Genomic DNA, 226,857 nt, shown 5'->3' with positions numbered 1-226,857 from the left:
TCGCGGCGATCTCCTCCTGGTACGACTACTACCGCTCGGGCGGCGGCGTGGTCGCGCCGGGCGGCTTCCAGGGCGAGGACGCGGACGTGCTCGCGAAGTACGTGCTGACCAGGGCCGACGGGCAGCGCGTGTGCGGACCGCTCGTCGAGCGCATCACGGCCGAGCAGGACCGGGTCAGCGGCGACTACAGCCGCTTCTGGGACGCCCGCAACTACCTGCGCGACGTGGACAAGGTGCGGGCCAGCGTCTTCCTGGTCCACGGGCTCAACGACTGGAACGTCAAGACGGGGCAGTTCGCCCAGTGGTGGCGGGCCCTGGCCAGGCGGGACGTGCCGCGCCGGATCTGGCTGCACCAGGGCACGCACATGAACCCCTTCAGCCTGCGCACCGCCGAATGGCTGCGCCAGCTCCACGGCTGGTTCGACCACTGGCTGTACGGCCTGGACAACGGGGTCATGCGCGAGCCGCAGGCCGACGTGGAGACCGCGCCGGGCAGTTGGCAGCGCTACCGGTCGTGGCCCGTGCCCGGCACGACGCCGGTGCGGCTGCACCTCGGCACCGGGGGCCGGCTGGGGCTCGCGCCCGCCGCCGGGAGGGGCAGGGAGGCGTTCACGGACCAGAAGTCCCGCACGGCCGAGCAGCTCGCCGAGTCGGCGCCCGCTCCCGACCCGAACCGCCTGGCCTACCTCACCTCGCCGCTCCCGGCCGACGTGCGGGTCTCCGGCACGCCGTCCGTGGAGGTCACGGCGTCGCTGTCGGGCGGCCCGTCGCCGTACCTGACGGCGCTGCTGGTGGACTACGGCACGGACGTGCGGCCCACCGGGACGCTGGTGCCGACCGGCGAGACGCTCTGCTACGGGCAGGGGGTGCCCGGCGACACGGGCTGCACGACCCTGCGGACGCTCGGCACCGCGACCACCCCGTACATGATCGTCTCGCGGGGCTGGCTGGACACCCGCAACCGGCACCGCCCCGACGTGACCGAGCCGCTGAAGCCCGGCCGGGAGTACGCCTTCCGGTGGGATCTCCAGGCGACCGACCACGTCTTCAAGAAGGGGCACCGGCTGGGGCTGGTGATCCTGTCCACGGACCGCGACTTCACGCTCCGCTACCCCGAGGGGACCAGGATCACGCTCGCCCCGTCGCGCTCGGCCTTCACGCTGCCGGCCTCGATCCTGCCCCTCCTGTGAGCCGTCCGGCGGGCGGCCCCGGCGCGCGGCGCCGGGGCCCGGGGTCAGGCCAGCGAGGTGATGGGGTCGGTGACGGTCACCGGGCGGGACTCCCACAGGGCCGTCAGCGCGGTGGCGGCCATGAGCCGCACGCCCATGCCGATCGCCGACTCGTCGACGTCGAAGGTGCCCTGGTGGATGTCGTAGGTCTCGCCGCCCACGGTGCGGGTGCCGAGACGGGCGAACGCGCCGGGGACCGACTCCAGGTACCAGGCGAAGTCCTCGCCGCCGAGCGACTGCTGGGTGGGGGCCACGGAGCCGGGGCCGAGGGCCCGCTGGGCGGCCTCGGCGAGCATCTCGACGCTCATCTCGTCGTTGACGACCGGCGGGACGCCGCGGACGTACTCCATCTGCGCCTCGATGCCGTACGCGCCGGCGACGGAGTCGAGCAGGGCCTTGATGAGGTCGGGGGCGGCGTGCCAGGCGTTCTCGTCGAGGCAGCGCACGGTGCCCTCGGCGACGCCGTCGTCGGGGATGGCGTTGGCGGCCGACCCGGCCTCGACCTTGCCCCAGACGAGGCTGAGCGAGCTGCGCGGGTCGACGCGGCGCGACAGGGCGGCGGGCAGCTCGGTGAGCACCTTGGCCAGCGCGAAGACGAGGTCGGCGGTCAGGTGGGGGCGGGCGGTGTGGCCGCCGGGCCCGGAGACGCGCACGACGAGCTTGTCGCAGGCGGAGGTGATGGGGCCGGGCTTGAGGCCCACGTGGCCGACGTCGAGGCGGGGGTCGCAGTGCAGGCCGAAGATGCGGTCGACGCCGGTGATGCCGCCGTGGGCCATGACCTCCAGCGCGCCGCCCGGAAGCTCCTCGGCGGGCTGGAAGATCAGCCGCACGCGGCCGGGCAGCAGCCCCGCGGCGGCCTGCTGGGCGAGGAAGAGCGAGGTGCCGAGCAGGATCGTGGTGTGCACGTCGTGACCGCACGCGTGGCAGGAGCCCGGGACGGTCGAGCGGTAGGACACGTCCTTCTCGTCCTGCAGGCCGAGGGCGTCGATGTCGGCGCGGAGCGCGACGGTGGGGCCGTCGCCGCTGCCGACGTCGCAGATCAGGCCGGTGCCGCGCGGGAGCACGGACGGGATGAGGCCGGCGGCGGTGAGCCGGTCGGCGATGCGCTGCGTCGTGCGGTACTCGGCGAAGGCCAGCTCGGGGTGCCGGTGGAGGTCGCGCCGGAACTCCACCAGGTCGTGCTCGTGCTCGCCCAGGAACGCGTCGAGTTCTCCCCGCAGCTCACGTCCCCGCATCAGTCACCGTCCCGTCCCATGCCGTGGGACGTCTACTGCCCCATGCCCACGGCTCATATCGTCAAATGTCGTTACAGTCCCGTCTGGTCTCACGAAGGCCGCTGTCCGGTCAGGGCAGCGACCCGGCGGATCGAAAGCCGGCCCCCCGAGGCTGTGCCAGGGGTCGTCGGCAACGGGCGCGGCCGGAGGACTCCGTGTGGAGGGCAACCGCGACAGCCCGGGAGCACGGTGGGTGACCGTGAGCCCGATGGCGATGCTTCGACTTTATCGCTCCCGGGCACCGCCCCGCGGACAACTACCCCAAAAATTAGCCGACGGCATGCCCGTAACCCGGTGGCGTCACCGTTTGTGAGGGGGCAAGTGACCTTGAAATAGTCACAACGGATCATTAGATGGTGACCCGTTGACACCAGTTTCAAACATGCTGCCCGATTCCGAATCCTGTCACCTTCTGTCATGGTCATGACACTGCGGCGACGGCTGCTTTCGCGAAAAATGCGTGCTTCACTCGCAATATGATCACTAAAATCCCGTTCGGGGAGAAGTATGCACGGTTGAGCATCTTCGAGCCGAGCGAGGGGACCCTGGTGGTCGTGCCCTCGCTCTCCCTCCCGCAGGACGAGCTGCGCCGCATCACGGCCGCGAGGTGCTACGAGGAGCGCCTGCTCTTCCTCCTCCTCAGCCTCCGCGAGCCCGGGGTCAAGGTGGTCTACCTCTCCTCCATGCCCATCGACCAGGAGATCGTCGACTACTACCTCGGCTTCCTGCCGGACCCCGAGGACGCCGCCAAGCGGCTCACGCTCATCAGCCTCGACGACCCCCGCACCCAGCCGCTCACCCGGAACCTGCTCGCCCGGCCCGAGATGATCGAGCAGGTCCGCGCGGCCATCGACGGCGAGGACGCCTGGATGGTCCCGTTCGTCCTGAGCGAGCTGGAGGAGGAGCTCGCCTCGTCACTCGGCGTGCCCCTCTACGGACCGGCCACCTCGCTGGCCTACTACGGCTCCAAGAGCGGCGCGCGCGAGGTCGGCCACGAGGCCGGCGTGCCCATGGCGCGCGGCTTCGGCGACCTGCGCACCCAGGCGGAGATCCAGGACGCCATCGACGCGCTGCCGGGCGAGCGCGTCATCGTCAAGCTGAACGACGGCTACTCCGGCCTCGGCAACGCCATCGTCAGCAAGTCGGGAGACTCCCGCTTCAGCTTCTCGGCCGACGGCGAGACCTGGGACACCTTCTCGGCGAAGATCCTCGACCGGGGCGCGGTGGTCGAGGAGTTCATCGAGCACCGGCCGCTGTACTACCCGAGCGCGCTGGCCCGGATCACCCCGGGCGGCCACCACGACGTCGTGGCGACGCACGACCAGGTGCTCGGCGGCCCGAACAACGACGTCTACCAGGGCTGCACGTTCCCCGCCGCCCCGGAGTACCGGGCCGAGGTCGGCGCGTCGGCCGCCCGGATCGCCGCCATCCTGGCCGAGCGGGGCGTGGTCGGGCTGTTCGGCATGGACTTCTTCGCGCTCAAGGCCGACGCCGGCTACGCCGCGCTGCTGTGCGAGATCAACCTGCGCATCGGCGGCACGACCCACCCGTTCGGCGCCGCGGTCCTGACCACCGGGGCCACGTACGACCCGGACACCGGGCTGCTCATGGCCGACGGCCGGCCCAAGTACTACACCGCCACCGACAACTGCTCGTCGTCCTGCCTGCGCGGGCGCTCCCCCGGCGAGGTCACCCGGCTGGCCGAGCGGCTCGGCCTCGGCTTCGACCACGCGGCCCGCAAGGGGAACGTCTTCCACCTGCTGGGCGCGATCCCCGAGCACGGGAAGCTGGGCTTCACCTCGATCGGCGACTCGCGTGAGGAGGCCGACGAGCTTCATCGCCTGACCCGTCTCGCCCTCTGCGGAGCGCCTTCCAGCCGATGACGCCGACGACGGCACCGAGCACGAGGTTGACGGCGATCAGAATGCCGTGCACCACGTAGAACGCGGTCGGATGCCCGTCGGCCAGGTTAAACCCCAGATTCACCCACTCGAAGATCATGAAAATCCCGAGAAGAATGAGGAATCCGGCGATCTTTCGCGACATACCCACCCCTCTAGTATCGAGGTAGGACCCCCCGGGGAATGTGTCGCCACATGTGCAAGAACACGAAGCTACTCTGAGATCGCCATGTGGACGAAACTGGTGCCTGCCACGGCACTCCTCGCCGCGGTCACGCTCACCGGGACCGCCCACGCCTCACCGACGTCACCCGTCGGCGCCTCACCGGCGACGCCCGGCCTGACCACACAGACCTCGCCGGCGGTCCCGGAGCCCGTGGGGGGCGAACGGCTGGTCCGCCACGGCATGGTGGCGCCCGACGGCGTCAAGGAGCCACCCAAGACCAAGGCGACGTCGTACGTGATCGCCGACGCCGACACCGGCGAGGTGCTCGCGGCGAAGAACCCGCACGGCAGGTACCTCCCGGCCAGCACCCTCAAGATCCTCACCGCCGTGACGCTCATCCCGCTGCTGGACAAGAACAGGACGGTCCGGCCCAGCAGCGTGGCCGTCAACCAGGAGGGCAGCGCCGTCGGCCTGACCACCAAGCCGATCTACAAGGTGGACGACCTGTTCAAGGCGCTGCTGATGTCGTCCGGCAACGACGCGGCGATGGCGCTGGCCGAGACCAACGGCGGGCTGCAGAAGACGCTGCGCGACATGAACGCCGAGGCCAGGCACCTGCAGGCCAACGACACGGTGGCCAGGACGCCGAGCGGCCTCGACCAGCCGGGCCAGAGCAGCTCGGCCTACGACCTCGCGCTCATCGCCCGCGCCGGCCTGGCCAACCCCGAGTTCCGGCGGTACGTGAGCACGAAGGTCGCCAAGTTCCCCGCGCCGAAGAACTACTACGAGATCAGCAACCACAACAAGCTGCTGTGGCGCTACAAGGGCATGATCGGCGTCAAGAACGGCTGGACGTCCAAGGCGCTCGGCAGCTTCGTCGGCGCGGCCACCCGCGGCGGCCACACGATCATCGTGGTGATCATGCGGCACGAGGGCTACTTCTGGGAGGAGGTCGCCGGGCTGCTCGACTGGGGGTTCGCCAACCGGGGGAAGGTGACGCCCGTCGGGCGGCTGGTCGACCCGCTGCCCGCGGCCGTGCCGGTGCGCGAGCGGCAGGCGGCGCCCGCCCCGGCCGCCTCCGCGGGCGCGCGGCCCGCCACGTCGCTGCTCGGCGCGGCCGCCGCGGCGCAGAGCGACTCCAGCCGCCGCACCGGCCTGCTGGTGATCGGCGGCGGGCTGCTGTTCGGGCTGTGCTGGCTCGGCTTCGGCCTGTGGCGCAGGCGCTCACGCCTGTGACGGCAGGCCCGCCGAGGAGCCGTTCGACGGGATCGGCGACGGCGCGGGCGGCGGGCCGAGCCCGGCCGTGGCCGTCCACGCGGCGACGTACAGGATGAGCCTGGTGGAGAAGTTGATCCACAGCAGCAGGCCCACCATGACGGCGAACGCCCCGTACAGCGGGTTGTTGAGCGTGTGGCTCAGCAGCAGCCCGGCCGCCTGCTTGAGCAGCCCGAGGCCGACGGCGCCGAGCAGCGCGCCCTTGGCGATCACGCGGAACGGCTGGGTGGGCTTGGCCACCCAGCCGAGCACGATGACGAACAGCAGCCAGTCGGCGACCAGGCTGGCCCCGAGGCCGGCCAGGAACAGCCCGGCGTTGTTCAGCGCCGTGTCGTCCAGGCCGAGGAAGCGCACCACCCACGTCGTGGCCTGGGTGGCGAACCCCGTGACCAGGACGGAGGCCAGCAGCGCCGCGCCCAGCAGGACGAGCGTGACGAGGTCGCGCAGCTTGCCGCGGAAGTAGTCCAGCGGCGGCGACGTGGTCATCGACATCTCGCGCAGCGCCCCGCGCAGCGCGTCCACCGCGCCGAGCCCCGCGTAGAGCAGGCCCAGCAGACCGATGATCCCGGCGGTCGCCTTGGCCGTGGCGATGCCCTGGAGATCGATCTGGTGGGCGATGCCGGGAAGCTGCTCCTCGATGGCCTTGCTCAGCGCCTTCATGGCGGCCTCGTCGTTGGTCAGGACGTAGCCGAAGACGGCGAAGCCGAGCGCCACGAGCGGGAAGAACGACAGGAACGCGAAGTAGGTGACCGCGCCGGCCAGCCGGTCGCCCGACTGCAGCTGGTAGCGCTGCACGGTCTTGATCCAATGGTCGATGAACGGCCTGCGGACCCGCCAGTGGTCCCTGAGACGGCGCCCGCGCGCCTTCACCGCCTCGATCCGCTCGGACAGGCCCATCGTTCTCGCGCCACCTTTCGCCTCGGCCAGTGGCCCCTGCCCTGCGCCGGCCGGTCAAGTCTCCCATCAGGCGATGATTTCCGCCGCTCAGAGACGTTTTCCGCCGCTCAGAAGGCGTGGCTCAGGCAGGCGCGGCGACAGCCCCGGCGCGGCGGGTCGGGCGTCCCGGCGCGGCGGTTCGGGCGTCCCGGCGCGGCGGTTCGGCGTTCCGGCGCGGCGGCTCAGGACAGCGCGGCGGTGACCCGGCGGGCGGCGGCGGCCACCGCGTCGAGCGCCGCCGGCACGTCCTGTCCCACGAGCCGCCCTCCGCGCTTGACCACGCGCCCGCCGACCAGCACGGTGTCCACGGCACTCGTGTCGGCGTTGAGCACGATCGCGGTGATCGGGTCGTAGGAGGCCGCCAGGCCGAGGCAGTCCGTGCGGAGCAGCACGAGGTCGGCCTGCTTGCCCGGCCGCAGCGACCCCGTCACGTCGCCGAGCCCGGCCACCCGGGCGCCGTCGATCGTCGCCATGCGCAGCACGTCACGGGTGGTGAAGCCGAGCCCGGCGCCGTCCGGACGGCCCCGCTCCAGCGTGTACGCGGTCCGCATGAGGCTGAACATGTCACCGGGGCCGCACGTCACGGTGTCGGCGCTGAGCGAGACGGGCATGCCCGCGGCCTGCGCCCGCCCGGTCACGGGGTAGCCGATGCCCAGCGTCATCTCGTCGATGGGCGAGACCGACACGCCGCCCCCCGCTCCGGCGATGACCTTGAGCTGCTCGTCGGAGTAGTGGTTGGCGTGGATGAACGTCGTGCCCGGCGTGAGGAACCCGCGCGACTCCAGGAAGGCGAGACCCTGGGCGGCGCTGTCCGGGCTGTGGCCGCCGAGATGGGCGGTGACGGGCAGGCCCAGCTCGCGGGCCGTCTCCAGCTCCGCCAGCGCGTGCTCCTCGGGCACGATCTCCGGCCCGAGCGCGGCGAGGACCATGCTCACCAGGCCGGGCGAGGAGAAGTGGGCGTCGTGGACCCGCCGGGTCTCCGCGGCCAGCTCGGAGGGCTGCCCGCCGTGGCAGTAGCCGAGCACCGCGCGGATGCCCGAGGCGCGCAGCGCCTCCACGGTGGCGTCGGTGTGCTCGGGCGTGAACTGGATGTGCGACCAGTCGAGCAGCGTGGTGACGCCCGCGTCGAGGCACTCCAGGGCGCCGGCGAGGTTGCCGGCGTGGACGTCCTCCGGCCGGAAGGCGGGGGCGAGCCGGCCGAGGACGCGCTCCAGGTAGCCGGCGAACGTGGCGTCGCCCATGGTCGCCCGGATGGCGGCCTGCCAGGTGTGGCGGTGGGTGTCGACGAAGCCGGGCATGACGATGCGGCCGGACCCGTCGATGACGTCGGTCCCGTCCGCGACGGCCAGCCCGGGGCCGACCTCCGCGATCCGGCCGTCCTCGATCCGCACGTCGGCCCGGCCGACGACCACCGGCTCCGGCTCGGTGTCGACGACGATCGCGTTCTTGATCAGAGTTTGCATGCCGGAAAGCTTAGTGAATAGCTTTTTAGAAAGCAATCTGCCGGCAAGTATCCTCGGTGCATGACGAACGACGAGGTGGACGGGCTCGTCCCGCGCTGGCGCGACTCCGGCATGTCGTCGGACCTCATCGCCGGGCTGGAGCTCAGCAAGCGGACGTCCCGCCTCGACATGCTCTTCCAGGAGGCCGTCAAGGCCGAACTGGCCGGGCTGGGCCTCACCTACGCGGAGTTCGACATCCTCGCCGCGCTGGCCCGCGCGGAGCCCGAGCACGCCATGAAGCCGAGCGAGCTGGCCAAGTCGCTCTTCCTCACCTCCGGCGGCACCAGCAACGTGCTCCAGCGCCTGACGGCCGCCGGCTACGTCGAGCGCGCCGCCGACCCCGGCGACGCCCGCAGCAGATGGGTGCGGCTGACCCCCGAAGGGCTGAAGGTGGCCGAGACCGCGCTGACGCTCGCGGGCAAGGCGAACCGCGAGGTGATGGCGGGCGTCCCCGAGGAGACCGTGCGGCGGGCCGCGGACGCCCTGCGCGAGATCCTCGTGGCGCTCGGCCGCCGCAGGATCCGCTGACGGGCACGCGCCCGCACCGCGAGCGACCCGCCGGACACGGGCACGGCCACCGGCGCGCCGGGGCCGTCGGACGCGCAATGGCGATCGGCCCGGCCAGAGCGTGCCGGGCGCGCGCTGGTCGTCGGCCCGGCGGAGCGCGCCCGACGCGCGACGGCGCCCGGCTCGATCAGGAGCCGGGCGCCGTCGGTGTGCTCGGTGGCCGGGGTCAGCGGCTCGCCAGGAAGCCCACCTTGTCGCGGACCCGCTCCATCGTCTCCTCGGCGACCTCGCGCGCGCGCCGGCCGCCGATCGCCAGCAGGCGGTCGAGCTCCGCCTCGTCGGCGAGCAGCTTCTCGGTGCGCTCGCGGATCGGCGTGAACGTCTCGACCACGGCCTCGGCCACGTCCTTCTTGAACGTGCCGTAGCCCTGACCCTCGTAGCGGGCGACCAGCTCGGGGATGGGCGTGCCGGTCAGCGCCGACTGGATGCGCAGCAGGTTGGAGACGCCCGGCTTGTTCTCCTCGTCGAACAGCACCTCGGAGCCGGTGTCGGTGACCGCGCGCATGACCTTCTTGCGCAGCGGGCCGGGCTGGTCGAGCAGGTCGAGGATGCCCGCCGGACTGGAGGACGACTTGGACATCTTGGCCGTCGGGTCCTGGAGGTCGGTGATCTTCTCGACCTCCTTGGGGATGTACGGCGCGGGCAGCGTGAACAGCTCGCCGTAGCGGTGGTTGAAGCGCTGCGCCAGGTCGCGGGTGAGCTCCAGGTGCTGCTTCTGGTCGGCGCCCACCGGGACGCTGTCGGCCTGGTAGAGCAGGATGTCGGCGGCCTGGAGGATCGGGTAGGTGAACAGCCCGACGCTGGCGGCGCTCTCGCCGAACTTGGCGGCCTTGTCCTTGAACTGCGTCATCCGGCCGGCCTCGCCCATGCCGGTCAGGCAGATGAGGATCCAGGCCAGCTCGCTGTGCTGCCGCACGTGCGACTGCACGAAGACCGTGGAGCGCTCCGGGTCGAGCCCGGCGGCGAAGAGCTGCGCGGCGGCCACGCGGGTGCGGCGGCGCAGGTCGGCCGGGTCGGTCGGCACGGTGATGGCGTGCAGGTCGACCACGCAGTAGAAGGCGTCGTGGGTCTCCTGCATCGGGACCCACTGGCGGACCGCACCCAGGTAGTTGCCCAGGTGGAAGGAGTCCGCGGTGGGCTGGATGCCGGAAAGAACACGAGGTCTGGCCATGGCACACAATTGTGTCAGGAATCCGGGTCGGGCGGCGACTCGACGGCCGGACCGCGTTTCACTCTCACCCGGGCGATACGCCGCCCGTCCAGCTCGGTCACGGTGAGCTCGAAGCCGGGGATCTCCACGGTCTCGCCCACGTCGGGGACGTGGCCGAGCATCGCCATGACGAAGCCGCCGAGCGTCTCGTACGGCCCGTCGGGCAGCTTGATGCCGGTCTCGGCGGCGAAGTCGTTGAGGTTGGTCAGGCCGTCGATCTCGATCTCGCCGGCCGGCAGGACCACGGTGTCGTCCTCGATGTCGTACTCGTCCCTGATGTCGCCGATGAGCTCCTCGACCAGGTCCTCCAGCGTGACGATGCCGGCGGTGCCGCCGTACTCGTCGATCACGATGGCCAGGTGGTGGCCCTCGTCGCGCATCTCCGACAGCGTGGTCAGGATGCGCTTGGAGGCCGGCACGTACTTGACCGGCCTGATCGGCACGAGCTCGCTGATCGGCTCCACCCGGCCGGTCAGCACCGGGTCCAGCAGGTCGCGGACGTGGACGAAGCCGATGACCTCGTCGTACGACTCGCGGTAGACGGGGAAGCGCGAGTGGGGCATGCCGGCGGCCAGCACGGCGGCCTCGGCCAGCGGCGTGTCGACCTCCATGAACTCCACCTCGGTCCGGGGCAGCATCACCTCGCGCACCTGGCGCTTGCCCGCGGCGAACACCTCGGCGATGAGGTGGCGCTCGTCGGCGGTCAGGTCGGTGTGGCCGACGACCATGTCGCGCAGCTCCTCGGTGGTGACCTCCTCCCGGTCCGCCTTCGGGTTGCCGCCGAGCAGCTTCACCACGCCGTCCGTGGACTTCGACAGGGCCCAGATGACCGGCCGCGACAGGGTGGCGATCGAGTCGAGGAAGGGCGCGACGAACAGCGACAGGCCCTCGGCCCGCTGCAGGGCCAGGCGCTTGGGCGCCAGCTCGCCGAGCACCAGCGACACGTACGAGATGGCCAGCGTGACGAGCACCAGCGCCAGCACCGGGGCGACGGCGGCCGGCACGCCCCAGCCCTTCAGGACCGGCACGAGCTGCATGCCGAGCCGGTCGGCGCCGAACGCGGCCGAGAGCATGGTGGCCACGGTCACGCCGATCTGCACGGCCGACAGGAAGCGGTTGGGGTCGCGGGCCAGCTTGGCCACCCGCTCGCCCCGGCGGCCCCGGTCGGCGAGCTTGCGCACCTGGCTCTCGCGCAGGCTGACCATCGCCATCTCCGCGGCCGCGAAGAAGCCGCCCACGAGAATGAAGACCAGGACGAGGGCGATGTTCGCGACGACGGTGTCAAACATGGTGGTTGGCAGCGTACTCAACGCCTTTGGGGCGTATGCTGAACGGCAAGCCGTACATAATCAAACATATTCGCACAGGAGTAGACATCATGAGGCTTCTGGTCACAGGAGGCGCGGGGTACGTCGGAAGCGTCGTGGCGGCCCAGCTCGTCGAGGCCGGGCACGAGGTGACGGTGCTGGACGACCTGTCGACGGGCCACGCGGACGCGGTGCCGGAAGGCGCCCGGTTCGTCGAGGGCTCGATCACCGAGGCGGGCGACGCGCTGACCGGCGTGGAGGCGGTGCTGCACTTCGCGGCCAGGTCGCTCGTGGGCGAGTCGGTGGAGAAGCCCGCGTTGTACTGGTCGCACAACCTCGGCGGCACGCTCGCGCTTCTGGAGGCCATGCACGAGCGGGGCGTGCGGCGCATCGTGTTCTCCTCGACGGCCGCCACGTACGGCGAGCCGGAGGGCTCCCCCATCCTGGAGAGCGACCCCACCCGCCCGACCAACCCGTACGGGGCCTCCAAGCTGGCCGTGGACACCGCGCTCACCGCCTACGCGGGCCTGCGCGGGCTCGGCGCGGTGAGCCTGCGCTACTTCAACGTGGCCGGCGCCTACGGCCGCTTCCGCGAGCGGCACACGGTCGAGACCCACCTCATCCCGAACGTGCTCAAGGTCGCCACCGGCGAGCGCGAGTCGGTGAGCGTGTTCGGCACCGACTACCCGACGCCCGACGGCACCTGCGTGCGCGACTACATCCACGTGAGCGACCTGGCCCGCGCCCACCTGCTGGCGCTCGACGCCGTCGCCGAAGGAGAGCACAAGATCTACAACCTGGGCAGCGGCACCGGGTTCTCCGTGCAGGAGGTGATCTCGGTCTGCCGCGAGGTCACCGGCCACGACATCCCCGCGGTCGTCGGGCCGCGCCGGGCCGGCGACCCGGCCGTGCTCGTGGCGTCGTCGGAGAAGATCCAGCGCGAGCTGGGCTGGAAGGCCGAGCGGGCGTCCATCCGCGACATCGTCTCCGACGCCTGGGACGCGCTTTCCGGCGAATGAGGCATGACGCGGCGCGATATGTGCTGTGATATCGAAATGTGAGGAGCTTTTCACCATGGGTCACGAAGCTGCTCTTGGGCGCCGCCGTGGTGCTCGGCAGCGTCGCGGCCGCCGCCGGAGTCGTGTTCGCCACGGCCTCATCAGCTCCCTCTGCCCCCTCGGGGTCACCCTGCCCCGGATCGGGCGAGGCGAACACCTCCACGCCCACCGCCTCGGCCGCCCAGCCGTAGGCCGTGAGCCGTCGGGCCCCGGGTGCGCTCACAGCCGGGTCCGCGCAAAACGAAGCGCGCGCCCCGCGGACGGGACGCGCGCCTGGGCGAGACCGGAAAGGGCCTCGGCTGACAGCTCTCAGATGAGGCCGAGGGACTTGACCGCCTCGCGCTCGTCGGCGAGCTCGGCCACGCTGGCGTCGATGCGCTCGCGCGAGAACGCGTCGATCTCCAGGCCCTGGATGATCTCAAACCGGCCGCCGGTCGCGCGGACCGGGAAGGACGAGATGAGGCCCTCGGGCACGCCGTAGGAGCCGTCGGAGACGACCGCGGCCGAGGTCCACTCGGTGCCGTTGACCCAGTCGTGGACGTGGTCGATCGCGGCGTTGGCGGCCGAGGCGGCGCTGGACGCGCCCCGGGCCTCGATGATCGCGGCGCCGCGCTTGGCCACGGTCGGGATGAAGGTCTCGCGCAGCCACTCGGAGTCGACCTGCTCGGCCGCGACCTTGCCGCCCACCTCGGCGTGGAACAGGTCGGGGTACTGCGTGGCCGAGTGGTTGCCCCAGATCGTCATGTTCCTGATCTCGGTGACCGGCACCTGGAGCTTGGCGGCGAGCTGGGAGAGCGCGCGGTTGTGGTCGAGGCGGGTCATCGCGGTGAACCGCTCGGCCGGCACGTCGGGGGCGTGCTGCTGCGCGATCAGCGCGTTGGTGTTGGCCGGGTTGCCGACCACGAGGACCTTGATGTCGTCGGCGGCGTGGTCGTTGATCGCCTTGCCCTGCGGGCCGAAGATGCCGCCGTTGGCGCCGAGCAGGTCGCCGCGCTCCATGCCGGCCTTGCGCGGCATGGCGCCGACCAGCAGGGCGACGTTGGCGCCGTCGAACGCCACGTTCGGGTCGTCGGTGATCTCGATGCCGGACAGCAGCGGGAACGCGCAGTCGTCGAGCTCCATCGCAGTGCCCTCGGCCGCCTTCACCGCCTGCGGGACCTCCAGCAGACTCAGCCTGACCGGCACGTCCGCGCCCAGCAGCTGGCCCGACGCGATGCGGAACAGCAGCGCGTAGCCGATCTGACCGGCGGCTCCGGTGACGGTGACCTTGACGGGCGTGGCCATGGCCTTCCCCTAACTCGCAGGACGAATCATTGACTTTGGGATGCTACCCGCTCGTCACCCGCAGGTTTCCATCGCGGGCGGCTTGAGCTCCAAGGTGAAGTCCACCTTGGCGAAATACCTGGTCAACAGCTCCTTCATGACACCCGTCCGGTAGAAGTCGGCGATGACCCCGCTGACCGCCTCACACGTGCGGGCGTCGCCGCCGCGGATGCCGACGGCGTAGCGCTCGTTGCTCAGCTTCGCACCGATGATCTTGTAGCGGAGGGGCTCACGCCCGGCGAACCCGGCGAGGATGAGGTCGTCGCCGGGCACCGCGTCGACGCGGCCGCTGCGCAGCAGGTCCATGCACTCGGCGTAGTTGCCGGCCCGGACCGGCTCCACGTCCACCAGCGCCTGCACCTTGCCGACCGAGGGGCTGTTGACCGCGCAGACCTTGCGGCCCTTCAGGTCCTCGATCTTCTCGATGCCCTTGCCGTCGGGCACCAGCACGTCCTGGTGGGCCAGGTAGTACGGGCCGGCGAACTCGACGCCGCTCTTGTCGATGGAGTACGTGGCGAGCACGAGGTCGACGGAGCCGTCGGCCAGCATGTCGTCGCGGTTGCCGACCCCGACCCGGACGAACGAGGTGTTCTTCGCCCCGAGCTCGGCGGCGATCCGCTTGCCCAGCTCGACGTCGAACCCCTCGAAGCCGCCGTCGCGCTGCAGGCCGATGCCGGGCAGGTCGCCCTTCACGCCGATGACCAGCTTGCCGGTGCTCGCGACCTTGTCGACGACGCTGGCGAAGGCGCTCGCCGACGGGGTCTTCCGGCCGTCCGCGTCCTGGCCGAGGAGGCGCCGCGGCCAGTCGTTGACCACGGCGACGGTGACGGCGGCCACGACGACGGCGAGCGCGGCGGTCAGGATGATCCACCACGCCTTGCGGCGGCGGGCCCGGCCGCCGAGCTGGGTGGGCGGCGTCGGCGGCACGCCGGTGTGCCCGGCGGCGGGCAGGTACTCGGCTCCCTGGAGCGCCGCGGGCTGCTGCTCGGCCGCCTGGAGCGCCGCGAGGGGCTGGTGCTCGGCCCCCTGGAACGCCGCGGGCTGCTGGTCGGCGGGCGCCTGCTGCCCGGCGGGCATGAGCAGTCCCGCCAGCGCCTGCCGGCCGTCCTGCGCGGGGCGGCCCGCGCGATGGTCGTGATCGGCGCGGTGCGCCTGGTCGGCGCGGTGGTCGTCAGGGCGGTGGTCGTGATCCGACCGGTGGTCGTGGTCGGCCGCTCCCGGCGGGCCCTCGGACGTCAGGGCGGAGGGGCGGATGAGCGAGGTCTCGGCATTGGGGTCGTCGGGGTCGTACGCGAACCCGCCGCCGGTGGGCGCGGAGCCTCCTCCCGTCTGGCCGGGCGCGCCGGTGTGCCCGGCCGTGCCCTGGCGCGTCCCGGGCGTGCCGGCGAGGACGCCGGACGTCCCCCCGCCGCGCGTGTGCGGGGCGCCGGGCGCGGGCTGCCCGCCGCCGGTGGTGGTGCGCGGCGCGCCGGGAGGGGCGAGGGTGGACGAGACCCGCAGGAACGGCGTGGTGTCGTCGCTGGCCACCTGGACGCCCCGGGTGAGCACCGCCGTGGAGGCCCCGGACGTCTCGGGCTGGCCGAGCAGCCGCAGCAGGATCTGGTCGGCCGAGGGCCGCTCCTCGGGCGACTTGGCCAGCGCCGAGCGCACCACGCCGCGCAGCGGCTCCGGCATCATGCTCACGTCGACCTCGTGGTTGAGGATCCGGTTGAGCACGACGGCGATCGAGTTGCCCTCGAAGGCGGCCTTGCCGGAGGCCGCGAAGGCGATGGTCGCGCCCCACGCGAACACGTCGGTGTAGGGGCCGACGTCGTCGCCGGCGATCTGCTCGGGCGCCATGTAGGCGGGCGTGCCGATGGCCCGGCTGGTGATGGTCCCGGTCGAGTCGATGATGCGGGCGATGCCGAAGTCCACCACGCGCGGCCCGTCGGCCGCGATGAGCACGTTGTCGGGCTTGAAGTCGCGGTGGATGATCGAGGCGTGGTGGATGGCGGTCAGCGCGGTCGCCGTGCCGATGGCCAGCCGGTCGAGGACCGTGCCACGCAGCGGCCCGTCGGTGTCGACGATGTCGCGCAGGGCGCGCCCGTCGATGTACTCGCTCGCGATGTACGGCGTGTCGCCGTCGAGGTCGGCCTCGATCACCCGGGCGGTGCAGAACGACGCCACCCGCTTGGCGGCCTTGAGCTCCCTGGCGAAGCGGGAGCGCGCGATCTGGTCGCCGCTGAACTTCACGTGCAGCAGTTTGATGGCGGCGCGCTCGCCCTGCTCGTCGACGCCCAGGTAGACGACGCCCTGACCGCCCTCCCCGATCCGTCCGGTGAGCCGGAACGACCCCACCTCGCCGGGGTCGCCGGTCACCAGCGGCGAGATCTGCGGCATTCGTCTTCCCCACACTGTGCTTACGGCCCGACGAGGCAAACTTTACGACGCGCGGGAAGCCCTCAGGGAGGCGTTAACCGTTCGTGACCCGCCCTTCGCGGCACTCCCGCGTACAACGGTGACACGTGGCGGGATCGCCGTCACGTTGAGGAGTCGCACGCGGACCGCACGGCGAACCACCCCTGCGGCTGCTCCGGCTCGGCCGGCGAGACGGTGACGGCCTGGCTGCCCCACCAGCGGCTGACCTCGAGGACCAGCTCCGGCGGCCTCGCCAGCACGGCCGCGCAGTCCTCGACGTCGAAGGCGAGGACCAGCCGCAGCGGCTCGCCCGGCCCCACGGCGCGCGGGAAGCGGCCCTCGACGGGGCTCACCTGCCGCAGGACGACTCCGTCGCCGCGCACGCCCACCCCGGTGACCGTGACGGGCATCCAGCCGTCGTTGACGAAGCTCTCGTCCACCCGGGAGGTGATGTACATCTCACTGGTGATCTCGTACCGGTCCTGGCCGCCGTCGCCCCCGTACGCCAGGCGCGGCACCACGGCGCCGCTCGCCCACACCAGGGCGGCCAGGGCCGGCAGCAGCGCCACCGCCAGGGTGGTCCGGGCCCTGACCCGGGGCAGCCGGCCGGCTTCGGCGGCGAGCCGATCCTCTATCGAATCAGAAATCACCAAATATCCCCCAGGCGTGAGATTCCGGATTCTGCTACTTTTTTCGCCGTGACGAAAGCCGATTCTTGTTAACGGCGGCGTTCCTCGTTCTGGTGGCGGTGACAATTACCGCAATCGTCCCCATATCCCGCGATCCGGTACATCCCGCCGAATTGGCGAGATTCGCCCAGCGGCAGTACCTGGCGGTCACGCCGTACAGCACGCCGGAAATCGCCCGCCGGCTCCGCTCCGAGCGGTGGTTCCGCTGGATGGGCGCCACAGCCGGATGCGTCCTCTGCCTGGCGGGCATCGTCCAAGGCACTTTCGTGACAGCCGCTTTCCATCCGGTCACCGGGTGGTTCGCCGGCGTGGTGGCGGCGGAAACGGCCCGCGCCGCGTCGGCGCCGCGCGGGGTCCGGCCGCCGGGCATGCGGATCGCCCCGTCCGGGCTCGTCCTGGTCTGGCGGATCGCCGCCGCCGTCGCCTGCGGAGTCGCCCTCAGCACGGTCGCACGGTCGTTCCGCATGGACGTGGGGGTCACCGAGCGGCTGTGGGCGGCGTCCGCGCTGTGCTCCGTGCTCGCCGTCCACGTGCTCGTCAGGGGCCTGCGGCGGCGGCCCCTGCCCGCCGGGCCCGCGGACCTGGTGGCCGCCGAGCTGGCGCTGCGGTCCCGGTCGGCGCGCGCCCTGCTCGCGGGCGGCACCGCCGTCGCCCTGTGGTCCGCCCACCACGGCGGCCTGCCGGCGCTGCCCGAGCTCGCGCTCGTCGCCGCCGTCCTGCCCGGCGTCCTCCTCCCCCTGATCGCCCTCGGCTACGGCATCAGCCCGTGGCAGGCCGGCCCGGCGCGCCCCGCCCGGACCTCGCGGGCCGTGCCGACCGGCCTCGCGCAGGGCGCCTGCGCCCTGGTGGTGACCGCCTGCCTGCTCGCCGGCTGGGCCGTGTGGGCGGCCGATCCCCTGGGCGTGGACGTCGGGACCGGCCAGTACGCGTGGGAGAACAGCCGGGTCGTGAGCCTCCGGGACGTCGTCACGGGCGCCGACGGCTGGGGCGTGCGCCAGGCCCTCGCCGCGACCGCGCCGGCACCGGTCATGGGCTTCGTCGAGGGCCCCGTCCGGTACGCCCAGGTGGACCGGAGCCGGCAGATGTGGCAGCTGTCCTCCCCCAGCGACGGGGCGGCCCTCGCCCCGGCGGTCGTGCGCCTGGCGGACGGCGGCCCGCGCGGCCGGACGGCTCCGTTCGCGCTGAGCGGCGACGGCCGGCACATCGCCTACCTCGACGGCGCCTCGCACCGCCTCGTCCTGCTGGACGTCGCCGGCGGCGCTCTGCGCCACCTCACCGGCCCGCTGGACGACCGGACCGTCCCCGAGCCCGCGCTCTCCGCCGACGGCAGCCTGGTGTCGCTGACCTCGCGGACCGGCACGGAGCTGCTCGACGTGCGCACCGGCCGCAGGACCCGCCTGCCCGGCGTGACCCGCGTCCTCGGTCTGGGAGCCGGCCGCGTGGTCGCCACCACGGGCCGCCGCGCCCTGCCCGGGGCGCCCGACACCGAGCTGCTGACGCTCGACCGGCGGGGCGCCGTGCTGACCCGCGTCCCCTTCGACCCGGCGCTGGAGGCCCTGGCCACGCCCGACGGCCGCGAGCTGGCCGTGCTCACCGAGGACGAGGTCGTGACGATGGACCCCGCCACGGGCCGCGTCCTGCGGCGCGCCGCCCTGCGCCTGGACGGTCGCCACCACGGGACGCCCCGGCCGCTGGGCTGGTCGGCCGGCGGCGGGTTGCTCGTCCACGCCGAGTCGAACGGGGCCCGGCGGCGCGAGCACCAGCTGGTGGACCCCGCCACCGGCCGGGGCAGGACCGTGGAGGACCTGCCCGAGGACCTGGACGAGGACCTGGACGACGACACCGTGTTCGGCGCGGTCGGATGACGGAGGCGGGAGCGTGGCCGTGCGGGTGAGGGCTCCGGGGCCGTGGACGGGCGCCGCGGCCGTGCTGGTGGTCGTGGCGGCGCTCTGGGTGAGCGCGCCCGTGTGGTCGCAGCCGCACGTCCGGTTCGTCCGCCCGAGCGCGGACCGGCCCGTGTCGGCGCCCGGCCCGCGCGAGCTGCGATGCCCCGCCCCGGCGCCCGTCCGGTACGCCTACCGGCCCGTCTGCGGCGACGGCGGCGAGGCGTGCGAGCACTGGATCCTCGTCTCCACCCGGGGTGAACGCCGGTGGCTGCCCCATGGCTTCGGCGACGGCCCGCTCGCCCTGAGCCGCGACGGCACGCGCGCCGCCTACTGGCATCAGAAGAAGCGGCGGTACGCCGTCGTGGACCTGGCCGAGGGCGCGACCACGTTCCTGCCCCGGAGCCTCCCCCAGCCGCAGGACCCGGGCGCCGGCGGCCAGGCGCCGCTGTTCTCCCTCGACGGCCGGCACCTGCTCGTCGCGGACGAGCGGATCGACGTGGACGCGGACCAGGTCGTCCCCGGCCCCCTCCTCGTGGTAGACGTGGCGCGCGGCCGGGTGACGCGCCTGCCGCGCGGCGAGCGGGCCCTCGGCTGGACCGGCCGCGGCCTGGCCCTGGTGACCGCCGAGCGGACCGGCCGCATCCCCGGGCACGTCACCTCCGGCTCGTACGTCGTCCGCTCGCCGGAGGGCACGCTCGTCAGCCGCGCCGCGCTGCCCGGCGGCCTGGCCCCGGCGGCCGTGCCCGCCCCCTCCGGCGAGACCCTGGCCACGGTCGCCACCGAGCTCACCCCGGCCGGCCCGGTGTTCCGGGGCGTCGTCCTGACGGGGACGCGCGCGGGGCGGCCGCTGCGCACCGTCGTGCCGCGGCTGCCCGCCGGATGGCGCGTCGACCGCCTCGTGCGCTGGGAGGGCGAGGACGCGCTGGTCGCCGAGGCGCGCGGCCCGCACCACGAGCTCGCGTACCACCTGCTCGGCCTGGCCGACGGGAGCGCGACCCCGCTGGGCTTCGACCTGCCCCCGCCCGACTCCGCGGCCACCGCCGTGCCCGACCGCACGCGGCTCGTCGTGGGCCGCGTCCGCTAGCGGGAGCCGGGGGCGTCAGTACTGCAGGGCGCGGGTCTTGTACGTGGTGCGCAGGAACGGGTCCTTGAACTTGGGGAACGCCACCGTCGTCACGTCGCCGTCCGAGGTGTAGCGCATGTCCGGGTTGTTCTTCAGCCAGTCCAGCCACGCGGTGGAGCAGAACTGGGCGCAGTCGCCCTTCTTGTCCATGGCCCTGATGCGCGGGATGCCGAGCGGGTCGAACGAGCGGCTGAACGGCGACGCCGCCGGCGTGTAGCCGGCCAGGAAGACGCCGCTGTGGTCGTAGGAGACGTTGCCGAGCTTGCCCCGGGCGGCCCACTCCTTGTGGCTCGGCTGGTTGCCGTACGGCAGGGCCAGCGTGACCGGCTTGACGTTGGTGAGGGCGCCGATCTGCTGGGCGATCGAGCCGATCTGCTCCTCGACCTCCTTCTTCGACTTGCCGCGCAGGTTGACGTGGTCGCGCGTGTGGTTGCCGATGTCGAAGCCGTTCTGCTTGAGCCACAGCAGCGTCTGCGCCTGCTCCTCCGGCGTCGTCTTGCCGAACATGTCGCGCGTCACGTAGAACGTCGCGACCGGCCGGAACCCGGGGTGCCTGGCCGCCACCTCGCGCAGGATGGCGACCGCCGTCTCCGCCTTGGGCACGCCCACCTCGTCCAGGGTGAGCTGCGACGGCGAGGAGTCGTCGAAGGTGAGCACGACCGGGTGCGTGCCCGCGGGGATGTCCATCTTGCCGGTGACGTACTCGGCCGCGGTGACCGGCACGTAGCCGTCCTTGGCCAGCCGTTCGAGGTCGGAGCGGAACTGCTCGGGAGTCCGGTCGTCGGTGGTCGTCGGGTTCCTGATCACCCGGTGGAACATGAGCACCGGCACCTGGCCGAGCTCGTTGGCCTTGACCTTGGCCGCGGCCGCGAGCTTGGCCGCCCGGGTCTGCTTGGTCTGGGCCGCCGTGTCGGCCTTGCCGGTGCCGGACTTGGGCGCGGGCTCACTGCCGCAGCCGGCGAGCACGACCACCGCGGCCAGGCCCACCCCGATCGAGACACGCAGTCGCATCCGAACCCCCCGAGACAGGTACGACTCCTTTGGCAGGCTCCTACCCCGGTGATCAACTACGCCACGCCCGCCGGAGTCCCAAGAGATGGCCCGGAACAGCGAAAAGGGCCGCCCTGAGGCGGCCCTTCCACGAACGGGACGATCAAGCCATCTTCTTCTTGAGGTTCTCGTCCAGCGCGGCCAGGAAGTCCTGGGTGGTGAGCCACTCGGCGTCGCCGCCGACCAGCAGCGCGAGGTCCTTGGTCATCTGACCGCTCTCGACGGTCTCGACGCAGACCTGCTCCAGCGTGTTGGCGAACTCGGTCACCGCGGGGGTGTTGTCGAGCTTGCCGCGGTGGGCCAGGCCGCGCGTCCACGCGAAGATCGAGGCGATCGGGTTGGTGGAGGTCGGCTTGCCCTGCTGGTGCTGGCGGTAGTGCCGGGTCACCGTGCCGTGGGCGGCCTCGGCCTCGACGGTGCGGCCGTCGGGCGTCATCAGGACCGAGGTCATCAGGCCGAGCGAGCCGAAGCCCTGCGCGACCGTGTCGGACTGGACGTCGCCGTCGTAGTTCTTGGCCGCCCAGACGTAGCCGCCCTCCCACTTCAGGGCCGCGGCGACCATGTCGTCGATCAGGCGGTGCTCGTAGGTCAGGCCGGCCTTCTCGAAGTCGGCCTTGAACTCGTTCTCGTAGACCTCGGCGAAGATGTCCTTGAAGCGGCCGTCGTATGCCTTGAGGATCGTGTTCTTCGTCGACAGGTAGACCGGGTAGTTGCGGGCCAGGCCGTACCGCATGGACGCGCGCGCGAAGTCGCGGATCGACTCGTCCAGGTTGTACATGGCCAGGGCGACACCCGGGCCGGGGAAGTCGTAGACGTCCAGCTCGATCGGCTCCGAGCCGTCCTTCGGGGTGAACGTCAGGGTCAGCGAGCCCTCGCCGGGGATCTTCAGGTCGGTCGCGCGGTACTGGTCGCCGAACGCGTGACGGCCGACCACGATGGGCTTGGTCCAGCCCGGCACCAGGCGCGGCACGTTCGACATGATGATCGGCTCGCGGAAGATGACGCCGCCGAGGATGTTGCGGATCGTGCCGTTCGGCGACCGCCACATCTTCTTCAGGCCGAACTCCTCCACCCGCGCCTCGTCGGGGGTGATCGTGGCGCACTTCACGCCCACGCCGTACTGCTTGATGGCGTTGGCGGCGTCGATCGTGACCTGGTCGTCCGTGGCGTCGCGGTGCTCGATGCCGAGGTCGTAGTACTTCAGGTCGACGTCGAGGTAGGGAAGGATCAGCTGTTCCTTGATGAACTGCCAGATGATCCTGGTCATCTCGTCGCCGTCAAGCTCGACGACCGGACCCTCCACCTTGATCTTGGGCATGCGAATGGTTCCCCTTCAATGAATTGATGCGTCGAGGCTATCGGACCGCCGAGTCAGCGTGCGAAAAGGGACATGATGAGGGCTTTGAGCTCGTTGTTTCCCAGCAACAGGGAGGTCAGCACGAGCACGAAGCCGAACACGCCCAGCGTCACGACATCCGTCTTCTTGCTGCGCACGGCGAGCATGCCGCCGTACCCCGCGAAGCGCAGGGCGGCGGCCACCATCACCGCGCCGCCCAGCGCGAACCCGCCCCACCGCGGGTCCACCAGCAGGGTCACGGCGACGGCCGCGACCGCACCCGCCAGGATCAGCGGGTACGGCCCCCAACTCTCATCCGACGGAGTCACCTTTCCTCGATCGGCTTCCACTTCTGGTCCCGCTCTCCGATGTACTCGCTGTCGGGACGGATCAGGCGGTTGTCGGCGTGCTGCTCGATCACGTGGGCCGTCCAGCCCGCCATGCGGCTGATCGAGAAGACCGGCGTGAACAGGTCCGTGGGGATGCCGAGGTAGTGGTAGACCGTCGCGGCGTAGAAGTCGACGTTCGGGTAGAGGCCCTTCTCCTCGAGGACGACCTCCTCCATCTCCTTGGACATCCGGTAGTACGTGTCGTCGCCCGACGCCTCCGCCAGCTCCTGCGACATGCGGCGCAGGTGCGTGGCCCGCGGGTCCTCCGTCTTGTAGACCCGGTGGCCGAAGCCCATGATCTTCTCGTGCGCGGCCAGCTTCTCCCTGACCGAGCGCGCCACGTCGTCCGGCGACAGCGACTCCAGGGTCTTCATGACCTGCTCGTTCGCGCCGCCGTGCAGCGGCCCCTTGAGCGTGCCGATGGCGGCGACGATCGCGGAGTGCATGTCGGACAGCGTGGCGGCGCAGACCCGGGCGGCGAACGTCGAGGCGTTCATCGTGTGGTCGGCGTGCAGCACCAGGCAGGTGTCGAAGATCTCCACCTCGCGCGCCCCCGGCTCGCGGCCCGTGACCTGCAGCAGGAAGTTGCCCGCGATGCTCAGCTCCGGGTTCGGCTCCGGCGGGGTGCCCCCGGTCCGGGCCGCGTGGTAGCCGGCCACGAGCAGCGGCTGCTGCGCGGTCAGGCGGGCGGCCTTGCGCAGGTTGGCGTCCGGGGCGATCGAGTCACGGTCGGGATCGTCCGCGGCGGACAGCGAGACGAGGCTGCGCAGGGCCTCCATCGGTTTCTGCTTCTCGGCGATCTCGGCGATGTTCGCCGCGGCGAGCGCGCCGAGCTCGCGGCCACGCGCCAGCTCTTCCCCGAAGGCGTCGAGCTCCTCCCGGGTGGGCAGCTTGCCCCGCTGGAGCAGATGGGCGGTCTCTTCGAACGTCGCTCTGCCTGCCAGGTCGTGGATGTCGTATCCCCGGTAGAACAGGCGACCGGCCTTACCGTCGATGTCGCTCAGCGCCGTGGACGCTGCTACGACGTCGGCCAGGCCTTTCGTGGGCTTGTCCGCCATGAGTGTTTCCTCCGGTTATCTTCGGTGGAAGTCTACCCGTGAGCAGGCAAAACCGTCCGCGAAGGTCCAGACCAATTTCACGTGTCATTCTCCTTATGGCAAAGGCGATTCCCCATCCCCTCGTTTGGGTAAGCCGGAGCTGTAGTAAGAGTTACGGCGGGCTACCTGGGGAGGAACTGCCGTGGAGGGGCCGTTCATACGCATCGAGGACACCGGCGAGGTGGTCCCGTTGCGCCCCGAGATCACGACGGTCGGGAGGGGCCGCGGTGTCGACATCCGGCTGACCGACCCCAGCGTGTCTCGGCTCCATGCCGAGTTCGTCAGGCGAGGACCCTACCTGTACGTCGTTGACCTGGGCCTGTCCCGCAACGGCACGCGGGTGAATGGCAGGCCGATCGCCCGGAGGGTCCTGGACGACGGCGACGTCGTCTCCTTCGGCGCGGCGCGCGGCCGCATCGGCGGTGTCCCCCGCGAGGAGTTCACCCCGGAGGTCGAGCTGCGCAGGGCTGCGGCGCCGGAGCTGACCAGGCGCGAGGTGGACGTCCTGACCTCGCTCTGCCGGCCGGCGCTGTCCGACGAGGCGTTCGTGGCCCCGGCGACGGCGCGTGAGATCGCCGACGACCTGGTCGTGACGGAGGCCGCGGTCAAGCAGCACCTGCTGCGGCTGTACCAGAAGTTCCGCATCCCGGAGGGCACCAACCGGCGCACCCGGCTGGCCAACGAGGTGGTCGCGCTGGGCCTGGTCCGGCCGACCCCCGTGGTGCCGCCCCAGCGCACGGGCACCCCGGCCGACCAGCCGTCCGCGGCGGGCCGCCGGGCCTCGTGATCAGGCGAAGCGGATCGTCACCGGCGCCTCGGTGAGAGGCGCCGGCAGCGCCAGCGGATCGGAGCCCGGCGTCAGCGTGCCCAGCACCCGCGCCCCCGTGGCGCCGGTGCAGCTCGGCACGGTGGCGGGCAGGCCGTGCGCGGTCAGCCAGCCGAACAGCGAGAAGGCGATCGCCTCCTTCGCGCCGGCGGGAACGCCGAGCTCGTCGCTGGTGAGCAGCCGGGTGTCCGGCACGCGGGCGCGCAGCATGCCCATGAGCGTGGGGTTGCGGACGCCGCCGCCCGACACGATCACCGTGTCCAGCCGGTGCCGGCGGATCTCGGCGGCCACGGTCTCGGCGGTCAGCGCCGTCAGCGTGGCCACCAGGTCGGGCAGCGGCAGGTCCGCCTTGACGTAGCCCGGCGCGAACAACTCTTTACCGGTGGACTTCGGCGGTTCCTTGGCGTAGTACGGCTCGGCCAGCAGCTCCGCCAGCAGCGCCTCGTCCACGGCGCCGGCCGCGCCGAGCGCCCCGTCCTCGTCGTACGGCGGGGCGGCGGCGTCGATGAGCGCGCACGCCGGCCCGGTGTCGTAGGCGATCGCGGGCTCGCGCACGGTCAGGTTGGCGATGCCGCCCAGGTTGAGCGCGCCGGAGCGGCCCGGCAGCCCGGCCATGAGCAGCAGGTCCAGGTACGACACGAGCGGCGCGCCCTGCCCGCCGGCCGCGACGTCGCGGGCCCGCACGTCCGAGACGACCGGCAGGCCGGTGCGCTCGGCGATCCAGGCGGGCTGGCCGAGCTGGAGCGTGCCCCTGACCCGGCCGTCCTCCACCCAGTGGAAGAGCGTCTGGCCGTGCGAGCAGATCAGCTCGGCCCGCGGCGCGCGCGCCGCCGCCTCGGCGAACGCCTGGCCGATGAGGGTGTCGAGCGCGCACACCTCGCCCATGTCCACCCGGTTCGGCGGCAGGGCGGCCACGATGCGGGCCCTCAGAGCGGCCTCGTACGGCTCCTCACCGGTGTGCTCGACCACGCCGGTGAGGACGCCGTCGCTCAGCGACCAGTCCACGACGGCGCTGTCGATGCCGTCGTGCGAGGTGCCGGAGATGAGGCCCAGAACCCGCATCGCGTTCCCCCTTCCGTCAGAGCACCACGAAGCCGTTGCTCGGCTTGCTGGTCCGGTTGACCCGGTCCACGGCCACCACGTGGTAGTGGTCCCCGCGCTTGCCCTCGGGGTCGAGCCAGCGCACCTGCCGGTCGCCGGGCACGACGGCGACGAGGTTGCGGGCGTCGTCGAACGCCCCCTGGCCCGGCCGCCCGGAGAAGCGGAAGATCGCGAACAGGAACGGCTCGTCGCGGCCGGTCGCGACCGCGCGCACCTCGACGCCGCCGGAGCGGCGCAGCGCGTAGGCGAGCACGGGGCGGTGCGGCGGCTCCCCGCCGGCCAGGCGCGGCACGACCGGGGCGAGCGCGGGGCGGGTGTAGTGGTTGCTGACCGCCGTGCTGATCGAGCCGATGCGGTCGACGCGCACGTCGTTGGCGTTGTACCAGATGTCGCCGGACACCTGCGGGTGCGCGCGGTTGAGCGTGAGGTGGTCGGACAGCTCCGCCGGGTCCTGCCAGTCGGCCACCTGCGCCGGGTCGCCGGCCTTGTAGGCGGCCTGGCCGATCCACAGCAGCGTGTTCGTGCCGTTCGCCACGTCGGCCCACCACGGGACGAGCTTGGAGTAGTCGGCGGGCGGCTGGCCCATGTACCAGTAGAGCTGCGGGGCGATGTAGTCCAGCCAGCCCTTCTTCACCCAGCCGCGGGTGTCGGCGTGCAGGCCGTCGTAGGACTGCCCGCCGCTGGTGTCGGAGCCGAGCGGGTCGCTGGCCTTGTTGCGCCAGATGCCCGACGGGCTGATGCCCCAGGCGACGTCCGGCTTGGCCTCGCGGACGCGCTGCTGCATCTCCGAGACCATGAGGTCGACGTTGTGCCGCCGCCAGGTGGCCAGGTCGGGGAAGCCGGCGCCGTACTGCGCGAAGGCGGCGCTGTCGTCGAAGGCCGTGGTGTTGGTCGGGTAGAAGTAGTCGTCGAAGTGCAGGCCGTCGATGTCGTAGCGGGTGAGCGCGTCGAGCATGGCGTCCTGGCAGAACTTGCGGACCTCCGGCAGGCCGGGGTTGTAGTAGAGCTTGCCGCCGAACGGCAGGATCCAGTCGGGGTGCTTGCGGCCGGGGTGGTCCGGGTGCAGCTTGGCCGGGTCGGTCTGCATCGACACCCGGTACGGGTTGAACCACGCGTGGAAGGCCAGGCCGCGCTTGTGCGCCTCGGCCACGGCGAAGCCGAGCGGGTCGTAGCCGGGGTCCTGCCCCTGCACGCCGGTCAGCCAGTGCGACCACGGCTCGAACGGCGACGGCCAGAACGCGTCGGCGGTGGGCCTGATCTGCACGAACAGCGAGTTCAGCTTGCGCTGCACGGCCAGGTCGGCCCAGGCGATGAACTCGGCCTTCTGCTCGTCGGCGGACAGCCCCTGCTTCGAGGGCCAGTTGATGTTGGCCACCGACGCGATCCACATGCCGCGCATCTGGTGCAGCGGCGGGACGTAAGCGGCCCCCTCGGAGGTGGGGCTGGTGGTCGGGTCGGCGTAGGCGGGCAGTGGCACCGCGGACGCGGCGGCGGCGAGGGCGAGACCTTTGAGGACTGTCCTTCTGCTCGGCATGGGGGGTGGCCTCTCGGAAGCGGTTGTGTCGAGGGCGACGATGACAGAAAATTACCTTCAGTTCAATAATCGTGAAGGAAAATGCCGCGCACGCCTGCCCCGGCGTCACCGGTGACATCATCGTCCCCCACAGCCGCCTGGTCACGGGACCGGCGAAGGAGGTCCCATGACCACTGACCTGTACGGGCTCGCGTCCGCCGTGCTGCAACCCGGCTACGACGGCGTGGAGGTGCCCGACTGGATGCGCCGGGCGCTGGGCGAGGGCCTGGGCGGCGTAGTGCTGTTCGCCCGCAACCGGCCGGACGCCGAGGTGGTGCGCCGCCTGCGCGCCGAGAACCCGGCCGTCGTCGTGGCCGTGGACGAGGAGGGCGGCGCGGTCACCCGGCTGGAGGTCGAGCGGGGCAGCTCCTTCCCCGGCAACCGCGCCCTCGGCGTCGTGGACGACGTGGAGCTGACCGAACGGGTCGGCCGCCAGATCGGCCGGATGCTGGCCGAGGCCGACATCACGCTCGACTACGCGCCGTCGGCCGATGTCAACGCCAACCCGGCCAACCCGGTCATCGGCGTCCGCTCGTTCGGCCCCGAGCCGGATCTGGTGGCCCGCCACACGGCCGCGTACGTGCGGGGCGTGCAGGGGGCCGGGGTCGCGGCCTGCGCCAAGCACTTCCCCGGGCACGGCGACACCGTCACCGACTCGCACCTCGCCCTGCCCACCGTGCACGTCTCGCGGGAGGCGCTGGCGGAGCGCGACCTGCCGCCGTTCCGCGCCGCCGTCGAGGCCGGCGTCCAGTCGATCATGAGCGGTCACCTGCTCGTCCCCGCCCTGGACCCCGGCGCGCCCGCGACGCTCAGCCGCACCATCCTGACCGAGCTCCTCAGGGACGAGCTCGGCTTCGACGGCATGCTCGTCACCGACGCCATCGAGATGCGGGCGGTCGCCGCGCTGCACTCCCCCGGCGAGATCGCGGTGCGCGCGCTCGCCGCCGGGGCCGACGCCGTCTGCGCCGGTCTGGTCACCGAGGAGGGCCTGGCGGAGCTGCGTTCGGCCGTCGTGGCGGCGGTCCAGGACGGTGTCCTGCCGGAGGAGCGCCTGGCCGAGGCGGCGTCCCGGGTGCGCGCGGTCTCCCGCTGGTACGCCGGGCAGGCGGCGGCCCGCGACAAGGCCGTCGCCGACGCCGACCCCGGCGTGGGCCTGGAGGCGGCCAGGGCCGCCCTGACCACGACCGGCACGGCCCGGCTCACCCGCCCGCCGCTCGTCGTGGAGGTCAACACGCGGCTCAGCCAGGCCGTGGACCCGTCCATGCCGACGGGCCTCACGGCGGCGCTGGCCGAGCTGCTGCCGGGGACCGAGCGGGTGCGCATGACCGACGGGGGCGAGCTGCCGCCGTTCGACGAGCGGCCCGTCGTGCTCGCCGTCCACGACGCCGCCCGGCACCCGTGGGTGCGCGAACGGGTGGAGCAGGCCGTACGGGCGCGGCCGGACACGATCGTGGTGGACACTGGCATCGCCGGGCCGCCCCAGGGCGCGGCGCACGTCGCCACGCACGGCATCTCCCGCGTGTCGGCGCGCGCGGCGGCCGAATGGCTGACCCGATGACGCACGCCCCGCCCCCCGAGCCCGCCAACCCCGCCGCCGCCGTCCGCGCCGTGCTGCCCTCCCTCACCCCGGCGGCGCGGGCCATCGCGCGCGTCATCCTCGACGACCCCGAGCTGGTGGTGCGCAGCACGATCACCGAGTTCAGCGCGGTGTCCGGCACGAGCGAGGCGACGATCGTCCGCACGGCCCGGGTCCTCGGCTACAGCGGCTACTCCCAGCTGCGGTTCGCGCTGGCGGCGGCCGTGGCGGTCGCCAAGGAGCCCGAACGCCTCGTGCCGGGCGACCTCGGCCCCGAGGACCCGCTCACCGACGTGATCGCCAAGGTGGCGCGGGCCGAGTCGGAGGCGCTGGCGGACACGGCCGCGCAGCTCGACCCCGAGCAGCTCGGCGAGGTGGTCACGGCCATCGCCGCCGCCCGCCGCGTGGACGTCTACGGGGTCGGCGCGTCGGGCCTGGTGGCGGCGGACATGTCGCAGAAGCTGCTGCGGATCGGCCTGTCGAGCCACCCGTTCGCGGACGCCCACCTGGCGCTGACCAGCGCCGCGCTGCTCCGGGAGGGCGACGTGGCGGTCGCCATCAGCTGCAGCGGCGAGACGCCGGACGTGCTCGTCCCGGCCCGCACGGCGGCCGAGGCCGGCGCCATGGTCGTCGGCATCACCAACAACCCGCGTTCGACGCTGGCGGGCCTGGCGCACCACACGATGGTGTCGGCGGGCCGCGAGACCGCCTTCCGGCCGGGGGCGCTGGCCAGCCGCATCAGCCAGCTCCTGATCGTGGACTGCGTGTTCGTCGGGCTCGCCCAGCGCACGTACGACACGGCTGACGCCGCCATCCGGGCCACCCGCGAGGCCACGGAGCGCTACCGCCTACGCTGATCGCCGAGCCTCCATGACCTTGCGATCGACCCACCCGCCGGCGATCGACCCACCCGCCGGCGGCCGTCGCGGCCGCCGGCCCCGAGAAAGGCCTCCATGGACCAGAGCGCGCCCCCGGCCGACCTCGATCAGGTCTTCGCCCAGCCGTTCACGCCCCGCTTCTACGAGATCGACGGTCAGGGCGTCATGTTCAACATGTGGTACCTGGCCTATGTCGACGAGGCGGTGACCGGCTTCTTCGTCCACCGCGGCCTGCCGTACAGCAGGTGGCCCGACCTGGGTTTCGACGTGCGGGTCGCCCACGCCGAACTCGACTGGAAGGAGGGCATCGAGGGCGGCGAGCGATCCGAGGTGCTGATCAGCACCGCCCGCGTCGGAGGCAGAAGCTTCACCTTGGACTTCGCCTTCCGGCGCGACGGGAGGCTGACGTGCACGGGCTGCGTCGTCTACGTCACGGTGTCGACCGGCGATTCCGCCGTGATCCCGCTGCCGTCCTCGCTGATCGAGGCGCTGGGCCCGATCGTCCCACTGCGCTAGAGCCGGCGCCCGGCGTGGCGCGGGCGGTGCCACGCCGGGCCTGGCCGGGTCGTCACCTGTCGGCGACGAGCGTGCCGCCCACGGCGTAGCCGTCGGCCGGGTAGTCCTGGATCCAGATGTGCACGGCGTCCGCCGGGATCTTGTAGGCGTCCACGAAGGCGTCGGTGATCCGGTTGACCAGGTCCCGCTTGAGCTCGGGGTCCTTGGGGAGCTGCTGGATGGTGACAGCGGGCATGATTTGTCTCCTTTGTCGCTTTCTCGCTTGCGCACCACCAGTCAAGCGGCAGCGCCCGCCGGGAACCAGACGCAGTCCGGACCTGCTGCGATCAGTGATGCTGATCGTCACTTATGCTCGGGCCCGTGGAGCTTCGTCAGGTTCGCTGTTTCGTGGCCGTGGCCGAGGAGCTGCACTTCGGCCGGGCGGCCGAACGCCTCCTGCTCGGCCAGCCCGCGGTGAGCCAGCACATCAGACGCCTGGAGCGGGAGCTGAGGGTCGAGCTGTTCGACCGTTCGCCCCGGCATGTCCGGCTCACCGCCGCCGGCGAGCTGTTCCTGCCGGGCGCCCGCAGGATGCTCGCCGCCGAGGAGGAGGCGCGAGCCTCCGTCGCCGAGCTGGCCGAGGGGCGGACCGGTGTGTTGCGGCTCGGCACCGTGTCCGGCCTCGGCCCCAGGCTCGACCGCATCCTGGACGCCTACGAACGCCACGCGCCCGGCGTACGGGTCGAGCTCGTCTCCCTGCCCGTCAAGGAGCGGCTCGCCCAGCTCGCCGGCGACCGCCTGGACGCGGCCTTCGTCCGCGCCGCCGTGCCGGACGACAGCCCCGAACTGCGGTTGATCCCGCTCTGGGAAGAGGAACTGCTCATCGCGCTGCCCGCCCGCCACCCCCTCGCCGCAGGGGACCAGCCGGCCCTGCCGGACCTCGCCGGTCTGCCGCTGCGCCTCACCGACCGCCGCACCAACCCGGCCCTGGTCGATCTGGTGGTGAACGCCTGCCACGAGGCCGGCTTCGAGCCCGTCACGGCATCGGCGGGCGGCACGCTGCACGACACTCTGGCCGCCGTCGGGGCGGGCGCCCCCACCTGGACGGTCGTCTACGCGGCCAATGCCGCGATGACGAGCGCTCCGCGGGTGGTCTTCCGCCGCCTGCGCGACCGCACCCTCACCCTGCGGACCTCGCTCGCCGTACGACGCTCGCGCTCCGTGCCCCGCGTGCTGCTCGCGGCCTGCCGTGAACAGCCGCCGCCGTGTCGGCCGGGCGTGCCGGGGGCCGAGACGGAATAGGCTCGTCCCTCAGTCGGCCGGGGCGCGAGGTAAGGGGCACAGGTGAGCGATTCGTTCGTGCATCTCCACGTACACACCGAGTACAGCATGCTGGACGGAGCGGCCAAGATGTCGCCGCTGTTCGGCGAGGCGGAGCGGCTCGGGATGCCGGCGATCGCGATGTCGGACCACGGCAACATGTTCGGCGCCTACGAGTTCCACAAGGTCGCCAAGGGCGGCGGCGTCAAGCCGATCATCGGCATCGAGGCCTATGTCGCGCCGGAGAACCGTTTCCACAAGAAGCCGGTCTTCTGGGGGTCGCGGGCCGAGACCGGCGTGGCGGACGGCGAGGGCGGCAAGGACGTCTCCGGCGGCGGCCGCTTCACCCACATGACCATGTGGGCCAAGGACGCCGACGGGCTGCGCAACCTGTTCCGGCTCTCGTCGCTCGCCTCGTTCGAGGGCTACTACAGCAAGCCGCGCATGGACATGGACCTGATCTCTCAGTACGCCTCGGGGATCATCGCCACCACCGGTTGCCCGTCCGGTGCCGTGCAGACCCGGCTGCGGCTCGGCCAGTACGACGAGGCCGTCAAGGTCGCCTCGGCCTACCAGGACATGTTCGGCAAGGAGAACTACTTCCTGGAGTTGATGGACCACGGCATCGACATCGAGCGGGAGGTCCGGGAGGACCTGCTGCGCCTGGCCAAGCAGCTCGACATCCCGCTGCTGGTCACCAACGACAGCCACTACGTGACCGAGGACCAGGCCGACGCCCACGACAGCCTGCTGTGCGTGGGCGTCGGCAAGAACAAGGACGACCCCAACCGGTTCCGGTTCAACGGCTCGGGCTACTACCTCAAGAGCGCCGCGGAGATGCGGGAGCTGTTCTCCGAGCTGCCCCAGGCGTGTGACAACACCCTCCTGGTCGCCGAGATGGTCGGCGACTACAGCGACGTGTTCACCTACGTGGACCGCATGCCGCAGTTCCCCGACGTCCCCGAGGGCGAGACCCAGGAGTCGTGGCTGCGCAAGGAGGTCGAGCGCGGCCTGGAGCTGCGCTACGGCACGCCGGTGCCCGAGGAGGTGCAGGAGCGCTACGAGACCGAGATGAAGGTCATCGGCCCCATGGGGTTCAGCTCGTACTTCCTCGTGGTCGCCGACATCTGCCGCTACGCCCGGGAGAACGGCATCCCGGTCGGGCCCGGCCGAGGATCGGCCACCGGCTCGATCGTCGCCTACGCCACCCGCATCACCGAGCTCGACCCGCTGGAGCACGGCCTGCTGTTCGAGCGCTTCCTCAACCCCGAGCGGATCAACCCGCCGGACGTCGACCTCGACTTCGACGACCGCCAGCGCGACCGCATGGTGGCCTACGTCACCGACAAGTACGGCAAGGAGATGACCGCCCAGGTCAACACCTTCGGCACGATCAAGGCCAAGGCCGCCGTCAAGGACGCCGCCCGCATCCTCGGCTACCCGTTCGTCGTCGGCGACAAGATCACCAAGGCGATGCCGCCGGACGTCATGGGCAAGGGCGTCCCGCTGGCCAAGCTGTTCGACAAGGACCACCCCCGCTACGTCGAAGGCGTGGAGATCCGAACGCTCTACGACAACGACGCGGACGTCAAGAAGGTGATCGACACCGGCCGCGGCATCGAGGGCCTGATCCGCGGCACCGGCGTCCACGCCGCCGCGGTCATCCTGTCCTCGCATCCGCTGCTGGACCTGATCCCCATGCACATGCGGGACAAGGACGGCGTGGTCATCACCGGGTTCGACTATCCCTCCTGCGAGGAGATGGGCCTGGTCAAGATGGACTTCCTGGGCCTGCGGAACCTGGGCATCATCGACCACGCCATCAAGATCATCGAACAGAACCGGGGCGTCCGGCTCGACACGCTCACCATCCCGCTGGACGACGAGACCACCTACAAGCTGCTGGCCCGCGGCGACACCCTCGGCGTCTTCCAGCTCGACGGCGGCCCCATGCGCCAGCTCCTCAAGCTGATGGAGCCGACCCGGTTCGAGGACATCGCCGCCGTGCTCGCCCTGTACCGGCCGGGCCCGATGGCCGCCAACGCCCACACCAACTACGCGCACCGCAAGAACGCCCGCCAGGACATCGAGCCCATCCACCCCGAGCTGAAGGAAGCGCTCGAACCCATCCTGGGCCCGACCTTCCACCTGCTGGTCTACCAAGAGCAGATCATGGCCGTCGCCCGGGAGCTGGCCGGCTACACCCTCGGCGGCGCCGACCTGTTGCGCCGCGCCATGGGCAAGAAGAAGCCCGAGATCCTGGCCAAGGAGTTCGTGAACTTCCAGGCCGGCATGCGCGGCAACGGCTACTCCGACGAGTCGATCCAGGCGCTGTGGGACGTCATGCTGCCGTTCTCCGGTTACGCCTTCAACAAGTCCCACACCGCCGGATACGGACTGGTCGCCTACTGGACCGCCTACCTGAAGGCCAACTACCCGGCCGAGTACATGGCCGCCCTGCTGACCAGCGTCGGCGACGACAAGGACAAGGCCGCCGTCTACCTGGCCGAGTGCCGCAAGATGGGCATCCAGGTCCTGCCGCCCGACGTCAACGACTCCCAGCTCGACTTCGTCGCCGTCGGCGACGACAAGGTCCGCTTCGGGATGGGCGCGGTGCGCAACGTCGGCGAGAACGTCGTCGAGGGCATCGTCAAGGCCCGCAAGGACAAGGACGCCTACAGCGACTTCAACGACTTCCTCGACAAGGTGCCGCTGGTGGTGTGCAACAAGCGCGTCATCGAGTCGCTGATCAAGGCGGGCGCCTTCGACTCGCTCGAGCACCCGCGCAAGGGCCTGCTCATGATCCACGAGCAGGCGGTGGACTCGGTCATCGACATCAAGAAGAACGAGGCCCACGGCCAGGACTCCCTGTTCGGCGGCCTGTCCGACGCGGGCGACGACCAGAGCTTCACCATCGCCATCCCCGACCTGGCGTGGGACAAGAAGACCCAGCTCGACTTCGAACGGGAGATGCTCGGCCTGTACGTCTCCGACCACCCCCTGGCCGGCACCGAGCGGCTCCTCGCGCGCAACCGCGACACCACGATCGCCGACCTGCTGGAGAGCGGCCGGGACGACCGCGGCGACGTGCGCGTGTGCGGGCTGATCACCAAGGTCGACAAGCGGGTCAACAAGGCCGGCAACATGTGGGCGATCGCCACGGTCGAGGACATGGACGCCGCGGTGGAGTGCCTGTTCTTCCCCAAGACCTACGAGCTGTACGCGCCGTACCTGCGCGAGGACCTCGTGGCGTCGGTGGGCGGACAGATCAACAACCGCGACGGCGCCATCTCGGTCTTCGCCCAGGACCTGACCACGATCGACATCTCCAGCGTGACCAGCGACTCCGGGCACCCGGTGACCATCCAGATCCGCGAGGAGCGCCTCAACGAGAGGCTGGTCGAGGAGCTGCGCAACGTGCTGAAGATGCACGAGGGCAGCGTGCCGTTGCGGATCAACCTACGGCGGCTGACCGGCAAGACGATCATGCTCGCCGTCCCGGAGTTCCCGGTCAACGCCGAGACGTCGTTCGCGGCCGACATCAAGGCGCTGTTCGGGCCGGACGCGATCACCCTGTGACCGCGCGCGCACGGTGATCCCGGTGGGTAGGGTCGGTCGCAGAACCGGGAGAAGGGCTGGTGATGCGGTGGCCGACTCCGAGGGACGTGACCTCCGGTTGCGCACCTACTGGGACCGCCAGGCCGTGACCTATGACCGGCAGATGGCGTTCGCCGAGCGCCGCTTCTTCGGCGACACCCGCGAGTGGCTCTGCCGCCAGGCTTCGGGTGAGGTGCTGGAGGTCGCGATCGGCACCGGCCTGAACCTCGCGCACTACCCCGGCGACGTGCGGCTGACCGGCGTGGAGTGGAGCGAGGCGATGCTCGCGGTGGCCAGGCGCCGCGCCCGCTCGCTCGGCGTGCCGGCCGACCTCCGGCAGGCCGACGCGCAAGCGCTGCCGTACCCCGAAGCCAGTTTCGACACGGTGGTCTGCACGTTCGCGCTGTGCGCGATCCCCGACGAGTCGCGGGCGCTCGCCGAGATGGACCGCGTGCTGCGGCCGGGCGGCCTGCTCCTGCTGGCCGACCACGTCGCGTCGTCCTCCTGGCCGGTCCGGGCGCTGCAGGCGGCGGCGGACCTGGTGAGCGTCCCGTTGCAGGGCGAGCACTTCCGCCGCCGGCCGCTGCCGCAGGTCACCGCCCTCGGGTACACCGTGGAGCGGCACGACCGGTTCAAGCTCGGCATGATCGAACGCTTCACCGCCCGCAAAGCCGCCCGCTGACGACCCGCGGCTCCTCGGCGTGCCGACCGGGCTCTCGCCGGGGTCGCGGGCGACACTGGGGATCCGGCGGGCGAAGGGGACACAGTGAGCGTACGGGAGACGACGTTCGACGTTCTGCGGCGGGCCGGGCTGACCACGGTCTTCGCCAATCCGGGGTCCACCGAGGTCGCGCTGCTCGGCGGGCTGCCCGACGACCTGACGTTCGTGCTGGGGCTGCACGAGGGCTCCGTGGTGGGCATGGCCACCGGGTGGGCGATGGGACACGACGCGCCCGCGCTCGCCGTGCTGCACACCACGGCCGGGCTCGGCAACGCGGTGGGCGCGATCGCGACCGCCCGCGTCAACCGGGTGCCGCTGGTCGTCCTGGTGGGCCAGCAGGACCGGCGGCACCTGGCGCTGGAGCCGTTCCTCGCGGGGCGGCTGACCGGGCTGGCGGGCGACTACCCGGTGTGGGTGGACCAGCCGGTCCGGGCCCAGGACGTGCCGGGCGCCGTGGCGCGGGCCGCCCACGAGGCGGTCACGTTCCGGGGGCCGGCGCTGGTCGTGGTGCCGATGGACGACTGGGACGCGCCGTACGAGGAGGAGGTCCTCGCGGCGCCGGCCCGCGTGCTGCGCCCGCCCGCCCGTCCGGGCACCGGTGACGGCGGGGCCCCGGAGGGGGACCTGGCGTCGCTGGCCGAGCTGGTGGGCGGGGCGCGGGCGCCGGTCGTCGTGGCGGGCGCGGGGGCGTGCCGCGCGTGGGAGCCGCTGGTCGCGCTCGCCGAGCTGCTCGGGTGCCCGGTGTGGCAGGAGCCGTTCGGGGCGCGGGCCGGGTTCCCGCAGGACCATCCGCTGTTCGCGGGCGTGCTGCCCGCCGACCGCCCGCGGCTGCGGGCGGCGCTGGCGGGACACGACGTGGTGCTCGCCGTGGGCGCGCCGGTCTTCCGGCAGTACGCGTACGCGCCCGGGCCGCTGGTGGAGCCGGGCACGAGGGTGGCGCTGGTCACGGACGACCCGTCGGAGGCGCATCGCAGCCCGGTCGAGCTGGCCTGCCTGGCCGACCCGGCCACGACCTGCGCCCACCTTGCCGCCCTCCTCTCCGCCCGCCTTCCCCGAGCCGCCGCCCTCCCCGAGGCCGGCGCCCTCCCCGAGACCGGCCGCCTCCCCGAGGCCGACGGCCTTCCCGGAACCGCCCGCCTCCCCGAGGCCGACGGCCTTCCCGGAACCGACCGCCTCCCCGAGGCCGCCCGCCTTGCCGTGCCGCCGGTGCCCGCCGGAGGACGGCCGCTGCGCTCCGCGCACGTGCTGCGGGAGCTCGCCCGCCGCCTGACCGCCGACGCCGTGCTCGTCGAGGAGCTCCCGTCGGCCCGGCCCGACCTGCACCGGCTGGTGCCCGCCCGCAACCCTCTCGGGTTCGTCTCGGCCGCGATGGGCGGCCTGGGCTTCGCGCTGCCGGCGGCCGTGGGGCTGCGCATGGCCCTGCCCGGCCGGCCCGTGGTGGCCGTGACCGGCGACGGCTCCGCCCTGTACGGCCTGCACGCGCTGTGGAGCGCCGCCCACTACCGGGCCGGCGCGCTGTTCGTGGTGCTGTCCAACAGCCGGTACGCGGTGCTGGACCGGCTCGCGGAGCAGCACGGCGCGAAGGTCCCGTGGCCGGCCTTCACCGAGGTGGACGTGCGGGGCCTGGCCAGGTCGCTGGGCTGCCCGTCCCTGCGGGTGGAGACCCACGCCGAGCTGACGGCCGCCCTCGACGAGGTCATGCCGGCGCTGGCCGCGCGGGAGGAGCCGCTGCTGCTCGACGTGACGGTGGCCGTGGACGCGGACTACCGGCCATGACCGTGCGGAGGGCGGCGTAGCCGCGCACCCCTCTGACCGCGGCCGGTGACCTGGTCGTACCCTTGCCAGATGTCCTCGGCGAGATCCGCACTGCTGTACGCCGGCTTCGTGCTGGCCGCGCTCAACCTCCGCCCGGCCCTCGCCGGCCTCTCCCCCCTCCTCGACGAGATCATGACGGACGTCGGGCTCACGCCCGCGGCGGGCGGCGCGATCACCACGGTCATGGTGCTGTGCCTAGGGCTGTTCGGCTGGCTGACCCCGTTCCTGGCCCGCCGGACGGGGCTCGACCGGACGCTGCTCGCGGGCCTGCTGCTGCTGGCCGTCGGCGTGCTCGTCCGGGCGGCGGACGGCGCGCCCGCCCTCTACCTGGGCGCCGCCCTGGCCGGCACCGCCATCGCCGTCATGAACGTCGCCATGCCCGGCGTCGTCAAGCAGCACTTCCCCGACCGCGTGGGGCCCTGGACGTCGGTCTACGTCTCGGCCCTGGTGGTGGGCGCCGGGGCGGGGGCGGCGCTCATGGTGCCGCTGGAGCGGCTCACCGGGTACGGCTGGCGGGAGGTGTCGGCGCTGGCGGCGGTGCCCGCGCTGGCCGCCGCGCTGCTCTGGCTGCCTCAGGCGTTCCGCCGGTCCGGGGTGGACCGTCGAGGCGCGGCCCCGGCCGTACGGGCCAGGCCGTTCGCGGCGCTGCTGCGGAGCGGGACGACGTGGTGGGTGACGGCGTTCATGGGGCTCCAGTCGCTGACCTTCTACATCATGCTGGCCTGGCTGCCCACGATCTTCCAGGAGGCCGGCCTGCCCGCCGACCACGCCGGATACCTGCTGAGCCTCACCAACCTGGCCCAGGTCGGGGCCACCTTCACCGTGCCCGTCCACGCGGGGCGGCGCAGGTCGCAGGTGCCGCACGTGGTGGCGTCGTCGGTGCTGACGGTCGCCGGGTACGCGGGCGTGCTGGCCGCGCCCACCACCGTGCCGTGGCTGTGGATGATCGTGCTGGGGCTCGGCCAGGGCGCGTCGCTCGCGCTGGCGCTGCTCATCATCACCCAGCGCGCCCCTGACCCGGCGTCGGTCACGGCGCTGTCGGCGGTGGCGCAGTCGTTCGGCTACGTGCTGGCCGCGCTGGGGCCGCTGCTCATCGGCCTGCTGCGGCAGGAGTCGGGCGGCTGGACGGTGCCGCTGCTCGCGGGCATCGCCTTCTGCGCCGCGCAGACCCTGACGGGCGTCCGCGCCGCCGCCCGCCCCGAACCGGCCCGCGTGCCCGGCTGACGCCCTTCACCCGCGGGCGACGGGCTCGCGCACGGCCGGCTCCGGCAGCGTACGGAACAGCAGCCAGGCCAGCAACGGCAGCACGACCAGCGGCGCCAGCGCCGTGCGCAGCGAGGTGGCGTCGGCGACCGCGCCGATGACCGGGCTGGCGAGCCCCCCGACGCTGACCGTCAGGCCGAGGGTGATCCCGCTGGCCGTGCCGACGCGCGAGGGCAGGTAGTCCTGGGCCAGCGTGACCTGGAGCGAGAACGGCACGTACAGGCCGGCGGAGGTCAGCGCCACGAACAGGTAGACCGCCGGCCCCGGGACGAACACGGCGCCTGCGACGGCCGCGACGGTCACCAGGTACGCCCACCGCACGACGGTGACCCGGTCCCAGCGCTCGGCGAGCCTGCCGCCCAGCACGGTGCCCACCGCTCCGCCCGCGTACAGGACGAACAGCGCCGCCGTGCCCGCCGCCGTCCCGCCGCCGGCCTGTTCCGGCACGTACGAGGAGATGAACGCGCTCAGCCCCACGAACACGATCGACCGGCAGACCACGGCCAGCGACAGCCGCGCGAACGCCCTCCTGTCGTCGCTCCCTCCGGAGCGCCCGCCGCCGGTGCCGCCGCGCGCCGGCCGTCCCAGGGCGCGCAGGACGGGCAGGCACAGCACGGCTCCCACAAGAGCGGGCAGCACGAGCAGCGGCGTGAGCCGCAGCCCGCCGCCGGCGACCACGGCCGCGACCAGGAGCGGCGCGCAGGCGAAGCCGATGTTGCCGCCGAGCGAGAACCAGCCCATCGCGCTGTGGCTGCCCCCGCTGGCGATCCGGGCCACCCGGGCGGACTCGGGATGGTAGGCGGCGACCCCGATCCCGGACACCGCCACGAACGCCAGCGTCAGCGCGTACGAGCCGCTCAGCCCGCTCAGCGCGACGCCCACCCCGCCGAGGAGCGTGCTGACGGGCAGCAGCCACGGCATCGCCCACCGGTCGGTGAGCAGGCCGAACACCGGCTGCGCCACCGAGGACAGCAGCGACGCGGCGAGCACGACGCCCGAGACGACGGCGTAGGTGTAGGCGCGCTCGGCCACGAAGAACGGCACGAGCGCCGCCACGGCGCCCTGGTAGACGTCCACGCAGGCATGCCCGACCGAGAGCAGCGCGATCGCCCTGTCGCCAGGCTGGGGAGCTGGATCCTTTCGCACCCCGCCATGCTCGCCCGGAGGCGGGGTGTCGTACTTCCGATAACCTGCCATGTGATGACGAACATCCGCCATCAGCCCACCGCGCCCACCCACGCCCGGTGGCTGGCGCCAGGGGCGGCCATCGACGCGCACCGTCACGACGACCACCAGATCGTCTACGCCGCGCGCGGGGTGCTGGCCATCACGACCGACGCGGGCTCGTGGATCGCCCCGGCGACCCGCGCCATCTGGGTGCCCGCCGGCACCGTGCACGCCCACCGGGCCCACGGCGAGCTCGAACTCCACTTCGTCGGCCTGCCGCCGGGCGACAACCCGCTCGGCCTGGACGCGCCGACGGTGCTGACCGTGGGCCCGCTGCTGCGCGAGCTGATCCTCGCCTACACCCGCGCCCCGGACGACGACAGCCCCGAGCGCGGACGCCTGCGCGCGGTCCTGCTCGACCAGTTGCGGGCCTCGCCCCAGCAGCCCGTGCACCTGCCCGCCCCGACCGCGCCGCGGCTGAAGGCGCTGTGCGACATCCTGCGCGCCGACCCCGCCGACGACCGCACGCTCGCCGCCCTGGGCAAGCAGGTGGGGGCGAGCGACCGCACCCTGTCACGGCTCTTCAGGAGCGACCTCGGCATGACGTTCCCGCAGTGGCGCACCCAGTTGCGCCTGTACCACGCCCTGGTCCTGCTGGCCGAGAAGACCCCGGTGACGACCGTGGCGCACCGGTGCGGCTGGTCGTCGGCGAGCGCGTTCATCGACGTCTTCCGCCGCGCCTTCGGCCACACCCCGGGGGCTCACCTGCCCTGACGGAGCCGTGCCCGATCGAGGAGGATGAACGGCACGGCGGCCACGGCGAGGCCGGCCCCGATCAGGCAGACCGACGTGAGGGAGGCGCCCCGCGTGAGCGAGACGGCGGCCACGACGGGGGTGATGCTGATGCCGAGCTGGAACGCCGACACGGTGGTCGCCCCGGCGAGGGTCGGCGCGTCCGCCGCGATGGCGAAGACGCGTCCGTAGAGGGCGGGGTTGAGCACGAACGCGGCGACGCCGATCAGGAAGACCGTGGGCACCACCGCCCAGACCTGCCGCATCACGACGGCCAGCACGACCGACAGGACCACGATCGCCGCCGCGCCGGCGAGCAGCGCGAGATGGGGACGCCGGTCGGCGACGCGCCCGCCGATGGACAGGCCGACGAAGGCGCCGACCCCGAACAGCGCGAGGATCGCGGGGACCCAGACCTCCGGGACCGCGGTGATGTCGGCGAGCATGGCCGCCAGGTAGTTGAAGGAGATCATGTACGCGGCGGTGGTCAGGATCGTGATCGCGTAGATGCCCCAGAGGAGCGGTCGCCGCATCGCGGCGAGCTCCCGCGCGACGCTCGGCGTCGTGGCGGGCTCGCGGGCGACGCTCGGCGTCGTGGCGGGCTCGCGGGCGACGCTCGGCGTCGTGGCGGGCTCGCACGCGGCACTCGGCTCGGACGGCCGGTCGGCGGCGGGGAGCCCGAGGAGACAGCCGGCGATCCCCGCGGCCGTCAGCGCCACGACGGCCCAGAACCCGCCGCGCCACTCGGTGAAGTGGCTGAGCAGCGTGCCCGCGGGACCACCGGCGACCATCGCCACGCTGAGCCCGCTGACCACGACCCCGGAGGCGCGGGCGTTCCGGTCCGGCGTCACCAGGCTGATCGCGGTCACCGACGCGACGGCGAAGAAGCCCGCGTAGGCGATGCCCGACACCATCCTCGTCAGCAGCAGCACCTCGTACCCGCCGAGCAGTCCGGCGACGATGGCGGCGGCGAACAGTCCCTGGGTCGCCACCAGCGCGGTGCGGCGCGGCCACCGCAGGCTGAGCACGGCGAACGGCGGCCCGCCGACCACGACGCCCAGCGCGAACGCGGTGATCAGGAACCCGGCCGAGGACAGCGTGACGTCCAGGTCGGCGGCCACCGCCGGCAGGACCCCGGCCAGCAGGAACTCCGCGGTCCCCATCGCGAACAGGCTGAACCCGAGCAGGTACACGCCGGCGGGCAACCGGTCTGAGGAAACATCCCGGGACGTCCGCGTGGTGGTGGTCCCGGCCATCAGAGCGCTCCCCCGGCGTCGAGCCCCCCGGCCTGGACGGCGGCGGACAGCTCCCGTTCGAGCAGCCAGGCAGACATGGCGATGGCGGCGGCCGAGCCGGCGCCCGCGGCGCTGACGACCTGCGCCCGGGGGTTGACCACGTTCCCGGCCGCCCAGAGCCCGGGGACGTCCGTGGCGCCGTGGGGATCGACGGCGACGAGCCCGCTGACCGGGTCCTCGGCCGCCCCGAGCGCGGTCAGGATCGCGTCGTGCGGCACGGGCCGAGGCGCCACGAACACGGCCTCGCAGGCGACCGTCCGGCCGCCGTCGAGCTCGATCACGACCGGGTCGTCGTACGCGGTGCCGTCGTTCCCCGCGACCCGGATCACACGCCCGTCGATCACGCGCACCCCGTACGCCGTCAGCCGCCGCCGCTCGGCGGCGCCGACCTCGGCGTCGTTGACGCAGAACGTCACCGAGGAGCTGTGGCGGCGCATCAGCGCGGCCAGGTGCGCCGACACCGCCGCCCTCGCCCCGCCGATCACGGCGACGGCCCGCCCCCGGACCTCGTGGCCATGGCAGTGCGGGCAGTGGTGCACCTCGGACGCCCACCGCTCCGACAGCCCCGGGATGTCCGGCAGTTCGTCACTCAGCCCCGTCGCGACCAGCACCGACCGGGCGCGCAGCACGCGGTCGTCGTCGAGCCGCAGCTCGAACGTGCCGTCCTGGCCGCGCCGGGCGCCGGTCACCGACGCCCGCACGAGCGTCCCGCCGTAACGGACGAACTCGTCCTGCCCCGTCGCGACGAACTCCTTCGGCGCCATGCCGTCCCGGGTCAGGTAGCCGTGCATGTGGCCGGCGGGCCCGTTCCGGGGCTCACCGCCGTCGACGACCAGGGTCGTGAACCGTGCTCGCGCCAGCACGACCCCGGCGGTCAGGCCGGCGGCCCCACCGCCGACGATGATCGCGTCCCACATCGGATCTGTTGTCGTGTCCACTCGGACCACCTCCACCGGGAGCATCGCGAGGATGGACCGGAATCGACAAAGTTCGTTGCCGTTTCCGGGACGCATTGGTTGACTGCGTCCCATGGACGAGCAGCAACCCACCGTCGGCGCCGTGATCGAGCAGATCGCTCCCCGGCTGCGGCGCGCCCGCGAGAGGAAGGGCGTCAGCCTGGCCGACCTCGCCCGCGCCACCGGCATCTCGACCAGCACGCTGTCCCGGCTGGAGTCGGCTCAGCGCAAGCCGAGCCTCGAACTGCTCCTGCCGATCACCGCGGCCCTGGGCATCCCCTTCGACGAGATCGTGGCCGCGCCCCGGATCGTCGACCCGCGCGTGCCGCAGGAGCCCACCAGCAAGGACGGCCGCGTGCTGATCCCGTTGTCGCGGCAGCAGGGAGAGCCGCGCGCGTACAAGATGATCATCCCGGCGCACGACGAGGAGCCCCACCTGCGCACCCACGCCGGCCACGAGTGGCTGTACGTGCTGCGCGGGCGGCTGCGCGTCAAGCTGGGCGAGCACGACTTCGTCATGGGAGCGGGAGAGGCGGCCGAGTTCGACTGCCAGATCCCGCACTGGTTCGGCGCCGCCGGACGCGGCAGCGTCGAGGTGCTCAGCCTCTTCGGCAAACAGGGCGAGCGCATCCACCTCCGCACCCAGCGGCGCTGACGCGGCCTCACGGCTCGGGGGACGCTCCGCGGCGGGGCCAGGCGATGTCGTCCACCGCCAGGAACGGCTCGCCGGCCACGGCCGCCGGGGTCATACCGGCGAACGCCACGACGTCCCGGTGCAGGTGCGACTGGTCGGCGTAACCGGCGTCGGCCGCGACCCGGGCCGGACCCTCGCCCGCGACCAGGCGGTGGGCGGCGTGGTCGAAGCGGACCAGCTTCGCGGCGCGCTTGGGCGGCAGGCCGAGCTGCGAACAGAACCGGGACCACAGGCGTTTGCGGCTCCATCCGACCTCCGCCGCCAGCGCGTCCACCCGGAGCAGCCCGCGGCTGACGACGATCCGGCGCCAGGCCCAGGCCACCTCCGGGTCCACCGACGGTCCCGCGTCGTGGCGGCGGGCGAGCAGCGCGTCCGTCACCGCGAAGCGATCCTGCCACGACGGGACGCTCTCCAGCCGCTCGCGGATCCGCGACGCCTCCCGCCCCCACAGGTCGTCGAGGGCCACCACCGCGCCGTCGAGGTCGGCGGGGGCGACGCCCAGCACCGCGCGGGCGATCACCGGGGACAGGCGCACCTGCACGCACTCGACGTTCTCACCCCGCGCCCAGAGCCCTCCTCCGGAACCGATCCCGGGCCCGGCGACGACGCTCCCCCGCCGCTGCCCGGCGGCATGGTCCATGACGGGCGTACCCGCCCCGAACTCCAGCAGCAGCATCACGGCCGGGTGCGGGACCATCCGCAGCGCGGCGAGGTCACGGACGCCGAACCCCGCCATGGTGACACCGGCCACCCGGCTGGGCCTGTCCGGGCACGCGACGTCCCACACCGCCTCGCCGTGCACGAACGTCCGCACGCCCCCATGCTACGAGCCGCTACGAGCGGTCCCGGAGGCCCTCCGCGCGCTGCCCAGCGCGTTGCTCTGTAAGCCTTCGGGCGGTTCTCACCAAGTACTGGTGTAGATCGACGAAGGGAGCAAGGCCGGTGCGTCTCAGACGGGGGAAGCTCGCCACCGACCCCGTGGCGTTCGAAGCCTTCTACCGGCGGCACATCGACGCTGTCACGCGTTTCCTGTCCCGCCGGGTCGACGACCCGCACACGGTCGCCGACCTGGCGGCCGACGTGTTCCTCGCGGTGTTCGACTCGGCGCACACGTACCGCCCGGGCAAGGGCAGCGAGATCGCGTGGCTGTACGGCGTCGCGCGCAACACGCTGTCGGCCGAGCGACGGCGGGCGCTGCGGGAGTCCGAGCTCACCCATCGGGTGAGCGGGCGGCGTCCGCTCGACGGCAACGACCTGTCCCGGCTGGAGGAGCAGATCGACGCGGAACGGCCCGCCAGGGCGGCCTTCGAGGCCATGGCCGGATTACCCGACGGGGAGCGCGCTGTCCTGGAGCTGGTGGTTCTGGAGCAGCTCACGCCGTCGGAGGCGGCGGTAGCGCTGGGAATCCGGCCGGGGACCGCCATGGTGCGGCTGCACCGCGCCCGCAAGACGCTTCGCGACCTGCCCTTCGTCATGGAAGGAATCCCACGATGAGATTCGAGGAGCAGTTGCTGATGGACCTCAAGGCCGAGATGACCGCGCGGAACGAACGCAGCCGCCGCGTCGGCCGCCGCCTGCTCGCGGGGGCGGCGGTGGCCGCGGTGGCGGCCGTGACGGCGGTGGCGGTGCCGCTGCTGACCGGGGCCGAGCCGGCGTACGCGGTGAGCAAGAACGCCAACGGCACCATCACGGTGGAGCTCAAGGAGTTCAGGGACGCCGACCAGCTGGAGCAGGACCTCAAGGAGCTGGGCGTGACCGCCGACGTCACGTACCTCAAGCCCTACACGAAGTGCCAGAACGACCGGGGCGAGCTCGTCGGCGGCGGATACGACACCCCGGAGGAGTGGCGCGAGTCCGTGCACTACAAGGTCGCCCGGCCCGGGCCGAAGAGTTTCCTCATCGATCCCCGCTATGTCGGGAAGGGCCAGACGGTGGCGCTGGAGTTCACCGAGAACCCGAAGGGCCCCGTCAAGTCGCAGCTCAACGCGACGGTGATCCAGGGCCCTGTCGAGCCGTGCGTCCCGGTGCACGACCCGACGCAGCTCGGCTGACCGGCGGCTGCGCGAGGCCGGTCCGTGCGGCGCGCCGCGGGCCGGCACCCGCAGCCCACCGGTAAGCCCGGGACGTCCACTGCGGAAAGTGACACCGGCCGAGGGGAACATTCGTCCAATCCACGGGCCCGCACCCGCGGCGACAGTGTCCCCATGACCCTTTCCCCGAACACCGAGAGCACGACCCTCCCCCTGGACGACGGCGACCTCCACGTCCACCAGGACGGCCCCCGCGACGCGCCCGCGCTCCTGCTCATCCACGGGACCGCCTCCTGGGCCGGCTCGTGGGACCTGCTGGTCCCGCTGCTGACCGAGTCCCATCGCGTCATCCGCGTCGACCTGCCCGGACACGGCCGCTCAGCCGCACCGGCCGACGGCGGCTACGCGCCGCCGGACCAGGGACGCCGGGTCGGCGAGGCCCTGGACCGGCTCGGCGTCGAGCACGCCGTGGTGGCCGGCCACTCCAGCGGCGGCTATGTCGCCACCGCCCTCGCCGAGCGACGGCCCGACCTGGTGACCGCGCTCGCGCTCGTCAACACCGGGCCCGGCATGGCCGCCTTCATCCCCCAGGAGTCCGGCGCCGTGGATCCGGCGCGGTGGCCGCCGTCCGACGAGCAGATCCGCCTGCTGACGGCCACCGGTTTCAGCCGGGCGGGCTTCGAGTTGCCCCAGCGGTTCGTGGACCACGTGCGCGGCATGTCCTTCGGCACGTTCGCCGCGACGATGCGGGCGCCCCTGCCCTACCTGGAGCAGCGGTCGCTCCCGGACCGGCTGAAGGTCCTCGGCAAGCCACTGCTGGTGATCTTCGGCGCGGACGACCGCAGATGGCGCTCCTCGTCCGCCGCCGACTACCTGGTCGTCCCGGACGCGACGGTCGAGCTGCTGCCCGGCATCGGGCACACGCCCATCGTGGAGGACCCGGAGGCGACCGCCGCTCTCCTCCTTGCCTTCACGGCCCTGCACGCGGCGCCGGGGGACTGAAGCAAGGGCCACGCCGTCTCGACCACGGCAAGCGGAGCGTCAAGCAGGCGACGGCATCACCGCGACCCCGGCTCATCCCGGCTCATCCCGGCTCAGCGGGGTCCGGCAGGTGCGTCGATGCGAGCCTGGCGGGATCGGCCACGATCGCGATGGCGGCGATTCGGCCGTCGGCGACCGTGAACGAGATGATCGAGAGCGGGGTGCCGTCCTCGCGCCACGACACGTACCCCGGCAAGCCGTTGACGAGCACCGCTCGATGACGTGCGACAGCGCCCGCGAGCATCCTCGCGCCGGAGGCCACCGCGGTGGCGCCGAGGGTGACGACCCGCCCGCCCGGAGTGTCGACGGTGAGCCTCACGTCCGGGTCGAGCACGCGCAGCAGCGCCTCGAAGTCCCCGCCCGAGGCTGCCGCGCGGAAGGCTTCGACGACCTGTCGTTGTTCCGGTCCGACGGTCGCCGGCCGCTCGGTCGCCCGTACCTTCCGGCGGGCGCGGCTGGCGATCATCTTGGTGGCGTCGGCGGACTTGCCGAGGATCTGGCCGATCTCGGCGAACGGCACCGCGAACAGGTCGTGCAGCACGAACGCCAGCCGCTCGCTGGGCCTGAGCGAGTCCAGGACGACGAGCAGCGCGAGCCCCACCGAGTCGGCGAGCGCCGCGGTCTCCTCCAGCTCGGCGCCGTGGTCGACCGTGATCACGAGCTCGGACAACCCGTCGCCGTAGGAGGCCTCCGGGCGGGTCCGGCGGGAGCGCAGGACGTCCAGGCTGATCCGGCCGACCACCGTGGTCAGCCAGCCCGCCAGGTTCTCGATGGCCGTCGCGTCCTGGCGGGCGAGCCGCATCCAGGTCTCCTGGACCACGTCCTCGGCGTCGGCGTGCGATCCGAGCACGCGGTAGGCGACCGCGCTCAGCCGGTCACGGTGGGCCTCGAACGCCTCGGCCAGCAGGTCCGTCCGGCTGGTGCCGGTCATCGGTCAGCCGTCGGCACGGTTGCGGCGGCGCTGCTGGCGCAGCGAGATCAGGTTGCCGTCCGGATCCACGGCCTCGATGCGAACGCCGAACGGGTAGTCCTCCGGTTCGGGCCGATCGAAGGTCACGCCTCGCCGGCGGAACACCTCGAAATCCTTCCTCAGGTCGTCCGACTCGAGGATGAGCGGACCGGGGGCGGCGCCCGGCCGCTTCCCGCCCGGCTGTCCAGCGGCCGACTGTCCCGCGGCCGGCGCAGGCGACCAGAGGATGATCTCGACCGGGCTGTCGGGGACGCCCACCGTGAGGAAGCGTCCTTCCGGCCCGGGGTAGTCGACGCGCTTCTGCAGACCGAGCCCTTCGGTGTAGAACCGCAGGGCGCGGTCCTGATCGGTGACATTGACCGTCACGTACATGATGTTCGTCAGCATCCTGGTCTCCCATCGCGTTGTCGTCCGACGACCGTGGGCATGTCCGGCCGTCGCTCGTATGACGGGCCCGGGAGCCAGAAGGTAACGAAGGGGCCGAACCCTGCGCGGCAGGGCTCCGCTCCACCCCTTAGGACAGGTCAGGCAGTCGGACGGTGCAGGGTGCGCACGACATCGAACTCGTTGCCCTCGGGATCGGCCATGACCACCCAGCTCCGGCTGGGGCCCTGGCCCACGTCCACCTTGGCGGCGCCGAGATCGAGCAGCCTGGCCACCTCGTCTTCGGTACTGCGGTCGATCGGGCTGACGTCGAGGTGGAGCCGGTTCTTCACGGACTTGCCCTCGGGCACCCGGATGAACATCAGGGTGGGCGGCATCTGGCGGGCCACGACCTCCTCGACGGTCGGCTCCCACGAGCCGATCTCGACGCTGTCCTCGCCGCGGTCGATCACCTTGAAGTCCAGGACCGCGCACCAGAAGGCCGCGAGCCGTTCCGGATCGTGGCAGTCGATGACCAACTCGGTGAACCTGCTCGTCATGGCTCTCCCAGACAGTACGGACGGGAGGCTGAGTCTATGGGTCGGCTCCGCCCGTCCGGCAGGTTCGTGCTGTCAGGCGGAGCGCAGGACACCGGCACCGCGGCCGGGACCGCTCCGGGCGTGGTACGACCAGGCGGCGAGCAACAGGCCGATGCCCCAGACCAGGAACTGCGGAATCCCGTAGACGACGATCCACGGACTGAAGATGCCGACTTCGCTGAAGTCGCCGGCCGTCTGCCACGCGGCCCATGCCGTGTACCCGAGCAGGAAGACCGACACCGCGAACGCCGTGCCGGAAAGCGTCCGGCGCGGCACCCTGCGCCCGGAGACCAGCGGCACCCATCGCGGGAAGACCCGGCCCCATGGTCGCACCAGGCTCAGCGCCAGGACTCCGGCCAGCACCGCCGCGGCGCAGAGGACGAAGAGGTAGGGACCGCCGCCTTCCGCGTACCAGTGCCGGAACTTGCCCGCGTCAGCCCAGAGGGGAACCCCCGCCGCCCATACCGCGTGCAGCGGTACGAACCCGATCGTCGCCGACAGCGCGGACGCGTAGGCGGCCCGGACGGCCCAACGCGGGACAGGCACTTCGGTTCGCTCACTCACCATGACCCCAGCGTCTCCGAGCCACCTCGGCCAGGGCTCCCCCGCACGGGTGAACCCTCTCCCTTCCCCCGGTGACCGACGAGACGCGCATGTCGTCCCCTCAGCAGACGTGAGGTGGTGGGCGAACGAGTGATCATGAAGCCGCCGGTCCAGGCGAGGCCGGGCGGTATCTCGGCCCGCCCGTGGACGGACTCACCGCGAGGCCGGAGAGCTCTCCCGCGCAGGTGGAGTGGCACCAGCGACCGCCCAAGCCGCCTCGATCATGCGGAAGATCTCGTCCACCGCGGTTCGCGGGTCGTCCGCCTCGCGGGCGACCGAGAAGGCGTCGACCACGAAGCGGGCGATCGCGCTGCAGATCGGCGTGGCCCGCGGCAGGTTCAGGTCGGCGGCGATGGCCGCGGCCAGCGACCGGGCGTGGCGCTGTCTCATCGACTCCTCGTACTGCCGCAGCGCCGGTGATTCCTCGATCATGCGCCACAGCGGGGCGGCGCCGTCCGCCGTGCAGTGCCGCACCATGGCGTGGATCTCGCGGCGCAGGGCGGGGATGAGCGCCTCGTGCGCCTGGCGGTCGGTGACCGCCCGCACGAGGCGCTGCTCGAAGTCCTCGTCCTGCTCGAAGACCAGGGCCTCCTTCGAGCTGAAGTGGGAGAAGAGCGTGGTCACGGCCACGTCGGCCCCGGCGGCCACCTCGCGGATGCCCACCGCGTCGTAGCCGCGCTCGGCGAACAGCCGCAGAGCGGTGTCGGCGATCTTCTGCCGGGTTGCGGCCTTCTTGCGCTCGCGGCGTCCGAGCTGCTCGATCATGCGATAACACTACCAGATGCGAGAACACAACCGTTTCAAAATGCTAACCGTTAGTGTTACGGTCTGCCGCATGAAGAAAGTGAGCTTCACCGAGTTCGGTGGTCCGGACGTCCTGCACGTCATCGAGGCCGAGGAACCCCACGCGGGCCCTGGTCAGGTACGCATCGCGGTCCGGGCGGCAGGCGTGAACCCCGTCGACTGGAGAATCCGGGAAGGCCAGATCCTCAAGGCCCATCCGGTCCGGCTGCCCGCCGGGGTCGGACTGGACGCCTCAGGAGTGGTCGACGAGATCGGGGAGGGCGTCGAGGGGTTCGGCATCGGCGACCGCGTGTTCGGCGAAGGCACTGACACCTACGCCGAGTTCGCCGCGCTCTCGGCCTGGGCTCGGATGCCCGACGGCCTGTCCTTCGAAGAGGCGGCCGGGTATCCCTCCGTGGTGGAGACCGCGCTGCGCGTCATCGGTCAGGTCGGCGTCCAGCCCGGGCAGACGCTCCTTGTCAGTGGCGCCTCAGGCGGAGTCGGGTCCGCGGTGCTGCAGATAGCCCGCGACCGTGGCATCAAGGTGATCGGCACGGCCGGGGCGGCGAACCAGGACTATCTACGCAGCCTCGGCGCCCTCGCCACGACCTACGGCCCCGGCTGGGTCGACAGAGTGCGCCGGCTCGGTCCCGTCGACGCGGCCCTCGATCTCGCCGGCTCCGGCGTGATTCCCGAACTCCTGGAGCTGACCCGGGACCCGCAGAAGGTCGTCTCCATCGCCGACCTCAACGCGCCGCGGTTCGGCGTCCGATTCTCCGGCGAGGCCGGAAGCGTGCCGGAAGCACTCGCCGAGGCCACCGCGCTCATCGCGCGGAGGAAGCTCCACATCCCGGTCGACAGGACGTACACGCTGGCCGAAGCCGCGAAGGCGCACATCGACAGCCGCGCCGGCCACACACGCGGCCGCCGCGTCATCCTCATCTAGCCGCCGTACCTGGATGGCTTCATTCGGCCGGGCGCGCCCGGACGACGCCGTCACTCGCCGACTCGGCCGCCGTCCGGGCTCCGGGCCGCAGGACCGGCAGCCCGGCCCGCAGCCGGTTGAGGAACGCGTCGACGTCCAGGCAGCGGCCCTCCGCGTCGACGACCTCGGGCACGAACGCCTCGACGATGCTGTCGCCGACGGCGAAGTCGGCGTCCTCGTCATCGTCGTAATTGTTCACCCAGCGCCCGCCTGGGGCGTACACGTCCATGGCGTGGTCGTAGTCGATCACCCATGGGGTATCGACGATCCCGGTCCGCAAAGAGCCGTGGTTGTACCAGCCGTAGACCAGGTAGGTGAAGGCGCCGTCGTGGATGTAGATCTCCGCTTCGCCACCCTCCAGGGTCTCGGCCGCGGTGTGACCGCCGACGTACAGGCCGGGCCTGTCCTCATAGAGCGCGATCGGGCCGGTGACCTTCAGGTCGCCGGTGACCACGATCAACTCGACGTCGCCCTCGGCGTCGCCGCCGCGCAGTTCGTTGACGGCGTCCAGGAAATCCCCGTCGAGGGTGAGGTCGCCGTCGAAGAACAGCACCTCGTCGTAGCCGGGCGACGCTCCCGCACCCTCGAACACGGCGGACAACGCGCCGCCCAGGCGGGCATCGGCATCGGCATAGGCCAGGGACGCGGGGATGGCGGATGTCGGCATGGGGAAGAGCGTAGGTCCGTGCACTGACAATCCGGCGCGCGCGACAGGGTTCGGAACCACGACCTGGTTCTGTGTATTACGATACGGGGCGTGACGTATCGGAATAATGTCGAGGGGGCGGCGCGCGGCCGTCCCCGTGACGCGGCTCTGGATCAGCGGATCACTGCTGTCGTACTGGAGGTGCTGGCGGAGTCCGGTTACGAGGGGGTGTCCTTCGAGGAGGTCGCCCGACGGTGCCAGACATCCAAGGCGAGCCTGTATCGACGGTGGGCGTCCAAGCGGGAGATGGTGATCGCCGCGGTCAAGGCCGGGCCCGCACAGCGCGAGGCCGGCGAGCCGATCGACACGGGCACCCTGCGCGGGGACGTGTTGAGCCTGTGCCGGCGCCTGGACCAGACCATGCGCGCCGCGGACAGTCAGACCGCGATGCTGCTCTTGCAGGCGGGTCTGGAGGACCCGGACCTGTGCGAGGCCATCGAGAACGCCGTCGGCCCGACAGGAGCTCGGTTGCCGCGACAGGTCATCGACGCCGCGATCGCACGCGGCGAGCTGCCCGACGGCGCGGATCCATTCGCCTTCGAGGAGGTGGTCGGCGCCGCCCTCCTGCTGCGACGGGTCAACGACCTCGCAGTCGACGAGGAGTACCTGTCCGCACTCGTCGACACCATCGTCATCCCAGCCCTGAAGGCCTCGGCCGGGCGGGCCCCCCTGCCCGCCGGGATCTTCTCCGGCCACCCGGCCCCCGCCGGCCATGAGATCGCCGCGCCTGACACGAAGGAGAACGCATGACCACCCGACTGACGATCAGCGGCTTCGACTACCGGACCGTCCCCGGCGCCGACGGCGTCAACCTCAACGTCGCCGTCGGCGGGAGCGGGCCGGCAGTGGTCCTGCTGCACGGGTTCCCGCAGACCCACTACATGTGGCGCCACGTCGCTGCGAGGCTCGCTGACGACCACACGGTCATCGTCCCCGACCTGCGCGGATACGGCGACAGCGACAAGCCGGACGGGAGTGACCCCGCCACGTACTCCAAGCGCACGATGGCTCAGGACATCGTGACGGTCGCGTCCGCCCTCGGCGTGGACCACTTCGGGCTCGTCGGGCACGACCGCGGCGCGCTGGTCGCCGTCCGCGCAGGATTGGACCACCCCGCCGTCGTGGACCACCTGGGGATCCTCGACGTCCTGCCCACCCTCGACACGTGGGCCGTTCTGCGGGGAGTCGACGCCAAGATCGCCTGGCACCTGTACCTGATGGCTCAGCCCATCGGGCTTCCCGAGAAGATGATCCGCGCAGTCGCTCCGGAGTTCTTCGGCTCCTTCCTGGACGCATGGGACCCCAGCGGCACGACTTTCACCCGTGAGGAGCGCGCCTACTACATCGACAGCTCGGCCGCCGCGATCGACTCCATCGTGGCCGACTACCGGGCCAGCGCGAGCATCGATCTCGAGATGGATCGAGCCGACCGTGAGCGTGGCGCGCAGCTCGCGATGCCGGTCGGCGTCATCTCGCAGGACTGGGGCTCCCAGCTCGGCTTCGACGCCGCATCGCTGTGGCGGGCCTGGGCGCCGGACCTGACCTACCAGCCGACCACATCCGGACACTTCATGGCCGAAGAGAACCCCGACGAGATCGCCACCTTCATCACCACCCTCGCGACGCGCCCGAGCGCGCGGAACCACTGATCGCACCGGCGTCACCGCACCGAGGGGTCCGCCGCCCTTGGCGGTCCCTCGACCGACCTGGCTACTGCGCCGCTTCCAACTGCTTGCTGATCTGGTCGATCCGACGGATCCGACCGTCTGCCGCCAGGTGGCCGAACATGTAGATCTCCGCCGCGAAGGTCTTGCCCTTGCGCAACGTGGTACGCAAGGTCCATCTGGCCGCGATCCGGTCACCCGAGACCAGCGCCTCGTGGATCTCGACACCAGACCAGCCGTCAGCGGTCATCGCCTCTTTGTCGACATTCTTACGGACAGGGCGGACATGATCGATCATGCGCTGCCGGTCGATCACGAGCCCGTCGTTGCAGTACTCGAAGTCCGGAACGAAGTAGCGGTCGAGGATCGCGCCGGGCTCCTCGTCGGAGACCGCCATGTCCCGGGTGTAGGTGATCAGAAAGTCGGCGAGGTCGCGCTCGGAGCCGATGCCCATGAAGCTTCCTTGGAGTGAGAGAGGCCCTGCGTTCACCAGCGGATCAGGTGAGCCTCGATCCTCGCCGCCCACGCTTGCCGCCGTCGTCGTACGGCCGGAGACGGTACGCGCTACTCCCACCACCGTAGATTCCGCGCCGCTACAGCACCGGAAGTACTCCCGACGGTGTCACCCGGGCCGCGGCCGTGTGCGCAGGCGCCTCCGCCACGCAGACGACATCGCAAATCTCCGGCTCCCGAGCGGCGACCGTCTCCGGCGCTTCGTAGCACCGCGGGCCCAAAGCCGCCGCCGGAATCCGCGCTGTCGGGTCGGCCGTCAGACGACGGGTTGCGGCGACGGGGTCCGGGAACCGCCGAGCAGGAGGCCGCCGGCGAGGATGACCGCCGCGGCAGTGGCGCCGTGCACGCTGAAGGCGGTCGCGGCACTTCCGCCGGAGAGCAGCACGATGAACATGTCGCCGATCGGGGTGAGCGCCGTAGCCAGCATGACCCACCCCAGGACGCGGCGGTTGCCTGTCACCAGGACCGTGAGGATCACCAGGCCGGACGCCAGGTCCCGGGCTCCCTTGACGGCAAGGAACCCCGCACCTTCGCCGTGCGGCCAGCTCGGCAGGCCGAAGTTGGGCGCCATGGATTCGGGAGCCAGCAGGTAATTCACCCCGACATAGCCGATGAACAGGGCGCCGACGAAAGCGAGAACAGTACCGATCGTGGTACGAGAGGGCAGTTTTGCGGACATCAAGCAGCTCCCTTGATGCTGGTGGGGGGTCAGGACGCCTGGCGGTCGCGTGTCCAGACAGGACTGTCGAGGAAGTGGTTGTCGTACAGCTCCTGAGAGGCCAGCAGTTCGTCGAGAGTGGCCTCGCCCCTGCGCAGGCGGTCGAGCAGGCGGAAGTACTCGAAGCGCTGGATGCCGGGGGCGACGATGACGAGGAGGTCGGCGGTGTGGCCGGGGGCGGCGGCGAAGGCGTGGGGCGTCAGCGGGGGCACGGCCGCCACGTCACCCGCCTCCAAGGTCACGATCTCCTCGCCCGCCAGGACGCGGGCCTTGCCCGCCAGGATGTAGAACAGCTCGGTCGAGGTGGCGTGGTGGTGGGGCACGGCGCCGTCCGCGCCTTCGGCGAGCGTCATCCTGATGGTGCTCAGCGCGCCGCCGGTGTCGCTGGAGTCGAGCAGCAGTCGTCCGGTGGCTGTGGGCGAGATGATGGTCTCGGCGTCGATCTCGCGGACGACGGCCGTTTCTACGATCATTGACATGCCAGGCTCCCTTCGAGCGCGGAGGCCACGAGCCGTTCGGCGTAGGCTCGGTCGACCGGCGCTCCTGTGATCAGTACTCGGTAGTAGAGGGCGCCGGCCAGCTGGTCGAACAGCGCCTCGGCGTCCACGTCGGCGCGCAGCTCGCCGCGCACGCGTGCCCGCTCGATCAGGGCGAGCCCGAGGGCGTTGCGCGCGGCGTACTGCTCGCGGGCCAGCCTGCCGATGTCCTCGTGCCGGGCCGCGGCCGCCACGAGCTCGCCGGCGACCCCCGCGGACGGGCTTTCGCGGCCGCCCGCGGCGCGCATGCGGTTGAGCGCGGCGGCGATCTTGTCCAGGTTGTCGACGAGGTCGGCTCGGATGTCGCCGGTCTCGGTGATCTCGTGGTCGGCCTGCAGCCGGGCCACCACCGCGACGGCCAAGTGATCCTTGGTCGGCCAGCGACGGTACAGCGTGGTCTTGGCCACGCCCGCCTGCTCGGCCACCTCGTCGATGGACAGGCCTGCGTAGCCGCGCTCGAAGATCAGGGCGGCGGCGATGCGCAGCACACGCTCGTCCACCTCCGTGTCACGCGGGCGTCCGCGAGGTGTCATCTTGTCCTCCCATTCCGCTACCGAGGTAGCGAAATAGACGCTACAGGCGTCTCAAGAATTACGCAACATCAGTTTCGTATTCGGACGGGTGAACGCGTCATGCAGGCGCCGTTGTGGGGGGACGACTGACACAGGGGTGATGGCATGGACGCTCGCGGGGGGATCGGCCGGCGGATGGCTCTGGCACGCCGTCTTCGTGGACCGCCCCAGGCGGTCCCTTCCGGTCTCGTCGGCCAGTTCGAGAGTTGGTTGAGCCAGGTGGAGCGCGGGCAGCGTGTCGTGGACGAACTCACCGCGAAGAAGACGAAGGGGATGACGCGCTGTCAGGCGGAGCCCGGCCATCTCGCGGTGGTATGCGACCTCGCAACGGTGTGCGGGGGCCTTGACCAATCGGTTACCTCGATGGGGTGACCATTGACGCGGGCCAGGTCAGCACGCCTGGCGCAAACGCACTCATGCTGCGGCCCAGGCCCACGCGATGGGGGTACGGAGGCCCCTGACCGGTCCATGGCCGAGGCCGGGGGCCGGGGGCCGGCAGGCCACCGGTCGGGGTGCGGGGCGGAGCCCCGCTCGGGACGTCCGAGCGGAGCGAGGGCCATGCCTTCGGGGGGCGGCGCCGGGTCGCGATGGAGTCCGGCGCCCCGAGGCGTCACAGCGTGTAGATGAGCGTGAGCACCTGGAACTCGAACTCCATCGCCTGACCGGAGATCCCGGCCAGCCCCCCGGTCCCGGAATGGGGGACGATGCTTCCGTAGCTGGACTGGTCGGGCCCGTCGGCCAGGCCGCCGTGCTGGATGACGAAGGTGCCGCGCCGGCCGTCCAGCGTGCCCTCGATTCTTTCGGAGGCCACGTAGCCGCCGCCCGCCGTACCCTGCGCGGTGAGCACCTCGGCGACGCCTGTGCCGTCGATCGCGCCCTGGTAGCGCTTGTGAATCCTGACTCGAGTCAGCTTCGGACCCTCAGCGGGCTCCTCGTACACGGACTCCTCGAACTTCACGATCTCGAATCCGGCTTTGATGGTGCGCTCTGTCATGGGATTGGCCGTTCCTGGCTTGGTGGTTCGCGGTGGACATGGTGACACCCTTTTTGGTGCGGTGATTGCAGGCGGAGTCACGCGTTCGCGGGCGAGCTCGGCTCGGCGTTTCTTACCGGCACTCCTGAACCGGCCGATGGAGCGGAAGGCTCCACCGGCCGTCCTGGACTCTCCGGAAGAGGCTCAGCCGTTGTCGACAGCGGCCCATTCGACGAACTGGATGATCACGCCGTTCGGGTCGGCGATCTGGAACAGGCGTTCGCCCCAGGGCTCCTCGCGCAGCGGCATGGTGATCTCGACTCCGGCGTCGCGCAGCCGCTTCTCCTGCTCGTCCAGGCCTTCGGCGAGGGTGAACGCCAGGATCAGGCCGCCGGCGCGCTGGTCGCGCTGCTCGGGCGGCAGCACCTGGATGCCGCGGGCGAGCAGGACGACGTCGAAGGCGTCGGGCCGCGCGAGGGAAGCGAAGCCGTCGGCGGCCTGCTGGCCCGCGTAGCCCAGGTGGGTGGTGAAGAACTCCTGCGAGGCGGTGACGTCGTCGACGGTCAGCGAGATGGTGGAGGCAGTGAACTGCACGGGTCTCCTTGAGGTGCGGCGGCTGGTGCGGTGGGGCGCGGTGCGGGTCAGTAGCTGCGGCGGCGGGGGACGATGCGGGCCGCCTGGGTCTGCTGCCGCGTACGGACGCGGTGCTCCGACGGCGGCCGCCGCAGTTCGGCGCCGCCGCGCAGCGGGAGTCGCTGCGGCTGCTGAGGCTGGGGCACGGGGGCGAGGTCGTGGGTGTGCCGGCGCATGAGCGTCCCCTTCGGACTGGCGTTCCATCGTCGCAAATTTACGACGGACGTAAATTTAGCCTGGAGTCGCGAAGAGTGTCAACATAAAGATGCTACCAGGGTAAGATTTCGTCATGGCTACTCAGACCGCCGCCCCCGCCACCGGGCTCCGCGAGACCAAGAAGCAGGAGACCCGGCAGCTCATCTCCGACCACGCGACCCGGCTGTTCATCGCCCAGGGGTTCGAGCAGACGACCATCGCCGAGATCGCCACCGCCGCCCGGGTCGCCAAGAAGACCGTCACCAACTACTTCGCCCGCAAGGAAGACCTGACCCTGGATCACCAGGAGGAGTTCGCCGCCTCCCTGGCCCGCACCGTCGCAACTCGGCACCCGGGGGAATCGGCGCTGGCCGCGCTGCGCCGCGCATTCGCCGACGCCGTAGCCGCCCAGGACCCGGTCGCCGGGTTCTCCGGTCAGGAGTTCGCCCGCATGATCGCCGACAGCCCGACCCTGACCGTCTGCCTACGAGGCCTGCACGACCAGCGCGAACACCACCTGGCGGGGGCGCTCGCCGAGGCGACCGGCGCGCAGCCCGGCGACATCACCGTCCAGACCGTCGCCGGCCTGCTGGGCGGCGTCCACCGCGTGCTGTTCCAGCGCATCCAGACCCTCACGATCGCCGGACACCCCAACCACCAGATCGCCGACATCATCGCCGCCGAAGCCACCCAAGCCTTCGACCTGCTGGAACCCGCTTTGTCCGACTACGCCGCCAGCTGATTCACCCGCTTCTCACAAGCTTCCACGGCCCCGCGCCGCCGGCACACAAGGCTCAGGCCAGCGGCGGGACGACGCGGTTGAGACCCTGACTCGCTCGTAGCGCCATCCCGGTCAGAGCAGACGAATGCCGTCGTGGCTGCGGATGGCAGGCACCTGGACATGGTGCATGGCATCAAGGACCCGGACGGCGAATGCCTCGGACGCGAGCTCCCGGACCTCTTTCTCCGTGACCCAACGGAAGGCGCGGGTCTCGTCGGTCTCGGTGAGCCGGCCGCCGATGACCTTGCAGCGGAAGACCAGGGCGACGATGCCGCGGGTCATGTTCTTGTAGACACCGGTCAGGCCGACGGGTTCGACATCCAGGCCGGTTTCTTCATGGATCTCGCGGAGGAGGCCCGTGGTGATGTCCTCGTCACGTTCCAGGACGCCGCCAGGGGCTTCCCAGTGGCCGTTGTCGCGGCGTTGCGTGAGGAGTGCGCGGCCCTGGTCGTCAATGATCACACCTGCCACGCTGACCGAGTGCTGCGCGCTGTGGTGATCCATCGGGCGCCCTCCGGGCTGGGGCCGGGGGTCCGGGGGCCGGGAGGCCCCCGGTCGGGGTGCGGGGCGGAGCCCCGCTCGGAACGTCCGAGCGGAGCGAGGGCCATGCCTTTGGGGGGGGGTCGAAGGGGGCGTGATGCCCCCTGGGATGCGCTGTCCGAGCCCTTTGCGCGAAGCGCCCCTTCGTGAGGGCCTTGCCGTGAAGCCTGAAGCCTGAAGCCTTTAAGCCCTGGACCTACGCGAGGGCCTTCTCGGCGGCCTCCACCACGTTGGACAGCAGCAGCGCGCGCGTCATCGGCCCCACGCCGCCCGGGTTCGGGGTGAGGAAGCCCGCCACCTCCTCGACGTCCGCCGCCACGTCGCCGGCGATCTTGCCGTTGACGCGGGAGACGCCCACGTCGAGGACGGCCGCGCCGGGCTTGACCATGTCGCGGGTGATGAGGTCGGGGACGCCGGCCGCGGCGACGACGATGTCGGCCCGGCGGACATGGCCCGCGAGGTCCTGGGTGCCGGTGTGGCAGAGGGTCACGGTGGCGTTCTCGCTGCGGCGGGTGAGCAGCAGGCCGAGCGAGCGGCCCACGGTGATGCCGCGGCCCACCACGGCCACCTCGGCGCCCTTGATGGGCACGCCGTACTCCTGCAGGAGCAGCACGATGCCGTGGGGCGTGCAGGGCAGCGGAGCGTCGACCATGTGGACGAGCCGGCCGAGGTTGACCGGGTGCAGGCCGTCGGCGTCCTTGGCCGGGTCCATGCGCTCCAGCAGCGCCATCGTGTCGAGGTGCTTGGGCAGCGGGAGCTGGACGATGTAGCCGGTGCAGGCGGGCGAGGCGTTGAGCTCGTCGATGGCGGCCTCGACGTCGGCCTGCGTGGCGGTCTCGGGCAGGTCGACGCGGATGGAGGCGATGCCGACCTCGGCGCAGTCGCGGTGCTTGCCCGCGACGTAGATCTGGCTGCCGGGGTCGTCGCCGACGAGGACGGTGCCGAGGCCGGGCGTGACACCTCGCTCCTTGAGCGCGGCCACCCGCTTGGTGAGGTCTGTCTTGATGCGGGCGGCGGTGGCCTTGCCGTCGAGTTTCACTGCGCTCATGCCAACCCATCCTTCCATGTCGAGGCGGGAGTTCGGCAAGCCGGGGGGCACCGGTTGACATCGTTGTCATCGAGCGGCGGACGGCATAGTGTGACGCTCGCCAACCACCCGTTCACCACCCGAACCCACCGGGACGCGACGGCCTCGCCCACAGCGGAGCCGGCCGCCGCCACGCGTTCACCCGGTGGCTCGACCAGCGCGCCGAAAGGATCCGACTCGTGCCCGGACTCGACCACCCCCGCGCCCCCCGCCGGCCCGACACCCTCCGCCGGCACTGATGGGCCGCGTCCTCGCGATCGACATCGGCGGCACCAAGCTGGCCGCCGCGCTGGTGGACGCCGACGGCTCCGCAGCCCGCTCCGCGACCCGGCCGACGCCGCGTACCGAGGTCATGGCCGCCCTGGCCGGGCTGATCGGCGAGGTCGTCGGCGACGGCCCGGCGCCGCTCGCGGTCGGCATCGGCTGCGCCGGGCCGATCAACCTCGCCGACGGCACGGTCAGCCCCGTGAACATGCCGAGCTGGCGCGGGTTCCCGCTGCGTGACGAGGTGCGGCAACTGACCGGGGCGCCGGCGGTGCTCGCGGGCGACGCCCAGTGCTTCGCGCTGGGGGAGCACTGGCTCGGCTCCGGGCGGGGCAGCTCCGCGTTGCTGGGCATCGTGGTGTCCACCGGCATCGGCGGCGGACTGGTGATCGACGGCGCGCCGCTGCTCGGCCCGACCGGCAACGCCGGGCACGTCGGTCACATGACCATCGACCCGTACGGCGAGCTGTGCGAATGCGGCGGACGCGGCTGCGTCGAGCGTTACGCCAGCGGCCCCAACCTGGCGCGCTGGGCGCTGGCCAACGGCTGGCAGGCGCCCGAGGGCGAGCCCGCCGACGCGCGGACCCTGGCCGCCGGCGCCGCGAGGGGCGAGCCGGTGCCGGTGGCGGCGTTCGAGCGGGGCGCGCGGGCGCTGGCCGGGATGATCGCCTCCACGGCCGCCGCCGTCGAGGTGACCAGGGTGGTCATCGGTGGCGGCGTGTCGGCGGCCGGGCCGGTGCTGTTCGAGCCGCTGGATCGCGCGCTCGACGAGGTCGCCGGGCTGGCGTTCGTGCGGGCCGTGGAGGTGCAGCCGACCACGCTGGGTGTGCGGGCCGCGCTGGCGGGCGCGGCCCGGCTCGCGTGGGACCACTACGGCGCGACGGGCTGAGCCCGTCGGCGGGGCCGGGAGTTACTCGGCCTCGCCGGTGGCGGCGTTGCGCCGCTCGATGATCCTGCGCGTGTACGGGATGACCTCGACGAGCCGCGCGCCGAGGTAGGCGCCCACGAACGCCAGCGCGATCAGCACGAAGGGGCTCGTCGACAGGCCGTTCAACGTCACGAAGGCGTACAGGATCGAGTCGAGCAAGGCCATAGGGGCACTCCGAGGCGAGGTTTGAGGCGGGGACCACAGGGTAACCGCCCGCGCCCCGTGCTCGGAGCCCTTCTGACCTGGTTCAGTGGAAGAAGTGGCGCGTTCCGGTGAAGTAGAGCGTGATGCCCGCCTTCTCCGCGGCGTCGACGACCTCCTGGTCACGGATGGATCCGCCGGGCTCGACGACCGCCTTGACCCCGGCCGCGATCAGCACTTCGAGGCCGTCCGCGAACGGGAAGTACGCGTCGGAGGCCGCGACCGATCCGGCGGCGCGCTCACCGGCGCGGGTCACCGCGAGGCGGCAGGAGTCGACCCGGTTGACCTGTCCCATGCCAATGCCCACGGTCGCCTCGCCGGAGGCCAGCAGGATGGCGTTGGACTTGACCGAGCGGGAGGCCCGCCAGGCGAAGGCCAGGTCGGCCAGCACCTCGGGCGAGGCGGGCGCGCCCGCCTTCAGCTCCCAGCTCTCGGGCGCGTCGCCGGGCGCGTCGACCTTGTCCACGGTCTGCACGAGCAGGCCGCCGTCGATCTGGCGCCACTCGGTGGGCCGCGACGGGCCCTGCGGGCACAGCAGCAGGCGGATGTTCTTCTTCTGCGTCAGCACCGCGAGCGCCTCCTCGGCGAACGCGGGCGCGACGACGACCTCGGTGAAGATCTCCGCGATCTGGCCCGCCAGCTCGGCCGTGACCTCGCCGTTGACCGCGATCACGCCGCCGTACGCCGACACCGGGTCGCTGGCGTGGGCCTTGCGGTGCGCCTCGGCCACGTCGGCGCCCACCGCGATGCCGCACGGGTTCTGGTGCTTGATGATCGCCACGGCGGGCTCGGAGAAGTCCCAGGCCGCGCGCCAGGCCGCACTGGCGTCGAGGTAGTTGTTGTAGGACATCTCCTTGCCGTGGAGCTGCTCGGCGTTGGCCAGGCCGCCCTCGCCCTCGGTGTAGAGGGCCGCGCGCTGGTGCGGGTTCTCGCCGTAGCGCAGCGAGGTCTTCAGCGTCCAGGTCTCGCCGGCGAACGAGGGCCAGGCGTCGCCGCTCTCGGCCGCGGTGGCCGCGAACCAGTTGGCCACGGCCACGTCGTAGGAGGCGGTGTGGGAGTAGGCGAGGCCGGCCAGCCGGCGGCGCTCCTCCAGCGTGAAGCCGCCCTGGGCGAGCGCGTCGAGGACGCCGCCGTAGAAGGAGGGGTCCACCACGACCGCGCACGTGCTGTGGTTCTTGGCGGCGCCGCGGATCATCGCCGGGCCGCCGATGTCGATCTGCTCCACGCACTCGGCGTCGCTCGCGCCCGAGGCGACCGTCTGCTGGAACGGGTAGAGGTTGACCACGACGAGCTGGAACGGGTCGATCTCCAGCTCCTCGAGCTGGGCCACGTGGTGCGGCTTGGTGAGGTCGGCCAGCAGCCCGGCGTGGACGCGCGGGTGCAGGGTCTTGACCCGGCCGTCGAGGCACTCGGGGAACCCGGTGAGCTGCTCGACCTTCGTCACGGGCACGCCGTAGGACGCGATCGCGGCGGCGGTGCCGCCCGTGGAAACGATCTCCACGCCCGCGCCGTCGAGAGCCCTGGCCAGCTCCTCCAGGCCGGACTTGTCGTACACCGCGATCAGCGCGCGCCGGATGGCGATGCGTGTCACTTGGATTCCTCTCCTCTTGCGTTGCCGATGCGGACCATGCGTCCGCTGACCGTCCAGCCCTCACGGGCCATCCGGCCGACGATCTCCACGAGCAGGCGGCGCTCGACGACCTTGATGCGCTCGTGCAGCACCGCCTCGTCGTCGTCGGGCAGCACCGGCACGGCCTCCTGCGCGATGATCGGCCCCGAGTCGACGCCCGCGTCGGCCAGCATCACCGTGCAGCCCGTCACCTTCACCCCGTGCGCCAGCGCGTCGCGCACGCCGTGGGCGCCGGGGAACGACGGCAGCAGCGCGGGATGGGTGTTGAGCACCGGGTGGGCTTCCAGCGTCGGCGCGCCGAGGATCTTCATGAAGCCGGCCGACACCACGAGGTCGGGCTCGTAGGAGGAGATCCGGGCGGCGATCGCCTCGTCCCACTCCGCCCGCGTCGGGTAGTCGCCCAGTTTCTCCACGAAAGTCGGCACACCTGCCCTGGTCGCGCGGGCCAGTCCTTCGATGCCGTCGCGGTCGGCTCCGACGGCGACGACCTCCGCCCCGTACGCCGGGTCGGCGGAAGCGTCCAGAAGGGCCTGTAGGTTGGTTCCAGAGCCGGAGACGAGGACGACGAGCCGCCCAGCCTTTGACACGCGCACTCCAATGGGAAAACCGGGGTGGGCTGCCAGCGTATCCGCTCCTCGCCCGGTCACGCAGAGGAGGTCAGGTGTCGTCACCGGTGCAGGCGCCGGCGGGTCAGCAACCCGCCGATTCCGCGGGCCGCCGCGCGATCTGGTTGTCCATCGCAGCGCTGGCCATGACGTTCATGCTGCCGCTCGCCGGGCTGGTGATGGCGGCGTTCGCCCTCATGGCGGGCATCCGGGCGCTGCCCCGGCTGAAGGAGGCGGGCCGGCCCACGGGCACCGCGATCGGCGGCATCGCCGTGTCGGCCGTGGCGCTGGTCCTGTCGGCCCTGGCCACGGCGTTGCAGCTCTACCTGATGGACGAGTACTCCGCCTACCAGGAGTGCATGAAGGGCGCGGGGACCGTCTCGGCGCAGGGCGAGTGCTTCACGGCGTTCAGGGACGCGGCGCAGCGCAAGCTGCCGTCGGACGTGCTGGACGTGCTGGGCGCCGTCCAGCCCTGACGATCGCGGGCACGACCCCGCCTCCTCGGACGTCCAATACCTACACTATCCCGGCAGGTAGTGTAGGTATTATGGAGTCGCTGTTGTCCTGCGCCTACGCGACGGCACAATAGGCGCACCGACGAGGAGAACGTCATGTCCACGACAGATCCCAGCACTGGCACTCCATCCCCCTTACCTACGCCGTCGTCCACCCCGCCCCCCGCCGGGACGCCCACTCCGACTCCGACGACGTCCACGCCCACTCCGACTCCGACTCCGACTCCGACTCCGACTCCGACTCCGACTCCGACGACGTCGGCGAGCCCCACACCGAGCCCCTCCGCCCCGGATCCCACCCCCACGCCGAGCCCCTCGACACCAGACCCCACGCCCAGCCCCTCGACCCCGGACCCCACGCCGAGCGGCACGACGCCCGCTCCCACGCCGAGTCCCGCGTCTCCGGGCCCGTCATCCACGCCCACCCCGGCGTCCCCCCGTACGCCCGAGGCGTCGCCGACCTTCCCCGCTCCCCTGTACCCCCCTCCCACCATCCCCCCGCTGCCGACGTCGCCCGGCCCCGCGCACCCGGGCCTTCCGGGGTTCGACGTCCACGGGAGCACGTTCACGAAGACGGCCGGCGGGTTCACCGCCGAGCACACCGAGCTGGCGAGGGATGCCCGCGGGATTCTCGACGCCATCGCCGAGCTGGGCGACTTCGCCGGCACGGACGAGACGGCGAACACGTTCAAGCAGGGCTACTCCACGGCGTTGAGGAAGGTCGAGACGTACGTCAACGCGCTGCGCGACGTCTATCCCGAAGTCGCCGAACGGCTGGCCGGCATGAGGACCACCCTGGACATCGCGAACTGGGCCACCATCGAGTCCCTGCCGAAGGTGTCCGACCCGCCGACGTTCTCGGAGTCGGACGGAAAGCTCACACCCTGACGTTCTTGGAGACCTGATGACCACACCGGACGACGGCGCCTCGTTCTTCGACGCGGAGATGGGCCGTTTTCTCAGCCAGTTCGAAGCGGACATCCAGCCACTGGAGGAGCTGCAGGAACGTGTCAAGGCCGTTCGCGGCCGGGGCGAGGCGGCCGACGGCCTGGTACGGGCCGAGGTGCAGGCGAGCGGCGCGCTCTGCGGCCTGCGGATCGACCCGCGGGCGATGCGGCTCGGCGCCGACGCGCTGGCGGAGGCGGTGCTGGCCGCCGCGAGCGACGCCGCCGCGGACCTGACCACACAGATGGCGGGGATGATGACGGACGGCCTGACCCCGTTCGCCGACGGGATGAGGCGCTTCAACGAGGACTGACTACGGGGTCGCCGCCGGGTAGTACCCGCGCCAGCGCCTGAACTGGTCCTGGCCCGCGGCGACACCCAGCTTGGCGAGCATCTGCTGCCAGGTGGGCAGCAGGCTGAACGGGTCGTGGACCACGTCGCCGGGCCTGTTGATCACGTTCGAGGTGGTGGTGAAGATGCTGGACCCGGTCAGGAACACGACGGCGTTCCTCGCCGCCTTGTTCTCCGGCAGCAGCTTCGCGGTCTTCAGGCCTCCCGGCAGATACTTCCTGACCCACCGGAAGTTGTCCGGATCGACATGGTAGAAGACCAAGGCCGCCGCGAAGTTGTTCAACATGTACTTGCCGCGGTCGCCCCACGAGCCCGTGTCCTCGCCCCGTGCCAGCTTGAACCCGTCGACGATCACCTGGTCGAGGGCCGTGTAGGCGAGGCTGCCTCCGACGGCGAAGATGAACCGCCTCCCCACGGCGTGCTCGAACATCCTGAGCAGCAGTCGTGCCTGCTTCTTGCGTATCGCCCACTCGATCAGCACCTGGACCTTCTTGTCGATCGAGGGCCAGCAGAAGAACATCAGCAGCTCGGTCCATTGGATCATGGCCATCGTCCGCAGCGCGTGCTGAGTCCGTTCGAGCATCTCGGCGTAGTCGTCGATCGCGTCGGCCAGCCCGCGGACGTACGCGGAGACCATCGGCGGATAGGGCGCGATCTCGTCGGTGAAGTACTTCCTGAAGGCGTCGATGCCCGCGCCGTGGCTGGGCGGCCGCCACACCCTGCTCGCGACCTCCTCCACGTCGTCCAGGCTGACGTCCACCCGCCTGGCCAGCTGCCGCAGCAGCCGCGCGACCTCGCGCGCCTTGGCCGGGTCGCCGTCGGGATAGTGGACGGACAGCATCTGCAGGACCACGCCGGCGACGCCCGCGGCGGAGAGCACGAACCCGCCGATCGAGCGCGCCTTGGGGGATGGACTCACGTGACAGACCCTTTCTCCACCGCCGGACATCCCGATCTCCGAGAAGGGGACCGACGTCCGATCATCCCGCCGACATCTTGCGTCGCACCAGGCCCAGATCGATTTCCAGTATTCCATACAGGAAAATAGGGAATGAACGCGTCGCGGACACCCCTCCGGCTCACCGCGCTCCCCGCCGGGTCAGCACCGTGGGCGTGGTCGTGGTGACGCGCCGCCGCATCTCCGCGTGGCGCCGCCGGCCTCGATCGCCGCGAGCCGGCTCACGGATCGGCGGGCCGTCCAGGTTCTAGTCGCGCTCTTCGCGGTCGCGGTCCCACGCGTACGGGTCGACGTAGATGACGTGGCCGCCGCGGTCGTCCGACACGTCCACGATGTCGGTACGCGGCGCGCCCGCGCGGCCGGTCCCGGGCCGGGGCCGCGCCTGGGCGCGGGTCTCGGCCTCGGCCGAGGCGTGCTCGTCCGTCCAGTCGTCGCGGATGACCGGGATGGGCTGCGTGTCGGCCTCGGTGGCGTCGAGCCAGTGGCCGGGCAGCGGCTTGCCGTCGGACTCGGCCAGCCCCACCTTGCTCGCCGCGCGGGCGATGGCGGCCCCGGCCTTGCGCACGGGCGCCGCCGCCTTGTCCAGCGGTACGCGGGCCCGCCGGTTGAGCAGCAGGAGGTTGGTCACCCCAGCCGAGATGCCCGCCGCAACGCCCACCTCCAGCGCGACCGACAGGGCCACCTCCCACGGCGACGGGCCGACGGCCGCCAGCCTGCCGCCGCCGATCGGGCCCCCGGACAGCGCCGCGAGCACCGCGGCCACCAGGCCGGTCGTGACGCCGGTCAGGAAGCCCCACAGCGGGGCGGCCTCGTACGAGGGCGAGGGCGAGATCCGGGCGACCACCACGCCCGCCACCGCGCCGGCCGCGAACGGCAGCGCGACGACGGCCATCATCCAGGCCGGCACGGGACCGCTGTCGGGCAGCGCGCCCAGCAGCGGCAGGCTCGGCACCGTGCCGAGCTGCACGCCCGTGGGCGCCACCAGCGTGCCGGCGCCGATCGCGAAACCCGGCCCGGCGACGTACGACAGCGCCCAGATGACCACGTTGAGCAGGTACAGGATCTGCACCAGCAGGAGCAGCAGCCCGCCGACGAAGCCGGGCGACAGCACGTTCGTCAGCTCGCGCACCTGGCCGAAGTTGACCACCACGGCCACCAGCACCAGGGCGAACCCCATGAGCAGCAGCACCGCCGTGGCCACCGCCGTGCCGACGGTCAGCGCCCGCACCCGCTCCGGCAGCAGCCGCAGCATCGCCCGCCACGGGCCGATGGTGCGCGCGGTCGCGACCGAGCCGGCCAGGAACGCGAGCGTGAAGTGGCTGAGCAGCGCCTCGCCGATGAAGGGCTGGGTCACCTCGTTGCGCGCGACGAGCGCGATCAGGCCGGCCAGCAGCGCGTACGGCGCGGCCAGCGACACCCCCGCCTGGGCCACGAGCACGAGCTGCGCCCGCCGCCGGGCGTTGGCCTTCTCACGCGGGCTGTTCTTCGGCAGCCGGGCCGGCAGCCGCAGCCGCAGGTCGGCGTCGCGGGCCATCCAGCGGGCGGCGCGGTAGAGCAGGATCGCGGGCAGCACCACGAGGCCGAGCGGCAGCAGCCCGACCCGGCCGCCGGGCATCGCGAAGCCCGCGTGGTGGGCGGCCAGCCAGATCTGCGCCGCCGTGCGGAACACCCCCGGCAGGCCCGAGCCGAGCGCCCCGCTGGGCGCGGCGATCCAGCCCACCAGGGTGAGCGTGGTGAGCGCCGCCAGCCCGACCCCGAGCGTGGCCGCCGCGGCGAGCATCCCCGAGACGGGCAGCGGACGCCGGGACTCGTCGTCGTCCGAGACCCCGGGGATCTTGCCGAGGACCGAACGGGGGGCCGTCCGCAGCTGGTCGAGAAGCGCCGTCACAGTAGGCGATTTTCTCAATCTTTTCCGACCGGCGCTTGGTTGACGCGCCGCAGCGGCCAGCTTTATCCGGCTCTGCCGCCCTTTCGCGCCGTACGAGCGCGCCTTCGGGCCATGCGGACGTGCCTTCAGGCCGTACGAGTGCGTCTTCACGCCGTACGAGTGCACCGCGGGACCCCCGGGAACGCGGAAGGCCCCGCACGGCCGGAGCCGGTGCGGGGCCTTCCGCGGATGATCGCCGGGTCAGCGCGCCTGCATGATCTCGCGCATGAGCCGGGCCGTCTCGGAGGGGGTCTTGCCGACGCGGACGCCGACCTTCTCCAGGGCCTCCTTCTTGGCCTGCGCCGTGCCGGCCGAGCCGGACACGATGGCGCCGGCGTGGCCCATCGTCTTGCCCTCGGGGGCGGTGAAGCCCGCGACGTAGGCGACGACCGGCTTGGTGACGTGCTGCTCGATGTAGGCCGCGGCCCGCTCCTCGGCGTCGCCGCCGATCTCACCGATCATCACGATCGCGTCGGTGCCCGGGTCCTCCTGGAAGGCCTGGAGCGCGTCGATGTGGGTGGTGCCGATGACGGGGTCACCGCCGATGCCCACCGCGGTCGAGAAGCCGAAGTCGCGCAGCTCGTACATGAGCTGGTAGGTCAGCGTGCCCGACTTGGAGACCAGGCCGATGCGGCCCGCGGTGGTGATGTCGGCGGGGATGATGCCGGCGTTGGACGCGCCGGGCGAGGCGATGCCGGGGCAGTTCGGGCCGATGATGCGGGTCTTGTTGCCCTTGGCCACCGCGTACGCCCAGAACTCCGTGGAGTCGTGGACCGGCACGCCCTCGGTGATGACCACGCAGAGCGGGATCTCGGCGTCGATGGCCTCCTTGACGGCGTCCTTGGTGAACGCCGGGGGCACGAAGACGACCGACACGTCGGCGCCGGTCTTCTCCATCGCCTCCTTGACCGTGCCGAAGACCGGCAGGCCCTCGTGGGTGATGCCGGCCTTGCGGGCGTTGACGCCGCCGACGACGCGGGCGCCGGAGGCGAGCATGCGGCGGGTGTGCTTGGTGCCCTCGCCGCCGGTCATGCCCTGAACGATGATCTTGCTGTTCTCGGTCAGCCAGATAGCCATGTCTCACGCACCTACCGCAGCGAGCTCAGCGGCGCGCTTGGCCGCGTCGTCCATCGTGTCAACCAGCTCGACGCGCGGGAGCGCGGCGTCGGCCAGGATCTGCCGCCCGAGCTGGGCGTTGTTGCCGTCGAGGCGGACCACCAGCGGGTGGGTGACGGCCTCGCCGCGGCTCTCCAGGAGCTTGAAGGCCGCCACGATGCCGTTGGCGACGGCGTCGCAGGAGGTGATGCCGCCGAAGACGTTCACGAAGATCGACTTCACCGACGGGTCGGAGAGGATGATCTCCAGGCCGGCGGCCATGACCTCGGCCGAGGCGCCGCCACCGATGTCGAGGAAGTTGGCCGGGGACGGCTTGCCGGGGAAGGCCTCGCCCGCGTAGGCGACCACGTCCAGGGTGGACATGACCAGGCCCGCGCCGTTGCCGATGATGCCGACGTCGCCGTCGAGCTTGACGTAGTTGAGGTCCTTCTCCTTGGCCCGGGCCTCCAGCGGGTCCTCGGCGGCCTTGTCGGCGTACGCCTCGTGCTCCGTCTGGCGGAAGGAGGCGTTGTCGTCGAGCGTGACCTTGCCGTCGAGCGCCTTCACCTGGCCGTCGGCCGACAGGATCATGGGGTTGACCTCGACGAGGGTGGCGTCCTCGTCGACGAAGCAGCACCAGAGCTTCTCGATGAGCTCGGCCGCGCCGTCGAGCGACTGCTCCGGCAGGCCGCCCGCCACCGCGATCTCGCGCGCCTTGGCCCGGTCGACGCCGTCGAGGGCGGAGACGGGCACCTTGGCCACCTTCTCGGGAGAGGTGTGGGCGACCTCTTCGATGTCCATGCCGCCCGCGGCGGAGCAGATCGCGAGGAAGGTACGGTTCGCGCGGTCGAGCAGGAAGGAGAAGTAGTACTCCTCCGCGATCGCGCTGGCCTCCTCCACGAGCACCTTGTGGACCGTGTGGCCCTTGATGTCCATGCCGAGGATGGCCTGGGCCTTCTCGACGGCGTCGGCGGCGTCGTCGGCCACCTTCACGCCACCGGCCTTGCCACGCCCACCGGTCTTCACCTGGGCCTTGACCACGACGCGGCCGGTCAGCTGCTCGGCAGCCGCCCGCACCTCCTCCACGGTGTGGGCGACGATGCCCTTGGGCACCGGGATGCCGTAGTCCGCGAAGAGCTCCTTCGCCTGATGTTCGAACAGGTCCACGAGGGTCCGTCCTTGCTTATCCGACTGATGTTCGACGGCCCGGGCCACCCCGTGCGTGCCGGGCGTTTCCGCCAGTGAAGCCTAGCCCCAAGCTTGACGTCCCCTGGTCACCGGGTCGTGGATATGCCGTGATGTGACGGTGATCTCACTTGTGCACCATCTCCGCCTCCCCCGGAAGACCGGGAACGGCCAAAATCGCCCGTACAACGTCATTTACTGACAAAGCCCGCGAAGTACGGGTCTTCCGTGAGATCGCGCCCCGGCATGGCGTCAGGCCCGGCCGGTCCGGCCGCCTCAGGACGCCCGCCCGTTCCGGTCGCGGGCGCCCGCCGGCACTCCGAACCGGGGCCGGGAACCCGCGCCGCGTCCACCACCGGCGGAAGACCGTTTCGGCATCACTCGCCGCGAAAGACCTCGGCCAAGATCGAAATCAGAACGTGTTACATCCGCGTGGTCACCGAGGCGCGTCCAGGACTTCCGGAAGACGGCGCCGGAGAACGGACCGGCGAACGACCCGGGCCGGGTCTGCGCCCGGCCACGCCGCCGTCCACGGACGGGCGTCACGGACGGAAACGCCGACGTGACGCGCCACTCACGGAGCGTCGCTTTTTCTCGCCGGGCCGCGATACCGGACACGTTCTGTACGCGTTCAGAACGAGATACAACCTGCACAAGAAATACACATATTTCCCGCCACGGCGGGCCTCTCACGAGATATCCTCGTGATCTTTCTTTGCCATGATCCACGAACGTCCGAATGAGAAACGACAAGGATGGAAATGAAGCGAATCCTCACCGGCGTCGCCTTGGCGTCCACCGCCATGATCCTCTCGGCCGGCCCGGCCCTGGCCGCGCCGGTGAACCCGGTCGCCCCCGTGCAGAAGCAGTTCGTGGCGGGTCACGGCGTCAAGTTCGCCGAGCGTGTCAAGATCGTCGCCGGCGGCCAGCGGCAGGTGACCATCCGGCGTAGCGGCACCCTGGAGTTCGGCCCCTCCGGCGTCGTCGCCTCCGACGTCACCGGCCAGTTCAACATCAAGAGGGAGGACGCCGAGCGGCTCGCCGACGCCCTGAAGGAGCTGGGGGACGAGGAGTTCGGCATCGACCTCGTGACCGCTCTGACGATGCCGGAGCACATCGTCACCAAGGGCCGCTACACCTACCTCACAGGCGGCCTGTGGAGCGCCGTGTTCAACTCCAACAAGTCCTGGATCCGGGTCCCCGGCGTCCAGCCCATCGGCGCGACCACCGTGTACAGCCAGCCGCTGAACATCCTCTCCGAGCCCGCCACGCTCAAGACCCTGCTCAAGGGCGCCAAGGCGACGAAGGACGGCTACGCCGGCAAGATCCAGGCCAAGACGCTGAGCAAGACCTCCCCGATCTTCAGCGGGATCCTGGGGCTGGCCGACGGCAAGTCGTCCGTGAAGGGCGCCATCAGCTGGAAGCTCTCCGTGGACGCCAAGGGCCTGCCGACGCGGCTCGTGTCGGTCGTCCCGGCGACGGCGCTGGGCGCGAAGGACGCCAAGGGCCTGGCCATCAGCGTCGAGACCACCTTCAGCGACTGGGGCACGCCGGTGACCGTCACGGCCCCGCCGGAGCTGGAGGTCGCCAAGACCCTGGACGAGGCGATCGTGGTCCCCGGGCCGAAGACGCTCCCGCTGAGCGCCATCGCCCACTGAGAACCGGTCGCGCCCGTCTCCCCCGTGCTGGCGTGGGAGGCGGGCGCGCCGCTTGTCCGGATTCCTCCGACACGTCCGGACTCGTACGACCCGGGGGCGCGACGCCCCTCCGGGCTCCTACGACAGGCGGGAGTCGCGGACCTCGGCCCAGGCCAGCGAGTGCCTGATGCCCTCCTCCAGCGAGTAGCCCGCGCGCCAGCCCAGCAGCCGCTCGGCGAGGTCGCTGCGCGTGTACGCCCCGGCCACGTCACCCGGGCGGCGCTCCGTCTCCACCACCTCCACCGGGCGGTCCACCACGCGGTTGAACGCCTCGGCCAGCTCACGCACCGTCGTGCCCGACCCGGTGCCCAGGTTGATGACCGAGCCCTCCGGGAACAGGCCGTCGAAACGCCGCAGCGCCTCCACGTGAGCCCGCGCGAGGTCCCAGACGTGGATGTAGTCGCGGATGCCGGACCCGTCCCGCGTCGGGTAGTCGGTGCCGGTGATCCGGAACGGCGTGCCGTCCTCGTACGCCTCGATGAGCTTGCCCAGGGCGTGGCTGGGCCGCCGGAGCTGGAGCCCGGTGCGCAGCCGCGGATCGGCGCCGATCGGGTTGAAGTAGCGCAGCGACAGGATCCTGATCGGCTGGGTGGCCGCGATGTCGGCGAACATGGCCTCGCACATCGCCTTGGTCCGCGCGTACGGGCTCTGCGGGTCGAGCGGCGACCGCTCGTCCACCGTGTGGTCCTCACCGGTGCGGTAGATCGACGCCGACGAGCTGAACACCATCCGCTCGCACCCGTTGCGCAGCAGGTGGTCGACGAACTCCAGGCTCTTGGCGACGTTGGCCCGGTAGTAGCCGACCGGGTCGGCCACCGAGTCGGGCACCACGATGAGCGCCGCGCAGTGGATGACGGCCTCGATGTCGGACCGCTCGGCGAAGATCTTGTCGACCAGCGCGCCGTCGCTGATGTCGCCCTCGTAGAAGGCCCGGCCCTCGGCGAACTCGCGCCGCCCCGTCACGAGGTTGTCGAGGATCACCGGCTCGATCCCGGCGTCCAGGCACGCCGAGGCCACCGTGCTCCCGATGAACCCCGCCCCGCCGGAAATCAACACGCTCATGCCAGCCCCCTGCTCCTCATCCACCGCCCGCCGGCCTGCCCGGCGGGCTCCCCACCACGCCCCGCCGGCGATCGCCTCGGCCCGGCGGGGCCACGCGGCGCGCGCGCCGTGCCCGACCATCCTGGGCCACCGCGCGCGGCGCTGGTGACCATTCAGGGCGGCCCGGCGGCGTCGCTCCGCCACCCGCCGGACAGCGTTACGTGATCGTTACGACTTCCGGCGCTCGCGACATGCGTTTTGTTTGTCTACCTATGAGACGCATGCGAAGCACTTAGTCCTGGAGTACCCCGTGAATCCCCTCTTCCGGAAGCCGGCCCTGCTCGCCGTGGCCGCTCTGGTCTCGATGACGGCCTGCGCGGCGGAGAGCGCACCCGCGACGCGGGCACAGGCGGCCCCCGCCGTCAGCGCTCCCGCCAAGGCCGCCACAGCGGCGAGGACGCCGCTCCCCCAGGCCGCCGGCGCGGCCAAGCACGCCGCACCCAAGAAGCCCAAGCTGGAGATCGCCGACATCACGCCCATGGGCGAGACCACCGAGAAGGTCGGCGTCGGCTTCCCGATCATCGTGACGTTCGACCGGGACGTGCGCGACAAGGCGGCGGCCGAGGCGGCGCTGGAGGTGGAGGCCGAGAAGCCGGCCGAGGGCGCCTGGCGCTGGGTCTCCCCCCGCAAGGTCATCTACCGCACGAAGACGTACTGGAAGCCGCACCAGAAGGTGCTGTTCACCGCGCACCTCAGCCAGATCCCCGGCAACGAGGCCGCCGAGGACGTCTCCCGCCGCTTCGCCGTCGGCACCGCCAACATCTCGGTGGTCGACACGCGCCGGCACGTCATGAAGACCTACCGCGACGGCAAGCTCGCCAAGCGGATCCCGATCAGCGCCGGCCGCGGCGGGCTCGTGCGCAACGGCGTGGACGTGTACCTGACGACCAGCGGCACCCACCTGACCATGGGCAAGAAGCGGGTCGAGACCATGACCTCGTCCTGGATGGGCGTCACGGACCCCAAGGACCCGCAGTACTACAAGGAGGAGATCCCCTGGGCGGTGCGGATCTCCGACAGCGGCGAGTACGTGCACCAGAGCGCCGGCTACTACCAGTACCTCGGCCGCTCCAACCAGAGCCACGGCTGCGTGCGCGCCACCCCCGAGGGCGCCCGCTGGTTCTACACGATCGCCCAGCGCGGCGACGTCGTGAAGATCACCGGCACGAAGCGCAAGCTCGACTGGCGCAATGGCTGGAGCTACTGGCAGCTCAACTGGACGCAGTGGAAGCAGGGCAGCGCCCTGGGCCTCAAGATCACCAAGAAGAGCTGACGCTCCCCGTACACGGCCGGTGAGGACCGAACCTCACCGGCCGCCGCCCGTACGGGCGCTCAGAGCTTCTCCAGCGGGGCGTACGCCAGCAGCAGCGTCTTCTCTCCCCCGCTCCCGAAGTCGATCTTCACCTTGGTCTTCTCGGCCTGCCCGTCCACCGACACCACGGTGCCCAGCCCGAACGCGTCGTGCGACACCCGGTCGCCCGGGGTCAGCGACGGGAGCGCCTTGCCGCCCTTCTTCGGCGCGGCCGTCGCGGCGGCCGGCTCGCGGCGCGTCGCCGCGTTCCAGGCGGTCTTCTCCGGCGGCGTGCGCCAGTCGATGAGCCGGCCGGGCACCTCGTTGACGAACCGCGACGCCGGGTTGAACGACGGGGCGCCCCACGAGCTGCGCACCGCCGCCCGCGTCAGGTAGAGGCGCTTCTGGGCGCGCGTGATGCCGACGTAGGCCAGCCGGCGCTCCTCCTCCAGCTCCTTCGGCTCGCCCAGCGAGCGCACGTGCGGGAAGACGCCGTCCTCCATCGCCGTCAGGAACACGACCGGGAACTCCAGCCCCTTGGCCGTGTGCAGGGTCATCAGCGTCACCACGCCCTGGCCGCCGTCGGCGTCGGGGATCTGGTCGGCGTCGGCCACCAGCGACACCTGCTCCAGGAACTCGACCAGCGTGCCCTCGGGGTTGGCCTCCTCGAACTCCGAGGCGACCGAGACCAGCTCGTTGAGGTTCTCCAGACGGGACTCGTCCTGCGGGTCCTCCGACGCCTCCAGCTCGGCGCGGTAGCCGGTGGCCACCAGCACCTCCTCCGCCAGCGCGGACGGCGGCACGCCCTCGGCCTTGGCGATCAGCTCCTCCAGCATGGCCACGAAGTCGCGCACCGCGTTGAGGGAGCGGGTGGCCATGCCCGGCGCCTCGCCGGCCCGGCGCAGCCCCTCCCAGAACGTGATGCGCTCGCGCGCGGCGAACGCCTCGATCATCGCCTCGGCCCGGTCGCCGATGCCGCGCTTGGGCACGTTGAGGATGCGCCGCAGCGAGACCACGTCGGCCGGGTTGGCCAGCACCCGCAGGTAGGCCAGCAGGTCCTTGACCTCCTTGCGCTCGTAGAAGCGCACACCGCCGACCACCTTGTACGGCAGGCCGGTGCGGATGAAGATCTCCTCGAACACGCGGGAGGCCGCGTTGGTGCGGTAGAAGACGGCGACGTCGCCCGCCCGCACGCCCTCCTCGTCGGTGAGCCGGTCGACCTCCTGGGCGACGAACATGGCCTCGTCGTGCTCGTTGTCGGCGACGTACCCGACGATCTTCGGGCCGTCGCCCTGGTCGGACCAGAGGTTCTTGGGCTTGCGCGACTCGTTGCGCGAGATGACCGCGTTGGCCGCGGCCAGGATGTTCTGGGTGGAGCGGTAGTTCTGCTCCAGCAGGATCGTGCGGGCGTCGGGGTAGTCGCGCTCGAACTCCAGGATGTTGCGGATCGTCGCGCCGCGGAAGGCGTAGATCGACTGGTCGGCGTCGCCCACGACGCACAGCTCGGACTGGTCGGCGCCCGACCGCACCAGCTCGCCGTCGGCGGTGCGCAGCTCGGGCCGGCCGACCAGCTCGCGCACGAGGATGTACTGGGCGTGGTTGGTGTCCTGGTACTCGTCGACCATGACGTGCCGGAACCGCATCCGGTAGTGCTCGGCCACCTCGGGGAAGAGCTGGAAGAGCGTCACCGTGTTCATGATGATGTCGTCGAAGTCCATCGCGCCGGCCTCGGTGAGCTTGAGCTGGTAGCTCTTGTACGCCTCGGCGAGGACCTTCTCCAGGTGCGAGCCCGCCCTGTCGAGCGCGGTCTCGTAGTCGATCAGCTCGTTCTTGAAGTTGCTCACCTGGGCCGAGAACGACCTGGGCGGGTAGCGCTTGGGGTCGAGGTCCATCTCGCGGCAGACCATGGCCATCAGGCGCTGGGAGTCGGCCTGGTCGTAGATGGAGAAGCTGGAGGGGAAGCCGAGCCGCTTGGCCTCGCGGCGCAGGATCCGCATGCACGCGCTGTGGAACGTCATCACCCACATCGCCTTGGAACGCGGGCCGACGAGCTTGTCGATGCGCTCCTTCATCTCGCGGGCGGCCTTGTTGGTGAAGGTGATCGCGAGGATCTCGCCCGGGTGGACGTCGCGCTCGGCCAGCAGGTAGGCGATGCGGTGGGTGAGCACCCGCGTCTTGCCCGACCCCGCCCCCGCCACGATCAGCAGCGGGCTGCCGTGATGGATCACGGCCTCGCGCTGCTGCGGGTTGAGGCCGTCGAGCAAGGGGTGGTCAACAGAGACGTGGGTCGGCACCCACCTAGGTTATGACTCCCCGCCGACAAACGGCGCCCGGAATGCGGACCCCGGGAGCTCCGGTTGTCACGGGAAGGGAGATCCTGGAGCGTCCGGCCGAGGACGCGAGCAGAACAGGGCGTCCGGCCGGGGACGCAAGCAGAACAGGGCGTCCGGCCGAGGACGTGAGCGCGACGAGACGTCCGGTCAAGGACGCGAGGGAACGGGAAAGGACGACCATGCTGGCCGAGAGCGAGATCACCCGGGTGCTCACCGTCACGGCGCACCCCGACGACGTCGACTTCGGCGCGGCGGGGACCGTGGCGCTGTTCGGCGACAGGGGGGTCGAGGTCACGTATCTGGTGGTGACCGACGGCGACGCCGGCGGCAACGAGCGCGAGCTGGACAACTCCGGCATGGCGGAGCTGCGCCGGGCCGAGCAGACGGCCGCCGCCAAGGCCGTGGGCGTCACGGACGTGCGCTTCCTCGGCTACGCCGACGGCAGCGTGGTGCCGTCGCTGGAGCTCAGGCGCGACATCGCCCGCGTCATCCGCCAGGTACGCCCCGACCTCGTGATCACCCATCACCCGGACCGCAACTACCAGTTCATCGCCCCGAGCCACCCCGACCACCGGGCGGTGGGCGGCTCGGCCCTCGACGCGGTCTACCCGGACGCCCGCAACCCGTACGCGTTCCCCGAGCTCCTGGCCGAGGAGGGGCTGGAGGCGTGGACCGTGCGCGAGGTGTGGCTGACGGGCGGCTCGACGCCGGACCACTGGGTGGACGTGACGGACGCCATGGACCGCAAGCTGACGGCGCTGCAGTCGCACGTCAGCCAGGTGGCGCACGTGGAGGGCTTCACCGACTTCGTCAGGAGCCGCTTCGCGAGCTGGGGCGAGCGCGCCGGCTTCGGCCCGGGCCGCTACGCGGAGGGCTTCCAGGTCGTGCAGACGACCTGACCGTCACGCGGAGGGCTTCCCGGCCGGGCAGACGACGACCTGACCGTCACGCCGGGCGATTCCCGGAGCGCGCGACGCCCCCGCGCGCCGGCTACGAGACGGACCCGGGCGGCACGACCCAGAGGGACGGCTGCCCGGTGACCTCGGCGATGACGTCGAAATCCCGGTCGTAGTGCAGGATCGTGGCCCCGTGCACCTCGGCGCAGGCCGCGATCAGCAGGTCGTTGGCGCCGACAGCGCGATGCTGCGACTTGCGGGCCAGCATGCCCTGCACGTGCAGAGCCCGCTCTTGCACGTCCGCGTCGATGGGCAGGTGGAGGAAGTCGCTGCGAAGGTGCAGGGCATCGAGCTCATATCCAGCCGGGTCGCGAGCGCTGTAGAGCACCTCGAGTTCTGTGACCGTGCAGACGGCCAGCATCTTGTCGAGCATGAGCGGCTCCAACGCCCGCGCGACGGCGGACTGGGGCATCCGTGCCAGAGCGCTCTTGTCGATCAGATAGACCACGCCGGTGGCTACCACGCCTGCTTCATGATCTCCGGATCCAGCAGATCGGTATTGTCCCTGGAGGTCCAGAATTCGAATGCTTCGCGGCGCCTTGCCCTTTCGGCGACCTCCGCCAGGGCGACGTGGACCGTCTCCTTCATGTTCTTCGTGCCCAACTCCTCCTGGGCCTTCTCCAGGAGCTCCTTGTCGATGTCGATGACCGTACGCAAGGGGCATCACCTCCGTTACCTCCAGGGTATATCACAGATCGTGATCTTGATATACGCACTTACCGTGAACACGCGAACACGGAATGGCGTGACGGAGACGCTAGGGGATCGTGGCCGAGCCCTTCAGGGGCCCTCTGGCCGTCGGAGGAGAATCCTCACCCCTCGGGTGAAGGCTTGGCGGCGAGGCGGGCGAACAGGTAGCCGAGGGAGTTGGTCGCCGTGTGCAGCATGGCCGGGGCCAGGAGGCCGGCGCGGCGGCGCAGTTCGCAGAACAGCACCCCGGCCGCGCCCGTCGACAGCACGCTGCCCGCCACCACGCGGCCCGTGGCGAGCGGGCCCGGCCGCTCCCCCGCCGTGAGCGCGCCGAGGGACGGGTTGGCGCGGGCCATGTCGATCGCGGGCAGCACGTGCCAGAGCCCGAACAGCGCCGACGAGACCGCCGTGGCCGCCGCCGTGCCGTGGGCGCGGCGCAGCATGCCGTACAGGGCGCCCCGGAAACCGACCTCCTCCAGCAGGACCGTGCCGAAGGGCACCTGGATCAGGGCCTCCTCCAGGGCGCGGGCGTGCGACAGCGACAGGGCCCGCTCGTCGCGGAACAGCCGCCTGGTGGCGGGGAGGGCGACGCCGGCCGTGTAGACGGCGGCCACGCCCGCGGCCAAGACGCCGCCGGTCAGGGCGCCCCTGCGAGGATGCTCGAACCCGAGCTCCGCCCAGGACGCCCCGGACCGGCGCGCCATGGCCACCAGCGCGGCGGTGGCGGCGGCGGAGGTCAGGGGGGCCAGGCGCGGGGCGACCCGGTTGTTCAGCACGTTGGCCGCGGCCAGCACGGCGATCGACGCGATCAGCACCCCTGCAGGCTACGTCCCCGCCGGCCGCCACGCCCTGCGCCGACGGACACCCGGCTTTGAGGGCACACGGTTCGAACGCGCGCCGCTGAGCACACCTTCCGCGGGGACGCGACCGGGTCCGCGAGCGCCGGACCGCACCTCCCGCCGGCGCACCGCCCGGTCCGCGAGTGCCGGACCGCGCCTCCCGCCGGCGCACCGCCCGGTCCGCGAGCGCCGGGCCCGGCATTCGCTGGTGCCAAGCGCACCATTCGCGGGCGATCTGGCCCCGGGTGCCGGGCGCACCTCTTGCGGGCGTGCAGCCTGATCCGCGAGTGCCGGGTTCCGAATGCGTACGCGCACGGACTGCCTCCGCGGGCCGTGGGCGCTCAGGTGTCCAACGAGCGCCCGCGGGCGCCGCTCAGGCCGAGGCGCGGGTGCGCCAGCCGTCGGGGAAGCGGGAACGGCGGCGCTCCTGGGGGGTGAGGCCGCCCCAGATGCCCTCCGTCTCCCCCGCGCGTAACGCGTAGGCCCCGCACTCCGCCAGAACCTCGCAGCCGGCGCACACCGCTTTGGCGCGCCGCTCCTGGGCCGCCGAGGGCGCGAGCGGAAAGAAGAGCTCAGGATCGCTGGATCTGCAGGCGCCCCGTCGCAGCCAGCCGGTCTCCTCCAATGGCATGGCGCCAACGGTATTCCCGGCGGGTGATCGGCCGCATCATCCTCTGGGTTGACCTTCGCGTACGACCTCGGCGCGTACGACCTCGGCGCGTACGACCTGAGCGCGTACGACCTGAGCGGGTGCTCCGGGCGGGCGGGGTCAGCAGGCCGTGACGCCCTCGTCGTAGCCGGTCGCGAAGGACTGCTGGCGCTGCTCCGCCGTGCCGTGGGCGGCCGGGTCGAGCCAGTCGTCCGTGGGGTCGCCGGCCGCCTCCAGGTTGAGCAGCAGCTCGTCCTCGTCCCCCGGCTCGGCGCGCAGCGCGCCCGACCGGACCAGGGCCGACAGGGTGCCGCCCGCGTAGCAGTCGGCCTGCAGCTCGGCCTGGACGTTGAGCCGGAAGCCGGTCTGGAGCTGGGCCTGCACGGCGTGCCCGAACTCGTGCGGGATGATCAGGTAGACCGATCCGTCGCCCATCTCGTTCCAGAGGCTCTCCATCCAGTCCCGGTCGTAGGCGATGAAGTGGCCGTCCGGGCAGTAGAAGGCGTTCTGCGGTACGGCCGGCTCGCCGGCGCAGCTCGGGCCGTCGCTTCCGGAGTAGGCGACGAAGCGGGTGATGGGCTGGTAGGTGCGTCCGGACGCGGCGAACTGCTGCTGCCAGAACTGCTCCGTCAGGGACCGCGCCGCCCGCACGTCGCCCGCGAAGCTGTCGTCGCCCTGGACGTTGCGCGACGCGCGCTGGGTGAGCCCGCACGACGCGACCAGGGCACAGGAGAGCAGGAGCGCGAGAGCGAGCGCGCCGGGGCGTTTCACGCGCTTCACCGTTCCCGCGCGCGCATCGGTCACACGTCCCACGTGTGCACCGGTTCGTTGGCGTGCATGTGCGTGATGTAGTCGAGCGTCATCCGCCGCAGCGCGTCGTGCCGGTCGCCGCCCAGCGCGTTGACCTTGTCCACCTGCCAGCTCGCCCCGGTACGGCCGGTCAGGCAGCGCGCCTCGATGATGCCGAGCAGCCGGTCGGCGACGGCGGGGTCCACGCCCCGTACGGCGAGCCCCTCGTGGGCCATCGGGAGCAGGCGGCGCAGGATGAGCTCGGCGGCCGGCACCTCGCCGAGCCCGGGCCAGTACAGCATGGCGTCCAGGCCGTGGCGGGCGGCGGCGTTGAGGTTCTCCTCGGCGGCGGCGAACGACATCTGGCTCCAGACGGGGCGCCCGGAGTGCGGCAGGACGCGCATCAGGCCGTAGTAGAAGGCGGCGTTGGCGGCGATGTCGGCCACCGACGGTCCGGCGGGCAGCACGCGGTTCTCCACGCGCAGGTGGGGCCGGCCGCCGGCGACGGCGTACACCGGCCGGTTCCAGCGGTAGACGGTGCCGTTGTGCAGCGTCAGCTCGGCCAGCTCGGGGATCTGTCCGGCCTTCAGCGCGTCCTCGGGGTCCTCGGCCTCGCACAGGGGCAGCAGCGCCGGGAAGTAGCGGACGTTCTCCTCGAACAGGTCGAAGACGCTGGTGATCCACCGCTCGCCGAACCACACGCGCGGGCGGACGCCCTGCGCCTTGAGCTCGTCCGGCCGGGTGTCGGTGGCCTGCTCGAACAGGGTGATCCTGGTCTCGCGGTGCAGTTCCTTGCCGAACAGGTACGGCGAGTTGGCGGCGACGGCCACCTGCGGCCCGGCGATGGCCTGGGCGGCGTTCCAGTGGGCGGCGAACGCCTCGGGGCTGACCTGGAGGTGGAGCTGCACGCTGGTGCAGGCCGCCTCGGGCGTGATGCTGTCGGCGTGGGTGTCCAGGATCTCGGGGCCCTCGATGGACAGGTGGAGGTCCTCGCCGCGGGCGGCGAAGATCTGCTCGTTGAGCAGCCGGTAGCGGGGGTTGGCGGACAGGGTGGCCTCGCTGATGTCCTCCTCCCGCAGCGTGGGCAGGATGCCGATCAGGACGAGATGGCCGCCCTGCGAGCGGGCCCGCGACTCGGCGTGGTTGAGGCGGGCGCGGACGTCGTTCTCCAGCCTGAGGGCGCCGTCGCCGCCCAGGTCCTGGGGCTCGATGTTGATCTCGATGTTGAACTGGCCCAGCTCGGTGGCCCAGTCGGGCTCCTGGATGGCGCCCAGGACGGCGGCGTTGCACATGGCGGGCTCGCCGATCGCGTCGACGATGTTGACCTCGATCTCCAGGCCGGCCAGCGGCCGCTCGTCCTCGAAACGGGACTCGCGGAGCATCTGGGCGAAGACATCAAGGCATCGTCGTACCTTTTCCCGATATTTCCGGCGGTCGTCCCGGCTGAAAACGACGACCGGCACATCCCTCCCCATACACCGAAATTTCCCCAACGCAGCCTTTTTAGGCCAGAAATCGCGGACTAAAGGAGGATTAAACGAGCCGGCGCGCGGTGGCCCAGCGCGACAGCTCGTGCCGGTTGGACAGCTGCAGCTTGCGCAGCACCGACGACACGTGCGTCTCGACCGTCTTCACCGAGATGAACAGCTCCTTGGCGATCTCCTTGTACGCGTAGCCGCGCGCGATCAGCCGCAGCACCTCGCGCTCGCGCTGCGTCAGCGAGTCGAGCTCCGGGTCGATCGACGGCGCCTCCGACGAGGCGAACGCGTCCAGCACGAACCCCGCCAGCCGCGGCGAGAACACCGCGTCGCCCTCGGCCACGCGGCGGATCGCGTCGGTCAGCTCCCGGCCGCTGATGTTCTTGGTGACGTAGCCCCGCGCGCCGCCCCGGATGACGCCGATCACGTCCTCGGCCGCGTCCGACACCGACAGGGCGAGGAAGCGCACCTGCGAGCCCGAGCCGAGCACCCGGCGCAGCACCTCCTGGCCGCCGCCGCCGGGCATGTGCACGTCCAGCAGCACCACGTCGGGCTGCAGCTCGGCGATGGCCTTCACCGCCGTCTCGACGTCCTCGGCCTCGCCCACCACCTGGATCGAGTCGCCCAGCTCGGCCCGCACCCCCGAGCGGAACAGCCGGTGGTCGTCCACGATCAGTACGCGAGTCATGGCCCTGTCCCTCAATCCCTGTCGATCTTCATCGTCAGCATCACCTCGGTGCCCTCACCCGGCTCGGTGCGCACTCTGGCCGTGCCGCCGTGGCGCTCCATTCTCCCGATGATGGACTCCCTGATGCCCATCCGGTCGAGCGGGACCGCGTCCAGGTCGAACCCCTTGCCGCGATCCTTCACGAAAATGGTGGCCTCGTCACCCTCGACTTCGGCGTACACCGAGATGGTAGGACTTCCCGAGTACTTGGCGGCGTTGACCATCGCCTGCCGCGACGCCTTCAGCATGGCGGCGAGCCGGCCGCCCGCGTCGATGTCCATGTCGCCGACGCAGACCACCTCGATGGCCACGCCGTGCGCGTCCTCCTCCTCGGCGGCGATCCGGCGGACGGCCGCGGCCAGCGTCGCGTCCGCGTCCTGCGCCGGCTGGTAGAGCCAGTTGCGCAGGTCGCGCTCCTGCGCGCGGGCCAGGCGCACCACCTCGCGCTGGTCGTGCGCGACCCGCTGGATCAGCGTGAGCGTGTGCAGCACCGAGTCGTGGACCATCGCGGCCACCTCGGCCCGCTCCTCCTGCCGGATGCGCTCCCGCCGTTCGAGCTGGAGCTCCTTCCACAGGCCGGCGAGCCACGGTGCGGCGATCACGGTGAGGCCGCCGACCACGACCCCGGTGAACAGCAGCCCCGGCTGGGCGGCGGCCAGCTCCCCCTCGGCGGCCAGGAAGCCGATCGCGCCGATGACGACGAGCGTCACGCCGAGCAGCGTGCGCACCCGGTTGCCGCGGATGCTCTTGGTGGCGCCGCTCACCCAGCCCTTGCGCCGCTCGGGATCGGCCTGCTGCCACAGGATGAGCGCGCCGATGCCGCCCACCGCGAACGGCAGCATGCCGATGCCGCCCTTGGACGCCCCCGTCAGCCAGCCGAACGCGAGCAGCGCCACGCCGATCGCGCTGAACGCGGCGAGCTGGCTCCAGTCGCGCGGCGGCGGCGCCCCCTCGTACGGCTCGCGCGGCGCGATCATCCAGAGCACCGCGTACGCCACCACGCCGACTCCGCCCACCACGCTCAGCAGCACGAACATCAGCCGGATCACGACCGGGTCGAGCTTGAGCTGGGCGGCGAGGCCCTGCGCCACACCTCCGAGGAGGCGGCCCTCCATGGGCCGTGTCATCCGGCGGTAGGGCGCGTCGCCACCGGGCTCGGCAAGAGTCTTCTGGTCAGCCATAACACCGTCATCGTCACACGGAGCGGGCGAAAGCGGCATCAGGGAACGACCCCCGGGTCCGGTCAGGGGTGTCCCGGATGCGGCCCGCCGCGCTCCGGGCCACGATAGGGGCATGACAGAGGCACCGCCGAAGACGCCCGCCGCGCCTCCCCGGTCGCTGCGACGCAGCTCCGAGGGGCGTTTCCTGCTCGGCATCTGCGCCGGGCTGGGGCGGCAGACCGGGATCGACCCGGTGGTGTTCCGGGTGGGGTTCGCGATGCTGCTGTTCGGCTCGGGCATCGGCATGTTCCTCTACATCGCCGCGTTCCTGCTCATGAAGGAGCCGAACGGCCGGCCGGGCTGGATCGAGCAGTGGACCCGGCGCGACTTCGACGCCGAGACCGTGATGGCGCTGCTCACGGCGGTGTTCGGGTTCGGCCTGGCGATCAACCTCACGACGGTCTGGCTCGACACGGGCACGCTGGTGGTGGGCCTGCTGCTGGCGGTCTCGCTGCTCGCGGCGCACTCCAGGGGCGTGGACCTGCTCGGTCTGCTCCGTTCGATGCCGGAGCGGCTCAACCGCCGCCCGGCGCCGGGCGCCTACCCGCCGCCGCCGGTCTACCCGCCGGCGCCGGCCGCCTCCCGTCCGTACCAGCCGGGATCGCCGTCGCAGGGCGTCACGCGGGCCTTCGCCCAGGGGACGGCCGGCCCGTCCGCCCAGGAGTACGCGGCGCCGCCCTCCGGACACGCGGCGAGCGCCGCGCCCGAGCAGGCCGCCGCCCCCGCGCAGGCCGCCGCTCCCGACCAGGCCGCGCCCGCCGCGGACGCTCCGGACGCCCCCGAGTTCCGCACCGAGGAGCCGCCGGCCGCCGAGAGCGCCGCCAGGGCCGCCTCGCCGTCGGCCGAGCCGTTCGCGCCCCGGGGCCCGTTCCAGCCGAGCGGCCCGCAGCGGCCGCGCGACGCGTTCCCGCCGCGCCCGCCGTTCCCCCCGTTCTCGCCGGGTGAGGCGTACCAGCCGCTGGACCCGCGCAGACGCGCCGGCGCCGGCGCCGGCTACTCCCCCTACGACCCGGTCCTGTACGGCCGGCCCGTGCCGCGGCCCCGCAGGCCGCGGCGGCCCCCGTCGTTCATCGGCCCCATCACCGTGCTGCTGGCGTTCATCGTTGGAGGGATCATCGTGGCCGTCCAAGCCCGCTCGGGCGCGGGTGTGAGCCCGGCCGTCGTCGGCGGCGCCGTGCTCGTGACGATCGGCGTCGGCCTGCTGGTCGCCGCCTGGTGGGGCCGCGGCGCGGGGCTGGTGGCGGCGGGCACCGGCGTGGCGTTCCTGCTGGCCTTCGCCATGATGGTGGGCGGCCTGCCGCGCAACGTCGGCGACTACGTGTGGACGCCGCGCACGGCCGCGGAGGCCGACCGCCCGTACGAGGTGGCGCTGGGCGAGGGCCGGCTGGACCTGTCGGAGCTGAGGATGGCGCCCGGCACGAGCCTGACCCTGAACGCGCGGGTCAACCTCGGCGAGCTGACCGTGATCGTGCCGTCGGAGACCCGGGTCGAGGTGCACGCGAGCAACAAGGTGGGCGACATCCAGATCGACCAGTCGATCAGGGGCGGCACGGACATCCGCTTCGACAAGGTGCTGGAGCCCGAGACGACGACCAAGGAACCGGTGTCGACCATCGTGCTGAACCTGAGGAGCGGCTTCGGCGACATGGAGGTGCGCCGTGCCGCGTGAGCGTGAGGCGGGCGAGGAGCTGGAGCCGGTGCGCGGCACCCACCGCACGGACTGGATGGCGCTGCTCAGCGGCATGCTGTTCGTGGCGCTGGGCGCGCTCGTGCTGACGGGCGGGCTGAAGGACCCGCTGGCGCTGGTGGGTCTCGTGGTGGTCGGGCTCGGCTTCTCCGGCCTGGTCGCGGTGATCGCGAGGATCGCCAGACGCCGCTGAGCCTCGCGTCCCCTCCGGGGACGCGGCCGCCTCCGCGGGGTCGTGGGAACGAGTGGTACGGGGTAAGTGAACCCTTGACCGGGAAAAAGCCCGGCGTAATTTGGCATTTATCCACTTATTCCCCCCCGCGTCGAGGGAGGACTCATGCCCCGCATCACCATCACCGTCGATGGGATCAGGTACGAGGAGGACGTGGAGCCACGGCTCCTCCTCGTCCACCTCCTACGAGAGCGGCTGGGCAAGACCGGCACACCCATCGGCTGTGACACCAGCAACTGCGGAGCCTGCACCGTGATGCTGGACGGCAGGAGCGCCAAGAGCTGCTCCGTCCTCGCGGTCCAGGCCGACGGCTGCGACGTCGTCACGATCGAGGGCCTCGGCGCGGACGGGTCCATGCACCCGATGCAGCGGGCCTTCCACGAGGAGCACGCACTGCAGTGCGGCTACTGCACGCCGGGCATGGTCATGGCGGCGATCGACCTGCTCAGGAACGACCCCGACCCGTCGGAGGAGACGATCCGGCACGGCCTGGAGGGCAACCTGTGCCGGTGCACCGGCTACTGCAACATCGTGCGCGCGGTGAAGCGGGGCGCCCAGGAGATGGGGCAGGAGGTGCGGACGTCATGACCGAGCTGGACGCCGGACTGGTCGGCGAGCAGATCGCGGAGAGCGGCCAGGTCGCCGAGCCGTCGGGCCGCCGGGAGATCGGCCGGGCCCGCAGGCGCAAGGAGGACGCCCGGCTGCTGACCGGGCACACCCGCTGGACGGACAACCTCCAGCAGCCGGGCATGGTCCAGGTGATGTTCCTGCGCAGCCCGATGGCGCACGCCCGGATCACCCGGGTGGACGTCTCGGCCGCGCGGGAGCTGCCCGGCGTGCTGGCGGCCTTCAGCGGCCGGGACTTCGCGGACGAGCAGGGCAGCCTGCCGTGCGCGTGGCCGGTGAGCGAGGACATCGTGATCCCCGACCACCCGCCGATGGCGGTGTCGGAGGTGCGCTACGTCGGCGAGGCCGTGGCGTGCGTGGTGGCCACCGACCGCTACCGGGCCGCCGACGCCCTGGAGGCCGTCGAGGTCGACTACGAGCCGCTGCCGGCGGTCATGGACATGCACGACGCGCTCACCCCCGACAGCCCGAAGGTGCACGAGAGCGGCAACAAGGCGTTCAGCACCACGATCACCTCGGGCGACGTGGAGGCCGCGTTCCGGGACGCGCCGGTGCTCATCGACCGTACCTACATCCAGCAGCGGCTGATCCCGAGCGCGATGGAGCCGCGCGCGGTGCTCGCGAGCACCGACGGCGACACGTTCACGCTCTGGTCGTCCACGCAGATCCCGCACGTGCTGCGGGTCATGCTGGCGGTCACCACCGGCATCCCCGAGCACCGGCTGCGGGTCATCGCGCCGGACGTGGGCGGCGGCTTCGGCTCGAAGCTCCAGGTCACGGCCGAGGAGGTGCTGTGCCTGCTGCTGACCCGCCGGCTCGGCCGCCCGGTCAAGTGGAGCGAGTCGCGCAGCGAGGGCAACCTGACGGTCCACCACGGCCGCGACCAGATCCAGCACGTACGGCTGGCGGCCGAGGCCGACGGCCGCATCCGCGGCCTGCGGGTGGAGCTGCTGGCCGACATGGGCGCCTACCTCATGCTCGTCACCCCCGGGGTGCCGATGCTGGGGGCGTCGATGTTCAACGGCATCTACAAGATGGACGCCTACGAGTTCGCCTGCACGGGCGTCTTCACCACGAAGATGCCGACCGACGCCTACCGGGGCGCGGGCCGGCCGGAGGCGACGTACGCCATCGAGCGCGTCATGGACGAGCTGGCCGCCGAGCTGGGGATCGACCCGCTGGAGGCGCGGCGGCGCAACTGGATCCGGCACGACGAGTTCCCGTACACCACGGTCTCCGGACTGACCTACGACTCGGGCAACTACGAGGCGGCCACGGAGCGCGCGATGGCGCTGTTCGGCTACGACAAGCTGCGGGCCGAGCAGGCCGACCGGCGCGACAGGGGCGACCCGGTGCAGCTCGGCATCGGCGTCAGCACCTACACCGAGATGTGCGGCCTGGCGCCGTCGCGCCTGCTCGGCATGGCCAACTACGGCGCCGGCGGCTGGGAGCACGGCTCGGTGCGCATGCTGCCCACCGGCAAGGTCGAGGTCATCACCGGCACCTCGCCGCACGGGCAGGGGCACGTGACGTCGTGGAGCCAGATCGCCGCAGACGCGCTCGGCGTGCCGTTCGACGACATCACGGTGCTGCACGGCGACACGGCGGTCGCGCACAAGGGCATGGACACCTACGGCTCGCGCTCGCTGGTCATCGGCGGCGTCGCGGTGCTCCAGGCGTGCGAGAAGGTCAAGGACAAGGCCAGGAAGCTGGCCGCGCACCTGCTGGAGTGCTCGCCGGACGACCTGGAGTTCGAGGCCGGGGCGTTCAAGGTGCGGGGCACCGGGGCGAGCAAGACGATCCAGGAGCTGGCGTTCGCCGCGTTCACGGCGCACGACCTGCCCGAGGGCGTCGAGGCGCGGCTGGACTCCGACGCGACGTTCGACCCGGACAACTACTCCTTCCCGCACGGCACCCACCTGTGCGCGGTCGAGGTGGACACCGAGACGGGCATGGTCAAGATCCGCTCGTACGTCGCGGTGGACGACGTCGGCAAGGTCGTCAACCCGCTGATCGTCGAGGGGCAGGTCCACGGCGGCATCGCGCAGGGCGTCGCCCAGGCGCTGTTCGAGGAGGCGGTGTACGACGCGGACGGCAACCTGCTGACCGCGACGATGGCCGACTACCTGCTGCCGTCGGCGGCCGACCTGCCGGCCTTCACGACGGACCGCACCGAGACGCCTTCCACGGGCAACCCGCTGGGCGTCAAGGGCGTGGGCGAGGCGGGCACGATCGCCTCCACGCCGGCCGTCGTGAACGCGGTCGTGGACGCGCTGCGCCCGCGCGGCGTCCGCGACGTCCAGATGCCCTGCACGCCGGAGCGCGTGTGGCGGGCGGTCCAGGGCACCAGGGGAGGAGAGCGGTCATGATCCCTGCGCGGTTCGACTACCTGCGCGCCGACTCGCTGGAGGAGGCGTGCCAGGCGCTGGCCTCCGACGAGGACGCCAAGGTGCTGGCCGGCGGCCAGTCGCTGCTGCCGCTGCTGCGGCTGCGGCTGTCGTACCCGACGACGCTGGTCGACATCGGCCGGCTGCCCGGGCTGTCGGGCGTCGAGGACCGGGGCGACCACGTCCACATCGGCGCGATGACCACGCACGACGAGGTGATGCGCTCACCCGTCGTCAACGCGGCCTGCCCGCTGGTGGCGATGGCCACCGCCACGGTGGCCGACCCGGCGGTGCGGCACCGCGGCACGTTCGGCGGCTCGCTGGCGCACGGCGACCCGGCGGGCGACCTGCCGGCGGTGGTGCTGGCGCTGGACGGAGTGTTCGTGGCCCGTTCGGAGCGCGGCGAGCGGGACATCCCGGCCGCGGAGTTCTTCGTGGACTACCTGGAGTCGTCGCTGCGGCCGGGCGAGATCCTGGCCGGGGTGCGGATCCCGAAGCTGGGCGAGGGCTGGGGCTACCACTACGAGAAGTTCCACCGGACCGCCCAGGCGTGGGCGATCGTGGGCGTGGCCGCGGCCGTCAAGCGCTCCAACGGCGCCATCCAGGAGGCCCGCGTCGGCCTGACGAACATGGGCTCGACGCCGTTGCGGGCCCGTGCGGTCGAGGCCGCGCTGCGCGGCGTGGAGGTCGGCGAGCAGGTACGGCCGGCCTGCGAGGCGGCGGCCGAGGGCACCTCGCCCCCGGCGGACCTGCACGCGCAGCCCGACTACCGCAGGCACCTGGCCAAGGTGCTGACCTACCGCGCGATCGGCAAGGCCGCCGGGGCGCCGTGACGCGAGCGGGGGCGCCCCTTCCGGGCGTCCCCGTACGGACGTAGTGTCGAGGGTGAGGAGCGTTCCGATGGCGATGCGGTTCGAGCACGAGTTCACCGTCCCGGTCCCGGTCGAGCAGGCATGGGCGGTGCTGCTCGACGTCGAGCGCGTGGCGCCGTGCCTGCCGGGCGCGACGCTCGACGTCTTCGAGGGCGACGAGTTCACCGGCCGGATGAAGGTCAAGGTGGGGCCCATCACCGTGACCTACCGCGGCACGGCCCGGTTCGAGGACGTGGACAAGGACTCCCACACGCTCACGATCAAGGGGTCGGGCAAGGAGGCGCGCGGGGCCGGCACGGCGTCGGCCACGGTCAGGGCCCGGCTGACCCCGGCCGCGGGCGGCACGACCGCCGTGGCGGTGGAGACGTCGTTCCAGGTGACGGGGCGGCCCGCGCAGTTCGGGCGCGGGGTCATGGCGGAGGTGGGCCAGAAGCTCATCGACCGGTTCGCGGCGAGCCTGGCCGACCTGCTGGCCGAGTCGTCCCACGAGGCTCCGCTGGCGGCACAGCCACAGGCCCCGGCCCCGGTCCCCGCCTCGGCGGAAGCCCCGGCGGAGGCCCCGACGAAGGCCCCGGCCGCCGGGGCGGCCGGCACCGGCAGACCGGTCACCCCGGCGGCGGCGGGCGAGCGGCATCTCACCGCGGTCCCCGAGACCGAGCCGGAGCCGGAGCTGCGACCGGCGGGCACGCTGCGCACCTCGCGCAGTCCCGACGAGGAGGCCCTGGACCTGCTGGAGATCGCCGGCGCGCCGCTGCTGAAGCGGCTCGCGCCCGTCGCGGGCGCGCTGGTGGCGCTCGCGTTCGCGATCTGGCTGATCAGGCGGCTGATGCGGTGACCGCCGATCAGGCGGCTGATGCGATAGATATCCCCAAAACACCTTAAATCCGGACAAGTTACCCCGAACTTCGGGAATCCCCTCCCCACGTGACGCTCTCACGGGGGGAGGCGGCATGCCGGACTGCACGGTCGTCGTGATCACCTACAACGACGCGGCCCGCCTGCCCCGGGCCGTGCGCTCCGTCCTCCGCCAGACGCAGCACGACCTGGAAGTGATCATCGCCGACGACGCGAGCACGGACGACACCGCCCGCGTGGCCGCCGAGCTCGTACGGTCGGACCCGCGCGTGCGCCACCTGCGCCGGAAGGTCAACAGCGGCGGCTGCGGCGCCCCGCGCAACGACGGGCTCGACGCCGCGGCCGCGCCGTACGTCATGTTCCTCGACAGCGACGACGAGCTGCCGCCGCACGCCTGCAAGAGCCTGCTCACCGAGATCCGGCGCACCGGCGCCGACTTCGTCTCCGGCCAGATCTCGCGCCTGTACGAGTGGTCCGGCCGGAGCGAGCCCTACTACCCCGAGCTGTTCGCCGCCCGGAGGGTCGTGGACGGCATCCGCGAGGAGCCCCGCCTGTTCCTCGACTCGTTCACCACCAACAAGCTCTACCGGGTGTCCTTCCTGCGCGAGCACCGGCTGCGCTTCCCCGAGGACATCCACTACGAGGACCACGTCTTCGCCACCGAGGCGTACGCCGTCGCCCGCCGCTTCGCGGTCGTGCCGTGGCCCGTCTACCTGTGGCACCGGGTGCGCGACGGCGCGTGCGGCCCGCCCAGCATCTCGCTGCGGATCCGCGAGATGGAGAACGTCCGTCACCGGCTCGTCGCCGCCTGGCGCAGCGACGACGTGCTGCGCGCGCACGGCCTGGCCGACCTGGTGCCGGACCGGCAGGAGCGGTTCCTGCGCCAGGACCTGCGCGTCTACCTCAACCCGCTGCCGCGGCGCGAGCGGGTGTGGGTCAAGGAGTTCGCGGCGGTCGTGCGGCCGTACATGGAGCGGATCCCCGCCGAGGTGGTCGGCCGGCTCGACCCGATGACCCGGGTGTGCTGCCATCTCATCCTGGAGGACCGGATCGACGACCTCATGGTGGCCGCCGGCTCGCTGACCGGCCACCACGCCCCGCCGCGCGCCGCGGTCCGGGCCGGCGGGCGCACGTACTGGGGCACCACCGTCTCCCCCGGCATGGACATCACCTCCCTGCGGCTGGCCGAGCTGCCCTTCAGCGCGAGCCGCCTGCGGCACGAGGTGACGGAGCTGTCCGCCGAGGGCGAGCGGGTGCGCATGACCGTGCGGACGTACGACCCGTTCGGTGCGCTGCCGCTGGAGTGGCGGGCATGCCTGCGGCTCGGCGGCGAGGAGGTGCCGATCCGGCCCGCCCCGTCGGGCGAGGGCGGCTACACCACCGAGGTGACGTTCACGGTGCGGCGGGGCTGCGAGCCGCGCATCGCCTTCACCAGCCTCGCGACCGGCCACACGACCTGCGACCGGCTCATCGTCCCTCCCGGCACCCGGCCGATCGACCTGCGCCGCGTGCGGCTCGAACCGTGCGGCCACACCGCGTACCTGCGGGCCCGCGAGCGCAGGGACGTCCGCTCGCTGCCGCGCCGGATCGCCCGCAGGCTGATCAGGTTCGCCGGCCGGCCGCGCCACAAGCTGCTGGCCTACCGCGCGCTGACCCTGCTGCTGCCGGCGCGCCGCGACCTCGCCCTGTTCGAGTCGGACGTCGGCAAGGGCTGCACGGGCAGCCCGCGCGCCGTCCACGACGAGGTCAAGCGGCGTGGCCTGCCCGTGGAGACGGTCTGGTCGGTGGTCAGGGGCCGCGAGGACGTCCCCGCCGGGTCGCGGGCGGTGCGCCGCGGGAGCTGGCGCTACGTCTGGACGCTGGCCCGCGCCGGCATCTGGGTGGACAGCCACGGCTTCCCGCTCGACTACCCGAAGCCGCGCCGTACCCGCTATCTGCAGACCTGGCACGGGCAGGGCATCAAGTCCATCGGCTTCGACGCGCCCGACCTGCGCTCCGACTTCGACCGGCCGCGCGAGGTGTGGCGCGCCGCGGTCGCCCGCTGGGACGCGCTCGTCTCCCCCAGCGAGGAGTTCTCGCGGCTGTTCGCCCGCGCCAACGGCTACACCGGCCCCATCCTCCGGTACGGCACGCCGCGCTGCGACGCGCTGGTCCGCGGGGTGTCGCGGACCGACGTCCGGGCCAGGCTGGAGATCCCGCCGGACCGCAGGATCCTGCTGTACGCGCCCACCTACCGCGACCGGGCCAAGAGCGGCGGCGCGTCGGTCCGGGCCGACCTGGAGCTGATGGCCGAGGAGCTGGCCGGCGAATGGGTGGTGGTCCTGCGCACCCATCCGGTCGAGCGGTACACCGTGCCGGAGCACCTGCGGCACTTCGTCCGACCGGCGGGGACGTATCCCGAGGTCAACGACCTGATGCTGGCGTCCGACGCGCTGCTGACCGACTACTCGTCGGTGATGTGCGACTACGCGATCACCGGCAAGCCGATGCTGTTCCTCATCGACGACTGGGACGACTACCGGCTGCGTGAGCGCGGCGTGTATCACGACCTGCCGGCGATCGCCCCGGGCCCGTGCGTGACGACCACCGGGGAGCTCATCGACCGGCTGCGCGACCTGGCCGAGGTCCACGCCGCCCACGCGGCCCGGTACGCGGCCTTCCGCGAGCTGTGGTGCGCCGACGAGCGCGGCGACGCGGCCTCCCGGGTCGTGACGGCCTTCTTCGAGGACCCGGGCCGCGGACCCGGGACGGGGAGGGCCGCGTGAACGTCGTCTTCGTGTGCCTGGACGCCGACACGCTGGGCGGGATCCAGCGGGTCACGCACACCCTCGCCCAGGGCCTGGCCGGGCGCGGCCACGACGTCCGGGTGATCGGCCTGCACCGCTCCGCCGCGCCGTTCCGGTACGTGGCCGAGCCCCGCTACCGGCGGCACGTGGTCAGCCGGGCCCGGCCGGGCCGGTCCGGCCGCCTGGCGCGGGCGCGGGCCGACCGGCGGCTGGCCCGGCTGCTGCGCGACTGCTCGCCGGGGTTCGCGGTGCTGACCTCGCCGAGCGTGGTGGCCCGGGTGGCGCCGCTGCTGCCGGACGGGCTCCGCTCGATCGGCCAGTACCACGGCTCGTACGAGCACGCGGGCGGCTGCTGGCACCTGGACTCCATCCGCAGCCGCTACCCGGCCCTGGACCAGGCGGTGTTCCTGAGCGAGGACGACGCCTGGCGCTTCTCCGAAGGGGCGCTGCTGCCCAACACCTGGTCGCTGCCCAACCCGCTGCCCGCCTGGCCCGAGCGGGCCGCCACGCTGGAGGCCCCGCGCGTGCTGGGCGTGGGCCGCCTGGAGGGGGTCAAGCGGTTCGACCGGCTGATCACCGCGTTCGCGGCCTCCGGAGCGCCGCGGCCCTGGGAGCTGCACCTCGTCGGCGACGGCGCCGAGCTGGACCGGCTGCGGGCGCACGCCGCGCGCGAGGGGGTGGCCGACCGGGTGGTGTTCCGGGGGCGGGTGCCCGCCGGGCGGATGACCGGCGAATACCTGGCCGCCTCGCTGGTGGCGCTGACCAGCGAGCACGAGGGACTGCCGCTGACGCTGCTGGAGGCGGCGGCGCACGGGGTGCCCGCGGTGGCGTTCGACGTGTCGGGCGGGGTGCGCGCGGCGGGCCCGGTGCTGGTGCCGCCGGGCGACACCGGCGCGTTCGCCCTGGAGCTGGGCCGGCTCGCCGGCTCGCCCCGGGAGCGGCGGCGGCTCGGCGCCGCCGCCCGCGCCCGGGCCGAGGCGTTCCGCCCCGACCGCGTGCTGGACGCCTGGGAGACCCTGTTCGCGCACGTCAGGCGATGAACCCGGGAGCCCTTCGGCGAAAAGGCGCGTCAGGCGATGAACCCGGGAGCCCTTCGGGGAAGGGCGCGTCAGGCGGTGACGGACGGGCGCTTCTCCTCGGCCGGCTGCGGCGGCAGCCCGGCCAGCGCCCGCTGGCGCGAGGTGAGCAGCGCCGCCACCGGCCCGGGCTCGCGCAGCCGCTGGAAGCGGTCGCGCAGGCGCTTGCGGGAGCGGGCGGCCTTGCGCTTCTGCATGACCCGCTGGAGGTTCGCGACGTGCTCCTTGGACGGCGCGGGCGCGCCGCTGAGCTCGTACCCGTTGGCCACCAGCCGGTCGCCGAGCGCCTGCTCGGCCAGCGAGATCTCCCAGCCCTCCAGCCGCCCGGTCCAGCTCCCGACCCGCGTGCGCAGCACGTCACTGTGGGTGTTGCTGTGCCAGACCTTGTGCACGGGCACGGCCACCTGCGCCGCCTCGCGCGGCGAGACCATGGCCGGGTCGAAGTCCTCCTCCAGGAAGAGGCAGAGCTTCTTCAGCTCGGTCGACGGGTCGTCGGTCAGGTCCTCGTAGCGCAGCTCGTAGTAGCTGTCGGCGGGCAGGGTGCGGCGCAGCTTGACGCCCGCGTCCATGGCCTCGGCCCAGGTGGAGATGGCGTGGAAGGAGCTGTGGGTGTACCAGGGCATCTCCTTCAGGGAGGCGACGCAGTCGCGGCCGTCCCTGATGAGGTGGACGAACTGGGCGTCGGGGAAGAGCCTGAGCAGGATGTCGACCTGCTTGACGTAGCTCGGCCGCTTGTCGCCCCAGCGGGGCTTGCCGAACCTCTCCGCGTACATGCGGAACGTCGTGCCGATCACCGAGCCGAGCGAGCCGGGGCCCTCGACGCACTCACGGACGAACTCGTCCTTGTCGATCTTGAGTTCCTTGAACTTGGTGGTGCGGTCGGTCGCGATCCACTCCGCGAGGGCGGCACGGCGCTGGGCCAGGCGCATGTCGCCGAACTCGCGGCGGCGCTGGTACACGGGCACGACGTACCGCGTCTCCGGCGGGACCGCCATGCGCGGGTGGGAGTGGAGCATGAGCTGCAGCATCGTGGTGCCGGAGCGCGGGCAGCCGACGACGAAGACAGGCCGATCGGACATTACGTACTAACCCCCGAAAACTTAGACGAGAACGTGCTCTCGGCTCTCCTGCCGGGAGGACACGGTGTGCCGGCGCGTGAAGCGCCACATCCGGTGGACAAGGAAGATCTCGTTGGCGAGCAGCAGCACCCCGGCGACCGCGGACACGGGCACCAGCGCGGCCACGCCGATCACCGGCGCGACCACGAACACCGCGGCGTGGAACTCGATGCCGCTGATCACGTGGGTGCGGATCCGGCGGCGGGCGAGGTACCTGTTGAGCCGCCGGGAGAACTTGCGGTTGCGGCCCCGCCGGCGGGCGGCGGCCACCACGTGCTCCACCGCCTCGTCGTCGTCGACGGCCGCGCCGCCGACCGGTTCGTCGTCGCCCTCGCCGAGCGACGGCTCGTCGGTGATCCGCAGGTCGAGAACGGGCTCCCGGACGGCCGTCGCGTAGTCCCGGTGCCAGACCCGGGCGGCCTCCCTCAGCTCGGCGGCCTCGATCCGCGCCTCCCTGATGATCTCCCGCACCCGCTTCATCTGCGGCGCGTTGACGTACCGGAACAGGTCGAGCACGGCGACCCCCGCGCCGAGCAGGATGAACCGCACATCGCCGGTGAGCGCGTACTGGCCGTAGGCCAGACCGGTCGCGCAGAGGACCACCCGCACCCGGTCGCCCACGTAGTCGAGCCAGAGCCCGAAGGGCGTCCCCGTGCCCTTGAGCCGGGCGATCTTCCCGTCCACGCAGTCGACCATGAAGCTGAGGTAGAACGCCGCCGCGCCCGCGACCAGCAGGTCCAGGGCGAAGCAGACGGCCGAGACCAGGCCGATGACCAGCGACAGCACGGTGAGCTCGTTGGGCGTGATCCGCGTCCGGTTGGCCACCAGCAGAGCCGTCCGGCAGGCCAGCGGGTCCACGAGGTACACGGTCCACCAGGAGTCTCTCCGCTTGCGTGCCGCGTGGACGTCATCGAGCGAATAGGACCTCATGGATTCCAGGATGACTACCCTCCGTGAGCTCAGAACCACTCTCTGGAACTACTGGGTGATGTCCATGCCCGTTCTTGACCATCCCGGCACGGACAACCGCCAGGTCCGGCTGCCGTCCCCGTCGCGGAAGCAGCCCTCCATCACCAGCCCGCGCGTCTCCACCTGCGCGTGCAGGCGCCACGTGGGGCCGCCGCGGCGCAGCCGCCGCGGGTCGATCTCGGCCAGCAGCCGGCCCGGCCCGAGCCGCCGCGACGGCAGCGGCACCTTGCGGCTGCCGTCGCTCAGCCACACCTCGATCTTGCGCGGCCTGCGTTCCACCCGGTGCAGGGCCACCTCGCCGACCACGGCGAAGCCCTGGCCGTCCCACCGGCACTCCTCGACCCGGGCCAGCACCTTGATCTCGTCGCGGGCGTCGTACACCGCGTCGGGGATGCGCAGCGACCGGTCGCGGAAGTACGGGTAGTCGCCGTACCAGCCGACGCGGCGCAGCCCGCGCGGCACGATCCGCGCGGCCTCCTCCGACGACCTCCTGAACTCGCGCACCCTGCGCAGCTCCTTGACCAGCCCGCGCTCCACCAGGTGCAGCTCCAGCCGCCGCAACGACGGCGCGGTGGCCAGCACGGCGGGGCTGAGCACGGCCAGCCACTGGCGGGCGAGGTCCAGCAGCGGCTCCAGCTCGTCGTCGGCGGCGTGCTCCAACGCCTGGAACAGGAAGACGATGTCCTTCTCCAGCACCAGGCCGTCGAAGGAGCGGGTCAGCTCCGGCGCCTCCTCCTGCAGGAACGACCGGACGGCGCGGATGGCCTCCAGCCGGTCGGCGAGGTTGGGCAGCTCGGCCCGCCGCTGCGTGATCGAGGCGCCCCCGGCCTCGCGTCTGCGCCAGTGGTAGACGACCTCCGGCAGCAGGTCCACGCTGGCGGCCAGCACGTGGGCGCGCATGCTGAGCGGCACGTCCTCGTAGATGCCCTGCCGGAAGCGCAGCCGGTGCTCGTACCAGAACTCCTTGCGGTAGAGCTTGTTCCACACCGTGCGGTCCCTGACCAGCGCCCGCCGGTCCATGATGTGCGTGCGCCGCACCTCACGCCTGAACAGCTTGTCGTGCAGCGACGACGGCGACAGCTCGCCGTCGGCCATCCGCCGCACCGCGCCGCACGCCAGGTCGGAGCCGGTCCGCTCCAGCGAGGAGACCAGCACCTCGTACGCGTCGACCGGCACGACGTCGTCGCTGTCGGCGAACGCCAGGTACGAGCCGCGAGCCCACCGGACGCCCTCGTTGCGGGCCGGGCCGGGCCCCCTGTTGGGCTGGCGCACCACGGTGAAGCGCGGGTCCCGGGAGGCGAACCCCTCCGCGATCCGGCGGCTGCCGTCCACCGAGCCGTCGTCCACCAGGATGACCTCGATGTCGTTCAGCGTCTGGGCCGCCAGCGACTCCAGGCACTCCGCGATGTACTGCTCCACGTTGTAGAACGGGACGACGACGCTGACCAGGGGCGCCATGCCAGGGCTCCTTGTGTGCGGGGGACGGGTCCGAGGGCAGCATGCCGCCGCCATGGCCCGGTGGCCGCTGTCGATGCCCCACCCTGATCAGCTCTTTACCGGGCGCATAGTCCGCTACGGTGTGGACGTAACCAGACACAGAGCGTGAGGGGGTCCGGTGCTCAGACAGGTCCGCGACGACGATCTGCCGGCCATGCTCCGCTGGCGCAACCACCCGAGGGTTCGCAAGGCCAGCTTCACCACCCACGAGATCAGCGAGGAGGAGCACGCCCGCTGGTGGGCCGGGGTGCGCGCCGACCCGTCCCGGCTGGTGCTGATCTACGAGCACGGCGGGACCGCCTGCGGCGTGGTGACCTTCTCCGGGCTCGACCCGGAGCGGCCGGTCGCCTCCTGGGGCTTCTACCTCGACCTCGCCGGGCTGGAGCGGCGGGGCGAGATGATCACCGCGTGGTTCGGCATCGAGCGCACGGCGATCCGCCACGCCTTCGACGTGCTGGAGCTGACGACCCTGCGGGGCGAGGTGCTGGCCGGCAACCAGGCCGTCCGCCTCCTGCACGACCGCTTCGGCTTCAAGGAGACCGGCGGCTACCGGCGGGTGGTCGACGGCACGACCGTGGACGTGGTGACCGTCGAGCTCACCCGCCCACCCACCTGGAGGCGGGTATGAGGCCCCTGACGATCGCCGGCCGCCGTGTCGGCCCCGGCGAGCCGCCGTTCGTCGTCGCCGAGATGTCCGGCAACCACGACGGCAGCCTCGACCGCGCCCTCGCCATCGTCGAGGCCGTCGCCGCGAGCGGCGCCCACGCCCTGAAGCTGCAGACCTACCGGCCCGACACCATCACGATCGACGCCGACGGCCCGGCCTTCCGCCTCGGCTCCGGCCACGAGCTGTGGGGCGGCGAGCGGCTCTACGACCTGTACCGGCGGGCCCACACGCCGTGGGAGTGGCACGAGCCGGTCTTCGCCAGGGCGCGGGAGCTGGGGCTCGTGGTGTTCTCCTCGCCGTTCGACCCGACGGCCGTCGAGCTGCTGGAGAAGCTCGGCTGCCCCGCGTACAAGATCGCCTCGTCCGAGCTGGTGGACCTGCCGCTGATCCGGCTCGTGGCGGCCACCGGCAAGCCGCTCGTGCTGTCCACGGGCATGGCCACGGCCGGCGAGATCGACGCGGCCGTGACGGCGGCCCGCGAGGCCGGCTGCGCCGAGCTGGCCGTGCTCGCCTGCACCGCCTCCTACCCGGCCTCGCCCGCCGAGAGCGACCTGCGGCGGCTGCCGCTGCTGGCCGGGCTCACCGGCGCGGTCGTCGGCGTCTCCGACCACACGCCGGGCATCGGGGCGGCGCTCGCCGCGGTGGCCCTCGGCGCCTGCCTCATCGAGAAGCACGTGACGCCGGACCGGGCGGGCGGCGGGGTGGACGCGGCGTTCTCGCTGGAGCCGGCCGAGCTGGCGGCGCTGGTCGTGGAGAGCGAGCGGGCCTGGCAGGCGCTCGGCGAGGCCCGGCTCGGGCCGCGGCCGTCGGAGCGGGAGGGGCTGCGCTTCCGCCGGTCGCTCTACGTGGTCACCGGCGTGCGGGCGGGCGAGCCGGTGACCGAGCGCAACGTCCGCTCCATCCGGCCCGCCGGCGGGCTGCCCCCGGCGGCGCTGGCCGAGGTGACGGGGCGCCGCTTCACCCGCGACGTGCCGGCGGGCACGCCGCTCACCTGGGACCTCATCTGACGGTTCACCTGAGCATCTGACGGTTCACCTGAGCGCGAGGAGGGCGTCGGCGACGCGTTCGCGGCCCTTGCCGTCCACGAGGCCGCTGCCCCGCCTGCCGTACTCCTCGCGCAGCCCCGGGTCGGCGAGCAGCCGGGCCAGCATCTCGGTGGCGGCGGCGCCCGGCGCGGGGCCGAGGCCGGCCGCGATGCCGCCGCCCACCAGCGCCTCGTAGCCGATGAGCTGGTTGCCGGTCACCCAGGTCAGCGCGGCCGGCACGCCGAGGTAGAGCAGCTCCCAGATGGTCGAGCCGGCGGCGGTGAGCACGAGGTCGGCCTCCGCCATGAGCTCGGGCAGCCGGTCGGTGGGCGGGATGACGGTGATCGGCCCGTCCGCCGCGAACGGCCGCGGGCTCACCACCGTCGCGCGGAACGGCAGGCCGGTCGCCCCCAGCGCCTCGGCCCAGGCCGGCGTCACGCCCGCGCTGTCGGTGCCGCCGAAGAAGCACAGCACGCGCGGCACGTCACGGCGCGGCCCGGCCACCCGGCGCAGCCGGCGGACGCTGTCGCGCAGCAGCGCGTAGCGCACCCCGGCCAGCCGCTCGGCGAGCAGCGGGAACGGCCGCAGCTCGGCCCCGAGGTTCTGGTCGAGGTAGACGTCGGCCTCCTGGCCGAGCGGGTCTCCGTCGACGATCGCCAGCACGGCCGCGCCCGTCTGCCTGACCCGCGCGCCCGTGCCGGGGGCCAGGTCGTACGAGTCGAGCACGACCGCGTCGAGGCGCAGGTCGCCCGCCAGCTCCGCGAGCCGCCCGGGCTCGGCGGGGGCCGGGACGAGCGGCAGCCCGCGCGCCAGGAGCTGGGCCCGCGCCCACGCCGAACCGGCCAGGTCGCCCAGGAAGCTGACCTCGACGCCGCGCCCGCGCAGCTCCTCGGCGAGCGCCACGCAGCGCACCAGGTGGCCGACGCCCCTGCCGGCGCCGGCGTCGCAACGGACGCCGACCCGGCCGATCATGCCTCCTGCAGCGCTTTCTGCTGGACGTGCGCGTTGAGCCGGCAGATCTCCGGCCGGGCGCGCAGCCAGCCCACGAGCGTCGCGTACGGCAGGCACCGGTCGCCGAAGGCGGCCACCACCCGCGAGATGAGCGCCCAGTCGTCCTCGGTGTCGAGCGTGACCCGCAGGTCGGCGGCCGGCGGGGCGTAGGCCAGGCCGAGCAGCCGCGACGCGCCCGGGTGCGTGTAGACGTAGGAGGTGACGTGGACGCGGTGGTGGGCGGTCGCCTCCCGCCCGGCCCGCGCGAGCGCCTCCCGGCTCACGATCTCCACGTCGAGGCCGCGCGGCAGCGTGCGGGTCAGGCTCGTGCTCAGGTAGTCGAGGCCGGGCACCGCCCGGTAGACCAGCGCGGCCTCGCGGACGATGGCCGGGTCGAGCAGGGGGCAGTCGGCGGTGAAGCGCATCACCGCGTCGGCCGGGTGCAGCTCCAGCGTCTGCTGGAAGCGGCCGAGCACGTCGTCGACCGGCCCCCGGTGCCACGCGAGGCCGAGCCGCAGGCACTCGGCCACCACCGCGTCGTCGGCGGGCTCGGTCGTGGTGGCGACCACCAGCTCGTCCACCGCGTCCGCCTGCCGTACGGCCCGGGCCACCCAGCTCAGCACCGACCGGCCGCCCAGGTCGCGCAGGACCTTGCCCGGCAGGCGCGTGGAACCCGTCCGTGCCTGAATGATTCCGACAATCCGCACTGAAGCCCCATTCCCCCGTGTGACCGTGCGTTGCTGAACGATCGCGCTATGCTACCGGCTCAGCTCCGGCGACTACAGGGCGTGAACACGATTCAGGGGGTCACGTGAGCATTCTGAGCGGATCGTCCGTACTGATCACCGGAGGCACGGGGTCCTTCGGCAAGGCCTTCATCCGCCACGCCTTGCACGTCCTCGACGTGCGGCGCCTGGTGGTCTTCTCCCGCGACGAGCTCAAACAGTGGGAGGCGCGCCAGACCTTCGGCGACGACCGGCGGCTGCGCTGGTTCATCGGCGACGTGCGCGACCGCGACCGGCTCACCCGCGCCATGCACGGCGTCGACTTCGTGGTCCACGCCGCGGCGCTCAAGCAGGTCGACACCGCCGAGTACAACCCGTTCGAGTACGTCCGCACCAACGTCACCGGCTCGCAGAACGTCGTCGAGGCCGCCATCGACAGCGGCGTGCGCAAGGTCGTCGCCCTGTCCACCGACAAGGCGTCCGGCCCGGTCAACCTCTACGGCGCGACCAAGCTGGTGGCCGACAAGCTGTTCGTGTCGGCCAACCACTACGCGGCCGGCCACGCCACCCGCTTCGCGGTCGTGCGCTACGGCAACGTGGTCGGCAGCCGCGGCTCGGTGGTGCCGTTCTTCCAGCGGCTGGCCGCCGAGGGCGCCAGCCTGCCGATCACCGACAAGCGCATGACCCGGTTCTGGATCACCCTCGACCAGGCGGTGCGCTTCGTCGTCGACTCCTTCGACCTCATGCGCGGCGGCGAGCTGTACGTGCCGCGCATCCCCAGCATGCGCATCACCGACCTGGCCGACGCCGTCGCGCCGTACGCCCCCGTCTACGAGGTCGGCGTCCGGCCCGGCGAGAAGCTGCACGAGGAGATGATCGGGCCCGACGACGGGCGCCGCACGCTGCGGCTCGGCGACCGCTACGTCGTCCGGCCCGCCATCGCCACGTGGGGGTACGAACCGCCGGCCGACGGCGAGCCGCTGCCCGACGGCTTCGCCTACCGCTCCGACACCAACGACCTGTGGCTGTCGGCCGACGAGCTGCGCCGCATGCTCGCGGACGGCCGCTGGTGATCCCCTACGGCCGGCAGTCGATCACCGAGGACGACGTCCGGGCCGTCGCCGAGGTGCTGCGCGGCGACTGGCTCACCACCGGGCCCGCGGTCACCGCGTTCGAGGCGGGGCTGGCCCGCTGGACCGGCGGCGTCCCCTGCCTGGCCGTCACCTCCGGCACCGCGGCCCTGCACGTGGCCTACGCCGCCGCCGGCGTCGGCCCGGGCGACGAGGTCGTCACCTCGCCGCTGACGTTCGTGGCCACCGCCGCCACGGCCGCGCTGCGGGGCGCGCGGGTCGTCTTCGCCGACGTCCGCGACGACACCGGCAACCTCGACCCCGACGCCGCCGGCGCGGCCGTCACCGGCCGTACCAGGGCGGTCACCGCCGTCGACTACGCCGGCCACCCCGCCGACTACGACGAGCTGCGCGCCGTCGCCGACCGGGCCGGCGCGCTGCTCGTCGGCGACGCCGCCCACTCCCTCGGCGCCTCCTACAAGGGCCGGCCCGTGGGGTCGCTGGCCGACGTCACCACGTTCTCGTTCTTCCCCACCAAGACCGTCACCACCGCCGAGGGCGGGGCGCTGGCCCTGCCCCACGGCGAGCGGTTCACCCGCGCGGCGCGCTTCCGCAACCACGGGCTGGTGCGCGACCCGGCCGAGCAGCGCGACCCCGGCCACGGCGGCTGGCACCAGGAGGTGCACGACTTCGGCCTCAACTACCGGCTGCCCGACGTGCTGTGCGCGCTCGGCCTGAGCCAGCTCGGGCGGCTGCCCGCGTTCCTGGCCCGCCGCGCCGAGCTGGTGGCCCGCTACGACGCGCTGCTGGCCGGGGTGGCCGGGCTGCGGCTGCCGGAGCGGCTCCCGTACGTCGAGCCGGCCTGGCACCTGTACCCCGTGCGGATCGGCGGCGGGCGCAGACGCGAGGTGTACGACCGGATGCGGGCGGCCGGCATCGGGGCGCAGGTCAACTACATCCCGGCGTACTGGCATCCCGTCTTCGAGGACCTCGGCTACCGGCGCGGCATGTGCCCGCGGGCCGAGGCGTACTACGCGGAGGAGCTGTCGCTGCCGCTCTTCCCCGGCCTCACCGACGCCCAGCAGGACCGGGTCGTGGAGTGCCTGCTGGCCGTCCTGGGCTGAGCTCACATGGGCGGGCAGTGCTCCACGAGCATCAGGCAGCCGTCCTCGCCCCGGTCGGCCACGAACCTGCGGCCCGCCACGGTCGCGGCGGGGCGGGCCCGGGTCCGTACCAGCGGGCGGATCTTCCTGCCCTGATCGAGCAGGACGTCCCAGCGCGGCACCCGGCCCACCGGCGCCTCGATGTCGCCGAGCCGGATCCGGCCGCTGAAGGCGTGACCGTCCAGGGTGACCGGGAAGTAGACCTCCTCGCCGTCGCCGCGCCGGATCAGCCGCAGCACCGGCTCGCCGTCGCCCGGGTCGGCCAGCTCACCCGCCACCAGCAGGTCGCCGCCCTCGATCCGGCACTCGCCGATCAGCGCCTCGGCGCGGCGCACCCGCAGCCCCCACACCCCCTTGCCGGCCCGTACGGGCACCAGCCAGGAGCCGGCCCTGCGCACCGGCGGCGGCACCGCCGGAGGCAGCCACCGGGGCCCCGCGACCTTGGCCTCCAGCCGCAGCCCCCCGGCCCGCAGGCCGCCGGCCCGCAACCCTCCGGCCCAGAGCGCTCCGCCCCACAGCCCTCCGGCCCCGAGCCCTCCGGTCCGCAGCTCGACGCGCAGCTCCCAGTGGCCCCGCCGGGCCAGCCGCGCCGGTGACAGCGTGGCCGGGTCGAAGGTGAAGCCGAACGGGAAGCCGTGCTCGGCCGTCACCCGGCCGTCCTCCTGGGGGAGGTCGCGGCTGGCCGGCATCACCGTCTCCTCCGAGAGGGGCACGGTGTCGCCCGTGCCGCGTTCCCTGAGCCACACGCGGACGCGGGCCCGCCCCAGGCCCCGAGGGTCGAACCGGCCGACCGACATCCAGCCCTCGCCGCGCAGCAGGCCGTCCCGCCAGCCGGCGGACAGCAGCCGCGTCCTCAGGTGCAGCTCGTCCGTCACCTCCGACAGGTGCGCGGGCAGGCCGGGGTGCCGGCCGTACCAGCGCCTGCCGCCCGGCCCGAACCCCGCGCAGACGAGGGGCGGCCACAGGCGGCCCTCTTTCTCGTCCGCGAACACCGCCGCCAGCTCCTCCACCCGCCCCCGGTGCAGCAGGTGCGTCAGCAGCCGTCGCGGGTACGGCAGGCTCAGCCAGTCGTCCGGGGTGACGCCGTCGAGGTAGCGGGCGGCGAGGTCCAGGATCGCCGGGTCGGCCGCCGTCCCCGCGCGGGCCACCGCCTCCACCGCCACGCTCATGTCGATGTCGAGGGTGTCGCGGTCGAAGCGCGGCTTGACGCCCGGCGCCCGGCGGGCGAGCAGCGCCGACGTCTCCAGCACCGACAGCAGGCGGTCGCGCACGTTGCCGGGCTCCAGGCTGCGCTGGGTGACCGACCAGTCGCGCCTGCGCCAGTAGTAGACGACGGCCTTCAGCACGTCCACCGAGGTCGCGCCCACGTGCGCGGCCATGGCCACCGGCTGGTCCTCGTAAAGGCGTTCCGGGAACGTCAGGGCGAGGGCGTCCCAGAAGGAGCGCCGGTAGACCTTGTTCCACAGCATGCGGTCGCGTACCAGCAGCGGGTGGCGGGTGATGTGGGTCCGCTCCAGCCGCCTGGCGAACGCCTGCCGGTGCGCCCACGACGGCACGAGCTGGTCGCGGTGGAGGCGCATGACGTTGCCGCAGGCCAGGTCCGAGCCGGTGGACTCCAGTGACGCCACCAGGCGGCGGAACGCGTCCCGGGGCACCAGGTCGTCGCCGTCCACGAACGCCAGGTAGCGGCCGGTCGCGTGCCGCACGCCGATGTTGCGCGCCCGTCCCACACCGCCGCCGGGCTGCCGGACGAGGCGCACCCGAGGGTCGGCCGCCCGCCTGGCCTCGACCAGGGCGGGCCCGCCGTCGCGGCTGCCGTCGTCGACGCAGATCACCTCGAGATCGCGCAGCGTCTGCGTGGTCAGCGAGTCGAGGCAGGGACCGAGGTACTCCTCGACGTCGTGGAACGGGACGACCACCGACAGGATCGGCACGAAACCACCTTCTCTTCTCGGGCCGTGGGGTTGCGGGACTCTTCGGAGGAAGGCGCCTCACGCGGGGGCTTCCCGCGCGGGCTCCCCGTACGGGCTCCCCGCGCGGGCTCCCCGCGCGTGTTTCCCGCGCGTGTTTCCCGCGCGTGTTTCCCGCGCGGGCTTCCCGTACGTGACGGACATGCGGGCTCGACGCGCGGGCTCGACACGGGCCTCAGCGGGACAGGAGGCGCAGGACCTTGCGGGCGGCCCGGCGCGGGCGGGACAGGCGGCGGGACAGCCGGTACCCGAGCGTCCGGCGCAGCGCGGCCGACTTCCGCTGGCTCTTGCGCAACTTGGCGCGGGTGCGCACCAGCTCGCGCTCGCGGTAGCTCAGCTTCGTCTCCAGGCGCGCGATCCGGGCCAGCGCGGCGGTGAGCTGCTCGGTCATCCGGTCGCGGGCGCTCAGCAGGTCGCGGTACGTGGGGGCGGCCCCGGCCAGTTCGGCGGGCCCCATGGGCTGCCCCAGCTCGGCCTCCAGCTTGCGGGCCCGGTCGAGGTCGTCCTGGTCGCAGGTCTGACCGGCCATGCCGCAGAGCGTCAGCGCGAGCTGCCCGGCGTCGAGCGGCCACGGCCACGGGTGGTGGTGCCCCGCCGCGAGCAGCCGTACGGCGAAACGCCACAGGATCCGGCAGAGCACCACCCTCCCGGGCACCGGGCTCCCGGGGGCGGGAACCGGGGTGATGGCGGTGAACCGCTCGCCGTCCCAGACGAGGTTGTCGGCGGGGGCGTCCCCTCCGTCGGCCACCCACGCGGCGAGTGCGGCCAGCAGGTCGCGGACCGCGCGCACGTCCTCACGGGCGCACGCCTCGACCAGCACCTCCTCGACGATGCGGCCGCGCGGGATGGGGCGCGCGGTCCCGCCGGGCAGGCGCCTGGTGGAGGTGGCGGTGACCTCGTGCAGGGCCCGGCCGACCTCGACCAGCCCTTCCGGCAGGACGTCACGGGGCGCCTCGGCCTCGACCGCCGGCTCCCAGGCGTCCCTTGCCACGACGTCCGGCGCGCGGTCGTCCTCGATCACGACGTCCGGCGCGCAGGCGTGCTCGGCCGCCACCGCCGGGGCGCAGGCGTCCTCGATCACGGTGTCCGGCGCGTAGGCGTGCTCGGCCACGACCTGCGACGCGTAGGGCGCCTCCTCGGCATCCGCGGCGTCCAGCCCGTAGGCATCGTCCTCGACCGCGACGCCCGCCCCGTGAGGATCCTCCTCGGCGGCCGTGACGAGTGGCTCGTCGGCGTCGAGGGCGGTGCGGTCCGCCCCGTCGGCGTGGCCGGCGGTGACGGCATCGGGGACGGTGACGGCATCGGGGGCGGCGGCGCTCCGGGGACGGGTCGCCACCGTGAGCCACAGAGGCGCCAGGTGCTCCCCCAGCCCGTGGCGGAACGCCAGCCGGGTCAGCCGCAGCGGGTCGGCCACGAGCATGGTGTCGCCGCCGGGCGCGGTGAGCGGCACCGTGAGCGCCTCGGGCAGGTCCTCGCGCAGGAGTTCACGTCCGAACAGGGCACGGGGCGCGCGCCGTGACGGGTACGCGGCGTAGCACCGCTCGGGCAGGAGCCCCGCCGCCTCCAGCGCCGCGTCGAGGGCCTCCGGGCCACCGGGATGGCTGGGGTCGAAGCCGTGCGGCTCCCAGTGCCCGTCGGCGCCCTCACGGTCGGGCGGCCGGGCGTCCACGAACCGGTCGACGCCGAGGTCGTTCGGCACCGCGAGGACGAGCCGCCCGCCCGGCGCCACGAGCGCGGCGAGGGCGTGCAGCGAAGCCCGCCACGGCGGCGCCTGCTCCTCGGCGGAGTGCGTGCGTTCGAGGCCGTCCAGGGCCAGCACCAGGTCGTACGGCTGGACCCCGGTGAGCGCCCGGAGCCGCCCGCAGTGGACGTCCAGCGCGGGGTGACGCTCGCCGAGGGCGCAGGCGTCGGGGTAGGACCGCACGAGCACGGCCACCGAGGAGGCCGCGCCGGACACCGCGCCGATGAGCCCCTTCGGGTGCGGCCCGGCCACCAGTACCCTCCCGCCGGGAGGGACGAGCCGCCGGACCAGTTCGAGCCCGGCGCCGCGCCAGTCGGTGGCCGCGTCGGCGTCGGACCACAGCAGCATCTCGCCGCCGATCAATCGGACGTTGCCGGGCGCCTCGGTCATGCGCATCGCACCCGCTTCCAGCCGAACATACGCCGTAGCTCCTCAGGTGTCGCCTGGTAGTCGAATCCCAGCTCCCGCCGCGCGGCCTCGGCGGCCAGGCCACGGTCGACGTGCTCGCCGTGCAGCTCAGGCCAGAGCCGCATGCGACGGGCCGTACCTCCGTATTCGGGGCGTTCGCCCTCGAACTGCATCGGATCGCCGTACACGGCGATGTCACAGCCCACCGACGCGCCGTAGAAGAGCGCGCTGCCGAGCCGGTTGGAGGCCACTCTGCGGTGACGGCGCAGCTCGGTGAGCTGGCGCCGCAGGAAGTCGCGGCCGGTGTCGTCCCATCGGGAGCCGCGGCTGCCGTGGCAGATGACGCGGAATCCGGCCGACTCGTACGCCGCCCTAATACCGATATTTGCGAATTCGAGCCAGTAAAGGCATACGGTCACCGGACCGGTTTCCACCTCGCGGATGTGCGCGGCGAGCCGGCCGTGATCACCGATCACCGCGTTCTTCTCCCAGCCGTGGAAGGGGTACCAGATCGTGCCTTCCCGCTCTTCTTCCGGCATGAGGCCGAGTTCGGGCTCCAGGTCCAGGAGGTAGATCCACGGCGCGCCGATCAGGTAATGGCCGCGGCGCCCCATCGACCAGCCGCGACGACGCAGCACGTCGGCCCAGATGAACCGGGGATATCCCGGTGTGCACCAATGGTCGTTCGGTGGGTATCCGTGGAGATAGTTCCAGCCATGCTGGACGAATCCCTGTATTCGGCGGGGAACGTCGTCCGGGAGCCCGCAGTACCGCGCGAGTATGCGGGAGTGCCCGTACCAGTGATTGGATTCGTCCATCATTCCCCCTGTAGCGGTTGGCGCGCCCCCAGGGACATTCGCAGCCTCGCCCCGACATCACGCGGCTTTATACGGTTCCATTACTCGCGACGGGGGCTCGGTTTGAGCCATGGACGATCGCCGATACACTACGTTCTGGTTCGACCACGGAGAGTGAGGGAGCATGGGCCACCTCGACCGCCTGCGCGGCGTCTTCCGCGCCGCGCTGAGCCTTCCGGACGGCGCCGACGTCGACGCGCTCGAATACCGGGCGATCCCGCAATGGGATTCCCTCGCCCACATGGCGCTGGTCGCCGCCATCGAGGACGAGTTCGACATCATGCTCGAAACGGACGAGATCATCGACATGAGCTCGTTCGCCCAGGCGGCACGGCTGCTGGAGAAGCACGGTGCCGGCGCCGCGTTCTGACCCCTCCCCCGACCCGGCGACGGCGCGGCGCGCCGACACCCCGGCGGGCACGGACCCGACGCCGTGCCCCACCCCGGCGGGCACGGACCCGACGCCGTGTCCCGCCTCGCCGGCCTACACACGCCCAGCGCCGGCGCGGCATGCCGACTCTCCGACGGCCACAGGCCCAGCACCGCATGCCGGCTCCTCAACCGACCCAGACCCGATGCGACGTCGCGACTCTTCGACGAAGACAGGCCCGGCGCCACGTCTCGACTCTTCGGCGGACACAGGCGCGGCGCCGCGTGTCGGCTCTTCGGCGAGCACGATGCCGGCCCTGGCGACCGCCGCGTCGGGCCTGACCACCGCCACGTCGCGGGTGGCGCTGGTCACCGGCTCCACCTCAGGTATCGGACGAGCCGTCGCCGTGGCGCTGGCCGCGGCCGGTGACGAGGTGATCGTCCATGGCCGCGACGCCGAGCGGGCCGCCAAGGCCGCCGCGGAGGTGGCCGCCGAGACCGGCGGACCCACCTGGTCGGTCCACGGCGACGTGGCCGACCCCGGCGCGGTGTCCAGCATGATGCGCCGGATCCGCGAACGTCACGGCCGTCTCGACGCGCTCGTGATCAACGCGGGCGCCCACGACGCGGCGCTGCTCGGCCTGCTGCCCGGCATGGCGGTGTCCCGGCTGTTCGACGTCAACGCGGTGGGCGCGGTCCACACGCTGCAGTCGGCGATCAGGCTGCTGCGCAGGGGCACGAGCCCCGCCGTGGTGCTGGTCTCCTCGATCATGGCCAGGCGCGGTTCGGCCGGCCAGGCCGTCTACTCCGCCACCAAGGCCGCGCTGCTGGGCCTGACCGTGTCCGCGGCCAAGGAGCTCGGCCCCGCCGGCATCCGGGTCAACGCGGTGGCCCCCGGCTTCGTGGAGACCGCCATGCTCGCCACGCTCGACGACCGGGCCCGCGCCACGACCGTCGCCGCGACCCCGCTCGGCCGGGTGGGGCAGCCGTGCGAGGTCGCCGCCGCCGTGGCGTTCCTGCTCTCCGGCCACGCCTCGTTCGTCACCGGCCAGGTGCTCGGTGTCGACGGCGGGCTGGTGCTGTGAGGTCCCGACACGATGGATGGACGTCCCATGGATGGTTTCCCGCACCCTGACGCGCGGCTCGTCGTCGCCGGAGAGCCGGGCGAGCTCACGGGCGACCTGCTGGCCGCCCGCGTCGAACGCACCGCGCAGGTGCTCGCGGGCCTGCCGCCGGGCCCCGTGTTCTGCGGCATGCGCAACGACCTGGCGTCGGTGGTGCGCTACCTCGCCGCGTGGCGGACCCGCAGGCCGGTGGCGCTGCTCGACCCCGACCTCTCGGCGGGGGCGCTGACCGGGCTGATCCGGAGGTTCCGGCCGGCGGGGCTGTTCGGGTTCGCGCACGCCGTGGAGAGCGCGCCGCGTGGGCGCCGCGACGCCGACGACCCCCATCCTGACCTGGCTGTCCTGCTCGCCACCTCGGGCTCGACCGGCAGCCCCAAGCTCGTGCGCCTGTCGCGCCGGGCCGTGCTGTCCAACGCCACGGCCATCGCCACCGCCCTGGCCATCGGTCCCGGCGACGTCGCGCCGACCAGCCTGCCGCTCTACTACAGCTTCGGGCTGTCGGTGCTCAACAGCCATCTGGCGGCGGGCGCCACCGTGGTCCTCACCGACGCGGGCCTGCTGGAACGGTCGTTCTGGACCCACCTCGACGCCCACGGCTGCACGTCGCTCGCGGCCGTGCCGTACCAGTACGAGATGCTGCGCAGGCTCGGCTTCGACCCCAAGAAGCACCCCACGCTGACCACGCTCACGCAGGCGGGGGGCCGGCTGCGCCCGGAGCTCGTGACGGAGTTCTCCGGCAGGGCCGAGCGGTTCTTCGTCATGTACGGGCAGACGGAGGCGACCGCGCGCGTCGCGGTCCTGCCACCGGACCGCCTGGCCGCCAAACCCGGCTCGGCCGGGGTCGCCGTACCGGGCGGACGGCTGAGCGTGGACAACGGCGAGATCGTGTACGAGGGGCCCAACGTGATGATGGGCTACGCGGAGACGGCCGCCGACCTGGCCAGAGGCGACGACCTGGGCGGCGTCCTGCGGACCGGCGACCTCGGCCGTCTCGACGACGAGGGTTTCCTCTACCTCACCGGCCGCCTGAAGCGCATCGCCAAGATATTCGGCGTGCGGGTCAGCCTGGACGACGTGGAGGGGCTGCTGCGCGACTGCGGCCCCGTGGCGGCGACCAGCGGCGACGACCGGGTCACGGTGTGGGCCGAAGGGCTCGACCGCGACGCGTGCGCCCGCCTCGCCCGCCGCCTCGGCACGGAGCTGCGGCTGCACTGGAGCGGCTTCGACGTCCGCGCGGTGGACCGCCTTCCGCTGCTGACCACGGGCAAGGTCGATTACGGGGCGTTGGAGGCACGGACGTGAGCGTGCGGAGGGGCGAGCGGGTCGCCGCCGTCTCCGTGAGGCGTGGAGAGATCGCCGTCTCTCCGAGGCGCCGGGCGGCAGCCATCTCTCCGAGGCGCCAGGAGATCGCCGGCTCTATGCGGCGGGAGGCCACCGTCTCTCCGAGGCGCGGCGAGCCCGCCGTCTGCCCAGAGCACCAGGAGACCGCGGTTTGCCCAGGGCACCGGGAGACCGCGGTTGGCGCGAGGCATGGGGAGACCGCGGTTTGCGCGAGGCGTGGGGTGACGTCATGAGCGTCTTCACGCTGACGGCGGACGAACGGGAATGGACGTTGGCTCCGCGGCTGGCCGAGTTGACCGAGCGGCACCGGCATGCCTGCCCGCCGTACGGGCGGATCCTGGCGGCGATCGGGTCGCACGGGCCGTACGAGCGAGTGGCGGACCTGCCGTGGCTGCCGGTGCGGATGTTCAAGACGCACGAGCTGCGCAGTGTGCCCAAGGAGGAGGTGTTCCGGGTGCTCACCTCCAGCGGCACGACCGGGCAACGGCCCAGCCGGGTCCACCTCGACCGGGACGCCGCGGCGGCGCAGCCCCGCATGCTGGCGGCGACGCTCCGGGAGGTGCTGGGCGAGCGGCGGCTGCCCATGCTGATCGTCGACACCCGCTCGGTCGTACGCGCCACCACACTGAGCGCGCGCGGAGCCGGGGTGCTCGGCATGATGAACCTGGGCCGCGACCACACGTTCGTGCTGGACGACGGCGGCGAGGCCGACGTGGCGTCGGTACGGGCGTTCCTGGCGCGGCACGGCGATCGACCGTTCCTGATCTTCGGGTTCACGTACATGGTGTGGCTGCACCTGCGCGAGCTGGGGCTCGACCTGTCGCACGGAGTGCTGATCCACTCCGGCGGGTGGAAGAAGCTGGCCGACCAGGCGGTGGACGCGGCGGAGTTCCGCAAGCGGCTGGCGAACCAGTGCGGGCTGACCCGCATCCACGACTTCTACGGCATGGTGGAGCAGATCGGCACGATCTTCTTGGAGGGCCCGGAGGGTGACGGGCTGTACTGCCCGGACTTCGCCGACGTGGTGATCCGCGACCCGGAGACGTGGGAGGAGGCGCCGCCGGGCGTACCAGGCCTGATCGAGGTGGTCAGCACGCTGCCGACGTCGTACCCCGGGCACGTGCTTCTGACCGAGGACCTGGGGGTGGTCCACGGGGTGGACGACGGCGTCTGGCCGGGCAAGCGCTTCTCGGTGCTGGGCCGGTTGCCGCGCGCGGAGGCACGGGGGTGCAGCGACACCATGGGCGCACCGAGGGGCGGGTTCCCGAAGGCGTGTGAACGTGGTGACGTCGCGGACGGGACGGCGGCCGCATGACGGGTGACGCCGTTCCCACCACCGCGCGGGTTCCCGCTGAGGGCGCTGACGGCGTGCGGCATCGCTCCGGAGGGGACGCCGACGCTCGATCACACTCGGGGGGAGTCGTGGAGGTGCGGTTTCCTTTTGAGGGGACCGTCAGCGTGTGGGAGCTGCTGGACGACATGGCCGCCGCGCCGAGGCTGGTCGTGGGCGACGAGCGCGTGCGGGCGTTCCTCGTGGACGTCGGGCGGAGGTTGCGGGCGCCGGAGGTGGCGCGGCGGCACCCCGAGCTGGCGTCCCTCGGGTTCTTCCTGCGGCGGAGCGAGCTGGAGCGAGCGGCCGGCGGGGTGGCGGGTGCTCGCGCCTCAAGGGATGCCGCCGGCTTGGCGGGCGAGGGCGCCATCGACCCTGTGGCGGCCGGCGCGGCTGGGGAGTTCTTGCGGGTGCCTCGTGGGCTGGTGTTCCACGTCGCTCCGGCGAACGTCGACACCGTCTTCGTCTACTCCTGGGCCCTTTCCGCCCTCATGGGCAACCACAACGTCGTCCGGCTGTCGGCACGCGCGGGCGGCGCGGCCGACACGATCCTCGAGATCATGCGCGCCGCGCTCGACGACGCCGACCCGGTCGTGGCCCGCACCCAGCGCATCGTCTCCTACGACCATCTCGAGCCCTCCCTCGACTCCACGGACGCGGGCCCCGTCGGTGCCGCCGGGCCCACGGCGGTGCTGTCGGCGGCGTGCGATCTGCGGGTGATCTGGGGCGGCGACCGTACGGTGAACGAGATCCGCCGGCACCCGCTGGCCCCCCACGCCCGCGATCTCACCTTCCCCGACCGGTCGTCGTTCGCGGTGATACACGCGCGGGCGTGGCTGGAGGCGACGCCCGCGACGCGCGAGGCGGTGGCCGACGGGTTCGCGGTCGACGCGTACTGGTTCGACCAGGCCGCCTGCTCCTCCCCCGGCACTGTGTTCTGGGTGGGCTCCCCCATCGAGTGCGACGTGGCCCGCGACGGGTTCGCCGCCTGCCTGGCGGAGGCGGTGGCCCGGCGCGGGTGGACCGTGGATACCGCGATGGCCGTCGAGAAACGGGTGGCCGCCTACGGGCTGGCGGCCGACGGCGTGGCGAACGCGGTCGAGTTCTACGGGAACGCCCTGGCCCAGGTGATCCTCACGACGCCCGGGGCGGCTCCGCGGCGGTGGCTCGGCACGGGGACGTTCGCGCACGCCCGGCTCGGCTCGCTCCATGAGCTGGCGGACGTGGTGCGGCGCAAGGATCAGACGCTGACGCACTTCGGGTTCGACCGCGCGGAGCTGGCCGGGCTGGCGCGGGCGCTCGGCGGGCGCGGGGTGGACAGGATCGTGCCGATCGGGAACGCGCTGGGGTTCCACCGGGTGTGGGACGGCGTCGACCTGCCGGCCGAGTTCTCCCGGTTGGTGACCATCCAGTAGGCCGACGAGTGTGGAGAGGCAGCGCAGGTACGCGCGGAACCAAAGGCACTACGGCAGGATCTCGACGTACCCGTTCGTCCCGTTCACGCGGATCCGCTGCCCGTCCCGGATCAGCCGGGTGGCGTTCTCCACCCCCACGACGGCCGGCAGGCCGTACTCCCGGGCGATCACCGCGCCGTGGGTCATCAGGCCGCCCACCTCCGTCACCAGACCTTTGACGGTGACGAACACGGGCGACCAGCTGGGGTCGGTGTAGGCGGTGACGAGGATGTCGTCCGCTTCGAGATCGGCCTCGGCCATGTCGAGGACGACGCGGGCGCGCCCCTCGACGGTCCCGGCGGACACCGGCAGGCCGACCAGTGCGCCGGCCGGCGCGTCCTGGCGCCGGTAGGTCCCGGCGACGGTCTCGCCGTCCGAGGTGAGCACCCGGGGAGGCGTGAGCGCCTGGTACGCGCTGAACTCCTCCTTGCGCCGGCGGATGAGCTCGTCATCGACCTGCCCGGTGCGTACGACGTCGTGGAACTCCTGGAACCTGAGGTAGAAGACGTCTTCCCTGTCCTGGAGCACGCCGGCCCGCACGAGGCGCTCGGCCTCGTCCAGCAGCGCCCGCTTGTACACGAAGTAGCGGCTGACCTTGCCGTACTTGGGATACTCCCGGTAGCCGACGAAGGTCCGCAGGCGGTCGATCATCGACTTGGCCTCTTCGGCCTTCCGCTCTCCGTCCGGCAGGGCCCCCAAGCGCCCCAGCAGCTCCTGTTCCTTCTTCGCCGCTTCCTGTCGCCCTTGCTCGAAGCGCCGCCGGCTGGCGCCGGGCTCGAAGTTGTCGATGTTGCCGAGGATCACGGGCACGAGGGCGAGGGGGTGTTCGCTCCATCGCGGCCTCGTGATGTCGATCTCGCCGACGCAGCGCATGCCGTACGTGTCGAGGTAGGCCCGGATCGCGTCCCGCGCCTCGCGGCCGCCCGGGAGTTCGGGCAGCCGGTCGAGGAACCCGTCGTTCTCGGCCTTCCGCAGGAAGGCCACCACCTCCGGATGCGGGCGGATCGCATCCGCGACGTCCAGGAGCGCGAGTCCCATCTCGGACGTGACGTTGCCGGGCGCGGACTGTGTGAGGGCGTCGGCCGCGTTCTCCTCGCTCAGCCACGCGTGCAGCCGCTTGTTGAGCCACCACGTCGCGTCCATCGCCGCCATGATCACCTGAAGGCTCCGCGGGTCGAACAGGAGCCGCTTCAGTTCCCGCAGGTCCTCCAGGATGAAGTCGAACAGCTCCGATCCGTGCTTGGACCGGATGTCGCGTTCGACGGCGGCCAGGGACGCCCGGCTGGCGGCGATCAGCTCGTCGACGATGGCCGGATCGGTCTCGATCGGAGCCGGCGCACCACCGGCGGGCGGCGCACCGGCCCCCTCCGACGGCGCCGGCACGAAGTCGCCGCGGTCGAGAACGGTCTGCAGCGCGTCCCTGATCAGCGGATCGGACCTCCCCAGGGTCTCCAGGAGGGCGTCGCGGCCGGCCGGCGACGCCAGGCCCTCGGTGACGTCGACGAACAGCCTCCCGCCGGCCTCGGCCATGGGCCGTGGCGTGGTCAACTGCCAGACGGACAGGCCCAGGGGCTTCATCGGGTCGGTCATCATCTGCTGATGGCCGACGGAGACGTAGACGTGGTTGCCTCCGTCGCCGGCCGCCGGGATGGGGAACAGCGTGGTGATCGGCCGGCTCTGGACGATCCGGAAGTCGCCGTCGGCCAGGCACCACTCGATGTCCTGGGGACGGCCGAAGTGCGCCTCGATCCGCCGACCCAGTCGCGCGAGCAGCACCGCCTGCGCGTCGGTCAGCGCCGGCTGCCGCTGTGACTCCGGCGGGATCGTCCGCCGCCGCGTCCCGCCTTCCGGTGACGCGTGGATGGCCAGGTGCTTGGTGGCGATCGTCTTGTCGACGACCTCGCCGTCCCGCACCTTGTAGACGTCCGCGTTCACCAGCCCGGAGACGAGGGCCTCGCCGAGGCCGAAGCCGGCCTCCACGCTGGTGACCTTCCGGTTCGAGGTGACGGGGTCGGCCGTGAACAGGATGCCGGACACGTCCGGCGAGACCATCTGCTGCACCACCACGGCCATGTGGACCTTGCGGTGGTCGAAACCGTTCCGCAGGCGGTAGGTCACGGCCCGCTCGGTGAAGAGCGAGGCCCAGCACATCCTGATGTGCTCCAGGATCGCCGCCGGCCCCACGACGTTCAGGTACGTGTCGTGCTGGCCCGCGAAGGAGGCCGTCGGCGAGTCCTCGGCCGTGGCACTGGACCGGACGGCGTAGGCGGCCCCGTCGTCCAGGCGGGCCAGCGGGCCGGTGAGGACGGCCGCCAGGTCGTCAGGGACGGGGATCCGCTCGACGGCGCCGCGGATCTCCGCGCTCAGCGCGCCGATCGCGTCCCGGTCGTCCGGGGCCAGGCGCGAGAGCCGGTCGAGCGGATCGTCGAGGGACGGCGCGCCGGCCATGACCCGCCGGAAGGCGTCCGTCGTCACGCAGCAGCCGGCCGGCACGTGGACGCCTTCGACGCGCGACAGCTCCCCCAGATGCGCGCCCTTGCCGCCGACGAGCGCGAGCCGGCTCTGGTCGATCTCGTGGAAGTCGAGCACGTAGCGAGCGGGTGAGAAGGACGTCGTCCTGCCGCTGTCAGTTTGAACCACTGCTTCCCCCATGGACGTCATGGTGGCCGTCTACGGCCACGTGATCGCGAAGTGTCGCCGGCCTCGGCGTGTTCGGCATCGCGGGTGATGCTGCTGGACCGGTGGTCGGGCGCCGGCGCGGAGCCGTGCGCGGGACGGGCTTGATGTCGGCGGAGCCCGCTTCGGTGGGAGATTCTGCGGCACGACCCGGGTCTTGCCGCAAGCCCCCGGTCGCGCTATATGTTGAAAGTGGCAGGGAGGTGGTCACGCCCCCTGCCGTTCGCGTCCGCGTGGAGGACCATCACCCCGGCGAGAGCGCACGCGGCGCCGCAGGTTTGGCCATAAGGTGGCACCTGTGCTGATTCAGGGCTTACTGGTGACTTCACTCGTGCTGAGCGGCGCCCCGGCCGCGGGGGCGAAGGCGCGCGTCGACTGCGCGAAGGTGACCTGCCTCGCCCTGACCTTCGACGACGGTCCGGGCCCGCGCACCGGCGCCCTGCTGGACGTGCTCAAGCGCGAGCGCGTGCACGCCACGTTCTTCCTCATGGGCAAGCACGTGGAGCAGCTCCCGAAGGTGGTCAGGCGGACCATGGCCGAGGGGCACGCGATCGGCAACCACACCTACTCGCACCCGTCGTTGCCGACCCTGCTGGACCAGGAGATCATCGACGAGATCCGGCTCACCCAGGACGCCATCCAGGAGGTGACCGGCCGCCGGCCGCGGATGTTCCGGCCCCCGTACGGGAACACCGACGACCGGGTGCTGCGGCTCGCCGGCTCCCAGGACCTCTCGCAGGTGCTGTGGACGGGCACGACGCTCGACTGGAAGCTGCGCGACCCGGCGAGGATCAAGGCGGCGGTGCTGCGGCTCGCCAAGCCCAACGGCGTGATCCTCATGCACGACACGGTCCCGCAGACGGTCCAGGCGATGCCGGAGATCCTCAAGGAGCTGAAGAAGCGCGGCTACCACCTGGTGACCGTGCCCACCCTGCTCGGCGGCAGAACGCCGGACGCGGGTGTGAGTTTTCCCTAGTTCGCGGTAGTAAGCAGTTCGGGGCGCCGGCCCCGGCAGCCGGGATTGGGAGCACATGCTGACGGAGACCGCGAAGCCATCGCGCTGGGCGACGCTCGCGACCTTCATCGCCATCCAGGCCGTGCTCGTGTGCTGGTGGCTCGCGTACTATCCGGGCCTGTTCAGCCGCGACTCGGTGCTGTACCTGAGCCACACCATGGTCGGCCCGTGGGTGAGCGACCACTCGGTGACCTACGACGCGCTGCTGTGGCTCAGCGTGCGGCTGACCGGCGACGTCGGCGCGGTGACGCTGCTGCAGACGACCGCGATGGCCGCGACCCTCGCCTACCTGGCCGCCGCGCTGAAGGCGCTCGGCGCTCCTCGCCTGGCGACGACGGCCGTGGCCGTGCTGCTGCCGTTCCTGCCTCCGGTGGGGGCGTTCTCGGTGGCGTTGTGGAAGGACGTTCCGTTCACGCTGTGCGCGGTCGCGATCGCGGCGTCCTGCGCGGGGCTGGCGGCGGCCCGGCGGGTCACCGCGTGGCGGCTGGCGGGTCTCGGGGCGCTCATGCTGGCGCTCGGGCTGTTCCGGGCGAACGGCTTCCTCGTGGTGGGCGTCGCCGTGGCGGTGCTGCTGGTGGTGGTGAAGGGCGCGCGGGTACGGCTGGCGGTGACCGGGCTGGTCGCGGCGGCCGTGCCGCTGCTGCTGACCAACCTGGTGCTGCCGCGCGTGGGCATCGAGGCCCCGTCGAAGACGTACGTCTACCACACGGCGTTCGGCGACATCGCGGTCCTGTACCGGGAGCATCCGGAGCTGTTCGGCGACCGCGACCGGACGCTCATGACCTCCGTCGCGCCCCTGTCACGATGGAGCGAGGGCGGCACCTGCTACACGATCAACCCGCTGATCTGGCGGCGCGACTTCAGCTGGCAGCAGGCCGACCGGCACGCGAGCGAACTGCTGGACCTGTGGCGGCGGCTGCTCACGCAGCGGCCCCTGGACGTCGTGGACGCCCGCCTGTGCCGGGGCTCGATCGCCTGGAACCCAGTGGAGGACCCGTGGGCCGTGGGCGGGCAGACGTACCACTTCTCGCGCCGGCCGAGCGCCGAGACGTACGTCGGCCCGAACAAGGTGCCGGACTACCCGCAGCGGTGGATGTTCTCGCTGCGGCCGAAGTCGGCGGACCTGCACCGGGTGGCCGACTCGTGGCTGGTGACCACGGCCGAGCCGGGCTACGACTGGTGGCTGTGGCGGGGCGCGACGTGGGCGTACCTGTCGTATCTCGCGGCGGGGCTGGCGGCGTGGGCGCTGCGCAACAGGTACGTGCCGGCCGTGGTGGCGGTGGTGGCCGGGCAGCAGCTCGCCGTGCTGGCCAACATCTCGGCGCAGGACTTCCGGTACATGGCCACGCCGATCCTGGTCGGGATGCTCATGGCACCGTTGCTGTTCGGCAGCCTGCTGCGGGTCCTGCGCGGGAGCAGGCGACCGGCCGACAGCCCAGGACCGGCTGAACGGCCGGAGCCGGTCAAGGAGTCGGAGCCGGTCAAGGACCCGGAGTCGGTCAAGGACGCGGAGTCGGCCGAGCGTCCCGAAGCGGTCCCGGACTCCGAGGGCGGATAAATTTTGCGGACTCCGCATATTTGCCGGGTCCGCAAGTTTGTGTATGGTGGAGATCGTGGGAAGTGACGACCGCGAGCGCCCGGGTCTGCGCGAGCGCAAGAAGCGAGAGACGCGCATCGCGCTGAGCTGGGCCGCCATCCAGCTCACCGTGGAGCGCGGGTGGGACAACGTACGGGTGGAGGACATCGCCGCCGCGGCAGGCGTCTCGCCCCGTACCTTCAACAACTACTTCTCCAGCAAGGGAGAGGCGATCGCGGCCCGGCACGTCGAGCGGGCCTACGCGATCGCGGCCGAGCTGCGCGCCCAGCCGGCCGACAAGCCGCTGTGGGAGGCCGTCACCGACGCGGCGCTCTCCCAGTTCGCGCTCGGCCTCGAAGCGCGGGGCGAGACGTCCGACGAGCGGACTGCGGGGCTCAAGCTGATGCTCGCCGAGCCGGCGTTGCAGGCCGAGTTCGCCAAGGCGTACATGGCCGCCGAGGCCGAGTTCGCCGAGGTGGTCGCCGAGCGCACGGGCACCGACGTCACCACCGACCTGTACCCGAGGCTCGTCGCGGGCGCCATCGGCGTGGCCATCTCGGCGGTCACCCAGCAGCGGCTGCACACCCCGGACGTGCCCATCGAGCAGCTGATCCGCGAGGCGTTCGGCCGGCTCGCCGCAGGGCTCACCGCCCCCTAGACCGCTCAGCCGCTCACCGGATCCCACATCGTACGAAGCCCGGCGCCGCCGGGCCGACGCGTCATGCCCTTTCGACGATCAGGAGGATCGCCATGAGCACTGACCCCTCCCCCCACGACGGCGCCGACGTCGTCATCGCCGGCGGCGGCCCGAACGGGCTCATGCTGGCCTGCGAGCTCAGCCTGGCCGGCGTGCGCCCCGTGGTGCTGGAGCGGCTGACCGGCCGCGCCGAGGAGAACCGCGCCAACGGCCTGGTCGGCCAGGTGGTCCAGGTGCTCGACCGCCGCGGACTGCACGAACGGCTCACGGGCAGCGCGCAGCCGCCCCGCCCCGTGCCCGGTTTCGTGTTCGGCGCCCTGCCGCTGGACCTGAGCGCGGTGGAGGACAACCCGCTGTACACCCTCGGGGTGCCGCAGCGCCGCGTCGAGCAGGCCCTGGAGGAGCGCGCGACCGAGCTCGGCGCCGAGATCCGCAGGGGACACGAGCTGACCGGCCTGTCGCAGGACGCGCAGGGCGTCACGGCCGAGATCGCGGGGCCCGGCGGCCCGTACCGGCTGCGCGCCCGCTACCTGGTCGGCGCGGACGGCGGCCGGAGCCTCACCCGCAAGCTGTCCGGCATCGGCTTTCCCGGCGTGACCAGGGACGACACGGTCTCGCGCAGCGCGCACGTGTCCGTACCGGAGTCGCTGATCGACCCGGCCACCGGCGGGCTCGACGTCCCCGGTTACGGCGTCGTCCCGCCGTTCATGCACCATCGCACCGAGCACGGCCTGATCGCGTACGGCCCGTTCCCCGGGCGTACGCCGATTCTGACCACCATGGAGTGGGGCGGCGCAGGCGAGAGCGAGCCGGCGCCGATGTCCCTGGACGAGCTGCGAAAGAGCGTTCGCCGGGTGCTCGGCGTGGATCTCCCGTTCGGGCCGCCGGAGGGTGAGGGCCCGCATCTGCTGCGCCTGCTGACCGGCGGCAACACGCGGCTGGCCGACCGGTTCCGCGCCGGGCGGGTGCTGCTGGTGGGCGACGCGGCTCACGTGCACAGCGCGATCGGCGGCCCCGGGCTGAACCTGGGCCTCCAGGACACGGTCAACCTGGGCTGGAAGCTGGCCGCCGTCGTCAGGGGGCAGGCGTCCGAGGAGCTGCTCGACACGTACGAGAGTGAGCGCAGGCCGGCGGCCGAGCGGGTCGTCATGCACACGCAGGCGCAGTCGGCGCTCATCGCGCCCGGCGCCGAGACGACCGCGCTGCGCGAGCTGTTCGCCGAGCTGCTGCGCGAGCCGGGCAACGCCCGCCACATCGCCGCCACGATGGCCGGGTCGGACCTCCGCTACGACATGGGCGGCGCGGACGCGCATCCGCTGACCGGCCGCTTCGCGCCGGACCTGGTGATCGAGGCGGACGGCGGTCCGGTGCGGCTCGCCGAGCTGGCCCGGACGGCCCGGCCCCTGCTGCTGGACTTCACGGGGGATGCGGCGGCGGCCAAGGAGGCGTCCGGCCGGCACGACCGGGTGCACGTCGTCACCGGGCGCTGCTCCGGCGGCTCGCACGGGGTGAGCGCGCTGCTGGTGCGCCCGGACGGGTACGTGGCCTGGGCGTCGTCCGCGCCGGAACCGGACGAGGCGGAGCTGGGGTCGCTGCGCGCGGCCCTCACCCGCTGGTTCGGCCCCGCGGCCTGACACCTGGGACCCGCGGTTTGGGCCCGCGGCCTGGGGTCCACGGCCTGGGGTCCGCGGCCTGGAGTCTGTGGCCTGGGGTCTGTGGCCTGGGGTCTGTGGCCTGTCCTGTGCGGGCGGCCCTCCTCGCACGGGGCCCTCCGTGCGGGGTGCGGGCGATCGAGGCGGTCAGGTGGACGTGGCGGCGGACTGGCGGGCGTCGTACCTGCGGCGCGCGGACGCCACCTCCGCGCCGTGCCGCCGCGCCCAGCCCGTCAGCGTGAGCAGCGCCTCCCGCAGCTCCAGCGCCATCGGCGTGGCCTGGTACTCGACCTCGGGCGGGACCGTCGGATGCACCTGGCGCTCCAGCAGCCCGTCACGCTCCAGGTGGCGCAGTGTCAGGGTGAGCATCCGCCGGCTGACGCCCTCGACGGCCCGCTCCAGGTCGGTGAACCGGATCGGGCCGTCGGAGGCGGCCAGGAGGATCTGGATCACCCCATGGCCGGACACCCGGTCGAGGAGGTCGCGCGGCGGGACCGGACCGGCGCCCGGCCCGTCCGGCGGGCCGCCGTCGTCGGGGCTCGCCATCACAGGCCCCCGCCGGGGCTCGCCATCACAGGTCACCGCCGGGGCTCGCCATCACAGGTCACCGCCAAGGCTCGCCGTCACGCGGCGCCGCCGCGGCTCGACGTCACTCCCACTCGATGGTGCCCGGCGGCTTGCTCGTCACGTCGAGCACCACCCGGTTGACCTCGCGCACCTCGTTGGTGATGCGGGTCGAGATGCGCGCCAGCACGTCGTACGGCACCCGCGCCCAGTCGGCGGTCATCGCGTCCTCGGAGGTGACGGGACGCAGCACGACCGGGTGGCCGTAGGTGCGGCCGTCGCCCTGGACGCCGACCGAGCGGACGTCGGCGAGCAGCACCACCGGGCACTGCCAGATGTCGCGGTCGAGGCCGGCCCGCGACAGCTCCTCGCGGGCGATCGCGTCGGCCTCGCGCAGCAGGTCGAGCCGCTCGCGGGTGACCTCGCCGACGATCCGGATGCCGAGGCCGGGGCCGGGGAACGGCTGGCGCCACACCATGGCGGCGGGCAGGCCCAGCTCCTCGCCGGCGCGGCGCACCTCGTCCTTGAACAGGGTGCGCAGCGGCTCGACCAGCGTGAACTGGAGGTCCTCGGGCAGGCCGCCGACGTTGTGGTGCGACTTGATGTTGGCGGTGCCGGTGCCGCCGCCCGACTCGACGACGTCGGGGTAGAGGGTGCCCTGCACCAGGAAGTCGACCGGGCCGTCGGCCAGGATGGCGCGCTGCTCGTCCTCGAAGACGCGGATGAACTCGCGTCCGATGATCTTGCGCTTCTCCTCGGGGTCGCTGACGCCCTCCAGCGCCTTGAGGAAGCGGTCGGCGGCGTCGACGACGCGCAGCTTGACGCCCGTGGCGGCCACGAAGTCGCGCTCGACCTGCTCGGCCTCGCCCTTGCGCAGCAGCCCGTGGTCGACGAAGACGCAGGTCAGCCGGTCACCGATGGCGCGCTGGACCAGGGCGGCGGCCACGGCGGAGTCGACGCCGCCGGACAGCGCGCAGATCGCCCGGCCGTCGCCGACCTGCTTGCGCACCGCCTCGACGGACTCCTCGACGATGTTGAGCATGGTCCAGGTGGGGCGGCAGCCGGCCGCGTCCAGGAAGTGCTTGAGCACCGCCTGGCCGTGCTCGGAGTGGAGCACCTCGGGGTGGAACTGCACGCCGTACAGGCCGCGCTCGCGGTGCTCGAAGGCGGCGACCGGGGTCTCGCGCGTGGAGGCGGTCACCTGGAAGCCGGCCGGGGCGGCCTTGACGCTGTCGCCGTGGGACATCCACACCTTCTGCGTGGCGGGCAGTCCGGCGAAGATGACGCCCTCGGACAGCACGTCGAGCTGGGTGCCGCCGTACTCGGCGACGCCGGTGCGAGCGACCTCGCCGCCGAGCGCGCGCGCCATCGCCTGGAAGCCGTAGCAGATGCCGAACGTCGGCACGCCCGTGTCGAACAGGCCGTCGGCGACGGCCGGCGCGTTCTCGGCGTAGACCGACGAGGGGCCGCCGGACAGGATGATCGCCTTGGGCCGCTTGGCCAGCATCTCCTCGACCGGCATGGTCGAGGGGACGATCTCGGAATAGACGTGGCACTCGCGCACCCGCCTCGCGATCAACTGCGCGTACTGCGCGCCGAAGTCGACCACGAGAACTGTGTCGAACTCAGACACCGAAGAAACCCCCCAGAGGCGAATGCGGTGTCACCAGTCTATCGGCAGGTCGCGTTCGGCCCCGACCGGCCGCCCCCGCTGCTCACGCCCCTGTCCGGGTCATGCCTCCCGAGCCGCTCCGCGCAGCGTGGGCAGGCCGCCGGACAGCAGGGTCTCGGTCTGCCGGCGCATGCTCCCGCCGTACTCCGGGTGGGTGAGGAGGAGGAAGCGCTCCTCGCGCACGGCCTCGACGACCATGTCCGCGACCCGCGCCGGGTCCATGCCGCCCGCGACGCCGGCGTCCACCCGTTCCTGGGACTCCAGCTCGTCGGGGCTGGGCGCGACGGTCAGGTCGAACGGGCGTACGCGCCCGGAGCGGTTGATGCGCGTGCGGACCGCGCCGGGGCACAGGGCGGTGACGCGGAGCTTGGAGCCCGAGGCGACGAGGTCGTGGGCGAGCACCTGGGAGGCGGCGAACGCGGCGTACTTGCTGACGGCGTAGCCGCCCGCGTGGGGCCCGGCGAACAGGCCGGCCACCGACACCGTGTTGACGATGTGGCCCTCGGTGTCCTGCTCGATCATGCGGGGGACGAACGCGTTGATGCCGTGCAGCACGCCCCACAGGTTGACGCCCAGCACCCAGGTGAAGTCCTCGTGGGTGCGGGTCCACAGGTGCCCGCCCTGGTAGACGCCCGCGTTGTTGCACAGCAGATGGACGCCGCCCAGCTCGCCGAAGGTCCGGTCGGCCAGGTGGAGCACGGCCGCCTCGTCGGAGACGTCGGTGATCTGGGTGAGCACCTTCGTGTCGCCCGCCAGCGTCGCCGTCTCCGCGAGCCCGCCGGGATCGACGTCGGCCAGCATCAGCGACATGCCCTCGCTCGCGAATCTGACGGCGAGCGCCCGGCCGATGCCGCTCGCCGCACCCGTGACCACCGCGACCTTGCCGGAGAGTTCCCGCACCGAATCCTCCCTAGCACTCGCCTCGAACGCTACAGCAACTCACCGGCCAGTCCAGTGCATTTCATAGAATCTCCAACTTTATGAGTGCACCATTCTCACCATCAAAAGGAACAATCCACGAGCGGCGGAAAAGCATGCCACGCCGTGAAGGGAAAAGCCCGCGCCATTGGCAATACTCCGGAGCGCCATTCCGCCGGTTGTCCGCATGCCGGGCATCGGTGGTCGATCCGTCGGCGAAGGGCTAATCTCCCCGAACGGGAGGCCGCGCATGAAGCATGACGCCGCACTGGATTCGATCGACCTGGCGATCCTCGCCGAGTTGCAGAACGACGCGCGGCTGCCCAACAAGGAGCTCGCCGAACGGCTCGGCGTGGCCCCCTCCACCTCGCTGGAGCGGGTGCGCTCGCTGCGCCGCCGGGGCATCATCACCGGCTTCCGCGCGACCGTCGACACCGCGCGGCTCGGCCGTCCGCTCCAGGCGCTGCTCGCCCTGCGCGTACGCCCGCACGCCAGCCGGCTCGTCGATCCGCTGCGGGCGTTCGTGCTGGCGCTGCCGGAGACGATCACCCTGTTCCACGTGGCCGGGCCGCAGGACCTCCTCGTGCACGTCGCGGTGGCCGACGCCGACCACCTGCACCGGCTGGTGCTGGAGAAGTTCCTGGTCCGCCAGGAGATCGTCCACCTGGAGACGACCCTGATCTTCAAGACCGAGCATCAGCCCGTGCAGCGGCCGTCCGAGATGTGACAATGATCCGCATGCCATTGCGGATCACCACGCTCGCCGAGCGCCCCGAGTTCGCCGCCACGCTCTGGGACATGGACCACGCGTGGGCCGGGTTCATGATGAACGACCCCGTCGCGGACTTCTTCTACCCCGCCGCGACGCGCACCTTCGCCGACTTCGTGCTCGTGGCCGACGACGACGCCGAGCCGGGCCGGCTCGTGGCGCGCGGCTGCATGATCCCGTACCCGGCCAAGGACGACCCCCTGCCCGACGGCGGCTGGGACACGGTGATCCGGCGGGGCCGGATCGCCCGCGACACGGGCGCCGCGACCGACCGCGTCAGCGCCCTGGAGATCACGGTGCGCCGCGACCGGCTCGGGTCGGGGGTGTCGCCGCGGATGGTCGCGGCGATGCGCGAGCACGCCGCCGGGCTCGGCTTCTCCGAGCTGGTCGCGCCGGTCCGGCCCAACCAGAAGCACCTGGAGCCGCGCACCCCGATGGAGGAGTACGCCTTCCGCACGCGCCCCGACGGCCTGCCGCACGACGCCTGGCTGCGCGTCCACGTGCGGGCCGGCGGCAGGATCGTGCGGGTGGCGTCCCGCTCGATGGTGATCGCCGGATCGCTCGCGGAGTGGCGCGCGTGGACCGGCCTGCCGTTCGACCGCAGTGGCCCGGTGGAGGTGCCCGGCGCCCTCACGCCCGTCCACTGCGACGTGACGCACGACCACGCCGTCTACGTGGAGCCCAACGTGTGGGTCAGCCACCCGCTCGGCTGACGCCGCGACGTCGGGCCCGCCCGCTCGTACGGCGGGCGCGACGTTAGGCTCCGCCGCTGCGGGGCAAGCGCTCGGCATGGCCGAACAATCCAACAGCACACCACCCGAGCAGTCCCAGCCGTACCCGGGCAGCAGCGGCGAGATGGCGCCCGAGCCGCGCGACGAGATGCGCGACTACGTGGGGCGCGACCTGCTCGCCGGCCGACGCGCCCTGATCACCGGCGGCGACTCCGGCATCGGCCGGGCCGTCGCCGTCGCCTTCGCCAAGGAGGGCGCGGACGTCGCCATCGCGTACCTGACCGAGCACGAGGACGCCAACCACACGCGCAAGCTCGTCGAGCAGGCCGGGCGGCGCTGCGTGCTGCTCCCCGGCGACCTGAGCGACCGCGACCACTGCGCGTCGATCGTCCAGCAGACGGTGCAGGAGCTCGGCGGCCTGGACGTCCTCGTCAACAACGTGGCCTTCCAGAAGCCCGTGGAGGGGCTGGAGGAGCTGAGCGACGACCAGTGGGAGTACACGTTCGCGGTCAACATCCACAGCTACTTCCGCGTCACCAAGGCGGCGCTGGCGCACCTGCGCGAGGGCGGCGCCATCATCAACACCTCGTCCATCAACGGGCTGCGCGGCAACAAGACCCTGCTCGACTACGCCGCCACCAAGGGCGCGATCAACGCCTTCACCTACTCGATGGCGCAGAACCTGGTGGACCGGGGCATCCGGGTCAACGCGGTCGCCCCGGGGCCGGTGTGGACGCCGCTGATCCCGGCCACGTTCCCGGAGGAGAAGGTGGGCTCGTTCGGCGAGCAGGTGCCGATGGGGCGTCCCGCGCACCCGGACGAGATCGCGCCGTCGTACGTGTTCTTCGCGGCGGAGCGCCTGTCGTCGTACTACACGGGCGAGATCCTGGCCCCGATCGGCGGCGAGACGCTCCCGGGCTGAGGCGCCGCGGTCAGACCAGGGTGATCCGCTCGCCGGGGGCGAGCAGACGGGCCCGCTCGCCCAGCGGCGCCAGCGCCGCGGCCAGCGTGTCGCGGCCCTGCGAGAAGTGGGCCCAGTGCTCGAAGTGCAGCGGCACCACGTGCCGGGCGCCCAGCAGGCCGGCGGCCTCGACCACGTCGTCACTCGACAGCGTGAGGTTCGCGCCCTCGATCAACGGGGTGCGCGCCGCGCCCGCGAACAGCACGGCCACGTCCACCGGCCCCAGCCGGGAGGCGATGGCGCGCACCACGTCGAGGGAGGCGTTGTCGCCGCTCACGTACACGGTCGGCAGCCCGTCGCCGCTCAGCGCGAACCCGGTGACCTCGCCCACGAGGTGCTCGCTGCCGTCGGGGCCGTGCTGGGCGGGCACGCTGGTGATCCGCAGGACGCCGCCGTCGGGGCGGGGCAGCTCGACGTGCTCCCAGTTCGGCAGGGCGCGCACGGGCGGGCCGACGCGTTCGGCCGCCGACGCGGTGGACAGCACGAGGGGCGCGGCGGCGAGGTAGTCGCGGCCGGCCCGGTCCAGGTTGTCGGGGTGGTGGTCGTGCGAGAGGAGCACCGCGTCGACCGGCCCCGCCCCGTCCGGGCCGAACGCCGGGCCGCCGGTCTTCGTGAGCACCCGCTGCCCGATCGGGTAGTCACCCGGCGGGTCGAAGGTCGGATCCGTCAGCAGGCGCACGCCGCCGATCTCCAGTACAGCCGTGGGGCCGCCCACGTAACGCATCTCCATGGTCGGCTACGACACCGCGGACACCCCGGATATTCCCCGGCGTCACTTCAGGCGCAGGCGGCGCATGGTCTTGAGGGTGGTGGCCAGGACGCCGGCCCACTTCTCGTACGGCATGCCGCCCGGCGGCTCGAACCCGAGCCACGGCGCCTGCGCGGCCACGGTCTGCGCCTCGGTGTAGCGCAGCAGCCCCTCGGCGCCGTGCCTGCGGCCGAGGCCGGACGCCTTCATGCCGCCCATCGGCGCGTCGTAGGAGGCGTACGCGGCGCCGTACCCCTCGTTGACGTTGACCGTGCCGGCCCGGACCCGGGCGGCCAGGGCGCGGCCGCGCGCCGGGTCGGAGGTCCAGATGGAGGCGTTGAGCCCGTAGACCGTGTCGTTGGCCAGCGCCACCGCCTCGTCGTCGGAGGAGAACGGGTGCAGGGCGACGACCGGGCCGAACGTCTCCTCCCGGCACAGGTCCATCTCCTCGGTGACGCCCGTGAGGATGGTCGGCTCGTAGAACAGCGGGCCGACGTCGGGCCTGGCCCGGCCGCCGGCCAGCAGGGTCGCGCCCTTGGCCAGCGCGTCCTCCACGTGCGCGGTGACGGCGTCGAGCTGGCGGCGTGAGGTGAGCGAGCCCATGTCGGCCGACCAGTCGTGCCCGGCGGCCAGCCGCAGGCCGCGCGCCTGGGCGGCGAAGCGCTCGGCGAAGGCGTCGAAGACGCTCGCGTGGACGTACAGCCGCTCGATCGACAGGCAGAGCTGGCCCGCGTTGGTGAAGCAGGCGCGCACGGCGCCCTGGACGGCGCGGTCGAGGTCGGCGTCGTCGAGGACCAGCATCGGGTTCTTGCCGCCCAGCTCCAGCGAGCAGCCGATGAGCCGCTTGGCGGCCTCCTCGGCGATCTTCCGGCCGCCGCGGGTGGAGCCGGTGAAGGCCACGTAGTCGGCGCCGTCGAGCAGCGCCTCGCCCACCTCGGCGGGCTCGCCGAGCACGACCTGCCAGATCTCGCGGGGCATGCCCAGCTCGACCAGCAGCTCGATGGTCCACAGCGTGGACAGCGCGGTCTGCGTGTCGGGCTTGTGGACGATCGCGTTGCCCGCCAGCAGGGCCGGCACGGCGTCGGTGACGCCGAGGGAGAGCGGGTAGTTCCACGGCGAGACGAGCGCGACCACGCCCTTCGGGGCGCGCAGCTCGCTGACCCGCGTGGCGACCGGGAAGATGCCCTGCCGGCGGCGCGGTGCGAGCAGGCGCGGCGCGCGGCGGGCGTAGTACAGCGCGCAGCCCGCGACGTCCAGCACCTCCTCCAGGGCGTGCCGGCGGGCCTTGCCCGTCTCGTCCTGCAGGATGTCGAGGACCTCGGAGCGGCGGTCGAGCATCGCGTCGTGCAGCCGCAGGAACGGGCGCACGCGCTCGGCGACCGGCCGCGCGGCCCACTCGGCCTGGGCGGCGCGGGCCCTGGCGTGGGCGCGGCTGACGTCGTCGGCGCTGGAAAGGGGCATCCGGGCCACTGGTTCGCCGGTGAACGGCGTGCTGATCTCCCGGGTCTCCCCGCTGGAGGTCACGTGGGCCGTCGTCACGCGCTCAGGCGTCGTCACGTGCATGGTCAGAAGGATATTCCGGAGTTACTACCGACCGGTAGTTTTTGCGGATGAACGGCTAAGGGCCACAATCCCCTCATGCCTTCCATCGCTCCGCTCAGACCCGGCGACCCGCAACGGCTCGCGGGCCTGGAGCTCGTCGGCAGGCTCGGCGAAGGCGGCCAGGGAGTCGTCTACCTGGCCAAGGACCACACGGGAGCGCAGTTCGCCGTCAAGTGGCTGCGCCACGACCTCGCGGCCGACCGGGTGAGCGTCGAGCGGTTCCTGCGCGAGGCACAGGTGGCCCAGCGCATCGCGCCCTTCTGCACCGCGGCCGTGCTCGGCTCGGGCGTCGAGCAGGAGCGGCCGTACATCGTCAGCGAGTTCATCGAGGGGCCGTCGCTCCAGCGGATCGTGCAGGACGAGGGGCCACGCGCCGGGGCGTCCCTGCACCGGCTGGCGATCGGCACCGCCACCGCGCTGGCGGCCATCCACCAGGCGGGCGTCGTCCACCGCGACGTCAAGCCGGCCAACGTCATCCTCGGCGCCGACGGGCCGCGGGTCATCGACTTCGGCATCGCCCGCGCGCTCAACGCCACCTCGACGATCAGCGGCATGCCGGTGGGCACGCCGTCGTACATGCCGCCCGAGCAGATCCTCGGCCACCCGGCCGGACCGGCCGCCGACATGTTCTCGTGGGCGAGCACCATGGTGTACGCGGCGTCGGGCCGGGCGCCGTTCGGCAGCGACACGATGCCGGCCGTGATCAACCGGGTCCTCAACAACCCGCCCGACCTGGGGGTCCTCGACGGGCCGCTGCGCGAGCTGGTGGCCGCGTGCCTCGACAAGGACCCGGCGCGGCGGCCCACGGCCGAGCAGGTGCTCATGCGGCTCATCCAGCAGCCGGGCCGGACGGGGCAGCCGCAGCCGGCGTCGCACCCGCAGGCGGCGTCGCACCCGCAGATGGCGTCACACCCGCAGGCGGCGTCGCACCCGCAGATGGCGTCACACCCGCAGACGTCTCAGCCCATGCCGTCCGGGCAGGCGGCGCAGGGCGGCCAGTTCCAGCAGGCGCCGCCGTGGGGTCCCGGCCGGCAGCAGGGGCCGCCGTCGGGGCCGGTGCCCCCGCAGCGTCCGGGTCCCGGCTTCTCCGGCCCTCCGCCGGCCCCCGGCTCACCGTCGCGGCGCAGGAGCCGGGCCCCGCTGATCGTCGGCGTGACCGCGGCCGTCACGCTGCTCCTGCTGGCCGGCGTCGCGGTGATCGTGTCCCAGCGCAAGGCGACGACCGCCTCGCCGAAGCCCTCGGCCACGAACACGTCCAGGCGCTCGACCGCCACGCCCTCGGAGCGCGTCACGCAGACCCCGGTCAGGAAGCGGCTGCCGGGCGGCTCCATCTACCTGTTCGAGCTGCCGTCCGACCCGGTCACGCTCACCTCGTACGAGGTCTACGACAAGAAGTCCGACGACTGGGTCGACTACGCCAGGAAGACGCTGCGCGGCGGTTCCTTCCAGAAGTACAGCGCCAACTGGGAGACGCTGGTCTCCCCCGACGGCCGCTACCTCGCCGCGCGGGGCCGCAAGTACACCGCTGACGGCTACGATTCGGTGGTCATCACCGACCGCACCTCGGGCGCGACGTCCACGGTGAAGACCGTGCGCAAGCCGCAGATCAGCAGCATCCGCGCGTGGTCGCGCGACGGCTCCAAGCTGCTGCTCAACATCGAGAAGGAGACCAAGAACGCCGACGGCAAGGAGGACTGGCTGTACCCGGGGTTCGTCCTGGTGGACGTGGCCGAGGCGAAGGCCGGCGTGGTGCGGCTGCCGGGCGGTCAGGCCCTGCCCGACACCGGGTTCGGCTGGGACGCCGAGCAGCGGGGCGTGGTCAACCTGTACGGCTCGGGCAAGGGGCTGCGCTTCTTCGACGCCGCCGGCAAGACCGTGCGTGACGTGCCGGGCGTCGGCTCGCTCGCGTCGGGCACGCAGGACATCTTCTCGCCGTCGGGCAAGGCGTTCGTGACGAACTGCCCGGGCGGCGACGACGGCGACCACTGCGTGTGGGACTCCGCCACCGGCGAGCGCGTGCGCACGTTCTCCTCCGACTGCGACAAGGTGCTCGGCTGGTACGACGAGACGCACCTCTACTGCTGGGAGCAGGACAACGCCTCCACCGACCAGATCCAGGTCGTCGGGTTCGACGGCCGGCTGGTGCGCAAGCTGCTGGAGGTCCCGGACGAACTGGACTTCAGCCCGGTCTTCACCGTCAACCCCGGCAAGGGCGGCTGAACCGGCGCGATCGCCCATCCGTGATGGTGGTCATGAAGACCCTGACCCGTACGGCGACGGCCGCCCTCGCTCTCGTCACGGCCGCCGCCGCCTGCACCTCCCCGGCCGGGGAGGCGGGGCCCGACGCCTCCTCCCCCGCCCGGCGACCGCTCGGGGCCGTGCGGCTGGTGGCGTACAGCGGCTGCGACGACATGCTGGCCGGCCTGCGCGAGCACGCCGCGCGCACCGTCGGGCCGTGGGGGTTCGGCGGCCCCGTGCTCATGATGGAGCGGCGCGACACCGCGATGGCCGTGCCGCAGGCCAAGTCGACGATCACGCTGGAGCACTCCACCACGAACACGCACGAGGCGGGCGTGGACGAGCCGGACCTGGTCAAGACCGACGGCGCCCGCGTCGTCACGGTCACCGGCGGCACGCTGCGGATCATCGACGCCGCCACGCGGGAGGTCACCGCCAAGCTGAAGCTGACCGGCGACGACGAGCCCGCCTACCTGCCCGCGGACCTGCTCATGTCCGGTGACCGGGCGCTGGTGCTGCTGCGCGGCGGCGGCATCATGTACAAGTCGATCGCCCCCATGAAGGCCGACACCCGGTACGTCCTCGTCGACCTGAGCGGCAAGCCGAAGGTGCTGTCCACGATCCGGCCGCGCGGCCAGTACGTGGACGCCCGGATGGTCGGCTCGGTCGTCCGGATCGTCACCCGCTCGGAGCCGGACATCACGCTGCCCGAGGCCAAGGAGAACGCCACGGAAGCCGAACGGCGCCGGCTCAACCAGCAGGCGGTCCGCGCGGCGCCCGCCGGCGCGTGGCAGCCCAAGGTGGAGATCACCGACGCCTCCGGCGCCAAGCGCGAGCTGTCCGTGCCGTGCGAGCGGATCAGCCACCCCGCCGACTACACCGGCGCCTCGCTGCTGACCGTCCACACCCTCGACCTCGCGCGGGGCGTCACCGAGGCGGGCACCGACCCGATCGCCCTGGCCGCCGACGGCGACACCGTCTACGGCACCGGACAGAGCCTGTACGTGGCCAGCAACCCGCGCTGGTGGCCGGTGAACCCGGCGGTCATGGAGGACACGGCGGAGCCGGTGCCGGACGCGCCGAGCAGCACGGCGCAGGCCCCGGCCGACGACCCCACCCCGGCCGAGCCCACCGTCACCCCGACGTCCACCCTCACCCCGACGACCAGCGTCACCCCGACCGAAGCCCCGACGGAGTCGCCCACGGAGTCGCCCACGGACGCCCCGAAGGCCACCCGCACCCCCACGGTCCCGCCCGAGGAGACCGAGGTCCACCGCTTCGACATCGGCGGCCCCGGCGCGCCGGTCTACGCGGCCTCGGGCAAGGTCCCGGGCCGGCTGCTGAACCAGTACAGCCTGTCCGAGCACGAGGGTCACCTGCGCGTCGCCACCACCGTGACCTCGGCCGACGGCGAGCGGAGCGAGAGCGGCGTCCACGTGCTCAGGACCTCGGACCTGGCCGAGACCGGCCAGGTCGGCGGCCTCGGCAAGGGCGAGCGGATCTACTCGGTGCGCTTCATCGGGCCGGTGGGCTACGTCGTGACGTTCCGGCAGGTGGACCCGCTGTACACGCTCGACCTGCGCGACCCGGCCGCCCCGAAGGTCACCGGCGAGCTGAAGATCACCGGCTACTCCGCGTACCTGCACCCGGCCGGTGACGGCCGGCTCATCGGCATCGGTCAGGAGGCCAGCGAGAAGGGCCGCACGATGGGCACGCAGGTGTCGCTGTTCGACGTGAGCGACCCGGCCGCCCCGCGCCGCCTGGCGCAGCTCTTCCAGAAGGACTCCGGTTCGGAGGCGGAGTGGGATCCGCACGCGTTCCTGTTCTGGCCGAAGACCGGCACGGCGGTCATCCCGCTCAACTCGTACGGGCCGGGCACCGAACAGAACGGCGCGGTGGTCCTGAAGATCACCGATTCGGCGATCACCCGGACCGGCATGATCGAGCACCCGAGGAAGCGCCAGTCGGACATGGTCTACCAGCCGGGCATCCAGCGCTCGATGGTCATCGGCGACGCCATCTGGACGGTCTCCGACACGGGTGTCCAGGTCAACGACGCCGCCTCGCTGGCCCGGCGGTCGTGGATCCCGTTCAGCTGACCGGAAGGGCGGGGCACCGCGTCCCCGGAGCCGGCACGGTCAGGGACGTCAGGTAGCCGGTCACGGCGTTCGTGACGCAGTCCCCCCGGCCGTTGACGCCGTGCCCCGCCCCCTCGTAGGTGAGGAGCGCGGCGTCGCCGCCGATCTGCCGGGCCGTGCCCAGGGCCCACAGGTAGCCGGTGGCGGGATCGTGCAGCGAGTTCACCAGCAGGAGAGGCGGGGTGCCGTCCACCGTCAGCCGGTGCTGGGGGTTGGGGACGGGGGCGGGGGTGCCCAGGCAGGCGGCCACCGAGTAGAGCGCCGCCGGGCTGTAGCGCATGTCCTCCGCGATGGCGGACTGCCTGCGCAGGTGGGCGGCGTACTCGTCGTAGTCGCGGACGGGCAGGTGGAAGTCCTGGCAGAACACCGTGCGCGCGAAGGGCGCCACCTCCTCCCCGGCGCGTCCCGTCGTCGTGCCCTCTCCCGGCACGGCGGGGACGCGCCGCGCCGGAGGGCTCGCGCCCGTGTCGGCGGCGACGAGCCACTGGGCCAGTTCGTTCCAGTACGGTCCGTAGAACGCGGCGAACGCCTGGTTGACCACGTCCCAGCCGCTCAGCCGCTGGTCGGGCTGGTACGGGTCGCGCAGCTCACCGCGATCGGCCCTGGCCAGCAGGTCCGTCCAGAGGGGGCGCACGTCCTCGCCGTGCAGGGCGCACGTCGTGGTCCGGGCGCACCAGGCGGCGAACGCGTCGAAGGAGTCCTCCGCGTGGGCGGCGGCGGTGTCGAGGTAGGCGGCCGTGCCGAGGCTGTGGTCGAAGGAGCTGTCCATGGCGACGGCGCGCACCTTGCCGGGGTAGCGCTCGGCGTACTGCTGGCCGATCAGCGTGCCGTAGGAGACGCCGTAGTAGGTCAGCTCGGCCTCGCCGAGCGCGGCGCGCAGCGCGTCCACGTCGCGCACCACGCTGAGCGTGTCGACGTGGTCGTACAGGGGCCCGGTGCGGGCCCGGCAGTCCTGGCGCAGGCTCCGGTTGTACGCGAGCCGGGCGTCGAAGCCGGCCCGGCTCCTCATGATCGGCTCGGGGGCGTGTCTCAGCAGGTCGGCCGAGCAGACGACCGGGTGGCTGCGGCCCACGCCGCGCGGGTCGAAGCCGACGACGTCGAACCTGCCGGTCAGGTCCTTGCCGAGGTAGTCGCCGGCGCGCAGCGCGTACTCGACGCCCGAGACGCCGGGGCCGCCGGGATTGACCACCAGTGAGCCGATCCGCCGCCCCGGGTCCGTGGCCTTGCGCCTGGCCAGCGCCAGGTCGATCGAGCCGCTCCCCGGGTCGTCCCAGTCGACGGGAACGGTGAGCGTGCCGCACTCGGCGGTGGGATCCTCCGCGCACGGCGCCCAGGAGATGGTTCGGGTGTCCGCGCCGGCGGCGTTCGAGGGGACCGCGGCCGCCAGCACAACCGCGGCGAGCACGGGAACGAGAAGCTTTCGCATGCCGACGATCATCGGAACGGCGGCATAACCCGGCCGTCACCGCCCCATGAGGCCGATGAGCTCCTGGGCGACCTCCATGAACCGCGCCTGCGAGGACTCCGCCGGCTGCACGTCCACGAACGCCTCGTGGACGCCCAGCTCGGTCAGGCCGAGCAGGTAGTCGGCGAGCTGGCGGACGGTGCCCTCGCGCGGCACCCGGTCGGCGGGTACGGGCGCGGCGGTGATCACCGGGTTGACGCGCACCACCATGCGCAGCTCCGACGGGTCCCGGCCGGCCCGCTCGGCGGCCCGCAGCGCCACCTCCCACAGGGACGTCAGGTAGGCCGGCGGCATCGCCGCGCCGAGCCAGCCGTCGGCGCGCCGGCCCACCCGTTCCAGCGCCGCCGGGGTGAACCCGGCGAGCAGGATCGGCGGGCGGGGCCGCTGGACGGGCTTGAGATCGACGTGGGACGGCGGCACCGTCCACAGCGGGCCCTCGTGCTCCACCACCTTGTCGGCCCAGAGCGACTCCATCAGGTCGAGCGTCTCCTCCAGCCGCCGTCCCCTGCCCCGCCACGGCACTCCGGCCGCGGTGTACTCGTCGCGCAGCCAGCCGAGCCCGATGCCGACGTCCAGCCGCCCGTGGCTGAGCAGGTCGAGCGAGGCGAGGGCGCGGGCGAGCACGACCGGCGGCTGCCACAGGGCGTTGAGCGCGCTGGTGCCCAGCCGCACGGCGCGGGTGCTCACGGCCGCCAGGGTCAGCGCCGCGAGCGGGTCGAAGAACCGGGTGAACGCCGGAGGGATGGTGCCGTCGCCGCCCGGGTAGCGGTCGCTGGGCGCCAGCGGCACCAGCACCCGGTCACCGGCCCACAGGCTGTGGTAGCCCATGGCCTCCAGGTCCGTGCTCGCCCGGCGGATGAAGTCCGGATCGGCGAAGAGGCCGTACTGGGGGACCGCGAACCCGATCTGCATGATGACGATCTTGGTGGCTGGAGCGCCGGAAAGCCAGAGCTCCGGGCCTTCCCGAGCTCCCTCCGGGCATTCCGGCTCAGGGGCGGCCGAGGGCGGCGCGGACGGCCTCGGGGGTGCGGGCCACGGTGGCCGTGCCGTCGTCGGCGGTGATGATCGGACGCTGGATCAGCACGGGGTGCTCGGCCAGCGCCTCGATCCAGCGCTGGCGGGACCGCGGGTCGCGGGGCCAGCCGGCCAGCCCGAGCTCGGCGGCGACGGGCTCGCCGGCGCGGGTGATGTCCCATGGTTCGAGCCCGAGCCGGTCGAGCACCGCGGCCAGCTCCTCTGCCGTCGGCGGCTCTTCGAGGTAGTGCCGGACGGTGTAGTCGGCGTTCTCGGCGTCCAGCACGGACAGCGCGGAGCGGCACTTGGAGCACTGCGGGTTGATCCAGATCTCCATACGGCTCGCTCCGTCTCGGCGCCGGCGGTCGCAGCCGAGGATACCGGGCCCGCCGCCGCGACACGGGCGGGCGCCCGCCGGGTGGGGTCCGGCGGGCGCCCTGTTCCTCCCGGAAGGAAAGTCAGCAGACGATGAAGATGCTCTGCCAGCCCACGGGGGTGCGCTGCTCGGCGTTGCGGTCGGCGGCGAGCTCGAAGTGCATCACGCCCTGCGCGTTGGGCTGGTTGTACATGCGGCCGCTCTGGCCGTCGCCGTACCACTTGTAGGACCCGTGGTAGTGGATGTTGGACGGCCCGCAGGCGTCGATGAACTGCTGCCGGCCGGTGAAGCCGGGGCCTTCGTAGGCGATGTACTGCGAGGCGTAGGCGGCGCTGCCCATGACCGCGACCATGGCGGCCGCGAGCACGGGGACGAGGGCGATTCTCTTCACGATGATCCTCCCGATGCGACTCGGCGTGTCACGCTGAGTATTGACACTGTAACGCTACGCACATGGCGTGCGCAAGGATCACCACCGGGGGCGCCAAGAAGGTAACGCGCTGGTCAGAGCTGCCGACCGGGCCCTCAGGCCGGCGGGGGCGCCTTGACAGGAGGGGCGGCGACCTGCTCGGGTGGAGCGGGCTCGTCTCCCGTGGAGGCGATCGCCCCGGACAGGATCTCCGCCAGCCGGCGCGCCAGCGGACCGCGTTCCAGCTCCTCCAGCGGGGCCGGCAGCGCCATGCACCAGTTGGGGCGCAGGTCGTCGGCGCCCGGGATGTTCGGCCGCTCCGGCTCGGCCAGGGCGTCGTCCAGCGTGGCCGTCAACAGCAGCGCGGGAGCCCTGGCCAGCACCTGGTAGGCGGCGAGCACGGCGTCCGCGCCACCGGCTCCGGCGGCCAGGCCGCCGCTCTCGGCGAGCCTGCGTCGCACCGCCTCGGTGCTCTCCTCGTTCGGATGGAGCCCCAGGCGTCGCTGGGCGGCCAGGTCGCCGCCGTCCCACAGGCCGGCGACCGTCGGCAGGTCGTGCGTGGTGACCGCGGCCATCGCCTGCTCCGGCCAGGCGGCGGGGTCGGCGTCCTCGAACCAGAGCAGCCGGTAGGACAGCATGCCGCGGCCGGCGAGCGTCTCCCGCACGCCCGGCTCCACCGTTCCGAGATCCTCGCCGATCACCATGGCGCGGGCCCGGTGGCTCTCCAGGGCGACGATGTCGAGGAGGTCGTCGGCCGGACAGCGGACGTAGGCCCCCTGGCCGGCGCCCGCGCCGGACGGGATCCACCACAGGCGGAACAGGCCCATGACGTGGTCGATGCGCAGGCCCCCGGCCGAGGCGATCGTGGCCCGGATGCTCTCGACGACCGGCCGGTATCCGGCCTCGCGCAGCTTCCACGGCACGAACGGCGGCAGCCCCCAGTCCTGACCCGCGGTGTTGAACTCGTCGGCCGGCGCCCCGATGCTGACGTCCTGGGCGAGCAGGTCCTGCCAGGACCAGGCGTCGGCGCCGTCGGGATCGACCCCGACGGGCAGATCCTGGATGACCGGCATCCCCGCGGTGGCCGCGGCCAGTTGCCGATCGGTGAGCCACTGCAGCCAGGCGTGGAAGCGGATCCGCTCGGCGTGCTCGCGCGCGAAACGGCCCACCGCCGGGCCGTCCGGGCGACGGTACTCCGCCGGCCAGCTCCGCCACCTCGGGCCGTGCCGTTCGGCCAGCACGCACCAGGTGGCGAACTCCTCCAGCCCCGGGCCCTGCCCGGCCAGCCACGCCTCGAACTCCGCACCGGGGCGGGAGCGCCGCCAGATCTTCTCCAGCAGTCCCGACTTCAGCCGCCACACCTCGTCACGGTCGATCAGCCGGCGCTCGTTGAGCTCGCGCCCGCGCGCCGCCGCCTCGGCGAGGTCGACGCCGGCCTCGGCGGCTCCGGGCACGTCCTCCGGCCGCAGGTAGAGCGGGCTGCGGAAGCGGCGGCTGGCGGGGAAGTACGGGCTCGGCTGGACGGGGGTGACGGGGGCCGTGGCGTGCAGGGGGTTGACCAGCAGGAATCCGGCCCCGCACTCCTCGGCCGACCAGCGGGCGAGCCGCCGGAGGTCGGCCAGGTCCCCCATGCCCCAGCTCTCGCGTGAGCGGGCGGCGTACAGCTGCGCCGTCCATCCCCAGGCCCGGCGCGCCGGCAGGTGGCACCGGCCGGGGCTGACGACGAGCCGGTGAGCGGTCTCGTCGCCGGCCGCGCCGCAGCAGGTGATAGCCGAAGGGGAGGTCGGGCGGGAGGACGTCCTCCACCCGCAGCTCGGTGCCGTCCTCCAGGACGAGGTCCGCCGGACCGACCCGGTCGCCCCGCCGCCGCACCAGCGTCCCAGGACCTCGCCCCCCGTCCACGGACACCCCCGCGGGGTCACCGGGAGCGGCCCCGGCGTGCGGCGGTGTCCCGATCGCCGCACGCAGCGCCGTGACGGTCTGGCGCGAGACCTCGCGGCGGCGGCCGTCGGCGTCGTCGTAGTGGTGCTCGATCCCCCATGCGTCGGCCATCGTCTCAGTCCTTCAGGATCGCCACGGTGTCCGGCGGCAGGGTCAGGTCCTTCCCGCGCAGCGCGACTCCCGAGGCGGAGGCGGCCAGAAGCTCTCCGTGTCCGGGGACGGGCACGGTCCGCGCCGTCGCGCCGAGGTTGACCGCCACCAGGACCGGTCCCCTCGCCACGGTGAGCAGCCCGGTGTCCTCGTCGTGGTCCGTCCGGACGCGCTCCAGCCGGCCGTCGGAGAGCGCCGGGATCCGCCGCCGCAGCGCTATCAGCTCCCGATGCCAGGCCAGCAGCCCGGCCTGGGCCTCCTTGTCGCGCTCGCTCCAGTCCAGCCGGGACCGCTCGAAGGTGGCGGGGTCCTGCGGGTCCGGGACCTGCTCGGGCTCCCAGCCGAACGCCGCGAACTCCCGGCGGCGGCCCTCGCTGACGGCCCTGCCCAGCTCGGGGTCCTCGTGGTCGGTGAAGTACTGGAAAGGGGTGGTGGCGCCCCACTCCTCGCCCTGGAAGAGCATCGGCACGAACGGGGCGGTGAGCAGCAGGGCGGCGGCGATCCGCAGGCGGCCCTCGCTCATCAGCACGGAGCTGCGCTCGCCCCTCGCCCGGTTGCCGACCTGGTCGTGGTTCTGCGCGCACACCACGAACCGGTGCCCGGACAGCCCCGCCGGGGACCGGCCGTGCGCCCGGCCGCGGTGCGGCGACCACGCGCCGTCGTACACCCATGCCTGCCGCAGGGCCTTGGCCAGCAGCCCGAGGGGGCCGAAGTCGGTGTAGTAGCCGCTCCGCTCGCCGGTCAGCGTGGCGTGCAGGGCATGGTGCCACTCGTCGGCCCAGGCCGCGTCGAGGCCGTACCCGCCGGCCTCGCGCGAGCGCACGAACCGGGGGTCGTTCAGGTCGCTCTCGGCGATGAGGAACAGCGGGCGGCGCACGTGCGCGGCCAGTTCCGCGACCTCCTCGGCCAGCCGCTCCAGGACGTGCACCGCCGAGGTGTCGGCGATCGCGTGCACGGCGTCCAGGCGCAGCCCGTCACAGTGGTAGTCACGCAACCACATGAGGGCGTTGTCGACGACCAGCGCGCGCACCTCGTCGCTGCCGGGGCCGTCGAAGTTGACCGCGTCGCCCCAGTTGGTGCTGTGGCGGCCGGTGAAGTAGGGCCCGAACTCCGGAAGGTAGTTGCCCGAGGGACCCAGATGGTTGTAGACGACGTCCAGCACCACGCCGAGCCCGTGCGCGTGGCAGGCGTCCACCAGGCGTTTGAGGCCGTCCGGCCCGCCGTAGGCGTGGTGGGGGGCGAACAGGGCGACCCCGTCGTACCCCCAGCCGCGGCGGCCCGGGAACTCGGCCACCGGCATCAGCTCGATCGCGTCGACGCCCAACTCCACGAGGTGCGGCAGGCGCTCGATCGCACCGTCGAAGGTCCCGTCGGGCGAGAAGGTGCCCACGTGCAGCTCGTACAGGACCGCGCCGGGCAGAGGCGTCCCCCGCCAGGTGTCGTCGCTCCATCCGAAGGCCGCGTGGTCGACCAGCCGGGAGGGCCCGTGCGGGCCGTGCGGCTGGCAGGGCGAGCGCGGGTCGGGGCGGGGCGGCCCGCCGTCCAGCGCGTACGCGTAGTCGGTGCCCGGCCCGGCCTCCTCGACCGTACGCTCCCACCATCCGCCGCCGGACCGTCTCATGGGCAGCCGGCGCGCACCGAGCACCAGCTCCACCCGGTCACGGCCAGGGGCCCAGACCCGGAAATCGTGCGCCACCGCTCCCCTCCTCCGTACGGACCGGATCCCTACCCGTTCCGGCGGCGCGCACGCGGAGGCGGCCCGCCGCACGGCGAGCCCGCGGGCGTCACCCCTTGAGCCCGGAGCGGGAGATGCCCTCGATCACCCACCGCTGCGCCACGAGGTAGAGCACCAGCACCGGGACGCTGGCGATCACCGCCCCGGCCATCAGCAGGTCGTAGCGGATACTGTTGGCGCCCTGGAAGTTGCCCAGTCCGGCGGGGAGCGTCAGTGCCTCCGGGCTCAGCAGCACGTAGAGGGGCCACAGGAAGTCGTTCCAGTTGGTGAGGAACGACAGCAGGAACAGCGTGGCGAGCGCCGGTCGCGACAGCGGCAGGGCGATCGAGGTGAAGATCTGCCAGCGGTTGCAGCCGTCCAGCTCGGCGGCCTCCTCCAGCTCCCCCGGGAAGGTGAGGAAGAACTGGCGCAGGAAGAAGACGCCGAAGGCGCCGGCCGCGGCCGGGACGATGACGGCGGGCAGGGTGTCGACCCAGGCCAGCTCGTTGACGATGAGGAAGTTGGGGATCAGCAGCACCACGGGCGGCACGAACAGGGTCGCCACCACCACGGAGAAGACGGCCGTGCGAAGACGGAAGCGCAGGCGGGCCAGCGCGTACGCGGCGGGCGCCGCGGTGACCAGCACCAGCGCGGCATGGCCGGTCGCGGCCAGCAGGCTGTTGAGGAACCAGGTGACCACCGGGCTGTCGGCGCTGGTGAGGATCTCCCGGTAGGCGTCGGTCGTGAACGGGTCGGGCACCCACTGCGGAGTCGTGGACTGGGCCGCCTCACGGGTCTTGACCGAGGTGACCAGCATGTACAGCAGCGGGCTCAGATACAGCGCGGCGATGACCGCGAGCACGAGGTGCAGCAACGCCCGCCGGAGGCTTCTGAGGTCCCTGTTCATCGCTTGTCCCTGTCTCGGAACACGCCGAACACCAGCGCGCTGGCCACCATGAGGAAGGCCGCGAGGACGAAGCTCATCGCGGAAGCCGTCCCCATGTCGAACTGGCGCAGGCCGGTCTCGGCGATGAGGTAGATCGCGGTCTTGGTCTGGTCGGCGGGGGCGCCCGCGGTGATGAGGTAGGACTGGCCGAACATGTTGGCGGAGGCCAGGATCGTGGCGTTGACCACGAACACCATGACGGGCCGCAGGCCGGGCAGCGTGACGGCGCGGAAGCGCCGCCAGGCGCCGGCGCCGTCGACCATCGCGGCCTCGTGCAGCTCGCGGGGGATGTCCTGCAGCCCGGCCAGGAAGATGACCGCGTTGAGGCCCAGCGTCCACCACACGGTCACGCCGACGAGCGCGATCCACGCCGGTGGGACGTCGGTCGTCCACTGGACGTCCAGCCCCAGGTAGTGGTTGACCAGGCCGATGTTGCCGTCGAGCAGGTAGCGCCACAGCAGGCCGACCACGGCGACGCCGAGGACGTAGGGCGCGAAGTAGACGGCCCGGTAGACGTTGCGCCCCTTGAACCGGCCGTTCATCAGCAGTGCCACGAGCAGCGGCAGGACGATGAGGATGGGCACCGACGCCACGGTGAAGACGCCGGTGGCCCGCATCGCGAGCCAGAAGCGGGATCCGTCGACGCTGCCCGGGTCGAACAGGTCGGCGTAGTTGGCCAGCCCCACGAACGGCTTGGCCGGCAGGTTGATGTCCCATTCGTGGAGGGAGGTCCACAGGCCGAACCCGATGGGCACGAGCATGAACACCGTGAACAGCGCCAGGTAGGGAGCCAGGAAGGCGTACGGGGTCCACCACCGCATCCGGCTGGCCGCGCGGGCGGGGACGGCCTGCTCGGCCGCCCCCGGCGCGCGGGTGAGGGCGTCGTTCACCGCCCGTACTTCCGCTTGTTGTCGGCGAGCAGTTTGTCGGCGGTCGCCACGCCTTCCTTCAGCGCGTCGGCGGGGGCGGCCTGCTTGAGCACGGCCTTGGCCACGGCGAGCTCCAGCGCCTTGCTCTGCACGTCGCCCACGCCCGGCAAGGCGGGCAGGAAGTGGAAGGCGCTCAGGTCGGCGGCCAGCTTGACCTGGGGCAGCTCGGCGACCTCGGGCGCCTGCCGGGCCGAGTTGCGGGCGGGGATCATGCCCGCCTTGGCCCACTCGGTGGACTGGCGGCTCATGTGGTCGATGAAGACCTTGGCCGCCTGGACCTTGTTCGCGTCCCGGCCGGCCTGCGCGGTCAGCACGAAGTTGTGGGAGGCGCTCCACACCGCGGGGCTGCCGCCGATGGCCGGGACGGGAGCGAGGTTCCACTTCAGGGACGGCGCGTTCGTCCTGAGATCGTTGATCTGCCAGATCCCGTCCCAGGTGAGGCTGACCTTGTCGTTCTTGAAGGCGGCGTACTGGCTGTCGATGGCGACCTTGGCGGGGCTGTAGCCCTTGTCGATCTGTTCCACCATCCAGCTCAGCGCCTGCACGCCCTGCTCGGAGCCCCAGAGCGCCCTGGTGCCGTCCTCGCTGTACAGCTCGCCGCCGTGCTGCCACAGCAGGCTCATGAACATCAGGTGCGCGGGCCACTTGTTGGGCATCCAGAAGGGGGCGGCGATGCCCGCCTTCTTCAGCTCGGCCAATGCCTCCTCGTAGGCGGCCCTGTCGGCGGGCGCCTCCTTCAGCCCGATCTTCTCCAGATGCGCGGTGTTGTAGTAGTCGCCGAGGCAGTGCACGTCGAGCGGCACGCTGTAGCGCTTGCCGGCGTAGCTGCCCGCCTTCCACACGGCCGGGATGAAGTCGTCCTCGGTGAGCCGCAGCGCGCCCACGACGTCGTCGATGGGGATGAGCACCTGCCGGACCGCGAAGGTGCCGATCCAGTCGTTGTGGATGATCGCCACGTCAGGGCCCTTGCCGGCGGCGATGGCCGTGGGCATGGCGGGATAGAGGTCCTCCCACCGGCGGGTGACGTTGCGCACCTCGATCCGGCCGGCGAACCGCTGGTTGAAGCCGTCGAGCATGGTCCGCATGTGCGGGCCGTCGCCGCCGGTGAAGCCGTTCCAGTACTCCAGGGTGACCTTGGGGCCGGTGTACTCGCCGCCGGTGAAGGCCGGCGCGGCGGGCGTCGGCGTGCCTGAGCCGGCGCCCAGCCGGGTGCCGCCGCCGCAGGCGGCCAGCGCGGTGGTGAGGCCGGCCGCTCCGGTGAGCCCCAGGAAGGCGCGGCGGGACAGGGGGTTGGTCATGGCCTTACTCCTTAGCGGCGAAACGGACCAGGGTCCAGGAGGTGGGAGGGAGGGTGAGGGTCGCCGCGCCGTCCTGGAACGTCAGGCCGGAACCGGGACGGGGTGTCACACGGTACGGGTCGGTGGCGGTGTTGCGCGCGGAAGGGTCGGCGTCGGCCAGCTCCAGGTGCTGCACCGGGGTGAGGCCCCGCGGGAGGGTGACCTCCAGCGCGCAGGGCCCGCGCCGGTCACGGTTGACCACGAACAGCGCCAGCTCGCCGCTGTCCGGGTCGTGCGTGGCCGTCGCGTCCACCACGGGCGCCTCGCCGTACTTGGCGGTCGGGATCGTCGGGGAGTCGGGTTCCACGCGCAGCACCTGGCCGCGCGCATGACGGGCGGTGAGGGCGAACGGGTGGAAGACGGTCTGCCGCCAGGCCGGCCCGCCCGGCTCGGTCATGATGGGCGCGATCACGTTGGCCAGCTGGGCCTGGCAGGCGACGCCCACCCGGTCGCAGTTGCGGAGCAGGGTGATGAGCAGGCTGCCGACCACGACCGCGTCGGTGACGTCGTAGCAGTCCTCGATCAACCGGGGGTGCCGGGCCCACTCCAGCGACGACTCCCCGCCGAAGCGGCTCTGGTACCAGACGTTCCACTCGTCGAAGGACAGCTTGATCCGCTTACGGCTGCGCAGCCGGGCGGCCACGTGGTCGGCGGTCGCGGCGATGGACCGGATCATGTGCTCCATGTCCGCGGCGCTGGCCAGGAAGGAGTCGACGTCGCCGTCGGAGGGGTCGTAGTAGGCGTGCAGCGAGATGTAGTCGACCAGGTCGTAGGTCTCCTCCAGGACCTCGGCCTCCCACGCGCCGAACGTGGGGATGGTGCTGTTGGAGCTGCCGCAGGCGACCAGGGCGAGGGAGGGGTCGAACCGCTTGAGCGCCCGCGCGGTCTCGGCGGCGAGCCTGCCGTACTCGCCGGCCGTCTTGTGCCCCATCTGCCAGGGCCCGTCGAGCTCGTTGCCCAGGCACCACAGGCGGATGTCGTGCGGCTTGTCCACCCCGTGGGCGCGGCGCAGCTCGGCCAGGCGGGTGCCGCCCGGGTAGGTCGCGTACTCCACCAGGCGCAGGGCCTCGGCGACCCCGCGCGTGCCGAGGTTGACGGCCATCATCGGCTCCACGCCGGCCTTGGCGGCCCAGGCCATGAACTCGTTGAGCCCGAAGGTGTTGTCCTCGATGCTGCGCCAGGCCAGGTCGAGCGTGGTGGGGCGCTGATCGACCGGGCCGACGCCGTCCTCCCACCGGTAGTTGGAGACGAAGTTGCCGCCCGGGTAGCGGACGAGCGTGACGCCGAGCTCGCGGACGAGCTCCAGGACGTCGGCGCGGAAACCGTCGGCGTCCGCGCTCGGATGACCCGGTTCGAAGATCCCGGTGTACACGCAGCGGCCCATGTGCTCGACGAACGAGCCGAACAGCCGCGGCTCGACCGGCGCGATCCGGAAGGCTGGGTCGAGGGTGAGACGAGCTCGGGTCGTCAAGGAGCTGTCCTCTTCTGTGCGTCGGAACAACGTTGCTGAGGTTTCTACAACGTTGTTCCAACGTTGTAAACAGGTGGCGGATCGCCGATACCGGGGCGTTACGATCGGACTCCGACACCGAGAGGGGACTTCGATGGGAGTGAGCCTGCGCGACGTGGCGCAACTGGCCGGCGTGTCGGTGAAGACCGTCTCCAACGTGGTCAACGGCTACGCCCACGTCTCGGCCGCCACCCGTACCAAGGTGGAGCAGGCGCTGTCCCAGCTCGGCTACCAGCCCAACCTGTCGGCCCGCAACCTGCGGCTGGGACGCACCGGCGTCATCGCCCTCGCGCTGCCGGAGCTCGACGCCCCCTACTTCGCCGAACTGTCCCGATCGATCATCAAGGTCGCGGCCGAGCACCGCTGGCTGGTGATCATCGAGCAGACCGACGGCAGCCTCGCCAGGGAGCGGGAGGTTCTCGACGGGGTACGCGACCACCGCGTCGACGGGCTCATCTTCAGTCCCATCGCCATCGGCGCCGACGAGCTGGCCGCGCGCACCGACGACACCTCACTGGTCCTGCTCGGCGAACGCATCTACGACGGCCCCGCCGACCACGTCGCCATCGACAACGTCCGCGCGGCCCGCGACATCACCGAACACCTGATCGGCCTCGGCCGCCGGCGGGTCGCGGCCCTCGGAGTGCAGGACTCGTCCGTCAGCGGCACCGCCCCGTTGCGGCTGGCCGGGTACCGCGAGGCGATGGCCGCGCACGGGCTGCCGGAGTCGACCGCCGAGGTCGAGCGGTACCACCGGGCCGAGGGAGCCTCGGCCATGGCCCGGCTCCTGCGCTCGCCCTCACCGCCGGACGCCGTCTTCTGCTTCAACGACCTGCTCGCCCTCGGGGCCATGCGGACCGTGCTGGCGGTCGGCCTGCGAGTGCCGGAGGACATCGCGCTCGCCGGGCTCGACGACATCGAGGACGGACGCTACAGCACCCCCACCCTGACCACGGTGGCGCCCGACAAGGCCCAGCTCGCCCGCATGGCGGTCGACCTGCTGAAGCTCCGGATCGACGGACGCTCCGACCGTCCGCCGCGAGAGGTCCGGGCGGACTACCGGCTCATGGTGCGGGAGTCCACGGTCGGCCGCGCCCCCACCGGCGAACGCCCGTCGTAGCGCGCCTCGGGCTTCGGCGACGGCACGAGCGGATCCCGGGAACCGGAGGGCGCCTCAAGGACGTTCCGGGGTCACGACCGGGACGATCTCGGGGGCGCCCAGCCGGATCGCGTCGGCCTCCTGGTCGGTGTCCTGCTCCTGGGAGAGGCGTTCGGCCTCCACCCGCTTGGTGTAGTACTCGACCTCCGCCTTGACCTGCTCCGCGTCCCAGCCGAGCGGCCCGGCCATCAGCTCGGCCGCCTCCTGGGCGACGGCCTGGCCCCGGTGGAACGTCTCGATGGAGATGCGGGTGCGGCGGGTCAGCACGTCGTTCAGGTGCCGGGCGCCCTCGTGGGTGGCGGCGTAGACGATCTCGGCGCGCAGGTAGTCGTCGGCGCCGTTCAGCGGCCTGGCCAGCGTCCGGTCCTCCCGGATCAGCTCCAGCACCTCGTCGATCAGTGAGCCGTACCGCTGCAGGAGGTGCTCGATGCGGGCCACGTGCAGGCCGGAGTCGTGGGCGATGCGGTGGCGGGAGTTCCACAGCGCCTGGTAGCCCTCGGCGCCGGCGAGCGGGATGCGGTCGGTGCACGACGACGGGACGCGCTGGTCGAGGCCGTGCGCCACGGCGTCCACGGCGTCCTTGGCCATGACCCGGTACGTCGTGTACTTCCCTCCGGCGATCATCACCAGCCCCGGCACCGGGTGGGCGACGACGTGCTCGCGCGACAGCTTCGAGGTCTCGTCGGACTCGCCCGACAGCAGGGGGCGCAGCCCCGCGTAGACGCCCTCGACGTCGTCGCGGGTCAGCGGCACCGACAGGACCTCGTTGACGTGGTCGAGCAGGTAGTCGATGTCGGTGCGGGAGGCGGCCGGGTGGCTCTTGTCGAGGGTCCACTCGGTGTCGGTGGTGCCGACGATCCAGTGGCGGCCCCACGGGATGACGAACAGCACCGACTTCTCGGTGCGCAGGATGATGCCGGTGTAGGAGTGGATGCGGTCGCGCGGCACCACCAGGTGGATGCCCTTGGAGGCACGAACGTGGATCTGCCCCCGGCCGCCGACCAGCTCCTGGATGTCGTCGGTCCACACGCCGGTGGCGTTGACGACCTGCTGGGCGCGGATCTCGAACTCGTCGCCGCTCTCCAGGTCGCACACCCGCACCCCGGTCACCCGCTCGCCCTCGCGCAGGAACCCGACGACCTGGGCGCGCGGCGCGACGTGCGCGCCGTAGGAGGCGGCCGTGCGCAGCAGCGTCATCACGTAGCGGGCGTCGTCGACCTGGGCGTCCCAGTACTGCACGGCCCCGGTGAACGCGGACTTGCGCAGCGCGGGCGCCAGCCGCAGCGCCCGGGAGCGGGACAGGTGCCGGTGCCCCGGCACGCCCCGGGTGAGGCCCGAGGCGAACCCCAGCGTGTCGTAGAGCGCGACCCCGGCCCCCACGTACGGCCGCTCCCACGCGAAGTGGGTCAGCGGGAAGAGGAACGGCACGGGCCGCACCAGGTGCGGCGCGATGCGCTGGAGCAGCAGGGACCGCTCCTGCAACGCCTCGCGGACGAGCTCGAAGTTGAGCTGCTCCAGATAGCGCAGCCCGCCGTGGATCAGCTTGGAGGAGCGGGAGGAGGTGCCGGATGCGAAGTCGCGCGCCTCCACCACCCCGACGTCGAGGCCCCGGGTGGCGGCGTCGAGCGCCACGCCCGCGCCGACCACGCCGCCTCCCACCACGACGACGTCCAGCTCCTCGGCGCTCATCCGGGCCAGCGCCGCCGTCCGCTCGGCGGGCCCCAGCCGGGCCTCGCCCCTTCCCGCCGTCATAACACTCCCTGGGTACGGGGGTTCGTCCGCTTGCGCTCCCATACCTACCCGTCGGCCGAACGGCATGTAACGCCGGGGGTGTCGCCCTCGCCACATCGGGGCGCGCATCGGAGCGGTCAGGCGCGCACCACTTTGACGCCCGCCTCGGTGAGCCGGGCGGCCTCCTCGTCGGGGAGCCGGTCGTCGGTGACGAGCGTGTCGATCTCGCCGATGGGGCAGATCCGGGAGAACGCCCGGCGGCCCACCTTGGAGGCGTCGGCCACGGCCACCACGTGCTGGGCGCGGCTGATGAGCAGGTGGTTGACGCTCGCCTCGCCCTCGTGGTGGGCCGAGGCCCCGAGCTCCACGTCGATGGCGTCGACGCCGAGGAAGGCCACGTCGAGCGTCACCTGCTCCAGCACGCCGGAGGCGAGCGGGCCGATCAGCTCGTACGACTGCTGGCGCGCCACGCCGCCGGTGACGACGATCTTGACGTGCCGGCGGACGGTCAGCTCCGAGGCGATGTTGAGCGCGTTGGTGACGACCGTGAACCCCGACTCCAGCGCGGGGCTGATGGCGAGCGCGCGGGCCAGCTCGGAGGTGGTGGTGCCGCCGTTCATGCCGACCACCGACCCGGCGGAGACCAGCCCGGCGGCGGCCGCGGCGATGCGGTGCTTCTCGTCGGCGTGCCGGGCCGTCTTGTAGCGCAGCGGCAGGTCGTAGCTGACGCTCTGGGCGACGGCGCCGCCCCGCGTGCGCATGAGCATCTGCTGCTGGGCGAGCTGGTCGAAGTCGCGCCGGATGGTCGCCGCGGAGACGTCGAGCGCCTGCGCGGCCTCCTCGACGGACAGGCGGCCCTCCTGAGCGAGCAGCTCAAGAATGGCGTTCCACCGGTCGTATCGGGACACGCTCGCCTCCTCAGGGCTCCGTCGGCTGCCAGCCTGGCACACCCAGGAGCGGGGCAGCCACCTCTGCACAATTGTGCTCTTTTCTGCTATAAAAAGCACAGGAACAAGCAAACTCCGCACCGGGAGGTAACTGGTGACCACCCACACCGAAGCCGAGATCGCCTCCCAGCCGGAGTGCTGGCGCCGCGCCGTCTCCGACGTGCCGGCGGGGGCGCTGCCCGTCCCCGGCGAGCGCGTCGCCGTCGTCGGCTGCGGCACCTCGTGGTTCGTCGCCATGGCGTACGCGGCCCTGCGCGAGCGCGCCGGGCAGGGCGAGACCGACGCGTTCGCCGCCTCCGAGGCGCCCACGGGCCGCCGCTACGACCGGGTCCTCGCGCTGAGCCGTTCCGGCACCACGACCGAGGTCCTGGAGTACCTGGCCCGGACCGGCTCGCCCACCACGGCCGTCACCGCCGACCCCGACACCCCGATCATGGCCGCCGCCGGCCAGGTCATCGTGCTCGACTACGCCGACGAGCGCTCCGTCGTGCAGACCCGCTTCGCCACCACCCAGCTCGCCATGCTGCGCGCCAGCCTCGGCGAGGACCTCGGCCCGGCCATCGCCGACGCCGAGCACGTGCTGGCCGCGCCGCTCGATCCGGCGCTGGTGGAGGCCGAGCAGTTCAGCTTCCTCGGCACCGGCTGGTCGGTGGGCCTCGCGCAGGAGGCCGCGCTGAAGATGCGCGAGGCGTCGCGCTCCTGGACCGAGGCGTACCCGGCGATGGAGTACCGGCACGGCCCGATCAGCATCGCCGGGCCGGGCCGCGTCACCTGGATGCTCGGCAAGGCCCCCGAGGGGCTGCGCGAGCAGGTGGAGGCCACCGGCGGCACGTTCTTCGAGAGCGGGCTCGACCCGATGGCCGAGCTGATCCGCGCCCAGCGCGTCGCGGTCGCCCGGGCCGCCGCCCGCGGTCTCGACCCCGACGAGCCGTTGCACCTCACGCGATCTGTGATCCTTTCCTCATGAGCCTCACTCTCGCCGACGCCCGCGTCGTCACCCCCGAAGGCGTCCACGACGGCTGGCTGACCATCGAGGACGGCCGCATCACGCACGTCGGCCAGGGCCGCGCGCCGCGCGCCGGTCACAGCCTGCGCGGCCGGTACGTCGTCCCGGGCTTCGTCGACATCCACAACCACGGCGGCGCCCGCGGCTCCTTCCCCACCGGGGACCAGGACGCCGCGCGGGCCGCCGTGGAGCTGCACCGGCGACACGGCACCACCACCATGGTCGCCAGCCTGGTCACCGCCACGGTGCCCGCGCTGGAGGCCGCGGCGGCGTCGCTGGCCGACCTGTGCGACGACGGCCTGCTGGCCGGCCTGCACTTCGAGGGCCCGTACATCTCCGCGGCCCGCTGCGGCGCGCACGACCCCGCGCTGCTGCGCGAGCCGTCGCCGGGCGAATTCGAGCGGCTGGTGAGGGCCGGCCGCGGCCACGTCCGCATGCTGACGATCGCCGCGGAGCTGCCGGGCGCCCTCGACACCATCCGCGCGGCCCGCGAGCACGGCGTGATCGCGGCGCTCGGCCACAGCGACGCCACCTACGAGCAGACCCTCGACGGCATCGAGGCGGGCGCCACCGTGGCCACCCACCTCTACAACGCGATGCCGCCGCTCGGCCACCGCGCCCCCGGCCCGGTCGCCGCGCTCCTGCAGGACGAGCGGGTCACGGTCGAGCTGGTCAACGACGGCGTCCACGTGCATCCGGCGATGGTCCGGCTGGCCTGCTCTGCGGCGGGCCCGCACCGCACGGCGCTGATCACCGACGCGATGGCGGCGGCCGGGGCCGGCGACGGCGCGTACGTGCTCGGCGCGCTGCGGGTGACCGTGTCCGGCGGCGTGGCCCGGCTGACCGAGGGCGGCTCCATCGCGGGCAGCACGCTGACCATGGACGCCGCCTTCCGGCGCGCCGTCCAGGAGGTGGGCCTGACGCTGCCCGAGGCGGCCGTGACGGCCTCGCTCACCCCGGCCCGCGTGCTCGGCCTCGACGACACGATCGGCTCGATCGCCGCCGGCAAGGCCGCCGACCTGGTCGTCCTCACGGACGAGCTGGAGGTGGCCGGCGTGATGCGGCGCGGCGCCTGGGTCACGGAGCCCTGATGATCCTCACCGTGACGCTCAACGCCGCCCTCGACGTCACCTACCAGGTGCCCGAGATCGACTGGACCGGGGTCAACCGGGTCCGCTCCGTGCACCGGCGGGCCGGCGGCAAGGGCGTCAACGTCGCCCGCGTGCTGCACGGCCTCGGCCGGGAGGTGCTGGTCACCGGTCTGGCCGGCGGCCCCGTCGGCCGCGCCATCGAGGCCGACCTGGAGGCCGCCGGGCTGCCCCGGGCGCTGGTCCCGATCGCCGCCGAGTCCCGGACGACGCTGGCCGTCGCGGGCGGGGGCGGCGGGGCCGCGCTGTTCAACGAGCCCGGCCCGGAGGTGTCGGAGGCGGAGCTGCGGGAGTTCGGCCGCGTGTACGCGTCGCTGCTGGAGCGCGCCGAGGCCGTCGTCATCTCGGGCAGCCTGCCCCGGGGCGTGCCGGCCGGCACGTACGCGGAGCTGGCGGCGCTGGCCGCCGAGCACGGGGTGCCGGCGATCGTCGACGCCGACGGCGCGGCGCTGCGGCACGCGCCCGTCGGGCGTCCCGCCATCGTCAAGCCCAACGCCGAGGAACTGGCCCGCGCCGTGCCGCCGCACGGCCACCCGGTCGAGGGGGCCGAGCACCTGCGGGCCCGCGGGGCCGAGTCCGTGGTCGTCTCGCTCGGCGAGGAGGGCCTGTACGCGGTCACGCCGGAGGGGACGTTCCGGGCCCGCATGCCGTACCGGGTGGAGGGCAACCCGACGGGCGCCGGCGACTCGCTCGTGGCCGGGCTCGCGCTCGGCCTGGTCGAGGGCGCCGCGTGGCCCGAACGCCTGCGCACGGCCGCGGCGCTCGGCGCGGCGGCCGTGGCCGCCCCGGTGGCCGGCGACTTCGACCGCGACGTCTACGCCCGGACGCACCCGCTCATCGAGATCACCTGAGCCAGGAGGAGCCCGCCATGCCTCTCGCCGTGACCGGCGACATCATCCGCACGTCCCCCGCCGGGGTGGGCGCCTTCAACGTCATCCAGCTCGAACACGCCACGGCGATCGTCGCGGGCGCCGAGGCGCTCGGCGTGGCCGTGGTGCTCCAGATCAGCGAGAACTGCGTCCGCTACCACGGCGCGCTGGAGCCCGTCGCGCTCGCCTCACTCGCGATCGCCCGCCGCGCCTCCGTGCCGGTGGCCGTCCACCTCGACCACGCCACCGACCGGACGCTGGTCGAGGAGGCGGTGGAGCTGGGCATCCGGTCGGTGATGTTCGACGCCTCGGCGCTGCCCGACGAGGAGAACGTGGCCGTCACCGCGTCCGTCGCCGCCTGGTGCCACGAGCGGGGCGCGTGGGTGGAGGCCGAGCTGGGCGAGGTGGGCGGCAAGGACGGCGTCCACGCGCCGGGCGCCCGGACCAAGCCGCACGAGGCCGTGGACTACGTGGCGCGCACCGGCGTGGACGCGCTGGCCGTCGCCGTGGGCAGCTCCCACGCCATGACCACCAAGGACGCCGTGCTCGACCTGGACCTCATCGCCGAGCTGCGCGCCGCCGTGCCGGTGCCGCTGGTGCTGCACGGCTCCTCGGGCGTGCCCGACGACACGTTGCGCGCCGCCGTACGGCAGGGCATGAAGAAGATCAACATCTCGACGCACCTGAACAAGGCGTTCACCGGCGCCATCCGCGACCACCTGGCGCACGACGCGAAGGTCGTGGACCCGCGCAAGTACGTGCGCTCGGGCCGCGACGCGGTCACCCGCGAGGTCACCCACCTGCTGGGGGTGCTGGGGGGCTGACCGCTGGGGGGCTGAGCTCCTTGCGCATGACGACCGCGGAACGGCCCTCGATCCCCGTCCGGCCGGTCTCCACGTAGCCCAGCGACGCGTACAGGGCGATGTTGGAGGCCATCCGGGTGTTGGTGTAGAGGCGCAGCGCGGGCAGGCCGAGCCGGCGCGCCTCGTCCTCGGCGAAGGCGAGCAGGCTCCGGCCGATGCCCCGGCCGTGCAGCTCGGGGCGCACGGCCACATTCTCGACCAGCAGGGCGCCGTCCTCGGGCACCAGCACGATGAGCCCCTCGACGGCGTCGGTCACGTACACGCGGCCCGCCTCGACGAGCGCGGGGTAGTCGGCGTCCATCGGCAGGGGCCGCATGCCGACGATCTCCACCCACGGCTCGTACGCCGCACGGACCAGCTCCTCCACGGCCGCCAGATCGGCGGCGAGCGCCTGCCTCATGCGCCCAATGATCGCAGCACGCGCCCGGCCTGTCGCCGGAAGGTCCCCGGCGGATTGCGCGGCCCCTCGGGGGACAGGATGAACAGCCACATCAGCGCGTGCAGCCGCCGGCAGCCGTCCAGGCGGCGCTCCTCGGCGGGGGTGAGCCCGACGTGGGCGAGGACGTCCACCTCGCCGTCCACCCACATCGCCACGTGCTGCGAGATCTCCGACAGCTCGAACGCGCGGTCGCTGCGCCCGGACTCCTCGAAGTCGACGATCCGCACCCGGGCGCCGTCCCACAGGAAGTTCGCCAGGTTGCCGTCGCCCGCGCCGAACACCGGCGTCACGCCCTCGTCGCCGGGGCGCCATCCCTCCAGCCACCGCGCGCCCTCGCGTACGGCGCGGTCGGCGAGCGGTTCGCGGGGCCGCCAGCGGGCGCACCACTGCTTGACGTGGGCGACCAGCGGGCCGAGCTGCCAGGGGCGTTCGGGCAGGTGGGCGAGGACGCCGCGGGGCACCGCCGCGTGCAGCTCGCCCACGGCCCGCGCCAGGTGCTTGGCGTACACCCCGGGGTCCGGCAGGGACCGCAGCGGGACGCCCGGCAGCCGCGACATGGTCACGGCCCCGCCGGAGGCGGGCGGCGCGGGCGGTTCGAGGGCGATCGGCCGGGGCGCCAGCCCCGGGGCGTGCTCGGCCAGCAGCGTCAGCGCCCGCCACTCCCGCCCGGCGAGCTCCAGGTCGTCGCCGGTGTACCGCTTGACGACCCGGTCGCCCCGCATCTCCACCTGGTGCGTCCACTGAAGATCGGCCACACCCGGATCCTAGAGCTCCGGCCCCCTGGGCAGGAGGGCGGCGATCTCCGGCGGCGATCTCCGGCGGTGTCTCCTCGGCGAACCTCACGACCTGCCCCCGCCGCACCGCCCGCGGCCGCGCCCACATCACGGCGACGGCCGCGAGCACGGCGGCCACCACGAGGCCGATCACGTGCCCCGTGGATGGCGGGCGTGCCGGGAATCGGGCGATGGTCGCAACGTCGCACCCCCGGAGATCGGTCAATAAGGGTCACGGCCCGTGCCCGGCCTGCGACAGCCTGGCCGCGGCGGGAAGAACACTGGGGGACGGGGTCCGGCCCGCCGGCCGCCCGTCGAGGAGGGCGCGATGACCACGCACGACCGGCCCGCCGGTGACGCCGCGCGAGCCATGGAAGAGATCGCCGCCGCGGTCGCGAGCGTGCCCGGGGACGTGCTGGACACGGTCGCGGGCGAGCTGCTCGCGGCCCGCCGGATCGCCTGCTACGCGCCGGGCCGCGAGGGCCTGGCGCTGCGCGGCCTCGTGATGCGGCTGTTCCACGCGGGCCTCGACGCGCACTACGCCGGCGAGATGACCTGCCCCGCCGTGGGAGAGGGTGACCTGGTCGTCCTGTCCTGCGGGCCGGGCCGGCTGTCCACGGTCGAGGCGCTGGCCGGGGTGGCGGTGCGGGCGGGCGCTCGCCTGCTGTACCTGACGGCGCAGCCCGGCGCCCCGCCCGCGAGCCAGGCGGATCGCGTCGTCCACGTCCGGGCGCAGACCATGGCCGACGACCTCGCCTCGGCGGCCGTGCTGCCCATGGGGAGCGCGTACGAGATCGCCCTGTTCGTGCTGGCCGACCTGGTCACGAACCGGGTCCGGGCGCGCCGGGACGAGCCGGTGGAGGTGTCGCGCTCACGGCACACGAATCTGGAGTGACGTCGTAGGAGGTGGAGGACGGTGACGTGGCGGTAACCGAGTGACCCTGAAGTGCCGTCTTCCCAGCGTGGGGCCGGTGACCAAAGATGGTTCCAGTTACCGAAGAGAACCATCAATGCGGAAGGTCCTCATGTCTCCCTCTACCGAACGCGTCGAACGCATGGGCGCGCGCTCCTGGGGCGTCCTCTTCGTCCTCGCCGGCGCCGTCTTCCTCGAAGGCATCGACGTGGCCATGCTCAACGTGGCGCTGCCCGCCATCCGGGCCGACCTCGGGCTGTCCACGGAGGTGCTCAGCGGCGTGGTCACCGCGTACGTGCTGGGCTACGGCGGCTTCATGCTGCTGGGCGGCCGGGCCGCGGACCTCCTGGGCCGCCGCCGGATGTTCCTGACCTGGCTGACGGTGTTCCTCGTGTTCTCGGGGCTGGGGGGCCTGGCCGGCGAGGGATGGACGCTGCTGCTCGCCCGGTTCGTCACGGGTGTGGCCGCGGCGTTCATGGCGCCCGCCGGGCTGGCCCTGGTCACCGGCAACTTCCCCGAGGGGCCGCAGCGCACCAAGGCCCTCGGCGTGTACGCGGGCATCGCGGCCGGCGGCTTCTCGCTCGGCCTGGTCGCGGGCGGGCTGCTGACCGCGCTCGGCTGGCGATGGGTGTTCTTCGCCCCGGTGCTGCTGTCCGCGTCGCTCCTGGTGGCGGCGATCCCCCTGGTCAAGGAGCCGGCGCCGGACTCGGAGCCGGCGCCTCGGGGCGGGTTCGACATCGCCGGGGCGCTCTCCATCACCGGGTCGATGCTGCTGCTCGTGTACGGGGTCATCCGGCTGGAGCACCTGGACCGGGACACCTGGGTCACCGTCGCCGTGTTCGCGGCCGGGCTGGCGCTGCTGGGCGCGTTCGTGGTGATCGAGCGGCGCACGGCGCACCCCCTCGTCCGGCTGGGCGTCCTGCGGTCGGGGCCGCTCGTCCGCGCCAACCTCGGCGCGCTGCTGTTCCTCGCCTCGTTCGCCGGGTTCCAGTTCCTGGCCACCCTCTACCTCCAGGAGCTGCGCGGCTGGAGCACCATCCAGACCGGCCTGGCCATGCTGGTGATCGGGCTCGACACCGTGCTGGCCCCGACCCTGACGCCGCGCCTGGTGAACAGGTTCGGCAACGCGCGGGTGCTGTTCGGCGGACTGGTGCTGGCGGCCGTCGCGTACGCGCTGTTCCTGCCGGTCGGCCCCGACTGGACCTACGCCGCCATGTTCCCGTCCATGCTGCTGCTCGGCCTGTCGTTCTCCCTCGCGTACGGGCCGTTCACCATGGCCGCCACGGAAGGCGTGGCCGAGCACGAGCACGGCCTGGCCGGCGGGCTGCTCTACACCGCCTTCCAGTTCGGCACCGCGCTGGGGCTGGCGGCCGTCACGGCCGTGAACGTCGCCGCGCTGAACGGGGCGAGCGATCCCGGCGCGCGGCTCGACGCGATCCAGACGGCCCTCGTCGTGCCAGTGGCCACCGCGCTGCTCGCCCTCGTCGTCACCGCCTTCGGCCTGCGCGCCGCCCGCCGGCCGAGCACGCCCGAGACCGCCGAGCCCGCCGCCGCGCGGGTCTCGGCCTGAGGGGGCCGCCATGGCCCGCCGGGTGTCCTCGTTCGCGGCGATCGAGCCGCAGTTCACCGCCTACGTCGGCGACATCGTCTACGCCACGATGACCACGGTCGACGCCAAGGGACGGCCCCGCGCCCGGGTGCTCATCCCCGTGTGGGAGGTGGTGGACGGCCGGCCGCTCGGCTGGCTCGCCACGTACCGCACGCCCGTCAAGGCCGCCCACCTGGCGGGCAACCCGCACACCACGTTCTCGTACTGGACGCCCCGCCAGAACGCGGTGAGCGTGGACGCCGTCGCCGAGTGGGCCGCCGACCCCGGGACGCGCCGCCACGTCTGGAACCTGTACGCCAAGGGCAGTCCGCCGGGCGCCGGGTACGACCTGGGCGGCTTCTGGCAGGGGCCCGACGACCCGGAGCTCCACGTGCTGCGGCTGGTGCCGTGGCGGGTCCAGGTCATCCGAGGCGCCGACCTGCACAGCCTCATCTGGCGGGACGAGACCGCCCCCTGAGCGCGGCCCCAGCCACCCCTCCGAGACGGCCCGACGAGCCCCTGTTCAGGCCGCCTCGCGAAGACCGCGCCGCATCCCCGTTCAGGCCGCCTCGCGAAGATCGCGCCGCATCCCCGTTCAGGCCGCCTCGCGAAGATCGCGCCGCATCCCCGTTCAGGCCGCCCCCTGAGCCGGCTCGCCGGCCGCCGTGCTGCGCGCCCCCTCGCACACCTCGCCCCCGGCGATCACCCCCTCCAGCACCCCGAACGCCCACCCGCGTCGCCCGACGAGACCGCCGCCGGGCGGAGCACCGGAGCCGAGCCGGGGGCGGTGGAGACCGCGCAGGGGACGGTGCGCTCACGGGGCTGGGCGGCGGCCCGGCAGGGGTTCCCTCCCGGCCCACCTCGTGACGCCAGAAGCCCCCGGGCCCGGCGAACAGCCGGGACCGGGGGCTCGTGTGTCCCTGTGCCTCCTGCGTCTCGACTACGAGAGCCCGGGAGACGGGAGACGGGCGGCGGGTCAGCGCTGGATCGGGGCGACGACCACCTCGACGCGCTGGAACTCCTTGATGTCGGAGTAACCCGTCGAGGCCATCGTGCGCTTGAGCGCGCCCATGAGGTTCATCGACCCGTCGGCCACGCTCGACGGCCCGTGCAGGATCTGCTCCAGCGTGCCGACCGTGTCGAACTTCACCCGCCGCCCCCGCGGCAGGTCGGGGTGGTGCGCCTCGGAACCCCAGTGGTAGCCGTGGCCCGGCGCCTCGGCGGCGCGGGCCAGCGGCGAGCCCACCATGACGGCGTCGGCGCCGCAGGCGATGGCCTTGGCGATGTCGCCGGAGGTGCCCATGCCGCCGTCGGCGATCACGTGGACGTAGCGGCCGCCCGACTCGTCGAGGTAGTCGCGGCGGGCCGCGGCCACGTCGGAGATGGCGGTGGCCATCGGCACGGCCACGCCCAGCACGTTGCGCGTGGTGTGGGAGGCGCCGCCGCCGAAGCCGACGAGCACGCCCGCCGCGCCCGTGCGCATGAGGTGCAGGGCGGCCGTGTAGGTGGCGCAGCCGCCCACGATGACCGGCACGTCCAGCTCGTAGATGAACTGCTTGAGGTTGAGCGGCTCGGCCCGGCCCGACACGTGCTCGGCGGAGACCGTGGTGCCGCGGATGACGAAGATGTCGACGCCCGCGTCGATCACGGCCTTGTGGTATTGGACGGTGCGCTGCGGCGACAGCCGCACGGCCGTCGTCACGCCGGAGGCGCGGATCTCCTCGATGCGCCGGCCGATCAGCTCTTCCTTGATCGGCGCCGCGTAGATCTCCTGCAGCCGCTTCGTCGCCGCCTCCGCGTCGAGCCCCGAGCACTCCTCCAGCAGCGGCAGCGGGTCCTCGTAGCGCGTCCAGAGCCCTTCGAGGTCGAGCGGCGCGAGGCCGCCGAGCCGGCCGATCTCGATCGCCGTGGCGGGCGAGACCACGCTGTCCATGGGGGCGACGACGACGGGCAGCTCGAACCGGTAGGCGTCGATCTGCCAGGCGATCGAGACCTCCTCCGGGTCACGCGTACGCCGCGAGGGGACGAGGCCGATCTCGTCGAGCGCGTAGGCCCGCCGCCCCGTCTTACCCCGGCCGATCTCCACCTGCTGAGTCATGGATTACCTTCTGTGATAGTTCGGAGCTTCGACGGTCATCTGGATGTCGTGCGGGTGGCTCTCCTTGAGGCCCGCCGAGGTGATCGGCATCAACTGGCAGTCGGTGTGCATCTGCGGGATCGTGCGGCACCCCGCGTACCACATGCCCTGGCGCAGGCCGCCGACGAGCTGGTGGGCGACCGCGGCGACCGGGCCGCGGTAGGGGACCTGGCCCTCGATGCCCTCGGGGATGTACTTGTCCTCGCCGCCGACCTCGGCCTGGGCGTAGCGGTCCTTGCTGAAGGAGGTGCCGCCGCGCTCGCGGTTGCGGACCGCGCCCAGCGACCCCATGCCCCGGTACGACTTGAACTGCTTGCCGTTGATGAAGATCAGCTCGCCCGGCGACTCCTCGCACCCGGCGAGCAGGGACCCGAGCATGACCGTGTCGGCGCCCGCGGCGATCGCCTTGACGATGTCGCCGGAGTACTGCAGGCCGCCGTCGCCGATGACCGGCACCCCGGCGGGCTGGCAGGCCAGCGACGCCTCGTGGATCGCGGTCACCTGCGGCGCGCCGACCCCGGCGACGACCCGCGTGGTGCAGATGGAGCCCGGCCCGACGCCCACCTTGACGGCGTCGGCGCCCGCCTCGACAAGCATCTGCGCCCCGGCCCGCGTGGCGATGTTGCCCGCGATGACGTCGACCCGGCTGTTGGCCTTGATCTTGCCGACCATGTCGGCCAGGCCCTTGGAGTGGCCGTGGGCGACGTCCACGACGATGACGTCGACGCCCGCCTCGATGAGGGCCTTGGCGCGGGCCTCGGCGTCGCCCCCGACGCCCACGGCCGCGCCGACCACGAGCCGGCCGTCGGCGTCCTTGGTGGCGAGGGGGTACTGCTCGCTCTTGGTGAAGTCCTTGACCGTGATGAGGCCGCGCAGCCGGCCGTCGGCGTCGACGAGGGGCAGCTTCTCGACCTTGTTGTGCCGCAGGAGGGTGAACGCCTCGTCGCGGGAGACGCCGACCGGGGCGGTGACCAGCGGGGCCGCGGTCATCACCTCGCGCACCCGGCGCGACTGGTCGGTCTCGAAGCGCATGTCGCGGTTGGTCACGATGCCGACGAGGATGCCGTCGTGGTCGGTGACGGGCACGCCGGAGATGCGGTAGGTCGCGCACAGCCGCTCGACGTCGGCGAGCGTGTCGTCGGGCGTGCAGGTGACCGGGTTGGTGACCATGCCGGCCTCGGACCGTTTGACCAGGTCGACCTGCTGGGCCTGCTCCTCGGCCGACAGGTTGCGGTGCAGGACTCCGATGCCGCCCTGCCGGGCCATGGCGACCGCCATGCGGGCCTCGGTGACCGTGTCCATGGCCGCGGAGACCAGCGGGATGGACAGCGTGATGTTGCGTGACAGCCGTGAACGCGTGTCGGCCTCACCTGGCTGCAGGTCTGAGTAGCCCGGCACGAGCAGCACGTCGTCGAAGGTCAGACCCATCTCGGTGAACTTGGACATGCTGCGGCCCCCTCCTGCCGTTGCGCGTGATGGGGACAAGTCTAGGGCCTGGCTCCAAACTGCTGAGATGCCGGGAGGACGATGACCCCCACGGTCCGTCGTACTCCCGGCATCGAAAAAGGCCGGGGGACGGAACGGTCGGTGATTCCGTTCCGTCCCCCGGCGACCGGCGGCCGGGCCGGCGCGCGTCGCGCCACCGAACCCCCCTCCGCGTCCTGATGGCAGGCATCGCCTGGCCCGGTGGTCCGCCGACTCTCGGTCAAGCGTGCGTTACGCAGCGGCACGCCGCAATGTGCAAACGTGCAATTGCACGAAGTTGCACCGATGCGGTGTCATCCCGCGCAAGGGGGCGGACAGGGCGAGGATGCCGCGTTATTCTCGCGGCACCCCCGGTCCCCCAACGGAGCCACGCGACATGCGCAACGAGTCACCCGACGTGCCCGATCCCCTCGCGGCGCTGGGCCTCGACCCGGCTCAGACTGCGCTCTACACGGCGGTGCTGCGCCTGCACCGCGCCACGCTCGCGGAGCTGGCCGAGGCGATGGGCGGTCCGCGCGACAAGGTCAGCAGGCAGCTCGACGACCTGGTACGCCTGGGCGTGGTCGACGAGCACTCGGGCGAGTACCTGGCCCGCCACCCCGCGGGGGCGCTCGGCCGGCTGATCGCCGAGCGGCTCGACCGGCTGGCCGAGGAGAGCCGGCGCATCGACTCGGCCCTCGGGTCGATCCGCGGCCTCATCCGCGACTACGACGCCGGGCGCGACTACCAGAGCGGGCCGTTCCCGGTGGAGCTGGTCAGCGGGGCCGACGTGCTGTACGAGAGCGTTGTCGGCATGGCCGTCCAGGCGCCGCCGATCACGGTGCTCACCGCCATCCCGGACGAGCGCACCATGACCGACTTCTCACGGAAATTTGCCGATCCTTGGATCGACGCGCAGCAGCGCGGGCTGCTCACGGTGCGCGCCGTCGTGCCCGTGGAGACGCTGGCGCTGCCGGGCGTGCGCGACGGGCTCGGCCGCCTGCTGGAGACCGGGGGCGAGGTCCGCACGCTCGCCCACGTGCCGAGCTGGTTCATGACCGCCGGCGACGACGCCGCCGGCCTGCCCGCGCTGTGGGGCGGCAACCTGCCCGACCACGCCTACAACTTCTATCTCTTACGCACGCCGATCGTCGTGGGCATGCTCAGATCGCTGTTCGAGGAGTGGTGGGCCCGCTCCATGCCGGTGCCGTGGGTCCACCAGGGCGACGGCACCGTCCAGGTGCTCCGGCTGGCCGCCCAGGGCATCTGCGACGAGTCGATCGCCCGCCATCTCGGCGTGTCGGTCCGCACCGTACGCGCCCGGTTCGCCGACGCGATGACCCGGCTGGGCGCGCAGTCCCGCTTCCACGCCGGGGTGGAGGCGGCCCGGCGCGGATGGCTCGACCATCCCGCCGACCACCACTGACCACCACGGCAGCCGCATCGGTCATATGGTGGGAAGGTGCTGGAAGACGTCCCCCGCGACCCGTTCGCGGACGATCCGAACGACCCGTCCGCCGCGATGGGCGAGCTCGACGACGCCGAGCCGCTCACGGCCGCCGAGCGCGACGAGGCCATCACGGACCTCGCCGACGTGGAGGTGTTCCGCTCCCTCCTGGAGCCCCAGGGTGTGCTCGGCCTCGTGCTCGACTGCCCCGAGTGCGGCGAGCAGCACTTCTTCGACTGGGACCTGCTGCGCGGCAACCTCCGCCAGATGATCGAGAAGGGCCGGCCGCAGGTGCACGAGCCGGCCTTCCACCCGGACCCGGCCGACTACGTCACGTGGGAGTACGCCCGGGGCTACGTCGACGGCGTCATCGACACCGAGGAACGCCGCTGACCCATCGGCGTCGCCCGCCACCATCCCGCACGGTGCCGCCGTCGTCCTACGTACGCGCGGACATGACGCCGTCACCCCACGTACGCGCAGACATGACGCCGTCGCCCTACGTACGCGCGGACATGACGCCGTCGTCCCACGTACGCGCAGACATGACGCCGTCGCCCTACGTACGCGCGGACATGACGCCGTCGTCCCACGTGTGCGTGGACATGACATCGTCCGCGCCGCCGTCGCGGCAGGCGTCGGCCCGCAGGGCGGCCAGCAGCCGCGCCGCGGGATCGTCATGAGGGGGCGGCTCCCCACGGCCGAGGGCGTCGAGCAGCGCGTCGCTCTCGTCCTCCGGAGCCGGTCCGGCCCCGGTCCGCTCCTGCGTCAAGCCGACTCCAGCTCGGCCATCTGCCTCAACCTCGCGAGCGCCCGATGCTGGGCGACCCGGACCGCACCTGGTGACATGCCGAGTACATTACCGGTCTCCTCGGCGGACAACCCAGACACCACCCGCAACAACAGCAACTCGCGCTGATTCTCGGGCAACCGGGCGAGCAGCCTGCGGGCGTGCTCGACCTCGATGTAGCGGACCACGGTCTCCTCGGGCCCCGGCCCGTCGTCCGGCCCGTCGGGCAGGTCCTGCGTCGGCACGGCCGAGCGCACGGAGCTGCGCAACGCGTCGGCCACCTTGTGCGAGGCGATGCCGAAGACGAACGAGGCGAACGGACGGCCCATGTCGCGGTAGCGCGGCAGCGCTGACAACACCGCGATGCACACCTCCTGGGCGACGTCATCGGCAATGTGATATTGCCCTGAAACCCTGCCCAACCTGGCGCGACAATAGCGCACCACCATCGGGCGCAACTCGCCGAGCAGGGATTCGATCGCACCGCGATCTCCCTGTACGGCGAGGCTGGTCAGTTCCCTAAGGTCGGAGTCATCCGTCCGTGCCGGAAGTCTCGACGCGAGCCTTACCCCAATTTTGGCGTCGGCGACGCTTCCCTCGCTCACGATAGGCATGATGCCCGCACTGGTCGGGCCTGTCGTCATCGCGAACGGCTACGGATTGGTCACATTGGAGAGACGGCGACTGCCCGTAATCGAATGACGACAGTAAGGCTTTAGTAGTGGAGGAATATTTCACCCCATAACCCGAAATGCACGGAATTCGCCGGCTCACCGCCCGTGCAGCCGGGGAACGCGACGCTTTGCTGACAGGCCGGGTTTACCTGGATAAGTCACTATTTCATATCTGCGGCTGTATGCGAAGTTGTATCCATTGGTACCACGTCACATCCCATTAGCCGCCCATATCCGAACACTTCATCCAGATTTGCGCCCCTTGTGAGCCCCGCACGCCAACGACCGTACGGGCCTCCTCCCGGCCACAGGGCCCGAAGCGCCTCGCCCCGCTGCGGCCAGCCAGGCACCTCACTGGATTCGGACGCCCGAGTCCCGTCGCGCCGCACCCAGAGCCAGCTCCAGCGGCCCACGGCCCCCCAGCCCAGGGGCCGAGAGCCGGCCCGCAACCAGAGCCAACATCGGTGCACCGCACCGCCACCCCAGCCCCAGCCCCAGCCCCAGCCCCAGCTTGAGACCAGCCGCCAAGCCACCGCCATGGCTACCGCTACCTCCACCCCGCGAACCAGCACCAAGCCCACCGCCATCGCCATCGCCATCGCCATCGCCATCGCCATCGCCATCGCCATCGCCATCCCAGCGTCAGCGTCAGCATCAGCATCTGCCCAGCCAGCGCAGCCCAGGGCCATGCCCCCCGCCCCGGGGCCAGCACCCAAGGAACTCCACCCCCGCCCGCGACACCCCACCCCAGCCCGTAAGGAGGCTCGCCACAGTCCATCCAACCCACACCCAAGCCCCCCGGGGACCTTCACCCAGCCCCGGGCACGCGAACGGCCCGCCCCCTGGAGTGGGGACGGGCCGTGCGTGAGCCGTCAACTGCTCAGCGGCCGCGAGGAGCGGCCGTCGGGTGCCTCAGTGGCCGTGACCGTGGCCGTGGCCCTGGCCGGCGGCCGGAGCCTCCTCCTCGGGCTTGTCCACGACGAGCGCCTCGGTCGTGAGCAGCATGCCCGCGATCGAAGCGGCGTTCTGGACGGCCGAGCGGGTGACCTTGACCGGGTCGATGACGCCCTGGGCGATCAGGTCGCCGTACTCGCCGGTCGCGGCGTTGAGGCCGTGGCCGGCCTGCAGCTCCGAGACCTTGTGGGTGACCACGTAGCCCTCGAGACCGGCGTTCTCCGCGATCCAGCGAGCTGGCTCGACCAGCGCGCGGCGGACGACGCCGACACCGGTGGCCTCGTCGCCCGACAGGCCGAGGTCGTCGAGGTCCTTGGAGACGTGGATCAGGGCCGTGCCACCGCCGGAGACGATGCCCTCCTCGATCGCGGCGCGCGTCGCGGAGATGGCGTCCTCGAGACGGTGCTTCTTCTCCTTGAGCTCGACCTCGGTGGCCGCGCCGACGCGCAGCACGCACACGCCGCCCGCGAGCTTGGCGAGGCGCTCCTGCAGCTTCTCGCGGTCCCAGTCGGAGTCGGACTGCTCGATGGCGAGCTTGATCTCCTTGACGCGGTCCTCGATGGCCTGCTGGTCACCGGCGCCGTCGACGATGGTCGTGGCGTCCTTCGTGACGACGACGCGGCGCGCCTGGCCGAGCACCTCGAGGCCGACGTTCTCCAGCTTGAGGCCGACCTCCTCGCTGACGACCTGGCCACCGGTGAGGATGGCCATGTCCTGCAGCATCGCCTTGCGGCGGTCGCCGAAGCCCGGCGCCTTGACGGCGACGGAGGTGAACGTGCCGCGGATCTTGTTGGTGACCAGGACGGCCAGGGCCTCGCCCTCGACGTCCTCGGCGACCACGAGCAGCGGCTTCTTGGTCTGGGCGACCTTCTCCAGCAGCGGCAGGAAGTCGGCGATCGAGGCGATCTTGCCCTGCGTGAGCAGGATGTAGGCGTCCTCGAGGACGGACTCCATGCGCTCGGGGTCGGTGACCATGTAGGCCGACAGGTAGCCCTTGTCGAACTGGAGGCCCTCGGTGAACTCGAGCTCCATGCCCATGGCGTTGGACTCTTCGACCGTGAGGACGCCGTCCTTGCCGACCTTGTCGAACGCCTCGGCGATCAGCTCGCCGATCTTCGCGTCCTGGGCGGAGATCGTCGCGACGTTGGCGATCTCCTTCTTGTCCTCGACCGGGCGGGCGCTGGCGAGCAGCTTGTCGCTGATCTCCTTGGCCGCCTTGTCGATGCCGCGCTTGAGCGACAGCGGCGAGGCGCCGGCCGCCACGTTGCGCAGGCCCTCACGGACCATGGCCTGGGCCAGGACCGTCGCGGTGGTGGTGCCGTCGCCCGCGATGTCGTTGGTCTTGGTGGCCACTTCCTTGGCGAGCTGGGCGCCGAGGTTCTCGTAGCGCTCCTCCAGCTCGATCTCACGAGCGATGGTCACACCGTCGTTCGTGATCGTCGGAGCACCGAACTTCTTGTCGATGACGACGTTGCGGCCGCGCGGGCCGAGGGTGACCTTCACGGCGTCCGCGAGGGCGTTCACGCCACGCTCAAGGGCGCGGCGGGCGTTCTCGTCGAACTCCAGGATCTTCGCCATTTTGCTGAAAGTCCTCTCCTAGTGTCGAAGGCCCCGGCCGCCTACGGCGCCCGGGGCCCGACACCACCGGCTTACTTCTCGATGATCGCGAGAACGTCGCGGGCGGAGAGCACGAGGTACTCCTCGCCGCCGTACTTGACCTCGGTGCCGCCGTACTTGCTGTAGAGGACGACGTCGCCCTCGCTGACGTCGAGCGGGATCCGCTTCTCGCCGTCCTCGTCCCAGTTGCCGGGGCCCACCGCGAGGACCTTGCCCTCCTGCGGCTTCTCCTTGGCGGTGTCCGGGATGACCAGGCCGGAAGCGGTGGTCTGCTCAGCCTCAAGCGGCTGCACCACGATGCGGTCGCCGAGCGGCTTAACGGGAACCTTGGTGGCGGTCGTCACGATCGGACCTCCCCTTCAGATTTGAATGATCTAGAAGAGGCGACCAGCGGGGCCTGCCGTCGCGGGTGCCAGACCTGCCTCGTCGCACGTTGGCACTCTCAAGGGGAGAGTGCCAACAGGAAACATATGCAAGAGGGGCTTGACAGTCAACACGAACACGTTTGCTGAGAGCGATACCTCATCTTCGCAGGTCGAGACGGGGGCCCGGATCGGGCCCCCCGGGCGGGGCGCTAACGTCGTACGGCGTGGACCTGGACGCCTTCACCGAGTTGCTCACCCCGCGCGGGCAGCGCGCGCTCGCGGAGGCGGTCGAGCTCCGGAACGCCGATCCCGTGGCGGCTGCCACGAGCCTGCGCCGCACCTACGACGCCGCGCTCGCCTCGGCGGCGCTCACGCAGGCGCGGCTGAGGGAGCGGGCGCGCGCCAAGTTCGGGGCGGACGCCGAGCTGATGTACTTCACGCCGCACGGCCTGGAGCAGGCCACCCGCGCCGAGGTCGCCGCCCATCGCGCCGTCCGGCTGCTGGCCGTGTGGCATGGCTCTCACGGCCTGGGCGGGGTCACGTCAGCGGCCGGCCCGGACTCGCCCGGACAGGGGCGCCCTCAGCCGGCCTCCCCTGAGCCGGCCACTCGCGATCCGTATCCCTCCGGCGCGGCCACGGCTGATCCGCGCTCTCCCGGCGCCGCCTCGCCCGACCCGCGGTCCCCCGGCGCCGTCTCTCGCGACCCGATGTCCCCCGGCGCTGCCTCGCCCGACCCGAGGTCCCCCGGCGCCGTCTCTCGCGACCCGCGTGGAGGAGCCTCCGGAGAGGCGGGCTCCGGCATGGGGGAAGGCGCCCACCGCGAGGCGGGCTCCGGCCCCTTCGGCGGAGGTCCCGGAGGGGCGGGGGCCGGTTTCCACGGAGCGGCGCCTGGAGCGTCGGTGGCCGGCCTCGGCGAGGGACGCCTCGGAGGGGCGGGCGAGGGGCCGACGGGCGGAGTCCCCGGAGGGACGGGCGGAGGAACGAGGGGCGCGGCCCCCGGGGACGCGGGCGAAGGACTCACGGGCAGCGACCGCGGATGGCCGGGCGAGGGGCTCACGGGCGGAGACCGCGGATGGGCGGGCGACGGGCCGAGGGTCGTGGACGTGTGCTGCGGCTCCGGCGGTGACCTGCTGGCGCTGGCCCGGGCCGGCTGCCTCGTGGACGCCGTCGACACCGACCCGCTGAGCGTGGCCGTGGCCAGGGCCAACGCCGAGGCGCTCGGGCTGGCCGGGCGGGTCACGGTGCGGGTGGCGGACGCCGCGTCGGTGCGGCCGGAGGACTACGACGTCCTGTTCGCCGACCCGGCCCGGCGCACGGCCAGGGGGCGCACGTTCGACCCCATGGCCTACTCCCCGCCGTGGCCGGTCGTGCTCGACCTGCTCGCCCGGGCCCCGATGGCCTGCCTCAAGGTCGCCCCGGGCATCCCGTACGAGTTCATCCCGGAGGGCGCCGAGGCCGAGTGGGTCTCGTACAAGGGCGAGGTCAAGGAGGCGTCGCTGTGGATGTCGCCGGGCGCCGCGCGGGAGGCGGGCCTCGTCCGGCTGGCCACGCTGCTGCCCGGCGGCCACGTCCTGCGCGGCACCGGCGCCGTCGCCCCCACCGGGCCGCTCGGCCGGTACGTCTACGAGCCCGACGGCGCCGCGATCCGCGCCCATCTGGTCGCCGAGGTGGCCGAACTGGTCGGCGGCCGGCTGCCCGACCCCATGATCGCCTACATCACCGGGGACGACCCGGTCGACACCCCTTGGGCGGCCCGGTACGAGGTGGAGGAGGCGCTGCCGTTCTCGCTCAAGCGTCTGCGCGCCGCCCTCCGCGACCGGAAAATAGGAAATGTCACTATCAAGAAGCGGGCCTCTGCGGTCGACATCGAACGCCTTCGGAGCGATCTGCGACTTTCGGGCTCCGAATCCGCTGTGGTCATTCTGACCCGGATCATGGACAAGCCCGCCGCCCTGATCTGCCGCCCGGCCTCCAGCGCTCGACCTGCGTAAATGGCAAACCGGGGCGTTTCCCCGGCAACCACGATATTCTCCCGCGCCACTGACGCGGCTTGATCGAAAGGCTAAGGTGGGCGGGCGGGAGTTCTCCCCCCTGTTGCGGTTTTCCGCGTTCTCCTTCTTCATCTGCAAACCGGACCTATCCACCGCTGCGCGATGAACCGTCGGCGAGTGAAGGAGCCTTTCGGTGGATCATTCCAACCACACCGCCCTCCTGCAGACGGGCGGCCACAGCAAGGTCCCGGAGAGGATGCGTGAGCTGCTGGCGCGCGCCGCGCAGGACCACGTCTACGAGCAGCGCACGCAGGGGGCCGTCCTCGACGAGATCCGCCAGCGGCTCGAAGGCATGGAGTGGCTGCTGCGCGAGGTCCGCGAGCGGGAGCTCGGGGGGTTGAGCGGCACGCTGGAGACGGTGAGCGGGCGCCTTGACGACATCGCGGCCAAGCCGCCCATGTGGGCCGAGGGCCTCGCCCAGCACGTCGAGGCGGTACGCGACCACGTGGACGCCGTCGGCTCGCAGGTGGGCTCCGTGGACGCCCGGGTGGAGTCGGTCCACCAGCGCGTCGCCCCCGTGGTGGAGCTGCCGAACATCTGGGACGACCTGACCACCATCGGCGGCGGCGTCGAGGAGACGCTGAAACGGCTGCAGGCGGTCCTGGACGGCGGCGAGGGCATCGCCAAGCGGCTGGGCGAGTTCTCCGCCGTCATGGCCCAGCTGGGCTCCAGCATGGAGGCCGCGGCGAGCCGCTTCACCCGGCTCGACCGGTCGCTCGCCGAGCTGACGGCACGCACCGACCGGGTCGAGAACCTGGTGGCCGACCTGTCGGACGGGCTGTCCGCGGGGCTGTCGAGCAGCCTGGACGACCGGCTGGCCGCCGCCGCCGAGCAGGCCGGGGCACGGGCCGCCACGGTCGGCGAACACGTCAACGCGCACGTGGACGCCGTCGCCGAGCGGCTGATCGCGCACGTGGACGTGCTCACGGGCCAGGTGAGCGCCGTGACCGACCGGCTCACGACCGCCGAGCAGCGGCTGGCGGCGCGGCTGGAGGAGACGCGGCAGGAGCTGGCCGCGAGCCTGGAGGAGACGCAGCAGCACGTCTCGGTCCGCCTGGAGGAGACGCAGCAGCAGGTCGCGGTCCGGGTGGAGGAGGCGCAGCAGCAGGTGGCCGTGCGGCTCGACGAGCTCGACGTGCGCATGGAAGGGGTCGAGGGCCGCCTGGCCGGGGTCGACTCCCGGCTGGGGGCCGTGGACAAGCGGATCGTCTCGCTGGACGGGCAGCTCGGCGCCCTGGACGGCCGGGTGGACGGCCGCTTCACGGCGCTCGACGGCCGCCTGACCACGCTCGACGAGCGCGCGGTGGCCGTCGGCGAGCGTCTGGGCGGCGTGGACGACCGCGTGGCCTCGATGGAGCAGCGGGTGGCCGGCATGGACCAGCGGGTGGCGGCGGTGGACCAGCACCTCGGCGAGAGCGCGACCCGCAACGAGGCCCGCTTCAACCACCTCGACAACGACCTCGAGTCGCTGGACGAGCGGCTGAACGAGGTCGAGGAGCACCTGACGACCCGCTTCGACGCCGTGGACAGCACGGTGACGGGCCGGTTCGCGACCGTCGACACGAAGCTGGCGGCCGGGTTCGACGGGGTCACGAGCCGGCTCGACCGCAGCGACAGCGCCATGGCGGCGCACTTCGCCACGGTCGACGCCAACCTGTCGGCCCGCTTCGACACGATGGACGGGCTCGCCGGCCGCCTCGACGCCGTGGACACGGGGCTGGCGGCGCGGTTCGACCAGGTGGGCACGAGCATCCAGAGCAGCATGCAGGCCCGCTTCGACGGCGTGGAGCGGCACCTGACCGACCTGGCGACCCGCGCCGAGCAGTCGGGCGAGCAACTGGAGACGGTGGACGACCACCTGGAGGCGGTCAACCAGCGGGTGAGCCAGCTCCCGGTGACGCTCGGGATCGGCGAGCGGATCGAGGAGGCGATCGCCGCCCGCTCCGCCGAGGAGGCCGACCGTCTCGCGTCGGCGGCGGGCGCGCTCTCGGAGCTGGTGCAGGCGCGACCCGACCGCGACGAGCTCAACCGCACCGCGACCGACCTCACCAAGCGCCTCGCCTCCCTGGAGGAGACCATGCTCGCCCTGGCCGAGGCCCTGCTGCGTCCGACCCGATCCAAAGACTGAGCTGCTACGGCACAGCCGACGTCACGCGCACGCGCCGACGTCGGCTCGCCTCTGTCCTGGCCGGTCGTGAGGGCTCACGGGCTGCTCGCCGTGACGACGCGCATCCTCGGCCGCCTACGTGGTTCGGACGCCGGCCCGCGCCCGACGCGGACCGTCCACCCCGAAGGCAGCCGGACGCCTCACCCGTGGAGCGCCCCAGACAGGGGCACCACGGAAGGGACGCCCCAGACAGGGACGCCGCGCGCTCGGGACGCCTCAGACGTGGACCGTGGTGATCGGCATGGAGGAGTCGGCCGGGATCTCCAAGGTCGAGGGGGTGATGCCCGCGGCGACCAGGTCGGAGCCCAGGGCGGCCACCATGGCGCCGTTGTCGGTGCACAGGCCGGGGCGCGGGACGCGCAGCCGCACCCCCGCCGCGTCGCAGCGCTCCTGGGCCAGGGCCCGCAGCCGCGAGTTGGCCGCCACGCCGCCGCCGATGAGCAGGTCGTGCACGTCGTACTTCCGGCACGCCTGGAGCGCCTTGCGGGTCAGCACGTCCACCACGGCCTCCTGGAAGGAGGCCGCCACGTCGGGCACGTGGATCGACTCGCCGGCCGACTCCCGCGCCTCGACCCAGCGGGCCACGGCGGTCTTCAGGCCCGAGAACGAGAAGTCGAGCGTGCCGTCGTCGATCTTGCCACGCGGGAACGCGACGGCCGTGCCGGAGCCAGAGGCGGCCGCCCGGTCGATGTGCGGGCCGCCGGGGAACGGCAGCCCGAGCACCCGCGCCACCTTGTCGAACGCCTCGCCCGCCGCGTCGTCCACCGTCGAGCCGAGCGAGATCACGTCCTGGGCCACGTCGGGCACCAGCAGCAGCGACGAGTGGCCGCCCGAGACCAGCATGGCGATGCACGGCTTGGGCAGCGGACCGTGTTCGAGCTGGTCGACGGCGACGTGCGCGGCCAGGTGGTTGACGCCGTAGAGCGGCACGCCGAGGCCGAGCGCGTAGGCCTTGGCGGCGGCGACGCCCACCAGCAGGGCGCCGGCCAGGCCGGGCCCGGCCGTCACGGCGATCGCGTCGATGTCGGAGAACTTCAGACCGGCCTGCGCCAGCGCGGACTCCACGGTCGGCGTCATCGCCTCCAGGTGGGCCCGCGAGGCGACCTCGGGCACCACGCCGCCGAAGCGGGCGTGCTCGTCCATGCTGGACGCGATGGTGTTGGCCAGCAGCGTGTGGCCCCTGACGATGCCGACGCCGGTCTCGTCGCAGGAGGTCTCGATGCCGAGGACCAGGGGTGCGTCAGCCATCCAGCTTCTTCCTCATCATGATCGCGTCGGTGCCGTCGTCGTAGTAGCGGCGGCGGATGCCGATCTCCTCGAACCCGAAATGCTCGTACACGCCGCGGGCGCGCGGGTTGTCGTCGCGCACCTCCAGGAAGATCTCGCGGGCGCCGCGCCTGCGCGCCTCGCACAGCAGCTCGGCCAGCATCGCGCCGCCGACCCCCGTGCCCTGGTGGGCCTGGAGCACCGCGATGGTCTGCACGTCGGCCTGGTCGGCCGCGGCGGCCAGGCCCGCGTAGCCGACGATGACCTCGTCGACCAGCGCCACGACGTAGTGGCGGGTGCGCGGCTGCTCGGCCAGCTCGCCGCGCATCATGCCCTCGCTCCACGCGTCGTGCGGGAAGGTCGTCCGTTCGATCGCCATGACCGCGGGCAGGTCGCCCTCGGTCATCTGCCGGAGCCTCACGCCGTCACCCGCTTGGGCGCGCCGGGCACCACCGCGTCGGGGCGGCGCAGGTAGATCGGGCGGGCCGGGTCGAGCGCGGCGCCGGCGGCCAGGCGTTCGACGGCGAGGCCGGCCAGCGCGCCCGCGTAGGGGTAGGGCGGGTCGAGCGGCTCGCCGAGCGCGTCGGGGTAGAGGACGGCCCCGGCCCCGGCGACCGGCAGGCCCTCGACGGGCACGTCGGCGGGCCGGTCGACGGCCGGGCCGCTCACGCGGGTGCGCCGGTCGGCGTACCGGGCCCAGAACACCTCCTTGCGCCGCGCGTCGGTGGCCGCGATGAACGGCTCGTCACGACCGCTGCCGTAGGCGACGGCGTCGAGGGTGCAGATCCCGTACGCGGGGATCGCGAGGGTGGTGGCCAGCGCCTGCGCGGTCATCAGCCCGACGCGCAGCCCGGTGTACGGGCCGGGGCCGCTGCCGGCGACGACGGCGGTGACGTCGCGCAGCGACGCGCCCGCCTCGGCGAGGACGGCCTGGATGGTGGGAGCCAGCAGCTCACCGTGGCGCCGGGCGTCGATCGTCGTCGACTCGGCGAGAACCCGCTCGCCGTCGTGGAGCGCGGCGGTGACCGCAGGAGTGGCGGTGTCAAAGGCCAGGACCAGCACGACTGCTTAGCCTACCCGCCACCCGGCTCATCCCTGGCCGCTCGGCCGATTCCCGGCCGGCCGGAAGCGACGGAAGCATTCCCGGCCGACCGCAAGCGCCGGGAGGGTCAGGCCCAGCCGGTGCGGCGTCTGAGCCAGTCCAGCGCCACCGTGCCCTGAGCGCGCTGGAACGCCCGCAACGTGGGCAGCCCGGGCGGGTCCGGCCGGCGGCCCTGCCGGACGAGGTAGCCGGTGATCGCGGCGACCGCCGCGGTGATCGCCGGGTCGGGATCGGTGACCAGCTCGTGAGGCATCGGCCCGCCCTGCATGCCGACCGACGGCAGCATGCACACCCGGTCGAACCACGACGCCCCGACGCACGCCCACGGCCAGTCCACGACGTAGACCTGGTCGCCGGCCAGCAGGATGTTGTCGGCTCGCAGGTCGGAGTGCAGGAGCGTGTCGCCGGCGGCGGCCTCGCCCCAGCCGGACTCCAGCTCGGCCAGGCGGTCGAGGTGGCGCAGCGCCCACGGGTCGAGGCCGGTGACGTCCTCGTCCACGAGCCTGCGCCAGCCGCGGAAGGAGTCGGCGAACAGCTCCGCGACGGGCGGCGCGGTGACGGGCGCGGGCGTGAGCGCGGCCGACATCCGCTCGACGGCCGCGAGCACCAGGTCCAGCTCGTCGCGCCGCCACGGCATCGCCGGGTGGCGGCCCTCGATGTCCTCGAAGACGAGCACGACCCAGCCCTCGGCCTCGAACGTGGTCAGCAGCCGCGGCGCGGGCACCGAGGCGGGGAGGGCGGCGGCGATCACCGCCTCGGCGCGGTAGATGCGCACGGACTCGGGGTTCGGCTCGGGGCCGACGGCCTTGACGAACGCGCGCCGGCCGCCGGCGGTGCGCAGGCGCACGGCGGCGGCCGGGGAGAAGCCGGTCTCCTGGGTGACGGCCTCGGTCACGGGGCCGCCGAGGAAGTCCTCGACCCCGGCCCGGGCCGTGGGGTGCACCTGCTCCCAGGGGATGCGGCTGCCGGTGGGGGGCGGGTTGGTCTCCACGCTCATGTCCCCATCATCCCGGCCCCCGCAACTGCTTTCCGGCGGGGACTCGCGGGGCGGGGTCAGGCGCGGGAGGCGTAGACGATGATGTTGTCGATGTACTCGCCCTTGGCGTAGTCGAACGTCCCCCCGCACGTCACCAGCTTGAGGCCGTCGTCCACGTAGACCTTCCTGGCCGGGAAGCGGTCCTTGTGGACCTGCTCGACGGCGTCCACCTTGTACCTGGCGACCTTGCCGTCGCTGCGCTCCACCTTCACGAGCTCGCCCTTGCGCAGCTTGCGCAGCTTGTAGAACACGGCGGGCGCGGTCTTGGTGTCGACGTGGCCCACGATCACCGAGGCGCCCTTCTCACCGGGGACGGCGCTGCCGCTGTACCAGCCGGCGACCTTGGGCTTCTCGTACGGCGGCAGCTCCACCTCGCCGTCCTTGGTCAGCCCGAGCTTCATCAGCGGGGCCTCGACGTCGATGGACGGGATGTCGATGCTCTCGGGCACCACCTTCGCGGCGGCCTGCTGGGTGCCGAACTGGGTCTTGCCGAACATGACAAGCAGGAGTCCCGTGGCGGCCCCGGCGAGCACCACGCGTCCCGGACGTGCCATGGCGTCGTCCTCGTCAGGCGCGGTTGCGGCGCTTGATCGCGAACCCGATGCCGGCGGCCAGGGCGAGGCCGAGCAGCACCCCGGCCGGGCCGAGCGGCAGCCCGGAGCCCTCGTCCACGTCCTTGCCGAACGTGCCGCCGCCGCCCGCGCGCGGAGCGCGGGTGGGCACGTCGCTGGGCAGCGGCTCGGCCCGGACGACGCGCAGGGTGGCGCGGCCGGTGTCGTTGGTGCCGTCGCACTTGACGTCCACGCGGTAGGAGCCGCGCGCGATCGTGCCGGACACCTGCGCCTCGCCCCGCACCCACGGGCCTGGGCTGGGCGTGCTGGTGGCGTTGGCGCCGGGGGTCGGGACGGCCGGGTTGAGCGGGACGCCGCTGAGGAACGCCCGCGAGGTGGCGGTGCCGGTGTGGGCGGGGCCGCCGGTCGGCACGGGGCAGTTGGCGAGGATCCAGACCCGCGACGTCTCGCCGGCGGTGACCCGGTCGGGGTTGAGCTCGACCTTGATGGAGGCGCGGGCCGGGGCCGTGGCCGTCGTGGTGGCGGTGCTCGTGGCGGTCGTGGTCGCCGTGGCGGTGGCCGTCGGTGTGGCTGTGGGGCTGCTCTCGGCCTGGGCGGAGCAGCCCAGTGCGCCGACCATGAGGATGGCTCCCGCGGACGCGAGTCGTCTGACACCGAGCACCAGCGCACCCCACTTCGCCGTCTTGCACCAAGCATCCACCAGAAAGGTGGACGCTGCCCCTCCTGATACCCAGAAATTCTGGGGGAATCCATCACCAACGATCATGTTTTCCGTCATCGGCGAGATACGTCAAGGGTGACAGCATTGCCGGGCGTTGACCCGCGTTTTACTCTTGTCGCCGCTCAACCGGCGTGTCGGGTCAGCCGGAGTCGCCGGACCAGCGCGCGCCGACTCCCCGCAGGGTCACGACGCGGGCGTCGTCGCCCGTCTCGCGGTCGATGTGGATCTCCAGGCGGTCCTCGGACAGGCCCTCGACGAGTCCCTCGCCCCACTCGACGACGGTGACCGACTCCTCCAGCGAGGCGTCGAGGTCGAGGTCGTCCACCTCCAGGTCGCCGCCGAGCCGGTAGGCGTCGACGTGGACGAGGGGCGGCCCCTGGCGCAGGGACGGGTGGACCCTGGCGATCACGAACGTCGGCGAGGTGATCGGGCCGCGCACCTTCAGGCCCTCGGCGATGCCCTGCACCAGCGTCGTCTTGCCGGCGCCCAGCGGCCCCGACAGGACCACCAGGTCGCCGGGGCGCAGCCGGGCCGCCAGCCGGGTCCCGTACGCGCGCATGTCCTCGGCGGTCGGCAACCGCTCGGCGTTCACCGCGACTCCCCCACTCTCTACAACTCCACTCTCTTGATCAGGTCGCGCAGCGCGTCGTTGACCACGCCCGGCCGTTCGAGCTGGATCAGGTGGGAGGTGTCGGGCACCTCGGTCAGCTGGGCCTTGGGCAGGGCGGCCGCCATGGCGCGGCTGTGGTCGGGCGGGGTCAGCCAGTCCTTGTCGCCGACGAGGATGGCGGTCGGGACGGGGTCGAGGACGTGCAGCGCGGACAGCTTGTCGTGGTTCATCAGCGCCGGGTAGAAGTCGGCGATCACCTCGGTGGGCGTCGCCCTGATCATGGTCTCGGCGAAGTCGACCAGGGTGGGGCTGACGTTCTTGGAGTCGCCGAAGCCGACGTAGCGGGTGATGAGGAACGCGATGTCGCTGCCCGCGTGGCGGGTGCGGTCGACGAGCGCCCCCCGGCGTCCCAGCATGGACACCGCGCCCGGCGCCACCTTGTGGACCACCTTGGACACCAGGGCGGGCAGGCCCAGCGTGACCTCGGCGAGCTTGCCCGCCGAGGTGCCGATGAGCGCCACGCCCTTGATCCGGTCGCCGAACAGCTCGGGACGGCGGTCGGCCAGCGCCATGATCGTCATGCCGCCCATGGAGTGGCCGACGAGGACGCACGGGCCGGGCACGAACCGTTCGAGCAGCTCGGCCAGGTCGTCGCCGAGCCGGTCGATCGTGGTGTCCTCGGCGGCGGCGCGCTCGGAGCGGCCGTGGGAGCGCAGGTCCCACGCCACGATCCGGTGGCTCTCGCGCAGGTCGCGGCGCTGGTAGTGCCAGGACTCCAGGTTGAGGCAGTAGCCGTGGCAGAAGACGACGGTCAACGGCGCGTCCTCAGGCCCGTCGATCTCCACGTGCAGAGAGACCCCGTCAGAGGTGGTGAGCACGCGCTCCCGCCCCTTCAGTTCGCCGAACGGCTCGGCCAGCTCGGCGTCGGGGCGCAACCTGATCCGGCCCACCGCGTAGCGCTTGGCCAGTGTCACCGCCGCGACACCCGCCGACGCGGCGCCGACGATGGCTCCGGCGATGCCGACCTTGCGACGCGTCGTCGTGGTCATGTCCCCGCGCCCCCTTCTCACTCCTGGCTGTCGCGCACGTGGACCCGCGGCACCCGCGCGCCGATCCTCGTCACGATCTCATGTGTGATGGTGCCGAGGTTATCCGCCCACTCCTGGGCGGTGGGCTCGCCCCTCCCCCCAGGGCCGAACAGCACGACCTCCTCGCCGTCGGCCGGCAGGTCGTCGCCCAGGTCGATCATGAACTGGTCCATGCACACGCGGCCGGTCACGGGCCTGCGGCGGCCCGCGGCCAGCACCTCGGCCCGGCCGGTCGCGTGCCGCAGCACGCCGTCGGCGTAGCCGAGCGGGACCAGGCCGAGCCGGGTCTCGCGCTCGGTGACGTGCAGGTGCCCGTACGAGACGCCGGAGCCGGCGGGCACCTGCTTGACCAGCGCCAGCCGCGCGAGCAGCGTCATCGCCGGGCGCAGGCCGAAGTCGCCCAGCTCGGGGACGGGGCTCAGCCCGTACATCGCGATGCCGGCGCGGACCATGTCGAAGTGGGACCGCGGCAGCGTCATGATCGCGGCGGAGTTGGCGAGGTGGCGGATGACGTGGGAGCCGCCCGCGCCCGCCTGCTCGGCCAGCTTGAGCGCGGCCTCGAACGCGTCGAGCTGCGCCCCGATCGACGGGTGGCCGGGGATGTCGGCGCACGCGAAGTGCGACCACAGGCCGATGATCTCGATGGCGCCCTCGGCCTGGAGCCGGACCGCCCGGTCCAGCAGGCCGGGCCAGGCGGCGAGCGGCGCGCCGCCCCGGCTCATGCCGGTGTCGGCCTCCAGGTGCATGCGGGCGGTGCGGCCGGTGCGCCGGGCGGCGGCGGCGATCTCGTCCAGGGTGGTCTCGGCGGAGGCCGACAGCTCGACGTCGGCCTCGAGCGCCTCCGCGACCGGCTCGCCGGGGCCGATGATCCACGACAGCACCGGCGCCGTGACGCCGGCCGCGCGCAGGGCCAGCGCCTCCCGGATGAACGCGGTGCCGAGCCGGCTCGCCCCGCCCGCGAGGACGGCCTCGGAGCACGGCACGAGACCGTGCCCGTAGGCGTCGGCCTTGACGGCGCCCATCAGCTCGGCGCCGCCTGCGCGCTCCTTGAGCAGCGCCACGTTGCGCTCGATCGCGGCCAGGTCGACCCGCGCCTGCGCGGGCGTCGCCATCGGGAATCCCATCTCTCCAGTCTGGCAGCTCGCCCCGGCGGCCGGGCCTCATTCGCCGATCAAGAGGACCGGCTCGTCAGTTCGCGGATCGCCGCCGGCACGGCCGCCGCCACGCCCGCCGCGTGCAGCGGCGCGCCGGAGGAGGCGATCCGCCCGGCCAGCCCGTGCAGGTACGCCGCGCAGGAGCCCGCGTCGTAGCAGCCGAGCCCCTGGGCGAGCAGCGCCCCCGCCACTCCGGACAGCACGTCGCCGGTGCCGCCCGTGGCCAGCCACGCGGTGCCGGTGCCGTTGACGCGTACCGGCCGGTCCGGCTCGGCCACGACCGTGGTGGACCCCTTGAGCAGCACGGTCACCCCGAGATCGGCCGCGGCGTCGCGCGCGTGCCTCAGCCGGTCGGCCTCGATCTCCTCGCGCCCGGCGCCCGTGAGCCGCGACAGCTCACCGGCGTGCGGGGTGACCAGCACGGGCGCCTCGCGGCCGAGCAGGTCGCGCTCCCGGGCGACGAGGGTGAGCCCGTCGGCGTCGACGAGCACGGGCACGTCGCTCGCCAGCACCTGAGCGAGCATCTCCCGCGCCCAGTCGCCGGTGCCGAGCCCGGGGCCGACCACCCACGCCTGCACCCGGCCGACGCCGTCGAGCGAGGGCCGCTCCAGCTCCGTGACCACCGCCTCGGGCCAGTGGGCGCGCACCTGCGCCACCGGCTCGCCCGGACCGGCGTAGCGGACCATGCCGGCGCCGGCCAGCAGGGCGCCGCCGACGGCGAGCACGGCCGCGCCGGTGTACTGGTCGCTGCCGGCGACGACGCCGACCACTCCCCTGCGGTACTTGTCGCTCTCCGCCGCCGGGCGCGGCAGCAGGGCGGCCACGTCGGCGCCGGTGAGCCCGACGACGTCGGGGTCGGGCAGGTAGGGGCCGAGCCCGATGTCGACCAGCTCCACCTCGCCGGCCAGGGCGGCTCCCGGGTCGACGAGCAGGCCGGTCTTGCGCGCCCCCATGGTCACGGTCAGCGCGGCCTCGACGGCGGCGCCCTCCACCCGGCCGCTGCTCGCGTCCACGCCGCTGGGCACGTCCACGGCGACCGTGGGCGCCGCCGCGGCGTTGGCCGCCCGGGCGAGCCCCCAGTACGGCTCGCGCAGCGGCCCGCTCGCCCCGATGCCGACGAGCCCGTCCACGATGAGGTCGGCCCGCTCGACCGCCTCAGCGCCAGCCGCGCCGTCCCCGGCCGTGCGGCCGCCGGCCAGCAGGAACGCCTCCAGCCCGGCCTCGTGGGTCCGGCCGCCCGCGAGCACGGCCTCGACCCGGGCGCCGCGCCGGGCGAGCAGCGCCCCCGCGTACAGGGCGTCGCCGCCGTTGTCGCCGCTGCCCACGAGCAGGGTCACGCGGCTGCCGTACACCTTGCCGAGCATCGCCGCGCAGGCGGCGGCGAGCCCGGACGCGGCGCGCTGCATGAGCGTGCCCTCGGGCAGGCGGGCCATGAGCTCGTGCTCCGCGGCTCTGATCTGGTCGGCGGTGTAGGCGGTGCGCATGATCCGAAGCTATCCCTCCGCGATCACGTAGGCCACGGCGACGCCCGCGTCGTGGGTGAGGGAAAGGTGCCAGCGCTTGACGCCGAGCTCGTAGGCGACCTCGGCGGCGCGGCCGGTGACGTGCAGCTCCGGCCGGCCGCTCTCGCCGCGGCGCACCTCGGCCTCCAGGTGGCCGACCCCCTTGGGGCCGCCGAGCGCCTTGGCCACGGCCTCCTTCGCGGCGAAGCGGGCGGCCAGCGACCGCACCGGCAGGTCGCGCTCGCGCTCGGTGAACAGCCGCGTCCGCAGGCCCGGCGTACGCTCCAGCGTGGCCTCGAACCGGGCGATGTCCACCACGTCCACCCCGATGCCCAGGATCATGTCCCCAGGCTAGCCGGGCGCGTCAGAAGGCACCGCGCTGCCACGGCCCCCAGATGGCGAACGACATGCCGTGCGTGGACTGGACGTTCACGTACAGGGTGTGACCGCCGGGGCCGAACGTGGAGCCGGCGAACTCCGCGCCCGGGTCGCCCGCGACGGGCTCCATGCGGCAGAAGTCGAACAGCTCGCCGTGCCGGGTCAGGCCGCGCAGGTAGTTGTCACCGTCGCCGTCCTCGCACAGCACGAGGGTGCCGCGGGGGCTGGCCGTCACGTTGTCGGGCAGGTCCAGGACGGTGGAACGGGGCGACTCGTAGACGAGCCGCAGCCGGCCGCTCCACGTCTCGTACGCCCAGACCTGGCCGCGGCCCTTGCCGAACCCGGAGGGGGCCGTGTCTCCCGGCGCGGTGGCGCCGCCCTGGGTGGAGACGAAGTAGATGGTGCCCTGGTGGTGGATCGCGCCTTCGAGCCGGGAGAAGATCGCGGCGCCCTCGGCCCGGCCCTGCCTGCCGACCGCCTGGACGGCCTCGTCGTTCGACGGCTTCCCGGTGAAGCGCGGGTCGGGCTCGTCGATGTCCACCCAGGCGGTGGCGTAGGAGGCGCCGTGGCGCTGGCCCGCGGACAGGTCCTCGCGCGGGGAGCCCTTGACGGCCAGCATCTGGAGCCTGCCGCCGTCGAGGAGGCGGCCGGCCTTGAGCGGGTGCTCGGGCGGCAGGTAGCGGTAGAGGCCGGAGGGGAAGCTGAAGCAGTCCTCGGTGAGGTAGAGCGCGCCCGACTCGGGGTCGAAGGCGGCCGACTCGTGCGCGAACCGCCCGGCCGACCTGATCGGCCTGGCCGTCGCGGCGCCGGTCACGGGCACCTCGAAGACGTAGCCGTGCCTGCGGGTGAGCTTGGAGTTGTCGCCGCCGGTGTGGTCGTCGCCGACGTCGGGCCCGTTGACGGTCTCCTCGCAGCTCACCCACGCCTTCCAGGGCATGGGGCCGCCGGAGCAGTTGAGCATGGTGCCGTTGAGCGACGGGGCGGCCTTGAGCACCTCGCCGTGCCGGGTGACCTGGAGGGTGACGGTGCCGCCGCCCGCCATCGGGTCGTAGGCCTTGTCCTTGTCGCCGAAGGCGCCGACGGGGCCGCCGACCTCGTGGTTGCGCACGAGGTACGCGGTGTCGCGCGGCCCGGCGAACGCCGCCATGCCGTCGTGGCGTCCGGGGACGATCGAGCCGTCGGGGAATCTGCTGCCCGCCTCGTTGAAGGAGCGGTAGGCGAACCCGTCGGGCAGGTGGAGGCGCACCTCGCCGTCGCGCTTGTCGCGTACGGGCTTCAGCGGGCCGTAGCCCTTCACCTGGGTGACCCCGCCCTGTTCGGCCGCGCAGGCGACGCCCGCGAACGGCCCGGCGATGCCGGCGGCGGCCGCCACGGCGGCCCTGGCCAGGAAGCGACGACGGTCCATGAACCCTCCCGGGGACACTGGCTTCCCCGAACAGTAACCGCCCGGGTTCCCCGGCACGCCCGGTTTCGGGGAGATGGCCAGGGGCCGACGGCGAGGGAACGCGCACCTTTCCCCGAACTGACTGTCGATAATCCCCACAGGTTCATCCACAGGCTGTGGACAACTCCCCCACCCCGCCGAACCGGACGCGGGCGGCGTCGCTACGCTGCCTAGGTGAACAACGGCTACGTGGAACTGAGCAGGGAGCAGTGGAGCGATCTCCGCAAGAACACGCCCTTGACTCTCACCGCAGAAGAGCTGGAAGAGCTGCGCGGCCTCGACGACCCCATCGACCTGGTCGAGGTCACCGACATCTACCTCCCCCTGACCCGGCTGCTGAACCTGCACTACACGGGGTCCAAGCAGCGCAGTAGCGTGCTCAGCGCGTTCCTCGGCCACTCCGAGCGGCGGGTGCCGTACATCCTGGGCATCGCGGGCAGCGTCGCGGTCGGCAAGTCCACCACGGCGCGACTGCTGCACACGCTGCTGGCCCGCTGGCCCGAGCACCCGCACGTCGAGCTGATCACCACCGACAGCTTCCTCTACCCGAACGCGGTGCTGGAGGCCAAGGGCATCATGCACCGCAAGGGCTTCCCCGAGAGCTACGACCGCAGGGCGCTGGTCCGGTTCGTGGCGGAGGTGAAGGCCGGGGCGGCCGAGGTGAAGGCCCCGATCTACAGCCACCTGGAGTACGACATCGTCCCCGGCGCGAGCCAGAGCGTGACCAGCCCGGACATCCTCATCATCGAGGGGCTGAACGTGCTCCAGCCGGCCCCGCCCACCTCGCTCGCGGTCAACGACTACTTCGACTTCTCCATCTACGTGGACGCCAAGGTCGAGGACATCCGCACCTGGTACGTCGAGCGCTTCCACAAGCTGCGCCGCACCGCCTTCGAGGACCCCAAGTCGTACTTCCGGTACATCGCCGAACTGTCGTACGAGGAGGCCACGACGTTCGCCGTCGACGTCTGGCGCGACATCAACGAGCGCAACCTCGTCGAGAACATCGCCCCGACCCGGGGCCGCGCCGACCTCGTCCTGCAGAAGGGCGCCGATCACTCCGTCCGGCGGGTGCGCCTGCGCCGCACCTGACGCCACCTGTTGACATCGACAAGAATGGCCCGATGCTCCACCTGCGACTGATCACCCCGTCCGACCGCACCGTCGAGGTGACGGCGGTGCTGGAAGGCTGCGCCGGAGCCACCAACATCGTCGTGCTGCCCGGCGCCGCGCGCGAGCCGGCGGGCGACCTCGTGCTCGCCGACGTGGCCCGCGAGTCGGCCAACGAGGTGATCAGCGACCTGTCGTGGCTGCGCGAGGCCGGCTCGATCGCCGCCGAGGACATCCACCTGTCCATCTCCAGGGCCGCCGAGGAGGCCGTGGAGGAGGCGCCCGGCGCGCCCGACGACGCGGTCGTCTGGGAGGAGCTGGCCCAGCGGGTCCACTCCGACTCGCGCATCACCTGGGCGTACCTCGTGTTCCTGGCGATCGCCACGCAGATCGCCGCCATCGGCGTGCTCCAGAAGTCGCTCATCCTGATCGTCGGCGCCATGGTCCTGGGGCCGGAGTTCGGCGCGATCGCGGCCGTCTGCTTCGGGCTGCTGCGCCGGCGCTGGCGGCTGGTCACCGGCGCCGTCAGGACCCTGGTGATCGGCTTCGCGATCGCCATCGCCGTCACGGTGGCCTGCGCGCTGGTCTCGCGCGGGCTCGGCTGGATCGACCCGTCGCACCTGCACGGCAACAGCGAGGTGCAGTTCATCGTCAAGCCCGACCGGTGGTCGTTCATCGTGGCGCTGCTCGCGGGCGTGGCCGGGGTCCTGTCGATCACGGCCGGCAAGTCCTCGGCGCTCATCGGCGTCTTCATCTCGGTGACCACGGTGCCCGCCGCCGGCTACGCGGCCGTGGCGATCGCGCTCGGCGACTGGGGCGAGGTCGCGGGCTCCGTCTCGCAGCTCGCGGTGAACATCGCCGGCATGGTGATCGCGGGCACCGCCACCCTCTGGGTGCAGCACAGATTCTGGCCTCAAGTAGGACGCACGTCCTCCGTGCGGCCGATGCCGCGGGGTGACGCCGCCGGGTAGTGTCCGGATCATGCACATCCTCGACACCGAGGGGCTGACCAAACGCTTCCCGACCGTCACGGCGCTCGACGGGCTCACCGTCACCACCGGCCCGGGCGTCACCGGCCTGGTCGGGGCCAACGGGGCGGGCAAGTCGACGCTGATCAAGATCCTGCTGGGGCTGCTCCCGCCCACGGCCGGCGGCGCGCGCGTGCTCGGCCTCGACGTCACGACACGCGGCGCCGACATCCGCCGGCTCGTCGGCTACATGCCCGAGCACGAATGCCTGCCGCCCGACGTCTCCGCCACCGAACTGGTCGTCCACCTCGCCCGGATGTCCGGGCTCCCCCGCACGGCCGCCCGGGAGCGGGCCGCCGACGTGCTGCGCCACGTCGGGCTGGCCGAGGAACGCTACCGTCCGATAGGCGGCTACTCCACCGGCATGAAGCAGCGCGTCAAGCTCGCGCAGGCGCTCGTCCACGACCCCAAGCTCATCCTCCTGGACGAGCCGACCAACGGTCTCGACCCGCGCGGACGCGACGAGATGCTCACCCTGATCCGCCGCATCGGCGCCGAGTTCGGCATCAGCGTGCTGGTCACCTCCCACCTGCTCGGCGAGCTGGAGCGGGTGTGCGACCACGTGATCGTCATCGACGCCGGACGGCTGCTGCGCTCCTCCGCGATCGGCGAGTTCACCCAGGCGACGCGGAGCGTCACGGTGGAGGTCGACGAGGGCACCCAGGCGCTGGCCGACCGGCTGGCCGAGCTCGGTCACGGCGTCGCGCCGCACGGCCGGATGCTGCTGGTCGAGGTCACCGGCCCGGACACGCTCGACGCCATCCGCGACGCGACCGCCGACCTCGGCCTGTGCCTCATCCGGCTCGAACGCGGCCGGCAGCGCATCGAGGACGTCTTCAAGGAGACCGCTGGTGTCTGAGATCTACGACATCGGATACCGCCACTACGACGGCCCCCGGCTCGGGCGCGGCCACACCACCCGGGCGCTCACCGTCCACAGCCTGCGCGGCGTGTTCGGCCTCGGCCGCCCGGCCCGCAGCAAGCTCGTGCCGTTCTCGCTGGCCGCCATCATGGTGCTGCCCGCGATCGTCTCCATCGCGATCATGGCGCTGATGCGGCGCGAGGGCATGAGCTACAGCGGCTTCGCGGTGATCATGCAGGCCGTGCTGGCCATCTTCCTGGCCTCGCAGGCGCCCACGGTGGTGGCGCCCGACCTGCGCTTCCGCGTGCTGCCGCTCTACCTGTCGCGCCCGGTCACGATCACCGAGTACGTCGGCGCCAAGGTCGTCGCGATGACCGTCGCCCTCTACGCGCTGATCGCGGTGCCGCTGACACTGATGTTCGCCGGCGAGCTGCTGGTGGACCTCCCCGGGCCGCCCCGCACCAAGGAGTACCTGGGCGCCATGCTCACCGGGCTGCTGCTCGCGGTGCTGCTGGCCGCGTTCGGGCTCGCCATCGCCTCGCTGACGCCGCGGCGCGGGCTCGGCGTCGCCTCCGTGATCGCCCTCTACCTGCTCGCCTCGGCCTCCGTACCGATCATGTACAGCACGCTGCTGTCCGCCGGCGACGAGGACGCCGCCCGGTGGGCCTGGCTGATCAACCCGTTCTGGCTGGTGGACGCCGTCCAGGTGTGGGTGTTCGGCACGACGCCGAACTCCGAGGGCGGCTACCCCGACGGGCCCGTGTCCTTCGTCATCGTGGTCCTGCTCATCGCCGCCGCCGTGGCGGCGCTCGCGCTCCGCTACCGGAAGGCGGCCTCCCGGTGAAGATCGAACTGGCGCAGGTCTCGCGCTGGTACGGCAACGTCGTCGCGGTCAACGACGTGACCATGACCATCGGGCCCGGGGTCACCGGGCTGCTCGGACCCAACGGCGCGGGCAAGTCGACGCTGCTGCACATGATGGCCGGCTTCCTCGCGCCGTCGAACGGCACGGTCACGCTGGACGGCACCCGCGTCTGGAAGAACCACCAGGTCTACCGGCACATCGGCCTCGTCCCCGAGCGGGAGGGCGTCTACGGCTTCCTGACCGGCTGGCAGTTCGTGCTGTCGGCCGCCCGCCTGCACGGCCTGCCCGACCCGGTCGAGGCCGCCCGCAAGGCGCTGGCCACGGTCGAGATGGAGGAGCCCAAGGACCGGCGGGTCGAGACGTACTCCAAGGGCATGCGCCAGCGCGTCAAGGTGGCCGCCGCGCTCGTCCACGACCCGCCGGTGCTGCTGCTCGACGAGCCGTTCAACGGCATGGACCCGCGTCAGCGGCTGCACCTCATGGACCTGATCCGGACGATGGGCGCCGCCGGCAAGACCATCCTGTTCAGCTCGCACATCCTGGAGGAGGTCGAGCGGGTCGCCCAGCACATCGAGGTGCTGGTCGCCGGCCGGCACGCCGCCTCGGGCGACTTCCGCGAGATCCGCCGGCTGATGACCGACCGGCCGCACCTGTTCCGCATCCGCAGCAGCGACGACCGGCGGCTGGCCGCGGCGCTCATGCTCGACGACTCGGCGGGCGGGGTCTCGCTCGGGCCCGACGGGCTGGAGGTGCGGGCCGTGGAGTTCCGCGGCTTCGCCCGGCTGCTGCCCCGCGTGGCCCGCACCGAGGGCATCCGCCTGCACGAGGTCTCCCCCGCCGACGAGGACCTCGAAAGCGTCTTCTCCTACCTGATCAACCGGAGCACCTGACATGAACAGCGTGGTGGCAGGTATTACGTATCGGGCGCTGCTGGGGCGACGGCGGATCGTCCTGCTCCTGCTTCTCCCCGTGGCACTGCTCGGCCTGGCGCTGCTCCTGCGGCTGATGGGGAGCGACGACCAGCGCTCGGCCATGCTGCTCATGCAGAACTTCGCCATCGGCACCATGCTGCCCCTGCTCGGCCTCATCGCCGGCACGGGCGTCATCGCCCCCGAGATCGACGACGGCACGATCATCCACCTGATGTCCAAGCCGATCTCCCGGCCGGTCATCGCCCAGACCAAGTTCCTCGTGGCGGCGTCGCTGCTGGCGGTCTTCGCCGCCGTCCCGACCTACGTCGCGGCCTGGCTGCTCGTGGGCAACGAGGACGCCATCGCGCCCGGCTTCGCCGTCGGCGCGCTCGTGGCGGGCATCGCGTACGCGGCGGTCTTCCTGCTGCTCGGCGTGGTCACGCGCCACGCGGTGACGATCGGCGTCGTCTACGCCCTGGTCTGGGAGGGGCTGGTGGGCGGCTTCGTGCCGGGCGCCCGCAAGTTCTCCGTCCAGCAGTGGGCGCAGTCGATCGCCGACCAGATCTCCACCTCGCCGTTCCTCAAGGCCGACGTCACGCTCGGCTTCGCCGTGCCGGCGCTGGTGATCGTCACGGTGCTGGCGGTCCTGTGGGCCGGACAGCGGCTGCGCGTCCTGTCCCTCACCGGCGACGAGTAGACCGCCGCCGGGAACGAGAGAGGGGTACGGCTCACGCCGTACCCCTCCTTCACCGCCTGGCTCAGGCGCAGGCCGCCCGCACCACGTCGGCCAGCCGCTCGGCCACCTTGGTGGCCTGCTCCTCCGAGGACGCCTCGACCATCACGCGGATCATCGGCTCGGTGCCGCTCGGCCGGATCAGCACCCGGCCGGTGTCGCCCAGCTCGGCCTCCGCGTCGGCGACCGCCGACACGAGCTCGGCGGCCTTGGCCTTGCCCTTGTCCACGCCCTTGACGTTGATGAGGACCTGCGGCATCGGCGTCATGACCGAGGCCAGCTCGTGCAGCGACCGGCCCGAGGACGCCACCACCGACAGCAGGTGCAGCGAGGTCAGCAGCCCGTCACCCGTGGTGGCGTGGTCGAGCATGATCACATGCCCGGACTGCTCGCCGCCCAGGTTGTAGCCGTCGGTCTTCATGCGCTCCAGCACGTAGCGGTCGCCCACCGCGGTCTCCACCACGGTGATGCCCGCCTCGCGCATGGCCAGCTTGAAGCCCAGGTTGGACATCACGGTCGCGACCACGGTGTCCTTGGCCAGCGTGCCCTCGGCGTGCATCGCCGAGGCCAGGATCGCCATGATCTGGTCGCCGTCGACGACCGCGCCCGTGTGGTCCACCGCGAGGCAGCGGTCGGCGTCGCCGTCGTAGGCGATGCCGACGTCGGCGCCGCGCGAGATCACCACCTGCTGGAGCTTGTCCAGGTGGGTGGAGCCGTGGCCGTCGTTGATGTTGAGGCCGTCGGGGCGCGCCCCGATCGCCTCCACCTGGGCGCCGGCCCGCAGCAGCGCCTCGGGCGCGACCATGTGGGCGGCCCCGTGGGCGCAGTCGACGACGACGCGCAGCCCGTCGAGCCCGCCCCGCATCGTGGCCAGCACGTGGCTGATGTACCGGTCGGCCTCACCGTAGGCGTCACGCACCCGCCCGACGGCCGAGCCGACGGGGAAGCTCCAGTCCTCGCCCAGCCGCCGCTCGATCTCGTCCTCGACCGCGTCGGACAGCTTGAAGCCGCCGCGGGCCAGGAACTTGATGCCGTTGTCCGGCGCGGGGTTGTGCGAGGCCGACAGCATGACGCCGAGGTCGGCGCCGAGCGCCGCGGTGAGGTGGGCGACGGCCGGGGTGGGCAGCACGCCGAGGCGCAGCACGTCCACACCGGACGACGCGAGGCCGGCGACCACAGCGGCCTCGAGGAATTCTCCTGAGGCACGCGGGTCCCGGCCTACGACCGCTATCGGACGGCGTCCGGTAGCGGTGAACGCGCCGGCATCGCCGAGGACATGAGCCGCCGCGACCGAAAGGTCCATGGCGAGCTCCGCGGTGAGGTCGCGTCCCGCGACCCCACGCACCCCGTCGGTGCCGAAAAGACGCGCCAATTTAGCGCTTGCTGTACTGCGGAGCCTTGCGGGCCTTCTTGAGGCCGTACTTCTTCCGCTCCGTGGCGCGGGCGTCACGGGTGAGGAAGCCGGCCTTCTTCAGCGGCGGGCGGTTGACCTCGACGTCCAGGATCGCCAGCGCGCGGGACAGGCCCATGCGCAGCGCACCGGCCTGGCCGGTCACGCCGCCGCCGTCGATGCGGGCGATGACGTCGAACGCCTCCTCCGCACCGAGCACCACGAAGGGCTCGTTGACGATCTGCTGGTGCACCTTGTTCGGGAAGTAGACGTCCAGCGAACGCCCGTTGATCGTCCACTTGCCGGTGCCGGGGACGATGCGCACGCGGGCGATCGCCTCCTTGCGGCGGCCGGTGCCGTACGAGTTGCCCGTGGTGACGGGCTTGCGCACGGGGGCGTCAGCGCTGGCAGCGGATTCGGTGGTGTACTCGGACGGGAAATCCTCGCCGGAGTAGTCCTCCAGCTCGGCCTCGACGGCCGTCTCGACACCGGTGGGCTCAGCCACGGTTCTCCTCTAACTCTTTCGAACTACTACTGGGCGATCTGGGTGATCTCGAACGGCACCGGCTGCTGGGCCTGGTGCGGGTGCTCGGACCCCGCGTAGACCTTCAGCTTCTTGGCCATCTTCCGGCCGAGGGAGTTCTTGGGCAGCATGCCCTTGACGGCCTTCTCGACGGCCTTGTCCGGCCGCTTCTCCATGAGCTCGCCGTAGCTCACGGAGCGCAGACCGCCCGGGTAGCCCGAGTGGCGGTACGCCTTCTTCTGCTCAAGCTTGTTGCCGCTGAGCGCGATCTTGTCCGCGTTGATGACGATGACGAAGTCACCCGTGTCGACGTGGTTGGCGAAGATCGGCTTGTGCTTGCCGCGGAGCAGGGTCGCGACGTGGCTGGCCAGCCGGCCCAGCACGACATCGGTCGCATCGATGACGTACCACTGACGCTGGACGTCGGCGGGCTTCGGTGAGAACGTGCGCACGGTCGTAGCCTTCTTTATGCTCGCGTCTTCGGCGCGCTGCCGGATGCGGCAGCGCTGGGGTCGGTCGGTGCGGGCACACGACGGCCCGGACCTTCCGTCTCCGCAGGGATGGGAGATGACGCCGGACGCGCCGCGCATCGGTCACGCAGGACCTATGCACACAACGAACGATTAGGCTACCCGCCCTGAGGGGCGCAGGTCAAAAGACCGGTAACCTCGCACGAGTCTACCCGACTGGCCGGCCGACCACAGAACGGTTCTATTTCGGTTCCCGGCAATCCCTTCTTTACCGCGACCCCGCGTCCCTATCGTTGGTGGCGGTATGTGGCAGAGCTCTCACCCCCGGCACACCCAGCGGAGCGCACGGCGCCGGAGTCACCTGGGGGCGCTGGTCTGCCTCATGGCCGCGCTGTTCTTCGCGGGCGTGCTGCTGGGGACGCGGATGAACGACGCCGCCGAGCCGACGGGTCACATCTACCTCAGCGAGACCGCGCCGCCGGCGGCCGGCACGCCCACCCCGACGCCGACGCACAAGCCGGCCCGCCCCCGCGCCGACCGCATCCCTCGCTCGACCACCACGGCCACCGCGATGCCCCGCGTGCGCAGCCGCGTCCAGCCCACCAGGACGCCGACCGGCGACCTCGTCCCCGGCTACACCGCGGGCGACCCGGTGCGCGTGCTCGGCGGCGACGCGGTCCTGCAGGTCTCGCCCGCCATGGCCGCGAAGGTCGTCAGCCTCACCAACGCCGCCCGCGCCCGGCGCGGCTGCGCCCCGCTGCGCGTCGACGCCAGGCTCACGCGCTCGGCCCGGGCCCACTCGATGGAGATGGCGAGCAGCGGCCGCTTCGAACACGGGTCGCCCGACGGCGCGTCGCCGTGGGATCGCATGGAGCGCGCCGGGTACCGCGCCGGAGCGGCCGAGAACATCGGCCGCGGCTACGCCTCACCGGAGGAGGCCGTGCGGGGCTGGCTCGACAGCCGCGACCACCGCCAGAACATCCTCAACTGCCGCATCCGGGCCATCGGCGTCGGCGTCGTGTCCGGCCCCGGCGGACCCTGGTGGACACAGGACTTCGGATATTCCTGACGACCTCACGGTAATCTCGCCCGCATGGGTTTTCCCGACGACAGCGAGAGCAGCACCCAGCGGCTCGCCGGCCGCTTCCGCAGGAAGCGTGACGACGCCCCTGAGCCCGAGGCCGCCCCGACCCCCGGGACGAGCGCCTTCGCGACCCCCGAGACCAGTGCCTTCGCGCGTCCGCCGTACCAGGACAAGCCGCCCGCGCAGCCCGCGCCGGCCGTCGAGGAGCCCCGGCGCCAGGAGCGCCGCGCCACGTGGAGCCCGTACGCCGAGGGCCCGACGTCCCGCGGTCCCCTCTGGTTCACCCTGGGCGGCGTCGCGGTGCTCGCCGCACTCGTGGTCGGGCTGACCATGATGTGGAAGGCCGGCGACTCCGAGTCCACCGCCACCGCCCCGGTGCGCACCTCCGCGCCGCTGCCGACGGCGCCGCCCGGCAAGTTCGGGTACGCGGCCGAGCGGTCCACCGACCCCGAGCCGCTCACGGTCAAGGAGCTGTTCCCGACCAAGAAGTTCGCCGTGTCCGGACACTCGTACGAGATGACCATCACCAGCAAGCTCAAGAAGTGCGGCGACGGCGCGCTCGGCAGCAAGCTGCAGAAGGCCCTCAAGGCCGGCAAGTGCAACCAGCTCATCCGGGCCAGCTTCCGCGACAAGGCCGGCAAGATCATCGGCACGGTCGGCGTGGCCAACCTCAAGACCGGCAAGAACGCCACCAAGGTCGCCTCCGCCGGCAGCCAGACCAACTACGTCAAGCCGCTGCCCGGCAAGGACTCGGTCACCAAGCTGGTCGGCTCCGGCAGCGGCGGCGCCCAGGTGTGGGCGCACGGCCACTACGCGGTCATGATCTGGTTCCAGAACAAGGACGGCAGCAAGCCCGACAAGAAGAGCCAGAAGGCCATCATGGGGGCGGCCGTCGAGGTCACCAAGGCGACGGTGTTCAAGGCGCTCGACCAGCGTTCGCTGACCGGCCACCCCGCCTGAAACCCGCCTTTCACCCGACAAGGTCACAAAGCACTCACCTGATGCCGTCGGGAACGCCCATACCGCCATGACGATCTCCCGACTCTCGCTAGGCTCGCCCTTATGCGTGGCCAGGAACCTGGGTCTGAGCACGATCGCGGAGACGCCGGCGACCCGGCGGCGCCGGCGACGCCACCGCCGAGCTTCGGCCGGCCTGCTGAGCGACACGCCCCCTCACCGCCGTCCCCGTCCCGTGAGCCGTCCGACGTGACGGGGCGCGAGCGTCCCCCGTACACGTGGGGGCCACCGCCGTTGCCGTCGTCCGGCCGGGGGAGCGGGGAGCACCCGGCCGCGCCGTCGCCGTACGGTGAGCGGCCCTACGGCGAGCCTGCTCATGGTGAGCCGGCCTACGGTGGGCCCGCCTACGGTGAGCCCGCTCATGGTGGGCCGCCCTATGGTGAGTCGGCTCATGGTGAGTCGGCTCATGGGCGCTCGCCCTACGGCGGGAGTGGAGAGCACGCGGTCCCGCCCGCACCCGGGCTCGGCGCGGGCGGCGCCCCGGCGGGCGCGCAGCCGTGGGAGGTGCCCGGAGGAGACGCGGCCCCGTACGACTGGTACGCGGACCCCTCCTCCCCCGGCCCCACGTTTCCGCAGGGCCCCGCCTCGGCGTTTCCGCAGGGCCCCGCCTCAGCGTTTCCGCAGGGCGCCACCTCGGGGTTCCCTCAGGGCGCCGCCCCGGCCGACGACGCCACGCCATGGGCCACCCCCGAGCCTGACGCCTGGACCACCGGCCCCTCCGCCACCTGGCCCGCCCCCGAGCCGGGCCCCTGGCACGTACCCGGCCCCCAGCCCTCCGCGGAACACCCGGCGGGAGCCCCGGCGCACTCACCGGGACAGCCGTCACCATCGGCGCAGAAGCATCCCGCGGCCCCGCCCGACTCGCCGACCCCGCCACCTCAGACGGGCTCGCCAGGCCGGCCAGGACATACCGCCCAGTCAGGACCACCCGCACAGGAGGGATCAGCCGGGCACGCCGGAGCCCACGGTGGCCCCGCCGGATCAGCCGGGCACGCCGGAGCCCACGGTGGCCCCGCCGGATCAGCCGGGCACGCCGGACCCCACGCCCCCACCGGATCAGCCGATCAGGCGGGACCGACCGCGCAGGCCGGATCACGGGAGCAGCCTCCGCCCTGGGCGGCCGACCCGGTGGTGCCGGGCGCGCCGCGCTGGGAGCCGCCGCCCGCCTTCACGGCCGCGGCGGCGGGCATGCAGGTGTGGCCCGCCCCTGTCGCCGACCCGCCCGCCATGCCCCCGTGGCCCGCCGCCACGGGCGAACCCGTGCCCGGCCTCGACAACGACGAGGCCCTCACGACGGATGGCCGGACTCCGGGCCACCCGGCACCGGCGGGCGGCCCGACCTCCGGTGTTCCCGCCCCCGGGCCTGGCTTCGGCGTGTCCCCGGGCACTCCCACCTTCCCCGGAGCTCCGGGTGCCGGCGCCTTCGACCCCAACGCCACGGCCCCCCACACGCTGGCGGGCCCGTACGGCTCCGCCGGCCACCCCTCAGGCCCGCACGGCTCAGGCGGGCACCAGGTTGGCCCCCAGACCGCCCACACCCCACCCCCACCGGCCTTCGACCCCAACGCCACGCAGCCGGACGTGCTCGACTCCGACCTGACGGCACCTCACCCCATCGAGGCCAGCCGCCCGCCCCGCGCCGCCCAACCGACCGGAGCGACGACGAGTCCCTCGAGCACGCCGACGGGTCCCGGCGCTCCCCATGAGCCCGCCCACGGCGACCCACAGCGCCCAGGCCCCGGCGCCCCGCAGGGTCCTGCCCAGGACGGACCGCACACCCCTGCCCCGGTCACCCCTCAGGGCCCAGCTCAAGGCGGCCCCCACACACCGGCACCCGGCACTCCCCATGGGCCTGTCCAGGGCGGCCCCCACACACCCGCACCCGGCACTCCCCACGGACCTGCCCAAGGCGGCCCCCACTCCCCCGTCCCCGGCGCCGCCACCCCGGCTGCCCCGCACACCCCCCACGCCATGGGCACCGGCCACGCTCCCGGCTCGGCTCCGGCGGGTTGGCCCGTGGCAGACGCGAACGACACCGTCCCCGCGGGAGCACACCCGTCCACCCCCGGGGAGACCGTCCCGCACCTGTCCCGCCCGACCACCCCCGGTGCGCCACCGCAGACCCAGCCGCAGCAGGCTCACTCGCCGCAGGCACAGCCGTCGCAGCCCCAGGCGTCCCGCCACCGGCCGCAGGACAGCCAGTCGCCGGGGACTCAGTCGCCACAGGCCAGCGCCCAGCAGGCCAGCCCCTCACAAGCCGGGACGACGACCCCACCCGCAGCGACCCAGTCCGGGGCCGCTCAGTCCGGGGCCGCTCAGGCCGGAACCGCTCAGGCCGGAACCGCTCAGGCCGGATCCCCACACGCCCAGCAGAGCGCCCCAGCCGCCGCCCATCCCGGCGAGCAGGCAGGCCCTTCCACGTCCCCCGGCGCCCACCCCGTCGCGCCCGGCGACTCGTCGCACCACCCCCACGGTGTACGTCCCCCCGAGCCCAGCGACGTTCCCGTCTGGCCGCCCGTAGAGCACCAGGGCCACCCTCACGGGACCACGGCTCCACAGGCCCAGCCCGGCACCCCGCAGCCCGGCGGCACCCCGCACCCCGGCGCCCCTCAGGCCACCACGCCCATGTCAGGGGGCCCGCACACGCCCGCCACCTCCCCCGCGGCACACCCCTCACCCGGCGGCCCCCACCCCGCCCCGGGCGGGCCCACAGCTCCCCACCCAGCCCAACAGGCCCCGGGGCATCCCACAGCCGCCCACCACCCGAACGGCCAGACCACCCAAGGCCCAGCGGCCCAAGGCCCAACCACCCAGGGCCCGGCCGCCCAAGGCCCAGCCATCCAGGGCCCGGCCGCCCCTGGCCAGGACTCCCCTGGCCAGACCGCCCCCGGCCAGCCGGCTCAGCAGCAGACCACCCCCGGACAAGCAGCCCCGGCTCAGGCAGCCGCGAACGGGCACGACCCCGCCCGTCCGCCCGGCGGCTGGCCGCCTCCGCCCCAGACCGAGGAACAGCGCCAGGAGGAGCAACTCCCCGAGCTGCCCTTCGGCCGCGACATCTGGGGCAGGCCGAACAACCCGCCGCCCCGCTCCCCGCTGTCCCCCGCGTCGTTCGACCTGCCCGCCTCGGCGCCGACCAGGATCGGCGGGCACCCGCTGGGCGCGTTCAAGCAGCCGCCGGCTCCGCCCGCGCCCCCGGCGCCCGCCCAGCCCAGCAAGGCGAAGCGCGCCGTTCTGGCCGTCGTGGGCGTTCTCGTCCTGGGCGGCGTCGCGACCGGCGGCTTCTTCGCGTACAAGTCGCTGAGCGCGCCCGCGTCCACAGCGGCCGGCAAGCGGCCGTCGGCGCCCGCCACCGCCTCCGCGCCGCCCTCGTCCGCGCCGACCGGCTCGGCACCGACCGGGTCGGCGCCGACGGAGTCCGCGCCGTCGGCGGCGTCACCCACGGCGAGCACGTCGGCAGGCGTCCCGGCGGCGGCCATGCTCGACTCCGAGGAGACGGACAAGCGCAAGCTGTCGCTGTCCGAGGCGTTCCGCGAGAAGAAGGTGGAGGCGGCCGGCGCCGCCTTCTCCCGGGTCGAGACGGACATGGAGAACGACTGCCGCAAGGCCGCCGCGGGACCGTTCGCCGAGGCGCTGCACGACCAGAAGTGCAGCAGGGTGCTGCGGGCGACGTACGTCGACAGCAAGCGCCGTTACGCGGTGACCAGCGGCATCGCGGTCCTCCCGAGCAAGGACGCCGCCATGCGCGCCGACCAGGCCAAGAACCTGAGCCGCAACCTGTGGTTCCGCGCCCTGCCGGGCCCCGCCGGCTCCGGCGGCGAGCGCGTGGACATCGCGGGCGGCTACGCGGCGGGCCTGGTGTGGGGGCGCTACATCGTGTTCAGCTACGCCACCTACGCCGACGGCCACACCCCGGCGGCCAAGGACCGGACCCTGGGCAAGGTGAGCGACGCCTTCCGCGACGAGATGTCACTCGTCCTGGAGCGCCGCATCTCCAACGGCTGACCCCGCCCGACCACCCCGTCCCCCGACGACCGAACCGCCCGCACCTCCAGCGGGCGGCCTCGGCACGGCCGCTGCCCGCTGGAGGAGCGGGCAGCAGCCGGTCCGTCAGAGCGTGCGTACGCGGCGCGTCGCGGCGGCGCGGGCCGCCAGTTCCTCCGCCGGCGGGTAACGGACCTCCTCCAGGCACAGGCCGTGGGCGGGGGCGACGTGCACCCCGCTGTCCCGTACGGCCCCCGCCAGCACCTGGCCCGGCCACGCGACCGGCCGGCGACCGTCGCCCACGGCCAGCAGCGCGCCCACGAGCGCCCGCACCATCGAGTGGCAGAACGCGTCGGCCACCACGGTCGCCACCAGCAGCCCGTCCTCCTGGCGCACCCACCCCAGCCGTTGCAGCTCGCGGATCGTGGTCGCGCCCTCGCGCTTCTTGCAGAACGCCGCGAAGTCGTGCTCGCCCAGCAGCCGCTCGGCGGCGGCGTTCATGGCGTCGAGGTCCAGCGGGCGGTTGTGCCACACGACCTCGCGCCGCCGCAGCGGGTCTCCCCCGCCGGGCGCGTCGCTCACCCGGTACGCGTACCGGCGGGAGAGAGCGGAGAAACGCGCGTCGAAGCCCTCAGAAGCCACGCAGACCCGATGAACCCGTACATCCAGCGGCAGTACCCCGCCCAGCCGTCGCACGAGCGTGGCGAGGCGCTCATCCACGTCCAGCGGCAACTCCTCGGCCGCCGCCTCCCCGTCGACCGCCGTGGCCGCCTCTTCGCCGACGGCCGGGGCCGCACCCTCGGCCGCGACCGCCAGTCCCCCGGCATCCGCGGGCCCCGCCCCCTCACCGCTGACCGCACCGGAGCCGACGCCCGCACCAGACCCGACGCCCGCACCCGACCCGACGCCCACATCGGAGCCGACGACTCCACCGGATTCGAGGACCGATCCGGCCTCGGCAACCTCGGCAACCTCGGCAACCGGTCCGGCCCCGGCGACGGATGCCGCATCGGCGGCCGGGCGGCGGCGGTTGCGGTCGAGCTCGGACAGACGGCCCACCGCGACATCCACGTGCGCCACCTGGTGCCGGGCGTGCACCCCGGCGTCGGTCCGCCCCGCCACCGTCAGCGTGGGCGGGGCGGCGAGGCGCAGGATCCGGCCGAGCGCCTGCTCGATCTCCCCCTGGACGGTACGTCGCCCCGGCTGGCGGGCCCAGCCGGAGAAGTCGGTGCCGTCGTACCCGAGGTCGAGGCGGAGCCGTACCACGAGTTACCTCCCTGAGCCGCGCACCAGCGCGGCACACATCACAACACAACCACGGAAACGCGAAACGGGCCCGGCACCCCGTGAGGGGGCCGGGCCCGCGACGTAGACGACCTGGAAGATCAGGCCTCGTCCTTCTTCGCCTCGGCCGGAGCCTCGGCGTCGGCCGCCTCGGCGGCGGGCGCCTCGTCGGCGGCCTGAGCCTCGGCGGGAGCCTCGGTCTCCTCCGCCGGAGCCTCGTCCTCGGCCTTCGCCGGAGCGGCGGCCGGGGCGGCAGCGGCGGCCGGAGCCTCGGAACGGGAGACGCGAACCGGGTTCAGCGGCTCGGTCACCAGCTCGATGACCGCCATCGGAGCGTTGTCACCCTTGCGCGGCCCCACCTTGGTGATGCGGGTGTAGCCGCCCGGACGCTCGGCGAACGTCGTCGCGAGCTCCGTGAACAGGTGGTGGACGACGCCCTTGTCCTTGACGACCTCGAGAACCTGGCGACGGTTGTGGATGTCGCCCTTCTTCGCCTTGGTGATCAGGCGCTCCGCCACCGGGCGGAGGCGCTTGGCCTTGGCAACCGTGGTGCGGATCTTGCCGTGGCGGAACAGGTCCGTGGCCAGGTTGGCCAGGATCAGCCGCTCGTGGGCAGGGCTGCCGCCAAGACGTGCGCCCTTGGTGGGCTTGGGCATTGCGTTCTCCTTGTGAGTCAACCCGCCCCGGCCGTACCAGGTACCGGAGTCGGGCCGGAGGCACCCGTCGGGTGCCGTCCGTTGCTGTCACACCCGCGCGGGCGGACGGGCCGCCCGGCGCGGGTGGGGTGCGAGAGAGCTCGCGAAGCTCAGTACTGCTCGGTCTCGACGTACGCGCTGTCGTCGTCGTCGTAGCCGGCGCCGGCCACCGCGCTCGGGTCGAACCCGGGCGGGGAGTCCTTGAGCGCCAGCGACATCTCGTGCAGCTTCTGCTTGACCTCTTCGATCGACTTGGCGCCGAAGTTCCTGATGTCCAGCAGGTCCTGCTCGCTGCGGGCGACGAGCTCACCCACGGTGTGGATGCCCTCGCGCTTGAGGCAGTTGTAGGAGCGGACGGTCAGGTTGAGCTCCTCGATCGGCAGCGCCAGGTCGGCCGCCAGGGCGGCGTCGGTCGGCGACGGGCCGATGTCGATGCCCTCGGCCTCGACGTTGAGCTCGCGGGCCAGGCCGAACAGCTCGACGAGGGTCTTACCGGCGGAGGCCACCGCGTCGCGGGGCTTCATGGCCGGCTTGGTCTCGACGTCCAGGATGAGGCGGTCGAAGTCGGTGCGCTGCTCGACTCGGGTGGCCTCGACCTTGTAGGTGACCTTGAGCACCGGCGAGTAGATGGAGTCGATCGGGATGCGACCGATCTCCTGGCCGGGCTGCTTGTTCTGCGCGGCGGAGACGTAGCCGCGACCGCGCTCGACGGTCAGCTCCATCTCCAGCTTCGCCTTGCCGTTCAGCGTGGCGATGCGCAGCTCGGGGTTGTGCACCTCGACACCGGCCGGCGGCGCGATGTCGGCGGCGGTGACCTCACCGGGGCCCTGCTTGCGCAGGTACATCACGACCGGCTCGTCGTGCTCGGAGGAGACGACCAGTTCCTTGAGGTTGAGGATGATGTCGGTGACGTCTTCCTTGACCCCGGGAACGGTCGAGAACTCGTGCAGCACACCCTCGATCCGGATGCTCGTCACGGCCGCGCCCGGAATGGACGAAAGCAGCGTGCGGCGGAGCGAGTTGCCGATGGTGTAGCCGAAGCCCGGCTCCAGCGGCTCGATGATGAACCGCGACCGGGTGTCGTCGATCGACTCTTCGAGAAGGGTCGGACGCTGAGCGATCAGCATGCGGGTTCTCCCCTTGTCGTGTGGCGCCCGCTATATGACGCCACTCCGATATACAGCCTAAATGGCGTACGGCAGGCCGTACGCCATCAGGCGGGCGAGGACTACTTGGAGTAGTACTCGACGATCAGCTGCTCCTGGACCTGGGTGTCGATCTGCTGGCGGACCGGCAGCTGGTGAACCAGGACGCGGAGCTTCTCCGGCACGACGCCCAGCCAGGCCGGGACGGTGCGCTCGCCGGCAGTGGCGCGGGCCACCTCGTACGGCAGCAGGCCGCGCTTGTTCTCGCGGACCTCGATGATGTCGTGCTCGCGCACGCGGTACGACGGGATGTCGACCTTCTTGCCGTTCACCAGGAAGTGGCCGTGACGGACCTGCTGGCGGGCGGCGTCGCGCGACTGGGCGAAACCGGCGCGGTAGACGACGTTGTCGAGGCGGGTCTCCAGGATCTGGAGCAGCACCTCACCCGTCTTGCCGGTCTTGCGGGTGGCTTCCTCGTAGTAGTTGTGGAACTGCTTCTCGAGGACGCCGTAGATGCGACGGGTCTTCTGCTTCTCGCGAAGCTGGAGCTGGTACTCGGACTCCTTCGGACGTCCGCGACCGTGCTCACCCGGCGGGTAGGGACGGATCTCGATGGGGCACTTGGCGGACTCGCACTTGCTGCCCTTGAGGAAGAGCTTGGTCTTCTCGCGACGGCAGAGCTTGCAGTCCGCGCCCGTGTAACGAGCCATTTCTCAATATCTCCTGGATCAGACGCGGCGGCGCTTCGGCGGACGGCAGCCGTTGTGCGGGACCGGGGTGACGTCCTGGATCGACCCGACCTCGAGGCCGGTGGCCTGGAGGGAGCGGATCGCGGTCTCGCGGCCGGATCCCGGCCCCTTGACGAAGACGTCGACCTTGCGCATGCCGTGCTCCATGGCGCGGCGGGCGGCGTTCTCGGCGGCCATCTGGGCGGCGAACGGGGTGGACTTACGGGAGCCCTTGAAACCCACGTGGCCGGCGCTGGCCCAGGAGATCACGTTCCCGTTGGGGTCGGTGATCGAAACGATCGTGTTGTTGAACGTGCTCTTGATGTGGGCGTGCCCATGAGCGACGTTCTTCTTCTCCTTGCGGCGCACCTTCTTCGGCGCACCCTGACGGCTCTTAGGAGGCATCCTTCGCCTTCACTCCTGAGGTGTTCGGTCTCGCGGCTGCTGAGAGCGGTCGTGCCGGCCCGGCCCTCGCCGATCACGGCTGTGGGGCCCGGGCGCCGGCCGCTCCAGTGCGGACTACTTCTTACCGGGCTTCTTCTTGCCGGCCACGGTCTTCTTCTTGCCCTTGCGGGTGCGCGCGTTGGTCTGCGTGCGCTGGCCGTGGACGGGCAGGCCCTTGCGGTGCCGGATACCCTGGTAACAGCCAATTTCGATCTTGCGACGGATGTCGGCCTGGACCTCGCGGCGCAGGTCACCCTCGATCTTGAAGTTCGCCTCGATGTAGTCACGCATCGGGACGAGCTCGTTGTCGGTGAGCTGGTGCACGCGGATGTCGCCGCTGACACCGGTCGCCTGGAGGATCTCCTGAGCGCGGGTGCGGCCGATTCCGTAGATGTAGGTGAGAGCGATCTCCAGCCGCTTCTCGCGGGGGAGGTCGACGCCAACCAGGCGGGCCATGGTCGGGCATTCTCCTTCTTTGTGGCGGAGGTCTTACGCCTCATCTCCCCTCCCCATGCCCGGGGTGAGGGCCCCGGCCTCCGACCGGGGGTCTCCTGAGTGGTACGGCCTTCCGTGCCCATGCGAGGCCAGGCCCCGCGCGGCACGCCGCCTGCTCAGGTGTGAAGCGTTACTACTGACTTCAGGCTCCTCATGCGTCGAGCCCGCTCCCTGGAATCGGGGCGGACTCGGAGAAGCCTTGCGGCGACTAGCCCTGGCGCTGCTTGTGGCGCAGGTTGTCGCAGATCACCATGACGCGACCGTGCCGGCGAATCACCTTGCACTTGTCGCAGATCTTCTTGACGCTCGGCTTTACCTTCATTGTCCTTCGTGTTCCTCAGACGTCTTCACTTGTATCGGTAGACGATCCGCCCACGACTGAGGTCGTAGGGGCTCAGTTCCACGACCACCCGGTCGTCAGGCAGGATCCGGATGTAGTGCATTCGCATCCGGCCGCTGATGTGGGCCAGGACCTTATGGCCGTTGTCGAGCTGCACCCGGAACATGGCGTTCGGGAGCGACTCGACCACAGTGCCCTCGATCTCGATGGCGCCGTCTTTCTTGGCCAAAATCCCTCGCGTTTCACTGATCGATCGTCTGAGGCTCCGGTTCACTAGCAGCCGCGACCTTCACGCTTCGAAGAGAGCGGCGTCCGGCAAAGGACGCCGACGCGTGGTAGTCATAGTGAGCCGACTAAGGAGTGTACGACACCTGAGCCAAAAACGCGAAACGCGTGCCAGGTGTCCTGACACAACCACGGATCAGTTTACCCCACGGCGGACGCGTCATGACCCCGCCCGCGCCACCGTCGCCACATCGTCCCCTTCACCGCGACGCCGGGGGCGCCGGGCGTGGAGCCGCCGTACGTTCGCCCGCCGATTCCGGGCCCGACCGGCCTTCCTCGCCCACCGGCACGACGATCGACTCACCGCGATGCACAACGCACCGGTACGCGGCGAGCCGCGACGCCGCTGGCCGCTCGTCCACCCTCGCCAAGGTCATCGAGCCCGCCGGCTTCATGGGCCCGCGAGGTCGGAGGCCAGGGTGTCCGGGTCAAGGTACAGGAGGTCCAGCGACCCAGGAGGTCGGGAGTCCGGAAGCTCCGCCCGGAGGCCAGTAGGCCTCGGCGTCTGGAGGCCCGCGGCCCCGGAGGCCGGAAGGTCCTCGAAGCACCAGAGACCCGGAGACCCAGAGACCCGGAGACCCAGAGACCCGGAGATGCGGAGGCGCGGAGATTCGAAGACCCGGAGAGCCGGAGACCCGCGGCGGCACCCCTTACCAGCGGCTGACGGGCCGGGCCCGCACGCGGAGAAGGCCCGCCGACGGGAGATCGGCGAGCCTTCTGAGGGGTTCGGGGCCGGGGCGGGGAGGAGCAACCCGGCCTGAGCCGGCGGGACCGGGACGCCGGGAGAGACGCGTCCCCGGCCGCGCGACGAGCGGGAGCGGGAGCGGAGGGGCGGGCGTCAGCGGCCGGCATCAGTAGATCATCAGTAGATGCGGTACACCTTGCCGCAGTCGTTGAACTTGCCGCCCCAGCACGTGTACGTGTACACGCTCTTGAGCCCCTTCTTCGACCAGGTCTCGCTGTGCGAGCCGTCCCACGGGCGGAAGAACTTGCCGCCCCCGCCGCCCTTGAACTCGTAGCGGAACCAGATGTAGCCGGACCTGGGGGTCGACTCCTTGCCGTACCACTTGGTGTAGACCCGGCCGTGCGACTTCCAGGTGTAGCCGTAGGTGGCGGCCTTGTGGCTGTGGGAGTAGAACGTGCCCCACTTGTGGACCGAGGCGCTCTGGGACGCGGCGGCCGTGAGCGGGGTGGCGGCGGTCGCGGCCTGCGCGGCCGGGGCGGTCAGGGCGAGGCCGGCGGCGAGGGAGCCGGCGAGGGCGGCCGTCGCGATGAGCTTGCGCATGTCTTCCTCCGATGAGTCGGTGCTTCTCGACGCGACTCACGTTAGGAAGATTCAGCTGTCCGATCTGTGGAGGAATACGCAGAGTGCACTAGTGCACACTTCACTGCTTCTGCGAGGACCCGCCCGAGCCGAAGATCGTGCTCACCAGCAGCACCACGCCCCACGGCCCCATGACCCACAGCGGCCACGGATAGATCCAGCCGTCGGCCGTCACGCTGACGATCAGCCAGATCACCCAGTTGATCGAGCTGGCCATGGCCCAGGTGCCCCAGGCGGCGCGCACGCCGGCGTGTGCCTTGGCCTTCTTCTTGGCGGCCTTGTCGCTCTGTTTGGCGAGCTGCCGGTGGCGCAGGTCCACATCCGGCAGGTCCGAGGTCAGCCGCTCCAGCTCGCCGTACGTCTTGCTCTGGTAGAGCTGCTCCAGCCGCTCGTTGAACTCGTCCATGGTGATCCGGCCTTGCGCGGTGTGCTCCCTGAGCACGGCGGCCACCCGGTCGCGATCGGAATCGGAGGCACGCATCTCGGGGCTCTGTGCCATTCCACCACTCCAGGTCAGTTATGCGGCTGCGCCAGGCGCGATTCGCCCCCGTCCAGGGCGGTAAGCACCCAAGGACCATTATGTGTCACGGCGACGCTGTGTTCGAAGTGCGCGGAGGACTTGCCGTCGATGGTCACGACGGTCCAGTCGTCGGCCAGCACGCGGGTCCGCGCGGTGCCCAGGTTGACCATCGGCTCGATGGCCAGGCACATGCCCTCCTCCAGGACCGGGCCCTTGCCGGGGCGGCCGTGGTTGGCGATCCACGGGTCCATGTGCATCTCGGTGCCGATGCCGTGGCCGCCGTACTCCGGCGGGATGCCGAACCGGCCCTGCGACCTGACGTACCGCTCGATCTCGTAACCGATGTCGGACAGGTGGCGGCCCGGCGTGAGCGCGGCGATGCCGCGCCACATGGCCTCCTCGGTGACCCGCATCAGCTCCGTGAGCTCGGGCGCCACCTCGCCGACGGGCACCGTCACCGCCGAGTCGCCGTGCCAGCCGTCGAGGATGGCGCCGCAGTCGATGGAGATGATGTCGCCTTCGCGCAGCTTGCGGGCCTTGGTCGGGATGCCGTGGACGACCTCGTCGTTGACGGACGCGCAGATGGTCGCCGGGAAGCCCTGGTAGCCCTTGAACGACGGGATCGCGCCTTCTTCCCTGATCGCCTTCTCGGCGATGACGTCGAGGTCGAGCGGCGTCATGCCCGGCTCGACCGACCGCCTCAGCAGGTCCAGCGTGCGTCCGACCACGAGACCGGCCGAGCGCATCTTCTCCAGCTGCTCGGCCGACTTGATCTGAATTCCATGTCTGTTCTTCTTGAACACTTTTCGGCACCCCTAGGTTGGGAACGAGCGGACGCGGGAGCCCAATTCCCCCACAATAGCCGCGAGGTGGCACGAAGAAACTCGTGCCACCTCGTCAGTCCGTCAGCAGAGCTATCCCGTGAAAGGGCGGATCGCCTCCATGGCACGCTCGGTGACCTCCTCGACCGGGCCGGTCGCGTCCACGCCGACCAGGATGCCCTCGTCGGCGTAGTAGGCGACCAGCGGCGCGGTCTGCACCTGGTAGACCTCCAGGCGGTGCCTGATGGTCTCTTCCTTGTCGTCGTCACGCTGGAACAGCGCGCCGCCGCAGACGTCGCACCGGTCGTCCTGCTTGTCGTCGAACTCCACGTGCCAGATACGGCCGCACTGGCTGCACGTACGCCGGCCGGCGAGGCGGCGGACCACCTCGTCGTCGTCGACCACCAGTTCCAGCACCAGGTCGAGCGCCTGTCCCCAGTCCTTGAGCATGTCGCGCAGGATCTCGGCCTGCGGGACGTTGCGGGGGAAGCCGTCGAGCAGGAACCCGTCCTGGGCGTCGTCCTCGGAGAGACGGTCACGGACCATGGCGATGGTGACCTCGTCGGGCACCAGGTCGCCGCGGTCCATGTACGTCTTGGCAAGCTTGCCGAGCTCCGTGCCGCCCGAGACGTTGGCACGGAAGATGTCACCTGTCGAGATCTTCGGGATGGACAGGTTGGATGCGATGTACTGGGCCTGTGTCCCCTTTCCCGCTCCGGGGGGCCCTACCAGAACGAGACGCACTACCGCAGGAAACCTTCGTAGTTACGCTGCTGCAGCTGGCTCTCGATCTGCTTGACCGTGTCCAGGCCGACACCAACCATGATCAGAATGCTCGTCCCTCCGAACGGGAAGTTCTGGCTCGCACCGGCCACCGCCAGCGCGACGATCGGGACCATGGCGATCAGACCCAGATAGAGCGCGCCGGGCGCGGTCAGACGGGTGAGCACGAAGTTCAGGTATTCAGCCGTCGGCCGGCCCGGGCGGATGCCCGGAATGAACCCACCGTACTTCTTCATGTTGTCAGCCACTTCAGGGGGGTTGAAAGTGATGGACACATAGAAGTACGTGAAGAACACGATCAGCACGAAGAACGTGATCATGTAGGTGGGCGTGTTGCCGCCGGCCAGGTTCTGCGCGATCCACTGGACGACCACGTTCGGGTTCTCGGTGTTGGCGAACAGCGACGTGATCAGCTGCGGAAGGTAGAGCAGCGACGAGGCGAAGATGACCGGGATGATGCCGGCCTGGTTGACCTTCAGCGGGATGTAGGTCGAGGTGCCGCCGTACATGCGCCGGCCGACCATCCGCTTGGCGTACTGCACCGGGATGCGCCGCTGCGCCTGCTCGACGAAGACGACCGCGGCGATCATGAAGATGCCGACGACCATGACGACCGTGAAGGTGAACTTGTTGGCCTGGAAGATGCTGGCCAGCTCGGACGGGAACACCGACACGACGGAGGTGAAGATCAGGATGGACATGCCGTTGCCGACGCCGCGGTCGGTGACGAGCTCGCCCAGCCACATGATCACGGAGGTGCCGGCCGTCATGATGACGACCATCGTGATGATGCCGAAGATGTCGTTCGGGTTGATCAGCACTTCCTGCTGGCAGTTCGGGAACAGCTGACCGGAGCGCGCGAGCGCGATGAAGGCCGTGGACTGCAGGACACCGAGACCGATCGTCAGGTAACGCGTGTACTGTGTGATCTTGGTCTGGCCGGCCTGCCCCTCCTTCTTGAGTGCCTCAAGACGAGGGATGACGACGACGAGCAGCTGCAGGATGATGCTCGCCGTGATATACGGCATGATGCCGAGCGCGAACACCGACAGCTTCAGGAGGGCACCGCCGCTGAACAGCTGCACCATCCCGTAGATGTTGCCGGATGCACCGTTTCGCGCCTGCTGGAAGCAGTTCGCGAGATTCTCGACATGAACGCCCGGAGTCGGAAGAACCGAGCCAAGACGGAACAGCGCGATGATGCCCAGAGTGAAGAGCAACTTCTTGCGCAGGTCCGGCGTCCGGAACGCCCGGGTAAACGCGGTCAGCACGGTCCCTCCTGCGCGCCTATTCGGCGATGTGAGTATGCGATGGTGCGGGGATCTGCCATCTGAAGTCTCAAGTCAAACGAGCCGGACAGAAGCCTGCCGTCTCGCGAACTCTAACGCACTACGGGCGTGGGAGCCCATTGTCAGAGCCCCCACGCCTCGTCATAGCGTATTTACAGCTCGGTAACGGAGCCACCGGCCGCGGCGATCTTCTCCTTGGCGGCGGCCGAGAAGGCGTGAGCCTGCACGTTCACCGCGACGGAGATCTCGCCGGTGCCGAGCACCTTGACGAGCTGGTTCTTACGGACAGCACCCTTGGCGACCAGCGTCTCGACGGTGACATCGCCACCCTCGGGGAACAGCTCGCCGATCCTGTCCAGGTTGACGACCTGGTAGGACGTCTTGAACAGCGCGTTGGAGAAGCCCTTGAGCTTCGGCAGACGCCTCTGCAGCGGCACCTGGCCACCCTCGAAACCGAGGGGCACGCCGGTACGGGCCCGCGAGCCCTTGGTGCCGCGACCAGCGGTCTTGCCCTTGGAGCCCTCGCCACGGCCCTTGCGGACCTTGGACTTGTTGGCGCCGGGGGCGGGACGCAGGTCGTGAATCTTCAGCGGAGCCTTGTCAGTCATGACTAGTCGACCTCTTCCACCTCGACGAGGTGCGTCACCACGGAGACCATGCCACGGATCTCGGGCCGGTCCTCCTTGACGACGACGTCGCCGATTCGCTTCAGGCCAAGCGAACGCAGCGAGTCACGCTGGTTCTGCTTGCCACCGATCTTCGAGCGAACCTGAGTGATCTTCAGGCGTGCCATGACTAGCTCACCGCCTTCGCCGCCGCGGCGGCCTCGGCGATGCCCTCGCGCTGAGCCTTGAGCATCCGGGCCGGAGCGACGTCCTCGATCGGCAGGCCACGGCGGGCGGCGATCTCCTCGGGGCGCGACAGGCCCTTCAGAGCCGCCACGGTGGCGTGCACGATGTTGATGGGGTTGTCGGAGCCGAGCGACTTCGACAGCACGTCGTGGATGCCCGCGCACTCCAGGACCGCGCGCACCGGGCCGCCGGCGATGACGCCGGTACCGGCCGAGGCGGGACGCAGGAAGACGACGCCGGCCGCCTCCTCGCCCTGCACGGTGTGCGGGATCGTGCCCTGGATGCGAGGCACCTTGAAGAAGTGCTTCTTCGCCTCTTCGACGCCCTTGGCGATGGCCGCGGGCACTTCCTTGGCCTTGCCGTAACCGACGCCGACCAGGCCGTTGCCGTCACCGACGACGACGAGGGCGGTGAAGCTGAAGCGACGACCACCCTTCACGACCTTGGCCACTCGGTTGATCTTCACTACGCGCTCGATGTACGAGACGCCCTTGTCGGCGGCGCCACCGCGGCGATCGTCACGACGGTCCCGCCGCTCGCCACCGGTGCCGCCACCGCGACGCGGAGCTGCAGCCATCAGTGGTTCCTCATCTCAGTAGCCATCATTTGCGATCCTCGGGCCCTCATCAGAATTCGAGCCCACCCTCGCGCGCGCTGTCAGCCAGCGCCGCGATCCGGCCCGCATACCGGTTGCCACCGCGGTCGAAGACGACCTTGGTGATCCCGGCTTCCTTGGCCCGCTGAGCGAGGAGCTCGCCGACCTTCTTCGCCTTCTCGGTCTTGTCCGCCTCGAGCGTGCGCAGGGAGGCGTCCATGGTGGACGCGCTCACCAGGGTGTGGCCGACGGAGTCGTCCACGATCTGCACGAAGAGGTGACGGGTCGAGCGGTTGACGACCAGGCGCGGACGCTCGGCCGTACCGACGACGAACTTGCGGACGCGGCGGTGACGGCGGGCCCGCGAGACGGTGCGGGCAGCCGTGTGCTTGCTGAACGCAACCTTCGGAGCCATGCCTACTTACCAGCCTTTCCGACCTTGCGGCGGATCTGTTCGCCCTGGTAGCGCACGCCCTTGCCCTTGTACGGGTCGGGCTTGCGCAGCTTGCGGATGTTGGCGGCGACCTCGCCGACCTTCTGCTTGTCGATGCCGTCCACGTGGAACAGGGTCGGCTTCTCGACGCGGAAGGTGACACCCTCGGGGGCGTCGACGATGACCGGGTGGCTGAAGCCCAGCGCGAACTCCAGCTGCGTCGGGCCCTTGGCCTGGACGCGGTAACCGACGCCGACGATCTCCAGGGTCTTGGAGTAGCCCTGGGTGACGCCCTGCACCATGTTGGCGATCAGGGTGCGAGACAGGCCGTGCAGCGCGCGGACCTTGTTCTCGTCGTTGGGGCGGGTGACGGCGATGGCGCCGTCGTCGTCCCGAGCCACCGCGATGGGCTCGGCGACCGTGTGAGTGAGCGTGCCCTTCGGGCCCTTGACCTGGACATCCTGGCCGGTGATCGTGATGTCTACGCCACTGGGCACAGGGATGGGCAGCCGTCCGATTCGTGACATGCTGTGTTCCTCCCTTCTACCAGACGTAGGCGAGGACTTCCCCGCCCACACCACGCTTGCCGGCCTGCTTGTCGGTCATGAGGCCGGCGGACGTCGAGATGATCGCGACGCCGAGCCCGCCCAGGACTCGAGGCAGGTTGTCCTTCTTCGCGTACACCCGCAGACCGGGCTTGGAGACCCGGCGCAGGCCCGCGAGCGACCGCTCACGGGTCGGCCCGAACTTGAGCTCCACCACGAGGTTCTTGCCAACCTTGGCGTCCTCGACGGACCAAGACTGGATGTAGCCCTCCTGCTGGAGGATCTCGGCGATGTGGGCCTTGATCTTCGAATACGGCATCGACACACTCTCGTGGTACGCCGAGTTCGCATTCCGCAGACGCGTCAGCATGTCTGCGATGGGGTCGGTCATCGTCATGGCCAGTGGCCTTCCTCGCCGCGGTTTCCAGTCGGCCAAGCATCGAGTGCGTACGCACCGCTCTGCCGGTGGACCTTCGGCGTGGTCATGGAGGCTCTCGGCGAGAGTCTCCGGATTTGTCAGTGTTTCTCTATGTGCGGCCGGCAGCCCGTGGGGGCGACGACGTCACGCCGCCCCCACAGGGTAACTACCAGCTGGACTTGGTGATGCCAGGAAGCTCGCCCCGGTGTGCCATCTCACGGAAGCACACGCGGCACAGGCCGAACTTCCTGTAGACGGCGCGGGGACGACCGCAGCGCGAGCACCGGGTGTAGGCCCGGACCTCGAACTTCGGCTTGCGCTTAGCCTTGGCGATCAGCGACTTCTTCGCCATGATCAGGCCTCCTTGAAGGGGAAGCCGAGGAGCTTCAGCAGCGCCCGGCCCTGGTCGTCGTTCTTCGCCGTGGTCACGATGGTGATGTCCATGCCTCGCGGCCGGTCGACCTTGTCCTGGTCGACCTCGTGGAACATGACCTGCTCGGTCAGACCGAACGTGTAGTTGCCGTTGCCGTCGAACTGCTTCGGCGACAGGCCGCGGAAGTCACGGATGCGGGGCAGCGCCAGCGACAGCAGCCGGTCGAGGAACTCCCACATGCGGTCGCCGCGGAGCGTGACGTGCGCGCCGATCGGCATGCCCTCGCGCAGCTTGAACTGGGCGATGGACTTGCGGGCCCGGACGACGGCCGGCTTCTGGCCGGTGATCACGGTGAGGTCGCGAACGGCGCCCTCGATGAGCTTCGAGTCGCGGGCCGCCTCGCCGACACCCATGTTGACCTTGATCTTCACCAGGCCGGGGATCTGCATGACGTTCTCGATGCCGAACTGCTCGCGAAGCTGAGCCGCGATCTCCTCGCGGTACTTCGTCTTGAGGCGCGGCGTCGGACGCTCGGTCTCGGTGGTCGTGGCAGTCATCAGCTGTCCTCACCCGTCTCGTCGGCCTTGTCGGCCTTCTTGTCGGCGGGCTTGTCGTCCTTGAGCTTCTTCACGTTGCTCACGTGGATGGGGCCCTCCATGGTCTGCACGCCGCCGGTCTTGGCGCCGCGCGGACCCTGGTGGGTCTCCTTGGAGTGCTTCTTGATCATGTTGACGCCCTCGACCACCACGCGGTCCTCGCGCGGGAGAGTGGCGATCACGTGACCCTTGGCACCCTTGTCCTTGCCGGCGATGACCTGGACGAGGTCACCCTTCTTCACGTGCAGCTGCTTCGGCATTACAGCACCTCCGGGGCGAGCGAGATGATGCGCATGAACTTCTTGTCGCGCAGCTCGCGGCCGACCGGGCCGAAGATACGAGTGCCACGAGGGTCGCCGCTGTCCTTGATGATCACGGCAGCGTTCTCGTCGAAGCGGATGTAGGAGCCGTCGGGCCGGCGGCGCTCCTTGACCGTGCGGACGACGACGGCCTTGACCACGTCGCCCTTCTTGACGCCCGTGCTGCCCGGCAGCGCGTCCTTGACAGTGGCGACGATGACGTCGCCGATACCGGCGTAGCGTCGGCCCGAACCGCCGAGAACACGGATGCAGAGAATCTCCTTGGCACCCGTGTTGTCGGCGACCTTGAGCCGCGACTCCTGCTGGATCACGATTACTCCTGTTAGTCGCGCCGGTTCTCATCGCTGAGCCTGGCGGAACCCGTCGGTTTCTTGGTCCTCCGGCCACAGCTCCGCGGAGCCGCACCGCAGGCGACGCGGGAAGGTCCCACGTCCTTGGACACCGTCATGGGGGGTGTCTCCACCCCCCACGAGGCGCGGTATATCCGAGAAGGGTTACTTGGCCTTCTCGAGGATCTCGACGACCCGCCACCGCTTGGTGGCGGAGAGCGGACGAGTCTCCATCAGAAGCACACGGTCGCCCACGCCGCAGGCGTTGGACTCGTCGTGCGCCTTGTACTTGGTCGTACGGCGGATGACCTTGCCGTACAGACGGTGCTTCACGCGGTCCTCGACAGCGACGACGACGGTCTTGTCCATCTTGTCGCTGACGACGAGGCCCTCGCGGACCTTGCGGAAGTTACGGCCACCCTCGGTGGTGGTCTCGGTGGTCTCGGTCTCAGCCATCGCTCGTCTCCTTCTCGACCGTGACGATGCCGAGCTCACGCTCACGCATCACGGTGTAGATACGGGCGATCTCGCGGCGGACGGCGCGCAGCCGCCCGTGGCTCTCCAACTGACCGGTCGCCGCCTGGAAGCGGAGGTTGAACAGCTCCTCCTTGGCTTCCTTGAGCTTCTGGACCAGCGTGTCCTGGTCCTCCACCCGCAGCTCGCCGGCGGTCAGGCCCTTAGCCATCACGCCTCACCCACTTCACGCTTAACGATCTTGCACTTCATCGGGAGCTTGTGGATCGCGCGCTGAAGCGCCTCACGCGCGATCGGCTCCGCCACGCCGGACAGCTCGAACATCACGCGTCCGGGCTTGACGTTGGCGATCCACCACTCAGGCGAGCCCTTACCGGAACCCATGCGGGTCTCGGCCGGCTTCTTGGTGAGCGGACGGTCGGGGTAGATGTTGATCCACACCTTGCCGCCACGGCGGATGTGACGGGTCATCGCGATACGAGCCGACTCGATCTGGCGGTTGGTCACGTAGGAGTGCTCAAGCGCCTGGATGCCGAACTCGCCGAACACGACCCTGGTGCCGCCCTTGGCGGCTCCGCTGCGGTCAGGCCGGTGCTGCTTGCGGTGCTTGACCCTGCGCGGGATCAGCATGGTCAGCTCCCTTCAGCACCCGGCTGCGCAGCCGGGCCGGTCTCGGGGGCGGCCTGCGCGGCCGCCTCGGTCCTGGGGGCGCGGTCACCGCGGCCGCCACCACGGCGGGCGCCACCGGCGCCACCGCGGCGGGGACGGTCGCCGCCACCCCGACGGTCGTCACGCTCGCGACGCTGGCCGGCACGGGCACCGGCAGCGGCCGCCTCGCGCTCGGCGCGGCTCGTCGGAGCCTCGCCCTTGTAGATCCACACCTTCACGCCGATCCGGCCGAAGGTGGTACGGGCCTCGTAGAACCCGAAGTCGATGTCAGCGCGGAGCGTGTGCAGCGGCACACGGCCCTCGCGGTAGAACTCCGACCTCGACATCTCGGCGCCGCCCAGACGACCGGAGCACTGCACCCGGATGCCCTTGGCGCCGCTCTTCATGGCCGACTGCATCGCCTTGCGCATGGCCCGCCGGAACGAGACACGGCTGGAGAGCTGCTCGGCGACACCCTGCGCGACGAGCTGGGCGTCGATCTCGGGGTTCTTCACCTCGAGGATGTTGAGCTGGACCTGCTTCTTGGTCAGCTTCTCCAGGTCACCGCGGATGCGGTCGGCCTCCGCGCCGCGGCGGCCGATGACGATGCCCGGACGCGCGGTGTGGATGTCGACCTGGACGCGGTCGGTCGTGCGCTCGATCTCCACCTTGGAGATGCCGGCCCGCTCCATGCCCTTCTGCAGCATGCGGCGGATCGCCACGTCCTCGGCGACGTACGACTTGTACAGCTTGTCGGCGTACCACCGGCTCTTGAAGTCGGTCGTGATGCCGAGGCGGAACCCGTGCGGGTTAACCTTCTGGCCCACTATCGGGTCCTTCCCTTCGGCTCGCGGGACTCCACGATCACAGTGATGTGGCTCGTCCGCTTGTTGATCCGATAGGCGCGACCCTGTGCACGCGGACGGAACCGCTTCAGCGTCGGGCCCTCGTCGACCCACGCCCGGCTGACGACGAGCGTCTGCGGGTCGAGGTCGAAGTTGTGCTCAGCGTTCGCCATCGCGCTGCTGAGCACCTTGTAGATCGGCTCGCTCGCCGACTGGGGAGCGAACTGCAGCACGGCCTGCGCCTCCGAAGCGGGCAGCCCGCGAATAAGGTCCACCACACGGCGGGCCTTCTGGGGCGTGACGCGGACGAACCGCGCCTGAGCCCTGGCTTCCATCGCTTACTCCTCTGACTTCTGAAGGCTGCTATCGCCGGCTGCGGCGGTCTTCCTTGACGTGGCTGCGGAAGGTCCGCGTGGGGGCGAACTCTCCCAGCTTGTGGCCGATCATCGACTCGGTGACGAACACCGGCACGTGCTTGCGGCCATCGTGAACGGCGATCGTGTGCCCGAGCATGTCAGGCACGATCATGGAGCGCCGCGACCACGTCTTGATGACGTTCTTGGTGCCCTTCTCGTTCTGGGCGTCCACCTTCTTCTGAAGGTGCTCGTCCACGAAGGGACCCTTCTTAAGGCTACGTGGCATTTCGGCTGCTCCTACCGCTTCTTCCTCTTGCTCCGACGACGGATGATCAGCCGGTCGCTGGACTTGTTGGCCTGGCGGGTGCGGCCCTCGGGCTTGCCCTTCGGGTTCACCGGGTGGCGACCACCGGAGGTCTTGCCCTCACCACCACCGTGCGGGTGGTCGACGGGGTTCATCGCGACACCGCGGACGGTCGGGCGCTTGCCCTTCCACCTCATACGGCCGGCCTTGCCCCAGTTGATGTTGGCCTGCTCGGCGTTGCCGACCTGACCGACCGTGGCCCGGCAGCGCACGTCGACCATGCGCATCTCACCGGACGGCATACGCAGCGTGGCGTACTGGCCTTCCTTCGCGAGCAGCTGGATCTGGGCGCCCGCGGAGCGGCCGAGCTTGGCGCCGCCGCCCGGACGGAGCTCCACCGCGTGGATGAAGGTACCGGTCGGGATGTTGCGCAGCGGCAGGCAGTTGCCCGGCTTGATGTCGGCAGCGGGGCCGTTCTCGATGCGGTCGCCCTGCTTGAGGCCGGTCGGCGCGATGATGTAGCGCTTCTCGCCGTCGGCGTAGTGCAGCAGAGCGATGTTGGCGGTGCGGTTGGGGTCGTACTCGATGTGAGCGACCTTCGCCGGAATGCCGTCCTTGTCATGCCTCCGGAAGTCGATGATCCGGTAGGCGCGCTTGTGACCGCCGCCCTGGTGGCGCGCGGTGACCCGGCCGTGTACGTTGCGGCCGCCCTTGTTGTGAAGGGGCGCAAGCAGCGACTTCTCGGGCGTGCTGCGCGTGATCTCGGAGAAGTCCGAGACACTCGAGCCGCGGCGACCCGGAGTCGTCGGCTTGTACTTACGGATGCCCATCTTTTTCGTTCATCCTTCGTCGGTTACATGGGTGAGCCCGCCGCACCGAGGTGCGACGGTCTCGATCCCCTCACGGGCCTCCCGGCCCGCTCTCTTTCTGTGGCTGCTAGCCGATCTGACCGAAGATGTCGATCCGATCGCCCTCGACCAGGCTCACGATCGCGCGCTTGGTGTCGGGACGCTTGCCGTAACCGGTGCGGGTGCGCTTGCGCTTGCCCTGCCGGTTGATCGTGTTCACGTTGGTGACCTTGACCCCGAAGATCTGCTCGACGGCGATCTTGACCTGGGTCTTGTTCGCGGTCTTCTTCACCAGGAACGTGTACTTGTTGTTCTCATCGATCAGGCCGTAGCTCTTCTCGGAGACGACCGGCTTGATGATGACGTCGCGCGGGTCGGCGATCTTCTCCATCAGGCGTCTTCCTTCTCGCTCTGAGCCGACAGCCGCGCCACGACCTGGTCGTAGGCCTCACGGGTGAAGACCACGTCGTCGTGGACGAGCACGTCGTAGGTGTTGAGCTGCCCGGCGTCCAGCAGGTGGACCTCCGGGGCGTTGCGCAGGCTCAGCCAGGTGCGCTCGTCGGCCTCGTCGACCACGACGAGCACGCTACGGGCCTGGGTGATCTTGCGCAGGGCCTGCAGGGCCGCCTTGGTCTTGGGCGTCTCGCCCTCGACCAGACCGCTCACCACGTGCACGCGACCGCCGCCGGCCCGGTCGGACAGGGCGCCACGCAGGGCGGCGACCTTCATCTTCTTGGGCGTGCGCTGCGAGTAGTCGCGCGGCACCGGGCCGTGGACGACGCCACCGCCGGCGAACTGCGGAGCACGGGTCGAGCCCTGACGGGCGCGGCCGGTGCCCTTCTGGCGGTACGGCTTCTTGCCGCCGCCGCTGACCTCACCACGGGTCTTGGCCTTGTGGGTGCCCTGCCGGCGAGCGGCGAGCTGAGCCACGACCACCTGGTGGATCAGAGGAATGTTGACCTTGGCGCCGAAGATGTCCTCCGGCAGGTCGACGGTGCCCGTCTTGGCTCCGCTGGCGTCGAGGACGTCAATGCTGGTCACTTGGCAGCCCCCTTCTTGGCAGCGGTGCGGACGAGGACGAGGCTGCCGTTGGCGCCGGGGATCGCACCCTTGATGAGGATGAGCCCCTTCTCGGCGTCGACGGCGTGAACCTTCAGGCTCTGCACAGTGGTGCGGACGTTACCCATCCGACCAGCCATGCGCAGACCCTTGAACACGCGGCCCGGGGTGGCGCAGCCACCGATGGAACCCGGCGAGCGGTGCTTGCGCTGCGTACCGTGCGACGCGCCCAGACCACCGAAGCCGTGCCGCTTCATGACACCGGCGAAGCCCTTGCCCTTGCTCTTGCCCGTCACGTCGACGAACTGGCCGGCCTCGAAGGTGTCGGCCAGCAGCTCCTGGCCCAGGGTGTAGTCGCTCGCGTCGTCGGTGCGGATCTCCGCGAAGTAACGGCGCGGGGTGATGTCGTGCTTGCGCAGGTAGTCGCCGAGCGGCTTGTTGACCTTCCGGGGGTCGACCTGCCCGAAGCCGAGCTGGACGGCGGAGTAGCCGTCCTTCTCCACGGTGCGGACGCGGGTCACCACACACGGACCGGCCTCGACCACGGTCACCGGTACGAGCCGGTTGTCCGCGTCGAAGACCTGGGTCATGCCGAGCTTCTTGCCCAGGACGCCCTTGATCGTCTTAGCCATGTCAGTGTGATCCCTCAGAGCTTGATCGAAATGTCGACGCCCGCGGGGAGGTCGAGCCGCATGAGCGAGTCGACGGTCTTGGGCGTCGGGTCGATGATGTCAATCAGCCGCTTGTGCGTGCGCATCTCGAAGTGCTCGCGGCTGTCCTTGTACTTGTGCGGCGAGCGGATGACGCAGTACACGTTCTTCTCGGTCGGCAGCGGCACCGGGCCCGCGACCTTCGCGCCAGTCCGCGTCACCGTCTCGACGATCTTCTTGGCCGAAACGTCGATGACCTCGTGGTCATAGGCCTTGAGCCGAATGCGGATCTTCTGTCCCGCCATAGTGGCCTCGGTGTCCTTCGCTGTCGTCTGAAAAAGTATCGTGCGGCCGGCGGCCGCTGATTGCTGCGGGCCTGAACCCGCGAAGCCCCACGTGACAGACGCAGATGATCTGCCGATTCTTCCGTGATCCGGCAGTTACTTCGGTCACTGCCGAAGGAACTGCGAGATCACGGCTTGCGTGGGGGGCGGACGGGAGCCGTACGGCTCCTGCCCTGGTCGTGGTGCGGCGGTCGGCCCCGACGTGGGGGCCGACCGCCGCCCCGCGATCGAACTACTTGATGATCTTCGTGACCCGACCGGCGCCGACGGTGCGGCCACCCTCACGGATCGCGAACTTGAGGCCTTCCTCCATGGCGATGGGCTGGATCAGCTCAACGCGCATCTCGGTGTTGTCGCCCGGCATGACCATCTCGGTGCCCTCGGGGAGGTGCACGACACCGGTCACGTCAGTCGTACGGAAGTAGAACTGCGGGCGGTAGTTGTTGAAGAACGGCGTGTGGCGGCCGCCCTCGTCCTTGGACAGGATGTAGACCTGGCCCTCGAACTCGGTGTGCGGGGTGGTCGTGCCCGGCTTGATGATGCACTGGCCGCGCTCGACCTCGTCGCGCTTGATGCCGCGGAGCAGCAGGGCGGCGTTGTCACCCGCGTGACCCTCGTCGAGCATCTTGTTGAACATCTCGATGCTGGTGACGGTGGTCGTGGTCTTCTCCGGCTTGATGCCGATGATGTCGACCTGCTCGTTGACCTTGACGACACCGCGCTCGATACGGCCGGTGACGACGGTGCCGCGACCGGTGATCGAGAAGACGTCCTCGACCGGCATGAGGAACGGCTTGTCCGTCTCACGCGGCGGCTCGGGCACGTTCTCGTCGACGGCGTTCATCAGCTCGATGATGCTGTCGGCCCACTTCTCGTCGCCCTCAAGAGCCTTGAGCGCGGAGACGCGGACGACCGGCAGGTCGTCGCCGGGGAACTCCTGGGCGGAGAGGAGCTCGCGGACCTCGAGCTCGACGAGCTCCAGGATCTCCTCGTCGTCCACCATGTCGGCCTTGTTGAGGGCCACGACGATGTAGGGGACGCCGACCTGGCGGGCCAGGAGGACGTGCTCCTTCGTCTGCGGCATCGGGCCGTCGGTGGCGGCGACCACCAGGATGGCGCCGTCCATCTGAGCGGCACCGGTGATCATGTTCTTCACGTAGTCGGCGTGACCGGGGCAGTCCACGTGGGCGTAGTGGCGCTTCTCGGTCTGGTACTCGACGTGCGCGATGGAGATCGTAATGCCGCGGGCCTTCTCCTCGGGCGCCTTGTCGATCTTGTCGAACGGCGTGGCCTGGTTCAGCTCGGGGTAACGGTCGTGGAGCACCTTGGTGATCGCCGCGGTCAGCGTGGTCTTACCGTGGTCGATATGCCCAATGGTGCCGATGTTCATGTGCGGCTTGTTCCGCTCGAACTTGGCCTTGCCCACTGGTTCTCTCCTTGAGAATCTGTGACTTTCGTCTGCACACACGGGCCCGGGACTTCCCGAACCCCTAGGCGGTGGGGCGGCGTACCACCCCACCAGAGGCCGTGGCCTCCTCGACGGCCGGGCGCCGGCAAGCCGGCGCCCCGCCTCGTGGGGTCCCGGGACTATTCGCCCCGGGCCTTCGCGACGATCTCCTTGGCGATGCCCGGAGGCACCTCCGCGTAGGAGTCGAACTGCATGCTGTAGCTCGCGCGCCCCTGCGTCTTGCTACGCAGGTCACCAACGTAGCCGAACATCTCAGACAGCGGTACGAGCGCCTGGACGACGCGGGCGCCGGCCCGCTCGTCCATCGCCTGGATCTGCCCGCGGCGACCGTTGAGGTCACCGATGACGTCACCCATGTAGTCCTCGGGCGTGGTGACCTCGACGGCCATCATCGGCTCGAGAAGCACGGCGTCAGCCTTGCGCGCGGCCTCCTTGAAGGCCATCGAGCCGGCGATCTTGAACGCCATTTCCGAGGAGTCGACGTCGTGCGCGGCACCGTCGGTGAGCGTCACCTTCACGCCCACCATCGGGTAGCCGGCCAGCACGCCGAACTCCGCGGCCTCCTGGGCGCCCGCGTCGACCGACGGGATGTACTCCCGCGGAACGCGGCCACCGGTGACCTTGTTCTCGAACTCGTAACCGTCGTTGCCCTCGCCCAGCGGCTCCAGATCGATGATGACCCGCGCGAACTGACCGGAACCACCGGTCTGCTTCTTGTGGGTGTAGTCGATCTTCTCCACCTTGCGGCGGATGGTCTCGCGGTAGGCCACCTGCGGGCGGCCGACGTTGGCCTCGACCTTGAACTCGCGCCGCATGCGGTCGACGAGGATCTCGAGGTGCAGCTCGCCCATGCCCCAGATGACGGTCTGGCCGGTCTCCTCGTCACGACGGACCTGGAAGGACGGGTCCTCCTCGGCCAGCCGCTGGATCGCGGTCGACAGCTTCTCCTGGTCGCCCTTGGTCTTGGGCTCGATGGCGACGTTGATGACCGGAGCCGGGAACGTCATCGACTCGAGCACGACCTGGTTCGACGGGTCGGACAGGGTGTCGCCGGTCGTGGTGTCCTTCAGACCCATGACCGCGACGATCTGGCCGGCGATCGCCGTCGGGCGCTCCTCGCGCTTGTTGGCGTGCATCTGGTAGATCTTGCCGATCCGCTCCTTCTTGCCCTTCACAGAGTTGACGACCTGTGAACCGGCCTCGAGCGTGCCCGAGTAGATGCGGATGTAGGTGATCTTGCCCAGGTGCGGGTCGCTGGCGATCTTGAAGGCCAGAGCGGAGAACGGCTCGCTCGGGTCCGCGTGACGCTCGATCACCTTCTCCTCGTTGCCGACCGCGTGGCCCTTGAAGGCCGGGATGTCGGTCGGCGCCGGGAGGTAGGCGACGATCGCGTCGAGCAGGGGCTGCACGCCCTTGTTCTTGAACGCGGTGCCGCACAGGACCGGGTTGATGGCGCTGCTCAGCGTGGCGCGGCGGATGGCCGCGATCAGCTGCTCCTCGGTGGGCTCGGTGCCCTCGAGGAAGAGCTCCATCAGCTCGTCGTCGTTCTCGGCGACGGTCTCGATCAGCTTGTCGCGCCACTCACGAGCGACGTCGGCGTGGTCGGCCGGGATGTCGACGGTGTCGTACATCTCGCCCTTGGCCGCCTCGGCGCTCCAGATGAGGCCCTTCATCCTGATGAGGTCGATGACGCCCTTGAAGTCGGCCTCAACGCCCCACGGCAGCTGGATGACCGCCGGGGTGGCGCCCAGGCGGTTGACCATCATGTCGACGCAGCGGTGGAACTCCGCGCCGACCCGGTCCATCTTGTTCACGAAGCAGATGCGGGGGACGTCATAGCGGTCAGCCTGGCGCCACACCGTCTCCGACTGCGGCTCAACGCCAGCGACACCGTCGAACACGGCGACCGCGCCGTCGAGGACGCGGAGCGAACGCTCCACCTCGATGGTGAAGTCGACGTGACCCGGGGTGTCGATGATGTTGATGGTGTGACCGAGCCACTCGCAGGTCGTCGCGGCAGACGTGATCGTGATGCCGCGCTCCTGCTCCTGCTCCATCCAGTCCATCGTGGCAGCGCCTTCGTGGACTTCACCGATCTTGTAGTTGATGCCGGTGTAGAACAGGATGCGCTCGGTCGTGGTGGTCTTGCCCGCGTCGATATGGGCCATGATCCCGATGTTGCGGACCTTGGCCAGGTCAAGAGCGGTCGTGGTGGCCACTTCTCTCGCGTCCTCGTCGTCTCGTCGAACCCGCCGGGGTTACCAGCGGTAGTGGGCGAAGGCCTTGTTGGACTCGGCCATCTTGTGGGTGTCCTCGCGCTTCTTCACGCTCGCCCCGAGGCCGTTGCTGGCGTCGAGGAGCTCGTTCATGAGGCGCTCGGTCATGGTCTTCTCGCGGCGGGCGCGGGAGTACTGCACCAGCCAGCGCAGGGCCAGGGTGGTGCTGCGCGCGGCGCGCACCTCGACCGGCACCTGGTAGGTCGCGCCACCGACGCGGCGGCTGCGGACCTCGAGGGTCGGCTTGACGTTGTCAAGCGCGCGCTTGAGGGTGACGACCGGGTCGTTGCCCGTCTTGTCCCTGCAGCCCTCGAGGGCGCCGTAGACGATCGACTGCGCGATGGAGCGCTTGCCGTCCAGAAGCACCTTGTTGATCAGGGCGGTGACCAGCGGCGAGCTGTAAACCGGGTCAGCCATGAGCTGACGACGGCCAGGAGAACCCTTGCGAGGCATTGTTAGCTCTTCTCCTTCTTCGCGCCGTAGCGGCTACGGGCCTGCTTGCGGTTGCGGACACCCTGGGTGTCGAGCGAACCACGGATGATCTTGTAGCGAACACCCGGCAGGTCCTTCACACGACCGCCACGCACGAGCACGATGGAGTGCTCCTGCAGGTTGTGACCCACACCGGGGATGTAGGCCGTGACCTCGATGCCGTTGGTGAGCCGAACACGGGCCACCTTGCGCAGTGCCGAGTTGGGCTTCTTCGGAGTCGTGGTGTAGACGCGCTGGCACACGCCGCGGCGCTGCGGACTCCCCTTGAGGGCAGGAGTCTTGGTCTTTGAGACCTTGTCCTGCCGGCCCTTGCGGACCAACTGCTGAATAGTGGGCACTGCCACTCCGTTCGTGCCTTGGCCGGTGTTACGTCAATTGTGCGAATCGCAGGTACTGCCGGTGTCATGACCTGCTGTTCGTGCCTCCCCCCGCGCCCCCGCGCTCGGGCGTGTCGCGCTGTTCGCACAGACACATCCGCGTGGGTTACGAGCCAGGAAGCCGTCCCGCGCTCCCAAAATGAGCGCACGGTCGAGAGCCCGCATAGTAACGGGCACGATGCTCAAGACTACCTAGGTCGCTGCGACACGTCAAAGCGGCGCGGCAAAGCGGACAAGGCTCGCCACTCCGGATCGCAGAGGCCGTTCATCAAGGCCCGGGACTACTACTGCTCCGCGCCTATGATATCCGGCCCGCGCGGCGCTTCGCCGTGCTTCCCGTCACATCGGTGACCGAAACCCCTTGATTGCATATCGAAAGTCGATACTATCGTTCTTCGATAGTATCGACCAACGATATGGAGTGCCTTCCATGGGTTCCCCCCACACCTCCTCACTGAGGTGGACCGCGATCACGGTGCGCGTCCTGCTCGCGCTCCTCGCCGCCGTGACGGCGTACGAGATCGGCCGCACGGCCGTGACAGGCGGCGTGAACGCCTTCGGCAGTCTCGGCGACCGGAGTCTGGTGTGCGCGACCGCGCCCGGCCTCCTCAGCGTGCCGGGCAACATGGCCGAGGACCCGAAGCTGCGCGCCGCCTTCGACGCGAGCATCGCGGTGCCGTCCAGGCCGTTCATGTACCCGCTCGCGCAGGGCGCCGAGGTGAACGAGCCGATCCCGAGCCTCTGCAGGGACGACTCCGGCTTCGCGGCCCAGTTGCTCTACCAGAGCTCCCGCTTCGCCACCCCCGCCGTGCTGCTGGCCGGGCTCGTCCTGCTCGAACGGCTGATCAGCCGGGCCCGGCGCGAGGGCGGGTTCGACGTGGCGGTCGTCGCCCGGCTGCGGTTCCTCGGTCTCTTCCTGGCCGCCGGTACGCTCGTGTCGTCGCTCTACACCGCGATCGCCGAGACCGGCCTGGCCGCGTCGATGGTGGCCACCGCCCTCAGGCGGCCCTGGGAGCACGCCCTGCACAGCTGCAGCGTCCCCTGGGCCTTCCTGGTCGCCGGGATCGGCCTCGTCGTCATGGCGCGGGTCGTCCGCGTCGGCGCGTCCATGCGTGAGGAACTCGAAGGAACCGTCTGATGCCACCCGCCGACAGCTCCGAGCAGACCATCGAGGTCCACCTGGACCGGCTGCTCGAAGAGCGCGGCATGACGCTCGTCGAGCTGGCCGAGCGGGTCGGCATCACGAACGTGAACCTGTCGATCCTCAAGAACAACCGAGCCAAGGCGATCCGCTTCTCGACCCTGGCCAGGATCTGCGAGGTGCTCGGCTGCCAGCCGGGCGACCTGCTGTCCTTCACCCCGCGCCGGTAGGCCGCCGGCCGGCGTGGTGCTCGCCGTCCCTTCCCGCGGGGGCGTGAGCGGCGGCGACACGACCGATGAGAAACGGGACGCGCCCGGGGCCTCCAGCGGAGGCGCCCGGGCGCGTCACGTACGGGACGGGTCCCGAACTACCGGTTGTACTGGCCGAAGTCGTACTCCTCCAGGGGCACGGCCTCGCCGCTGCCGGTGCCGAAGGTGTAGTCGGCCGCGGAGCCGTCGTAGCCGCCCACGGTGTACATGGCGGCCTTGGCCTCCTCGGTCGGCTCGACCCGGATGTTGCGGTACTGGGGCATGCCCGTACCGGCCGGGATGAGCTTACCGATGATGACGTTCTCCTTCAGGCCCAGGAGCGAGTCGGACTTGGCGTGGATCGCCGCGTCCGTCAGGACCCTGGTGGTCTCCTGGAAGGAGGCCGCCGACAGCCACGACTCGGTGGCCAGCGACGCCTTCGTGATGCCCATGAGCACCGGACGGCCGGCGGCCGGCGAGCCGCCCTCCGCCACCGTCTCGCGGTTCATCTGCTCGAAGCGCGGCCGCTCCACGAGCTCGCCGGGCAGCAGGTCGGTGTCACCGGACTCCAGCACGTTCACGCGCTTGAGCATCTGCCGCACGATGATCTCGATGTGCTTGTCGTGGATCGACACACCCTGCGACCGGTAGACCTGCTGGACCTCCGCCACCAGGTGCAGCTGCACGGCGCGCGGGCCGAGGATGCGCAGCACCTCGTTGGGGTTGACGGCACCGGCGACCAGCTGCTGGCCGACGCTGACGTGCTGGCCCTCGGAGATGAGCAGGCGCGAGCGCATCGAGACCGGGTAGGAGATCTCCTCGGAGCCGTCGTCCGGCGTGATGATGATCTTCCTGGCCTTGTCGGTCTCGTCGATGCGGACCCGGCCCTCCGCCTCGGAGATCGGGGCGACACCCTTGGGGATGCGCGCCTCGAACAGCTCCTGGACTCGGGGCAGACCGTGGGTGATGTCGGCACCGGCCACACCACCGGTGTGGAAGGTACGCATCGTCAGCTGCGTGCCCGGCTCACCGATCGACTGGGCGGCGATGATGCCGACCGCCTCGCCGACGTCCACGAGCTTGCCGGTGGCCAGCGAGCGGCCGTAGCAGGTCGCGCAGACACCGATCTTCGCCTCGCAGACCAGCGCGCTGCGGGTGCGGACGGTCTCGATGCCCGCCGCGACCAGCGCGGTCACGTGGGTGTCGTTGATGTCCACGCCCTCGGCCGCGATGACCTTGCCGTCGACCACGACGTCCTCGGCCAGGATGCGGCCGTGCACGTTGGACTCGGCGTTCTCGGCCTTGACCAGGTTGCCCGACGCGTCGCGCTCGCCGACGTGCAGCGGGACCGCGCGGTCGGTGCCGCAGTCGATCTCACGCACGATGACGTCCTGCGCCACGTCCACCAGACGACGGGTCAGGTAACCCGAGTCGGCGGTCCGCAGAGCGGTGTCGGCCAGACCCTTGCGCTGTCCGTGGGTGGAGATGAAGTACTCCAGCACCGACAGGCCCTCGCGGAACGAGGCCTTGATGGGCCGCGGGATCGTCTCACCCTTGGTGTTGGACACCAGGCCGCGGATGCCGGCGATCTGACGCACCTGCATCTTGTTGCCTCGGGCGCCGGAGTTGACCATCATCCAGACCGGGTTGGTCGCCGGGAAGGCGTTGACCATGTCGGTCTCGACGTCGGCCGTCGCGTGCGTCCAGATCTCGATGAGCTCCTGACGGCGCTCCTCGTCGGTGATCAGACCACGCTCGTACTCACGCTGCACCTTGTCGGCGCGGCGCTCGTAGTTCTCCATGATCTCGGACTTGTTCGGCGGCGCGACGACGTCGTCGATGGCGATCGTGACACCGGAACGGGTCGCCCAGCGGAAGCCGGCGTCCTTGAGCGCGTCGAGCGAGTTGGCGACCTCGACCTTGGGGTAGGTCTCGGCCAGCTCGTTCACGATCGTGGACAGCTGCTTCTTGCCGACCTGGAAGTTGACGAACGGGTAGCTCGCCGGCAGCGTCTGGTTGAACAGGCACCGGCCGAACGTCGTCTCCAGGCGGATCGGGTCACCCTGCTCCCAGCCCTCCGGCGCGACCCAGTCGCGCGGCGGCAGGACGTCCTTCAGCCGGATCTGGATCTTCGCCTGGATCTCCAGCTCGCGGCGGTCGAAGGCCATCTGCGCCTCGGCGATCGAGCCGAACACACGGCCCTCGCCGGTCGCGCCCTCCTTCTGGGTGGTCAGCCAGTAGAGGCCGATGACCATGTCCTGCGTGGGCATCGTCACGGGCTTGCCGTCGGCCGGCTTGAGGATGTTGTTGGTCGAGAGCATCAGGATGCGCGCCTCGGCCTGGGCCTCGGCCGACAGCGGCAGGTGCACGGCCATCTGGTCGCCGTCGAAGTCCGCGTTGAACGCGGTGCAGACGAGCGGGTGGATCTGGATGGCCTTGCCCTCGACCAGCTGCGGCTCGAACGCCTGGATGCCCAGGCGGTGCAGCGTCGGAGCGCGGTTGAGCAGCACGGGGTGCTCGGTGATGACCTCTTCGAGCACGTCCCACACCACGGGGCGGGCGCGCTCGACCATCCGCTTGGCCGACTTGATGTTCTGCGCGTGGTTGAGGTCCACGAGCCGCTTCATCACGAACGGCTTGAACAGCTCCAGCGCCATCTGCTTGGGCAGGCCGCACTGGTGCAGCTTGAGCTGCGGGCCGACGACGATGACCGAACGGCCGGAGTAGTCGACTCGCTTGCCCAGCAGGTTCTGGCGGAAGCGGCCCTGCTTGCCCTTCAGCATGTCGCTGAGGGACTTCAGCGGACGGTTGCCGGGACCGGTGACCGGGCGACCGCGACGGCCGTTGTCGAACAGCGCGTCGACGGCCTCCTGGAGCATCCGCTTCTCGTTGTTCACGATGATCTCGGGCGCGCCGAGGTCGAGCAGACGCTTGAGGCGGTTGTTGCGGTTGATGACCCGGCGGTACAGGTCGTTGAGGTCGGAGGTCGCGAACCGGCCACCGTCGAGCTGCACCATCGGCCGCAGGTCCGGCGGGATGACCGGGATGCAGTCGAGCACCATGCCGCGCGGCGAGTTGGTGGTGTTGAGGAACGCCGACACGACCTTGAGCCGCTTGAGGGCGCGGGCCTTCTTCTGGCCCTTGCCGCTGCGGATCGTCTCGCGCAGGTTCTCGGCCTCGGCGTCGAGGTCGAAGCTGATCAGGCGGTCCTGGATCGCCTGCGCGCCCATGCCGCCCTTGAAGTAGCGGCCGAAGCGGTCGCGCATCTCGCGGTAGAGCAGCTCGTCGCCCTCGAGGTCCTGGACCTTGAGGTTCTTGAAGCGGCTCCAGACCTCGTCCAGGCGGTCCAGCTCGCGCTGGGCCCGGTCGCGCAGCTGGCGCATCTCGCGCTCGGCGCCCTCGCGGACCTTGCGGCGCTGGTCGCCCTTGGCGCCGGCGGCCTCCAGCTCGGCCAGGTCGGTCTCGAGCTTCTTCTGCCGGGCCTCGACGTCGGCGTCACGGCGCTGCTCGATGTGCTGCCGCTCGACGGAGATCTTCGCCTCCAGCGAGGGCAGGTCACGCTCACGCATCTCGGTGTCGACATGCGTGATCATGTACGCCGCGAAGTAGATGACCTTCTCCAGGTCCTTCGGGGCGAGGTCGAGCAGGTAGCCGAGGCGGGACGGGACGCCCTTGAAGTACCAGATGTGCGTGACCGGGGCGGCCAGCTCGATGTGGCCCATCCGCTCACGGCGCACCTTGGCCCGGGTCACCTCGACGCCGCAGCGCTCACAGATGATGCCCTTGAACCGGACGCGCTTGTACTTGCCGCAGTAGCACTCCCAGTCGCGGGTCGGACCGAAGATCTTCTCGCAGAAGAGCCCGTCCTTCTCCGGCTTGAGGGTCCGGTAGTTGATGGTCTCCGGCTTCTTGACCTCGCCGTGCGACCACTGACGGATGTCGTCGGCCGTCGCGAGGCCGATCCTGAGCTCGTCGAAGAAGTTGACGTCTAGCATTGTGTGCGATCTCCCCCTCAGACTTCTTCCACGCTGCTCGGCTCACGCCGGGACAGGTCGATACCGAGCTCCTCCGCCGCGCGGAAGACGTCCTCGTCGGTGTCACGCATCTCGATGGACATGCCGTCGCTGGAGAGCACCTCGACGTTGAGGCACAGCGACTGCATCTCCTTGATGAGGACCTTGAAGGACTCGGGGATGCCGGGCTCGGGAATGTTCTCGCCCTTGACGA

Annotated in this window: 221 protein-coding genes and 2 pseudogenes (1 of these 223 only partly in view); 81 read left to right on the top strand and 142 right to left on the bottom strand. The window is 71.9% G+C overall.

The genetic code is table 11. The features are described from left to right. Positions 1–1,190, top strand: partial view of a Xaa-Pro dipeptidyl-peptidase gene (locus HT134_RS12170; RefSeq protein ID WP_175600470.1) — the 3' portion only. 730 nt of this gene lie to the left of the window's left edge; 1,190 of the gene's 1,920 nt are visible here — the last part of the coding sequence; the start codon falls outside the window, past its left edge; it ends in the stop codon at positions 1,188–1,190. Positions 1,191–1,234: 44 nt separating this feature from the next. Here the strand turns inward: HT134_RS12170 and HT134_RS12165 are convergent, their stop codons facing one another. Continuing rightward, entirely contained in the window at positions 1,235–2,464 is a 1,230-nt protein-coding gene (locus tag HT134_RS12165; protein ID WP_175587733.1) for a M20 family metallopeptidase, read from the bottom strand. A 515-nt stretch (positions 2,465–2,979) separates the two neighbouring features. Between HT134_RS12165 and HT134_RS12160 the strand changes: the two genes are divergently transcribed. Next, positions 2,980–4,386 carry a peptide ligase PGM1-related protein gene (locus HT134_RS12160; RefSeq protein ID WP_175600469.1) on the top strand — a complete coding sequence of 469 codons (1,407 nt, stop codon included), beginning with the start codon at positions 2,980–2,982 and terminating at the stop codon, positions 4,384–4,386. Here the strand turns inward: HT134_RS12160 and HT134_RS48055 are convergent. After that, on the bottom strand, positions 4,298–4,504 hold the full coding sequence (locus HT134_RS48055; RefSeq protein WP_376768092.1) for an SCO4848 family membrane protein: 207 nt from the start codon (positions 4,502–4,504) through the stop codon (positions 4,298–4,300). The genes HT134_RS12160 and HT134_RS48055 overlap by 89 nt on opposite strands. Positions 4,505–4,633: 129 nt before the next feature. On the opposite strand from HT134_RS48055, the gene HT134_RS12155 reads away from it, so the two are divergent. Further along, positions 4,634–5,806: a D-alanyl-D-alanine carboxypeptidase family protein gene (locus HT134_RS12155; RefSeq protein WP_175600468.1), complete on the top strand. Its 1,173-nt coding sequence runs from the start codon at positions 4,634–4,636 to the stop codon at positions 5,804–5,806. On the opposite strand, the gene HT134_RS12150 is transcribed toward HT134_RS12155, so the two are convergent. Both HT134_RS12150 and HT134_RS12145 read right to left on the bottom strand, forming a co-directional pair. After that, positions 5,795–6,742, bottom strand: a complete 948-nt coding sequence (locus HT134_RS12150; protein WP_175600467.1) for a YihY/virulence factor BrkB family protein — start codon at positions 6,740–6,742, stop codon at positions 5,795–5,797. The genes HT134_RS12155 and HT134_RS12150 overlap by 12 nt on opposite strands. 221 nt (positions 6,743–6,963) lie before the next feature. Continuing rightward, positions 6,964–8,244 carry an amidohydrolase family protein gene (locus HT134_RS12145; RefSeq protein ID WP_175600466.1) on the bottom strand — a complete coding sequence of 427 codons (1,281 nt, stop codon included), beginning with the start codon at positions 8,242–8,244 and terminating at the stop codon, positions 6,964–6,966. A 60-nt stretch (positions 8,245–8,304) separates the two neighbouring features. On the opposite strand from HT134_RS12145, the gene HT134_RS12140 reads away from it, so the two are divergent. Then, on the top strand, positions 8,305–8,811 hold the full coding sequence (locus tag HT134_RS12140) for a MarR family winged helix-turn-helix transcriptional regulator (RefSeq protein ID WP_175600465.1): 507 nt from the start codon (positions 8,305–8,307) through the stop codon (positions 8,809–8,811). Between the two features lie 205 nt (positions 8,812–9,016). Here the strand turns inward: HT134_RS12140 and trpS are convergent, their stop codons facing one another. Next, positions 9,017–10,021, bottom strand: coding sequence for a tryptophan--tRNA ligase (gene trpS, locus HT134_RS12135; RefSeq protein WP_175600464.1), 1,005 nt, complete (start codon positions 10,019–10,021; stop codon positions 9,017–9,019). A 14-nt stretch (positions 10,022–10,035) separates the two neighbouring features. Beyond that, positions 10,036–11,349 carry a hemolysin family protein gene (locus HT134_RS12130; RefSeq protein ID WP_175600463.1) on the bottom strand — a complete coding sequence of 438 codons (1,314 nt, stop codon included), beginning with the start codon at positions 11,347–11,349 and terminating at the stop codon, positions 10,036–10,038. A gap of 89 nt (positions 11,350–11,438) precedes the next feature. On the opposite strand from HT134_RS12130, the gene galE (HT134_RS12125) reads away from it, so the two are divergent. Next, positions 11,439–12,386, top strand: a complete 948-nt coding sequence (gene galE / locus HT134_RS12125; RefSeq protein WP_175600462.1) for a UDP-glucose 4-epimerase GalE — start codon at positions 11,439–11,441, stop codon at positions 12,384–12,386. A gap of 348 nt (positions 12,387–12,734) precedes the next feature. On the opposite strand, the gene HT134_RS12120 is transcribed toward galE (HT134_RS12125), so the two are convergent. From HT134_RS12120 to HT134_RS12110, 3 genes are all read right to left on the bottom strand, one after another. Further along, positions 12,735–13,709, bottom strand: coding sequence for a malate dehydrogenase (locus tag HT134_RS12120; protein WP_175600461.1), 975 nt, complete (start codon positions 13,707–13,709; stop codon positions 12,735–12,737). A 54-nt stretch (positions 13,710–13,763) separates the two neighbouring features. After that, the gene (locus HT134_RS12115; RefSeq protein WP_175600460.1) at positions 13,764–16,127 is read right to left on the bottom strand and encodes a serine/threonine-protein kinase; all 2,364 of its coding nucleotides are present in this window, start codon (positions 16,125–16,127) and stop codon (positions 13,764–13,766) included. Positions 16,128–16,267: 140 nt separating this feature from the next. Next, positions 16,268–16,795 carry a hypothetical protein gene (locus HT134_RS12110; RefSeq protein WP_175600459.1) on the bottom strand — a complete coding sequence of 176 codons (528 nt, stop codon included), beginning with the start codon at positions 16,793–16,795 and terminating at the stop codon, positions 16,268–16,270. 305 nt (positions 16,796–17,100) lie between these two features. On the opposite strand from HT134_RS12110, the gene HT134_RS12105 reads away from it, so the two are divergent. Beyond that, positions 17,101–18,699 carry a WD40 repeat domain-containing protein gene (locus HT134_RS12105; protein ID WP_175600458.1) on the top strand — a complete coding sequence of 533 codons (1,599 nt, stop codon included), beginning with the start codon at positions 17,101–17,103 and terminating at the stop codon, positions 18,697–18,699. 13 nt (positions 18,700–18,712) lie between these two features. Beyond that, positions 18,713–19,804 carry a hypothetical protein gene (locus tag HT134_RS12100; RefSeq protein WP_175600457.1) on the top strand — a complete coding sequence of 364 codons (1,092 nt, stop codon included), beginning with the start codon at positions 18,713–18,715 and terminating at the stop codon, positions 19,802–19,804. A gap of 15 nt (positions 19,805–19,819) precedes the next feature. On the opposite strand, the gene HT134_RS12095 is transcribed toward HT134_RS12100, so the two are convergent. From HT134_RS12095 to HT134_RS12080, 4 genes are all read right to left on the bottom strand, one after another. Next, positions 19,820–20,854, bottom strand: coding sequence for a polysaccharide deacetylase family protein (locus HT134_RS12095; RefSeq protein WP_175600456.1), 1,035 nt, complete (start codon positions 20,852–20,854; stop codon positions 19,820–19,822). Between the two features lie 142 nt (positions 20,855–20,996). Then, the gene (locus HT134_RS12090; RefSeq protein WP_175600455.1) at positions 20,997–22,211 is read right to left on the bottom strand and encodes an NADP-dependent isocitrate dehydrogenase; all 1,215 of its coding nucleotides are present in this window, start codon (positions 22,209–22,211) and stop codon (positions 20,997–20,999) included. 53 nt (positions 22,212–22,264) lie between these two features. Then, positions 22,265–22,558, bottom strand: a complete 294-nt coding sequence (locus HT134_RS12085) for a DUF3017 domain-containing protein (protein WP_175600454.1) — start codon at positions 22,556–22,558, stop codon at positions 22,265–22,267. After that, a complete protein-coding gene (locus HT134_RS12080) occupies positions 22,555–23,676 on the bottom strand; it encodes a citrate/2-methylcitrate synthase (RefSeq protein WP_175600453.1) in 1,122 nt (373 codons plus the stop codon). Before HT134_RS12080 ends, HT134_RS12085 begins: the two co-directional genes overlap by 4 nt. Positions 23,677–23,857: 181 nt before the next feature. On the opposite strand from HT134_RS12080, the gene HT134_RS12075 reads away from it, so the two are divergent. Further along, positions 23,858–24,502 carry an FHA domain-containing protein gene (locus HT134_RS12075; RefSeq protein ID WP_175600452.1) on the top strand — a complete coding sequence of 215 codons (645 nt, stop codon included), beginning with the start codon at positions 23,858–23,860 and terminating at the stop codon, positions 24,500–24,502. Here the strand turns inward: HT134_RS12075 and HT134_RS12070 are convergent, their stop codons facing one another. Then, entirely contained in the window at positions 24,503–25,603 is a 1,101-nt protein-coding gene (locus HT134_RS12070; protein ID WP_175600451.1) for an anhydro-N-acetylmuramic acid kinase, read from the bottom strand. Positions 25,604–25,619: 16 nt separating this feature from the next. Then, the gene (locus tag HT134_RS12065) at positions 25,620–27,176 is read right to left on the bottom strand and encodes a glycoside hydrolase family 10-like protein (protein WP_175600450.1); all 1,557 of its coding nucleotides are present in this window, start codon (positions 27,174–27,176) and stop codon (positions 25,620–25,622) included. A gap of 166 nt (positions 27,177–27,342) precedes the next feature. Between HT134_RS12065 and HT134_RS12060 the strand changes: the two genes are divergently transcribed. From HT134_RS12060 to HT134_RS12050, 3 genes are all read left to right on the top strand, one after another. Next, positions 27,343–28,773 (top strand): glycoside hydrolase family 3 protein, encoded by a 1,431-nt coding sequence (locus HT134_RS12060; RefSeq protein ID WP_175600449.1) that lies wholly within the window; start codon positions 27,343–27,345, stop codon positions 28,771–28,773. Next, a complete protein-coding gene (locus HT134_RS12055) occupies positions 28,758–29,648 on the top strand; it encodes a MurR/RpiR family transcriptional regulator (protein ID WP_246364369.1) in 891 nt (296 codons plus the stop codon). The genes HT134_RS12060 and HT134_RS12055 overlap by 16 nt, the downstream gene beginning before the upstream one ends. Positions 29,649–29,744: 96 nt before the next feature. After that, positions 29,745–30,185 (top strand): acyl-CoA thioesterase, encoded by a 441-nt coding sequence (locus HT134_RS12050; RefSeq protein WP_175600448.1) that lies wholly within the window; start codon positions 29,745–29,747, stop codon positions 30,183–30,185. A 52-nt stretch (positions 30,186–30,237) separates the two neighbouring features. Here HT134_RS12050 and HT134_RS12045 read toward each other — a convergent pair whose 3' ends face one another. Continuing rightward, entirely contained in the window at positions 30,238–30,420 is a 183-nt protein-coding gene (locus tag HT134_RS12045) for a tautomerase family protein (protein ID WP_175600447.1), read from the bottom strand. Positions 30,421–30,545: 125 nt separating this feature from the next. On the opposite strand from HT134_RS12045, the gene HT134_RS12040 reads away from it, so the two are divergent. From HT134_RS12040 to HT134_RS12020, 5 genes are all read left to right on the top strand, one after another. Further along, positions 30,546–31,466 carry a LysR family transcriptional regulator gene (locus HT134_RS12040; RefSeq protein ID WP_175600446.1) on the top strand — a complete coding sequence of 307 codons (921 nt, stop codon included), beginning with the start codon at positions 30,546–30,548 and terminating at the stop codon, positions 31,464–31,466. A gap of 42 nt (positions 31,467–31,508) precedes the next feature. Beyond that, positions 31,509–35,063: a DNA polymerase III subunit alpha gene (gene dnaE, locus HT134_RS12035; RefSeq protein ID WP_175600445.1), complete on the top strand. Its 3,555-nt coding sequence runs from the start codon at positions 31,509–31,511 to the stop codon at positions 35,061–35,063. 67 nt (positions 35,064–35,130) lie between these two features. Beyond that, on the top strand, positions 35,131–35,763 hold the full coding sequence (locus tag HT134_RS12030) for a class I SAM-dependent methyltransferase (RefSeq protein ID WP_312888090.1): 633 nt from the start codon (positions 35,131–35,133) through the stop codon (positions 35,761–35,763). A gap of 84 nt (positions 35,764–35,847) precedes the next feature. Next, the gene (locus tag HT134_RS12025; RefSeq protein WP_175600444.1) at positions 35,848–37,578 is read left to right on the top strand and encodes a thiamine pyrophosphate-dependent enzyme; all 1,731 of its coding nucleotides are present in this window, start codon (positions 35,848–35,850) and stop codon (positions 37,576–37,578) included. 69 nt (positions 37,579–37,647) lie between these two features. Continuing rightward, positions 37,648–38,841 carry a CynX/NimT family MFS transporter gene (locus HT134_RS12020; RefSeq protein ID WP_175600443.1) on the top strand — a complete coding sequence of 398 codons (1,194 nt, stop codon included), beginning with the start codon at positions 37,648–37,650 and terminating at the stop codon, positions 38,839–38,841. A gap of 6 nt (positions 38,842–38,847) precedes the next feature. Here the strand turns inward: HT134_RS12020 and HT134_RS12015 are convergent, their stop codons facing one another. Beyond that, positions 38,848–40,026 carry an MFS transporter gene (locus HT134_RS12015; protein ID WP_312888089.1) on the bottom strand — a complete coding sequence of 393 codons (1,179 nt, stop codon included), beginning with the start codon at positions 40,024–40,026 and terminating at the stop codon, positions 38,848–38,850. 54 nt (positions 40,027–40,080) lie between these two features. Here HT134_RS12015 and HT134_RS12010 point away from each other — a divergent pair, with 54 nt between their 5' ends. After that, positions 40,081–40,821 (top strand): AraC family transcriptional regulator, encoded by a 741-nt coding sequence (locus HT134_RS12010; protein WP_175600441.1) that lies wholly within the window; start codon positions 40,081–40,083, stop codon positions 40,819–40,821. Here the strand turns inward: HT134_RS12010 and HT134_RS12005 are convergent. Continuing rightward, positions 40,809–42,044, bottom strand: coding sequence for an MFS transporter (locus HT134_RS12005; RefSeq protein ID WP_246364367.1), 1,236 nt, complete (start codon positions 42,042–42,044; stop codon positions 40,809–40,811). The two genes, HT134_RS12010 and HT134_RS12005, sit on opposite strands and share 13 nt — an antisense overlap. A gap of 50 nt (positions 42,045–42,094) precedes the next feature. Continuing rightward, a complete protein-coding gene (locus HT134_RS12000) occupies positions 42,095–43,072 on the bottom strand; it encodes an NAD(P)/FAD-dependent oxidoreductase (protein WP_312888088.1) in 978 nt (325 codons plus the stop codon). Positions 43,073–43,163: 91 nt separating this feature from the next. On the opposite strand from HT134_RS12000, the gene HT134_RS11995 reads away from it, so the two are divergent. Further along, on the top strand, positions 43,164–43,745 hold the full coding sequence (locus tag HT134_RS11995; RefSeq protein WP_175600439.1) for a helix-turn-helix domain-containing protein: 582 nt from the start codon (positions 43,164–43,166) through the stop codon (positions 43,743–43,745). Between the two features lie 7 nt (positions 43,746–43,752). Here HT134_RS11995 and HT134_RS11990 read toward each other — a convergent pair whose 3' ends face one another. Next, positions 43,753–44,598, bottom strand: a complete 846-nt coding sequence (locus HT134_RS11990; RefSeq protein WP_175600438.1) for a helix-turn-helix domain-containing protein — start codon at positions 44,596–44,598, stop codon at positions 43,753–43,755. A 128-nt stretch (positions 44,599–44,726) separates the two neighbouring features. On the opposite strand from HT134_RS11990, the gene HT134_RS11985 reads away from it, so the two are divergent. The 3 genes from HT134_RS11985 (at position 44,727) to HT134_RS11975 (ending at position 46,816) form a co-directional block, all read left to right on the top strand. Then, entirely contained in the window at positions 44,727–45,278 is a 552-nt protein-coding gene (locus HT134_RS11985; protein WP_175600437.1) for an RNA polymerase sigma factor, read from the top strand. Next, positions 45,275–45,835: a hypothetical protein gene (locus tag HT134_RS11980; protein ID WP_175600436.1), complete on the top strand. Its 561-nt coding sequence runs from the start codon at positions 45,275–45,277 to the stop codon at positions 45,833–45,835. The genes HT134_RS11985 and HT134_RS11980 overlap by 4 nt, the downstream gene beginning before the upstream one ends. Before the next feature lie 153 nt (positions 45,836–45,988). Further along, on the top strand, positions 45,989–46,816 hold the full coding sequence (locus tag HT134_RS11975) for an alpha/beta fold hydrolase (protein ID WP_175600435.1): 828 nt from the start codon (positions 45,989–45,991) through the stop codon (positions 46,814–46,816). Between the two features lie 82 nt (positions 46,817–46,898). Here HT134_RS11975 and HT134_RS11970 read toward each other — a convergent pair whose 3' ends face one another. The 5 genes from HT134_RS11970 to HT134_RS11950 all read right to left on the bottom strand — a co-directional run bounded on the left by HT134_RS11970 (position 46,899) and on the right by HT134_RS11950 (position 50,155). Next, a complete protein-coding gene (locus HT134_RS11970) occupies positions 46,899–47,786 on the bottom strand; it encodes a sigma-70 family RNA polymerase sigma factor (RefSeq protein WP_175600434.1) in 888 nt (295 codons plus the stop codon). Between the two features lie 3 nt (positions 47,787–47,789). Then, on the bottom strand, positions 47,790–48,212 hold the full coding sequence (locus tag HT134_RS11965) for a VOC family protein (RefSeq protein ID WP_175600433.1): 423 nt from the start codon (positions 48,210–48,212) through the stop codon (positions 47,790–47,792). 137 nt (positions 48,213–48,349) lie between these two features. Then, the gene (locus HT134_RS11960) at positions 48,350–48,748 is read right to left on the bottom strand and encodes a VOC family protein (RefSeq protein WP_175600432.1); all 399 of its coding nucleotides are present in this window, start codon (positions 48,746–48,748) and stop codon (positions 48,350–48,352) included. A 72-nt stretch (positions 48,749–48,820) separates the two neighbouring features. Beyond that, positions 48,821–49,333: a hypothetical protein gene (locus HT134_RS11955; protein WP_175600431.1), complete on the bottom strand. Its 513-nt coding sequence runs from the start codon at positions 49,331–49,333 to the stop codon at positions 48,821–48,823. A gap of 210 nt (positions 49,334–49,543) precedes the next feature. Continuing rightward, on the bottom strand, positions 49,544–50,155 hold the full coding sequence (locus tag HT134_RS11950) for a TetR/AcrR family transcriptional regulator (RefSeq protein WP_175600430.1): 612 nt from the start codon (positions 50,153–50,155) through the stop codon (positions 49,544–49,546). Positions 50,156–50,225: 70 nt separating this feature from the next. Here HT134_RS11950 and HT134_RS11945 point away from each other — a divergent pair, with 70 nt between their 5' ends. Then, entirely contained in the window at positions 50,226–51,119 is an 894-nt protein-coding gene (locus tag HT134_RS11945; protein ID WP_175601080.1) for an NADP-dependent oxidoreductase, read from the top strand. Between the two features lie 19 nt (positions 51,120–51,138). Here the strand turns inward: HT134_RS11945 and HT134_RS11940 are convergent, their stop codons facing one another. Beyond that, positions 51,139–51,825, bottom strand: a complete 687-nt coding sequence (locus HT134_RS11940) for a hypothetical protein (RefSeq protein ID WP_175600429.1) — start codon at positions 51,823–51,825, stop codon at positions 51,139–51,141. Positions 51,826–52,005: 180 nt separating this feature from the next. On the opposite strand from HT134_RS11940, the gene HT134_RS11935 reads away from it, so the two are divergent. Together HT134_RS11935 and HT134_RS11930 are read left to right on the top strand one after the other, a co-directional pair. Continuing rightward, positions 52,006–52,614, top strand: a complete 609-nt coding sequence (locus HT134_RS11935) for a TetR/AcrR family transcriptional regulator (protein ID WP_217707790.1) — start codon at positions 52,006–52,008, stop codon at positions 52,612–52,614. Beyond that, complete coding sequence (locus HT134_RS11930) at positions 52,611–53,513, top strand: alpha/beta fold hydrolase (RefSeq protein WP_175600427.1); 903 nt, start codon at positions 52,611–52,613, stop codon at positions 53,511–53,513. Before HT134_RS11935 ends, HT134_RS11930 begins: the two co-directional genes overlap by 4 nt. Before the next feature lie 61 nt (positions 53,514–53,574). On the opposite strand, the gene HT134_RS11925 is transcribed toward HT134_RS11930, so the two are convergent. From HT134_RS11925 to HT134_RS11895, 7 genes are all read right to left on the bottom strand, one after another. Continuing rightward, the gene (locus HT134_RS11925) at positions 53,575–53,982 is read right to left on the bottom strand and encodes a nuclear transport factor 2-like protein (protein WP_175600426.1); all 408 of its coding nucleotides are present in this window, start codon (positions 53,980–53,982) and stop codon (positions 53,575–53,577) included. 315 nt (positions 53,983–54,297) lie between these two features. Continuing rightward, positions 54,298–54,720 carry a DUF4267 domain-containing protein gene (locus HT134_RS11920; protein WP_175600425.1) on the bottom strand — a complete coding sequence of 141 codons (423 nt, stop codon included), beginning with the start codon at positions 54,718–54,720 and terminating at the stop codon, positions 54,298–54,300. A 29-nt stretch (positions 54,721–54,749) separates the two neighbouring features. Beyond that, on the bottom strand, positions 54,750–55,238 hold the full coding sequence (locus HT134_RS11915; protein ID WP_175600424.1) for a cupin domain-containing protein: 489 nt from the start codon (positions 55,236–55,238) through the stop codon (positions 54,750–54,752). Then, a complete protein-coding gene (locus HT134_RS11910; protein ID WP_175600423.1) occupies positions 55,229–55,828 on the bottom strand; it encodes a TetR/AcrR family transcriptional regulator in 600 nt (199 codons plus the stop codon). Before HT134_RS11910 ends, HT134_RS11915 begins: the two co-directional genes overlap by 10 nt. Before the next feature lie 649 nt (positions 55,829–56,477). Continuing rightward, positions 56,478–56,861: a DUF3224 domain-containing protein gene (locus HT134_RS11905; RefSeq protein ID WP_175600422.1), complete on the bottom strand. Its 384-nt coding sequence runs from the start codon at positions 56,859–56,861 to the stop codon at positions 56,478–56,480. Between the two features lie 183 nt (positions 56,862–57,044). Further along, positions 57,045–57,434, bottom strand: coding sequence for a VOC family protein (locus HT134_RS11900; protein ID WP_175600421.1), 390 nt, complete (start codon positions 57,432–57,434; stop codon positions 57,045–57,047). 47 nt (positions 57,435–57,481) lie between these two features. Then, positions 57,482–57,649 carry a hypothetical protein gene (locus HT134_RS11895; protein WP_175600420.1) on the bottom strand — a complete coding sequence of 56 codons (168 nt, stop codon included), beginning with the start codon at positions 57,647–57,649 and terminating at the stop codon, positions 57,482–57,484. A gap of 113 nt (positions 57,650–57,762) precedes the next feature. Between HT134_RS11895 and HT134_RS11890 the strand changes: the two genes are divergently transcribed. After that, on the top strand, positions 57,763–58,410 hold the full coding sequence (locus HT134_RS11890; RefSeq protein WP_175600419.1) for a TetR/AcrR family transcriptional regulator: 648 nt from the start codon (positions 57,763–57,765) through the stop codon (positions 58,408–58,410). A 111-nt stretch (positions 58,411–58,521) separates the two neighbouring features. Here HT134_RS11890 and HT134_RS11885 read toward each other — a convergent pair whose 3' ends face one another. Beyond that, on the bottom strand, positions 58,522–58,953 hold the full coding sequence (locus tag HT134_RS11885) for an NUDIX hydrolase (protein WP_175600418.1): 432 nt from the start codon (positions 58,951–58,953) through the stop codon (positions 58,522–58,524). Positions 58,954–59,185: 232 nt separating this feature from the next. Next, positions 59,186–60,037, bottom strand: a complete 852-nt coding sequence (locus HT134_RS11880; RefSeq protein ID WP_175600417.1) for a bifunctional methylenetetrahydrofolate dehydrogenase/methenyltetrahydrofolate cyclohydrolase — start codon at positions 60,035–60,037, stop codon at positions 59,186–59,188. A 277-nt stretch (positions 60,038–60,314) separates the two neighbouring features. On the opposite strand from HT134_RS11880, the gene HT134_RS11875 reads away from it, so the two are divergent. Next, positions 60,315–61,229 carry an ROK family protein gene (locus HT134_RS11875; protein WP_175600416.1) on the top strand — a complete coding sequence of 305 codons (915 nt, stop codon included), beginning with the start codon at positions 60,315–60,317 and terminating at the stop codon, positions 61,227–61,229. A gap of 21 nt (positions 61,230–61,250) precedes the next feature. Here the strand turns inward: HT134_RS11875 and HT134_RS11870 are convergent, their stop codons facing one another. The 3 genes from HT134_RS11870 to purN form a co-directional block, all read right to left on the bottom strand. Next, a complete protein-coding gene (locus tag HT134_RS11870; protein WP_175600296.1) occupies positions 61,251–61,433 on the bottom strand; it encodes a hypothetical protein in 183 nt (60 codons plus the stop codon). Positions 61,434–61,515: 82 nt separating this feature from the next. Next, positions 61,516–63,060, bottom strand: a complete 1,545-nt coding sequence (gene purH / locus HT134_RS11865; RefSeq protein WP_175600415.1) for a bifunctional phosphoribosylaminoimidazolecarboxamide formyltransferase/IMP cyclohydrolase — start codon at positions 63,058–63,060, stop codon at positions 61,516–61,518. Further along, entirely contained in the window at positions 63,057–63,686 is a 630-nt protein-coding gene (gene purN, locus HT134_RS11860) for a phosphoribosylglycinamide formyltransferase (RefSeq protein WP_312888087.1), read from the bottom strand. The genes purH and purN overlap by 4 nt, the downstream gene beginning before the upstream one ends. A gap of 74 nt (positions 63,687–63,760) precedes the next feature. Here purN and HT134_RS11855 point away from each other — a divergent pair, with 74 nt between their 5' ends. The 3 genes from HT134_RS11855 to HT134_RS11845 all read left to right on the top strand — a co-directional run bounded on the left by HT134_RS11855 (position 63,761) and on the right by HT134_RS11845 (position 65,477). Beyond that, entirely contained in the window at positions 63,761–64,180 is a 420-nt protein-coding gene (locus tag HT134_RS11855; protein ID WP_312888086.1) for a hypothetical protein, read from the top strand. 750 nt (positions 64,181–64,930) lie between these two features. After that, a complete protein-coding gene (locus HT134_RS11850) occupies positions 64,931–65,107 on the top strand; it encodes a hypothetical protein (RefSeq protein WP_175600413.1) in 177 nt (58 codons plus the stop codon). Between the two features lie 16 nt (positions 65,108–65,123). Next, the gene (locus HT134_RS11845; RefSeq protein WP_175600412.1) at positions 65,124–65,477 is read left to right on the top strand and encodes a YbaB/EbfC family nucleoid-associated protein; all 354 of its coding nucleotides are present in this window, start codon (positions 65,124–65,126) and stop codon (positions 65,475–65,477) included. On the opposite strand, the gene HT134_RS11840 is transcribed toward HT134_RS11845, so the two are convergent. The 4 genes from HT134_RS11840 to sucC all read right to left on the bottom strand — a co-directional run bounded on the left by HT134_RS11840 (position 65,478) and on the right by sucC (position 70,662). Then, complete coding sequence (locus HT134_RS11840) at positions 65,478–66,434, bottom strand: hypothetical protein (RefSeq protein ID WP_175600411.1); 957 nt, start codon at positions 66,432–66,434, stop codon at positions 65,478–65,480. It abuts the gene before it with no gap. Positions 66,435–66,720: 286 nt separating this feature from the next. Beyond that, entirely contained in the window at positions 66,721–68,361 is a 1,641-nt protein-coding gene (locus tag HT134_RS11835; protein WP_175600410.1) for a cell division protein PerM, read from the bottom strand. Positions 68,362–68,601: 240 nt separating this feature from the next. Then, the gene (gene sucD, locus HT134_RS11830; protein ID WP_175600409.1) at positions 68,602–69,477 is read right to left on the bottom strand and encodes a succinate--CoA ligase subunit alpha; all 876 of its coding nucleotides are present in this window, start codon (positions 69,475–69,477) and stop codon (positions 68,602–68,604) included. Positions 69,478–69,480: 3 nt separating this feature from the next. Continuing rightward, positions 69,481–70,662, bottom strand: coding sequence for an ADP-forming succinate--CoA ligase subunit beta (gene sucC, locus HT134_RS11825; RefSeq protein WP_175600408.1), 1,182 nt, complete (start codon positions 70,660–70,662; stop codon positions 69,481–69,483). A gap of 779 nt (positions 70,663–71,441) precedes the next feature. On the opposite strand from sucC, the gene HT134_RS11820 reads away from it, so the two are divergent. Next, positions 71,442–72,338 carry a hypothetical protein gene (locus HT134_RS11820; protein WP_175600407.1) on the top strand — a complete coding sequence of 299 codons (897 nt, stop codon included), beginning with the start codon at positions 71,442–71,444 and terminating at the stop codon, positions 72,336–72,338. 117 nt (positions 72,339–72,455) lie between these two features. Here HT134_RS11820 and galE (HT134_RS11815) read toward each other — a convergent pair whose 3' ends face one another. After that, positions 72,456–73,439, bottom strand: coding sequence for a UDP-glucose 4-epimerase GalE (gene galE, locus HT134_RS11815; RefSeq protein WP_175600406.1), 984 nt, complete (start codon positions 73,437–73,439; stop codon positions 72,456–72,458). A 289-nt stretch (positions 73,440–73,728) separates the two neighbouring features. On the opposite strand from galE (HT134_RS11815), the gene HT134_RS11810 reads away from it, so the two are divergent. Beyond that, positions 73,729–74,751: a L,D-transpeptidase gene (locus tag HT134_RS11810; protein ID WP_175600405.1), complete on the top strand. Its 1,023-nt coding sequence runs from the start codon at positions 73,729–73,731 to the stop codon at positions 74,749–74,751. 59 nt (positions 74,752–74,810) lie between these two features. On the opposite strand, the gene pcrA is transcribed toward HT134_RS11810, so the two are convergent. Continuing rightward, complete coding sequence (gene pcrA / locus HT134_RS11805; RefSeq protein WP_175601078.1) at positions 74,811–77,033, bottom strand: DNA helicase PcrA; 2,223 nt, start codon at positions 77,031–77,033, stop codon at positions 74,811–74,813. 248 nt (positions 77,034–77,281) lie between these two features. Between pcrA and HT134_RS11800 the strand changes: the two genes are divergently transcribed. Then, entirely contained in the window at positions 77,282–78,001 is a 720-nt protein-coding gene (locus HT134_RS11800; RefSeq protein ID WP_175601077.1) for a PIG-L deacetylase family protein, read from the top strand. A gap of 91 nt (positions 78,002–78,092) precedes the next feature. On the opposite strand, the gene HT134_RS11795 is transcribed toward HT134_RS11800, so the two are convergent. From HT134_RS11795 to HT134_RS11760, 8 genes are all read right to left on the bottom strand, one after another. Then, a complete protein-coding gene (locus HT134_RS11795; RefSeq protein WP_312888084.1) occupies positions 78,093–78,521 on the bottom strand; it encodes a PIN domain nuclease in 429 nt (142 codons plus the stop codon). Next, complete coding sequence (locus HT134_RS11790; RefSeq protein ID WP_175600404.1) at positions 78,515–78,715, bottom strand: type II toxin-antitoxin system VapB family antitoxin; 201 nt, start codon at positions 78,713–78,715, stop codon at positions 78,515–78,517. Before HT134_RS11790 ends, HT134_RS11795 begins: the two co-directional genes overlap by 7 nt. A gap of 155 nt (positions 78,716–78,870) precedes the next feature. Next, on the bottom strand, positions 78,871–79,563 hold the full coding sequence (locus tag HT134_RS11785; protein WP_175600403.1) for a CPBP family glutamic-type intramembrane protease: 693 nt from the start codon (positions 79,561–79,563) through the stop codon (positions 78,871–78,873). Between the two features lie 397 nt (positions 79,564–79,960). Continuing rightward, the gene (locus HT134_RS11780) at positions 79,961–80,218 is read right to left on the bottom strand and encodes a WhiB family transcriptional regulator (protein ID WP_175600402.1); all 258 of its coding nucleotides are present in this window, start codon (positions 80,216–80,218) and stop codon (positions 79,961–79,963) included. Positions 80,219–80,356: 138 nt separating this feature from the next. Further along, entirely contained in the window at positions 80,357–81,007 is a 651-nt protein-coding gene (locus HT134_RS11775; protein WP_175600401.1) for a neutral zinc metallopeptidase, read from the bottom strand. Positions 81,008–81,036: 29 nt separating this feature from the next. Further along, the gene (locus tag HT134_RS11770) at positions 81,037–82,407 is read right to left on the bottom strand and encodes a glutamate-cysteine ligase family protein (protein ID WP_246364365.1); all 1,371 of its coding nucleotides are present in this window, start codon (positions 82,405–82,407) and stop codon (positions 81,037–81,039) included. 151 nt (positions 82,408–82,558) lie between these two features. Continuing rightward, a complete protein-coding gene (locus tag HT134_RS11765; protein WP_175587798.1) occupies positions 82,559–83,191 on the bottom strand; it encodes a response regulator in 633 nt (210 codons plus the stop codon). An 11-nt stretch (positions 83,192–83,202) separates the two neighbouring features. After that, positions 83,203–84,411 (bottom strand): ATP-binding protein, encoded by a 1,209-nt coding sequence (locus HT134_RS11760; protein ID WP_175600399.1) that lies wholly within the window; start codon positions 84,409–84,411, stop codon positions 83,203–83,205. A gap of 112 nt (positions 84,412–84,523) precedes the next feature. Here HT134_RS11760 and HT134_RS11755 point away from each other — a divergent pair, with 112 nt between their 5' ends. The 8 genes from HT134_RS11755 (at position 84,524) to HT134_RS11720 (ending at position 94,936) form a co-directional block, all read left to right on the top strand. Beyond that, positions 84,524–86,119 (top strand): PspC domain-containing protein, encoded by a 1,596-nt coding sequence (locus HT134_RS11755; protein ID WP_175600398.1) that lies wholly within the window; start codon positions 84,524–84,526, stop codon positions 86,117–86,119. After that, positions 86,109–86,330, top strand: coding sequence for a hypothetical protein (locus tag HT134_RS11750; protein ID WP_175600397.1), 222 nt, complete (start codon positions 86,109–86,111; stop codon positions 86,328–86,330). The genes HT134_RS11755 and HT134_RS11750 overlap by 11 nt, the downstream gene beginning before the upstream one ends. A gap of 144 nt (positions 86,331–86,474) precedes the next feature. After that, positions 86,475–86,957, top strand: a complete 483-nt coding sequence (locus HT134_RS11745; RefSeq protein ID WP_175600396.1) for a (2Fe-2S)-binding protein — start codon at positions 86,475–86,477, stop codon at positions 86,955–86,957. Further along, entirely contained in the window at positions 86,954–89,365 is a 2,412-nt protein-coding gene (locus HT134_RS11740) for a xanthine dehydrogenase family protein molybdopterin-binding subunit (protein WP_175600395.1), read from the top strand. The genes HT134_RS11745 and HT134_RS11740 overlap by 4 nt, the downstream gene beginning before the upstream one ends. Continuing rightward, positions 89,362–90,216, top strand: a complete 855-nt coding sequence (locus tag HT134_RS11735; RefSeq protein WP_175600394.1) for an FAD binding domain-containing protein — start codon at positions 89,362–89,364, stop codon at positions 90,214–90,216. Before HT134_RS11740 ends, HT134_RS11735 begins: the two co-directional genes overlap by 4 nt. A 67-nt stretch (positions 90,217–90,283) precedes the next feature. Continuing rightward, positions 90,284–91,090, top strand: a complete 807-nt coding sequence (locus HT134_RS11730; protein WP_175600393.1) for an SRPBCC family protein — start codon at positions 90,284–90,286, stop codon at positions 91,088–91,090. Positions 91,091–91,205: 115 nt separating this feature from the next. Beyond that, positions 91,206–93,875 carry a bifunctional glycosyltransferase/CDP-glycerol:glycerophosphate glycerophosphotransferase gene (locus tag HT134_RS11725; protein WP_175600392.1) on the top strand — a complete coding sequence of 890 codons (2,670 nt, stop codon included), beginning with the start codon at positions 91,206–91,208 and terminating at the stop codon, positions 93,873–93,875. Continuing rightward, positions 93,872–94,936 (top strand): glycosyltransferase, encoded by a 1,065-nt coding sequence (locus HT134_RS11720; RefSeq protein ID WP_175600391.1) that lies wholly within the window; start codon positions 93,872–93,874, stop codon positions 94,934–94,936. Before HT134_RS11725 ends, HT134_RS11720 begins: the two co-directional genes overlap by 4 nt. A gap of 68 nt (positions 94,937–95,004) precedes the next feature. On the opposite strand, the gene HT134_RS11715 is transcribed toward HT134_RS11720, so the two are convergent. The 3 genes from HT134_RS11715 to HT134_RS11705 are packed head-to-tail and all read right to left on the bottom strand — an operon-like array spanning position 95,005 to position 98,517. Next, a complete protein-coding gene (locus HT134_RS11715; protein ID WP_175600390.1) occupies positions 95,005–96,051 on the bottom strand; it encodes a sulfotransferase family protein in 1,047 nt (348 codons plus the stop codon). A gap of 21 nt (positions 96,052–96,072) precedes the next feature. Beyond that, a complete protein-coding gene (locus tag HT134_RS11710; RefSeq protein ID WP_175600389.1) occupies positions 96,073–97,020 on the bottom strand; it encodes a CDP-alcohol phosphatidyltransferase family protein in 948 nt (315 codons plus the stop codon). A 48-nt stretch (positions 97,021–97,068) separates the two neighbouring features. After that, complete coding sequence (locus tag HT134_RS11705) at positions 97,069–98,517, bottom strand: glycosyltransferase family 2 protein (protein ID WP_175600388.1); 1,449 nt, start codon at positions 98,515–98,517, stop codon at positions 97,069–97,071. Between the two features lie 157 nt (positions 98,518–98,674). Here HT134_RS11705 and HT134_RS11700 point away from each other — a divergent pair, with 157 nt between their 5' ends. Next, on the top strand, positions 98,675–99,184 hold the full coding sequence (locus HT134_RS11700; protein ID WP_175600387.1) for a GNAT family N-acetyltransferase: 510 nt from the start codon (positions 98,675–98,677) through the stop codon (positions 99,182–99,184). Then, complete coding sequence (pseI, locus tag HT134_RS11695) at positions 99,181–100,230, top strand: pseudaminic acid synthase (protein ID WP_175600386.1); 1,050 nt, start codon at positions 99,181–99,183, stop codon at positions 100,228–100,230. Before HT134_RS11700 ends, pseI begins: the two co-directional genes overlap by 4 nt. A 24-nt stretch (positions 100,231–100,254) precedes the next feature. On the opposite strand, the gene HT134_RS11690 is transcribed toward pseI, so the two are convergent. After that, positions 100,255–101,220, bottom strand: a complete 966-nt coding sequence (locus tag HT134_RS11690) for a PseG/SpsG family protein (RefSeq protein WP_175600385.1) — start codon at positions 101,218–101,220, stop codon at positions 100,255–100,257. Further along, positions 101,217–101,945 (bottom strand): cytidylyltransferase domain-containing protein, encoded by a 729-nt coding sequence (locus HT134_RS11685; protein ID WP_175600384.1) that lies wholly within the window; start codon positions 101,943–101,945, stop codon positions 101,217–101,219. The genes HT134_RS11690 and HT134_RS11685 overlap by 4 nt, the downstream gene beginning before the upstream one ends. 104 nt (positions 101,946–102,049) lie before the next feature. Between HT134_RS11685 and pseB the strand changes: the two genes are divergently transcribed. Next, positions 102,050–103,036 (top strand): UDP-N-acetylglucosamine 4,6-dehydratase (inverting), encoded by a 987-nt coding sequence (pseB, locus tag HT134_RS11680; RefSeq protein ID WP_312888083.1) that lies wholly within the window; start codon positions 102,050–102,052, stop codon positions 103,034–103,036. Beyond that, a complete protein-coding gene (locus HT134_RS11675; protein WP_175600383.1) occupies positions 103,033–104,157 on the top strand; it encodes a DegT/DnrJ/EryC1/StrS family aminotransferase in 1,125 nt (374 codons plus the stop codon). The genes pseB and HT134_RS11675 overlap by 4 nt, the downstream gene beginning before the upstream one ends. A 2-nt stretch (positions 104,158–104,159) precedes the next feature. Here the strand turns inward: HT134_RS11675 and HT134_RS11670 are convergent, their stop codons facing one another. From HT134_RS11670 to HT134_RS11660, 3 genes are all read right to left on the bottom strand, one after another. Next, entirely contained in the window at positions 104,160–106,130 is a 1,971-nt protein-coding gene (locus HT134_RS11670; protein WP_175600382.1) for a glycosyltransferase family 2 protein, read from the bottom strand. Positions 106,131–106,341: 211 nt separating this feature from the next. Beyond that, a complete protein-coding gene (locus HT134_RS11665) occupies positions 106,342–108,303 on the bottom strand; it encodes a class I SAM-dependent methyltransferase (RefSeq protein WP_175600381.1) in 1,962 nt (653 codons plus the stop codon). After that, on the bottom strand, positions 108,294–108,953 hold the full coding sequence (locus HT134_RS11660) for a hypothetical protein (RefSeq protein ID WP_246364364.1): 660 nt from the start codon (positions 108,951–108,953) through the stop codon (positions 108,294–108,296). The genes HT134_RS11665 and HT134_RS11660 overlap by 10 nt, the downstream gene beginning before the upstream one ends. Positions 108,954–109,296: 343 nt before the next feature. On the opposite strand from HT134_RS11660, the gene HT134_RS11655 reads away from it, so the two are divergent. From HT134_RS11655 to HT134_RS11635, 5 genes are all read left to right on the top strand, one after another. Continuing rightward, positions 109,297–109,542 carry an acyl carrier protein gene (locus tag HT134_RS11655; protein WP_175600380.1) on the top strand — a complete coding sequence of 82 codons (246 nt, stop codon included), beginning with the start codon at positions 109,297–109,299 and terminating at the stop codon, positions 109,540–109,542. A 307-nt stretch (positions 109,543–109,849) separates the two neighbouring features. Continuing rightward, positions 109,850–110,626 carry an SDR family NAD(P)-dependent oxidoreductase gene (locus HT134_RS11650; RefSeq protein ID WP_175600379.1) on the top strand — a complete coding sequence of 259 codons (777 nt, stop codon included), beginning with the start codon at positions 109,850–109,852 and terminating at the stop codon, positions 110,624–110,626. Between the two features lie 27 nt (positions 110,627–110,653). Further along, a complete protein-coding gene (locus HT134_RS11645; RefSeq protein WP_175600378.1) occupies positions 110,654–111,967 on the top strand; it encodes an AMP-binding protein in 1,314 nt (437 codons plus the stop codon). 268 nt (positions 111,968–112,235) lie between these two features. Beyond that, positions 112,236–113,321, top strand: coding sequence for a LuxE/PaaK family acyltransferase (locus HT134_RS11640; RefSeq protein WP_175600377.1), 1,086 nt, complete (start codon positions 112,236–112,238; stop codon positions 113,319–113,321). Positions 113,322–113,434: 113 nt separating this feature from the next. Continuing rightward, a complete protein-coding gene (locus tag HT134_RS11635) occupies positions 113,435–114,751 on the top strand; it encodes an acyl-CoA reductase (RefSeq protein ID WP_312888082.1) in 1,317 nt (438 codons plus the stop codon). Between the two features lie 48 nt (positions 114,752–114,799). On the opposite strand, the gene rph is transcribed toward HT134_RS11635, so the two are convergent. Then, positions 114,800–117,442 (bottom strand): rifamycin-inactivating phosphotransferase, encoded by a 2,643-nt coding sequence (gene rph / locus HT134_RS11630; RefSeq protein ID WP_175600375.1) that lies wholly within the window; start codon positions 117,440–117,442, stop codon positions 114,800–114,802. A gap of 322 nt (positions 117,443–117,764) precedes the next feature. On the opposite strand from rph, the gene HT134_RS11625 reads away from it, so the two are divergent. From HT134_RS11625 to HT134_RS11610, 4 genes are all read left to right on the top strand, one after another. Beyond that, positions 117,765–118,442 carry a polysaccharide deacetylase family protein gene (locus tag HT134_RS11625; RefSeq protein ID WP_217707788.1) on the top strand — a complete coding sequence of 226 codons (678 nt, stop codon included), beginning with the start codon at positions 117,765–117,767 and terminating at the stop codon, positions 118,440–118,442. A 55-nt stretch (positions 118,443–118,497) separates the two neighbouring features. After that, a complete protein-coding gene (locus HT134_RS11620) occupies positions 118,498–120,039 on the top strand; it encodes a hypothetical protein (RefSeq protein ID WP_175600373.1) in 1,542 nt (513 codons plus the stop codon). A gap of 55 nt (positions 120,040–120,094) precedes the next feature. After that, entirely contained in the window at positions 120,095–120,715 is a 621-nt protein-coding gene (locus HT134_RS11615) for an acyl-CoA-like ligand-binding transcription factor (protein ID WP_312888081.1), read from the top strand. Positions 120,716–120,807: 92 nt separating this feature from the next. Continuing rightward, positions 120,808–122,388 carry an FAD-dependent monooxygenase gene (locus tag HT134_RS11610; RefSeq protein ID WP_175600371.1) on the top strand — a complete coding sequence of 527 codons (1,581 nt, stop codon included), beginning with the start codon at positions 120,808–120,810 and terminating at the stop codon, positions 122,386–122,388. Between the two features lie 165 nt (positions 122,389–122,553). On the opposite strand, the gene HT134_RS11605 is transcribed toward HT134_RS11610, so the two are convergent. The 3 genes from HT134_RS11605 to HT134_RS11595 form a co-directional block, all read right to left on the bottom strand. After that, positions 122,554–122,952 carry a winged helix-turn-helix transcriptional regulator gene (locus HT134_RS11605; RefSeq protein ID WP_175600370.1) on the bottom strand — a complete coding sequence of 133 codons (399 nt, stop codon included), beginning with the start codon at positions 122,950–122,952 and terminating at the stop codon, positions 122,554–122,556. A 103-nt stretch (positions 122,953–123,055) separates the two neighbouring features. After that, positions 123,056–124,603, bottom strand: a complete 1,548-nt coding sequence (guaA, locus tag HT134_RS11600) for a glutamine-hydrolyzing GMP synthase (RefSeq protein WP_175587828.1) — start codon at positions 124,601–124,603, stop codon at positions 123,056–123,058. Between the two features lie 99 nt (positions 124,604–124,702). Continuing rightward, on the bottom strand, positions 124,703–125,542 hold the full coding sequence (locus tag HT134_RS11595) for an SDR family NAD(P)-dependent oxidoreductase (RefSeq protein WP_175600369.1): 840 nt from the start codon (positions 125,540–125,542) through the stop codon (positions 124,703–124,705). A gap of 268 nt (positions 125,543–125,810) precedes the next feature. On the opposite strand from HT134_RS11595, the gene HT134_RS11590 reads away from it, so the two are divergent. From HT134_RS11590 to HT134_RS11580, 3 genes are all read left to right on the top strand, one after another. Next, on the top strand, positions 125,811–126,287 hold the full coding sequence (locus HT134_RS11590; RefSeq protein ID WP_175587830.1) for an Lrp/AsnC family transcriptional regulator: 477 nt from the start codon (positions 125,811–125,813) through the stop codon (positions 126,285–126,287). Positions 126,288–126,298: 11 nt separating this feature from the next. Continuing rightward, entirely contained in the window at positions 126,299–127,042 is a 744-nt protein-coding gene (locus tag HT134_RS11585; RefSeq protein WP_175600368.1) for an N-acetyltransferase, read from the top strand. Positions 127,043–127,118: 76 nt separating this feature from the next. Further along, positions 127,119–127,982, top strand: a complete 864-nt coding sequence (locus HT134_RS11580; RefSeq protein WP_175600367.1) for an SDR family oxidoreductase — start codon at positions 127,119–127,121, stop codon at positions 127,980–127,982. A gap of 10 nt (positions 127,983–127,992) precedes the next feature. Here the strand turns inward: HT134_RS11580 and HT134_RS11575 are convergent, their stop codons facing one another. Together HT134_RS11575 and HT134_RS11570 are read right to left on the bottom strand one after the other, a co-directional pair. Next, a complete protein-coding gene (locus HT134_RS11575) occupies positions 127,993–128,751 on the bottom strand; it encodes an MBL fold metallo-hydrolase (protein ID WP_175600366.1) in 759 nt (252 codons plus the stop codon). A gap of 42 nt (positions 128,752–128,793) precedes the next feature. Then, positions 128,794–130,332, bottom strand: a complete 1,539-nt coding sequence (locus HT134_RS11570) for a succinic semialdehyde dehydrogenase (RefSeq protein WP_175600365.1) — start codon at positions 130,330–130,332, stop codon at positions 128,794–128,796. Positions 130,333–130,407: 75 nt separating this feature from the next. Here HT134_RS11570 and HT134_RS44655 point away from each other — a divergent pair, with 75 nt between their 5' ends. Continuing rightward, positions 130,408–132,591: a serine/threonine protein kinase gene (locus tag HT134_RS44655; protein ID WP_217707786.1), complete on the top strand. Its 2,184-nt coding sequence runs from the start codon at positions 130,408–130,410 to the stop codon at positions 132,589–132,591. 32 nt (positions 132,592–132,623) lie between these two features. Next, a complete protein-coding gene (locus HT134_RS11560; RefSeq protein ID WP_175600364.1) occupies positions 132,624–134,708 on the top strand; it encodes a beta-propeller domain-containing protein in 2,085 nt (694 codons plus the stop codon). Here the strand turns inward: HT134_RS11560 and HT134_RS11555 are convergent. The 10 genes from HT134_RS11555 to arfA form a co-directional block, all read right to left on the bottom strand. After that, positions 134,701–136,173 carry an alpha/beta hydrolase gene (locus tag HT134_RS11555; RefSeq protein ID WP_175600363.1) on the bottom strand — a complete coding sequence of 491 codons (1,473 nt, stop codon included), beginning with the start codon at positions 136,171–136,173 and terminating at the stop codon, positions 134,701–134,703. The genes HT134_RS11560 and HT134_RS11555 overlap by 8 nt on opposite strands. Before the next feature lie 36 nt (positions 136,174–136,209). Beyond that, positions 136,210–137,124 carry a TIGR03619 family F420-dependent LLM class oxidoreductase gene (locus tag HT134_RS11550; protein ID WP_175600362.1) on the bottom strand — a complete coding sequence of 305 codons (915 nt, stop codon included), beginning with the start codon at positions 137,122–137,124 and terminating at the stop codon, positions 136,210–136,212. A 76-nt stretch (positions 137,125–137,200) separates the two neighbouring features. Beyond that, positions 137,201–137,563 carry an ArsC/Spx/MgsR family protein gene (locus HT134_RS11545; RefSeq protein ID WP_175600361.1) on the bottom strand — a complete coding sequence of 121 codons (363 nt, stop codon included), beginning with the start codon at positions 137,561–137,563 and terminating at the stop codon, positions 137,201–137,203. A gap of 121 nt (positions 137,564–137,684) precedes the next feature. Next, on the bottom strand, positions 137,685–137,993 hold the full coding sequence (locus tag HT134_RS11540) for a MiAMP1 family antimicrobial peptide (protein ID WP_175600360.1): 309 nt from the start codon (positions 137,991–137,993) through the stop codon (positions 137,685–137,687). Between the two features lie 134 nt (positions 137,994–138,127). After that, entirely contained in the window at positions 138,128–139,933 is a 1,806-nt protein-coding gene (gene malQ, locus HT134_RS11535; RefSeq protein WP_217707785.1) for a 4-alpha-glucanotransferase, read from the bottom strand. A 134-nt stretch (positions 139,934–140,067) separates the two neighbouring features. Further along, entirely contained in the window at positions 140,068–141,798 is a 1,731-nt protein-coding gene (gene treZ, locus HT134_RS11530) for a malto-oligosyltrehalose trehalohydrolase (protein ID WP_175600359.1), read from the bottom strand. A gap of 88 nt (positions 141,799–141,886) precedes the next feature. Then, on the bottom strand, positions 141,887–142,723 hold the full coding sequence (locus tag HT134_RS11525; protein ID WP_175600358.1) for a carbohydrate ABC transporter permease: 837 nt from the start codon (positions 142,721–142,723) through the stop codon (positions 141,887–141,889). Further along, a complete protein-coding gene (locus HT134_RS45450; RefSeq protein WP_217707784.1) occupies positions 142,720–143,652 on the bottom strand; it encodes a carbohydrate ABC transporter permease in 933 nt (310 codons plus the stop codon). The genes HT134_RS11525 and HT134_RS45450 overlap by 4 nt, the downstream gene beginning before the upstream one ends. Further along, positions 143,649–144,989, bottom strand: coding sequence for an ABC transporter substrate-binding protein (locus tag HT134_RS11515; protein WP_175600357.1), 1,341 nt, complete (start codon positions 144,987–144,989; stop codon positions 143,649–143,651). The genes HT134_RS45450 and HT134_RS11515 overlap by 4 nt, the downstream gene beginning before the upstream one ends. A gap of 4 nt (positions 144,990–144,993) precedes the next feature. After that, complete coding sequence (gene arfA, locus HT134_RS11510) at positions 144,994–146,499, bottom strand: arabinosylfuranosidase ArfA (RefSeq protein WP_175600356.1); 1,506 nt, start codon at positions 146,497–146,499, stop codon at positions 144,994–144,996. A gap of 133 nt (positions 146,500–146,632) precedes the next feature. Between arfA and HT134_RS11505 the strand changes: the two genes are divergently transcribed. Beyond that, positions 146,633–147,658: a LacI family DNA-binding transcriptional regulator gene (locus tag HT134_RS11505; RefSeq protein WP_175600355.1), complete on the top strand. Its 1,026-nt coding sequence runs from the start codon at positions 146,633–146,635 to the stop codon at positions 147,656–147,658. A gap of 54 nt (positions 147,659–147,712) precedes the next feature. Here HT134_RS11505 and HT134_RS11500 read toward each other — a convergent pair whose 3' ends face one another. Then, positions 147,713–149,449, bottom strand: coding sequence for a glycerol-3-phosphate dehydrogenase/oxidase (locus HT134_RS11500; protein ID WP_175600354.1), 1,737 nt, complete (start codon positions 149,447–149,449; stop codon positions 147,713–147,715). A 116-nt stretch (positions 149,450–149,565) separates the two neighbouring features. Further along, a complete protein-coding gene (locus HT134_RS11495) occupies positions 149,566–150,336 on the bottom strand; it encodes a DeoR/GlpR family DNA-binding transcription regulator (protein WP_175600353.1) in 771 nt (256 codons plus the stop codon). Between the two features lie 133 nt (positions 150,337–150,469). Here HT134_RS11495 and HT134_RS11490 point away from each other — a divergent pair, with 133 nt between their 5' ends. Genes HT134_RS11490 through HT134_RS11475 form a run of 4 tightly spaced genes read left to right on the top strand, consistent with a single transcriptional unit; the run spans position 150,470 to position 154,222 of the window. Continuing rightward, positions 150,470–151,342, top strand: a complete 873-nt coding sequence (locus HT134_RS11490; RefSeq protein WP_175600352.1) for an SIS domain-containing protein — start codon at positions 150,470–150,472, stop codon at positions 151,340–151,342. Further along, a complete protein-coding gene (gene nagA, locus HT134_RS11485; protein ID WP_175600351.1) occupies positions 151,339–152,472 on the top strand; it encodes an N-acetylglucosamine-6-phosphate deacetylase in 1,134 nt (377 codons plus the stop codon). Before HT134_RS11490 ends, nagA begins: the two co-directional genes overlap by 4 nt. Then, the gene (locus HT134_RS11480; RefSeq protein ID WP_175600350.1) at positions 152,472–153,380 is read left to right on the top strand and encodes a 1-phosphofructokinase family hexose kinase; all 909 of its coding nucleotides are present in this window, start codon (positions 152,472–152,474) and stop codon (positions 153,378–153,380) included. Before nagA ends, HT134_RS11480 begins: the two co-directional genes overlap by 1 nt. A gap of 17 nt (positions 153,381–153,397) precedes the next feature. Next, the gene (locus HT134_RS11475) at positions 153,398–154,222 is read left to right on the top strand and encodes a class II fructose-bisphosphate aldolase (RefSeq protein ID WP_175600349.1); all 825 of its coding nucleotides are present in this window, start codon (positions 153,398–153,400) and stop codon (positions 154,220–154,222) included. Here the strand turns inward: HT134_RS11475 and HT134_RS11470 are convergent. Both HT134_RS11470 and HT134_RS11465 read right to left on the bottom strand, forming a co-directional pair. Then, on the bottom strand, positions 154,191–154,661 hold the full coding sequence (locus HT134_RS11470) for a GNAT family N-acetyltransferase (protein WP_175600348.1): 471 nt from the start codon (positions 154,659–154,661) through the stop codon (positions 154,191–154,193). The genes HT134_RS11475 and HT134_RS11470 overlap by 32 nt on opposite strands. Then, the gene (locus HT134_RS11465; RefSeq protein ID WP_217707783.1) at positions 154,658–155,455 is read right to left on the bottom strand and encodes a phosphotransferase family protein; all 798 of its coding nucleotides are present in this window, start codon (positions 155,453–155,455) and stop codon (positions 154,658–154,660) included. The genes HT134_RS11470 and HT134_RS11465 overlap by 4 nt, the downstream gene beginning before the upstream one ends. A gap of 346 nt (positions 155,456–155,801) precedes the next feature. Between HT134_RS11465 and HT134_RS11460 the strand changes: the two genes are divergently transcribed. The 3 genes from HT134_RS11460 to HT134_RS11450 all read left to right on the top strand — a co-directional run bounded on the left by HT134_RS11460 (position 155,802) and on the right by HT134_RS11450 (position 158,452). Continuing rightward, complete coding sequence (locus tag HT134_RS11460; protein WP_175600347.1) at positions 155,802–156,368, top strand: phosphoheptose isomerase family protein; 567 nt, start codon at positions 155,802–155,804, stop codon at positions 156,366–156,368. Positions 156,369–156,498: 130 nt separating this feature from the next. After that, positions 156,499–157,956, top strand: a complete 1,458-nt coding sequence (locus tag HT134_RS11455) for an MFS transporter (RefSeq protein WP_217707782.1) — start codon at positions 156,499–156,501, stop codon at positions 157,954–157,956. Between the two features lie 10 nt (positions 157,957–157,966). Beyond that, a complete protein-coding gene (locus HT134_RS11450; protein ID WP_175600346.1) occupies positions 157,967–158,452 on the top strand; it encodes a pyridoxamine 5'-phosphate oxidase family protein in 486 nt (161 codons plus the stop codon). Positions 158,453–158,950: 498 nt separating this feature from the next. Here the strand turns inward: HT134_RS11450 and HT134_RS11445 are convergent, their stop codons facing one another. Both HT134_RS11445 and guaB read right to left on the bottom strand, forming a co-directional pair. Further along, positions 158,951–160,072 (bottom strand): GuaB3 family IMP dehydrogenase-related protein, encoded by a 1,122-nt coding sequence (locus HT134_RS11445; RefSeq protein ID WP_217707781.1) that lies wholly within the window; start codon positions 160,070–160,072, stop codon positions 158,951–158,953. A 3-nt stretch (positions 160,073–160,075) separates the two neighbouring features. Beyond that, positions 160,076–161,557, bottom strand: a complete 1,482-nt coding sequence (guaB, locus tag HT134_RS11440) for an IMP dehydrogenase (RefSeq protein ID WP_175600345.1) — start codon at positions 161,555–161,557, stop codon at positions 160,076–160,078. A 415-nt stretch (positions 161,558–161,972) separates the two neighbouring features. Between guaB and HT134_RS11435 the strand changes: the two genes are divergently transcribed. Both HT134_RS11435 and HT134_RS11430 read left to right on the top strand, forming a co-directional pair. After that, positions 161,973–163,001 (top strand): helix-turn-helix transcriptional regulator, encoded by a 1,029-nt coding sequence (locus tag HT134_RS11435; RefSeq protein WP_175600344.1) that lies wholly within the window; start codon positions 161,973–161,975, stop codon positions 162,999–163,001. Between the two features lie 36 nt (positions 163,002–163,037). Continuing rightward, positions 163,038–163,415, top strand: coding sequence for a DUF5319 domain-containing protein (locus HT134_RS11430; RefSeq protein WP_175587859.1), 378 nt, complete (start codon positions 163,038–163,040; stop codon positions 163,413–163,415). Between the two features lie 166 nt (positions 163,416–163,581). Here the strand turns inward: HT134_RS11430 and HT134_RS11425 are convergent, their stop codons facing one another. The 4 genes from HT134_RS11425 to groES form a co-directional block, all read right to left on the bottom strand. Further along, positions 163,582–163,794 carry a hypothetical protein gene (locus HT134_RS11425; RefSeq protein ID WP_175600343.1) on the bottom strand — a complete coding sequence of 71 codons (213 nt, stop codon included), beginning with the start codon at positions 163,792–163,794 and terminating at the stop codon, positions 163,582–163,584. Further along, the gene (locus HT134_RS11420) at positions 163,791–164,426 is read right to left on the bottom strand and encodes a sigma-70 family RNA polymerase sigma factor (RefSeq protein WP_175587981.1); all 636 of its coding nucleotides are present in this window, start codon (positions 164,424–164,426) and stop codon (positions 163,791–163,793) included. Before HT134_RS11420 ends, HT134_RS11425 begins: the two co-directional genes overlap by 4 nt. A gap of 972 nt (positions 164,427–165,398) precedes the next feature. Beyond that, complete coding sequence (gene groL, locus HT134_RS11415) at positions 165,399–167,018, bottom strand: chaperonin GroEL (RefSeq protein WP_175600342.1); 1,620 nt, start codon at positions 167,016–167,018, stop codon at positions 165,399–165,401. Between the two features lie 71 nt (positions 167,019–167,089). After that, positions 167,090–167,401 carry a co-chaperone GroES gene (gene groES / locus HT134_RS11410; RefSeq protein ID WP_175587862.1) on the bottom strand — a complete coding sequence of 104 codons (312 nt, stop codon included), beginning with the start codon at positions 167,399–167,401 and terminating at the stop codon, positions 167,090–167,092. A gap of 245 nt (positions 167,402–167,646) precedes the next feature. Here groES and HT134_RS11400 point away from each other — a divergent pair, with 245 nt between their 5' ends. Both HT134_RS11400 and HT134_RS11395 read left to right on the top strand, forming a co-directional pair. After that, complete coding sequence (locus tag HT134_RS11400; RefSeq protein ID WP_312888080.1) at positions 167,647–169,413, top strand: THUMP-like domain-containing protein; 1,767 nt, start codon at positions 167,647–167,649, stop codon at positions 169,411–169,413. A 193-nt stretch (positions 169,414–169,606) separates the two neighbouring features. Beyond that, on the top strand, positions 169,607–171,601 hold the full coding sequence (locus tag HT134_RS11395; RefSeq protein ID WP_175600341.1) for a hypothetical protein: 1,995 nt from the start codon (positions 169,607–169,609) through the stop codon (positions 171,599–171,601). 255 nt (positions 171,602–171,856) lie between these two features. Here HT134_RS11395 and tsaD read toward each other — a convergent pair whose 3' ends face one another. The 12 genes from tsaD to HT134_RS11335 all read right to left on the bottom strand — a co-directional run bounded on the left by tsaD (position 171,857) and on the right by HT134_RS11335 (position 182,474). Further along, a complete protein-coding gene (gene tsaD, locus HT134_RS11390) occupies positions 171,857–172,888 on the bottom strand; it encodes a tRNA (adenosine(37)-N6)-threonylcarbamoyltransferase complex transferase subunit TsaD (protein WP_175600340.1) in 1,032 nt (343 codons plus the stop codon). Beyond that, on the bottom strand, positions 172,881–173,312 hold the full coding sequence (rimI, locus tag HT134_RS11385) for a ribosomal protein S18-alanine N-acetyltransferase (protein WP_175600339.1): 432 nt from the start codon (positions 173,310–173,312) through the stop codon (positions 172,881–172,883). The genes tsaD and rimI overlap by 8 nt, the downstream gene beginning before the upstream one ends. A gap of 11 nt (positions 173,313–173,323) precedes the next feature. After that, entirely contained in the window at positions 173,324–173,968 is a 645-nt protein-coding gene (gene tsaB / locus HT134_RS11380; protein WP_175600338.1) for a tRNA (adenosine(37)-N6)-threonylcarbamoyltransferase complex dimerization subunit type 1 TsaB, read from the bottom strand. A gap of 107 nt (positions 173,969–174,075) precedes the next feature. Then, a complete protein-coding gene (locus HT134_RS11375; protein WP_175600337.1) occupies positions 174,076–175,005 on the bottom strand; it encodes an aminoglycoside phosphotransferase family protein in 930 nt (309 codons plus the stop codon). Between the two features lie 56 nt (positions 175,006–175,061). Continuing rightward, complete coding sequence (locus HT134_RS11370; protein ID WP_175600336.1) at positions 175,062–175,598, bottom strand: class F sortase; 537 nt, start codon at positions 175,596–175,598, stop codon at positions 175,062–175,064. Positions 175,599–175,611: 13 nt separating this feature from the next. Then, on the bottom strand, positions 175,612–176,235 hold the full coding sequence (locus HT134_RS11365) for a hypothetical protein (protein WP_175600335.1): 624 nt from the start codon (positions 176,233–176,235) through the stop codon (positions 175,612–175,614). A gap of 241 nt (positions 176,236–176,476) precedes the next feature. Then, positions 176,477–176,929 (bottom strand): tRNA (adenosine(37)-N6)-threonylcarbamoyltransferase complex ATPase subunit type 1 TsaE, encoded by a 453-nt coding sequence (tsaE, locus tag HT134_RS11360; RefSeq protein ID WP_312888079.1) that lies wholly within the window; start codon positions 176,927–176,929, stop codon positions 176,477–176,479. 17 nt (positions 176,930–176,946) lie between these two features. Further along, positions 176,947–177,996 (bottom strand): alpha/beta fold hydrolase, encoded by a 1,050-nt coding sequence (locus HT134_RS11355; protein WP_175600334.1) that lies wholly within the window; start codon positions 177,994–177,996, stop codon positions 176,947–176,949. A 17-nt stretch (positions 177,997–178,013) separates the two neighbouring features. Then, a complete protein-coding gene (gene alr / locus HT134_RS11350) occupies positions 178,014–179,147 on the bottom strand; it encodes an alanine racemase (protein ID WP_175601067.1) in 1,134 nt (377 codons plus the stop codon). Positions 179,148–179,206: 59 nt separating this feature from the next. Further along, positions 179,207–180,673, bottom strand: a complete 1,467-nt coding sequence (locus tag HT134_RS11345; protein ID WP_175600333.1) for an NAD(P)H-hydrate dehydratase — start codon at positions 180,671–180,673, stop codon at positions 179,207–179,209. A 9-nt stretch (positions 180,674–180,682) separates the two neighbouring features. After that, positions 180,683–181,033, bottom strand: a complete 351-nt coding sequence (locus HT134_RS11340; protein WP_175600332.1) for a holo-ACP synthase — start codon at positions 181,031–181,033, stop codon at positions 180,683–180,685. Positions 181,034–181,055: 22 nt separating this feature from the next. Continuing rightward, positions 181,056–182,474 (bottom strand): alkaline phosphatase PhoX, encoded by a 1,419-nt coding sequence (locus HT134_RS11335; protein WP_175600331.1) that lies wholly within the window; start codon positions 182,472–182,474, stop codon positions 181,056–181,058. Between the two features lie 228 nt (positions 182,475–182,702). Between HT134_RS11335 and coaA the strand changes: the two genes are divergently transcribed. The 6 genes and pseudogenes from coaA to HT134_RS11305 all read left to right on the top strand — a co-directional run bounded on the left by coaA (position 182,703) and on the right by HT134_RS11305 (position 187,986). Continuing rightward, positions 182,703–183,605 carry a type I pantothenate kinase gene (gene coaA / locus HT134_RS11330; RefSeq protein WP_175601066.1) on the top strand — a complete coding sequence of 301 codons (903 nt, stop codon included), beginning with the start codon at positions 182,703–182,705 and terminating at the stop codon, positions 183,603–183,605. A gap of 32 nt (positions 183,606–183,637) precedes the next feature. Next, positions 183,638–184,594, top strand: coding sequence for a DUF389 domain-containing protein (locus HT134_RS11325; RefSeq protein ID WP_175600330.1), 957 nt, complete (start codon positions 183,638–183,640; stop codon positions 184,592–184,594). 103 nt (positions 184,595–184,697) lie between these two features. Beyond that, positions 184,698–185,510: pseudogene (locus HT134_RS11320) on the top strand (ABC transporter ATP-binding protein); the annotation flags it as partial. Next, on the top strand, positions 185,503–186,357 hold the full coding sequence (locus HT134_RS11315) for an ABC transporter permease subunit (protein WP_175600328.1): 855 nt from the start codon (positions 185,503–185,505) through the stop codon (positions 186,355–186,357). The pseudogene HT134_RS11320 and the gene HT134_RS11315, both read left to right, overlap by 8 nt. Continuing rightward, on the top strand, positions 186,354–187,268 hold the full coding sequence (locus HT134_RS11310) for an ABC transporter ATP-binding protein (protein WP_175600327.1): 915 nt from the start codon (positions 186,354–186,356) through the stop codon (positions 187,266–187,268). Before HT134_RS11315 ends, HT134_RS11310 begins: the two co-directional genes overlap by 4 nt. A 1-nt stretch (position 187,269) precedes the next feature. Beyond that, positions 187,270–187,986, top strand: coding sequence for an ABC transporter permease subunit (locus HT134_RS11305; protein WP_175600326.1), 717 nt, complete (start codon positions 187,270–187,272; stop codon positions 187,984–187,986). 61 nt (positions 187,987–188,047) lie between these two features. Here HT134_RS11305 and glmM read toward each other — a convergent pair whose 3' ends face one another. The 3 genes from glmM to rplM are packed head-to-tail and all read right to left on the bottom strand — an operon-like array spanning position 188,048 to position 190,387. Beyond that, positions 188,048–189,394, bottom strand: a complete 1,347-nt coding sequence (gene glmM / locus HT134_RS11300) for a phosphoglucosamine mutase (RefSeq protein WP_175600325.1) — start codon at positions 189,392–189,394, stop codon at positions 188,048–188,050. A 1-nt stretch (position 189,395) separates the two neighbouring features. Beyond that, the gene (gene rpsI / locus HT134_RS11295; RefSeq protein ID WP_113700205.1) at positions 189,396–189,917 is read right to left on the bottom strand and encodes a 30S ribosomal protein S9; all 522 of its coding nucleotides are present in this window, start codon (positions 189,915–189,917) and stop codon (positions 189,396–189,398) included. Positions 189,918–189,943: 26 nt separating this feature from the next. Then, entirely contained in the window at positions 189,944–190,387 is a 444-nt protein-coding gene (gene rplM / locus HT134_RS45445) for a 50S ribosomal protein L13 (protein ID WP_175600324.1), read from the bottom strand. Between the two features lie 322 nt (positions 190,388–190,709). Here rplM and HT134_RS11285 point away from each other — a divergent pair, with 322 nt between their 5' ends. Further along, complete coding sequence (locus HT134_RS11285) at positions 190,710–191,474, top strand: CAP domain-containing protein (protein ID WP_175600323.1); 765 nt, start codon at positions 190,710–190,712, stop codon at positions 191,472–191,474. 24 nt (positions 191,475–191,498) lie between these two features. After that, positions 191,499–192,449 carry a hypothetical protein gene (locus HT134_RS11280; RefSeq protein ID WP_175600322.1) on the top strand — a complete coding sequence of 317 codons (951 nt, stop codon included), beginning with the start codon at positions 191,499–191,501 and terminating at the stop codon, positions 192,447–192,449. 2,993 nt (positions 192,450–195,442) lie between these two features. On the opposite strand, the gene HT134_RS11275 is transcribed toward HT134_RS11280, so the two are convergent. Then, a complete protein-coding gene (locus HT134_RS11275; RefSeq protein WP_175600321.1) occupies positions 195,443–195,982 on the bottom strand; it encodes a hypothetical protein in 540 nt (179 codons plus the stop codon). Here HT134_RS11275 and HT134_RS11270 point away from each other — a divergent pair. Then, positions 195,981–196,508, top strand: a complete 528-nt coding sequence (locus tag HT134_RS11270) for a hypothetical protein (RefSeq protein WP_175600320.1) — start codon at positions 195,981–195,983, stop codon at positions 196,506–196,508. The genes HT134_RS11275 and HT134_RS11270 overlap by 2 nt on opposite strands. A gap of 105 nt (positions 196,509–196,613) precedes the next feature. Here the strand turns inward: HT134_RS11270 and HT134_RS11265 are convergent. From HT134_RS11265 to rpsL, 38 genes and pseudogenes are all read right to left on the bottom strand, one after another. Continuing rightward, positions 196,614–197,186, bottom strand: a pseudogene (locus tag HT134_RS11265) (tRNA pseudouridine synthase A); the annotation flags it as partial. A 686-nt stretch (positions 197,187–197,872) separates the two neighbouring features. Beyond that, complete coding sequence (gene rplQ / locus HT134_RS11255) at positions 197,873–198,427, bottom strand: 50S ribosomal protein L17 (protein WP_175600319.1); 555 nt, start codon at positions 198,425–198,427, stop codon at positions 197,873–197,875. Between the two features lie 149 nt (positions 198,428–198,576). Beyond that, entirely contained in the window at positions 198,577–199,593 is a 1,017-nt protein-coding gene (locus tag HT134_RS11250) for a DNA-directed RNA polymerase subunit alpha (protein ID WP_175587884.1), read from the bottom strand. Positions 199,594–199,694: 101 nt separating this feature from the next. Further along, positions 199,695–200,321, bottom strand: coding sequence for a 30S ribosomal protein S4 (gene rpsD / locus HT134_RS11245; protein WP_175600318.1), 627 nt, complete (start codon positions 200,319–200,321; stop codon positions 199,695–199,697). Positions 200,322–200,339: 18 nt separating this feature from the next. Then, entirely contained in the window at positions 200,340–200,744 is a 405-nt protein-coding gene (gene rpsK / locus HT134_RS11240) for a 30S ribosomal protein S11 (protein WP_020542285.1), read from the bottom strand. A 114-nt stretch (positions 200,745–200,858) separates the two neighbouring features. After that, positions 200,859–201,239, bottom strand: coding sequence for a 30S ribosomal protein S13 (gene rpsM, locus HT134_RS11235; RefSeq protein ID WP_175600317.1), 381 nt, complete (start codon positions 201,237–201,239; stop codon positions 200,859–200,861). Positions 201,240–201,486: 247 nt separating this feature from the next. Next, the gene (gene rpmJ, locus HT134_RS11230; protein ID WP_003956441.1) at positions 201,487–201,600 is read right to left on the bottom strand and encodes a 50S ribosomal protein L36; all 114 of its coding nucleotides are present in this window, start codon (positions 201,598–201,600) and stop codon (positions 201,487–201,489) included. Positions 201,601–201,625: 25 nt separating this feature from the next. Then, on the bottom strand, positions 201,626–201,847 hold the full coding sequence (infA, locus tag HT134_RS11225; protein ID WP_012887858.1) for a translation initiation factor IF-1: 222 nt from the start codon (positions 201,845–201,847) through the stop codon (positions 201,626–201,628). Between the two features lie 918 nt (positions 201,848–202,765). After that, entirely contained in the window at positions 202,766–203,188 is a 423-nt protein-coding gene (locus HT134_RS11220) for a hypothetical protein (RefSeq protein WP_175600316.1), read from the bottom strand. Between the two features lie 100 nt (positions 203,189–203,288). Continuing rightward, positions 203,289–203,708: a DUF1707 SHOCT-like domain-containing protein gene (locus HT134_RS11215; protein ID WP_246364363.1), complete on the bottom strand. Its 420-nt coding sequence runs from the start codon at positions 203,706–203,708 to the stop codon at positions 203,289–203,291. A 32-nt stretch (positions 203,709–203,740) separates the two neighbouring features. Beyond that, complete coding sequence (gene map, locus HT134_RS11210) at positions 203,741–204,550, bottom strand: type I methionyl aminopeptidase (RefSeq protein ID WP_175600314.1); 810 nt, start codon at positions 204,548–204,550, stop codon at positions 203,741–203,743. Positions 204,551–204,661: 111 nt separating this feature from the next. Beyond that, the gene (locus HT134_RS11205; protein ID WP_175600313.1) at positions 204,662–205,312 is read right to left on the bottom strand and encodes an adenylate kinase; all 651 of its coding nucleotides are present in this window, start codon (positions 205,310–205,312) and stop codon (positions 204,662–204,664) included. After that, positions 205,312–206,622, bottom strand: coding sequence for a preprotein translocase subunit SecY (gene secY / locus HT134_RS11200; RefSeq protein ID WP_175600312.1), 1,311 nt, complete (start codon positions 206,620–206,622; stop codon positions 205,312–205,314). The genes HT134_RS11205 and secY overlap by 1 nt, the downstream gene beginning before the upstream one ends. Positions 206,623–206,792: 170 nt before the next feature. After that, positions 206,793–207,248, bottom strand: a complete 456-nt coding sequence (gene rplO, locus HT134_RS11195) for a 50S ribosomal protein L15 (RefSeq protein ID WP_175600311.1) — start codon at positions 207,246–207,248, stop codon at positions 206,793–206,795. Between the two features lie 2 nt (positions 207,249–207,250). Further along, positions 207,251–207,433: a 50S ribosomal protein L30 gene (gene rpmD, locus HT134_RS11190; RefSeq protein ID WP_080043226.1), complete on the bottom strand. Its 183-nt coding sequence runs from the start codon at positions 207,431–207,433 to the stop codon at positions 207,251–207,253. Between the two features lie 2 nt (positions 207,434–207,435). After that, complete coding sequence (gene rpsE / locus HT134_RS11185; protein WP_175600310.1) at positions 207,436–208,068, bottom strand: 30S ribosomal protein S5; 633 nt, start codon at positions 208,066–208,068, stop codon at positions 207,436–207,438. Positions 208,069–208,117: 49 nt separating this feature from the next. Then, positions 208,118–208,501, bottom strand: coding sequence for a 50S ribosomal protein L18 (rplR, locus tag HT134_RS11180; protein ID WP_175600309.1), 384 nt, complete (start codon positions 208,499–208,501; stop codon positions 208,118–208,120). 2 nt (positions 208,502–208,503) lie between these two features. After that, positions 208,504–209,046, bottom strand: coding sequence for a 50S ribosomal protein L6 (gene rplF / locus HT134_RS11175; protein ID WP_175600308.1), 543 nt, complete (start codon positions 209,044–209,046; stop codon positions 208,504–208,506). 16 nt (positions 209,047–209,062) lie between these two features. Then, a complete protein-coding gene (gene rpsH, locus HT134_RS11170) occupies positions 209,063–209,461 on the bottom strand; it encodes a 30S ribosomal protein S8 (RefSeq protein ID WP_173521474.1) in 399 nt (132 codons plus the stop codon). A 187-nt stretch (positions 209,462–209,648) separates the two neighbouring features. Continuing rightward, positions 209,649–209,834, bottom strand: coding sequence for a type Z 30S ribosomal protein S14 (locus HT134_RS11165; protein ID WP_175587896.1), 186 nt, complete (start codon positions 209,832–209,834; stop codon positions 209,649–209,651). 2 nt (positions 209,835–209,836) lie between these two features. Then, on the bottom strand, positions 209,837–210,412 hold the full coding sequence (gene rplE / locus HT134_RS11160; RefSeq protein ID WP_101783550.1) for a 50S ribosomal protein L5: 576 nt from the start codon (positions 210,410–210,412) through the stop codon (positions 209,837–209,839). Continuing rightward, on the bottom strand, positions 210,412–210,699 hold the full coding sequence (gene rplX, locus HT134_RS11155) for a 50S ribosomal protein L24 (protein WP_246364399.1): 288 nt from the start codon (positions 210,697–210,699) through the stop codon (positions 210,412–210,414). Before rplX ends, rplE begins: the two co-directional genes overlap by 1 nt. 11 nt (positions 210,700–210,710) lie before the next feature. Next, on the bottom strand, positions 210,711–211,082 hold the full coding sequence (gene rplN / locus HT134_RS11150) for a 50S ribosomal protein L14 (RefSeq protein WP_043623452.1): 372 nt from the start codon (positions 211,080–211,082) through the stop codon (positions 210,711–210,713). Between the two features lie 183 nt (positions 211,083–211,265). Then, complete coding sequence (gene rpsQ / locus HT134_RS11145) at positions 211,266–211,556, bottom strand: 30S ribosomal protein S17 (protein ID WP_175600306.1); 291 nt, start codon at positions 211,554–211,556, stop codon at positions 211,266–211,268. After that, complete coding sequence (rpmC, locus tag HT134_RS11140; RefSeq protein WP_080047279.1) at positions 211,549–211,785, bottom strand: 50S ribosomal protein L29; 237 nt, start codon at positions 211,783–211,785, stop codon at positions 211,549–211,551. Before rpmC ends, rpsQ begins: the two co-directional genes overlap by 8 nt. Then, positions 211,785–212,204, bottom strand: coding sequence for a 50S ribosomal protein L16 (gene rplP / locus HT134_RS11135; RefSeq protein WP_101783547.1), 420 nt, complete (start codon positions 212,202–212,204; stop codon positions 211,785–211,787). Before rplP ends, rpmC begins: the two co-directional genes overlap by 1 nt. A gap of 2 nt (positions 212,205–212,206) precedes the next feature. Next, the gene (gene rpsC / locus HT134_RS11130) at positions 212,207–213,049 is read right to left on the bottom strand and encodes a 30S ribosomal protein S3 (RefSeq protein WP_175587899.1); all 843 of its coding nucleotides are present in this window, start codon (positions 213,047–213,049) and stop codon (positions 212,207–212,209) included. After that, positions 213,049–213,402 (bottom strand): 50S ribosomal protein L22, encoded by a 354-nt coding sequence (gene rplV / locus HT134_RS11125; RefSeq protein ID WP_020542306.1) that lies wholly within the window; start codon positions 213,400–213,402, stop codon positions 213,049–213,051. Before rplV ends, rpsC begins: the two co-directional genes overlap by 1 nt. Positions 213,403–213,430: 28 nt before the next feature. Beyond that, positions 213,431–213,709: a 30S ribosomal protein S19 gene (gene rpsS, locus HT134_RS11120; RefSeq protein WP_080043236.1), complete on the bottom strand. Its 279-nt coding sequence runs from the start codon at positions 213,707–213,709 to the stop codon at positions 213,431–213,433. Positions 213,710–213,720: 11 nt separating this feature from the next. After that, complete coding sequence (gene rplB, locus HT134_RS11115) at positions 213,721–214,557, bottom strand: 50S ribosomal protein L2 (protein ID WP_175587901.1); 837 nt, start codon at positions 214,555–214,557, stop codon at positions 213,721–213,723. A 106-nt stretch (positions 214,558–214,663) separates the two neighbouring features. Continuing rightward, a complete protein-coding gene (gene rplW / locus HT134_RS11110; RefSeq protein ID WP_175600305.1) occupies positions 214,664–214,966 on the bottom strand; it encodes a 50S ribosomal protein L23 in 303 nt (100 codons plus the stop codon). Next, positions 214,966–215,616, bottom strand: a complete 651-nt coding sequence (gene rplD, locus HT134_RS11105) for a 50S ribosomal protein L4 (protein WP_175600304.1) — start codon at positions 215,614–215,616, stop codon at positions 214,966–214,968. The genes rplW and rplD overlap by 1 nt, the downstream gene beginning before the upstream one ends. Continuing rightward, positions 215,613–216,266 (bottom strand): 50S ribosomal protein L3, encoded by a 654-nt coding sequence (gene rplC / locus HT134_RS11100; protein ID WP_175600303.1) that lies wholly within the window; start codon positions 216,264–216,266, stop codon positions 215,613–215,615. The genes rplD and rplC overlap by 4 nt, the downstream gene beginning before the upstream one ends. 14 nt (positions 216,267–216,280) lie before the next feature. After that, the gene (gene rpsJ, locus HT134_RS11095; protein WP_030912931.1) at positions 216,281–216,589 is read right to left on the bottom strand and encodes a 30S ribosomal protein S10; all 309 of its coding nucleotides are present in this window, start codon (positions 216,587–216,589) and stop codon (positions 216,281–216,283) included. 271 nt (positions 216,590–216,860) lie between these two features. Then, a complete protein-coding gene (tuf, locus tag HT134_RS11090) occupies positions 216,861–218,054 on the bottom strand; it encodes an elongation factor Tu (RefSeq protein WP_175600302.1) in 1,194 nt (397 codons plus the stop codon). Positions 218,055–218,215: 161 nt separating this feature from the next. After that, positions 218,216–220,264 (bottom strand): elongation factor G, encoded by a 2,049-nt coding sequence (gene fusA / locus HT134_RS11085; protein WP_217707830.1) that lies wholly within the window; start codon positions 220,262–220,264, stop codon positions 218,216–218,218. Positions 220,265–220,354: 90 nt separating this feature from the next. Then, positions 220,355–220,825, bottom strand: coding sequence for a 30S ribosomal protein S7 (gene rpsG / locus HT134_RS11080; RefSeq protein WP_055505082.1), 471 nt, complete (start codon positions 220,823–220,825; stop codon positions 220,355–220,357). Positions 220,826–220,827: 2 nt separating this feature from the next. Continuing rightward, a complete protein-coding gene (gene rpsL / locus HT134_RS11075; protein ID WP_020542315.1) occupies positions 220,828–221,202 on the bottom strand; it encodes a 30S ribosomal protein S12 in 375 nt (124 codons plus the stop codon). A gap of 469 nt (positions 221,203–221,671) precedes the next feature. Between rpsL and HT134_RS11070 the strand changes: the two genes are divergently transcribed. Continuing rightward, a complete protein-coding gene (locus HT134_RS11070) occupies positions 221,672–222,379 on the top strand; it encodes a DUF2975 domain-containing protein (protein WP_175600300.1) in 708 nt (235 codons plus the stop codon). Continuing rightward, positions 222,379–222,612, top strand: a complete 234-nt coding sequence (locus tag HT134_RS11065) for a helix-turn-helix domain-containing protein (RefSeq protein WP_175600299.1) — start codon at positions 222,379–222,381, stop codon at positions 222,610–222,612. The genes HT134_RS11070 and HT134_RS11065 overlap by 1 nt, the downstream gene beginning before the upstream one ends. A gap of 137 nt (positions 222,613–222,749) precedes the next feature. Here the strand turns inward: HT134_RS11065 and HT134_RS11060 are convergent, their stop codons facing one another. Continuing rightward, complete coding sequence (locus HT134_RS11060; protein ID WP_175600298.1) at positions 222,750–226,625, bottom strand: DNA-directed RNA polymerase subunit beta'; 3,876 nt, start codon at positions 226,623–226,625, stop codon at positions 222,750–222,752. Positions 226,626–226,642: 17 nt separating this feature from the next. Next, the coding region (locus HT134_RS11055) for a hypothetical protein (RefSeq protein WP_175600297.1) at positions 226,643–226,857 on the bottom strand (215 nt) is incomplete at its 5' end.

The organism is Nonomuraea rhodomycinica, assembly GCF_013363995.1.
GTDB classification, from domain to species: Bacteria; Actinomycetota; Actinomycetes; order Streptosporangiales; family Streptosporangiaceae; genus Nonomuraea; species Nonomuraea rhodomycinica.
Note: the sequence above shows the minus strand (reverse complement) of the source record. Positions and strands in the feature narration are given on the sequence as shown.

Coding starts and splice junctions, on each gene's coding strand:
- HT134_RS12165 (WP_175587733.1), bottom strand. CDS start 2,464: ATGCGGGGACGTGAGCTGCGGGGAGAACTCGACGCGTTCCTGGGCGAG.
- HT134_RS12160 (WP_175600469.1), top strand. CDS start 2,980: ATGATCACTAAAATCCCGTTCGGGGAGAAGTATGCACGGTTGAGCATC.
- HT134_RS48055 (WP_376768092.1), bottom strand. CDS start 4,504: ATGATCTTCGAGTGGGTGAATCTGGGGTTTAACCTGGCCGACGGGCAT.
- HT134_RS12155 (WP_175600468.1), top strand. CDS start 4,634: ATGTGGACGAAACTGGTGCCTGCCACGGCACTCCTCGCCGCGGTCACG.
- HT134_RS12150 (WP_175600467.1), bottom strand. CDS start 6,742: ATGGGCCTGTCCGAGCGGATCGAGGCGGTGAAGGCGCGCGGGCGCCGT.
- HT134_RS12145 (WP_175600466.1), bottom strand. CDS start 8,244: ATGCAAACTCTGATCAAGAACGCGATCGTCGTCGACACCGAGCCGGAG.
- HT134_RS12140 (WP_175600465.1), top strand. CDS start 8,305: ATGACGAACGACGAGGTGGACGGGCTCGTCCCGCGCTGGCGCGACTCC.
- trpS (WP_175600464.1), bottom strand. CDS start 10,021: ATGGCCAGACCTCGTGTTCTTTCCGGCATCCAGCCCACCGCGGACTCC.
- HT134_RS12130 (WP_175600463.1), bottom strand. CDS start 11,349: ATGTTTGACACCGTCGTCGCGAACATCGCCCTCGTCCTGGTCTTCATT.
- galE (WP_175600462.1), top strand. CDS start 11,439: ATGAGGCTTCTGGTCACAGGAGGCGCGGGGTACGTCGGAAGCGTCGTG.
- HT134_RS12120 (WP_175600461.1), bottom strand. CDS start 13,709: ATGGCCACGCCCGTCAAGGTCACCGTCACCGGAGCCGCCGGTCAGATC.
- HT134_RS12115 (WP_175600460.1), bottom strand. CDS start 16,127: ATGCCGCAGATCTCGCCGCTGGTGACCGGCGACCCCGGCGAGGTGGGG.
- HT134_RS12095 (WP_175600456.1), bottom strand. CDS start 20,854: ATGCGACTGCGTGTCTCGATCGGGGTGGGCCTGGCCGCGGTGGTCGTG.
- HT134_RS12090 (WP_175600455.1), bottom strand. CDS start 22,211: ATGCCCAAGATCAAGGTGGAGGGTCCGGTCGTCGAGCTTGACGGCGAC.
- HT134_RS12080 (WP_175600453.1), bottom strand. CDS start 23,676: ATGGCGGACAAGCCCACGAAAGGCCTGGCCGACGTCGTAGCAGCGTCC.
- HT134_RS12070 (WP_175600451.1), bottom strand. CDS start 25,603: ATGCGGGTTCTGGGCCTCATCTCCGGCACCTCGCACGACGGCATCGAC.
- HT134_RS12065 (WP_175600450.1), bottom strand. CDS start 27,176: ATGCCGAGCAGAAGGACAGTCCTCAAAGGTCTCGCCCTCGCCGCCGCC.
- HT134_RS12060 (WP_175600449.1), top strand. CDS start 27,343: ATGACCACTGACCTGTACGGGCTCGCGTCCGCCGTGCTGCAACCCGGC.
- HT134_RS12055 (WP_246364369.1), top strand. CDS start 28,758: ATGGCTGACCCGATGACGCACGCCCCGCCCCCCGAGCCCGCCAACCCC.
- HT134_RS12050 (WP_175600448.1), top strand. CDS start 29,745: ATGGACCAGAGCGCGCCCCCGGCCGACCTCGATCAGGTCTTCGCCCAG.
- HT134_RS12045 (WP_175600447.1), bottom strand. CDS start 30,420: ATGCCCGCTGTCACCATCCAGCAGCTCCCCAAGGACCCCGAGCTCAAG.
- HT134_RS12020 (WP_175600443.1), top strand. CDS start 37,648: ATGTCCTCGGCGAGATCCGCACTGCTGTACGCCGGCTTCGTGCTGGCC.
- HT134_RS12010 (WP_175600441.1), top strand. CDS start 40,081: ATGACGAACATCCGCCATCAGCCCACCGCGCCCACCCACGCCCGGTGG.
- HT134_RS11995 (WP_175600439.1), top strand. CDS start 43,164: ATGGACGAGCAGCAACCCACCGTCGGCGCCGTGATCGAGCAGATCGCT.
- HT134_RS11980 (WP_175600436.1), top strand. CDS start 45,275: ATGAGATTCGAGGAGCAGTTGCTGATGGACCTCAAGGCCGAGATGACC.
- HT134_RS11975 (WP_175600435.1), top strand. CDS start 45,989: ATGACCCTTTCCCCGAACACCGAGAGCACGACCCTCCCCCTGGACGAC.
- HT134_RS11970 (WP_175600434.1), bottom strand. CDS start 47,786: ATGACCGGCACCAGCCGGACGGACCTGCTGGCCGAGGCGTTCGAGGCC.
- HT134_RS11965 (WP_175600433.1), bottom strand. CDS start 48,212: ATGCTGACGAACATCATGTACGTGACGGTCAATGTCACCGATCAGGAC.
- HT134_RS11960 (WP_175600432.1), bottom strand. CDS start 48,748: ATGACGAGCAGGTTCACCGAGTTGGTCATCGACTGCCACGATCCGGAA.
- HT134_RS11950 (WP_175600430.1), bottom strand. CDS start 50,155: ATGATCGAGCAGCTCGGACGCCGCGAGCGCAAGAAGGCCGCAACCCGG.
- HT134_RS11945 (WP_175601080.1), top strand. CDS start 50,226: ATGAAGAAAGTGAGCTTCACCGAGTTCGGTGGTCCGGACGTCCTGCAC.
- HT134_RS11940 (WP_175600429.1), bottom strand. CDS start 51,825: ATGCCGACATCCGCCATCCCCGCGTCCCTGGCCTATGCCGATGCCGAT.
- HT134_RS11930 (WP_175600427.1), top strand. CDS start 52,611: ATGACCACCCGACTGACGATCAGCGGCTTCGACTACCGGACCGTCCCC.
- HT134_RS11925 (WP_175600426.1), bottom strand. CDS start 53,982: ATGGGCATCGGCTCCGAGCGCGACCTCGCCGACTTTCTGATCACCTAC.
- HT134_RS11920 (WP_175600425.1), bottom strand. CDS start 54,720: ATGTCCGCAAAACTGCCCTCTCGTACCACGATCGGTACTGTTCTCGCT.
- HT134_RS11915 (WP_175600424.1), bottom strand. CDS start 55,238: ATGTCAATGATCGTAGAAACGGCCGTCGTCCGCGAGATCGACGCCGAG.
- HT134_RS11910 (WP_175600423.1), bottom strand. CDS start 55,828: ATGACACCTCGCGGACGCCCGCGTGACACGGAGGTGGACGAGCGTGTG.
- HT134_RS11905 (WP_175600422.1), bottom strand. CDS start 56,861: ATGACAGAGCGCACCATCAAAGCCGGATTCGAGATCGTGAAGTTCGAG.
- HT134_RS11895 (WP_175600420.1), bottom strand. CDS start 57,649: ATGCGCCGGCACACCCACGACCTCGCCCCCGTGCCCCAGCCTCAGCAG.
- HT134_RS11890 (WP_175600419.1), top strand. CDS start 57,763: ATGGCTACTCAGACCGCCGCCCCCGCCACCGGGCTCCGCGAGACCAAG.
- HT134_RS11885 (WP_175600418.1), bottom strand. CDS start 58,953: ATGGATCACCACAGCGCGCAGCACTCGGTCAGCGTGGCAGGTGTGATC.
- HT134_RS11880 (WP_175600417.1), bottom strand. CDS start 60,037: ATGAGCGCAGTGAAACTCGACGGCAAGGCCACCGCCGCCCGCATCAAG.
- HT134_RS11875 (WP_175600416.1), top strand. CDS start 60,315: ATGGGCCGCGTCCTCGCGATCGACATCGGCGGCACCAAGCTGGCCGCC.
- HT134_RS11870 (WP_175600296.1), bottom strand. CDS start 61,433: ATGGCCTTGCTCGACTCGATCCTGTACGCCTTCGTGACGTTGAACGGC.
- HT134_RS11845 (WP_175600412.1), top strand. CDS start 65,124: ATGACCACACCGGACGACGGCGCCTCGTTCTTCGACGCGGAGATGGGC.
- sucD (WP_175600409.1), bottom strand. CDS start 69,477: ATGGCTATCTGGCTGACCGAGAACAGCAAGATCATCGTTCAGGGCATG.
- HT134_RS11820 (WP_175600407.1), top strand. CDS start 71,442: ATGAAGCGAATCCTCACCGGCGTCGCCTTGGCGTCCACCGCCATGATC.
- galE (WP_175600406.1), bottom strand. CDS start 73,439: ATGAGCGTGTTGATTTCCGGCGGGGCGGGGTTCATCGGGAGCACGGTG.
- HT134_RS11800 (WP_175601077.1), top strand. CDS start 77,282: ATGCTGGCCGAGAGCGAGATCACCCGGGTGCTCACCGTCACGGCGCAC.
- HT134_RS11780 (WP_175600402.1), bottom strand. CDS start 80,218: ATGCCATTGGAGGAGACCGGCTGGCTGCGACGGGGCGCCTGCAGATCC.
- HT134_RS11770 (WP_246364365.1), bottom strand. CDS start 82,407: ATGCTCCGCGAGTCCCGTTTCGAGGACGAGCGGCCGCTGGCCGGCCTG.
- HT134_RS11765 (WP_175587798.1), bottom strand. CDS start 83,191: ATGACTCGCGTACTGATCGTGGACGACCACCGGCTGTTCCGCTCGGGG.
- HT134_RS11760 (WP_175600399.1), bottom strand. CDS start 84,411: ATGGCTGACCAGAAGACTCTTGCCGAGCCCGGTGGCGACGCGCCCTAC.
- HT134_RS11755 (WP_175600398.1), top strand. CDS start 84,524: ATGACAGAGGCACCGCCGAAGACGCCCGCCGCGCCTCCCCGGTCGCTG.
- HT134_RS11745 (WP_175600396.1), top strand. CDS start 86,475: ATGCCCCGCATCACCATCACCGTCGATGGGATCAGGTACGAGGAGGAC.
- HT134_RS11740 (WP_175600395.1), top strand. CDS start 86,954: ATGACCGAGCTGGACGCCGGACTGGTCGGCGAGCAGATCGCGGAGAGC.
- HT134_RS11735 (WP_175600394.1), top strand. CDS start 89,362: ATGATCCCTGCGCGGTTCGACTACCTGCGCGCCGACTCGCTGGAGGAG.
- HT134_RS11730 (WP_175600393.1), top strand. CDS start 90,284: ATGGCGATGCGGTTCGAGCACGAGTTCACCGTCCCGGTCCCGGTCGAG.
- HT134_RS11725 (WP_175600392.1), top strand. CDS start 91,206: ATGCCGGACTGCACGGTCGTCGTGATCACCTACAACGACGCGGCCCGC.
- HT134_RS11715 (WP_175600390.1), bottom strand. CDS start 96,051: ATGTCCGATCGGCCTGTCTTCGTCGTCGGCTGCCCGCGCTCCGGCACC.
- HT134_RS11710 (WP_175600389.1), bottom strand. CDS start 97,020: ATGAGGTCCTATTCGCTCGATGACGTCCACGCGGCACGCAAGCGGAGA.
- HT134_RS11705 (WP_175600388.1), bottom strand. CDS start 98,517: ATGGCGCCCCTGGTCAGCGTCGTCGTCCCGTTCTACAACGTGGAGCAG.
- pseI (WP_175600386.1), top strand. CDS start 99,181: ATGAGGCCCCTGACGATCGCCGGCCGCCGTGTCGGCCCCGGCGAGCCG.
- HT134_RS11690 (WP_175600385.1), bottom strand. CDS start 101,220: ATGATCGGCCGGGTCGGCGTCCGTTGCGACGCCGGCGCCGGCAGGGGC.
- HT134_RS11665 (WP_175600381.1), bottom strand. CDS start 108,303: ATGCGCATGACCGAGGCGCCCGGCAACGTCCGATTGATCGGCGGCGAG.
- HT134_RS11655 (WP_175600380.1), top strand. CDS start 109,297: ATGGGCCACCTCGACCGCCTGCGCGGCGTCTTCCGCGCCGCGCTGAGC.
- HT134_RS11650 (WP_175600379.1), top strand. CDS start 109,850: ATGCCGGCCCTGGCGACCGCCGCGTCGGGCCTGACCACCGCCACGTCG.
- HT134_RS11645 (WP_175600378.1), top strand. CDS start 110,654: ATGGATGGTTTCCCGCACCCTGACGCGCGGCTCGTCGTCGCCGGAGAG.
- HT134_RS11640 (WP_175600377.1), top strand. CDS start 112,236: ATGAGCGTCTTCACGCTGACGGCGGACGAACGGGAATGGACGTTGGCT.
- rph (WP_175600375.1), bottom strand. CDS start 117,442: ATGGGGGAAGCAGTGGTTCAAACTGACAGCGGCAGGACGACGTCCTTC.
- HT134_RS11620 (WP_175600373.1), top strand. CDS start 118,498: ATGCTGACGGAGACCGCGAAGCCATCGCGCTGGGCGACGCTCGCGACC.
- HT134_RS11610 (WP_175600371.1), top strand. CDS start 120,808: ATGAGCACTGACCCCTCCCCCCACGACGGCGCCGACGTCGTCATCGCC.
- HT134_RS11605 (WP_175600370.1), bottom strand. CDS start 122,952: ATGGCGAGCCCCGACGACGGCGGCCCGCCGGACGGGCCGGGCGCCGGT.
- HT134_RS11590 (WP_175587830.1), top strand. CDS start 125,811: ATGAAGCATGACGCCGCACTGGATTCGATCGACCTGGCGATCCTCGCC.
- HT134_RS11585 (WP_175600368.1), top strand. CDS start 126,299: ATGCCATTGCGGATCACCACGCTCGCCGAGCGCCCCGAGTTCGCCGCC.
- HT134_RS11580 (WP_175600367.1), top strand. CDS start 127,119: ATGGCCGAACAATCCAACAGCACACCACCCGAGCAGTCCCAGCCGTAC.
- HT134_RS11575 (WP_175600366.1), bottom strand. CDS start 128,751: ATGGAGATGCGTTACGTGGGCGGCCCCACGGCTGTACTGGAGATCGGC.
- HT134_RS11570 (WP_175600365.1), bottom strand. CDS start 130,332: ATGCACGTGACGACGCCTGAGCGCGTGACGACGGCCCACGTGACCTCC.
- HT134_RS44655 (WP_217707786.1), top strand. CDS start 130,408: ATGCCTTCCATCGCTCCGCTCAGACCCGGCGACCCGCAACGGCTCGCG.
- HT134_RS11560 (WP_175600364.1), top strand. CDS start 132,624: ATGAAGACCCTGACCCGTACGGCGACGGCCGCCCTCGCTCTCGTCACG.
- HT134_RS11555 (WP_175600363.1), bottom strand. CDS start 136,173: ATGCGAAAGCTTCTCGTTCCCGTGCTCGCCGCGGTTGTGCTGGCGGCC.
- HT134_RS11550 (WP_175600362.1), bottom strand. CDS start 137,124: ATGCAGATCGGGTTCGCGGTCCCCCAGTACGGCCTCTTCGCCGATCCG.
- HT134_RS11545 (WP_175600361.1), bottom strand. CDS start 137,563: ATGGAGATCTGGATCAACCCGCAGTGCTCCAAGTGCCGCTCCGCGCTG.
- HT134_RS11525 (WP_175600358.1), bottom strand. CDS start 142,723: ATGAACAGGGACCTCAGAAGCCTCCGGCGGGCGTTGCTGCACCTCGTG.
- HT134_RS11515 (WP_175600357.1), bottom strand. CDS start 144,989: ATGACCAACCCCCTGTCCCGCCGCGCCTTCCTGGGGCTCACCGGAGCG.
- HT134_RS11505 (WP_175600355.1), top strand. CDS start 146,633: ATGGGAGTGAGCCTGCGCGACGTGGCGCAACTGGCCGGCGTGTCGGTG.
- HT134_RS11500 (WP_175600354.1), bottom strand. CDS start 149,449: ATGACGGCGGGAAGGGGCGAGGCCCGGCTGGGGCCCGCCGAGCGGACG.
- nagA (WP_175600351.1), top strand. CDS start 151,339: ATGAGCCTCACTCTCGCCGACGCCCGCGTCGTCACCCCCGAAGGCGTC.
- HT134_RS11480 (WP_175600350.1), top strand. CDS start 152,472: ATGATCCTCACCGTGACGCTCAACGCCGCCCTCGACGTCACCTACCAG.
- HT134_RS11475 (WP_175600349.1), top strand. CDS start 153,398: ATGCCTCTCGCCGTGACCGGCGACATCATCCGCACGTCCCCCGCCGGG.
- HT134_RS11470 (WP_175600348.1), bottom strand. CDS start 154,661: ATGAGGCAGGCGCTCGCCGCCGATCTGGCGGCCGTGGAGGAGCTGGTC.
- HT134_RS11460 (WP_175600347.1), top strand. CDS start 155,802: ATGACCACGCACGACCGGCCCGCCGGTGACGCCGCGCGAGCCATGGAA.
- HT134_RS11455 (WP_217707782.1), top strand. CDS start 156,499: ATGTCTCCCTCTACCGAACGCGTCGAACGCATGGGCGCGCGCTCCTGG.
- HT134_RS11450 (WP_175600346.1), top strand. CDS start 157,967: ATGGCCCGCCGGGTGTCCTCGTTCGCGGCGATCGAGCCGCAGTTCACC.
- HT134_RS11445 (WP_217707781.1), bottom strand. CDS start 160,072: ATGACTCAGCAGGTGGAGATCGGCCGGGGTAAGACGGGGCGGCGGGCC.
- guaB (WP_175600345.1), bottom strand. CDS start 161,557: ATGTCCAAGTTCACCGAGATGGGTCTGACCTTCGACGACGTGCTGCTC.
- HT134_RS11435 (WP_175600344.1), top strand. CDS start 161,973: ATGCGCAACGAGTCACCCGACGTGCCCGATCCCCTCGCGGCGCTGGGC.
- HT134_RS11420 (WP_175587981.1), bottom strand. CDS start 164,426: ATGCCTATCGTGAGCGAGGGAAGCGTCGCCGACGCCAAAATTGGGGTA.
- groL (WP_175600342.1), bottom strand. CDS start 167,018: ATGGCGAAGATCCTGGAGTTCGACGAGAACGCCCGCCGCGCCCTTGAG.
- tsaD (WP_175600340.1), bottom strand. CDS start 172,888: ATGGCTGACGCACCCCTGGTCCTCGGCATCGAGACCTCCTGCGACGAG.
- rimI (WP_175600339.1), bottom strand. CDS start 173,312: ATGACCGAGGGCGACCTGCCCGCGGTCATGGCGATCGAACGGACGACC.
- HT134_RS11375 (WP_175600337.1), bottom strand. CDS start 175,005: ATGAGCGTGGAGACCAACCCGCCCCCCACCGGCAGCCGCATCCCCTGG.
- HT134_RS11370 (WP_175600336.1), bottom strand. CDS start 175,598: ATGGCACGTCCGGGACGCGTGGTGCTCGCCGGGGCCGCCACGGGACTC.
- HT134_RS11365 (WP_175600335.1), bottom strand. CDS start 176,235: ATGGTCGGCGCACTGGGCTGCTCCGCCCAGGCCGAGAGCAGCCCCACA.
- HT134_RS11355 (WP_175600334.1), bottom strand. CDS start 177,996: ATGACCACGACGACGCGTCGCAAGGTCGGCATCGCCGGAGCCATCGTC.
- alr (WP_175601067.1), bottom strand. CDS start 179,147: ATGGCGACGCCCGCGCAGGCGCGGGTCGACCTGGCCGCGATCGAGCGC.
- HT134_RS11345 (WP_175600333.1), bottom strand. CDS start 180,673: ATGCGCACCGCCTACACCGCCGACCAGATCAGAGCCGCGGAGCACGAG.
- HT134_RS11340 (WP_175600332.1), bottom strand. CDS start 181,033: ATGATCCTGGGCATCGGGGTGGACGTGGTGGACATCGCCCGGTTCGAG.
- HT134_RS11335 (WP_175600331.1), bottom strand. CDS start 182,474: ATGGACCGTCGTCGCTTCCTGGCCAGGGCCGCCGTGGCGGCCGCCGCC.
- HT134_RS11325 (WP_175600330.1), top strand. CDS start 183,638: ATGCTCCACCTGCGACTGATCACCCCGTCCGACCGCACCGTCGAGGTG.
- HT134_RS11305 (WP_175600326.1), top strand. CDS start 187,270: ATGAACAGCGTGGTGGCAGGTATTACGTATCGGGCGCTGCTGGGGCGA.
- HT134_RS11285 (WP_175600323.1), top strand. CDS start 190,710: ATGTGGCAGAGCTCTCACCCCCGGCACACCCAGCGGAGCGCACGGCGC.
- HT134_RS11280 (WP_175600322.1), top strand. CDS start 191,499: ATGGGTTTTCCCGACGACAGCGAGAGCAGCACCCAGCGGCTCGCCGGC.
- HT134_RS11270 (WP_175600320.1), top strand. CDS start 195,981: ATGCTCGACTCCGAGGAGACGGACAAGCGCAAGCTGTCGCTGTCCGAG.
- HT134_RS11275 (WP_175600321.1), bottom strand. CDS start 195,982: ATGGCCGCCGCCGGGACGCCTGCCGACGTGCTCGCCGTGGGTGACGCC.
- rplQ (WP_175600319.1), bottom strand. CDS start 198,427: ATGCCCAAGCCCACCAAGGGCGCACGTCTTGGCGGCAGCCCTGCCCAC.
- HT134_RS11250 (WP_175587884.1), bottom strand. CDS start 199,593: ATGCTGATCGCTCAGCGTCCGACCCTTCTCGAAGAGTCGATCGACGAC.
- rpsD (WP_175600318.1), bottom strand. CDS start 200,321: ATGGCTCGTTACACGGGCGCGGACTGCAAGCTCTGCCGTCGCGAGAAG.
- rpsK (WP_020542285.1), bottom strand. CDS start 200,744: ATGCCTCCTAAGAGCCGTCAGGGTGCGCCGAAGAAGGTGCGCCGCAAG.
- rpsM (WP_175600317.1), bottom strand. CDS start 201,239: ATGGCCCGCCTGGTTGGCGTCGACCTCCCCCGCGAGAAGCGGCTGGAG.
- rpmJ (WP_003956441.1), bottom strand. CDS start 201,600: ATGAAGGTAAAGCCGAGCGTCAAGAAGATCTGCGACAAGTGCAAGGTG.
- HT134_RS11220 (WP_175600316.1), bottom strand. CDS start 203,188: ATGCGCAAGCTCATCGCGACGGCCGCCCTCGCCGGCTCCCTCGCCGCC.
- HT134_RS11215 (WP_246364363.1), bottom strand. CDS start 203,708: ATGCGTGCCTCCGATTCCGATCGCGACCGGGTGGCCGCCGTGCTCAGG.
- rplO (WP_175600311.1), bottom strand. CDS start 207,248: ATGACTGACAAGGCTCCGCTGAAGATTCACGACCTGCGTCCCGCCCCC.
- rpmD (WP_080043226.1), bottom strand. CDS start 207,433: ATGGCACGCCTGAAGATCACTCAGGTTCGCTCGAAGATCGGTGGCAAG.
- rpsE (WP_175600310.1), bottom strand. CDS start 208,068: ATGGCTGCAGCTCCGCGTCGCGGTGGCGGCACCGGTGGCGAGCGGCGG.
- rplR (WP_175600309.1), bottom strand. CDS start 208,501: ATGGCTCCGAAGGTTGCGTTCAGCAAGCACACGGCTGCCCGCACCGTC.
- rplF (WP_175600308.1), bottom strand. CDS start 209,046: ATGTCACGAATCGGACGGCTGCCCATCCCTGTGCCCAGTGGCGTAGAC.
- rpsH (WP_173521474.1), bottom strand. CDS start 209,461: ATGACGATGACCGACCCCATCGCAGACATGCTGACGCGTCTGCGGAAT.
- HT134_RS11165 (WP_175587896.1), bottom strand. CDS start 209,834: ATGGCGAAGAAGTCGCTGATCGCCAAGGCTAAGCGCAAGCCGAAGTTC.
- rplE (WP_101783550.1), bottom strand. CDS start 210,412: ATGACTGCCACGACCACCGAGACCGAGCGTCCGACGCCGCGCCTCAAG.
- rpsQ (WP_175600306.1), bottom strand. CDS start 211,556: ATGGCTGAGACCGAGACCACCGAGACCACCACCGAGGGTGGCCGTAAC.
- rpmC (WP_080047279.1), bottom strand. CDS start 211,785: ATGGCTAAGGGCCTGACCGCCGGCGAGCTGCGGGTGGAGGACCAGGAC.
- rplP (WP_101783547.1), bottom strand. CDS start 212,204: ATGCTGATCCCGCGCAGGGTCAAGCACCGCAAGCAGCACCGGCCTGAC.
- rplV (WP_020542306.1), bottom strand. CDS start 213,402: ATGGAAGCCAGGGCTCAGGCGCGGTTCGTCCGCGTCACGCCCCAGAAG.
- rpsS (WP_080043236.1), bottom strand. CDS start 213,709: ATGCCACGTAGCCTTAAGAAGGGTCCCTTCGTGGACGAGCACCTTCAG.
- rplB (WP_175587901.1), bottom strand. CDS start 214,557: ATGGGCATCCGTAAGTACAAGCCGACGACTCCGGGTCGCCGCGGCTCG.
- rplW (WP_175600305.1), bottom strand. CDS start 214,966: ATGGAGAAGATCGCCGACCCGCGCGACGTCATCATCAAGCCGGTCGTC.
- rplC (WP_175600303.1), bottom strand. CDS start 216,266: ATGGCTAAGACGATCAAGGGCGTCCTGGGCAAGAAGCTCGGCATGACC.
- rpsJ (WP_030912931.1), bottom strand. CDS start 216,589: ATGGCGGGACAGAAGATCCGCATTCGGCTCAAGGCCTATGACCACGAG.
- fusA (WP_217707830.1), bottom strand. CDS start 220,264: ATGGCCCATATCGACGCGGGCAAGACCACCACGACCGAGCGCATCCTG.
- rpsG (WP_055505082.1), bottom strand. CDS start 220,825: ATGCCTCGCAAGGGTTCTCCTGGCCGTCGTCAGCTCATGGCTGACCCG.
- HT134_RS11070 (WP_175600300.1), top strand. CDS start 221,672: ATGGGTTCCCCCCACACCTCCTCACTGAGGTGGACCGCGATCACGGTG.
- HT134_RS11065 (WP_175600299.1), top strand. CDS start 222,379: ATGCCACCCGCCGACAGCTCCGAGCAGACCATCGAGGTCCACCTGGAC.
- HT134_RS11060 (WP_175600298.1), bottom strand. CDS start 226,625: ATGCTAGACGTCAACTTCTTCGACGAGCTCAGGATCGGCCTCGCGACG.